Consider the following 230,686-nt stretch of genomic DNA (forward strand, 5'->3'; position numbering starts at 1 on the left):
TTTTGAGCCACAAGCTTTGGAAAGTTTTTTAAATTTTTTTGACACGCCTTATTTTTTTGAAGCCTTTCCAATTATGAAGCAAGCCGAAAAAAGCATGAAGGGCAATTCATATTACTCTTTTTGTGCTCGCATTAAGCGAGGACTAATGTATCAAGTGGCACGCCGTGAAGGCTACAATGTTTTAGCATTGGGGCAACATTTAGATGATTTGGTTGAATCACTAATGATGTCAATGTGTCATAATGGCAAAATTCAAACCATGAAAGCTCATTATATTAACGACGCAAAAGATTTACGTATTATTCGACCACTAGCGTATGTTCGAGAAAGACAATTGGCTGATTTTGCCAAAACAACACACTTGCCCATCATTAAAGACTCCTGCCTAGCTTGCTACCAAATGCCCACCGGGCGAGCACATTTTAAACAGTGGTTGTTGACCGAAGAAAGATGTACGCCTAATTTGTATAAAAACCTACTAAGTGCCATGAAACCCATGCTAGATGAAACCAAGGAAGGCTTGAATGATTAGGTTTATTCTTTGGGTTTTTTCAATTATGTCACTAAGATTAAACCATTTTATGGGTACATTGATTGGCCAATATCTGTATTTAACACAATCTGATTCCAGGGCTGTGGTAAGTAAAAATATTCAACTTTGTTTTCCAAAATTAAATTTAAAGCAACAACAAACACTGGTTAAAAAATCACTCATAGAGTCAGGCAAAGGTTTAAGCGAGTCTGGATTTATTTGGTTTAGGGGGTTTGATGATAATGCTAAGTATGTTACAAAAACAATAGGTATGGAACATCTTAAAAGCGACAAAGCCGTTATCTTATTAGTGCCTCATTTTGGCTGTTGGGAATTGGTGGCTAGAATGGTGTCATTATCTGAACCAGTCGTATTTATGTATAAGACGTTAAAAGACAAACAACAAAATGCATTATTACTTTCAAAACGAGAGCAGGGTGATTTACTAATGGCACCAGCCAATAAAAAAGGCGTTATTAAATTGCAAAGAGCAATTAATAACAAACAACTTATTGCCATATTACCCGACCAAGATCCTGGCGAAGTGGGCAGTGTTTTGGTGCCATTTTTCTCACAAAATGCACGCACAATGACCTTACTCGCTAGGCTTGCTAGAAAGAACAATGCTCAAGTAGTAATGGCATGGGCAAAACGCCTACCAAGCGCTAAAGGTTATGAGCTTAACTTTAAACCAATAAAAATACTGTCTAATACTAACACGCTTGAAGATGATGTATCGCTGATGAATAAAGCCATTGAAGATTTGGTTACAACTCAGCCAGAACAATATTTGTGGAATTACAAGCGTTTTAAATCACTCGTTAAGTATTAGTCAATAAAGGCTTCTGCACATAAACGAAATTTAAGACATTAGGGTTGTGTGATATAATTTGACCATGAAATTTATTGAAGATATTCAAAGTATTTTTGATCGCGACCCTGCTGCCAGAAACACCTTTGAAATCATAACTTGCTATTCTGGTGTACAAGCCATGTTGTTTTATCGTTTGAGCCATCGATTGTGGCGATTAAAATTTAAATGGCTGGCAAGATTTATATCATCACTAGCAAGATGGTTTACGGGTGTTGAAATTCACCCAGGTGCCATTATTGGTCGGCGTTTTTTTATTGATCATGGCATGGGTGTGGTTATTGGTGAAACTGCTGAAGTTGGTGATGATTGTACTTTGTATCATGGTGTTACACTGGGTGGCACAACTTGGCAAAAAGGCAAACGTCATCCTACTTTGGGTAATAATGTCGTGATTGGTGCTGGTGCAAAAATACTAGGCCCGATTACACTTGGCAATCATGTTAGAGTCGGTTCAAATTCTGTTGTGGTTAAGTCTATCAATGAATTTCAAACGGTTGTTGGGGTGCCTGGGCGTGTGTTAAAAGACCAGCAAACTAAATCAGACTATTTTGATTCTTATGCTGTGGGTGGCGATGTTGATGATCCTACTGTTAAAGCTATTAATTCTATCTTGACACATCTGCATGACGTAGATTCTCAATTGCACAAGGTGTCAAAAAAATTAAACATCAAAGACCAGCAAGATACCTCTGTGAATGGCTTGGAAATTGAAAGTAAATAACCATTTAATCATTAAGGTTTTTTACTTGACTAAATAACTTGGTTAAGTGTATAATTCATCCTGTTATTAACTAGAATTAGGACTGATATGCAACTAACAACTAAAGGTCGTTATGCAGTAACTGCAATGTTAGATTTGGCATCTAACGACACTGGAAAACCCATTACTTTAGATATTATTTCACAAAGGCAAAATATTTCTTTGTCTTATTTGGAGCAATTATTTGCTAAATTGCGTCGCGTTGAATTGGTTAAAAGTGTGCGTGGCCCAGGTGGTGGTTATTTGCTTGATGCTAAGGCTTGCGATATTAATTTAACTCAAATTATCGAAGCGGTAGATGAAAATATTGACTTGCGTCGTTGTAAAGGTATCAAAGGGTGTAACAACGGGCGTCAGTGTATTTCGCATCAATTATGGTGCGAAGTTAGCGAACAAATTAGAACGTTTTTGAACGGCAAAACCTTACAAATGGTGATTGACGATCATAGCTTAAACAAAGGAGTATAAATATGTCAACCCCTACTTACATGGATTATTCAGCAACAACGCCCGTTGACGAGCGTGTTGCCAAAAAAATGATGCAACATCTAACCATGGATGGCGATTTTGGCAATCCAGCATCAAATTCTCATTATTATGGCTGGCAAGCTGATGAAGCTGTTAAAAAAGCCAGACAACAAGTGGCTGATTTGGTGGGTGCTGATTCAAAAGAAATTGTTTGGACTTCGGGTGCAACTGAATCTGATAATCTAGCCATTAAAGGTATTGCGCATTTTTATCACAAAAAAGGCAAACACATTATTACTTTAAAAACTGAGCATAAGGCAGTATTAGACACTTGTCGGCAACTAGAGCGTGAAGATTTTGAAGTCACCTATTTAGACCCAATGCCCAATGGCTTATTGGACTTAAATGTTTTAAAAGAGGCAATACGTGAAGATACTATATTGGTATCAATCATGCATGTTAATAACGAAATTGGCGTGATTCAAGATATTGAAGCCATTGGTAATCTTTGTCGTGAAAATAAGATTTTCTTTCATGTTGATGCGGCACAGTCAGCAGGCAAAGTGGCGATTGATTTATCAAAGCTACCTGTTGATTTGATGAGTTTTTCAGCTCATAAAATTTATGGACCCAAAGGTATGGGTGTACTTTATGTGCGTCGTAAGCCACGCGTGCGCATTGAAGCACAAATGCACGGTGGTGGGCATGAGCGAGGTATGCGTTCAGGCACTTTAGCCACACATCAAATTGTTGGTATGGGTGAAGCTTTTGCGATTGCACAAGCTGAGATGAAAGAGGAAAACGAAAAAATTAGACGATTGCGTGACCGCTTGTTAGCAGGTTTTGTTGATATGGAAGAAGTTGTGGTCAATGGCGATATGGATAGTCGTATTCCAGGTAATCTAAATATCAGTTTTAACTACGTTGAAGGCGAGTCTTTAATGATGGCCATTAATGATATCGCCGTATCTTCGGGCTCAGCTTGCACAAGTTCAAGTCTTGAGCCATCGTATGTTTTACGTGCACTAGGCTTGAGTGATGAATTAGCACACTCATCAATTAGATTTACCATTGGGCGTTATACAACCGAAGCACAAGTTGATAAGGCTATTAGTTTGGTACGTACTAAAGTTGATAAATTACGTGATTTATCGCCACTTTGGGATATGTTCAAGGATGGTATTGATATCAGTAAGGTTGAATGGGCGGCACATTAATGAGCGTAATAAATACATGGGTTAGCGACTCACAACAAGACTAGAATAACAACAAGCATTTAAAAGGAGAAATAAAGATGGCATATGGCGAAAAAGTGATGGATCATTATGAAAATCCACGTAATGTAGGCGTATTAGATAAGGACGCTAAAAATGTTGGCACAGGTATGGTGGGTGCACCCGCATGTGGTGATGTGATGCGCTTGCAAATTCAGGTTGATGATAATGGCGTGATTGAAGATGCCAAGTTTAAAACTTATGGTTGTGGTTCTGCTATTGCATCAAGTTCATTGTTAACAGAATGGGTTAAAGGAAAAACACTAGATGAGGCGGCAGAAATTAAAAATTCTGATATTGTAGAAGAGTTGTCTTTGCCACCTGTTAAAATACATTGCTCAGTCTTGGCTGAAGACGCTATTAAAGCAGCCATTAATGACATTAAAAGCAAAGCCTAATTAATAATGGCAATTACTTTAACTGACCGTGCGGCAGGGCGTGTTGTTGATTTTTTAACCAATCGCGGTTTTGGCATAGGTATTCGCTTTAGCGTGCAAACTACGGGCTGTTCTGGTCTTGGTTACAACATAGAATTTGTTGATAATACTAATAACGATGACACTGTATTTGAAGACAACGGTGTTAAAGTTATTGTTGATGCAAAGAGTTTAATTTATTTAGATGGCACGCAAGTTGATTATGTTAAAGAAGGTTTAAATGAGGGTTTTGAGTTTAACAACCCAAATGCTAAAGCTGAATGTGGCTGTGGCGAATCTTTTACGGTTTAGTTTTTTAAAAAATGGAAAACTATTTTGAGTTGTTTTCATTAGCAACTGACTTTGATATAAATATCGCTAAGCTCAACACTGAATACCAACAACAAGTCGCAAAATTTCACCCTGATAAATTTGCCTCTGGTAGCGATAAAGAAAGGGCTTTGGCATTACAAAATACCTCGTTAATTAACACAGCATTTGACACCTTAAAATCCCCACTTAATCGTGCTAATTATTTATTAGAACTAAATGGCATTAACGCATTTGATGAAACAAATACTCAAATGGATGTTGATTTTTTAATGGCTCAAATTGAATTAAGAGAGGCTTTAGAGCCAATTCAAGCCAGCAAAGATGAGACGGCTTTAGATGGTTTTATTGAAAAGATAGATAAAAAAATTAAGCATAATGTAGATAATATTAGAGCTTTATTTGCCAATACAAAAGCATTAAATGAGATTAAAGACCTGGTTAGGGAATTAAAATTTTATGAGCAATTAAATACTCATGCAAAACAATTAATGGATTAATGGATGAGTGGTTGTAGCAATCAATATCAATAATGGCTTTATTACAAATATCAGAACCTGGTCAAGTATCCGTACCACATCAGCATAAATTAGCGATTGGTATTGATTTAGGTACGACTAACTCATTGGTTGCATCCGTGATGAGTGGTCAAAGCAAAGTTCTCATGGATGAAAATAATCAGGTAATTTTGCCTTCGGTTGTACACTGTGGTAAGAATAATAAATTAACGGTTGGTTGTGATGCTTGCCCTTATGCAAACACTGATCCGACCAATACCATTATTTCAGTCAAACGTTTTATGGGCATGAGTTATAAAGAAGTTGCTACATTTAAAAATTGCCCTTACCAATTGCTTGAAAATGGCAATAATGTGTTATTTCACACCGCTACGGGAGATTTGTCTGCGGTTGAAATTTCTGCCAGTATTTTAGCCTCACTCAAGCAACGCGCTGAAAAATCATTGGGTGGTGCGCTATCTGGCGCAGTAATTACAGTACCTGCTTATTTTAATGATGCACAGCGTCAAGCAACTAAAGATGCAGCAACCTTAGCTGGACTCAAAACTTTGCGTTTGCTTAATGAGCCAACAGCAGCAGCGGTTGCTTACGGCTTAGAATCGGGTGAAGGGGGTGTACATGCAATTTATGACCTAGGTGGTGGTACGTTTGATATTTCAATTTTAAGCTTTAGCAAAGACGTGTTCAAGGTATTAGCAACAGGCGGTGATTCTACCTTAGGCGGTGATGATTTTGATGCGCTGATTATTGATGATTGTATCAAGCAATTGGGTATTAGTGAACTTACACCTACCCAAATGCAAAGAATTAAGCAATTTTCACGCACCGCTAAAGAAACTTTGAGCAATCATGAGTTTGCAGAGTTTGATTGCATTGAAAAACCTTATCGCATCACCAAAGAAAAATTTGAAACGCTAGCCAAAGCACTCATTAAACGCACTTTACTTTTAACCAAACGAGCCCTTAGAGATGCACAAATTGATGTTGAAGGTATTAAAGATATTATTATGGTAGGTGGTTCTACACGCATGCCCTTGGTTCGTTCTATGGTGGGTGATTTATTTAAAAAACCAGTTTTATGCTCCATTAATCCAGATGAAGTGGTTGCTAAAGGTGCAGCAATACAAGCCAATATTTTGGCTGGCAATAAATCACAAGAGGATATATTGTTATTAGATGTATTGCCGTTGTCACTTGGGCTTGAAACGATGGGAGGATTGGTGGAAAAAGTCATTCAACGCAACACCACAATTCCTATTATTCGTGCACAAGAATTTACCACCTTTAAAGATGGGCAAACAGCCATGAGCATTCATGTATTGCAAGGTGAAAGAGAATTGGTTAAAGATTGCCGCTCATTGGCTAAATTTGATTTGCACGGCATCCCACCCATGGTGGCAGGTAGTGCTCGCATTCAAATAGAGTTTCAAGTGGATGCTGATGGCTTGTTATCTGTGAGTGCTGTTGAGAAAATATCAGGCGTTAAAACAAACATCATCATCAAGCCATCTTACGGATTAACAGATGCGCAAATGGAAAAGATGCTTAAAGATTCTGTTTTATTTGCCAAAACTGATATTCAAACCAGACAACTTCATGAGACACAAGTAGAGGCAGACAGAACTATTCAAGCCATAGATTCAGCACTTAAAAAAGACAAGCACATGCTTGATGATAAAATGCTTAATAATATCTTAACTGCAAGAACGATACTATTTAACATGACTCACTCTGATGATAAAAAAGCCATTAAAACCGCCATTGACAATCTTGAGAACACTTGTTCAAAATTTGTCGAGATGCGTATGAACAGTACCGTTATGAAAGCCATGAAAGGTCATAATGTTGATGAATTTTAACAAAAATATTTAGGAAGCCTATATGCCACAAATCATTGTACTACCCCATCATGAATTATGCCTAGAAGGCATTGTTATTGAAACTCAATCAGGTGTTAGTGTTTGCGATGCACTACTTGCCAATGACGTTGAAATTGAGCATGCTTGTGAAATGTCAAACGCTTGCACAACTTGCCATATTTATCTGCGCGAAGGATTTGATTCAGTAGAGGAGTCAGATGAAATAGAGGATGATTTATTAGACAAAGCTTGGGGCTTAGACCCAAATTCTCGCCTATCTTGCCAAACGATTATGGGTGACACTGATTTGGTAATTGAAATCCCAAAATACACCATCAATCAAGTCTCTGAAACTCACTAAATGCCATTTTACTAAGGATACTCCTGACTAAACCCAACACAAATCAGTACAATCTACCACTAGTTTTAAAAATACTTCCAATCAAAGGAGTATCCAATGCCACAAAATCTAGCAACAAGCACATTCAAAAATACCCTCCCCCGAGTCTTCTCTAAGCCCTAAACCCCTCAAAACCCAGTGCCTTTGCACTTGCTCTTTTTAGTCTTTCATTCTCCATTGGCACACTACGCAACGCCCTAGGCTCTATAAACTAATTCACTGCTTGTGACCAATTTCTAATTGGCATCGTCCATTTCTTACTGGCTGCTTCAATGGCCAAAAAGACAACTTTAAAAGCAGAATCATCGTGATTAAAAATCTTTCTATTCTTGATAGATTTACGAATCACTGAGTTTAAGGATTCAATGGCATTGGTGGTATAGACTGCCTTTCTAATGGCTTCAGGAATTGTATTGTTGGCAAGCCTTGTTTATCTTGATAATCATATCACTTGGTGATTGTCCACAGCGAACAAGGCTGTTGCCTTTTTTAAGATTTCATTGTCCCTTTGTGCGCGCCAAAGTTGTTTCTCAAGCAGTTGTATTGTTTGTTGTTCAGAAGTCAGCGCTTTGCCTGACTCTGGTGTTTGTCCACCAAGCTCTGCTAGGTATTGTTTTCTCCATCTGCTAACTGCTGAGGAGCAAGCTCCTGATATTATCATGATTTTTTTTATTGGTGTAATTCTCATGCACCATGAGTTTGGCATAATCTAGTGTTCCCCCTCAAGGGGGTATTGAACAGAATGTTCAACGGTAAAAGTCACTCGTTGTTTTCTTGATTTATATTGTGTCATTACTGACCTCCTTATGGTTTGTATTATAAGGCTATCTTTGTGTCCAAGTAGGTTAGAGCATTGCACACTCACCGAAACCCTACATTTCCCTAAATCATGCCTTCATTGTGAAGATCCGCCACTGAATCAAACATTCTAATGATTGAATAACTCGTCTTGCTGGCATGGACAAGTCCACATCAATATTCAAGCCTTCCCGATTGTAATCATCGACAACATTAAAAGTTCTAATGTGCCTGCCATCAGTGAGTGAGTCTGACATAAAATCCATTGACCAAGTTTGGTTAATAGTTGTTGGCACACTCAGTGCTTCGGGTTTATCTCTTTTGATTCTTCTTCTTGGCTTGATTCTTAGATTGAGCTCCAGTTCTTGGTAAATGCGATACACTCGTTTATGGTTAAATTTGTAGTCTTTAACATTACGTAGATATAAATAGCACAGTTTAAAACCCCAACGCTTGTGCGTTGCGGTTAAGCGCAGTAGACAATCGGCAATTAAAGCATTGTCATCACTGAGTTTTGGTTGATAATAATAAGTGCTTTTACTAATGCTACAAACTTCGTAAATAAGTTTGATACTTGTGTTCTTATTTTGTTCATTAAATCCTGGCAATTGCCAGGATTTTTTTGATTTTGACGTATTAATTCAATGGTTAGTTAAATACCGAATTAACGATACACTAGCCAAAGGGTATTCTGAGTAATCCTTTGGAAGGGTTACTCAGAACCTTAATAAATACCTTAAGCAAAGAATTTTCTTAAGCCTTTTAATGCATGGCATTTAACCGCTGAGTTAATAATAGTTTAGTGTTAGGGATTTAATTATGGGAGGGTATTGTGTTATTGTTAGTTAATAGACTTTAGTTGGGGTAATGACTGCATCAGGTGTTATATCCCAAGGCTGGCTATCAATCTTAGTAACTTGTTGACAATCAAAAGCCAGTCCATAGAGTTTGGGATTGTTGTAGTTTGTTTGGTGTTTTTTAAAGGCTAGTGTGCGGTCATAGAAGCCACTACCCATACCAATTCTATTTTTATTTTTATCAAAACCTACCAGTGGCATGAAGATAATATTCATTTGTTTGGCGTTTAAAATTTGGGTAGAGACAGGCTCTTTAATGCCAAATCTATTTTTTTTGAAATACTTATTAACTTTTTCAAATTTAAGACTTTTATTGGCCAATATTGGTAAATAGATACTAAAACCTTGTTTTTTTAAGAAGTTAGTGATATATTTAGTATCAATTTCACCGTCGTTTGGCAAGTAAATGGCAATTTTTTGCCCATGTTTGAAAGTGACTAGTTTTTGTGTTTGGGACAATAAGCGTTTGGCGAATCTTTCTCGGTCACTGTGATTAATAGCACGTCTTTTTTGTCTGAGTGTGGGTCTTAATGCCTGCATAATTAAGCATTATAACTTTTAAAAAAGATCCATTGTGCCGTGTTGAAAAAAACCTGAACCATAAGGCTCAAGGCGGAAGTTTGAAGATTACCGCAGGCTCCCCATTTCAAGATGGGCTTGCTCAATAGTAAGCTATCGCATTTCCTGATTGTTTTATTTACCGGCTCAGGGGATATATATCAATCACAAGCACAACAGACAAGTATTATTATCGTCCTTTTTTAGATGCTGTATTGAATTTTTTATAAAAAAATGCATTTTTAGAATGAGTAAGGTTTGTTTCAAGTTAGTGGTGTGAAGGTTCTAGCATGAAAGATTGGCGTAAAATCTATCCCATACTCATTGACCTTTATTATTTTGAACACGATTGATTTTTATTCATTAGGTTTATATCCAGATTTATTAAAAAATTTAAGCACCTTAGGCTATGATTCAATGACGCCTATTCAGCAGTTGAGCTTGCCAGCTATTCTATCTGGTAAAGATGTGATTGGCCAAGGCAAGACAGGCTCGGGTAAGACAGCGGCATTTGGCTTGGGTTTGTTGCAAAAATTGGATGTTAAATCGTTTAAAGCGCAATCCATTGTTTTGTGTCCAACTCGTGAGCTGGCTAATCAGGTGACAGTTGAAATTCAAAAACTCGCCAGAGCCGTTCATAATATTAAGATTTTAGCACTGTGTGGCGGTACACCTTTTGGACCACAAATCGGCTCATTAGCCCATGGTGTGCATATTGTGGTGGGTACGCCTGGGCGCATTGAAGAGCATTTGCGAAAAGGTACGCTTAAATTGAACCATATTAGTACATTGGTACTTGACGAGGCAGATCGTATGCTAGATATGGGTTTTCAAGAATCCATTGATAATATTATTGAAACAATACCTATTAATCGACAAACTTTATTATTTAGTGCAACTTATCCAGATACCATTGCCAGTATCGCGCAGCGCGTAATGAAGTCGCCCATTATGGTTAAAGCACCATCAACACACGAAGAATCGACCATTAAGCAGTATTTTTACAAAGCTAATACGGATGATGAGCGAATGACGGCTTTGAGGCTTTTATTGGCAAAATACAAGCCTGAATCTAGTTTGGTTTTTTGTAATACCAAGCGCGATGCACAAGAAGTTGCTGACGAATTAACTTATTATGGATTTTATGCATTGGCAATGAGTGGCGATCTTGACCAACTAGAACGCGATCAAGCGCTGATTAGATTTTCTAATAAAAGCGTATCTGTTCTTGTGGCAACTGATGTAGCAGCTCGTGGCTTGGATATTGACTCACTTGATATGGTGATTAATTTTAACATTGCTCATGATGAGCAAGTCCATACACACCGTATTGGTCGTACTGGTAGGGCAGGACGTACTGGCATTGCTTGTACTTTGTATAGTGATAGAGAAACTTACAAACTCAATGTGTTGGACTTGGGCATTGAGGATGAGATTATTCCTGACCCATTACCAAGCGAGCATTACTTAAATAGATCCATTAAAAAACCACCCATGACAACCTTAAAGATAGATGGCGGTAAAAAACAAAAATTACGCCCAGGTGACATTGTGGGCGGGTTAACTGGAAAAGGGGGTATTGCTTTTGAGCAGATTGGTAAGATTAATGTACTTAGCCATTGGTCTTATGTTGCGGTCAGTTCAGAATTAGTTAAAACTGCATTAAAAAAGATAAGTCATGATAAATTAAAAGGCAGGTCATTTAAAGTAAGAATTCTTTCATAAATATTTAGCATTTAAGGATTGTCAATAGATTCAACACCTAGTATTTCCCAATTATCTGTTTGATAGTTGACAAGGTATCCACTAAGGCGTTTTAATATTTGGGTTTTAATTTCACTGGGTAATTGGAACACTCGATTGCATTGAGGATAACCACTTATGTTTTGATAAATATTGTCTGCAATAACTGCTTCTCTGGTTAGTTTGATATTAGAGAGTGCACCTACCAACACCTCACTAATAAATTCAGGCTTAACCAAAGGGTAATAACCCATTGAGTCATATTTTTTTACCATACTCACCCAATCCTCTAGCGCTGTCTTTAAATCTTTAGTATTTTCATATTCCTGTACAAGCGCATCAAGCTTACCATTAGCGATGGACATTGTATTTATTTGTGGGTAGACTTTAATTTTTTCGACTGACATAGTTGTTTTCCAGTTAATGTTTAAAGTGACGCATGCCTGTAAATACCATTGCAATATCATGCCCGTTTACTGCTTTTATAACTTCGGCGTCACGCATTGAGCCGCCTGGTTGAATAATGGCTTTAATGCCAGCTCGTGCTGCTGCGTCAATACCATCTCGAAATGGGAAAAAAGCATCGGATGCCATTACGCAACCTTCAACAATGAGAGATTCGTCAGCTGCCTTAATGCCAGCGATTTTGGCAGAGTAGACTCTAGACATTTGACCCGCGCCAACACCAATGGTCATTTGGTTTTTAGTGTAAACAATGGCGTTTGATTTAACCGCTTTGGCGACTTTCCAAGCAAATAATAAATCTTTAATTTGGTCTTTGGTGGGTGCTAAATTACTGACGCATTTAATATCATCTTCTGTGATAACGCCCAAGTCCTTATCTTGTACTAACAAGCCACCAGTCACACGCTTATAATCTAGCGAAGGGTTTGCTGTGTTTAAATCGCCACACTCTAGCACGCGTATATTTTGTTTGGCTGATAACACTTCTTTAGCGTCATCATCAACATTAGGTGCAATAATAACTTCAACAAACTGACGCTCAATAATACGCTGTGCCGTTTTTTTGTCTAGGTTACGATTAAAGGCAATAATGCCACCAAATGCCGAAGTTGGATCGGTTTTAAAAGCGTCATCATAAGCATCAAAAATGTCAGCACGTACAGCAACACCACATGGATTGGCGTGCTTAACAATCACGCAACACGGCTCATCAAAACTGCGCGCACATTCAAGCGCAGCATCTGCATCTGCCATATTATTGTATGACATTTCCTTGCCTTGGCATTGCGTTGAGGATGCTATGCAGACCTCGGTGATATTGTTCTCAACATAGAATGCAGCATTTTGATGTGGATTTTCCCCATAGCGCATTGATTGAACCTTGTTAAATTGTAGATTGATGGTGTTAGAAAAACCATCTTTTTCTTTGCCTAAATAATTGGCAATAGCACCGTCATAAGCTGCTGTATGTTCAAATGTTTTAAGAGCTAGTTTGGTTCGAGTTTTAAGTGTAGTATTACCTGATTTACTAATTTCACTCATGACTTTTTGATAATCTGCACTATCTACCACAACTGTCACAGATGCATGATTTTTGGCACTTGATCTTAGCATTGCTGGACCGCCAATATCAATATTTTCAATCGCATCTTCCAACGTGCAGTCAGCCTTGGCAATCGTTGCTTGAAATGGATAAAGGTTAACCACAACCAAATCAATCGGCTTAATGTCGTTTTCTGCCATCACGCCTTCATCAAGCCCACGGCGCGCTAAAATGCCACCATGAATTTTAGGATTAAGGGTTTTAACGCGACCCGCCATCATCTCAGGAAACCCTGTATAGTCTGACACTTCAATGACTGGAATATGATGCCCATTCAACAGTTTAGCTGTGCCAGCTGTGGAAATAATCTCGATATTTTTATTTGTTAAAAATTGGGCAAAATCAATCAATCCAGTTTTATCAGAAACACTGATTAAGGCGCGTTGTATAGACATTTTATTCCTTTAAAATTTGATAGGCAATTAGGGAATAATTATAAGGTGTTAGAGTTTGTATCGTTGAATTTTTTTCTTTAATGTACCACGATTAATACTTAGAATTCTTGAAGCCTCGCTTTGATTATTATTGACAAAGTCAAGCACAAATTTAATCACAACAGATTCTACATCATTGATGACCATTTTATGCACGCCACTTGCTTGCTCGCCATCCAATTGTTTAAAGTAACGTTTAAGTTTTGCATTAATGCAGGCTGGTAAATCAGTTGAGCTCATAATTGTTGCAGGTAATTTTCAAGTAGGTTGAATTGTTGTTTTTGGTTATTAATTCGGTTAACGTTTTGCCAAAATTGCTGGGCATGTTTTCTATCAAGGTGTGTAGCATACCAAAAAATGTGCTTTCTAGCGAGCCATAAACCTAAAAAATCGCCATAAAATTGATAAATTTGTTGAACATGGCTAAGAATGGCTTGCTTTTTAAGTTCAAGTGGGATAGTTTGGGCGTGTTGTCCAGTTTTGAGAAAATGGTCAATTTCATGAATAATCCAAGGGTTTCCCTGCGTTGCTCTGCCAACCATAACCCCACTTGTACCTGTATATTATAGGACTTGACTGACTTTGTCCGCATTGGTAATATTGTCATTGGCAACCACGGGAATATTAACTTAATGCACCACATCCTTAATGGTGTGATATTCTTCCTCGCCTTTGTGGATCTAACCGTGTATGTTCAGCATTTGAATACCAGCTTTTTGTGCAATTTGAGCGATGGTTGGGGCGTTTTTATGGCTAACATCCCAGCCAGTTCGCATTTTTAAGGTCACTGGAATATCAACCGCCTTGACAACAGATTCTAAAATATCTTGAACCAGCTGTTCATCTTGCACTAGTGCAGAGCCTGCTGCCTTGTTACAGACTTTTTTGGCAGGGCAGCCTATATTGATATCAATAATGTGCGCACCAAATTTAACTGCTTTTTGGGCAGATTTTGCTAATTCTAAAGCACTAGAGCCAGCTATTTGAATGCTAATTGGTGCTGTTTCCCTTTTAAAGTCTAGGCGGTATTTGGATTTATTAGTACTCAGTAAATGGTTTTGCAATACTACCATTTCTGAGGTTGTTAATGCCGCACCTTGGGATTTGTACAACAGTCTAAATGGCTTGTTACTAGTGCCAGCCATGGGTGTGCCCCGAGTAATACTTGCGAGCTAAGCTTGTACGGGCCAATTTGGATTGACACAGACTAGCCCTTAATCATCTTTTTTGTTTTTTCTAGTAGGCGTTTTTGTTTGAGTTTGGACAAATAATCAATAAACAAAATACCCTTTAAATGATCTAGTTCATGCTGAATGCAAATGGCAAGTAGCCCTGTTGCTTGCAAGGTAAATACTTCGCCTTTTTCGTTGAGCGCTTCAACTTTAATATGATTAGAGCGTTGCACTCCTGCTTGAAAATCGAGTACGGATAAGCAGCCTTCGATGTGTTTTTCTTGCCCGTCTTTTTCTTTAATTTTTGGGTTAATAAAACACAAGGGGTGATGTTTTTGTGGCTGCTTGTGTGAGTCCTTTTGGCAATTTTTTAATAAAAATTGATAGTCATCTTGCGAGTCTGGCACATCAATCACCACCACTTGTAAATGTTGGTCAACTTGAGTGGCAGCTAAGCCGATACCATCTTTGGCGTACATGGTTTCAAACATGTCTTTAATTAAAGTTTGTATAGTTTTATCAACCACGTCCACGTGTTTGGCTTTGGTTCTTAGGCGTTTATCAGGGTAGTTTAAGATGGGTAGAATCATGATTTTTTAATGATGGTGTTAGTTGCTTGGCTTGCTTGTTGTGGATAGTCCTCATTGTAATGCAATCCTCTGCTTTCTGTTCTGGAAATTGCAGATTGAACAATTAATTGTGCGGTTTGAACAAGGTTTCTTAACTCAATTAAATCACTAGAAATTAAATAAAGTTTGTAATAATCGTTCACCTCTGTTTGAATTTGGTCTAGGCGGTGCTGTGCATATTTTAAGCGTTTGTTAGAGCGCACAATACCAACAAAATTCCACATAATACGGCGAATTTCATCCCATAAGTGTGATACCACTACTTTTTCTTTTGAAGGTGCCGCTCTGGAGGCATCCCACGGGCTAAATTTTTTATACGTTAATGTTATTGACTGTTGGTTGATATGGTTGGCACAAGATTTGGCGAATACCATGCATTCTAACAAAGAATTACTCGCCATACGATTAGCGCCATGCACACCTGTGTATGCCACCTCGCCAACAGCATATAGATTGCTCACATTGGTTTGACCATCAAGATTGGTTTGCACACCCCCACAAGTGTAATGAGCCGCAGGTACAACAGGAATGGCATCTATAGCGATATCAATACCAAGTGATTGGCACTTTTTATAAATGGTTGGGAAGTGTTGTTTGATCCAGTTTTTGTCTTTAAATGAAATGTCTAAATAAACACAATCAAGGCCATGGGTTTTTATTTGTGCATCAATTGCACGAGCAACAATATCACGTGGCGCAAGCTCTTCTCGACTATCAAATTCATGCATAAAGGCTTGACCATTCGGCAAAACTAACTTACCACCTTCGCCACGAAGTGCTTCGGTGATTAAAAAAGATTTTGCGTGTGGGTGGTAAAGGCAGGTAGGGTGGAATTGGGTAAATTCCATATTAGTAATCACGCATTTTGCTCGATACGCCATGGCAATGCCATCACCCGTTGATGTGTCTGGATTAGAGGTATAAAGATAAACCTTTGATGCACCACCTGTGGCAATAATGGTTTTATGGGAGATAAAACTTTCAACTTGGTGGGTGTTTTTATTAAGAATATAGGCGCCATAGCAATCGTGGGATTTGATTAGTAAATCAACAGCAATATAGTTTTCAAAAAGTGTTATGTTGCTTTTTTCTTTAACGCTTTTGAGTAAATTGATTTGGATTGATCGCCCTGTTTTATCAGCAACATGTACCACTCTTCTATGGCTATGACCACCTTCAGTCGTTAGATGATACGCTTCTTTATTTTTGGTAAACTTAACACCTGAACGCTCTAATGAGGCAATGACTTTGGGCGCATTTTCAACCATAAAACGGATGGCAGTTTTATCACCCAGACCTTTTGCAGTCGACAAGGTGTCTTGCGCGTGAGTGCTAAAGTTATCATTGATATCTAGTACAGCAGATATACCACCTTGTGCATAGTATGAGCTGCCTTCTAATAGTTTATCTTTGGCAATCAATGCAATGTTCAAATCATCTGATAACTGTAGTGCACTCATTAATCCTGCACTACCTGTGCCGATGATTAGAACGTCAAAATGATGTTGTTTTGGCATGGGTATTAACGATAAATGAACACTACTGGCATAATCTTTTTTAATTCGTTAGCGCCTTATGGGTTGATTTTTGGCTTTACCATGAGTATTAACTTAGGCAATAAAGTTAAATTAGCAAGTAGCGCACTGAGCATTGCAATGGCAGTAAATACGCCAAAGTAAATACTGGGTATAAAGTTAGACAGGGCTAAAATTAAAAAGCCCATTGTTACCGTAATTGACGTATAAAACATTGCCAAACCAATACTGGCATGAGAGCGATACATTGTTGCCATATAATCCTTATCTTTTTTAAATTCATCCTTAAAACGGTGAATGTAGTGAATGGCATTGTCAACGCCAATGCCGATGGCAATCGCTGAAATGGTGATGGTCATTAAATCCAGTGGAATATTCAACAGCCCCATAATGCCAAGAATAAAAAGTGACGGTAAGGTGTTTGGAATTAGCGCAAGAATGGACAAACTAATCGATTTGAAAATAAACAAAAACATAATAAAAATCATTACAAATACCACGGCAATGGTCTTGATTTGCGACTCAAATAAACTTTGTAGCATGTTGTTATACAAAACTAACATGCCACTTAAATGAAAACTGTCCGGCTTAAACCCAAGGTTAGTAGAAATATGGCGTTGAATTTTATCAATCAACTCGCCGCGTTTTAATTCTTTATTAGTTTCTCGAATACGGATAACCATCCTGAGTTGTCCACTGTCCTCAGATAAATAAGGGTACAACACTTGCGTTTTAGCACTTTCAGGTAGTTGAGAACGGACAATGTTTAAGAAAAATCCATTAAGTGCCTCACCACCATTGGCTTGGGTTAAAAGTTGCATTAGAATGTCAATTGACAAAACCTTGCCAGTTTCTTTCAAAGAATCAAGATATTGATGAATATCATGTATCTCATCGCGTAAATCTTCATCAAACCAATAGTCTTCTGCTAAATCATCAAAAATAATTTCCAGCGGAATGGTACCCCCTAGTTTTTTATCAATTAAGGTTAGACCTTGGTTGATTTCTGTGTCTTTTTTAAAGTAATCAATAAAACGATTTTCAACGCTAAGTTTACTAACCCCAAACCCAGCACCTATTACAAATATTATCAATACCACTAATAAATGATTGCCAAATTTTTCTACAAACTTAGCCAATGAGGTGGTGACACTTAGTTCAGTTTTGTGTTTTGCAATTTTTGCTTTTGGTAATAAACTCATGATCATTGGAAAAGCAAGAAATGATAATATTAAGGCAATGGTGACACCAATTGACATCATCCAGCCAAAATCAATCACGGGTCTGATACCACTAATAAGTAAAGAACCAAAAGCCACAAACGTGGTTAGAGTTGTAAAAAGACAAGGCTTAAACATTTGTGACAAAGTGTCTTTAATGAGTTGGTTTGAGTCAAACTCTGGATTGAGTTGGGCGATTTCTCTATATCTAACCACGAGATGTATAACCACAGAAAGTGTCATCACCAGCAATAATGAGAAAAAGTTAGATGAGATAACAGTCACTTTCCAACCTAAATAAGCCAAAACACCTGTCATGATAAGCGCGCTAACAATACTAATGCCAATTGGCATAATGACCCAGCGAATGCTTTTGAAAATAATCAACAAGATTAAACTCATTAGCCCAATAACTGCCAAGCTAAATATAATCAAATCGTTACTAATATAAGCCACAATATCAGTGGTAATCATAGGTAGACCGCCTAAAAATAGATGAGCCTTGTCTGAATATTGGCCAATAGTGGTTCGAATTTGGCCAATTGTTTGCGCTTGTAATTCACTCTGGGCAGTGGCATTTTTTAAAACTTGCTTTTCGATAATTTTAAGTTTTAATTGCTGGTCATCTGACAATGTATTATTAGCCCTTTGAATACGCATTTTGTCACGACTTTCACGTAATTCTTTGAACTTCTGATTGTCTTTTAGTGCCACTAAAACAGCAGTTGTCTTGCCATCTTTGCTGACTAAATTATTAGCATATAAAGGTGAATTTTTAAATTCATCATTGGCTAAAGTTAAGTTAGCATTGCCATTATCAATGCTAATGTTTTCACCAGCTAAATCCGCTAAAAATAAGGGTGGTGATCTAAAGAGTGGCACGTCTAGAATAGTCGTTACCGACTTGACTTGGTCAATTTTGGTTAAATCTTGTCTAAATTTTCTAAGGTGGTTGAGTTGTTCAGGTGCCAGTAAATTGCCTTCAACCTGGTAAGAAATAACCAAATAATCATCAGACCCATAATTTTTTTTAATACTTTGGTAGTAGCGTAGGTCTTCATCACCTTCTAGTACCAAAGAATCTGAAGAGGCATCCAGTTGAAAATCAGGAATTTGAGCAATAAAAAATACAGCGACCAGTGACAAAAGTACAAGCCCTAATAAGGCTTTTTTCAGAACAAAGTTAAAAAACACATTCATGGTTTAAAACTCAAAACTGGCTGATGACTCTAACCCTTGCATGGGGTCTAATTGTGTTTCAAATAAGGATTTTGTATCCCATTTATGCTCACTAATACGAGTAATCAATTTTGCACTCATGATATTACCAGTACCTTCAATCACAAAGATTCTACCGCCTACATTTAATAAGTGAAAGTAACGACCTGTAATTTTAGGCACCGAACTACCAACAATAACCATATCAAAAAAATCATCAGAATGCCAGCCTTTTGAAGCGTCTCCCACTTTTAAATTAACATTATCAATCCCCAATGCATTAATTTTTTCTTGGGCGCTATGACTAAGTGTCTCATCAATTTCAATACTGGTTACAGATTTGCATAATTTTGACAGAACAGCCGTTAAATAGCCACTACCCGTACCCACTTCTAATACAGTTTCATGTTTTTGAATGTTAAGCGCATCTAGTAAGCGCCCTTCAATCTTTGGAAAAAGCATTTTTGCTTTATTGGTCAGTGGAATTTCAATATCTGCAAAGGTAAGGTTTTTATATTTCTCCGGCACAAAATCTTCTCTTGGCGTATCTTTAAGTGCATTATTAGCAATATAATTTAACCCACCCCAAGGACGAATTTGTTGCTCAATGACGTTTTTTCTTGCTTGATTTGTATTCATAATCTCTTCCTATTTTTTCTTTTTCGGCGGTAATAAATCTGTAATTGTACCCTGTGCCATTTCAGTTGCAAAGGCGGTGGTTTCACTTAAGGTTGGGTGGGCATGGATGGTGAGTGCGATATCATCCATATCGCAACCCATTTCAATGGCAAGTGTTGCTTCAGCAATCAACTCACCTGCATTAGTACCACAAATACCCATGCCTAAGATTCTACCTGTTTTTGCATCAAACAAGCCTTTAGTCATGCCTTCAGACCTACCAATACTTAAACTACGGCCTGAAGCTGCCCAAGGGAATACGCCTTTTTCATAAGCAATACCTTCAGCTTTGAGTTCTTTTTCGGTTTTGCCTGTCCAAGCAACTTCTGGGTCGGTGTAGGCAACGGATGGGATGGTGAGCGCATCAAAGCCTGATTTGTGCCCACAAATGACTTCTGCTGCGACTTTGGCCTCGTGTACGGCTTTGTGGGCGAGCATGGGTTGTCCAACAATATCGCCGATGGCGTAGATGTTTTGAACATTGGTTTTCATTTGTTTGTCTGTGGGGATAAAGCCCCAATCGTTGACTTCAACACCTGCTTTTTCGCAATCGATTAATTTGCCATTAGGAGTGCGACCAATGGCAACTAGCACTTTATCAAAGGTGTCAAATTCTGGGGCGTTTTTGCCTTCAAAACCAACTTTAATACCTTCGTCTAGCGCGTCCATACTGGTTACTTTAGTGTTTAGAAAAATATTGGCGTATTGTTTTTTAATGCGCCTAAATAGTGGATTGACAATGTCTTTGTCAGCACTGGCAATGAGTTGGTCTGATAATTCAACAATTGATATTTCACTACCTAGTGCGTCATATACCGTTGCCATTTCTAGGCCGATAATACCACCACCAACAACAAGCAAGCGTTTGGGTATGTTAGTTAAATCTAGCGCATCTGTTGAGTCCATTACGCGAGCATCATCAAACGGAAAGGCAGGAATTTTGGTAACGCGTGAACCTACGGCGATAATACATTGTTCAAATTCAATGATATCGTCACTATGTTCGATTGCAAGTTGATTGGCTGAGATGAACTTACCATAGCCTGTTATAACATCAACCTTTCTTGCCTTTACCAAGGCTTTGATGCCGCCTGTTAATTTAGCGACAATATTGGTTTTATTTGTGCGCACGTCATCAATGTTAATGTCTGGCTCATTGAACGTAACACCTAAATGTGAGACTTCTTTTGCTTGCATGATGATTTGGGCAGTATGAAGGAGTGCTTTAGAAGGGATACAGCCAACATTTAGGCACACACCACCTAAAACATCATAACGTTCAATTAGCGTCACTTGTTTGCCTAAATCAGCCGCTCGAAATGCGGCCGTATAACCACCAGGACCAGAACCAATAACAATAACTTGAGTTTTTATAATCATACAATCCCCTTCATGTCTTGCAAAGTATTGTTTAACTCCGCCATAAACTGCCCGCCTTGTACGCCGTCAATCACGCGGTGGTCGTAGGATAGTGCCAGTGGTAATGTTAAAATGGGGATGAAATTTTCACCACCCCAAACGGGTTTGAAATATGAGCGTGATACGCCTAAGATAGCCACTTCTGGCGCATTAACAATGGGCGTAAATTGCGTGCCACCAATACCACCCAAGCTAGAAATGCTCAAACCTGCGCCTTGCATATCAGCAGGTCTTAGTTTGCCTTCTCGTGCATTTTTTGAAGTTTTAAAGATCTCTTTGGCCAAATCAGCCAAGGATTTTTGTTCAACATCACGAATAACTGGCACAACTAAGCCTTTTGGCGTATCCATTGCAATGCCTAGGTTGAAATACTTTTTAATAATCAAGTTTTCACCTGATTCATCAAGTGAGGCATTAAAACGTGGGTGGTTTTTTAACGTTTGAACCAGTGCTTTCATGATAAAAACTAGGGGAGTGAGCTTAACACCGTTGGCTTTTTGTTCTTGTCGGTACGCCTCCATTTGATTAATATTGACTTCATCAAATTGGGTAACGTGAGGGATGTTTAGCCAGCAGGCGGTTAAGTGTTTGCCTGATAATTTATTAATTCTGGATAGTGCCAGTGTTTCAGTGTCGCCAAATTTAGAAAAATCAATCACTGGTGTTTTAGGAATAGCACCGCCTAAATTGCCAGAGGTCATTAGCTGTTTAACATAGCCTTTAAGGTCAGCATCTAAAATTCTACCTTTTTGCCCTGTACCAGTGACAGATGATAAATCAACACCCAGCTCTCTAGCCAGTTTACGAATAGAAGGTGAGGCGTGTGAATTGCCTTTGGGTAACGTTGAGATTGCTTGATTAACGTTTGTTGTGATGGGTGTTGGTGTACTAGGGGTTGGCGCTGGTGCGGGTGCGTGGCTTTGTGTTTTAGTTTCGATAGGTGTTTCGGGTGCTTTCTCTACACCTGTACTTTCAATGTTAAGAATTAACGTACCTAAAGAGATTTTATCGCCTAGTGCAACATTAATATCAATGACCTTACCTGCAACTGGTGTTGGGATTTCCATCGAAGCTTTATCGCTTTCTAAAGTGACTATACTGTCCTCTATAGATAGCTCATCACCTGCGCTGACTAAAATTTCAATCACTTCAACTTCATCAAAATCACCAATATCAGGCACAACAACGGGCACGATTTGTGGCTCAGAATGTTCAGTTTTGGTGCTTTGGCTCGTGTTTTGAAGGTCATCTTCACTTTCAGCGCTCAAAATGACATCACCTTGTTTAATTTTGTCGCCAATATTGACGTTAATTTTTGTGACAATACCTGCGAAAGGGCTTGGAATTTCCATAGAGGTCTTGTCGCTTTCTAGAGTAATTATGCTGTCATCAGCGCTTATCTTGTCGCCAATATTCACTAAAATCTCAATTACTTCAACTTCATCAAAATCACCAATATCAGGCAATGTTATATTTTTTATGCTTGTCATATGTTTTACATGTTTAGAAAACAATTTAAAGCAGGTAATTATCGCAAAAATAGCTAATAAAAGGGGATAAATGTTAAAATGTTTTGATTTTTTATTCTATTTTCTTTATAGGTTATATTCATTATGTCGGCTGCACTACTCATTCAAGGTTTAAAAAAAACCTATGCCAATCAATTGGAAGCACTAAAAGGCATTGATCTTCGCGTTGAAAAGGGTGATTTTTTTGCACTACTGGGTAGTAATGGCGCAGGAAAAACAACAGTTATTGGTATTATTTGCGGGCTGCTTAATAAAACTTCAGGCAATATTGAGGTATTGGGCTTTAATCAAAACAGCCATGCCAATCAGGTGAAAAAATTGATTGGATTAATGCCACAGGAATTTAACTTTAATCCTTTTGAACCTATTGAGGAAATTTTGATTAATCAGGCGGGTTATTATGGCATTGCCAAGTCAAAAGCTAAAATTCAAGCTGAGATTTTACTCAAGGAGGTGGAGCTCTGGGATAAGCGTTTTGATATGGCCATATCATTATCAGGCGGTATGAAGCGTCGTTTGATGTTGGCAAGGGCGCTTATTCATCAACCTAAAATATTAATTCTTGATGAGCCTACTGCAGGTGTTGATGTTGAGATACGTCGCTCAATGTGGCGTTTTTTGAGCAGGTTGAATCATCAAGGTATGACCATTATTTTAACCACGCATTATCTTGAAGAGGCTGAGTCGCTTTGTCGTAATATCGCCATTCTAAATGAGGGCGAAGTCATTAAGCAAACTAGTATGAAGGCGTTGTTGTCACAGGTTGACCAACAGGTACTGATTTTGGAAAGCTCAACAAAACTACCTCAAACAATAGTAACTGATAATTTTAAATGCGAACGCTTAGATGATTATTCATTACAAGTTACATTAGGATCAAATGTTAACATTACTAATGTATTGCAAAATTTGAGCATGCAGGGTGTTAATGTGGACCATGTTCGTAGTACGCAAAATCGTTTAGAAACCTTATTTTTATGTCTAACCAACAAGGAGAGGTAATGTGGATTGCTTATAAAACCATTGTTGTTAAGGAGATTCTAAGATTCTCTCGCATTTGGGTGCAAACTATTTTTCCACCCATCATTACCACGTCATTATATTTGTTGATTTTCGGCGGTTTGATGGGTGAGCGCATTGGCGATATGCAAGGTGTGGATTATTTGCATTATATTATTCCTGGTGTGATTTTGATGACCGTTATTACCAATTCTTATGCCAATACAGTGGCATCGTTTTTTCTAGCAAAATTTAACCATAGCGTTAAGGAGTTGTTAGTTGCGCCTGTGCCTTATTGGATTATTTTACTAGGGTATGTTTCTGGTGGCGTGGCACGCGGTTTTGCAGTCGGATTGGGCGTTTTTATTGCTGTGTGGTTTTTTATTGATTTTGAAGTAGACAGTATGCTTATCGTGTTAATTACCTTTTTACTCACGTCAGTCCTATTTTCATTGGCAGGGTTTATTAATGCTATATTTGCCCAATCGTTTGATGACATCTCTATTGTTCCAACTTTCATTTTGATGCCCATGACTTATCTTGGTGGTATGTTTTATAGTGTGGAAATATTGCCACAATTTTGGCAGGATATGTCTAAATTCAACCCAATTTATTATATGGTTGATAGTTTTAGATTAGGGTTTTTGGGTATTAGCACTTCTGAGTTTTGGGTGTCAATTTTAGTTTTATTAAGCATGATTGCTGTATTAGCGATACTTGCTTTTTACCTACTTAAAAAAGGTGTAAATATCAAGACTTAGTTGTAATTTTAGAAAGAAAATTATTAAAGACATAATGCCAGTCTATGACTAGCGAAAAGCGGAATTATTTTAAAGATTTCTTCTTCTTTGCTTTTTTCACTTTCTTTTTAGAAAAGTGTTCTATTTTCTTATCGTTATCTTTTTTATTTTTTTCAATTTTTTTGACTAACTTTTTATGCTGTGCATCCAGCTCTTTTTTCAATTTTTCTATTTTATTAACAGCTTTTTGAGCTTTTTCAGTCGCAATTAAAGCTTCAATTTCTGCCTTTCTGGCAATTTGTATAGCGGCTTTCAGTTGTTTTTTTTTATCTGACATTAGATGTCCTCCTTATTTTTATATAAATTACTTACACTTCCAATAATTTTTGAGTCAGGTTCGAAAACTATTTTAGCATCTTTGTTAAGATAATCTAGATGATAAAGAAAGTGCCTAATACAATTGATTCTTGCACGTTTTTTATCATCTGACTTTACAACAATCCAAGGCGAATCAGCAGTATTGGTATAAAAGAACATGTCTTTTCTGGCTTTGGTATATTGTTCCCACTTGGTTAATGATTGTAAGTCTATTTCACTTAGTTTCCATCTTTTTAAAGGGTCATTTTTACGTAGATGAAAGCGCCTTAATTGTTCCTGACGACTGACAGAGAACCAATATTTAGAAAGTATAAAGTCGTCATTAACCAACATGCGTTCTAATAAAGGTGCTTGCCGCATAAATTCAAGATATTCTGAGTTTTTACAAAAGCCCATAACACGTTCTACGCCGGCTCTATTATACCAAGACCGGTCAAACAGCACCATTTCTCCATTAGTGGGAAAGTGCTTAATATAGCGCTGAAAATACCATTGTCCTAATTCTACTCTTGATGGTTTTTCTAGCGCAATAACACGTGCGGCACGTGGATTGAGATGTTCCATAAAGCGTTTAGTTGTACCACCTTTGCCAGCTGCATCGCGACCTTCAAACAATAAGATAATCCTTTTGTTATGATTTTTAATCCAATCTTGCGCTTTTAGTAGTTCAGTTTGTAATAAATACTTTTCACTTTCGTACTCCTCGACACCCATCTTTTTAGCGTAAGGATAATCGCCTGCTATTTTTGATAAGCTTAACAATGCATTGCCAGACATGACATGGCTTTTATGCATAACATACTTATTATCTTGTAATTTTTTTATCTTATTTTTAGCATCTTTCTTGCTAAACTTTTTTCTGATTGACATAACTATTGCGACGTTTAAATTAAATAATTGTAACAAAATCTATATATTCTAATATTATACATTCATAATGAATGCACTATTTTATTTGTTTTAATGGGCGGGTTCTGAGTTTTAAGCGCTAACTTATTTTATTTTCTTGGTTGTTGAGCAGCCTTTTAATATTACTTTGATGGGTGTAAAAAATCCACAGACAGATTAAGGTAATGACATAAGTAGAGGCTAAATTATCAGTAATTAGATAAAAATAAACTGGCGTGAGCGCGGTAGCAATTAGTGCCGAAAGTGATGAAATTTTTAGTACTTTTGCCATAAAAACCCAAGTAATTATAAAGCCAAACCCAGTAAGATAACTGAGAGCAAATAAAGCACCCAAAAAAGTCGCAACCCCTTTTCCGCCTTTAAAGCCAAAGAAAATGGGATATACATGACCTAAAAATGCCGCCAAAACAACCCAAGTAACATCAAGCATGTTAAAGTCTAGGTAGTAGGCGATTAATACTGGAATTGCACCTTTGAGCCCATCGCCAATGAGTGTGATTGCAGTTGCTTTTTTACCGCCAATGCGCAATACATTAGTTGCGCCTGGGTTGTTTGACCCTTGAGTTCTAGGGTCGGGCAGATTAAGCATCTTACAAACAATAATTGCTGTTGAAATTGAGCCGATTAGATAACTAAGGAGAATAAGAATGGTAAAGGGTAACTCAGGTAACATAATGCTTTTTTGGTTTAATTGAATGAGTAATTTTAGTTGCTCAAAATGTTACTGTGGATATTGTATTTATACAAGGATTAAAAATTGATACCGTTATTGGTATTTACGATTGGGAGCGAAAAATTCGTCAAGATATTGTACTAGATATTGAAATGTCAGCTGATATTAAAGCGGCTAGTGAAACTGATCATATTGACCAAGCGCTGGACTATAAGGCGGTGTCAAGGCGTTTGATTGATTTTGTGCAAAATAGTGAGTTCCGGTTAGTTGAGACCTTGGCAGAAAAAATTACTCAAATTGTATTGGAAGAGTTTGGAGTTACTTGGATAAAACTCACCTTGAATAAAGGCGAAGTATTGACAGGTGCACAAGGTGTAGGTGTTATTATTGAGCGCAGTAATGGCTAATATTCACATCAATATCGGCTCAAATCAAAACCGTAGGGAAAATTTATCTAAGGCCATTGACATTATTAAAGTGACATTTGAAAACACGGTTTTTTCTAGAGTTTATGAATCTAAAGCCTTTGGTTTTGAAGGTGATGATTTTTATAATATTGGTATTAACGCAACGACTAATTTAACAATTTCTGAAGTGGTCAGTGTTTTACATAAAATTGAAAATAATCTTGGTAGGGATAGGCGTTCGCCAAAATTTTCATCACGCTCAATTGACCTTGATTTAACCTTGTATGATACGGTTTTTGATAAAAGCCACAATCTACCAAGAGATGATATTTTGAAATATAACTTTGTGCTTATGCCATTGGCAGAATTAAGCCCAAATCTAACTCATCCACAGCAACACCAAACTTATACGCAGTTACGTGCAACTATGGATGAGTTAAAATCGTATAATATTGAAATCTTAAACAAGGAATAACCATGAAAAAGACACTATTCGCTCTGCTGATTATATTTTCTAGTTTTGTATTTTCGCAGAATTATGAAGCTGGTATAGATTACATAGTGCTTGATAAGCCAGTCAAAACTACCACTGGCGATAAAATTGAAGTGCGTGAGTTATTTTGGTACTATTGTCTACATTGCTATAATCTTGAGCCTCTGATAAATGGTTGGCTTAAAACCAAGCCTAGTAATGTTGAGTTTGTACGTCAACCAGCGATGTTTTCTAAGCGTCGGTTAAATGGGGCGATTTTTTACTTTGTATTAGAAGAATTAAACCTAGTTGAAAAATTGCATGAAGTGTTATTTAATGCAATCCACGCAAAGAATAAACGCTTTAACTCTAAAGAGAGTTTTGTTGATTGGGTAGCAAGTTTTGGTATTGATAAAAACAAGGTAGAAAAAGCATTCGATTCCTTTAGTGTGAAAATTAAAGTCAATAAATCTGAGTTAAGTACACTTAAATATAAGATTACTGGCGTGCCAGTTATGATTATTAATGGTAAGTATTTAACTGATGCCACCCATGCAGGTTCACATACTGATATGCTAAAAGTGGTGGATTTCTTAATCAAAAAAGAAAGCAAACTTGAATGATACAGTTTTAGTTTTATCAGGACTTGACCCTTGTGGTGGTGCAGGGTTAGTTGCTGATATTGAAAGCATCAATCAATTTGGCGTAACACCACTTGTTATTACTACTAATCTTACTGTACAAAACACAGCATCAGTTGAAAGTTTGGTTGAAGTGGATTGTGATTTGATTATTAAGCAATTTAAGCATTTACAAGCTGATGTTGATTTTGAAGTGGTGAAAATTGGCTTATTATCCTCAATTAAGCAAATTAAAACCATTGCTAAGTTAGTTAAAAATAAAACCATCATTCTTGACCCAATTGTGAAGTCCAGTAGTGATTATGATTTTTTAGATTTTGCTTTAATTGATGCTTTAAAACAACAATTGTTGCCACTGGCAAAAGTTATCACACCTAATTTGGCAGAATTACAAATCTTGGCAGATGAGCAAGATGAACAAAAAGCCATTAAAAAACTCTTTTGTAATTGGATTTTACTCACCAAAACTGATTCATTTGATAAGGTGATTGAGCATTGCTTGTATCACCACGGAACACTCACTCAAAGTTTTGTCTATCAAAAGCTACCAGGTAATTATCACGGCTCTGGTTGCACACTTTCAAGTGCAATAAGCGCATTAATTGCATCGGGTTTGGGTATTGAAATTGCTTGCAAGCGTGCATTGGACTATACCTATCAAACTTTATTAAATGCCAAAAGTATCGGTAAAATGCAATATCATCCCAACCGACAATCGCCATCATGAGTTTTATTAACAACTGGCTACGCCCTGATATTAAAGCAATTAATGCCTATCATGTACCTCCTTCTGATGATATGGTGAAGTTGGATGCGATGGAGTCGCCATTTCCCTTGCCAGATGCGTTAATTGGGCAGTATTTGGCGTATTTGGCAGGTGTACAACTAAACCGTTATCCTAGTGCCAGTGCCAACGAGTTGCAACAAACTTTGCGTGAGTTAATGGATATTCCTGATGAGTTTGGCGTGTTGCTGGGTAATGGCTCGGATGAGCTGATTCAACTATTGGCATTGGCATGTGATACGGGGGACACCATTCTAAGCATTGAGCCAAGTTTTGTCATGTACGGAATGATTGCAAAATTTACACGGCTTAATTATCAAAGTGTTGCATTAACGAATAATTTTGAGATTGACGCTGATGCCATGCAAAGAGCGGTAGAAACTCACAATCCTAAGTTAATTTTTATCGCCTATCCAAACAACCCAACAGGTAATGCGTTTGATAGAACAGTTATCGAGACAATTATTACTTCAACCAATGCTTTGGTGGTGCTTGATGAGGCGTATTATGCCTATGCCGATAACAGTTTCTTGCTAGATATCAATAAATATCCAAATCTAGTACTGCTTAGAACCGTGTCAAAAATCGGTTTTGCTGGCTTGCGCATAGGTTTGTTAATTGGTACACAGGACATGGTGACAGCACTAGACAAACTACGCCTGCCTTACAATATCAATATGCTCACGCAGGTGAGTGCGAATTTTCTTCTCAAAGAAAAAGATGAAATCAACAAGAACGCACAAATTATCCTCAAAGAACGCACTGAGTTGTCATCCACGCTCGGTGCAATTAGTGGCTTGCAAGTCTACCCATCACAAGCTAACTTTATTTTATTCAAAGCACCCAATGCCCATCTTTTGTTCGAGTTTTTAAAAGCGAATGGTGTGCTAATTAAAGATTTAAGCACTGCCCCAGCATTAACAGATTGCTTGCGCGTTACCATTGGCACGCAAACACAAAATCAAACCTTTATCAACCTTGTAAAACGCTTCTATGATTGAAAACAAAACCTTATCCGCATACTGCCATGACTATCTTAATGTAGACACGTTTAATGATTATTGCCCCAATGGTCTACAAATTGAAGGCAAGCCTAATATTGATAAAATCATCTCAGGCGTGAGTGCTAATCAAGATTTGATCGATAGAGCGATTGATGAAGGGGTGGATGCGCTGTTTGTCCACCATGGATTTTTTTGGAAAAATGAAAACTTAGCTATAACGGGCATCAAAAAAAACCGCATTAAAGCACTATTAGATCACGATATTAATTTATTCGCCTACCACCTGCCACTCGATGCCCATCTAAAAGTTGGCAACAATGCCCAACTCGCCCAACGCTTTGGCATTAAAAACCCTGCCCCAATTGGTGATACGCTAGTCTGGCAAGGGGAGGTTGACACCACGCTAGGCAGTTTTTCCAATACCATCAAACAAGCCCTGAACCGTACACCGTTAGTTTTTGGCGCGGATGATAAAATATTAAAACGCATCGCATGGTGTAGTGGCGGTGCACAAACTTATATTGACCATGCCATTAACATTAACGCTGATTGTTTTATAACGGGTGAAGTATCAGAACAAATCCCCGCTATCGCTAAAGAAAATAACATCGCCTTCATTTCTGCTGGACACCATGCCACCGAACGTTATGGTGTGCAAGTCTTATGCCAACATTTGAGCCAAAAATTTGGGCTTAAACATCAATTTATTGATATTGATAATATTGTATAAATGAACACCAATGAACAGGGTTTAAAAGAAATACTAGAGCATGAATATGGTTTTGTTGTTGCTATTTTTATAATAGTGATTTCACTTGTAGTAAAGATTGCACATAGTCTTCCTCATATTAATGAATTTCTCGAAAGAAGGAACAAGTCCAAAGCTAAGAAAATAGAACAAGCTCTAAAATCACCCAATCTATCAGATGACGTTAAGACGTATTTACAAGATAAATTAATGAGTGAGTATTTTTACCATACGACTGGTGTATTAGTTGATGCTAACAATATTAAAAAAATTATTGCCATACATCAAGATGTAAAAAATGACATTATTGAGGCTGATTTTAGGATCGCTAGAGACTATATTAAATCAAGAATTGATGTAAAGTTGCTAAATACATTTTGGTATTATACAACTACATCGCTTCTATTTCTCCTTATATTTTTATTTAGCACTATTTTTATGTATGGCTTGCTAAATATTGGCAGTGAGAATTTTCAATCAACTGGTTATTTTTAGTTGATGATAATTTTCATTGGTTTTGTAACATTTTTTGGTGATTTTAAAAAAAAGAAACTTGCTTATGCCAGTGTAAAAAAAAATTAAACAATACTTAGATGAGAGCGAAACAGATGAAACACAGTCCATTTCTGACAAAGAAAACACCGATTAAAACTTAAGTATAATACTATCCTTTTATAACCTTATATTTTTTATACGATGAGCAAAAAGTTTGATGTTTGTGTAGTTGGTGCAACAGGTGCGGTGGGCGAGACGATTCTTTCTATTTTAGAACAGCGTAACTTTCCAATTAATAATTTATATCCTTTAGCGAGTGCTAATTCTGCTGGTAAGAAAGTGTTTTGTCAGGGTAAAAGTTGGACGGTGCAAGATTTAAGCACCTTTGATTTTTCGAAAGTGCAAATAGGCATGTTTTCAGCAGGTGACAGTATTTCTGAGAAATATGCACCGATTGCGGCTGAGGCAGGGTGTGTGGTAATTGATAATACGGCACATTTTCGTCGTGATAAGGATATTCCTTTAGTCGTTCCAGAGATTAATCCACATGCGATTGCGGATTACACCAAGCGTAATATTATTACTAATCCAAACTGTTCCACCATTCAAATGCTGGTGGCACTGAAGCCAATTTATGATGCGGTGGGGATTAAGCGTATCAATGTGGCGACTTATCAGGCGGTGTCGGGTTCTGGTAAGGAGGCGATTAGTGAATTAATCGACCAAACCACTAAATTATTAAGTGGCAATACTGAGGTTAATGTTGAAGTCTATCCAAAGCAGATCGCATTTAATGTCATCCCACATATTGATGTTTTTCAAGATAATGGCTATACCAAGGAAGAGATGAAAATGGTGTGGGAGACGCAAAAGATTTTTGAAGATGAAGACATTTTGGTTAATCCAACAGCAGTACGCGTGCCTGTTATTTATGGGCATTCTGAAGCGATTAATATCGAAACTGTTAGAAAAATTACTGCAGTTGAAGCCACTAATATTTTGTTAAAAGCAAATGGCGTTACGGTTATGGATAAACGTGAAGATGGGGGTTATGCTACGCCATTTGTGGAAGCCACTAATCATGATGATACATTTGTAAGCCGTATTCGCGAGGATATTTCTTGTGAAAAAGGCTTAAACTTATGGGTGGTTTCTGATAATATTCGCAAAGGTGCAGCGCTTAATACGGTACAAATCGCTGAAATTCTAATTGAGGAGTATTTATAAATCGTGTCATCACAAAAACTACCCACTAAAAGCCTTGTTGTTGCGATTCTTTTGGCCATATTTTTAGGGCCAATCGGCCTGTTTTATGCGAGTGTTATCGGCGCTTTGATTATGCTAGTCATTACTGCAATTGTTGGTTTTATAACCTTTGGGTTTGGGCTGTTTATCCCTTATATTAGTGTGATTTTATGGGCGATTATTGCTGTCAATAGTTATAATAAAAAGATAATTGAACTTGCAGAATAAATATGATTAAAGTTTCTAGAAAAACCAATGAGACTGACATTAGTGTTGAGCTCAATTTATATGGCACTGGTCAAGCAAATATAGATACTGGCGTGCCGTTTTTAGACCACATGCTGGATCAGGTTGCACGGCACGGTTTAATGGATTTAACCATTAAATGTGACGGTGATACACAGATTGATGATCATCACAGTGTTGAGGATATTGGCATTACATTGGGTCAAGCCTTTGCTAAAGCGGTCGGTGATAAAAAAGGTTTTACCCGTTATGGCCATTCTTATGTGCCACTGGATGAGGCGTTATCGTGCGTTGTGCTGGACCTTTCTGGTCGCCCTAGTTTGGATTTAAATGTGAGTTTCACGCGCGCTATGATTGGCACTTTTGATGTTGATTTGATTTCAGAATTTTTCCAAGGTTTTGTTAATCATGCCTTAATTACACTGCATATTGATAATCTTAAAGGGGTTAATTCCCATCATCAGGCTGAAACCATCTTTAAAGCATTTGGCAGGGCGTTGCGTATGGCAATAACAAAGGATGAGCGTCAAGAAGGTGTGCCCTCAACCAAAGGCTCGCTTTAAGCATTCGTGCAAAGTATTGCAATTATTGATTATGGTATGGGCAATGTGCGTAGTGTGCAAAAGGCACTTGCATATGTCGCTCCTAACGATCAAGTATTTTTAACTGATGATGCTGATTTAATTACCAATGTTGATCGCATTGTTTTTCCAGGTCAGGGTGCAATAGGTGCTTGTATGGCGGCCTTAGTAGAGCATGAATTAATTGATGTAATTAAGCGTTGTGTTGATGAGAAGCCATTTTTAGGCATCTGCCTAGGTTTGCAACTTTTGTTTGATTTTAGTGCAGAAAATGGTGGCACTGATGGCTTGTCTGTTGTGTCAGGCAATATTGTTAAATTTACTAAGAATAATCTTAAAGTGCCACACATGGGCTGGAATACAGTCAAACAATTAATAGAACATCCGCTTTGGCATAATATTGATGACAATGCGCGTTTTTATAGTGTGCATAGTTACTATGTAGAAGCAAGCCATACAAATATGGTTGCTGGGGTGACTAATTATGGGGTTGATTTTACTTGTGCTATTGCTCAAGATAAACTATTTGCAGTGCAATTTCACCCTGAGAAATCACAACATGATGGCTTGCAATTACTGAGTAATTTTGTTAATTGGCAAGTTTAGTCATTTTTTGTTAAAGAGTCTACTTTACTCAACTTTATAGTTGTCTAACTCAATAATAAGCCGAGTTTTTTCATTATGGGCAATGTCAAGCCAACTTCTACCCTCAAGTGCGCCAGTTAGTGCATACAAAAAGCATAAATGTGGCTCACCTAACTTGACGTAGGTAGCAATTGCACCTATTTCTTGTAAATCTTGCTTACTATAAATGCCTATTTTATTTAATTGCTGTTCAGTTTTTTTTGCCCAAACCGCGTAACTTTGCTAATTCTCCCATAACAATTCATGACATTTTTGTGGTAACTATAACCAAAAATATTAAGATGATTAAGGTAATGATACAGCATATACAAGGGTTTTCGCTTGTTAAACCCTTCTTCGAGTGGGAGAATGGCTGCATAACTGTTATAAAAATCATCTGAGAATCCACCAAACATAAAGGTTAGGGTAAAATCTGCCTCGCAGTGGTCATAATAACTAGCAGGATCGATAAAATAAGGATTGTTTTTTCCGCTCAAAACATTGCCAGACCACAAGCCTCCATGTAGCAAGGTTGGGTGATATTAATGTCTAATAAATTGGGTAATAATTTTTCTACGCTTAGTAGTTGCTTGTAGTTTTGTGCATTTAAATGACCATTTTGTTTTGGCAAGTTCAATTTGAAACAACAAGCGAAATTCCCAAAAAAATACCGACCAATCGCTGATGTGTTTACCAATCCCATTATATTGCGGTGTTTGCCCAATATGATTGTCAAATTCAAAGCCAAAATAGTCATGGGTATTTTAATGAAGTCTAGCTAGCTCAACACCCATTTGTGACTGTATATTTGCATTGTATGCAGTTTCAATCCATTCTAAAATTAAGCAATGTTCACAATGGCCTAATACTTTGGGTGTATGGATCGTTCTACCCAACTTTGAAAGCGCACTACCTTCTTATAGTAGTTGTTGACTAGGCACACACACTGGATTGATATTTAATAAAAACGTGACTACCATTATCTAGTGTCACTTTATAAGCATCAAATAATCCTGTGCTAATGATTGTTTGTTGATGAGTATTTGACCTAGATGTTTTTCAATATGTGACTCAACAGGCATTAGTGTGACTGGTTTTGTAAACAGTGAATATAAGATTGATGATCCATCGGCGTGTTGTTTTTTTGCGCAGAAAAAATCATCTGTGTAATACAATCCATCATTTTGTGCTCTGTTTGATGTGGGTCTTTGGTTTGGGTTAATATTTTTTGATAAATCTTTTTAATGCCAAGTGGCTGGTTAATTGAGAGTTGCTCTCTTAACGATAAATGTAGATAAGGATTGACCTCACCTTGCTCTGGAAAATAGTCAGATTCAATATCACTAATCAATTGGTGATACTCAGGGTGTATTTCAATCACCTATGTTAGTTGAGTTTCTAATGGGTCAAGCATTTGCTTGTTTAAAAACTTTTGCCAAGCATTGGCAAGGAACTGCCGCTATTGTGTTCTATCTTGAGTGTAAAACACTTTAGGATTTATAAGTTTTTCTCTTCGTATTCACAAAGATCAAGTAAAATACATTCTGTGCATAATGGAGAGCGAGCCTTACAGGTATAACGACCATGTAAAATCATTAAGTGGTGTGCAGGTACTCGGTATTCATCAGGGATGAATTTGACCAATTTTTTCTCTACTTCTAATACAGTTTTACCACTGGCAATAGCAGTGCGGTTTGCTACACGATAAATATGCGTATCCACCGCAATGGTTGGATGGCCAAAGGCAGTATTAAGCACAACATTGGCAGTTTTGCGACCAACACCAGGTAGTGCTTCTAGTTCTTTACGAGTTTCTGGTACGCCTGAGCTGTATTTTTCAATCAGAATTTTACAAGCTTGGATAATATGTTTGGCTTTTGAGTTAAATAGGCCAATGGTTCTTATGGTGTCTCGAAGTGTGTCTTCACCCAATTCAAAAATAGCTTCAGGCGTATTGGCAATTGGAAACAATTTATCAGTAACCTTATTAACGCTTTTATCCGTTGCTTGTGCAGATAAGGTAACAGCTACCAGTAGTTCAAACGGTGTTGAATAATTTAACTCTGTGGTTGGACTAGGTATCTTTTTAAGCAACCTTCCAAACATTTCTGTACGTGTTTCAGCGTTCATTTTTTCTTTGCTTGTTTTTTCTCAATGCCGAATATTATACGCTAGATTTAAATATAAGGCAAAACAGCCTAAAAGAACGATTTGCTATAAGTCTCAAGTTGCTGCCATAGTTTTTCTTGATGTGGATGTTGTGCTCTCATTGTATTGATTTTTTGAAGGTAATCATCAATAGTTGTGTAACCATTTTCACCCGCTTGAACTCGTCCTTGAACGGTTCCAAACCAATCTTCTTTTTCGTCTTCAGTTAAAGTATCAGGATAATTTCTAGCCTTAAAATGCATGAATAATGTTGAGAGCCTACCATCTTTAAATTTTGGATGAAATTCTTTTAACTCATCAACAGATAAGGTTTGGATTTGATTACAAATACGTTTATCAGCATTGTCAATAAAGCCATCATAAAGTGACTGGTCTACCTCTTTTGTCGCAATACGTTTTTGATCATTTTTGTATAAATTTTGCACGACTTTACCAATCTTAATTTGGTTGTCTTTGATAAAATCAAGATGTTTTATGCATTGATTCATGTCAATATTTAGCTGTTTAATAATTTTTGGTTCAAGTTTATAAATATTGGGAACGAACATTGGACTTTTATTAAAAATCAGTTCCTTGATTTGTAGTCTTTCCACTTCTTTTGGTAGTTCAGATTGCTTGGTAAACATTAGGATTTTAAGTGCTTCAATATCAAGCTCTAGCAAAACACAAGGGTCTTGATCAAGGTTAAACACAAGGGCTCGGTCGTTATACTCAGGATGATAAGCCAACGCAACAGACAATCGAGTACAAGACAATTGTGCTGGATACATGTCAGTTGTATGCAACATTGGTTCAAATAGGCTAATTTTAGAGACGACTATTTTCTTTTCTCTTAAGCTAAAACTGTAGTCGAATAATTGAGGTTGTGTTTGCTTGATAATTTTAGCAATGGCAATAGTAGCACGTACATCAGCTAGTGCATCGTGTGCATTTGCATGCTCAATGCCATTAGCAAGCGATAATTGATCAAGCTTAAAGACTGGCTTACCTTCTTCATTATGAACCCATTTAAGGCTTGCGTCTTTTTTAAGCGCATAACACAGTCGCACAACATCTAATATATCCCAACGAGTATTGCCATTTTGCCAATGCCAAGCATAAGGGTCTATAAAATTACGATACAGCGTGTGACGCGTAAATTCATCATCAAAGCGAATTGAATTGTAACCCACAACACAGGTATTTAGCGTTGAGAATTGAGCATGAATTTTTTTAATAAATTCATGCTCAATCATGCCTTTTTGTTCACATAATTGTGGGCTAATACCAGTTATAAAACAAGCCTCGGGCGATGGTAAGCAATCATGAGTTGGCTTGCAATAAAACATTTGCTCATCTAGAATATTAAAATTCTCATCAGTCCTGATGCCAGCAAATTGTGAGATTCTATCTATTTTTGGCGAAATGCCAAAAGTTTCATAGTCGTACCAATAAAATGTATTCATATTTTCTTTATCAATTTTTTACCCTAAAGAATAGAGTGTATTGCTATTTTACATTGTGCAGTCTAAAAAGGGTTTGTGTTTCAAGGTAGACCTTTAAGGTAAATTTTATCTAAATCTTGTTGTTCAAAACAAATAATCAATTCCTGTGTTTTTAATAATGTATTAAATATTGTTTCATATATTTTTTAAAGTGGCATCCATTATATTTTTATTTTTAATATATTAGCAATATCAATAGCAACATTATTAACAGCTAGATGTAGCACATCTAATATATTAGATACAAATATAAAAACAGGTGGCGAGGCTAATAATGCTGTTACTGCTCAAGCCAAAGAATTAAAAAAATGCGCTAAACCTCTTGGCGTTGCAGTACTGGTCGAACCTGAGTCTTCTAAGAATCCTTATGCTGTTTTAACACAACATAATTTACCTAGCCCCATTCCAATGATAAAACTAATGATGGCAAAAAGTAATTGTTTTCAAGTGGTAGATAGAGGTGCAGCATCCAAGGCATTAGAAAGGGAAAGAGCACTTGCATCTGCTGGAGAATTGGTCAGTAATAAAAACACAGCATCGGGAAATATGATTAGTGCTGATTGGATAATCACTCCAAGCATTATTTTTTCAGACAACAATGCAGGTGGCTCAAATCTTGCACTTGGTGGTCTTTTAGCAGGATTTTTAGGACCCATAGGTGCATTGGCTGGCAATATAAATATTTCTGATAAGGAAGTTCAAACATTATTAACCGCTGTTAATGTCAGAACGGGCTTGCAAGATGCAGTTGCAGAAGGCAGAGCCAAAAAAACTGATGTAGGCTTTGGTGTAGGTGGCGGTAGTTATGGAAGTACTGATATGGGTAAAATTGTTGTCGCTGCTTTTTTAGATGCGCATAACAAACTAGTAGAACAAATGAGTAAGTAACAAATAAATTTTAAAAGGAAAAAAAATGAAAAACAAAACAAAAATATTAACAACAGGGTTATTGGCTTTAACGCTTGGCGCTTGTGGAAGTGGTTCATCTTCATCGAATGGTGGTTCTGATGTTAATACTGGTGTTTTCCTAGATTCAGCAGTTAAAGGATTGACTTACAAAACAAACACTTAAAATGGAATAACTGACGAGAAAGGAAGTTTTAAATACAAAGATGGTGAAACTGTGGAATTTTATCTTGGAGGTATGAAACTAGGTTCAGCCGTAGGCTTGGGCGCTTTATATCCTGAAGATATTGATTTAAGTTTTACCACTGGAGACCAGAAAGGCATATCAATAGCAAGGGTTTTACAAACTATAGATTTTAATAATAATTTAGATGATAGCATTATTGATGTTTCATACATAACAGAGGAAACAATAGAATATGCAAATCAAGGTGGAGCACTTGGTAATACTAATCCTGATATTGCTTTTCTATATGGTAATACACCGAATTTTTTGCAATTTTTTGCCGAAGATATTTTAGACCACCACAATATTTTAGCAAGGACATTTGTAAGTGAAACGGATGCAAGAAATCATTTTGCAGGAACGGTTGAAGGTGTTATTGGTGGAGACTTAATTGCTGGAGAGTGGAGGCAATGTGATACAGCGGTTGGTGGCTTAAGTAGTTATGTTTTGACTTTTAATACTAATTAAAATACTTTTGAATCTACACAAAAATCATTTTTTGATTCAAACAATCTTAATATTTGTGCAGAATGGTGGTTCTGCAATACCATCTGTTTTAACATATGCAAAAGGAACCTATTCTGTTAAAAACTATAATGTTATTGGAGATGATAAAGTAATAGAGATTCAGTTAAACTTTGCAGAATCATTCTTCAATGCAACCTCGAATACATATCACTTTGTAATTAAACTAGATGGTAATTTATTGATACCTAATGATTCTCAAATAAATGAGATTGCTGAAAACTATCGAATCTCGGGAGTACCTCTAACTTCAAATCTGTGGGTTATAAAGCGATAGTAGGTAAATTTCACTACTCTTAACGAAGAAGTTTTTTTTAAAAATTAAATTATTTTGGGTAAACGTTCGCAGCTTGCGGACCTTTTTCACCGTCTTCTAGGTCAAACTCTACCTCTTGACCTTCTTCTAATGATTTGTAGCCATCGCCTTGAATAGCGCGAAAATGAACAAATACATCGTCACCACTTTCTTGCTCAATAAAACCAAACCCTTTTTTTGCGTCAAACCATTTGACTTTTCCTGTTGTAGACATTGTGTCTCCTATAAGTTAAAAATTACCGAAAAAATAGACTACCTTTATAGAGTACGAAAACCGACAATGAATCAATCAACAACATAGATATAAATAGCAACTGTAGCCCAAAACTAATTTTTATAGGGCATATTCTTCACAGTAAGCCTGATTTTAGCATATTTTTTTGTTATTAAGGTCGACATTCGTTAAAAATAAGTGCTTGACAGGTTACACAGGTTTTTGTTCTAGTTTTTTATGAATATGATTAATAGCTTGTGATTTTGAGTCGAAAAAGTGTGATGCCAATTTTTTGGATGAAATTCGACTTGGCAGCAAACTCATAAATGGAGGCTTTAAGCCCGACAAAATATAAGCCACCATTGTTTTACTAGGCGATTGTTTTCTGAAATGAGTGCTCCTGTGCCTGCTAGGTCAATAAAATTAATGCCACTAGCGACAATCAAAATATGATTAATACGTTCGTTTTCTACGATGGCAGCAATGCGTTTTGAATGTGATTAACCGAGCCAAAATAAATAGACATATCAATACGAATAATGACCGTGTGTGAAACAAAATTAACTATTGAACCTAAGCGTGCTAAGTCAAATGCCAGTTGATAAACACCAGCAAGAAAAGTGAGTGTGAGTGCTAATGACAAAAATTCAGCACTGCCTGGTTCGGCGTGATGACTAATGGCGGAAAAAACCACGATGGAAATGGCTGTGGTTGGTCCTGAAACTAAATGTAATGATGAACCGAACAGTGCGGGCAATGATTGGGGTAACCATTGCAGTATATAGACCATATTCAGGGGGTAATCCAGCAATAGTGGCAAATGCTACACCTTGTGAGGTAGAACAATAACAGCGCTAGTTAATCCTGCAATTAAATCCGCTTTAAGAGAGGCTTTATTAACAAATTTAAGCCAGATTAAAAAGGAAAAAACGCGAGAACTTCATTATGTTTTATCTTAACGTGAAAATTTTGGTTTTCTGCCGTGTTTGTCATCTCTTTTGTTTTTGCCATGATAGTCTTTATTGCTACGTCGGTTGTTGCTTTTACCCTTGGAGAATTTTCCACGACCAAAATTACGTTTTCCTGCTTGCCCTCCAATAGTGGTCTTGTTATTTTTTTCAGTGAGTTTAACAATGTTTAGGCGCTTGCCACAAACCACGGTCTTTTTTAAAACCTCAAATACCTTATCTGGCATCTCATCTGGCAAGTCAATGGTCGAGCAATGATCAAAAATTTGAATTGAGCCAATATATTCACTGTCCATGTCAGCTTCATTGGCGATAGCACCTAAAATATTACCCGGCTTAACATTATTATTATTACCCACTTCAATCTTATAACGACACATTGGGATTTTCGGAAAGTCCTTCAAAGGTTCGGCTTTGATAGGGATTATTTTTTCTTCTTTCGGTGTTTGATTGCTACCAAAATTTGGTTCTTTTTCTGATAATAGCAATGGCTCATTGCCTTGCGCAATGAATGCCAAGGCAGCAGAGATTTTTGAGATTTCAACTTCTGGGTTTTCTTGCTGAAATTCGCTGACTAATTTTTCAAATATGTCTAAGTTTTGATTGTTGATGGTTTGTGCTATGTTTTGTTTGAATGTTTCAATGCGTTTGGCATTAATAATCTTTGCACTGGGTAGTTCAATGGGGGTGATTTTTTGGCGAGTAACACGTTCAATAGTACTGAGCATACGCCTTTCACGGTTTGATACGAATAAAATTGCGTCACCTTTTCGGCCTGCGCGTCCTGTTCTGCCAATGCGGTGTACATAAGATTCAGCGTCTTGAGGAATGTCGTAATTAACCACGTGTGAGATGCGATCTACATCTAAACCACGGGCAGCAACATCGGTGGCAATAAGAATGTCAATTTTGCCTTTTTTGTAGTTAGTGATGATACGTTCTCGTTGGCTTTGTTGAATATCGCCGTTAATGGCTTCTGCTGAAAAACCACGGGCAGATAATTTCTCTGCCAATTCTATCGTGAGTGTTTTGGTTCTAACGAAAATAATCATCGCATCAAAGGTAGTGACTTCAAGAATGCGAGTTAAGGCTTCTAATTTTTGTGATAAGCCACCAACCATGCAGTATTTTTGGGTAATGGTGGTCGCTGTTTCTGTCTTGGTTTTTATCTTAACAATTTTTGGCTGGTTTAAAAATTGTTCAGCCACTTTTTTGATAACGCTTGGCATGGTGGCAGAGAATAGGGCAATTTGTCGTTGTTCAGGAATGCGTTGCATGACCCATTTTATGTCATCGATAAAGCCCATTTTGAGCATTTCATCGGCTTCATCTAGAACGAATGACTTAAGTTTGTCTAGTTTTAAGGTGCCTTTTTTAATATGGTCCATCACCCGACCAGGTGTGCCAACAATAGCGTGTACACCACGCTTTAGAGGGCGTAGTTGAATATCATAAGATTGCCCGCCATAAATAGGCAACACATGAAAACCTTTCATGCCTCGTGCATAGATTTGTACTGCTTCTGATACTTGAATGGCAAGTTCACGGGTGGGCGTTAAGATTAATAATTGTGGTGCATTAATGTTTAAGTCAATTTTGTCAAGCAGTGGAAGAGCGAATGCTGCTGTTTTCCCCGTGCCTGTTTGTGCTTGACCGATAATGTCTTCGCCATTTAGTAAGTGGGTGATGCATTGCTCTTGAATGGGAGAAGGGGTTTCGTAGCCAATAGAATCCAATACTTTTAAAATGGTATTAGACAATCCTAAACATTCAAATTTAGATGGCGACTTATGGCCAGATTTATTTTCAGACATGTGATTTGTGGGATAAATGAAGACCAAAATTATACCTATTTAGGTGACGCTTTATCGAACTATATTAGTTTTTTATTATATTTATCAGTTAAAATATGATTCATTTCCAATATAAATGGGCAGTTTTATGGATACTGAACAAATATTATTAAGCCGTAGCCAGTCCAAATGCGAGTTGTGTGGCAATGAGCATGATTTGTCAGTATTTGCAGTGATGCCTTCAGATAATAGTGACAATCAATCTATTTTAATTTGCAACATTTGCCATAATTCTATTGATAATCCTAAGCAGGGAAATATTAACTATTGGCATTGCTTGAACGATTCTATGTGGTCGTCAATAGCAGCGGTGCAAGTAGTGGCTTGGCGTATATTGACTAAGTTAAGTAGTGAAGGCTGGCCACAGGACTTGCTTGATATGCTTTATTTGGATGACGAAACATTAACTTGGGCACAAGCAATGGATGAGCGCACTAGTGACGAACAAACATTAAAACACAAAGACAGTCATGGCACTCAGTTAGACTCTGGTGATACGGTCATCCTAATCAAAGATCTTACAGTTAAAGGCGCAAACTTTACTGCTAAACGCGGAACAGCAGTACGTAATATATCATTAGTAACTGATAATGCTGAGCATATTGAAGGCAAAATAGAAGGGCAGAGAATTGTTATTTTGACAAAATTTGTTTAAAAGGTATAAATATGGATATTTCACAAGACTTCTAAAGAAACGCTCCATGACCGCATTATCCCAACAATTACCTCGCCTGCTCATGCTTTGAGTAATGTTGTTCTTGTTGCAATAATCAATAAAAACTTTAGAAGAGTATTGAGTCCCTTGATCAGAGTGGAACATGTGTTTATTTGTATTGGGCTGGTGTCTAGACACAGCATTACTAAGCGCATCCTTTGCCAACTGAGCATTAGGCTGTTTTGACAATGCCCAACCAACAACTTGTCTTGAGCCTAAATCCAACACACTGGCTAAATAACTCCCACCTTGATAGGTTTTGATATAGGTAATATCACCAACCCAATGCGTATTAATTGATTGCTGCTCAAACACACGATTTAATAGGTTTTTTGCCTTTTTAAACATCAATCTAGTATTAGGGTAATAATGACGCTTTCTTGGGCGTATGGCAACTACATTGGCTTTTTTCATTAGCGTTGCAGTTTGGTAAATACCAATGTTATAACCTTGGTTATTCAAAACTACTCGCATTCTGCGTTTGCCATAGGTGTATCCAACTTCAATAGCAGTTTGTTTGATTAATTTAATCATAGCGTTGGTGTTGTTGTTTACTCGCTTATCTTTGACTTGATAGTAATAACTACTGCGAGGAAGTTTGAGTAATGCTCATAATTCTTTAGTATTGTATTGTTGGCAAGCCTTGTTTATCTTGATAATCATATCACTTGGTGATTGTCCACAGCGAACAAGGCTGTTGCCTTTTTTAAGATTTCATTGTCCCTTTGTGCGCGCCAAAGTTGTTTCTCAAGCAGTTGTATTGTTTGTTGTTCAGAAGTCAGCGCTTTGCCTGACTCTGGTGTTTGTCCACCAAGCTCTGCTAGGTATTGTTTTCTCCATCTGCTAACTGCTGAGGAGCAAGCTCCTGATATTATCATGATTTTTTTTATTGGTGTAATTCTCATGCACCATGAGTTTGGCATAATCTAGTGTTCCCCCCCTCAAGGGGGTATTGAACAGAATGTTCAACGGTGTATTGTGCATATGGTTAGAAACTCCCTTAAATATGTGGGTTACAAAGACAGAAAGCAGGTTGCCAGTAGTCTTAAACAAAAATTAAAATTTGACAAAAAAGACTGATTAAAAATTATTCAATTAACGTACGTCAGATTATTTAACTAATTAAATCTATACCTAGTGATTCTAGCAATCTAACTGCTTCATAACGGCAAAATTTTGCAGTTCTAATGATGTTATTATTTATATTGATATCATAATTAGTGGCTAAATTAAAATTTGCTTCTCGAAAATCAACATCATGTGCCTGACACGCTTCAATTGTAATTCCTGCTTGATTAAGCCCGTAAAACGAAGATGAGTTTATTAAGCATTTTTTAAACTGTAACTGAGACCCTAGGACTAACCCACGCCAGTAAGCTTTCGTCCAATCAATGCCCAACATCTTACATTCTTGAAACTCGACTTCTAAAAACTTGCTATTTATGGTGCTTAGAAGGCTAAGACTGCAGTTCACAAACTTGCAATTAGAAAACTTACAGTTTCTAACTATCGCCTCACTAAAATCACAAGAATTGAAAACACAGCAGTCAAACTCTTTTCCTGTTAGCTCTTTTCTAGACAAAGATATATTAGCAAATTCTTGGCTATAGAATTCTTCTTTACTGGTAATAACGTTTTCCAAAAAACCTCTATGATTAAATTTAATCAGGCATGTTTGATTTTATCAAGGAGGTTATTTTTAATACTGTTCTGCGTTATTTTCACTTTCAGATTCCTCGTCTTCTGTTTCAGCAATTTTTGCAATAGAGACTAATTTTTCACCTTTAGCGATATTAATCAAGGTAACGCCTTGGGTGTTGCGACCAATGATAGAAACATCAACCGCTCTAGCACGGACTAAAGTGCCTTTGTTGGAAATTAACATCATCTCATCTTCATCAGTGACCTGAATAGCGCCAACAACTTTGCCATTTCTATCTGAGGTTTTAATAGAAATAACACCTGAGCCACCTCGTGCTTGAGCACGGTATTCATTAAGATGTGTACGTTTGCCGAAGCCTTTTTCAGTTGCTGTTAGAATTGGACTGTCTTGATTAGCAACAATAAGAGACACCACTTTATCAGTATCTGCTAATTTAATACCACGTACGCCAATGGCTGTACGTCCTACGACACGTACAGCCGATTCTTTAAATCGAATGGATTTACCGTAGGCTGAAAATAGCATAATATCATGCTCACCTGAGGTGATTTCTACACCAACAAGTTGGTCGTTATCTCTTAATTCAATAGCAATAATACCACCTTTGCGTGGTTTTGAGAAGTTAGTGAGCGCTGTTTTTTTACACGTACCACTACTGGTTGTCATAAAGACAAAATGATTTTCATCAAACTCTGAAACTGGCAAAATAGCATTAATGACTTCTTCTTTTTCTAATGGTAATAAGTTAACAATTGGTTTGCCACGTGCTATGCGTGATGCCATTGGCAACTCATAAACCCTAAGCCAGTATACTTTTCCTAAGGATGAGAAACACAAAACTGTATCGTGAGAATTGGCGATAAATAACTGATCAACAAAATCTTCATCTTTTACTTTAGTAGCTGCTTTGCCTTTACCACCACGGCGCTGAGCTTGATAATCACTTAAAGATTGTGCTTTCACATAGCCACCATGAGACAAGGTGACCACGCGCTCTTCTTGGGCAATTAAATCCTCCAGCGTTAAGTCAATCTTGTGCTCTAAAATTTGCGTCATACGAGCATTAGCATAGTTACTTTGAATGTCTATTAACTCCTCACGGATAACTTGCATGAGTCTTTCAGGTGTTTGTAAAATATCCAATAGACGTTTAATACGCTCTAACAGTTCATTAAATTCATCAAAAATCTTGTCTTTTTCAAGCCCTGTTAAGCGATGAAGTTTTAAATCTAAGACGGCTTGTGCTTGTTTTTGTGATAATTGATAATCGCCATTCACTTGCAAACCTAACTCTGTTGGCAAATTTTCTGGCTTAAACATTGCCATGTCACGATCGCCAATCAACTCCTTAATCACTGAGCCTTGCCAAGTTTTAGCCATTAATGCCTCTTTTGCATCTGCTGGGTTTGAAGCAGATTTAATCAGTTCAATAATGTCATCAATATTATGTAATGCAACTGATAAGCCTTCTAATAAGTGCGCACGATTTCTGGCTTTGTTTAAATCAAAAATAGAGCGACGAGTCACCACATCACGTCTATGAGCAATGAATGCTTCTAGGATGCCTTTTAATGTCATTAACTTTGGCATGCCTTTGTCAATTGCCACCATGTTAATACCGAATACGGTTTGCATTTCAGTCAATTTATACAAATTATTAAGCATCACTTCTGGTACTTCGCCACGACGCAACTCAATCACCATGCGCATGCCGTCTTTATCAGACTCATCACGAAGCCCAGTGATACCATCAATGCGCTTATCTTTAACAAGTTCTGCAATTTTACCAATCAGTTTGGCTTTATTAACTTGATAAGGCAGCTCGGTCACAACAATACTTTGCTTGTCTTCACCTTCAGTATGGGATACTGAACGCAAGTAAATTTTGCCTTTGCCAGTCTCATAGGCTTGGCGAATACCACTTGCACCATTAATAATACCTGCTGTTGGAAAATCTGGACCTGGCATGATTTTTAACAATTCATCAATAGTGATGTCTTCATTATCAATGGTTTTCAAACAGACCTCAATCACTTCGCCCAAGTTGTGAGGCGGAATGTTAGTCGCCATGCCTACTGCAATGCCTGATGAGCCATTAGCCAAAAGGTTAGGTACACGAGTTGGTAGTACTGAAGGTTCTGATTCTGAGCCATCGTAATTTTCAATAAAGTCAACAGTGTCTTTTTCTAAATCTCGCAATAACTCATGTGAAAGTTTGGCCATACGAATTTCCGTATAACGCATAGCAGCAGCCGAATCACCATCAACTGAGCCAAAGTTGCCTTGACCATCGATTAAAATATTACGCATTGAGAATGGTTGCGCCATACGTACAATAGTGTCATACACAGCAGTATCACCATGTGGGTGATATTTACCAATCACATCACCAACAATACGGGCTGATTTTTTATAAGATTTATTGTAATCATTGCCCAAGACCTCCATGGCGTAAAGTACACGACGATGCACAGGTTTAAGTCCGTCTCGAACATCAGGTAATGCACGCCCAACAATAACACTCATTGCGTATTCCAAATAGGAATTGCGCATCTCGTCTTCAATGGTAACTATCGGGAAATTTGGCTCGAAATGGTTGGGATTTTCAGTATGCTCAGACATGATAAAAAGACTTGATTTAAATTGCCTTTTATTTTACCTAATTTGAGTACAGGTATTGATTTTGTTTCAAGCTAAAACCTTGTCTTTTGATAAACTCCATGAGAGGGTGAGGCTTTTTAGTTTAAAACTATGTATTTCTTGCTTGAACTGATGATGCTAGTACTTTAAGTAAATTTTCAGTATCTTGCCAACCAAGACAAGCGTCAGTAATACTAATGCCATATTTTAACGATTTTAACTCATCTACCGCTTGAGCGCCTTCATTGATATTGGACTCAATCATCACCCCAAAAATCTCATCTGAACCTGAACTCACTTGCTTGGCAATCTCATCACCTACTAGCAACTGGTTTTTAAACTTTTTCTCACTATTGGCATGGGAAAAATCAACCATAACCCTACCTAATAAACCATCTTTTATTAATTGCTTGGCGGCATTGTCAACATTTTCTTTGCTATAGTTAGGTCCATAGGTAGCGCCACGAAGGATAATGTGGCAATTTGGATTGCCAGTTGTGGTGTAACGATTTGTCAAGCCTTTTTTGCTAATTGACCAAAACATGTGTGAATTTGAAGCCGATACAATCGCATCAATGGCAATTTGGATGTTGCCATTTGTGCCATTTTTAAAACCCACTGGACAAGACAGACCAGATGCTAATTCTCGGTGCGTTTGGCTTTCGGTTGTTCGTGCACCAATTGCCCCCCATGAAATCAAATCAGAGATGTATTGCGGGGTGATTAAATCAAGATATTCTGTTGCACTTGGCATGCCCATTTTTGACAAATCTAGCAGCAAACTTCGAGCCAAATCAAAGCCTTTTTCCATATCAAAACTGTTGTCTAAATCAGGGTCATAAATCAGCCCTTTCCAGCCAATTGTGGTACGTGGTTTTTCAAAATAAACACGCATAACAATAAATAAATCTTGACTTAATTCTTGCTTTATCTTTAACAATCGTTGCGCATAATCTCTAGCAGCTTTTGGGTCATGAATGGAACAAGGCCCAACCACAACTAATAAACGCTTACCCTTGCCAGAAATGATATCGGCAATGGTTTTTCTTGAGTGGATAATAAAATCAGACTGTGACTTTTTGACTGGATATTTTTTAATAAAGCCTATTGGCGGGGTAATAGATTCTGCCTTGGTGATGCGAATGTTACTAATTTTATTTAAGATTTTTTTTAGCATTTTTGATTTTCAATAAGTGCATAAGCTGAATGGTTATGAATCGATTCAAAATTTTCCGATTCAAGACGATAATAACTAATTTTATCATCTGCATTTAAATCGACTGCAATACCACGTACTAAGTCCTCAACAAATGCAGGGTTATCATACGCTCTTTCAGTCACCACTTTCTCATCATCGCGCTTAAGAATGGCATAAAGTTCGCACGAAGCTTTACGTTCAGCCAAATCAATCAAATCTTCAATATGCAACGTTTTACCTTTGGCCGCTTTAGCCTTAATGGTAATGTGCGAGCGTTGATTATGCGCCCCATATTTAGAAATACTTTTTGAACAAGGACATAGACTGGTCACAGGCACCACGACTTTCATCATCACTTGCACCTCGCCTTTATTTAACGTGCCGTATAAAGTCACTTGATAATCCATGATTGACTCAACGCCTGAAGATGGGGCTTTTTTCTTCCTAAAGAAAGGAAAATTAAGCGTAATGTGTGCAGTATCCGATTCAAGTCTTTCTTTTACTTTATTAATAATTTTATCGAAATTATGTGCACTAAATTCACAAGGACCTTCGTTTAAAATCTCAATAAAGCGTGACATATGCGTACCTTTAACATGCTCTGGTAAAGATACTGTCATGGTAAAAATACCTATTGTAGGCATTTTATTGCCATCGCAATCAATATAAGTAATAGGATGGGTAATGTCTTTAATACCTACTTTATCAATGATAATTTGACGAGTATCGGCACTATTTTGTGTATCAGGTAAATGAGTTGCGCTCATAAGTCTCCTTGGGAATAAGTCACAGATGCTCTAGGCGTTTCCCAAATGGTCACTTCCTTGACCTTGACATCATTAGTATTAATTAGTTGCCCCACTTCATCAAAAAAATACTTAGCAATATTTTCTGCGGTAGGATTGAGTTTATCAAAAGGCGCTATCTCATTCAAATATTGATGATCTAGGCGCTTTACAACAACCTTGGTTTGTTTTTTAATTTCTCGAAAATCAATAGCAATACCATTACTGTTTAATTTTCTAGTAACAACCATCATTTCAATTTGCCAGTTATGACCATGCAGGCGTGAACAATCACCTGGATAATCCCTGAGTGAATGAGCTGATGCGAAATCGGTAACAATTTTTAGGACGAACATTTTCGGAAAAACTGGTAAAAACATTGATTATACCTACGACCTGCTAAAAATTACCCCCTGAATTGATGGGTAGATTATTGGCTTATCTAAAATATTTTGATTTAATCAATTGCTTCAATGGAAGAGACATTTTGATAGCCTTTAGGTAAAAGGTTACCACGACACGCTCTGGCACTTATGTAATTACTCAAATCTTGAAACTTGATGGTCAAATGACGCTTGCCTGCAATGACTTTCAAATGTTGAGTTTCTAGCAAAATACAGACACTCATCACAAACTCTTGTCTAGCCTTGACATCTTTAGTAGGGATTTGAATAAGTTTATTACCTTTACCTTTAGATAATATTGGCAATTCAGATATTGGAAATACCAATAATCGCCCACGATTTGTTGCCAGTGCAATAAATTGATTATCTAGATCATCCACATTAATAATCTTCATCACTTGTGCGCCTTTAGGCAGAGAAAGGGATGCTTTTCCTGCTTGTCTTGAAGATAACAAATCACCAATAGTAGCAATAAAACCATACCCTGCATCAGAAGCCAATAGGATATTTTGACTCGCCTTGCCCATCACCACATCAACAAATTGCGCCTCTGAAGGTGGACTTAGTTTACCTGTTAATGGCTCACCTTGCCCTCGCGCACTGGGTAGTGAATTAGCCAGTAGTGAATATGACCTACCTGTTGAGTCAATAAAAATTGCAGGTTTGTTGCTTTTGCCTTTCACACTGGTTAAATAACCATCGCCTGCTTTATAATTAAGCGTTGTTGGGTCAATATCATAACCTTTAGCACTTCGCACCCAGCCTTTATCGCTGAGCACGACAGTGACATTTTCAGCAGGTGCCAAATCATCCTCACTAAAGGCTTGAGCCGTATTTACATTGCTTTTAATGTTAGATCTACGCTCATCACCAAACTTTTTAATAATGGTTTTTAGTTCTTTTTTAATCAAGGTTTTAAGGCGCAAGTCACTTGAAAGTAGCAGTTCTAATTTTTCTTTCTCTAATGCCAAGTCTTGTTGCTCGGCTTGAATTTTAACTTCTTCTAATTTTACAAGATGGCGCAATTTTAGCTCTAAAATTGCCTCTGCTTGAATATCGCTCAATTTAAAATGATCGATTAATACTGGTTTAGGCTTATCATGCTCACGAATAATGGCAATCACTTCATCAATATTTAAAAAAGCAATGAGCAAGCCTTCTAAAATATGCAAACGCGCAAGAATTTTATCAAGGCGATAGGTTAAACGATTAGTCACAACTTGCATTCTGTAGCTTAACCATTCTTTAAGCATTGGAATGAGTGGCAGAACGCTTGGCTTGCCGTTTAAACCAATTACATTCATATTAACACGGTAGCTTTTTTCAAGTTCAGTTGTGGCAAATAAGTGTAGCATTAATGCATCTGCGTTGACTCGATTAGAGCGTGGAACAATAACAATACGCGTTGGGTTTTCATGATCCGACTCATCTCGAATATCATCCACCAAAGGTAGTTTTTTCGCGCGCATTTGTGCTGCAATTTGGGTGATTACCTTGGCACCAGAAGTTTGAAAAGGCAACGCTTCAATTACAATATTGCCTTTTTCTTTTTGATAAATAGCACGCATCTTAACCGACCCATGACCTGTTTCATAAATTTGCCTAAGATCTGTAGGTGAGGATACAATGTCAGCATCGGTAGGATAATCAGGTGCTCGAATAATTTGCATGATGTCGTCTAAATCCATAGATGGCTTGTCCAATAGTGCAATACAAGCACTCACCACTTCGGTCAAGTTATGCGGTGGCACATCCGTTGCCATGCCCACAGCAATACCTGAGGTACCATTTAGTAATAAGTTGGGTACTTGTGCAGGCAGATTTTTAGGTTCTTGAAGCGAGCCATCAAAATTATCTACCCAATTAACCGTGCCTTGATTAATTTCGCTGAGCAATAAATCTGCATAACGAGAAAGCTTACTTTCGGTATAACGCATCGCTGCAAATGATTTAGGGTCATCTGGTGCGCCCCAGTTCCCTTGCCCGTCAATAAACGGATAACGATAAGAGAATGGCTGCGCCATTAGTACCATCGCCTCATAGCAAGCACTGTCGCCATGCGGATGAAATTTACCAAGCACATCGCCCACCGTACGGGCTGATTTTTTAAACTTTGCTGTAGATTTCAGACCAAGCTCACTCATTGCATAAACAATACGCCTTTGAACTGGTTTTAAGCCATCGCCAACAAAAGGCAATGCGCGATCAAGAATAACATACATCGAATAATCAAGATAAGCACGCTCACTAAACTCGGCGACACTTTGTTGTTCAAGACTAATCTGATTCATTGATGATGTTAAGAATGGCTAAAATTAGACTGTATTTTAATTCAACTCTGTAGCCAAAAGGATAAAATTAAAAGTGGTTTTATGGCATCTAGGTAAGTTCTTATGTGGTGTGTTACTATTGAACATATCAAAGACAATTGACACTTTGCAATGCTCTAACCTACTTGGACACATTTCAAGCCGCTTTTTTCAATTCAGCCATCTTTTGAGCAGGTGTTAAATACCCAATCGCTGAATGAATCCTTTTGTAATTATACAAGTAGATATAACCCTCTACATTTTGCACGACTTCACTATGATTTGCAAAACTTTGATAATTTAATCTCTCAGTCTTCAGACTTCTAAAGAAACGCTCCATGACCGCATTATCCCAACAATTACCTCGCCTGCTCATGCTTTGAGTAATGTTGTTCTTGTTGCAATAATCAATAAAAACTTTAGAAGAGTATTGAGTCCCTTGATCAGAGTGGAACATGTGTTTATTTGTATTGGGCTGGTGTCTAGACACCAGCATTACTAAGCGCATCCTTTGCCAACTGAGCATTAGGCTGTTTTGACAATGCCCAACCAACAACTTGTCTTGAGCCTAAATCCAACACACTGGCTAAATAACTCCCACCTTGATAGGTTTTGATATAGGTAATATCACCAACCCAATGCGTATTAATTGATTGCTGCTCAAACACACGATTTAATAGGTTTTTTGCCTTTTTAAACATCAATCTAGTATTAGGGTAATAATGACGCTTTCTTGGGCGTATGGCAACTACATTGGCTTTTTTCATTAGCGTTGCAGTTTGGTAAATACCAATGTTATAACCTTGGTTATTCAAAACTACTCGCATTCTGCGTTTGCCATAGGTGTATCCAACTTCAATAGCAGTTTGTTTGATTAATTTAATCATAGCGTTGGTGTTGTTGTTTACTCGCTTATCTTTGACTTGATAGTAATAACTACTGCGAGGAAGTTTGAGTAATGCTCATAATTCTTTAGTATTGTATTGTTGGCAAGCCTTGTTTATCTTGATAATCATATCACTTGGTGATTGTCCACAGCGAACAAGGCTGTTGCCTTTTTTAAGATTTCATTGTCCCTTTGTGCGCGCCAAAGTTGTTTCTCAAGCAGTTGTATTGTTTGTTGTTCAGAAGTCAGCGCTTTGCCTGACTCTGGTGTTTGTCCACCAAGCTCTGCTAGGTATTGTTTTCTCCATCTGCTAACTGCTGAGGAGCAAGCTCCTGATATTATCATGATTTTTTTTATTGGTGTAATTCTCATGCACCATGAGTTTGGCATAATCTAGTGTTTCCCCCTCAAGGGGGTATTGAACAGAATGTTCAACGGTAAAAGTCACTCGTTGTTTTCTTGATTTATATTGTGTCATTACTGACCTCCTTATGGTTTGTATTATAAGGCTATCTTTGTGTCCAATAAAATTAGACTATTGCAGTATGGTATGTGCTATTTCAGGTTGTTGTGGGTAATTCGCTAACTTTAGAGACTCGTGAGGTGTTCTATACTCCAGCTCATTATACGGGTTTGTGGGATATGCGATTAAATCTTAGGAAATCTGAGAGTTTAATTACTAAACACCAACAAACTAATAAGCCAAAAATTGACGAGCTGATACTGCCTGATGACAATATCATTGATATTGGTAAAAGTGCAGATATTCAGCTTGGTTTTGATTTTTAGTGCTATTTGTTTCAGTTAAAATCACAAACCTTTCAAAGTCATATTTTTCAGTAGTGCGGAGTTTAGTATATGCAATATATTCGCTCTTTTCCCATTACCTGACAACCTGTAATAAATATTGTACCTCTTAAATGCATAGCGTCTTATTCCTTTGGGTTCGTTGTATATAGGGCAAAATAGTGGAAATTCTGAAATTATATTTATACTACTTGTTAAGAGCTCCACACTAAAACTTTCAGCTCTTTGTAGGTTGTCTTGTGCAATATATTCTTTGAATATATCTAGGTCTTTTCTCGCCTTGCGAGAAATATGAACTTCTACCATTGTGAAATAGGTTTAGCAAGTACCTCTTCAATATTATCGTGTCTTAATTCCATAAAACGACCAGCTTCAATATCGGCTATTCCCTCATTGATGCCCTCATTAATTTTGTGCCTTACTAAAGCTTCTAGAGCCTCATAAACAAGGTCTTCTGCTGATTGGTAACTACCAGTAGAAACCTGTTCTTGCACCATTTCAGCTACAGAGCCATGTAGTGTTATTGTCATAATTTTTACCTTACAAATTAATTATAATCACTATATCAAATCCACGGATAAGTCAATAACAAATATAAGGTATCTAAGAGATTTTCAATTTATCCAAATAATCAGTATACCACTGCATTAATTCTACCCTTTCAGGTAAATATTCAGCACGATTATAAGCTCCACGCACTTTATTTCGTTCTTGATGGGCAAGTTGTTTTTCAATCACATCGGATTTGAAATTATGCTCATTTTAAAATAGTTGATGCCATGGCTCTAAAGCCGTGCATCACCATTTTGCCAATATATTTGCCATTATTAATGTTTGCGAATGGCTTTGTTAAGACCCTCAGGACACATGGCTCTATTGCTGTCTTTGTCATTTGGGAATATGTAGTCGCTACGTCCTGTAGTGGGTTTGAGTTTTAATAGTAGTTCTTTTACTTGTGTTGATATTGGGATTAAGTGGTCTCTTTTCATTTTCATAAACTCAGCAGAAATAATCCACTGGTTTTTATCAAAATCAATCCATTCCCATTTTGAGTTTGTTAACTCGCCGGTTCTTATAAAAATATATGGGATGATTTGCAAGCCATACTTAACTTTTTTTGCCGTGATAATCTGAAATGGCTTTTAGAAGTTCAGCTATTTTTTCTTTATCAGTTAATGTTGGCATATGTTTGTTGATAGATGTTTTTAGCGTTCCCCTGTAATCTGCTGTCATGTCTCTTGTGCAGTATCCCTTGGCTACACCGTAACGAAATACCATAGAAGCACAGTTATGGCCCTATTGCTAGTTTCAATAAGCCCCTCCTCTTGGATGTTTTCCATGATGTTAAACAGCATTGGTGGTTCAATTTTTTTGGCTGGTAATTTGCCAATTTTAGGAAAGAGATAATTATTTAGTCTACCTAATACTTTGTTGTCTTTGTATATGCCAGTTTTCTGTTTTTTATCATGCCATTCAAGTACCACTTCTTTAAATGTTCTATCAGAAGTAAGTTTTACTTTCTCACTAAATTTATATGTGGATGGATTAATGCCTTTATCAATCAAATCTAGGTATTGCCGATGTTTTGCTTTTGCTTTTTTGATTTCAAATTCTGTTGCCATGATGTTTTATCTGCTGGTAATTTTTGATATTTTACTGGTATATCATTAAAAAATGTATACTAAATTGTATACCACTTTTTATGAAAATCAGTAAAACTTTATGAAACGATTTGAAACAAACTATTGTTGTAAGTTATTGAAAATAAGGTGTTATTTACAGTAAACTGAACAATTATGAAACAGGATAAAACATAGGTTCTGTGGCACCTATAACCACCATATAATATCAATGTTTTAACACGTATTTTTTTGTCTATCATATAAGACTAGCCTCATAATTGAGTCAGTTGTTCCTATTGTGTGATCACTTTTTGTTATAAAACAATCATTTGGGAGTGTCTTGATTGAAGGGTGGTTTTTACGTATAATTATTCAGTTTTTGTTCAAGGAATTTTATATGCCATCACGCAGAGATTTAGCAAATGCCATTCGTGCTCTAAGCATGGACGCAGTTCAAAAGGCAAATTCAGGTCATCCAGGTGCACCAATGGGTATGGCAGATATTGCACAAGTACTTTGGAATGATCATTTGAAGTACAACCCAACACACGCTAAATGGGCTGACCGCGACCGTTTTGTGTTATCAAACGGGCATGGCTCGATGCTGATTTATTCATTGCTACATTTATCAGGTTATGACCTTAGCATGGAGGATATTAAAAATTTTCGTCAATTGCATGCCAAAACCGCAGGTCATCCTGAATATGGTTATGCAGATGGTATTGAGACAACAACAGGTCCATTAGGACAAGGTCTTACCAATGCAGTTGGCATGGCAATTGCCGAGCGTACATTAGGGGCACAGTTTAACAAGCCAGGTCATGATATTGTTGACCACAATACCTATGTATTTATGGGTGATGGTTGTTTAATGGAAGGCTTGTCTCATGAATCTTGCGCTATGGCAGGCACGTTGGGGCTTGGCAAATTGGTTGCGTTTTGGGACGATAATGACATCTCTATTGATGGCCATATTTCTGATTGGATGGAAAAAGATGTAGCAGGTCGTTTTGAGTCTTATGGTTGGCATGTTGTTCGTGATGTTGATGGTCATGATGCTGACGCAATTAATGTAGCTATTAATGCAGCCAAAGCTGAAACCGCTAAACCTTCACTTATTTGTACACGCACAACCATTGGTTTTGGTTCGCCTAATTTATGTGGCACGCATAATTGTCATGGCGCGCCATTGGGTGATGATGAAATTGCAGCAACTCGCAAAGAATTGGGTTGGGATTCTGCACCATTTGAAATCCCTGCAGATATTTATGCAGGTTGGGACCATAAAGAAAAAGGTGCTACTGATGAATCAGCTTGGGATGTTAAATTTGCAGCTTATAAGGCTGGGTTTCCGGCAGATGCTGCTGAGTTTGAGCGTCGCATGTCGGGTGATTTGCCTGCTGATTTTGCAGTTGAAATGGATAAATTTATTGCTAAAACGCAAGAAGAGATGCCAAACATTGCTTCTCGTCAAGCCTCTCAACGTGCGATTGAGGCCATGGGCCCTTTACTACCAGAAATGTTTGGTGGCTCTGCTGATTTGACTGGCTCTAACCTAACTAATTGGTCAGGCACTGTAAAAGTCAATGCACAAAATGCAAATGGTAATTATCTTTCATGGGGCGTTCGTGAATTTGGTATGGCGCACATGATGAATGGCATGGTGCTTCATGGTGGTTTTAAGGTTTATGGCGCAACCTTCTTTATGTTTATGGAATTTATGCGTAATGCGTTACGCATGTCCGCACTAATGAAAATTGGCACAATTTATGTTTATACCCATGATTCTATCGGTCTGGGTGAAGATGGCCCTACGCATCAGCCAGTTGAGCAGTTGGCAACCATGCGTATGATTCCTAATTTCCAGTCTTGGAGAGGATGCGATGCAGTGGAATCAGCAGTGTCTTGGAAAATGGCGATGCTTAGAGGCAATGCACCAACAGGATTGGTTTTTTCACGCCAAACTTTAACAGCAATGGCGCGAACTTCTGAGCAAGTGGCTAATATTGAAAAAGGCGGTTATGTCCTTAAAGATTGTGAAGGTGCGGCTGATATTATTTTTATTACAACGGGTTCTGAAGTGGGCTTGGCAATTGAAGCAGCAGCAGCAATGGATGTCAAGGTACGCGTCGTTTCAATGCCTTGTACAAATGCTTATGATGATCAAGATCAGGCTTATAAAGACTCAGTTTTGACACCAGGTGTTAAGCGCCTTGCAATTGAGGCAGGTGTTGGTGATGGATGGTACAAATACGTAGGTCTAGATGGTGATGTGGTTTGTATGACAACCTTCGGTGAGTCTGCGCCAGCGGATCAATTATTTAAAGCATTTGGTTTTACAACAGATAACGTTATTGCAAAAGCGAAAGCCGTTATTGGTTAAATAATGAATTTAAACACGGTGAGAGTTACTGATAATTTTTTTAGTGTTTTTAATGAGATTTATGCCCAAATGGCATAATGTAATGAAGTAAAAAAGGGAGTGAGAAAATGGTAATAAAAATAGGTATTAATGGTTTTGGTCGTATTGGTCGTATGGTATTTCGTGCCATTGCAAAGGATTTTCCAGAACTAGAAGTAGTCGGCATTAACGACTTATTAGACAATGATTACTTAGCATATATGCTTAAGTATGATACAGCCCACGGTCGTTTTAACGGTGATATTGCAGTTGATGGTGATAATTTTGTCATCAATGGCAAAAAAATTCGCTTGTCAGCTGAACGCAATCCTGCTGATCTTGCGTGGGGTGATATTGATGTAGATGTGGCCATTGACTGTACTGGTTTTTTCTTAACTGAAGAATCTTGCCAGGCACACATTGATGCAGGTGCAAAAAAAGTGGTTCAATCAGCACCTTCTAAAGACGATACACCAATGTTTGTCTATGGTGTAAATCACATCAAATATGCAGGTCAAGCCATTATTTCAGCAGCGTCTTGCACCACCAATTGTCTTGCGCCAATCGCTAAAGTGATTAATGATAATTGGGGATTAAAGCGTGGTCTAATGACGACAGTTCATGCATCAACAGCAACACAAAAAACGGTTGATGGTCCTTCAATGAAAGATTGGAGAGGTGGTCGTGCGGTGTTTGAGAATATCATTCCTTCATCAACAGGTGCTGCTAAAGCAGTCGGCGTTGTATTGCCAGAGCTTAATGGCAAATTAACAGGTATGGCATTTCGTATTCCATCGGTTGATGTTTCAGTGGTTGATTTAACTTGCGAGTTGAACAAGAGTGCCACTTATGAGCAAATTTGTGATGCTATGAAAGAGGCATCAGAAGGCTCAATGAAAGGCACATTGGCCTACACTGAAGACTTAGTTGTATCAAGTGATTTCCGTGGTTTTAGCGCTTCTTCAATTTTTGATTCTGGTGCAGGCATTGCACTGGATGATACGTTTGTTAAAGTTGTGTCTTGGTATGATAACGAGTATGGTTATACTTGTAATATGCTTCGTTTAGTTGAGCATGTTGCTTAAACTATTAAAAATACGGCTCGTGATACGAGTCGTGCTTTTATGTCAAATTTATATATTAAAAGCTCACAACTTAGTGTTGGTGAGGTAATTGAAAAACTCAAGCAGGCCGTTATAGACAACCAATTTGGCATTTTGCATGTTTTTGACATTAAACAAACATTGGCAGAAGAATGCCACATATTCGAAGTTTGTAATCCAAAAATTGCAAAAGATATTCTTGGAAAGGGTATTAATTTAGCCATAATGTTGCCGTGTCGAATTTCGGTATATACTCAGGATAATGTTACTAAAGTTGGATTGGCATTACCCTCTAAGCAGATTTCTCAACTGTCAAATGCTAATGGGGGCTATTGTCATTAGTTGAGCCTGTTGAAAAAAGCCTGATTAAAATTGTTAATCAGGCTATTGCATAAATTAAGTAGGAGAATTATTATGTCAGTTATTAATTTATCAGATTTGGATTTAAGTTCAAAGCGAGTGTTAATTCGTCAAGACCTTAATGTCCCAATTTCTAATGGGGTTGTTACCAGTGATAAGCGTATTAAAGCTTCTCTGCCAACCATTGAAATGGCTTTAAAACAAGGTGCTAAAGTCATGCTAATGTCACACCGTGGGCGTCCAATTGAAGGCGAGCCAAGTGATGAATTTAGCCTACAACCTGTTGCTGATCGTTTGAGTGAATTGTTAAACATTACAGTACGTTTAGAAAAAGATTGGTTAGATGGTGTTCAAATGAACGATGGTGAAGTGGTACTTTGTGAAAACGTACGCTTTAATGCTGGTGAAATGGCTAATGACGATAACTTATCTAAGCGTATGGCTTTGATGTGTGATATTTTTGCGATGGACGCATTTGGTACTGCGCATCGCGCTCAGGCGTCTACTCATGGTGTTGCTAAATATGCACCCATTGCTTGTTCAGGTCCATTATTATCGGGTGAGCTTGATGCGCTTGGCAAGGCATTAGATAACCCTAAGCGTCCAATGGTTGCGATTGTTGGTGGCTCTAAAGTTTCAACAAAATTGACCGTACTTGAGTCTTTATCCAAAATAGTGGATCAGCTGGTTGTAGGTGGTGGTATTGCCAATACCTTTATTGCGGCTCAGGGTTTTAATGTGGGCAAATCTTTGTGTGAACATGATTTTATTCTAACGGCTAAAAAACTCATGGAAGATTGTGAAATTCTAGTGCCAACAGACGTAGTTTGTGGCAAGGAGTTTTCAGAAACTGCTGAGGCACAGGCCAAAGCATCTACCGATGTTGCTGATGATGATATGATTTTTGATATTGGACCTGAGTCTGCTAAGCAGTTAGCTGAAATTATGAAAAATGCAGGTACGATTGTGTGGAACGGCCCAGTTGGGGTGTTTGAATTTGATCAATTTGCTGGTGGTACCAAGACATTGGGTAAGGCAATTGCTGAATCTGATGCATTTTCAATTGCTGGTGGTGGTGATACATTGGCAGCTGTTGATAAATACGGTATTGAAGACAAAATAAGCTATATTTCAACAGGTGGCGGTGCATTTTTAGAGTTTTTAGAGGGCAAAACATTGCCAGCAGTAGAAATTTTAGAACAAAGGACTGCGGGTGTAGATTTTGCCTAGAAGAACTAAAATATTAATCACACTTGGTCCTGCAACAGATAAAGAGGGTGTATTAACCCGTATTCTTGGAGCAGGTGTTAATGTTGTGCGCATTAATTTCTCACACGGTTCAGAGGAAGAGCATTTAAACAGAGTGAAGGCAGTACGCGATTGGGCGCAAGCCAACCAGACTTATGTGGGTGTTTTGATGGATCTTCAAGGCCCTAAAATCCGCATTGCTGCTTTCAAAGATGGCATGAAAATCCAATTGAGTAATGGCGACGCCTTTGTACTTGATGCTGATTTGGATGAGAATTCAGGTAATAAGCATTCGGTGGGTATTGCGTATAAAAAATTACCACAAGAGGTGCAGATTGGTAATGTCTTATTATTGGATGATGGAAAAATAGTACTAGAGGTTACTAGCATTAAAGACAATAAAATTAATACCATTGTGACACAAGGCGGTATTTTGTCAGATAAAAAAGGCATTAACCTTCGTGGCGGTGGCTTGTCTGCTAATGCATTGACTGAAAAAGATAAAAAAGATATCCTAATTGCAGCAAAAGCTAAAGCAGATTATGTGGCCTTATCATTTCCAGTTAGTGGCGATGATGTTCGTGAAACTAAGCAATTATTAGAACAAGCGGGTTGTAATGCCGGTGTAATTTCAAAAATTGAACGTGCCGAGTCTTTGGTAGAGGATGTTATTTTAGATATCATCAAAGAGTCGGTAGGCATTATGGTAGCACGTGGCGATTTGGGTGTTGAAATTGGTGATGCACAATTACCTGCACAACAAAAACGCTTAATTAAGTTGGCCAGATCAAATAATCGAATTGTTATTACTGCAACACAAATGTTGGAATCAATGATTATCAGTCCAACCCCAACTCGTGCTGAGGTTTTTGATGTTGCTAACGCAGTATTAGATGGTACTGATGCAGTAATGCTTTCAGCTGAAACAGCGGTAGGTGATTTTCCTGAAAATGCTGTTAAAACTATGCATGATGTTTGTATTGAAGCTGAAAAAAACCCCATTGCTAAAATATCCCATCATCGTCTTGATGAAACCTTTACTTATATTGACGAAACCATTGCTATGAGTGCAATGTATGCTGCTAATCATATAGGTGCTAGGGTGATTGCAACCCTAACAGAGAGTGGTAAAACTGCCATATGGATGTCAAGAATTAGTTCAGGTATTCCTATTGTAGCGATGTCTGATAAAGTATCAACTTTGCAAAAAGCTACCCTCTATAGAGGGGTTCATCCTTGTTTTTTATCAACTAGAAAAGATTGGGCAGAGATAAACAAGGCTGTTATCAAGCGTTTACAAGTTGGCGATTTTGTTGATGATGGCGATACTGTTATACTAACCAAGGGTACGTATACAGATAAGTCTGGCGGTACAAATCTGATGAAAATTTTGACAGTGGGTGATTTAGAGTATTAAAATAAGAGTAAAAAAGCGTAACTATTAAATAGAAAAATGCTAAACTTTAACGACTTAAAAAGGAGAAAAATATGTTAATTTCATTAAGAGAACTATTAGACCACGCAGCAGAGAATGGCTATGGTATGCCAGCATTCAATGTTAACAATATGGAGCAAGTCCATGCTATTATGCGAGCTGCAGATAAAACCAACAGCCCTGTTATTATGCAAGGTTCTGCTGGTGCAAGGGACTATGCAGGCGAGCCATTTTTACGCCATTTAATTTTAGCAGCAACCGAAATGTATCCACACATTCCAGTGGTTATGCACCAAGACCATGGCTCTGAGCCATCTGTTTGTCTGCGCTCAATTCAATCAGGTTTTTCATCAGTGATGATGGATGGTTCATTAGAAGCAGACATGAAAACACCGGCTTCATTTGAATATAATGTTAATGTGACTGCTGAAGTTGTGAAAATGGCACACGCAGGTGGTGTTTCCGTTGAAGGTGAGTTAGGTTGTTTAGGTTCATTAGAAACTGGTATGATGGGCGAAGAAGATGGTCATGGTGCTGAAGGTAAGTTAGATTTAGATATGTTGCTAACCTCAGTTGAAGAAGCCGCTAATTTTGTTAAGGTAACTGATGTTGATGCATTAGCCATTGCTATTGGTACCTCGCACGGCGCTTATAAGTTTACTCAAGAGCCAACAGGCGATGTGTTGCGCATTGACAGAATTAAAGAAATCCATGCACGTATTCCAGATACGCATTTAGTGATGCACGGCTCTTCTTCAGTGCCACAAGACTGGTTAAAAATTATTAACGATTTTGGTGGTGACATGGGTCAAACTTATGGCGTCCCTGTGGAAGAGATTCAAGAAGGCATAAAACACGGTGTACGTAAAGTTAATATTGATACTGATTTACGCATGGCGTCAACAGGAGCGGTTCGCAGACACTTGGTTGAAAATACATCAAATTTTGATCCGCGTAAATTTTTAAAAGAAGCAACCAATGCAATGAGTGATATTTGTGCAGCACGTTTTGAAGCGTTTGGCTCAGCGGGCAATGCAGATAAAATCAAAGTTTCTTCATTAGACACTATGGGTCAAAGATACTTCTCTGGTGAATTGGACGCCCAAGTTAAGTAGACGCTTAGCAAGCAAGAATCAAAAAAAGCTCGTTTAAACGGGTCTTTTTTTGATTCTTGAGTCATGAACATGGGGCAAACTAAACACTATTCAGTGATTGTCATTGGTGGCGGTCATGCTGGCACAGAGGCGGCACTTGCGAGTGCTCGTATGGGTGTTAGTACGTTGCTTATTTCTCATAATATTGAAACGCTTGGGCAAATGAGCTGTAATCCTGCAATTGGCGGGATTGGTAAGGGGCATTTGGTTAAGGAAATTGATGCGATGGGCGGTGTTATGGCACACGCGATTGACAAATCTGGGATACAATTTCGCACGTTGAATGCTTCAAAAGGTCCTGCAGTGCGTGCGACTCGTGCGCAAGCTGATCGTATTTTGTATAAAGCACAGATTCATTATGCTTTAGAAAATCAAGATAACCTATCTTTATTTCAGCAGGCGGTTGATGATTTAATCATGGAGCATGATCAAATTAAAGGCGTGGTAACTCAGATGGGGCTTGCCTTTATGGCGGATAAGGTTATTTTAACATCAGGTACTTTTTTTGGCGGTGTTATCCATATTGGACAGTGTAATTTTCAAGGCGGTCGTGCAGGTGATGCGCCATCAAACGCCTTGTCAAGAAAATTGCGCTCTTACGATTTGGGCGTTAGTCGACTAAAAACGGGCACACCACCAAGACTGGACGGTAGAACATTGGACTATTCTCTCATGCAGGTACAACCAGGAGACACGCCACTACCGACATTTTCATTCATAGGTGTTAAAGAAGACCATCCAAGGCAAATCCCTTGCTATATCACGCATACTAACGAAAAAACCCATGATTTTATTCGCAACGGATTAAAAGACTCACCCATGTTTACTGGTAATATCGAAGGTGTTGGCCCCAGATATTGCCCGTCAATTGAAGATAAGGTGGTGCGCTTTAGTGAACGTGATTCACATCAAATTTTTGTTGAGCCTGAAGGACTAACCACCAATGAGGTTTACCCAAATGGGGTGTCTACATCGTTGTCTTATGAAATACAATTAGATTTTATTCATTCAATTAAGGGTTTTGAAAATGCTCAAATCATACGTCCAGGCTATGCGATTGAATATGATTTTTTTGACCCAAGAGGGCTGAAGCAAACACTAGAAGTTAAGAAAATTTCAGGGCTATACTTCGCCGGGCAAATTAATGGCACTACAGGCTATGAAGAAGCAGCAGCCCAAGGGTTGTTGGCAGGTGTTAATGCGGCATGTGCTATATTAGAAAAAGACGCTTGGTTACCAAAACGTGATGAGTCTTATATTGGCGTTATGGTGGATGATTTGATTACTAAAGGCACTAATGAGCCTTATCGAATGTTTACTTCACGCGCTGAATATCGACTTCTATTAAGAGAGGATAATGCAGATGAGCGCCTTACGCCCAAGGCTAAAGAGCTTGGGTTGATTAGTGAGGCGCGTTGGCAGTCTTTTCAAGTTAAATATGAGGCTATCGTACAAGAAAAAAATCGTCTTAAAAATACTTGGATACAAGCGAGGGACACTCAAGCTGGCGTAGTTTTAAATCAAAATTTAAACCATGAATATTCTTTACTTGAGCTGCTTAAACGGCCTAAGGTTGATTATCAAACATTAAGCCAAATCGAATCTGGCAAACCGTTTTTAACGGATGCTACTTTAATTAATGCGGTTGAAAATCAAATCAAATATGCCGGTTACATTAAGCGCCAATTAGAGGAAATTGAAAAATACCGCAAGAATGAAAATACAGCACTATCTGCAGAGATAGATTATGACTCAATTAAAGCACTCTCTGCTGAGGTCAGACAAAAACTTGAACTGCACAAGCCAGAGACCATTGGTCAAGCAAGCCGTATCCAAGGTGTCACCCCTGCTTCTATTTCCATTTTGTTGGTTTATTTAAAAACGTATCAGTCAAAATGAGTTCTGAAGCGTTGTTAATAGAAGGTGCCAGCTTGATGGGTATTAAGCTTGAAAGTGAACAAATCAGCAAATTGATGAACTATCTTGAGTTGATTATTAAATGGAATAAGACTTACAACCTAAGCGCCATCAGAACCATAGAGCAAGGCGTTTACAAGCACTTATTAGATAGCTTATCAGTCATTACGTATATTAAAGATAAGCCCTTATTAGATGTCGGTTCTGGTGCGGGTCTACCAGGTATCGTGATTAGTATTATGAGACCTGAGCTTTCAGTTACTGTGCTTGATACAGTTGGTAAAAAATGTTGTTTTATGCAATTTGTCAAAACCCAACTACAATTGAAAAATCTTAATGTGATTAATAATAGAGTAGAAACTTATCAAGTTGAGTTTCGCTTTGGACAGATTATTTCAAGAGCCTTTTCAGAGGTTGAAAAAATATTGAAATTGACACAACATTTATTATGCGATAATGGCGAATACTTGCTGATGAAAGCAGCGAGCTTTCAACAAGAGACATTGCCTTACGGTATAAACATTCAGCCGTTATGCGTTCCAGGAGTCTTGGGCAGGCGATATTTATTAATTCTTAGGAGAGAAAAATGAAAAAAATAGGGTATTTTCTAATAGGTTTGATTATTGTTTTAGCGCTTATTATGACGTTTGCATTTGACCCAATGGGTAAAAAATATGCACAACAATATGCACAAAATTTACTCAAAACACCGGTAACCATTAGCCAATTTAGCAGTAGTTTTTTAGATAAACGTCTAAATATTGATTTTATTGAAGTGCAGAATCCACCAAATTTCAACAATAAAGATGTCTTTTCTTTAGACCACTTTGTATTAAAAATAAGTGATGAAACCACCTCAGATTTGATTGTCATTGATGAGCTATCTTTTGATGGAATGCATTTTGTTTTGGAACAAAATAAAGCCAATGTGAATTTAGTTACACTAATTGATAACTTAGATAAAGCGAGTAGTGACACTACTTTATCTTCATATGAAAAGACCCAAAGTGCTGGCAATAAAAGAATTAAAATTAATCAATTTAATGTCATTAATACCACATTAAAAATTGACACAAAGTGGCTTAAAGAAACCATCAAAGTGCCCAATATTAATCTTCAAAAATTCGGTGGTGGTAATGGTATTGCACTTAGTCAAGTTGGTCAAGAATTGATGACAGTTGTGCTTAAAAATCTAAAAGGCGCTTTAGAGAAAAAAGGCATTGAACTGGGTAAGAAAGAAATTAAAGAGACCTTAATGCGTAAATTGGGGGTGGATAATATTAAAGAAAAATTTAACTTAGATAAAATTAAAGACTCATTGAATTTTGGTGGCACAGAAGAGCTAAAAAACAAAGCCAAAGATTTATTTAAGCAACTTGGTTTTTAATTAATTGTGCAAATAGTTGACTCGCATTGTCATCTTGATAGGGTAGATTTATCCGCTTTTGGTGGTAGTGTTGAGCGTATGCTTGTTCACGCTAAAGAATTATCGGTAACGCAATTTTTATGTGTGTGTATTGATTTAGAGCATTTTGATGAGGTGCTTTCTTTAGCGAAAAACCATTCGCAAATTTACGGCTCAGTTGGCGTGCATCCTTGTGAACTAGAGGGTAAAGATCCAAGTGTGAAAGAATTATTAGCATTGTCAGAACATGACAAAATTATTGCTATTGGTGAAACTGGCTTGGATTATTTCCATGTTGAAAAAGACACGGCTGACTGGCAAAGAGATCGTTTTAGGCGGCATATTAAAGCCTCAAACCAATCAGGCAAGCCGATGATTATTCATACACGTAACGCCAAAGAAGACACCATTGCAATTATGCAAGCTGAAAAAGCTGAACAGGGCGTTATGCATTGCTTTTCTGAGGACTGGGAAACTGCTAAGGCAGCATTGGATTTAGGTTTTTTTATTTCTTTTTCTGGCATTGTTACCTTTAAAAGTGCTAAAGATTTACGTGAAGTGGCAAAAAAAGTACCCAGCGATAGATTGCTAGTTGAGACTGATTCACCTTATTTAACGCCTGTACCTTATAGAGGCAAGCCTAATTCACCAGCTTATAGCTATTATGTTGCTGAAAAGTTAGCTGAAATTCGTAGCGTGAGTATTAATGATATTGCCAATACAACCACAAATAATTTTGAACAACTTTTCTTAGCGTGAGCGTGAGTTTTCAAACGGTTGATGAATTTTCAGAGGGTCAACGCCTGGATAATTATTTGCTTAAAACACTTAAAGGCGTTCCCAAATCACACATCTACCGGGTTATTCGCAAAGGTGAGGTGCGCGTTAATAAAGGCAGAAAAAAAGCGGACTATAAACTCATTTTGGATGATGTTGTGCGTATTCCGCCAATTAAAGTGTCTGTCACTAATTCTGTATATACCTCAGATAGCTTAAAAAAATTATTAATCGATGCTAAGTTGTATGAGGACAAGGGTTTGCTTATTATCAACAAGCCAAGTGGCTTGGCAGTACATAGTGGCTCTGGGGTTGATGTTGGTGTTATTGAAGCGCTTAGGCAAATGTATAAAGAGCCCATTGAATTGGTACACCGATTAGATCGCGCCACTTCTGGGGTGCTTTTAATTGCTAAAAAGCGTAACGTTTTAAAAAATTTGCACGAGCAACTCAGTCAGCACACTGTTGAAAAACGCTATACAGCCTTGGTTAAGGGAGTCTGGTCAAAAAAGCGTCATACTATTGATGCACCACTTTATCAAAACTCAAGATACGTTGTGGTGGATGCTAAGGGTAAATATGCAGTTAGTCATTTTCAGCCACTTAAAAATTTTTCTGCTGGGGATTTTTCTGCTTCATTGGTTGAGGTTAGTATTGAAACTGGACGCACTCACCAAATCCGCGTGCACGCAAAGTATGCTGGACATGCACTGGCTTGTGATGACAAATATGGGGACAAAGAATTTGACAGGCAAGTTAAATTCAAAGGCTTAAAAAGATTATTCCTACATGCACATCAGCTTATCTTCACCAATCCATTAACCAATGATATTCAGAAAGTGAATGTATCTTTGCCAGTCGAACTGGAAGAATTTTTAGCTAAACTATGAGCTCGCAGCCCAAGACTACTTCCTTCGGGGCATATTTGCGCCTGATGCGTTTAGATAAGCCAATTGGTATTTATTTATTATTATGGTCAACATTGTGGGCGTTGTTTTTGGCAGCAGAAGGCGTACCTGATCTAAAATTATTATTGATTTTTGTTTTGGGCGTTGTTTTAATGCGATCAGCAGGTTGTGTGATTAATGACTATGCAGACAGACACATTGATAAACTCATAGAACGCACCAAACACAGACCCATTACTTCAGGTGAGATTAATCATAAATCTGCGCTTAAATTGTTTGTGTTACTAATTATGCTGGCATTTGTATTGGTACTATTAACCAATTGGCTAACCGTTCAACTTGCGATGATTACAGCACTATTAACAATTTTGTATCCATTCACTAAGCGTTGGACTAACTTGCCACAGTTTGTATTAGGTTTGGCATTTTCTATGAGTGTGCCAATGGCTTTTTCAGCAACCCTTAATACCATGCCAATTACTATTTGGTATGTATTTGCAGCAACGATAATTTGGACGGTAATCTATGACACGATGTACGCCATGGCTGATCGAGAAGAAGATTTAAAAATTGGGGTCAAATCAACTGCTATTTTATTTGCTAAATTTGACCGATTAATCATCGGAATTCTGCAAATTGGATTGTTGTTAATTCTAATAAAAATGTCAGATGTTTTCAATCTAACTATCCTTTATGACATTTCATTAGTCTTGGTTGCATTGTTAATGATTTATCATCAATTTCTTATTAGAAATCGCAAGAAGAACGACTGTTTTCACGGATTTTTACATAATAATTATATAGGCATGGTCATTTTTGCAGGCATTGCACTATCTGTTGCTTTATAAGTATTTTGGCGTATTAAAATACTTTATTTTCTTAATGAATTAGATAATGCCAAGCAATGCCCAAGAACTCGTGAATGGCAATTTCTGATTTTTTAAAAGCGCCAATAGTTGGTTGAGTAAGCCATGCTTGATTCTTCCCATGAAAATCTGTGGGCGCAGCAATTGGGTTCATGCCCATATTTTTGAATAGTGTCATGGCCCTAGGCATATGTGATGCTGAAGTAACAAGCGCAAAAGACTTGTCATTAATAATTGATTTAGCAAGTACTGCCTCTTCTTGAGTGTCTTTTGGTTGCCCATTAATGATTATACTTTGATGACTAATGCCCGCAACTTTGGAAATTTTTGCATTGGTTATGAGGTTGCTTGACCCCTCATAACCAGTAAAAATCATCTTTAAATTGGGATTATTGATGGCCTTAAAGATGCGAACACCCTCTATGGTTCTTTTTAAGCTAGCATTGCTGATTTGGCTAGACAATGGCCGGTTAGTATTATCATAATGGTCAGCACCTAAAACATGGATATATTCAATGTTGTTATTGTTAAGGTTGTATTTTTGGTAAGTGTTTTCTAGTGGTATTATTAAATTATTAGCAACTGGTGGGTAGCTAAAAAATAGCAACAAGAAGACAGAAATACTTAGAAGCACCCTAGCCTTTGTATAACTAGACCGATATAAGAAATACAAGCCAACAAGTGCTAAGGCTAGTATTAACCCTAATGGCTCAACAAAAAAAGTAATGAACTTTTTTGCTAAGAAAAGAAGTGTCATTTGCTTGTTTAAATGCCTCGTAAAAGCTCGTTGATACCCACTTTAGAGCGTGTCTTGGCATCAACTTGCTTGACAATTACTGCACAATAAAGCGAATAAGTGCCATCTTTGCTTGGTAAATTGCCAGATACAACTACTGAACCAGCAGGAATACGTCCATACGTGATTTCTCCCGTTTCACGATTGAAAATTTTGGTGGATTGTCCAATATAAACCCCCATTGAAATAACCGCATCTTGTTCAACAATTACGCCTTCCACGACTTCTGACCTGGCACCAATAAAACAGTTGTCTTCAATAATCGTTGGACTGGCCTGTAATGGCTCTAATACACCGCCGATGCCAACACCACCTGATAGATGAACGTTTTTACCGATTTGTGCGCATGAGCCAACTGTTGCCCAAGTATCTACCATCGTGCCTGAGTCCACATAAGCGCCAATATTGACATAACTGGGCATTAGCACTGTGTCTTTAGCAATGAAAGAGCCGCGGCGTGCACTTGCTGGTGGCACCACACGAACACCTGCTGTATTAAATTCATCTGCTGACATATCAGCAAATTTAGAAGGCACTTTGTCAAAGTATTGAGTAAAACCACCTTGCATAACGACATTGTCTTCTAATCTAAAAGATAACAGGACTGCTTTTTTTAACCATTCGTTAACAACCCAATCGCCCACACCTTTTTGCTCGGCAACACGTGCTTGGCCTGAATCAAGCAAATGGATGGCCTCAGCAACGGCTTGTTTGATTTCTATGCTGGCTGATTGTGGGTTAATATTAGCTCTGTTTTCAAAGGCTTGTTCAATAATATCTTTCATGTTAAATCCTGTCCAAAAAATTAGGCATTATATCAGCAAGCGAGTTTTATTGATAAGTGGGTTTAAATTGTTGTATTTTTTGATGCAAATCAAGAAAAAAATTAGGATTGATGATATGATACGCAAGGTTAAAATATCCCCCCCCCCCCCCCCCCATTAAAGAGGCAAGTATGACAGACAAAAAAATCCAAGTAGAAAGCCTATATGAAGAGGGTGAACAATGGGTACAAAACCTAGGGGATGAAACCATTCATGCAAAACGTATGAAGGGAAAGTTCCGCAATTTTAAATGGTTGGCCATTATTGTTTGGTCGCCATTTTTTATTGGTCCATACCTTACTTGGAATGATAAGCAAGCTATTTTATTTGATATAGATAAAAGACAGTATCACTTATTTGACATTACTATTTTCCCACAAGATATTTGGATGCTCACCATGGTGTTGTTGTTTTTAGCGATTTTATTAGCAGCTATGACCACTGTTCTAGGTCGAGTGTTTTGTGGTTATTTTTGTTTTCAAACGGTTTGGACGGATATCTTTACCAAAATAGAGCAATGGATTGAAGGCACGCCAGCCCAGCGCCGAAAGCTAGATAAGGCGCCAATGAGTTTTAATAAGCTCAAGCTCAAACTGGCTAAACATTCTATTTGGATAGCAATCGCACTTTTCTCTGGTATTACTTGGATGCTGTATTTTGGAGTCACTTGGGCTGATTATTTTAAGGGTGATATTACCTCTACAACGATAGCCATCACCGCCGCTACTGCACTTGGTGCTTACGTATTTGCTGGGTTTATGAGAGAGCAAACTTGCTTGTGGATTTGTCCATATGCGCGCATTCAAGGGGCAATGGTTGATGACCAAAGTATTCTACCAACTTATGACCATTATCGTGGCGAGCAGCGTGGCAGGCTTAAAAGAAGTGAGTTTGTTGAAGGGTTTGGCGATTGTATTGATTGTCATCAATGCGTTGCTGTTTGCCCAACAGGTGTTGATATCCGCAAAGGTCAGGAGTATGGCTGCATTACTTGTGGACTGTGTATCGATGCTTGTGATTCGGTGATGGAGAAGGTTGGTAAGCCTAAAGGCTTAATTCGTTATACCTCCTTAGCTGAAATGAAATTTAACAAACCAGTTAAAGCACTTTATAAACGCCCAAGGGTTATTATTTATGCATCAATATTATTATCAGCATTATCAGTATTGACTTATGGTATTTTAAATCTTGCGCAAATGGATTTAAAAGTATTGCACGACAGGCAGCCACTATTTGTACAGCTTTCTGATGGCTCAATTCGCAATAAATACGAACTAAAAGTCATGAATAAGACAGATAAAGTCATGCCAATTAGTATTAGTTTTAGCAGTAAAATAGGAAACCTAAAATCTAAAAAAGCGTTCAAAGTAGTGATGATTCCAAGTGGTAATGTTAAATCTATTTATGTTTATTTAAGCGCCTTTGAAAGTGATGTAGGCGCTGATAACGATGTTATATTTGTGGTTAAAAGCGAACAAGCCACTTTAGAATATAAGACTTCATTTTTCACACCTAAGAGTATGTAATGAGTATTCACAAAAGCCCAATTATGATGGCCATGCTAGTGTTGTTTATCACTTTAGTGGGTGCGACTGTCTATCGAATTATTACCGCACTTGAAACCCATCCAGGGTTAGTGGTTGAAGATGCATATTCGAGTGGCAAACGCTACGCAGAAACATTGAACCATAAGAAGCAATTAGCACGGCTTGGCTGGACATTAAACCTTACTATTCCTAAGGTTGTGACTCATAATATTAAACAAACCTATATGGCTAATAGTGCACAGAACGGCAAGACCCTAGCAAATGCTTTGGTTACAGCATATTTTTATCGTCCTTTAGAAAAAGCACATGATTTTTCTATCAATATGGCATTTCACCAAGAAATAAATCAATATCAAGCACAAGTAACATTACCCTTAAAAGGGCGTTGGGATGTGGTGGTCGAAGTGGTTAAAGGGGAATTTTTACAAAGAACTTCTAGAAAGCTATTTGCTCAATAGTTATTAGTTTCTTATAAAAGCCATTACAGGGCCAATAATATAACAAGAAATACGATTTTATTGTTAGTCATTATTTGGTAATTACTGACCCTGTGCCAGCAAGACCAACAGCTGAGATTAAGATAGAATGTGTGTTTTTATTATTCTTAAGTAAATTCATTAGTTTTTATTATTCGCCTTGTTAAGGAAAGAATTATTTTATATTTTATATAAAAACTCTATATATAGAGTTTTTTAAAATTAATTTAGCATATTCTTTTAAAACTTTCTTAAGTTTTAAAAGAATATGCTAAATGTCGAATTCAAGTCAGATGAAGTTTCAGATTTTCATTTGAAAATCTCTCAAAATATAAAACGAATTAGAAAGCAAGCAGGCATTACGCAATTAAATCTTGCTGTTGGAATAGGTATCAATTCATCAGGTTCTTATTCAGATTATGAGAACAATAAGAATAGTAAAAAATTTAATTTAAACTATTTGTATAAAATTGCAAAAGTTCTGGAAGTTGATGTTTGTGAATTTTTTATTTAAGAGTTTATGTTAATGTTTGTGTTCATGATTATGATGATGCTCATAAGTGGCCATAAGTTCATCCATTTGGTCGGCAAATAAATCATTAAATTGAGCATCTTTTAAAATGGCTTCTGGTTGTCCCATGCAGCAAATATGGTGGTATAGGCATAAGACTTGGGTTGATTCTTTCATGACTCTATGCAAGTCGTGTGATACCATGAGCACGGCACAATTTTGTTGCTTATGAATATCTTGAATGAGTTTATATAAACTCATTTGGCCATTCACATCAAGGTTTTGGGCAGGCTCATCAAGGATTAAGACATTGGGTTTTGCAAGTAAGGCGCGGGCTAACAATACACGTTGCATTTCACCACCAGATAAATTTTTTAGTGATAAATGCAGCAATGTTTCAATGCCTGTGAGTGTGGCAGTATCTATTAAAAACTGGGCATTAATTTTTTGGTTGAGTTTTAGAAAATCAATGACTGAAATGGGGATAAACTCATTAGGGATAAATTTTTGTGGTGTATAGCCTAGCCTAATATGCTTAGATTTTTTAATCTTACCATTGTCAGGGGTAGTAAGCCCAAGTAGGATTTTAATTAACGAACTCTTTCCAGCACCATTTGGACCAATTAAGGTAATGAATTCGCCTGTTTTTAATTCAAAACTAACGTCATCAAGTACCTTCTTGCCATGATGGCTAAGGCTAATATGATTTACACTAATAAGGGCTTCTGACATGGGTTAACAATGATGAATGACTAGTTTGTATTTTATACGTACAATTTATATATCTTGGCTTATCTTAAATTGGTAAAATCTAGTCCATGCCACATAAACTAATTTTAATGGATGGCTCGGCTTTTTTGTTCCGAGCTTATTTTTCTACACTAAAGCAAAACTTAACCAATCAAGACGGCTTCCCAACAGGTGCTATGTTTGGTGTTATTAATGCCATTAAACGCCTTCAAAAGCAGTATCCAGAGGCTAAGATAATCACCATATTTGATGCCAAGGGTAAAAATTTCAGACATGATATTTACCCGCAATACAAAGCACATAGAAAGCCAGCTGATAGCGAATTGATGATGCAAATTGCGCCTTTGTATGAGATTATTAAAGCCATGGGGTTTCATTTTATGTGTGTGCCTGATGTTGAGGCGGATGATGTGATTGCCACCTTGAGTTGTTGTGCCAACCAAAACAATATTAAGACCATTATTGCTAGTGGCGATAAAGATTTAATGCAATTAGTGGGCGCTAATATTTCTCAATTAGACATGAAAGGCACTGTGTATGATCGCCAAGGTGTGATTGAAAAAATGGGCGTTGCACCGGAGAAAATTTTAGACCTTTTAGCCCTAACTGGCGATAGTACAGATAACATTCCTGGCGTGCCTAGCGTTGGCCCTAAAACAGCCATTAAATGGTTGCAAACTTATAGTGACATTGCAGGTGTTAAGGAAAATGCCGCACAAATTAAGGGTAAAGTGGGCGAAAAGTTACGTGATAATTTTGATTTGTTGGATTTGTCCCATCGATTAGTTAAGCTTAAATTTGATGTTGCCTTGCCTTGTAATATTTTGGATGACGAATCAGGGCAGGATATTGCCAAACTGGCCGATTTGTATCAGCAGTACGGCTTTTCGATGTGGTTAAAGCAGCTAGGCAATGTGTCTATGCTAGACCAAGAAGGCGCCCAAGCTATTGAAGTGGCTGAAAGTACTAGCAATACGGTTGATGTTCTTGAGGATTATTCACAAACATTAGTACTAGATTTGGATGGATTTAATACAATGGTTAGTCGGCTTAAAACCTCAAAGAGGTTTGTATTTGATTTAGAAACCACGTCGCTAGATTATATGAATGCCACCATTGTTGGCTGGGTATTTTTAGTTGATAAGGGTAGTTTTTATGTGCCTGTTGGTCATGATTATTTAGATGCACCAAAGCAGTTGGATTTTAAGGCTGTGCTTAATCAACTAAAGCCAATTTTAGAGGATGTGTCTATTGGAAAAGTCGGGCAAAATCTAAAATATGATGCACACATCTTAGCCAATTACCAAATTGATTTGCAAGGCATTAGTGATGACACCATGGTGAAATCTTATTGTTTAAATTCAGTTGCCACAAGACATAATATGGATGATTTGAGTGAATATTACTTGAACCATCAAACCATCCATTTTGCTGATGTTGTAGGCAAAGGTAAAAAACAAATTACTTTTAATCAAGTAGATTTAGAAACTGCCTTTCCTTGTGCTTGTGAAGACGTAATAGTGACGGATTTGTTAAATCGCGTGCTAGATGAGGAAATTGCCCAATATCCTAAATTGGTTAAGTTGTATCAAAACCTAGAATTACCATTGATTAAAGTCTTGTTGCACATGGAGCGTAATGGTGTTGAATTAGACGTGAACGCACTAAGCGCCCAGCAAATAGACATTATTCAACAAATGAAGGATATTCAGGCTCAGGCATTTGAGTTGGTAGGTGGCGTGTTTAATCTTGAGTCGCCTAAGCAAATTCAACAAATTTTATTTGAGCCCGAAGGTTTAGGGCTAACCCCTTTGAAAAAAACCCCCAAAGGTGCACCTTCTACGAATGAAGAGGCATTAAAGCTTTTAGACCATCCATTGGTTGATTTAATATTAGGCTATCGCACATTAACCAAGCTTAATTCCACGTATCTTGAAGCACTACCCAAGCAAATTGATTTAAACACACACAGGCTTCACACTTCTTATCATCAAGCAGTAACTGCCACAGGTCGGCTATCATCAAGCAATCCAAATTTGCAGAATATTCCTATTCGTTCCGAGCAAGGTGCGCGTATTCGTGGTGCGTTTATTGCCGGCAAAGATAACGTTATTATTGCCGCTGATTACTCGCAAATTGAACTGCGAATTATGGCGCAATTATCCCAAGATAAAAGTCTATTAGACGCTTTTAATCATGATAAAGACGTGCATAGTACAACAGCATCAACCATGTTTAATGTGCCAATTGATGAGGTGACAAAAGAACATCGTAGGCGCGCCAAGGCAATTAATTTTGGCTTAATTTATGGTATGAGTGCCTTTGGTTTGTCAAAACAAATTGATGTTTCTAGGACTGAGGCAAAACAATATATTGATGCTTATTTTGATAATTATCCTAGTGTGCTACATTACATGGACAACACCAAAGAAAGCGCAAAGGTACAAGGTTATGTTGAGACTGTCATGGGCAGACGTTTGTATTTGCCACAAATTAATGCCAAAAATAAAATGCACCAACAACACGCACTTAGAACCGCTATTAATGCACCTATGCAAGGCTCTTCAGCAGATATCATTAAAAAAGCCATGCTTGATGTTCACGCATGGATTGGGCAAAACAATCCAGATATTAAAATGATTATGCAAGTGCACGATGAGTTGGTATTTGAAGTGAGCGTATCAAAAGCTGATGAATTCGCCCATAAAATACAAGACTTAATGGCCAATGCCTATTTATTGGATATTCCTCTTAAAGTAGATGTGGGGATTGGTGGTTCTTGGCAACAAGCACATTAAATTATTATGAAAGAACAATTACAAAAAATATTAAAGCAAGCCCTAAACTCATTAGTGAATGAGGGTGTGCTTGAGGGTGTGCCTGAGAGTATTCGTATTGACCATTCCAAGGACAAAACTCAAGGCGATTTTGCCTCAAACATTGCCATGGTTTTGGCAAAGCGAGCAGGGCTGATTCCGAAAGTATTAGCACAAAAAATTATTGACAACTTGGGTGATAACACGCAGATTGATAAAGTACAAATTGCAGGCCCCGGGTTTATTAACTTTTTTATTTCCCAAGGTGAAAATACACAAATAATTGAGCGAATTATTAATCAAGCAGAACGCTATGGAAAAGCGGACGTAGGCAAAGGTCAGCGCATATTGTTGGAGTTTGTATCTGCCAATCCGACTGGCCCACTTCATGTGGGGCATGGTCGTGGAGCGGCGTATGGGGCGACAGTTGCTAATCTTTTGCGCGGTGTAGGGTTTGAAGTTGATAATGAATATTATGTGAATGATGCAGGTCGGCAGATGGATATTTTGGCGACTTCGGTTTACTTGCGTTATGTTGAAACTGAGCAATTCCCAGATAATGGTTACAAGGGCGATTATATCTTTGATATTGCTAAAAAAATTAGTGGTGTAAAAAAGTGTGATATTTTCGATGGTGTTTGCAAAGATGAGAAAAATGGTGGTGACAAAGAAAAGCATATTGATAATTTGATTGCTAATTGCAAGTCTCAATTGGGGCATGATTACAAAAAAATCTTTGATTTGGCGATTAATAATATTTTGAGTGGCATTAAAATTGATTTGGCTGGGTTTGGTGTTGAATATCAGCAGTGGTTTTCTGAACAGTCTTTAGTAGATAGTGGCTTGAGTAAAGAAACCGTGAAAAAACTACAGGACTCAGGATACATTTATGAAAAAGAAGGCGCACTTTGGTTTAAAACCACCGATTTTGGCGATGATTTAGACCGTGTAGTGGTTCGGGAAAATGGGATGCACACTTATTTTGCCTCCGATATTGCCTATCATCTTGAGAAGTTTGAACGTGGTTATGACAAAATTATTAACATTTGGGGCGCTGACCACCATGGTTATATTGTCAGGGTTAAAGCCTCGATTGAGGCGCTTAATCACAATTCTGATAAGTTAGAAATCTTGTTGGTGCAATTTGTTAACCTATATCGAGGTGGTGAAAGAGTTTCCATGTCAACTCGTAGCGGTTCGTTTATTACTTTGGAAGAATTGCGTAAAGAGGTGGGTAATGATGCGGCACGTTTTTTCTATATTTTGCGCAAATCAGAACAGCACATGGATTTTGACCTAGATTTAGCCAAATCAAAAAGCAATGAGAATCCAGTATTCTATATTCAATATGCTCATGCACGTATCTGCTCAGTCTTAAAACAAGGCAAGCTTTCTATGGTAGGTATTGATTTGTCGGTATTAAACAATGAGTCAGAAGTCTTGTTAATTAAAGAACTTAATCGCTATAAAGACATCTTGCAATCATCTGCACTTAATTATGAACCACACGTATTGGCTTATTACTTGCGTGAATTGGCTGGCCATTTTCACAGCTATTACAACAATAGCGAGTTTTTAGTGAATGACGAAAAATTGCGAAACTCAAGATTATTGCTTATTACAGCAGTGAAACAAATATTGGTAAATGGTTTAAATTTATTGGGCGTTAGCGCACCTGATTCAATGTGAATGACCAAACGCAAAGGCGACAAGCATTAGATGTTAGTCAATCTTTTATTGTTCAAGCACCTGCAGGCTCGGGGAAGACAGAGTTATTAACGCAGCGTTATTTGAAATCGTTATCAGTGAGTGCTTCGCCTGAGAGTGTGATTGCAATGACCTTTACTAAAAAGGCGGTGAGTGAGTTGACCACTCGGGTGATTGAGTCTTTAAAATTAGCCCAAGGCAATCGACCAAAAGAGTTACATAAGCAAATTACTTATGATTTGGCTCTTAAAGTATTAGAAAAATCCAAGACATTTGATTGGCAATTATTAAACATGCCTGAGCGGTTTAAAATCTCAACGATTGATGGTCTGTCAAGTTTGATTACCAGTCGTTATCCAAGTAAGAATCAACTAATACCCAAGCAAATCATAGCTCAAAATTGGGCAAGAAATGATATTTATCTTCAAGCTGCCAAGCAAACATTATTGGCAATTGATGAGTCTGAATATCAAAATAGCATTGAGTCAGTGCTGCTATATTTGGATAATAATGTTAATAAGTTTTATCGTTTGATTACGGACATGTTGGCTAAGCGTGATCAGTGGCTTTTGAAGTTGTACCAGCATGGTGTGCTTAATATTAAAACCTTACGGTTGAGTTCTGAAAGGGTGATTACGCAGCACTTACAATTGTTAAAAAATGAGGCTAAGCACCACCTTGATGGTGCTTTTTTTGACTTATTAAAATATAATACTCAATCTAAATTTTCGCAAATACAGGCGCTGCCAAATACAAGTATTGAGTGTTTAGATGTATGGGTAAATATAGCAGACCTATTGCTTGATGGTAAAAGCAAAAAAAACAATAAGTGGCGCAAAAGTGTTAATACAAACAATGGATTTCCAGCTGAAGTAAAGGCACAAAAAGACGAGTTTATTAAATTTTTAAACCATCTTCAAGGTAAAGATAATTTCAAAGATTTGTTATTTGAGACACTTAATTTACCTGATGTTGATTTTTCAATCAATCAAATTAACGCCCTTCAAGACATTGCACAAGTATTAAAGTTGGCCGTTGCTCAATTAAATGTTTTGTTTGATGTTAATCAAACGCATGATTTTATCCAAGTTGCCCTAGATGCAGACCATGCGTTAGATGAACATCAAGTGAGTGATGTTGCACTATTCTTGGACAACAAGGTTCAGCATATTTTGATTGATGAGTTTCAAGACACCTCAGCCACTCAGTTTGTTTTATTAGAAAAGTTGATTGTTAATTGGCAAGTAGGTGATGGTAAAACGCTGTTTTTAGTGGGCGACCCCATGCAGTCTATTTACTTATTTAGGCAATCTCAGGTGGGCTTATTTTTACAGGTTCGGACGCAAGGCATTGCCAGTATTAAGCCTGAATTTTTACAACTGAGTACTAATTTTCGCTCCTCTAGATCTGTGGTTGAAGGTAATAATAAAATATTTTCAAAGGTATTTCCTCAGCAGGAAGATGCCTCTAAGGGTGCAATTAAGTATGAACATTCACAGACCAATTCTATTGACAAAGATGGCAATGCCATTAACTTTTATCCATTTGCGCACAAGCGTTATGATTTTGAGGCACAAAAAGTGCTTGAAATTATCCAAAGCAACCCGGCAAAAGAGATTGCTATTTTGGTTAGAAACCGTTCACACCTAGGTAATATTGTGCCCGTTTTGAAGTGTGCTAATATTCAATTTGAGGCATTAAAAACATCCCCATTAAAGCAAGATTTATTTACTCGTGATTTGCTTAGTCTGACTCGAGCACTTAAACATCTGGGCGATAAACTTGCCTGGTTAGCTATTTTAAGAGCGCCTTGGTGTGGATTGTTGTTAGAAGACTTGCTTGTATTGTCACAACAGACTGAGTGTGTTATTTTTGATTTAATTCAAGATGAACAAGTTTTACAAGGTTTGAGCGAGAACGGACAATTGTGCGTGCGAAATTTTGCCCATGTTTTACGTGATATTGTTAATCAACAATCTAGATTTAGTTTCACAAAGGTGCTTGAATTTGCGATTAACCAGCTAGCACCGCAGAATTCCTTATCTGTTAAGCAGTCTATGATTAAAGCTCAGTTTTTGCAAATTATTCATGATTGTGAGTCTGCGCAACAACTTGATATTGAGACCATTAATCAAATGTTAGATGAGTTGTATGCACCTAGTGTAAATGCACGAATTAAGCTAATGACCATCCATGAAGCTAAAGGTTTGGAGTTTGAATTGGTTATTATTCCTGGGCTGGGTAGAGCGCCACAAAATAACAAACCACCCATCATTCACCTGCAAGAATTTAGCAATCAGTCGTTATTATTAGCACCAATAAGGGCTTATACGCAATTAGATGACAGCCGTACTTATACCTACTTAAGGCATATTGAATCACAACAAAATAAGTTTGAAACCATGCGTTTATTGTACGTGGCAATGACACGTGCTAAGTTTGAAATTCATTTATTAGGAACGCTAAATCAAAGCAATCAAGCCAGTAGCAATACTTTTTTAAAACTATTGGCACCTATATTTCAGCATCAATTTGACAAGCTCAAACTATCAACCACTGAGGATAATCAATCCGTTCAAGCACCAGAGTTGGTGCGTTATATTGAGCCTTTAGAATATGATAATTTGCCTGATGAAAGTAAGGAAAAAATGGACTTTCAGCTTAGTGTTGATTTGCAATACAAAAGCTTGCTTGGTACTTTGTTGCATCAATATTATGAAGACGGGTTGTTTTCACCAGATAAACAAAGTATAAGAGTAAGGCTAATGGAGTGTGGTGTTGGTAACACGGACATTGACAGTCATATCGATTTTATTGTCAACATGCTTAATTTAACGAAACAAGATAAACACTTTTCTTGGTTGTTTAAGCAAAGAATATCAACCCAAGTTGAGGCAGAATTTATAAGTCACAAGCACAGTGTTATTATTGATCGATTATTTATTGATGAAGATACTTTGTGGATTATTGATTTTAAAACTGCAACGAAATCGAATGATGAATCAATCGCACAATTTATACAAAGGCAAAAAACCAAATATACGCAACAATTATTGTCCTATAAAGTGGCTTTATCAGCGTGTTATTCAATGGAAATCAAGTGCGCTTTGTATTGCCCAGCAGTGCAAGAATTGATTGAAATTGACTCAATGAAATCTTTGCATAAATAAGGCAATCATCACCTTTTTAGTACCTTCTTAATTTTTTAGATGCTACTCTGTTGATAAGAAATTCATCTTATGTTTGTCAATTAAATCCAGCGCAAGTGCGCCACCACGAGCGACACAATTTAAAGGCTCTTGTGCAATACGCAAGTTAAGATTGGCTTGGTCTTTAATGAGTTTATCTAGCCCCTCTAGCAAAGCCCCGCCACCTGTGAGCATAACGCCATTTTTTGCAATATCAGCAGACAATTCTGGCGGAGTTTTTTCTAATGCGTCTCTGATTGAACTAATAATGGCTTTTAAGGGCTCTTTTAATGCCGATAAAACTTGAGCACTGGTCATTGTAAATTTGACTGGCAAAAATACATTTCTTGCACCAGCTTCAACAGCGCTTTCTTTAATTGCACGACGCTCGACTTGGGTAGCGCCACAAGGCACACAAATTAAAACATTAGGACTGGGTGAGAAAATCTTAGCGTCTAATACTTGATGAATAAAATGCTGCAACATTTTCTTGGTAATGGTGAAATCAGCAATCATCTTGGTTTCTGATAATCTTTCGTCATCACGAACCGCTACGACTGATGACTCATTTAGAACCAATTTATTATTTAGATAAATAAGTGTATTAACTGTGCCTAAGTCAATTGAAAGACTCTTTGGTTTAAATAGTTTGAACATAGGCATCCCAAGTTAAGTTGTATTTGTGTTCGGTTTTTAGTTGTTTAAAGTTTAAACTTAATATCTATTTAAGAAGACGGGACAACAAAAAATTAAATTGGTAATATTAAACTAAACCTTAAATTTAGGTATTGTACACCAACCTAGATACATACGAAAGAGGTGATGGTTTCTAGTGATTTTTCTCAAACAAAGTGTTAATCATTGCGACTGCGTCACAGCCAGCATCAAACGCTTGTTGTTGGTTATGAAAGTCAATGCCACCAATGCCAACAATCGGTATGCGTAATATTTGTTTGGCTTTTGTGATTAAACTCAGTGGGCAATGTGGCGCACTAGGTTTTGTGTTGGAGTTAAACAGCGCACCAAAGGCGACATAATTAGCACCTTGATTTTGAGCTTGAAGTGCTAGATCAACATCATCATAGCAAGACATGCCAATAATAGCGGCATCGCCTAATTGCTGCCTTGCTTGTTGTATTGAGCCATCATCTTTGCCTAAATGCACGCCATTAGCACGGATTTTTTCTGCTAGGTTGATGCCATCATTAATGATAAATAAAGTGTTATGTTCCAAGCATAAAAGACGTAATGCATATGCCTCTTTGAGTTTAATATTGTCGTCGTTAATTTTATGTCGATATTGGAGTATACTAATCCGATGTTCGATAATGACCCGTTTTATTAAAGTAGGATCAAGAGAGGTATCGGGTGTTATGGCATAAATATTTGATATTTTTTTATTAAACACCATGGCTAGTTTTCAGTTGAGGCATAATTTATTAAGTACAATTTCTATTATAGTGATTATTGGTGTTATATGGCTTCTGATAGCGTTATTGTTGCCTTTATTTTCCACGCCAGAAGATAAAAAACAAGCCTCATTAATACAAAATCAAATCACTTCTAAAGGAGAGACTTATCTTGAAAAAATTGATAATTTTTCCTTGCAAGAATTTGATGCTAAAGCGCAATTGTCACATTTTGTTAAAGCCAAAAGCTATTTTAGTTTTAAAAATTCTCCAGCATTGTTAATAGAGCCAAAAGTAGTATTTTATGATGAAAGAGGTTTTAAAGACTATGTGCTAAATTCTAAACGAGCCCACTATACTGATAGCGGTGAAATTAAATTTAAAGGTGAAGTTAGCATTCAATCTAGCAATGGACTTAGTCATAAAATAAATACAGAAGAATTATTAGTCGGCATTAAAACCAGTGACTTGATAAGCAAAAAACCAGTGACTTATTTGGGTGAAAATGTTAAGATTATTTCTCAAGGCATGCATATGTATGCTAAGGACGATACAATGAAGTTAATAGGTCGTACCAAAATTAACCAAGATAGTGGGCAACAAATATTAACCAAAGATTTGTATATCAGTCAATCCAAAGGTCAGAAACATTACTATTCAAATAGTAAAACCACTTATTTGGCTAAGAAAAACACAATCTATGCCAGTGGCGTTGATATGGACAGACAAAAACAAGTGATACAATTATTAGGCAAGGTAAAAATTGTGCAAGATTCTGGCTCTAAAATTACGACCAAAAATTTAACTATTGACCAGTCAAATGGTTTAGAAGTGTACCGAACTAAGGAAAAAATACATTATCAATCTAATATTGCTGATATTCATGCTTTTGGTATGAATTATGATGTGATTGAGCAAAAAATTAGATTGACGGGTGGCGTGGTAGGGCGCTATGAGTAAAGTTCTTTTAATGTGTTTATTGGTACTATCTGGACATACAATCGCTTTAGTGATTGACAGTTCTAAGCCCATCAAAGTTAGTGCCAGTATGGTTGTGATTGATGAGAAAAAAAAAATAAGTACTTATGTGGGCAAGGCTAGTATTACTCAAGGCTTTCTTATGTTAAGAGCTGAAATCATACAATTATTTAGCAATCAACAAGAGGTTATTAAAATTATTGCCAAAGGCACTCATAAACAACCTGCGCATTACCAACAAAATCAGCCAAACCAGTCTCGTTTTATAGAGGCGCAAGCACTTAATATAACTTATTTAACCAAACAAGAGCTTGTACATCTTAAAGGCAAAGCACACCTAGTGCAAGGATTTGATTCTTTCAGTGGTGGCACGCTTGATTATGACATTAAAAATGACAAGATAATCACCAGTATGTCAAAAGATGGCACGCAAAGAGCTCGATTTAAAATCAAACTTTAAATGTGGTTGTTATTCATTACTGCCACATAGATATTTTAAACCCATATATCTATGGGGATATATGGGAATATCCCCATAGAGTAATATGGGTAAAAATGACAGTGTGTATAATTTTTGGTTTTATATTTAAGATAGGATTGCAACATGTCAAAACTGGTCCCACCACATGGCAGTGACACACTAAAGCCATTAGCACTAGAAGGTAGCGCTTTAACAGCTGAGTTAGAAAGAGCAAAATCACTACCAAAAGTTAACTGCTCTTCAAGAGAAGTGGGCGACATCATTATGATGGGAATTGGCGGCTTCACGCCGTTAGAAGGCTTTATGGGTAAAGCAGATTGGCAAGGTGTTTGTGATAATATGACCATAGAAAGCGGTTTATTTTGGCCAATTCCTATTACCTTATCTACTGATAGTGAAGATGTTAACCAAGGTGATGAAGTTGCTTTGGTCAATGGTGAGACGGATGAAATTATCGCAATCATGGTTATTAGTGAAAAGTATTCAATTGATAAAGCTCATGAGTGCAATACCATTTATAAAACAACTGAGATGGCGCATCCAGGGGTTGTCATGGTAATGGCTCAAGGAAAATACAATCTTGCTGGATCTATTAAAGTATTGTCAGATGGCGGTTTTCCTGAAAAGTATAGTAGTTTATACATGACACCGATGGAGACTCGTGCTTATTTTGATGACAAAGGCTGGAAAACAGTTGCAGCATTCCAAACACGTAATCCAATGCACCGTTCACATGAATACTTGGCCAAAATTGCAGTGGAGATTTGTGATGGCGTTATGATTCACTCAGTATTAGGCGGCCTTAAGGCTGGCGATATTCCTGCTGATGTACGTTCAGAAGCAATTTCAGTGTTAATCGAAAACTATTTTGTAGATAATACCATCTTACAATCTGGCTATCCATTAGACATGCGTTATGCGGGCCCTCGCGAGGCATTATTACACGCATTATTTAGACAAAACTATGGTTGTTCACACCTGATTGTTGGTCGTGACCATGCGGGTGTTGATGATTATTACGGTCCATTTGATGCCCATAATATCTTTGATGAAATTGCTGATGACGCATTGGTGACAAAAGCGCTAAAGATTGACTGGACATTCTGGTGTCATAAATGTGGTGGTATGTCTTCAATGAAAACTTGCCCTCATAGCGCGGAAGATCGTGTGTTACTTTCAGGTACTAAAGTTCGTAAAATGCTTTCTGATGGTGAAGATTTACCAGAGACTTTTTCTCGTCCTGAAGTGGCCAAAATTTTACAAGCCTATTATGAGGGTATTAAGGATGAAGATAAAGTAGAAATTAAGCTGAGCGGACACTCAGAAAAATAATAAACCATGTCTATAATCAAGACATTTTTTTAAACCATTTTACTAAATAGTAAAATTGAATGTTGAGCATGTTAACTTTATATATCTAAAGAGATACATTGCTTTATTACCATAAAGCAATAGGTTTCATTTTGAAAGTTAGCTTTATGTAAGTATAATAGGTCGGATTTTAACAAAGTGTCATCGAAACGTTAAGACAAATAAGACCAAATAAAAGAGTGCTGATTAAAAAAAATTAGCGAAATTCAGAATGAGAGTGATTTAACTTAAGGAGAAAAACCAATGATTGATATCAATTCAACACCAATTGCTAGTTTATTAGCAGAAGGTATTTCGTACGCAGACATGCAAATGTATGTCGTCATTATGATTGCCCTAGTGGTTGTTATGACGGCGCTAGATTTGCTACATAAGAAAAGTGCAACTTACTTTTTCAATGCAGCAGCAAAAGCTGAAAAAGATTTAGCTGCAGGTGATGCACCATGTTCATTAGGTAAGGAAGAAGGTAGACTTAAAGTATTAAGCGCTGGTGATAAAGTAAATATATTAGCAAGTACAATTGCAATAGACGTTGCAACAGCTGGTGAATTTAGCAATGGACTTCGTAGATTGGTACATATCCTAACCATGTGGGGTTTCACCCTCTTTAATGGTGCAACTGCAATTATTATTTTTGGTGCACAAGAAACTCAGATATTGGCACAAGTATGGAATGTTGGTGCAATCATGTTATTTATTGGTACATTTTGGTACTGGTTTGGCTTCAAAGTAGATAGCCAAGCGGAAGGTTATTCATGGACAAGAGTTGTTATTAAAAAAGACATGTTTAGTTTGTCATTAATGGCGACTTCAGTAACTGCACTAGGTTGGAACATCTTTGGTGGCGGTACTGGCGCGTGGTTTATCTTAGTTCTTTTTGCTACTGCATCCCTGTTTGGCGGTGTATATTGGTCTAAATTTTCTCATATGTTCTTCAAGCCTGTTGCTGCGTACAATAAGCGCATCATTAAAGCTAATGGCACAAATGAGAACTTGCCTCACGAGACAAGAGACGACGTGTGGCAACAAAACAGACATTCAATGGAGCTTCTAAAAGATGCACCAATGAATATGGGCCTTGGTATTAAGCGTGAAGCGCCTAAGCACTACTAAATTAATTAAATAAGAAGAGAGGAAAATAATATGCCAACTTTTGTATATATGACTCGTTGTGATGGTTGTGGACATTGTGTAGATATCTGTCCATCTAACATTATGCACATTGATGAAAAATATCGTCGTGCTTATAATATTGAACCAAGCATGTGCTGGGAGTGTTATTCATGTGTTAAAGCATGCCCACATCAGGCAATTGATGTCCGTGGTTATGCAGACTTTGCGCCATTAGGGCACAGTGTTCGCGTTATTCGTGACGAAGAGAAGGGTACCATTGCATGGAGAGTTAAGTTCCGTGACGGTCGTGTTAAGAATTTTTTATCGCCAATTACGACGCAACCATGGGGAACCAAGATTCCTGATTTCAGAAATGAGCCTGAGCCTAGTGATGACATGCGTAACTCGCAGTTGTTAGCATTTGAGCCTAAATATATTCGTATGGATGATGGCGATATTCACACGTTAGAATCTAACGGCTTGAAATTTAAACAAGGAGTGTACTACTAATGGGTATTAAAACAATTGTAGAAGACAACATTGATATTTTAGTTGTTGGTGCTGGTTTAGGTGGTACGGGTGCCGCTTATGAGGCTAGATATTGGGGTCGTAATAAAAAGATCATCATTGCAGAAAAAGCAAATATTAATCGTTCAGGTGCTGTTGCTCAAGGTCTATACGCGATTAACTGCTATATGGGCACTCGTTTCGGTGAGAACAATCCTGAAGATCACGTGCGTTATGCGCGTATGGATTTAATGGGTATGGTTCGTGAAGACTTGCTGTTTGATATGGCTCGCCATGTTGACTCCGCAGTACATAAGTTTGAAGAATGGGGTCTTCCATTAATGAAGGACCCTAAGAGAAAAGACATTGGTGCTTACATGCGCGAAGGTCGTTGGCAGATTATGATTCACGGTGAGTCATATAAGCCTATCGTTGCTGAAGCTGCAACTAAGCAAGTTGACAAAGTTTACAACCGTATTATGGTTACCCATTTGCTAATGGATGACGCACAGGAAAATCGTGTTGCTGGTGCTGTCGGTTTTAACGTACGTACTGGCAACTATCACGTGTTTAAGTCTAAGGCTACTATTGTTGGTGCTGGTGGTGCGTCTAATATCTTTAAGCCTCGTTCAGTAGGTGAAGGTATGGGTCGTGTGTGGTATGCACCATGGTCTTCTGGTTCTGCATATGGCTTACTAATTGAAGCTGGTGCGAAGATGACACAAATGGAAAACCGTATCGTTCTTGCTAGATTTAAAGATGGTTATGGCCCTGTTGGCGCATATTTCTTACACCTTAAAACTTATACTCAAAATGGTTATGGTGATGAGTATGAATCTAAATGGTTCCCAGCATTATCGAAAATGGTCGGTAAAGAATACTTAGATACAGAAGGTCAACATTTGTCTCATAAACCAATTCCAACTTGCTTGCGTAATCATGCATTTATCAGTGAGGTAAATGCTGGTCGTGGTCCAATTCACATGGTAACAATGGAAGCATTCCAAGACCCTCATTTAGAAGAAGTGGGTTGGGAGAACTTCTTAGGCATGACAGTTGGTCAGGCAGTACTTTGGGCAGCAACAGATGTTGATCCTAAATATGAAAACCCTGAATTAACAACATCTGAGCCGTATGTAATGGGCTCACATGCTACTGGTTGTGGTGCATGGTGTTCAGGTCCTGAGGATATTTCTCCTGATGAATACTTCTGGGGTTATAATCGTATGACGACGGTGGATGGTTTGTTTGGTGCAGGTGATGCTGTTGGTGGTACGCCACATGCATTCTCATCAGGCTCATTTACTGAAGGTCGTTTAGCTGCTAAGGCTGCTTGTAAGTACATTGATGATGGCAAAGCAGAAGGGATTAAAGTATCTGACAAGCAAATTGCTGATCGTAAAGCGCAAATCTTTAAACCTTTAGAGAATTATACAATTGGTCGTAATGAAATTGTTGCTGGCACAGTATCACCAAGTTACATTTTACCAATGAGTGGATTGCAACGTTTGCAAAAGCTTATGGATGAGTATTGTGGCGGTGTTACAGTTTCTTATGTAACCAACGACAAGTTGCTAAATATAGGCTTGAAGAAGTTAGCTATTTTAGAAGAAGATTTAGAGCATATTGGTGCAGAAGATCTTCATCAATTGATGCGTGGGTGGGAGTTAAAACACCGTCACCGTACTTCTGAATGTGTGACTCAGCATACCTTGTTCCGTAAAGAAACTCGCTGGCCTGGTTACTATTATCGTGGTGATGCCATGAAATTAGATGATAAAAATTGGCATGTATTGACAGTTTCTCATCGTGATCGTGTTACTGGTGAATACACACTAGAGAAGGCGCCTTGTTACCATTTAGTTGACGAGGAAGATGAAAAATAGAGATTTAGTTTAAATTTTTATTTCGATAAAAAGACTAACATTTGTATGTTGGTCTTTTTTATCTATTGTATATTTTAAGAAAGAAGGTTTTATCACCCTCAAGTGGGGTACTAAAAAGAGTGGAGTATTAGATAAATGAACATTATTGATAAAACAGATGAAGAAATTTTAGCGATTGCAAGCCCAATGTGGGATGACTTGGTTAAATATTCTAATAATAGTAATTATGGTGCTTTTAGTCGTCATTTTTCAGAGGATTTTTTGCGTGGCGCTAATGAAATTGAAATGGGTAAGCAATTTGCTCGTAGTGAACTAACTAAGGGTCTTGAAAAGGGCGCAGAATATTTAGGTATGATTCGCCGTGGTCAGCATGTGACTGTATTGTATAAGCAAACCCACTCTAAAAAAGAGGGCGAATATTTAGGAAGACTTGTGCTTGGTTATGAAGATAATGTGGTAAAGATTTTTGGCACAACAATTTTTTAAAAGTTGTGGATAATATTATTCAAGAAGCTAAATATGTTGAGCTTATCTATAAAGTCATTGATAAGAAAACCGGCAATGTCTTTTCAGAAATTGAGTATCCAGTCGGCTATGTGCACGGTGTCAACGATACACTAGGCAAAGAGGTTATTGCCGAGTTAGAAGGCAGGGGGCAAGGCGATATCATTGAGATTAACATTGATGTAGAAAAAATCTATGGATCTCGTGACGAAACTTTAGTTTTTATTGATAAAATTGAAAATGTTCCACCAGAATATCAAAAAGTTGGCACCAAAGTTATTATGGAGAATTCCAAGGGAGACCCCAAGGAGTTTTTAGTAACTAAGGTGGATGATAAAACAGTCACCATTGATGGTAATAATCCTCTTTGTGGTCGTGAAGTTAAGTTTTCGCTCGAAATTCTTCTGGTGCGTGATGCAACGGATGAAGAAATTGAAGCAGGTGGCATGATAGATAAGCAGCCAGATATGGAACAATTATTAACAATGCATTAATTATGAGTATTGACTTTTCAGAATCAGAAATAAAGACCATTCAAAGTGCGGTTGACCATCGTTGGAGGAAAGAAAAAATTGAAGTTAATTTGGCTGATATTGAAATTACCAAAGAAGGTGAGGATGAGCTAACGCTTGCTCCAGCAGTCGTTTGGGAAGATAAAAACTCAACTTTTATTATTTTAAAAATGGGTGCATTTTCCTATAAAAGTTTCTTTTATTATTTGACTGATCAGCGTTTTGATACTGGTGTTCCTGAATATAACGATTTGTACGAATGTGCGGATAAGTTATTAAAAGCGCAAGCAGATTTTATGCTCAGTAAACACACCAAAGACCTAAATTTACATATTCAAAAATAACATCTATTTAAGATTTAAAGTTAAAAAAAGACATGTTACTCATGTCTTTTTTTGTTTTAATAGTGTGAAATGTTCTGTTAATAAGCATAATAATTTCTTTTCTTTGGTTGTTTATTGCTTCAGGCATAAAAAAAGAGGAGTAAGTCACCCTCCTTTTTTAATGGATCAATTGATTATTACAAAAGAGGAATAATCATAATCGCAACAATGTTAATAATTTTAATCAGTGGATTAATAGCAGGTCCTGCTGTGTCTTTGTATGGGTCGCCCACTGTGTCACCGGTGACAGCAGCTTTGTGAGCGTCTGAGCCTTTACCGCCAAAGTGACCGTCTTCGATATATTTTTTAGCGTTGTCCCATGCACCACCACCCGTGGTCATTGAAATTGCAACAAAGATACCCGTTGCAATAGAGCCGATTAATAATCCCCCTAGCGCCTCAGCGCCTAATAATAAGCCAACGATAACTGGAAATGCAATTGGCAGAATAGAAGGTAATATCATTTCTTTAATGGCAGATTTGGTTAGCATATCAACTGCTTTAGAATAATCAGGCTTTTGCGTGTAATCCATAATGCCTGGCATTTCTCTAAATTGGCGACGAACTTCATTGACAATACCACTTGCAGCACGACCAACAGCTTCCATTGCCATTGCACCAAACAAATAAGGCACTAAACCGCCTAAGAATAAACCAATGATTACTTTATGGTTAGATAAGTCAAATGCAATGTCTTTGAATTGTTCAATAGTACGTAGTTCATTAGTAAAGTCAGCAAACAATACCAATGCTGCTAAACCAGCAGAACCAATTGCATAGCCTTTGGTTACCGCTTTGGTGGTATTACCAACAGCGTCTAGAGGGTCGGTAATGTTGCGAATTTTTTCTGGAAGGTTAGCCATTTCTGCGATGCCACCTGCATTGTCCGTAATTGGACCATAGGCATCAAGTGCGACAATAACACCTGTCATTGATAGCATAGCCGTTGCTGCAATTGCAATGGCGTATAGGCCACCCAGTTCATGCGCACCCCAAATACTCGCGCATACTGCAAATACAGGAAGGGCAGTAGATTTCATACTCAAGCCAATACCAGCAATAACGTTAGTACCATCACCTGTGAGTGATGCTTCGGCAATATGTTGCACAGGGCTATATTCAGTTGACGTGTAGTACTCTGTTACCACAACCATAACAGCTGTTAGTGCTAAACCAATAAGTGATGCGTAGAATAAATTCATGCCCATATTCATATCATTGGTGATAAAGTAAAAAGCAATTGCAGCCAGTCCTGCTGAAACGATTAAGCCTTTATATAGAGCACCCATGATAGAGCCATCATCGGAGACTTTAACAAAAAAAGTACCTACAATAGAGGCAATAATTGAAGCTGCACCTAAAGCCAAGGGGTACAAAACGGCACTATCGCCCAAGCCTAGAACACCTGCAAGCATCATAGTTGCAATAATAGTAACTGCATAAGTTTCAAATAAGTCAGCAGCCATACCTGCACAATCACCAACGTTGTCACCAACATTGTCAGCGATTACTGCAGGATTGCGTGGATCGTCTTCTGGAATACCAGCTTCAACTTTACCAACAATGTCAGCACCAACATCAGCACCTTTAGTAAAGATGCCACCACCTAAACGCGCGAAAATTGAAATGAGTGAGCCACCAAATGCAAGACCAATAAGCGCATGCAATGCGTCTTTTTGTGCAACGCCATATTCAATCATGCCAGCATAATAACCAGAAACACCTAATAGTGCCAAACCAACAACCAACATACCTGTAACAGTACCACCTTTAAAAGCAACTTGAAAAGCGGCATTCATGCCGTTATTGGCTGCTTGCGCTGTGCGAGAATTAGATTTAACTGACACGTTCATACCAATGTAGCCTGTTGCACCTGACAATACTGCGCCCACTAAAAAGCCAAGACCAACGGTAACACCTAAAAAGTAAGTAATGATAATAAGCAGCACAATACCTACCATAGCAATGGTTGAATATTGACGATCTAGGTAAGCATTTGCACCTTGTGCAATTGCGTCTGAAATTTCCTTCATTTTGTCATTACCTGCAGGTTGTTTGTTAATCCAGGTAATTGTAAACAGGCCGTATAAAACAGCGATAATTGATGCCGAAATGGCAAGGATAAGAATTGTATCCATTACTTTATTTTCTCCTTTTTAGTTGTGTGCAAATTTTCTTCAGGATTGATTATAGTTAATAACTGCCTATATAGTAAGATGATAATCTAATAATTTAATAGAACTAACTTATGTTAATTATTGATAGAGTGTTATTGAGTGCTAGTTCTCGTTCCAATATTTGGTTTTAATACCATGACCTAAATTTGCCTCAATTAAGCGAGATCTGAGTTTAAGTAGTTTTTTAATCAGGGCAGGCTCAGCTTTCTCATAACTTGAAGCATCTGAGGTGCGCTTAACCACCACGCCTAAAAGTTCTGTAATAGCATTGCCAATTGAATTTTGGGAAATGGTGACAATGAGTTTATTGTCACCATTGCGATAGATAAGCTGTTTGAATGCTGGTTGCCAGCGAATGGAGGATGAATATTTGGCATCATTAACGCATTTGTCACGCACTTTTTTAGCAGCAAATAAAAATGATTATTAAACAATAGAATTTTCTCAATTTCTTTTGGGAAGTAGGCATTATTTGGTACGCCAGAATTTCTACTGGATACTTGAGCAAAAAACTGCGATAGAAGTCTAAAAAGCCTTTTAAAACTTGATCGTACTCTTTCCAAAAATCAATATTTTTGAGACTCTCAATACCGCCTTGAATTTCCCAACTAGGCAATCCTTTTGGATATCTAGTTAGTTTAAGACTTGAGGCTTCACCAGTGATGGGCTTAAGTATTTTTAAGTCTAAAGCGGATAAAAATTCAGTGTAATATCCTGCATATAGGCAGTAAATAAGGAGTGTTGACCACCATCTGTTAAGCTAGGATTGTTAGTGTCAGCCAGTTTTGCGTGTGTAAGCGCTTCTTTATCAAAGACGATAAAGTGATTATGCAGCATTCTAATACTGGGTACACCTGCATTAACCATTGGCCAAGTGGCATCCAGTGATGCTTCGCCAGCAAGAATGAGATGCTTGTCTGGACCTGGGTAATGTTCCAACATAAAACCAATGATAATTTGGTTCATGCGATTCCATACATTTTTTGCCTTATCAGGTAATTGCGTGCGTCGCACTGGACGACCCAAAGGGTTTAGAATACTTTTGGAGGTGTTATAAATAATAGAACAATCGAATTCATTTGAATGCCCCAGAGCTTTTCGATAAAGCAGTAAATCTTCATCGTTGGTTAATAAACCGTTATTTTGGGTTAAATCTTGAAGACTTTCAGGCGAGTTAAAAAACTCGTTAGGTTTCAATCCCCTGCGGCACATCCAAAGGGATGGGGCGAAAGGGAATGTTAATTTCTCTTGGACCAAATTTAGTCATAAGAGATTAAATCACTTAGCTTAGTTGTGCGTAAACACGATCTCTAACTTCATCAAGCGTGCCTACGCCAACAGCTGCACCATATTTAGGTGCAGCGCTATCTTTATTCATCCAAGATTGATAATAATCAACCAGTGGTTGGGTTTGCTCATGATAAACCTCTAGACGTGCACGTACTGTATCTTCAGCATCGTCTACACGTTGTACTAGTTCTTCACCAGTGATATCATCAATACCTTCAACTTTAGGCGGGTTGTAGACAATGTGATAAGTGCGACCTGATGCTAAGTGAGCACGACGACCTGACATGCGTGCGATAATATCTTCATCTGGCACTTGAATTTCAACCACAAAGTCAATCTTAACGCCATCCGTTTTTAAGGCTTCTGCTTGAGCGATTGTGCGTGGAAAGCCATCAAATAAAAAGCCATTTTCACAATCATTCGTTTGAATTCTTTCTTTAACTAAGCTGATAATAATATCATCAGAAACCAAACCACCCGCATCCATGACTTTTTTAGCTTCAACACCTAATGGCGTACCTGCTTTAACAGCACCGCGTAACATATCGCCAGTTGAGATTTTAGGAATTGAATACTTTTGACAAATGTTAGTTGCTTGAGTACCTTTGCCTGCGCCCGGAGGGCCTAATAAAATTATGTTCATTTTTTCTCCTTGTCTGTTTTTAGTTAATATTTTTTAGTTAAAAATAAGGAAGCCTTGCCCCTTGTAATAAGGCTTAAATCTCGAATGGGGGTAATTTTTTATCCGCCATTATTTTTTTCATCACCACATAATCAGGCAAGCCATTTTTATATGGTGGATAGTCTTCACCTTCGATAAGTGGTTGTAAATATTCACGGCAAGCGTCGGTAATGCCAAAACCATCGTCAGAAATGTAGTTCATAGGCATCATTTTTTCAATGTTAGCGACATCTTTTAACTCACCTGAACCAATCTCCCAAGTATAAGGGTTGTTTGAGGTGCGAATAATGGCAGGCATGACTGAATTTTTGCCTTCAAGTGCCATATTAACAGCCGCTTCACCTAGTGCATAAGCTTGTTCAACATCGGATTTTGAGGCTAAGTGACGAGCAGCACGTTGCAAGTAATCTGCAACTGCCCAGTGGTATTTATAACCCAAGGCATCTTTGATTAAATTAGCAACAACAGGTGCTGCGCCACCAAGTTGTGGATGACCAAAGTCATCACGAGTACCTTGCTCTGCTAGGAAACGATCATCTGGCCATTTTGTGCCTTCGGATACAACAATTGTGCAGTAACCAAATTCTTTGACATTTTTGTCAACTTTAGCTAAGAATTTCTTTTCATCAAAATCAACTTCTGGGAATAAAATCACCACAGGAATTGAATCATCAACCAAACCACCTGCTGCTGCAATCCAACCCGCATGACGACCCATCACTTCAAGAACGAAAATTTTAGTTGAGGTTGCTGCCATTGAGGCGACGTCAAAACTAGCCTCCATAGTAGAAACAGCAATATATTTAGCAACCGAGCCAAACCCTGGGCAATTATCTGTAATTGGTAAGTCGTTATCCACTGTTTTAGGCACATGAATGACTTGAATTGGGTAGCCCATTGATTCAGATAATTGAGAAACCTTTAGGCAAGTATCTGCTGAATCGCCACCGCCATTGTAAAAGAAATAACCAATATTATGCGCTTTAAAGACTTCGATTAATCTTTCGTATTCTGCCTTGTTGGCTTCTAAAGATTTCATCTTATAACGACAAGAGCCAAAGCCACCAGAAGGCGTATGTTTTAAGGCTTTAATATCAGCATTAGATTCTTTTGATGTGTCAATTAAATTTTCAGTTAACGCGCCAATGATGCCGTTTTGACCTGCATATACCGTACCGATTTTATCTGGATGTTTGCGTGCTGTTTCAATCACGCCACAAGCTGATGCATTAATCACAGCAGTCACGCCACCTGATTGTGCATAAAAAGCATTTTTCATAATTAGTTTCCTAAAATAACAAACTAATAATTATACTTTATAAACTAATTATGATTTTTCTAAAATGTGTTTAAGGTTTGTAAAGCCTTGGCTTAGTTCAAAGGAAATTTTTTTAGCCAACAACAAGTGTTCAAGTAATTAAACGGCGTCATCCATATATTCGTGTACCAGTTTATTGCCAATAGACGCATGTCTACCCAATTGTCAGTATTATTAATAATATTAAGCCGCTCTAATCGATGTAGATTATCAATCGCCGTTTTTTGGATTTCGCCAGATTGCTTGAGGAAAAGTGGTAATAATTTATCCACAAACATGTCTTGCATGCGTGAAAATTTAGACACAAAAGATTCTAACCTGTCAATGCCCTTAGGCGTTTTCTAACCACTTAGTATTTAAATTATCTTGCAAGAATAAGCGTCCAACTACGCCTTTTACTAACAAATCTTCCTTGTCAAGAAGAATCATAATTTGGTTAATTCTATCCCTGTTTTAAGCGCTTGTTGTTGAATGGCATTTGGTATTTGATTTGGCTCTAGGGTGATAATGTCAATTTTTTGAACGCCCAATTGTTTTTGTAAAAGCGTATTAAAACGCAATACTTTACGCGTTAAATGTGTGGTTTTTTCACTAAATTCTAACAATAAATCAATATCACCACCTTTAAGGTTGTCATCTATTCTTGAGTCAAATAATCTAACTGTTGCTTGATGATTAAAATGTTTTTTTAGTAGTTTGTTTAATGATATTTTTTTGTAAATCAGTGAACCCATATGCTAAATTTATTAATTAGTTGGACATATGCTTCGATAAATACTGTTGCTATTGTCGATATCTGTTGCTTGTGAATTATAACAAGTAATGCCGCCAGATACTGATTTATTAAAAGTACCAGGGTCTGCAACAATGTTGCTATTTTCAGCAAAATAAGAACTGTAAGTGCTTACGAATAAACCACCATCAATAACTGTATTGCTGCCTGTATACATATGAGAGCTGTTATTTAATTGAACATTCATAACAATTGTACCACCAACCTCAAAATCTAGATTAGAATTGCTCTCAACTTGGATTTGTCCAGTTTCACCTTGTGGCGGTTGAATCACGACGCTATTAACTATGCTGTTATTATCATCCCAAGTATCGACTTCAAATGACGAATTTCCATCAATATCAATCTTTTTTGAGGTGACCAAAATTGCATTAGCATCAATACCGCTTAAACTCATAGAAGAGCCTGCACAAACTTCAATTTTCACAAACCTCTAAATTACCATTAATACGATTATTTGAACAGTCTGCACTACGTTTTATTTGCTCAAATGAAGCGTTTAGATACACGCCAAGATTACTACTTGTGTTATTTTTGCCTTGTTAAAGATACCGAAGTATTGCCAAACACAATTAAACCAGAATCACCATCATTGCTTGATGCAAAATTCAACGTGTTTGTTAAATTCTTTTTGTACCAAGCCAACTGGATTAGTTGCGTTAAAGTTGTAACTTTCACTTTGCTGCACTGCTAAATCCACTTGCATCGCCAGTAACTGTATCTACGCCATCATCAGGATTGCCTCGAATGGTGAGGCTTTTATGCAGGTAGATATCGTCGGTACAAGTGCCAGAGATTTCAATAATAACCTTGCCGTGTAAGGGCGATCTTTTAATCGCTTGTTGTAAAGAGCCAGTACTACAGTTAACATAAATGATTGGGTTATCCGCTATAGTAAATGTTGGGCTTGAACCACCACTATTTTCTAGAGTGCTGATGCGACTGCCATAATCTATCGAGTGTACTGCCAATATTACCAAAACTTGTTGCAATGTCGTTATCACCCCCCTAAACTTTTAACACTCGCTTCTAAAGTAGTGAGACGACCATTGTTAGTGTTGATGTCGTCACTATTAGTACCGACACTGGTGTTATTGTTGCCAATGTTTGTACTGTTGGTGTTAATGTTACCAGTATTGGTAGTAATGGCTCCATCAGTAGCATCAAATACACCATCGCCATCACAGTCTCTTAGTAGTGCGCAAGAAACAGAATCTGCATTTGTACCAGTATCAGTATCAGTATTATCGCCCACGCCGTCGTTATCAGTATCGAGTTGTTCACTACTGTCTAATGGAAATGCATCCTTATTATCTAAGGTGCCATCACCGTCATCATCGGTATCAGCATTATTACCCACCATTATTATCAGTGTCAACTTGCTTATTTTTATCTAGTGGAAAAGCATCATTAGCATTGAGCGTACCATCATTGTCTAAATCAGGATTAGTTTGTGCAGGGGCATCGTAACTTCTATCGTTGCTAAATTAGCTGTATTTGTGGTCGTTTCATCCTTCAGAATTTGATTGACCTCTTTAACTGTCTTGGTAGTATTTGGAATAGACAAGGTTGCAATGCTCTAACCTACTTGGACACATTTCAAGCCGCTTTTTTCAATTCAGCCATCTTTTGAGCAGGTGTTAAATACCCAATCGCTGAATGAATCCTTTTGTAATTATACAAGTAGATATAACCCTCTACATTTTGCACGACTTCACTATGATTTGCAAAACTTTGATAATTTAATCTCTCAGTCTTCAGACTTCTAAAGAAACGCTCCATGACCGCATTATCCCAACAATTACCTCGCCTGCTCATGCTTTGAGTAATGTTGTTCTTGTTGCAATAATCAATAAAAACTTTAGAAGAGTATTGAGTCCCTTGATCAGAGTGGAACATGTGTTTATTTGTATTGGGCTGGTGTCTAGACACAGCATTACTAAGCGCATCCTTTGCCAACTGAGCATTAGGCTGTTTTGACAATGCCCAACCAACAACTTGTCTTGAGCCTAAATCCAACACACTGGCTAAATAACTCCCACCTTGATAGGTTTTGATATAGGTAATATCACCAACCCAATGCGTATTAATTGATTGCTGCTCAAACACACGATTTAATAGGTTTTTTGCCTTTTTAAACATCAATCTAGTATTAGGGTAATAATGACGCTTTCTTGGGCGTATGGCAACTACATTGGCTTTTTTCATTAGCGTTGCAGTTTGGTAAATACCAATGTTATAACCTTGGTTATTCAAAACTACTCGCATTCTGCGTTTGCCATAGGTGTATCCAACTTCAATAGCAGTTTGTTTGATTAATTTAATCATAGCGTTGGTGTTGTTGTTTACTCGCTTATCTTTGACTTGATAGTAATAACTACTGCGAGGAAGTTTGAGTAATGCTCATAATTCTTTAGTATTGTATTGTTGGCAAGCCTTGTTTATCTTGATAATCATATCACTTGGTGATTGTCCACAGCGAACAAGGCTGTTGCCTTTTTTAAGATTTCATTGTCCCTTTGTGCGCGCCAAAGTTGTTTCTCAAGCAGTTGTATTGTTTGTTGTTCAGAAGTCAGCGCTTTGCCTGACTCTGGTGTTTGTCCACCAAGCTCTGCTAGGTATTGTTTTCTCCATCTGCTAACTGCTGAGGAGCAAGCTCCTGATATTATCATGATTTTTTTTATTGGTGTAATTCTCATGCACCATGAGTTTGGCATAATCTAGTGTTCCCCCCTCAAGGGGGTATTGAACAGAATGTTCAACGGTAAAAGTCACTCGTTGTTTTCTTGATTTATATTGTGTCATTACTGACCTCCTTATGGTTTGTATTATAAGGCTATCTTTGTGTCCAATAAAATTAGACTATTGCAGTATGGTATGTGCTATTTCAGGTTGTTGTGGGTAATTCGCTAACTTTAGAGACTCGTGAGGTGTTCTATACTCCAGCTCATTATACGGGTTTGTGGGATATGCGATTAAATCTTAGGAAATCTGAGAGTTTAATTACTAAACAACAGAAACAACAGAACAAGCAACACTCATCGATTCGTTATATTGTTGAGCGAACCTTTGGTTTGCTCAAGCTTCATCATGGTTTAGGCAAGGTAAGATACCTTGGTTTAGAAAGAAATAAAACCAGGGCTCAGTTAATTGCCATGAGTCACAACTTGAAAGACTGGCATGAATATATTCAAACGAATGCAAAGCCTGAGGGGTTGTTGTGTTTAAAGGTTGGAATGGTGTAAAAAATAAGAAAAATAAATGCTAAAAGCATCTATTTAAAAGGTGGTTTGTTAGATTTTTATGCAAAGATGAGAAAATCTGGTAAATTTTTTAGAAAAAATAAAAAGAATGGAATTTTGGAGAGGGAATTATGAATTACGCAAAGGTCTCTCTTTATAAAACTCCTAAGTTTAATAATTTTAATATTATTGTTGGTTTTTCAAATAATTCGAAAGATGATATTAACAAGACGCACAAGTTACTTGTAGTCAAATATACTGATAAAAATTATGGGTTTTCACTTGGAGGTGGTAAAAGTTCAAAAAGAAATGAAAAGGGTATAACCGGCTTGGTATACAACAGAAAATAATACTACATTTAATATTTTGACCTTTGTAGATAATGAGAATTCCATCAAAACAAAATATAATGGTATTGGCTTGAATTATCAAATTGATAAAAAAGCAATATAACATTCGCCATTCAAAAAGAGTCAGGGGAAATCTCGCACAGAAAAAAGCCTGGGTTATGGTTATGATTTATTTAAAGAAGTTCGTTTTGTTGCAGAAGCAATTAAACTTGATAAAGATAACAATGAAAACGACCGCTACGGCCTTGGTTTAACGTTTGAATTTTGAGTTAAATTCTTTTTTTTAATAAAAAAGCATCATGGTAAAAGAATGCTAGAAATAGAATAGGTGATAGAAATGTTAACCAGTAATTCGTTCTATGCCCCACCAAATTCCAATTAAAGAAATAACAATTGAAGTTGGGATAATGACTATTTTTTTATAATTTAAATTCAGTGATTTTATGAAAAATAAAAGTAATACTACACCTGATACAATCACAATTTGTGCCAATTCAACACCGATATTAAAACTGATTAATGTGGTTAAAAAGTTGTCTGACGACATTTTAAAACTTTTTAACATACTGGAAAAACCTAGACCATGCACAAGTCCAAATAAGAATACAATGATACTTTTTCGCTTGATAGACTGGTTGGGTAATAAATTTTCAATTGCCACATAAGCAATTGAAAAGGCAATCAGTGGTTCAATAATTCGCCCTGATATTTCTACAATACCAAGCATTGCCAAACCCAATGTTAAAGTGTGTGCTAGCGTAAAAGCGCTGACTAATAATAACAATCGTCGCCACATCAATGAAGATAATGCCATGCCAATAATAAATAGAATATGATCCCAGCCTAATGGCATAACGTGGTCAAAGCCAATACTTACAAATTGTAGCATCCTTTGCATGGTTGTTATTGGTTCTGGATGGTTAATATCAATCACACCACTTGTCGCACCATTACGCAACCAATGCCACTGACTCCAATTATATTCACCCTCTTCATATATTTGATAACGCAATGCGCTATCCCCATAGGCTTTATTGTATTGCCACGACAGAGTCTTTGGCCACTTTCTCAGTTGGGTTGAGTAAGTTAATAGGGTTTTTCTAGGTCTTTTCTTATAGCCCACAATATCAATCTTTGCTGAAGTCAGTGTTAGCTGTTGAGGTCTTTCATTGATTGTTAATAAAATATAATTCAGAAACTCAGTTTCAAAAGCCTTGAATTGCTCTCTCAAATCATCTGCTGTTAATGAACGAAGTGTATCGTATTGTGCTGAGTTTGGTGCGTCTGTAGTATTTTTATATTGAGTGCCAATGCCAGTTATTAAAGCTTCAAGACTTAAATCAATCACAATGTTGACTTTTTTATCAGGATAGATTGAGATTTCCACCAAAGCAGGCTTGACCACATCTGCTATTGACACACCGATTAACAGCCAAAATAAGGCGATGACCTTAATCAAATACGGCATTTATTTTTTATTTTTCTTATCTAGACGCTGTTGTTTTTTGCGCTTAACCTCATCCCAATCAATATTCTCACAAGCCTCACAGTGGCGGTTGACAATGCCTATTTTAACCAACAGCGCATAGATTTTACAACCGGCACAAAAACCCACAATTGCCTCTAGCCACATAAATAACAAGCATATCCACACTAAGTTAAGCGCCAACCAGGAAGGCACATAATTTTCATCAACAGGAATATTAGTGCCTAATAAATTGTTAACCCAAAGTGCAACTGCGTCTGGATTAAAAAAGACAATACACACAGAAATGAAACTCGCCCCTATTATCCAAGCACAACGCTTAGGACCGATAGGCTTCCATTCAGGCTTTCTACCAATCACTAAAAAACTGACTAATAAAATCGTGGGAGAAAATCGTGCGCCAATAGTTGACATACCTAGTAGCATTTCAATCAAAGCATAAACCAGCAATTTGGTTTGAAAAGAATAGTCAAACACTCTTTTTGTTACCTCTACTTGATAAATAATATGATCGTCCTAATCGGTTTCAAAGGTGTCCACTGAGGTGGTATTGAGTACCGCATCAATCAAAGTGAAGATCATATAAATCGGGATAATCAACAAAATACCTACACGAACACGTACGCAGTATCATTAATATGTATAGGATTCTCGCCTAGGTCGCGAAACCAAAGATTTTTAATGGTATTTTTTAGTTTATCTAACACGCTAAGACTATAATAATATTTATTGAAAATTTAAATCAGTTTGCCATCATAGTTTTCAATACCAGGGTTGTTGTTTACGCCCTTAATGGTCGGATGATTAACTTTAGTCAAATTAAGATGCTTTTGTTTGCGTAAATAATCTGCTGCCACATCCCACATTAAACGACCATTGCCAACACTGCCTACCTGTGCCCAACCTGATACTTTATAAGATTTATTCGGATCAATAGGTGTGCCCTCATCATCTTTCATATTGCTAATACGCTGACCAAGACCTAAAGCTGGGTCAATCGTATAATCCATACCACCCATGCGCACCATATCGCCACCTGACTGTAAATATGGGTCTTGTACAAATAAGTTCTCAGCAATACCTTCTAAGATTTCTTTAAGTTGTGAGCCTTTTAACTCATTCACGTAAGTTTCACCATAAGTCATTGAAGTGTTGGTCATTAAATCTTCCATTGTTACGTCGTGCCCTGCTGGTACGCTGGTACCCCAACGAACACCTGCTGACATAGCAAAGTCTGCATCGTGCTCTTCACGTAGTGAATTAACCAGCACTTGATCCCAAGTACCCATAAAATTACCACGACGATATAGAGTTTGCTCGGTGGTGCATAATTTTTCCGTCAAAATTGCATCATAGGTTTTACCAACGCGATCAGGGTTGTTTGACATCTTAGCACTACGTGCTTCGACCACATCTTTGTCATATTTAGTAGTACGCATTTTATTAATAAACGACACCATGGCTGCATCAGGCTTAATAAAGTCAGTCAAAATAGGCAACATTTTGTATTCATAGCCTATAACCTTATGGTCTTTAATGTTCAAATCCATGACGCCAATATACTTACCCGAACAGCCTGCATTAGTAACAACAGTAACGCCACCTGCATTTTTAACCTCAACTGGCGTAGGCATACCATCATGCGTATGACCACCAAAAATTGCATCAATACCACTAATACGTGATGCCATTTTGATATCAACATCCATACCATTATGCGAAATTATAATAATGGCATCTGGTTTTTCATTTTTACGAATATCAGCAACCAACTCGCTCATTTCATCCTCACGTAAACCAAACGACCAATCTGGAAAGAAATATTTTTTCGGATTGGCATTTGATGTTCTTGGAAAAGCTTGACCAATCACTGCAATACGATGACCACCAACATTTTTAATCGCATAAGGCTTGAATGGCAGCCCCTCATCCTCATCAAACAGACCGTTACCGCCATACTTTTCAGTCATGGTGATGTACTCATCACCCATTAATGCATCTTCTATAATGCGTACATTTTGACCTAAAAAGTCACCTTTAAAAAAGCCAATGTTTTTTAGTGTTTCTTCTTCTTTATAAGTAAACTCCCAATGGCCAACCATAACATCTACCCCTAGAATATTACAAGCTTCAACCATATCAGCACCACGCGTCCAAAGTGACGTGCCTGAGCCTTGCCAGGTATCGCCACCATCTAAGGTGAGTGTATTTTGTATGCCACCTGCGCTTTCACGCAATGAATCTAGCACGGTTTTAATTTGACCAAAACCACCTGTCTTGCCGTATTTAGCTGCTAACTCTTCAAAGTTGTTGTAAGTAAAAGCATAAGCATCAGCTGAACCTGCCTTAACGCCAATTTGCTTAAGTAGTTTGTTGCCCACAACATGTGGCAATTGCCCAAAGGTAGGACCAAAACCTAGATTAATATTAGGCTCACGAAAATAATTAGGGAGTAAGTTACCATGAGTATCAGTGATATGCAAAATACGGGCATTGCCTGTTTTTGCCACCTCGTATCTATTGTCTTGAGAAGACAACTTATCTGCATCATTCCCACAACCACTAATCAAACCTGCTGCCGAACCAGCACCCAATACTTTAATAAAATCTCTACGTGTTAACGCCATAACCCCCCAGAAAACTATTTGTTAAAAAAATAACATAAAATTCTAACTGATTTTTTCACCTAAAAAGATACACTAAAAAATAACACCTTTGTTTAAAATCAAGAAAAAAACACCAGAGTTAGTGTGGAGTATAACGAAAAGTGTGCAATTTAAAAATAGTTTTATAAAAAATATTTACAGTGTCGCTATATAACTTGTAAAAAATCTTATAATACCGGTATGAATATTGCCCAGCTTTTAGCCAACATTGTACAAACTAAAATAGACATAGAGATAAAAGGTCTGTGTCTTAATACTCAAAGCGCACAACCTGGCGATTTGTTTATCGTCCTCCAAGGAGAATCGGCACACGGTGCTGATTATATCAGCCAAGCGATTGACAAAGGCTGCGTTGCTATATTAGTTGACTCAAAAGAGATAGAATGCGCCATCCAATCTATTTGCATTGACAACTTATCTCAATATTTACAAACACTGGCAAGCACTTTTTATAGCAATGCCACAAAAGTTAATATCACAGGTATTACAGGCACAAATGGCAAAACTTCTGTCGCCCACTTTGTCTCGCAATTACTAACCAAACTTGGGGTTAAAAATGGCTTGATTGGCACTTTGGGTATCACTCATAGTCAGCAGTCGTCCCTTAATACAACGCCGGATATTTTAACGCTTTACCGAACATTAGATAATTACTATCAGGACAATATCCACCACGCCGTACTTGAAGTTTCTTCGCATGCACTCGCTCAAGATAGAATTGCTGGACTGACTATTAAACAAGCAATATTTACCAATCTTACTCAAGATCATCTTGATTATCATCACACACTTGATGAATATCAAGCAAGCAAGCAAAAATTATTCGCTCTTGATTGTGTTGAATCCGTTATTCTTAATCAAGATGATAGTCATTACAAACATTTTCTAAATGCTGCTAAAGGCAAAAAACAAATCAGCTACTCTCTAAGTGATTTTGACTCAGTCAAAATCATTGAACAAGGCTTTTTAGTACAATTAGACCATTATGTTTTTGAAATCCCATTTTTAGGTGAATTTAATTTGCTGAACGTTTTAGCAGCATTAAGCAGTGTTGAAACGCTTGGATTTAAACGCGATGATATTATTCCGCTACTTCATCAACTATCGCCACCACCCGGTAGAATGCAGAAAATTGACCCTCATCTTACTTGGATAGACTACGCCCACACACCCGATGCCATTGAGAACGCCATCAGCACTTTGCAAAAACACTATCCAAACTTTAAAATTCGCATTGTCTTTGGCTGTGGTGGTAATCGAGATAAAGACAAACGCGCAAAAATGGGCAAGATTGCCTCAAAACTAGCAGATACCATTATTTTAACCAACGACAATCCTAGGTCTGAAAACCCAAAAGCTATTATTGAGGACATCTTAAGTGGTATTGACGATAGTTATGAATTAGACATTATTGAAGACAGACAGTTCGCCATTGAAACAGCTGTTATCACTTTGGGTGAAAACGAATGTCTACTCATTGCCGGGAAAGGTCATGAAACTACCCAGACATTCAAAGACAAAACCATTGAATTAAACGACAAAGACATTGTTCTCACTGCAATTATTGAAGGCAACAGATTAAAAAAGATAAAAAACAGACAATAAAGCCAAACAAATAACATTTGTCTTTTTTTATTTAACTGTTATTCTAATTATGGCAAAACCTTTGAAAATATCCAGCGTCTACGCAAACGCTATTACCAAGCCTATCAAGGCAAGCAAGCCTTATTGGATTTAATTTCAGAAACCGAGGTTGGAGAGCAAGTTTATAACTCAAACGCCATCGAAAACTCCACACTAACTCTAGGTGACACCGAAAAAGTTTTATTACAAATTGATTTAGATAAATATATTTCTGAGCGAGAATTATTTGAGGCAAAAAATCTTGCTAGAGTGGTGAACTATCTTAACAAAAAAGCCACACAATCAGAACTCACTTTGGAGGTTATTTTATTATTACATCAAATGTTGCTGGCTAACATTAATGATAGTTTTGCTGGTAAATGGCGAAATAAAGACGAATGGGTAAAAGTCGGTAACTATATTGCCATTGCTCCTGAGCAAATTATCGATAAATTACACAAAGTGTTGACGGATTATTTTGCGACAAATAACGAACATATCATTAAACGCATCGCTTTATTGCATTTACAATTTGAGCAAATTCATCCCTTTGTTGATGGTAATGGACGCATTGGCAGAGCGCTAAATAATTACTTACTGATACGTGATGGCTTTGTGCCGATTAACATTAAGTTTATTGATAGAGCGGATTATTACACTACCTTTAATGAATTTAACGAGACTGGCAAAACCAAAATTATGGAAAGCATTATCGGTAAAGCACTCACTAATAGTTACCACAAGCGCCTGACATATTTAGAGGGCAAAGAGATTGTCTCTCTAGTAGATTATGGCAAAATATCACACTCTAACCTTATCAACAAAGCCAAACGCCAAACCACTGAAGCCTTTTCAGAAAAAGGTAAATAGAAAACTGCTGACAAAAACAACCAATAAACCGCGCTTATCAGTTTGACAATATTATAGTAATATCCATAAAAAGCCCCATTTTTCACAGGGCTTTTAATAAAAAGCATTAATTTTACCGTCTACACCAACACCATAAAACACATCAGTCCCATCCGTTTTTGCTGATACGCTAGTATTGTTATTTATAGCAGTAATATCCCAAGAATGAGCACCTAACTTAACAAAGGGTGAAAAATCTGATTGTGGATTAAAATGATACAAGCCAGCCACACCAATACTACTGCCAGACATTGCTACTACTGTAGCAACATTATTTTCCGTTATATTTTCTTTAGCAAAATCAGCATATTGTAATTCAATAGCTATACTATCGCTTAAACGTTTTCCAATTAACGCCCTGTAATTATTTTTTTTTATACTTTAAAGCGTAGTTTGTTCCGCTAATATTAACACTACTTTTTGATGTTGTTTCATTAAACCCAATGCCAAAATATAAATCACTTTGTGCATATACTGACGAAGATAGTAAGCCTGCCAATACTAATATTTTTATCTTATTTTTCATCTTTTCTCCTATTATTGTATTAATAAAAAACTACTATAGTAAATATTACTATAGAGATTTTTGTTGGATATAAACATTAGCAAAGCATACTTAACTATTGGAAAAAATGTTAAAAAACAACGCATAAAAAAGGCATACCACAATTAGCACTGGCATTAGAAATGGGGTATGAATCTGTTAGTATCGTTTCTATGTCTGAAGTTGGTGCAAGAGATAAGCACTTTAATATTGAACATTTGTTAAAAATTTCTAAAATTTTGCAAATAGACGTTTGTTGTTTCTTTGAAGACGTTTTATAATGGAACAAACTAATCACAAACCCTCATGCTACAAACTACCACAAACACCATTGCCCAAGTATTAAAAACAGATTGTGCTACCGATGTTGAATTTAAAGGTGTTTGTACCGACACTCGTAAACGCATGGATGGTGCACTGTTTTTAGCCTTAGTTGGTGATAACTTTGATGCGCATGACTATATTGACCAAGCACAACAGATGGGCGCAGTGGCAATTATTGCTAGCAAATCTGTAGACAGTCAACTGCCAACATTGGTGGTGGATGACACACAAATTGCACTGAGTACAATTGCCAGTTGGCATCTTAGAAACATCAAACCTATTGTGGTTGCTATTACAGGTAGTAACGGTAAAACCACCACCAAAAACATGCTAGCAAATATCTTAAATTTGCAAGCGCCAACGCTAAAAACTCAAGGTAATTTAAATAACCATCTGGGCGTGCCAATGACCTTATTAACACTGGAAGAGCAACACCAATATGCAGTGATTGAAATGGGGGCTAACCATTTGGGAGAAATTGCACATCTTTGTTCCTTAGTTAATCCTGATATTGCCCTTGTGACCAATACGCTTGATGCACATATTGGTGAGTTTGGCGGGTTTGATAATTTAGTCAAAGCCAAAAGTGAGATTTACTCAAATAACTCGCAAAACATTGTTAATACTCAAAGCACTTTTATGGGTGATGTTAGTTTTGGTAAAGGTGGTGATATTTTTGCTAGCAAACTTGTTAATAACAAATTTGATTTAAATATTCATCAGCAAAAAATATCAGTCACACTTAACCTGATTGGTGCGCATAACATTGAAAATGCCTTGGCAGCTAGCGCCTGTGCTTATGCACTAGGGATTGATATTAATCTAATCAAGCAAGGTTTGGAAGCGACGAAGGCAGAACATGGCAGATTAGAAATTATCAACACCAAAAAATTTAGAATCATTGATGATACTTACAATGCCAATCCACATTCTACAACTGCCGCCCTTAAAGTGCTACAAAATTTTTCTGGAGAAAAAATTGTCGTACTCGGTGCTATGGGAGAATTAGGCAGTGATTCGGAAGCACTCCACCTTAAAATCGGACAGCTAGCCAAAAAATCTGTCGATACTCTTTATAGCTATGGCAAGACAGCGAAGCACTACTGTGGTATTCACTTTGACAGCAAACAGCAATTGGCCAACCACCTGTTAGCCAACCATGCCAACGCTACTGTACTAATAAAAGGCTCTAGAATGGCAAAGTTGGATGAGTTGGTTGATTTACTAAAAAAATAAACTCAATTGACCTTGACCTTTAATGCAAATATAGCGATAATAACGCTCTTGATGCGCTCGTGGCTCAATTTGGATAGAGTACTCGGCTACGAACCGAGCGGTTGCAGGTTCGACTCCCGCCGAGCGCACCATATATATTTTTCAACACTTGTCATAACAACCAACCTATGACCACAATTCCAAACATTCTAACCCTGTCAAGAATTTTTCTAATTCCAGTGTTTGTAAGTTTGTATTATTTTCAGCCCGCCTACTCTACAACACCTGTGTTTACTTGGATTAATTTCTTGCTTACAAGCACTTACGCACTCATTAGTGCAACGGATTATTTTGATGGCTACCTAGCAAGAAAGCTTAATATGACCTCACAACTTGGCGCTTTTTTAGACCCTGTTGCGGATAAACTCATGGTCTCCACTGCGCTCATCCTTTTAGTGGACTTCTACCCAACTGACACACATTGGTATATTAGCGTTTGTGCGCTTATTATTATTTCACGTGAAATTCTAGTCTCGGCACTTAGAGAATGGATGGGAACTATTGGACAAAGATCAAATGTCAGTGTTTCCTGGATGGGCAAAGTGAAAACTTTTGTACAAATATTTGCCATTTTATTTTTGTTGTACCAGCAACCTTTTTTTGGACTGCAAAGTTTTGAAATTGGTGTTGTTTTATTATTAGTGGCAACTTTTTTAACCTTATGGTCTGGGTTTATCTATCTAAAAGAAGGACGCAAAACTTTTAATAATTAATGCTAAATCTAACTTGACTATTATCTAAAAAACACTATAATTCATCACCTATGCGGGAATAGCTCAGCTGGTAGAGCATCACGTTGCCAACGTGAATGTCGCGAGTTCGAGTCTCGTTTCCCGCTCCAAATTTAAAGGCTTTTTTCCAAAAAAAGGATGAGTACAGGTCTTTTTATTATCGCCTTTGCAAGTGTTAACATGGCTGGGTAGCAAAGCGGTTATGCAGGGGCCTGCAAAGCCTTACAGACCGGTTCGACTCCGGTCCCAGCCTCCAACAAACACCTCATTTGATTTTTTTATTCTAAATCAAGTATTACACAGTCCAATCCTGCTTAACCCAAAAAAGCATGTACTACTTTAGCGCCTTAAGACGCAAGCGCAATGCATTGAGCTTGATAAATCCAGCAGCATCTTTTTGATTGTATGCGCCTTCATCGTCCTCAAAAGTGGCAATTTTTTCGCTGAATAAACTGTCCTTAGATTGTCGACCTACAACAGTGACATTGCCCTTGTAGAATTTAAGGCGAACAATGCCATTGACTGTTTCTTGAGTGTTGTCAATGGCAGCTTGTAGCATTTCACGCTCTGGCGCAAACCAAAAACCGTTATAAACCATTTCGGCGTATTTGGGCATTAGTTCATCCTTAAGATGTGCTGCTGCACGATCAAGGGTGAGTGATTCCATGGCGCGATGCGCCTTTAGTATGACAGTACCTGCAGGTGTTTCATAACAACCACGAGATTTCATACCCACAAAACGATTTTCCACAATATCATCACGACCAATACCATGTGCACCTGCACGTTTGTTTAAATCTTCCATCACTGAAGCGGGGCTCATTATTTCGCCATTGATGGCTACAATATCGCCTTTTTTGAAAGTAATTTCAACATATTCTGCCTTGTCAGGCGCATTTTCAGGTGAAACTGTCCAACGCCACATATCCTCTTCAGGCTCTGCCCAAGGGTCTTCTAAAATATCGCCTTCATAAGAAATATGAAGTAAATTTGCATCCATTGAGTAGGGGGGTTTTTTTGATTGCTTTTTGTAATCAATCTCAATACCGTGTTTTTGTGCATAATCCATTAAACTTTCACGCGAGGACAAATCCCATTCACGCCACGGCACAATCACTTGAATATGTGCATCCAGTGCATAAGCATTCAACTCAAAGCGAACTTGATCATTGCCCTTGCCTGTTGCACCGTGGCTGATTGCATCTGCACCTACCTGATGAGCGATTTCTACTAAGCGCTTAGAGATAAGCGGACGAGCAATGGAGGTACCTAATAAATATTCACCTTCATAAATAGCATTAGCACGAAACATTGGGAATACAAAATCACGTGCAAATTCTTCACGCAAATCTTCAATGTAAACCTCTTTGACACCTGCAGATTTTGCCTTAGCGCGTGCAGGTTCTACCCCCTCACCTTGACCAATATCAGCTGTGAAGGTAACCACTTCACACTGATAAGTATCTTGTAGCCATTTAACAATAATGCTTGTATCTAGTCCGCCCGAATAGGCGAGTACCACTTTATTTATGTTTGTTTTGTCCATGTTTTCTTTTAAAGCAAATACGACTTTACTCGTCTTTCTTTTTATATATGAATGTTTTGGTTAATAAAATTTCATTTTGTTGATTGAGCACTTCAACTTTCCACTCTCCTGTCCATGTGTGCCAAATATTTTTATTGACCACACACGCCAACGTTTTCCTTTAATGTTAAAACCAATCTCAGCTTTAACCTTGTCCTTATAACTCCAGCGATGTGTGATTTTATCGCCTGTTAAATTGCGAATATTAGTAAAAAAGTAAATTTTACCTAAAGTATCATCGGTCTCTGTAATTACCTCATGGGTACTCTATCCTTAATTGATCTGGCAAAAACAGCATTTTATATATGCTCATGCGGCCAGCTTGCCAAAGTAGCATTAGCCAAAAACCCTAATAGTAATAATATATATTTTTTCATCATTTCACCCGGTTAATTATATGTAAATCAATCTCATCTTCATCTAACTCATTATCTAAAAAAGTGCGCCCACGTACAGAAATACCTGCTAAATGTACAGTTTCTACATCGCCACTAATGAGTAGATACTAATCAAACAATGGCTTTTTCTCATGCAAAAGTCGATAGACATATGTACTTGGTAGCCGATTAAATTTATGACCCCAATCTGGGCTAATGGTTAAACAATCTGGCACCAGTTGTTGACGCATCTCATAATGTGGGCATTGGTAACTTTGCTCGTCTATATAACGACAAACCACATCAGTAAAATAAATATCGCCCGTGTCTTCATCTTCCAGTTTGTGCAAACAACAACGCCCACAATTATCGCATAAGGACTCCCACTGTGAGTGTGTCATATCTTCTAATGCTGTATCTTCCCAAAAATTTGAAACATTGGTTGTCATAAAAAATTTATAAATTAGCGATTAAATATAACAAAATACGTTTGCCTTGTTGGCTACCCTTTCGCGTTGTTATGCTTGCCCAATAATAAGCCTTATTGTAATCTGTCTGTACACCAACACCCTTCATATACATGATGGCCAAGGCGTTTTGTGATTGAGTAATGCTTTGGTTGGCAGACTGGCGCATGAGTATAAATGCCGCTCTATTATCTTTACGCACAACCTTGCCTTTGCCATAAAGCACACTTAAATTATATTGAGCAATAGGATTACCTTGTTCAACACTAACAAGTAATGCTTCCAAATTAGTACTTGAATTGGTATTGTAACTAAGCGACTTAGCAATCTCATTTTGATTGGGAATAAGACGGTTTATGTTGCCAAATAGTTGCTCGTTAAAATTAAAAATAGGATGTTGGGATGTTTTTGCCATAATTGGCTCGATAGTGATCACTGGCTTGATAACGCTTTGAATGGTGCTTTTTTCTTGCTCATTCTGCACTGCTTGTTGCAATTTAGATGGTAACTTTTTCAACAATTTAACCGCTGATGCATTATTTTGATTAGCCGCTAATTCTAAATAATAAGTCGCCTCTTTAACCATGTCCTGATTAAGAAAAATTTTTCCTAATTGATATTGAGCTTTAGCATATCCTGCCTTTGCCGCTTTAAGTAAATAAGTTTTGGCTAACATCTCATCCTTAGCCACAGCGCTACCCTTGTTATAAATCAAATACAATTGATACTGCGACACTTGATGACCCTGTTCAGCCGCTTTTTGATACCAATAAGCAGCTTGTTTACTGTCTTTTTTAACACCTTGAGTCAATTGATAACGTAGTGCTAATGAATACTGCGCCAGCTTATGCCCCGCTTGAGCGGCTTTTAATAGCCACTTTACTGCCACTTGATAATTTTTTTCAACACCTTCACCAAGTAAATATCTAAGTGCTAACGAGTATTGTGCACTTGTGAACCCTTGCTGGGCAGATTTTGTATATAGATCAAGAGCTTGATGGGTATCTTTTTCAACGCCATCGCCATTTAGATATAAAGTTGCTAAGTTGTATTGCGCTTGTGCGTGACCATTTTTCGCTGCTTTTTCATACCAAGCAACGGCACTGGATAAATTATGCTCAACTTTGGCACTTTTTCGATAAATTACACCCACTAAAAATTGTGATTGCGCATCATTTTGATTAGCCGCCATTAATGCCCAATATAGAGCCTTAACATCATCTTGTTTGACCAAATAACCAATTCGATACAAGGCTGACAATCTAGCTTGTGCATCAACAAAACCCTGATCTGCAGATTTTTTATAATAATCTAATGCCTTACTAGAACCCCCTTCACGCTCATAAAAATCAGCCAAGTAAAATTGTGCTTCAGGGTCAAATTGATTGGCCGCTGCTTCATACCACCGCTGTGCTAACGTTAAATCTCTATCAACACCAATACCTACTTCATATAACTTAGCAAGACTAAGTTGTGCTGCCCCATATCCCAATAATGCTGCTTTTTCATACCAATACAAGGCCTTAACATTATCAACGGATGTACCCTTACCAAGACGATACATCATCGCTAAATTATACTGCGCATTCACAAAATCTTGTGTGGCTGATTTTTCATACCAATATAATGCTTGTTCTAAATCTTTACCGACCCCTAAGCCATAATAATAACTATTAGCCGCGTTAAATTGCGCGCTTGCATAACCTTGTTCAGCCACCTGCAAGTACCAATAAAAAGCCAATTTATCGTCTACTATTACAGTAATACCATTATGATACATATTGGCTAAACTAAATTGCGATCTAGCATCGCCACGCTTGGCTGATTTTTTTAATTTAGTTAGTAACTGTTTAGCAGACAATGGTGCGTCTAATTGAGGTGCGTCTAATTGCTGTTGGACAGCTTGATTATCATCAATAGGTTGTAGAATTTGCAATGCCTGTATTGGCAAAGAGAATAAAAGAACAAGGTAGATAAATTTAATCATGGGTTTTTTGTTTTTGGCTAATTAAAATCATCCCTATTTTAATCTGAGTTCAGCTAATTTGTGTTAATAATCGATTAATGCCTATCGCCACACCCGCACATTGAGGCAAAGGCTTGTTAAGCTTAGATAAAAATGAGTCATCAATCTGTAGTATAGGCTTGCCAAGCTGCTTGCGTTTGGTGATTTCACATGTAAAAACTTGCTGGTATTCACCCTTAGTTTGCAACTCGTCATAGCCATTTGCCACTTCAATGCCATTTAAATACAATTCAAAACGATGTGCCACTTGGTTTTTAACTTTGGCAAGTGCAGATTGTGATTCGGGATAATCATAAATAAAGCACAGGGGTAGATTTTTTAACTTCGGCTCAACTAAATGCACAAATAGCAACATTTGCAACTCTTCAATCCATGCAAAATCAGTGCCCAAACCTAATTTCGAAGCGATTACTTTAAGCGCATCAAAATCAGTATTTAAAACATCAATATCTGCGTATTGACTAAAAACTTGAGCATAGGATAATTGATGCACTTTATCTTGAAGGCCTAATGCTTGCAACAAATTAACCATATCAGCCATTAACTGATGAATATCAAAACCTAAGCGATAATATTCAAGCAAAGTAAATTCATTAGAATTACGCTCACCGTATTCGTTATCACGGAACACTTGGCAAATTTGATAAATATCCCCACTACCTTGCGCCAACAGCTTTTTCATTTCTAACTCTGGGGAGGTGTGTAGATACTGAATGCTTTGCATGCCGATATCAGCGTTCATACTCAATGAAATACTGTCAATATAAACATCACTCGTTGGTGCGTTTATCAGTGTTGGTGTGTGAACTTCTAAGACTGCTTGTTGTTCAAAGAACTGTCTAATTTTTTGAATAACTCGCCGTCTTTTAATCAGCCCTGATTTACCTTGCATGCTTTAATCATTAAATAAAAATTTCATTTTCTAGCGAACCATACAAGAAAAAATTGACCACTACACACGCCCTGTATATTCATTAGTACGCGTATCTACTTTCACTTTATCACCAATACCAACAAAAAGAGGCACTTGCACCACAACCCCTGTGTTCATTGTCGCTGGCTTACCACCTGTGCCCGCAGTATCACCTTTTAAGCCTGGATCAGTATCGAGCACTTCAAGAATAACATGATTAGGCGGGGTCACTGAAATAGGATTATCATTCCAAAGCGTCACCGTACACATGTCCTGTTCAACCAAATAACCTTTAGCATCACTCATAGCAGTACCATCAATGGCATATTGCTCAAATGAGTCTAGGTCCATAAAATTCCATGCACTGCCATCATTATAAAGATATTGTAAATCCAATTCCATTACATCAGCACCCTCTAAAGACTCACCAGACTTAAAAGTTTTAATCAGTGTTTTGCCAGTAATTAAGTCTTTAAATTTAACTCGATTAAACGCTTGACCCTTACCAGGTTTAACAATTTCGTTATTCACAATCGAGCAAGGATTACCATCTAGCATAAGTTTTAAGCCGTTTTTGAATCGGTTGGTAGCGTAATTTGCCATTTTTTAAAAAGTTTGCGTGTAAAATTATTAGACGTTTTATTTTACTCATTTTTCATGCACATACACGAATACCAAGCTAAAACATTATTTAGCCATAGACACATTCAAATTCCCAAAGGCATTCTTATTGATAGAACTGCCAAAGCTAGCGGTGCTTGCAAGGCCTTGGGGGGTGATGTTTGGGTTGTTAAAGCTCAAGTTCATGCTGGGGGGCGTGGCAAGGGTGGTGGTGTTGTTTTGTGTCGTAGCGTTGAAGAGGTTGAGCATGCGTGTAGTCAACTATTAGGCTCGCAACTTGTCACGCCACAAACAGATGTTAAAGGGTTGCCAGTAGGTCAATTATTAATTGAAGCGGGGCAAAATATTGAGTGTGAATTGTATCTTGGTTTGTTAATTGACAGGCAAACGCAAAAAATAACTGTTTTGACCTCTACTGAGGGTGGCATAGATATTGAAAAAGTTGCCAGTGAAACGCCTGATAAAATCATTAAATTTGGTATTGATCCACTGGGCAGTTTATCTGTGCAAGATTGCACCTTAATAGCAGAAAAACTAGGACTTAATGTTGAACTCACTAAACAATTTAACAGCACTCTTTTGGGCTTGTATGAAATTTTTACTCAAAAAGATGTTAATTTGATTGAAATTAATCCACTTATTGTTACTCAAGAAAACCAATTATTGGCACTTGATGGCAAGATTGATTTTGATGATAATGCGCTGTATCGCCATGAAGATATTGCCAAATTACGCGATATTTCACAAGAGGACGAAAAAGAAAGACTTGCCAGTGAATATCAACTTAACTATATCTCGCTTGATGGCAGTATTGGTTGCATGGTGAATGGTGCAGGATTGGCAATGGCAACAATGGATTTAATTGAGCATTTTGGTGGCTCACCTGCTAATTTTTTAGATGTGGGTGGTGGAACCACTGCTGACAGGGTTGCTAAAGCCTTTGAACTGATTCAAACTGAGGTGAATGTTAAAGGCATTTTGGTGAATATTTTTGGCGGTATTGTACGCTGTGATTTAATCGCACAAGGTATATTACAAGCCATCAAAACAGTTGGCTTAACCCTACCAATTGTAGTGCGCTTGGAAGGCACTAACGCCCCAGAAGGGTTAAACTTACTTGGTAAGTCCGAATTTAATATCCATGTAGAATCTGATTTAACCAAAGCCGCTATAAAAATTGTGGAGTTGACTAAATGAGTGTTCTAATTGACAAAAATACACGAGTAATCACTCAAGGCTTTACAGGTAAACAAGGCACATTCCACTCGCAGCAATCCATTGCCTATGGCACACAATTTGTCGGTGGCGTAACGCCAAACAAAGGCGGGCAAAAGCACCTAGATTTGCCTGTTTTTAACACAGTAGCGCAGGCGATGAATGAAACGGGTGCTAATGCCAGCATGATTTACGTGCCACCCCAATTTGCTTATGCCTCAATACTTGAAGCTATTGAAGCACAAATACCCGTGATTGCTTGCATTACTGAAGGCATTCCCGTGCAAGATATGCTTAAAATTAAAGCCATTTTAAAAACATCAGATTCAATGTTGATTGGCCCTAACTGTCCAGGTGTCATTACACCTGATGAGTGCAAATTAGGCATTATGCCTGGCAACATTCACCAAACTGGTAGTGTTGGTGTCATATCTCGCTCAGGCACACTAACCTATGAAGCCGTACACCAAACCACCCAAGCAGGCTTAGGGCAGAGCACTTGCATTGGCATTGGCGGCGACCCCATTCAAGGCATGAGTTTTATTGATTGCCTAGCCCTATTTGAGGCCGACCCACAAACCCAGTCCATCATTATGGTGGGTGAAATTGGTGGCTCAGCTGAAGAGGAAGCAGCGGAATACATCCAATCTCATGTGTCCAAACCTGTGGTGTCTTATATTGCAGGGCTGAGTGCGCCAAAAGGCAAACGTATGGGGCATGCAGGTGCAGTGATTAGTGCTGGCACTGGCAAAGCAATCGATAAAATCAACGCCTTAAAAAAAGTCGGCGTAGCAATTGCGCCCACACCCGCAACCATGGGCAAAACCTTACTTGAAGTATTGGCATGAAAAACCCCATTGTTATCTTAGGTATTGGTGAGTTGGTGAGTGTTTTCTCTCGTGGTTTTTTAAAGAATAATTACCCTGTTTACCTCATCACCCGACAAACTAATATTGATGAGTTGGCAAATACCATCAGTCCAGAATTTATCTTAGTTTGCACAGCAGAAGCTGATTTACAAACCCCACTGTGATTTCAGCCTGGTTTGAAAAAAAGATACGCCCACCATTTGCCTTGGTTTGGTTAATTTTGTTAATGGTTGCTTGGCTAATCTCAAACGTCTCGCTGTGCATAACATGGTCTTTAATGTTGTCAGTTTTGACAGGGACAAACGTACCTGCACCAACATGCAGTGTAACAAATGAGTGATTAATGCCTTGTTTTTTAACTCTGTTAACAATTTATCATCAAAATGTAGCCCTGCGGTTGGCGCATCTTGGGATGCGTACACAGTTTGGTAGCGGCTTAAGTCTTGAGCATTATCTGCTCTTTCAATATAAGGGGGTAATAGGGTATGGCCAATATTACCAAGCAAATCAAGTAAAGAATTGGTTTTAAATATTAGCGTATAAAAGCTGTTGTTCTTTTGCTGAACTGTGACGTGAACGCCATTTTCTAAAATAATGTAGCTGCCGACTTTAGGTGCCCTGCTGACCCTAATCATTGCTAGTGCTTGATTTTCATCTAAAAGGCGTTCAATCATAATTTCAACTTTACCGCCTGTTGCTTTTGCACCAAACCAGCGCGCTGGAATAACTTTGGTATTATTCATTATCAGTAAATCACCTGATTGAAGAAAATCGCCTATTTGATTAAATTGTGCATCTATAATGCTTGATTGCTTGACTAAAAGTCGTGAATCTGTTCTATTTTTTGGTGGATTTTGGGCGATAAGTGAGGCGGGTAAATCAAAATCAAAATCTTTTAATTGCATGGTTTTTGCTAAGTAAGCAAGGCTCGTTTAGTAGCTCTAAAACTTGATAAGTAGCAGTAACAATAGCGCGTGGGGTAATGGTTGCACCAGTAAACGCGTCAAATGTACCGCCGTCTCGTTTCACTTTCCAATCTGTCTTACCTGGATTTGAGAGTGAAAGCCCAAGAAATTGCTTAATCCAATTTGATTTTTTAAGCTCAACTTTATCACCCAAGCCCGGGGTTTCTTTATGTGTTATAATGCGAACACCTAGAAGTTTTTTGTCAACACCCACGCCTGTTAATAGGCGAATATCACCGTTATAACCATTGGGGTAGGTGTGTTCAATCAAATAGGCAAATATTTTATGATTTTTTTTTGCTGGATAGATATTAACAACTTGTGTTACGTTGTGTAATTTAAGCGTTTTGGTGTATTTATCTGCCAATATATCATTACTATAATCACTAACCAGCTCACCCAAACGTTGGATTAATAATTGCTTTTCATTGTAAGCAATAACGTCTTTGGTGTTGGTTTGTGTCAGTGAGACAAAAAATACACTCACCACTGTGAATACAAACAATAAAACCCCTGATTTTAAAATAGCACGTAACATTATCTCCCAAATACCTTGGGTTGCGTAAAGCTATCAATAAGTGGTGCGGTCATGTTCATTAATAATACTGCAAAGGCAATACCATCAGGATAGCCACCAAAAGTGCGGATGATAACAATTAATACACCTATCAAAAAGCCATAAATTATTCTGCCTTTGGGTGTGGTGCTGGCAGACACTGGGTCGGTTGCAATAAAAAATGCACCTAACATCGTACCACCGAGCATAAGATGATTTTGAGTAGGCAAGTATAAATCAGTGTTGCTAACAAACAATAATATTGAACTAATCACAATACCTGCTAAAAAAGCCACCGGAATTTGCCAAAAAATAACCTTTCTGAGTAGTAAATACAAACCACCCAATAAAAACCCTGCATTAATCCACGCTTGAGAGGTTGAATGTAGATCTAATTGTTGAATTGAGCCTGCGAGTGACAAGCCGTTTTTTACCTCATCCAGTTTTGTTGCGCCACTAATGACATCAATATTACTTAAATCAAACACCACGTCTAAAGTTTGACTAAGGCTTAAAAAATCAACCTGCCAAGTGCTCATTTGTAGCGGATAAGAAATCAGTAAAAATACGTAGCCTAGCATGGCAGGATTAAATGGATTATTACCCAAACCACCGTACAACTGCTTGCCAAAAATAATCGCAAAACTCACCCCCACTACAATCACCCACCACGGTGCAATACTAGGAATAGAAATGGCGAGCAGGATTGCTGTGAGCACTGCTGAGCCATCACTAATTGAGCTGATAACATCACGACCTCTAAGTGCTAGAAATGCTGATTCAACTACCATAGCTGTGACCACACCCAGTGTTATTTGCAACAAAATACCCCAGCCAAAGAAATAATAAGCCGCCATCACACCTAATACTAAGGCATAAATTACTTGGCGCATCATCCATGAAGTTGAGCTAAATATTGATATCATCATTTCTTATCCTTTGCTTGTTGTACTCGCTGTATTGCCTCAGCAATTTTTTGTTTTTGAGACTGTTCTTTTGCCATTTTTTCTTTTAAGGCTTTTTTCTTATCTGCCATCATTCGAGCGCGCTCAAGCTTATTGCGCTCTAGACGATATTCTCTAAACTCAAATCTTTCTCTAGCAATGTTAATTCTAACCTGCTCACGAGTTTGTTGCTTGTTAAGCGCCTTAGCAAAAGAAAAATAGTTTGCCAGTGGTATATGACTCGGACATACATAATCACAACAAGCGCACTCAATACAATCAAGTAAATTATAATTTAAAGCTTTCTCAATATTCTCACTTTTAGCATGCCAATAAAGCTGCTGAGGAAGTAGTCCTACAGGGCAAACTTCTGAGCATTGGCCACAACGAATACACTCTTGAATAGCAGGCTTTTGTATATGATTGTTCACAAAAATAGCATTGGTAATCTTACAAATAGGGGTTTGGATATCAGCCACATCAACACCCATCATCATACCACCCATACGATAATCATGCACTTTTTGACTAGGACTAGCCATTGAAATAAGGCTTTCAAACGATGTACCCAAGCGCACCTCAAAATTATTAGGCTTAACACCACTGCCTGTAACCGTAACAATACGTGATACTAATGGCTTATGATTAACCACTGCATCAAATATTGCCTTAGTAGTGGCTACATTTTGGCAAGCAATACCCCTGTCCATAGCAAAACCTCCTGATGAAATTTCAATACCAAGCAAAGCCTTAATGAGTAGTTTTTCAGCACCAGAGGTGTATTTAGTTGGGATTTGATTAATGCTAATTTTGTCATTATGATTAAACATTAATAATGCTTGATAAGCCGCTTGTTTATCATCCTCAATGGCAACAATCGCACGCTTTGCACCACAAATATGTAGCAAAATTTCTACACCACGAATAATTTCTCTTGGATGAAGCTGCATCAAGGCATCATCACACATAACCCCTGGTTCGCACTCAGTACCATTAATAATTAAGGTATAGCATTGTTTAATTTTGCCAAGTTTGGCGTGCGTTGGAAACCCTGCACCACCCAAACCCACAATACCTGATTTTTGAATATAATCAATAATAGTCTGTGCCGAGCAATGCAAAAAATCAATACTGCAGCCTGAATTATCTATCCATTTGTCTTGGCCATCAGATTCAATCGTAATACACTGAGATTTAAGCCCTGATTTATGCGGTATCACTTGCTTATCAATACTTAAAACCACACCAGAAACTGAGGCATGAATAAACACACCAAAACTGTCTTCAGTACTAGCAATTACCTGCCCAGTAAGCACATAATCGCCAACACTCACGCAGGGCTTAGCCTGCTCACCAATACGCTGCTGCAAAGGTATGATTACTTTTTTTGGTAATGGTGCTTGGATAATCTCCACCTTATCCACTGGATAAGGATTTCTAATCACAATACCACCATTAAATGAATAATCAGCCATGTTTAACCTTGGATATATCGGGTACAAATGTGGTTAATGCAGGCTCAATTTCTTGCACATGAATACAATCAACAGGGCACACAGGAATGCACAAATCACACCCTGTGCATTCATCAATAATCACTTGGGTCATCACCTTAGAAGCACCCACAAATGCATCTACAGGACAGGCCTGAATGCACAAAGTACAGCCAATACAAATAGCCTCATCCACAAATACCACATGATTAGGCTTAAGTTCCCCGTGTCCGGCATTTAATGCCAAAGTCTCAACTCCTAAAAGCTCTGCCAAAGCATCAGCACCTTCTTGCCCGCCTGGTGGGCATTGATTAATTTGCGCCTCACCACTAGCAATTGCTAGTGCATAAGGGCGACACCCAGGATAATCGCATTGACCACATTGAGTTTGCGGCAAAATGGCATCTATCTGGTCAACCAAAGGATTGCCCTTTAACTTAAATTTAATCCCAGCATATCCTAGCACTAAACCCAATACTAGTGTCAAAGCAGAGAAAATTAAAACTGAATCAAACAACTCAGGCAAGTCCAATAAAGCCCATAAACGCCATCGACATCAATCCTGCTGTAATCAGCGCAACAGGCGCACCTTTAAAAGCTTCTGGCACATCTGCCACGTCAATCCGCTCACGCATAGCTGAAAACAACACCAACACAAATGAAAATCCAATAGCAGCACCAAAGCCATAAACGCCCGATGCTAAAAACCCATTGTCCTGATTAACATTTAACAATGCCACACCTAGCACAGCGCAGTTAGTCGTAATCAAGGGCAAAAATACACCTAAAGACTGATGTAGAACAGGGGAAGTTTTATTAACCACCAACTCGGTAAAGCCAACCACACCAGCAATGGTCACAATAAAAGCAATGGTTCTTAGATATTCCATTTCAAATGGAACTAAAATATAGGTGTTAATCAAATAACTAGAAATACTCGCCAAAGTCAGTACAAAAGTCGTGGCAAACCCCATACCAATTGCGGTGTCAATTTTTTTTGAAACGCCCATAAACGGGCACAACCCTAAGAACTTAACTAAGACAAAATTATTGACTAAAATTGTACTCACTAAGATTAAGATATATTCATTCATAATGATGATTTTAACCTAATTTTAATTGGTGTTTAATGCATAGCAAACCCCTGACATTAGCTCATCAACCTGGCAGTTAAATATCGTGCGCTCAAAGTCTTGAGGAGAGAGGTTTGTTTTAACCCTTCAAAGACCCTGTAAACCAGATTGTGTAAACCCTCATATTTTATAATCCCCGAAAAGGAGAAAAAACATGAGTAACACAATACCAAGAAACAAAAAAAAAGCAACTTAACAACACAGGCATCAACCAGAAAAAGCTCCGTGCTTTTGCTGATGAACTTGCCAAAGACATCCACACCCAAGATGATTTAGCAGATCTATCTGCTTCACTGGTTAAAATGACCATTGAAGCAGCATTAGGTGCTGAGATGGAACATCATCTTGGTTATCCAAAATATGGGCAAAATAGCAGCGAGCTTAATACAGACAGCAATGCTCGTAATGGCTATTACCCTAAAACCGTCAAAGGCAATCATGGTGAAGTTGAACTTGCTATCCCAAGAGACCGCAGAGGTAGCTTTGAACCTTTAATTATTGAAAAAGGTCAAACGCCGATTGGGTGCTTTTGATAGTCAGATATTAAGCCTATATGCCAAAGGCATAGGTACCCGTGATTGCAATAGTCTAATTTTATTGGACACAAAGATAGCCTTATAATACAAACCATAAGGAGGTCAGTAATGACACAATATAAATCAAGAAAACAACGAGTGACTTTTACCGTTGAACATTCTGTTCAATACCCCCTTGAGGGGGGGAACACTAGATTATGCCAAACTCATGGTGCATGAGAATTACACCAATAAAAAAAATCATGATAATATCAGGAGCTTGCTCCTCAGCAGTTAGCAGATGGAGAAAACAATACCTAGCAGAGCTTGGTGGACAAACACCAGAGTCAGGCAAAGCGCTGACTTCTGAACAACAAACAATACAACTGCTTGAGAAACAACTTTGGCGCGCACAAAGGGACAATGAAATCTTAAAAAAGGCAACAGCCTTGTTCGCTGTGGACAATCACCAAGTGATATGATTATCAAGATAAACAAGGCTTGCCAACAATACAATACTAAAGAATTATGAGCATTACTCAAACTTCCTCGCAGTAGTTATTACTATCAAGTCAAAGATAAGCGAGTAAACAACAACACCAATGCTATGATTAAATTAATCAAACAAACTGCTATTGAAGTTGGATACACCTATGGCAAACGCAGAATGCGGGTAGTTTTGAATAACCAAGGTTATAACATTGGTATTTACCAAACCGCAACGCTAATGAAAAAAGCCAATGTAGTTGCCATACGCCCAAGAAAGCGTCATTATTACCCTAATACTAGATTGATGTTTAAAAAGGCAAAAAACCTATTAAATCGTGTGTTTGAGCAGCAATCAATTAATACGCATTGGGTTGGTGATATTACCTATATCAAAACCTATCAAGGTGGGAGTTATTTAGCCAGTGTGTTGGATTTAGGCTCAAGACAAGTTGTTGGTTGGGCATTGTCAAAACAGCCTAATGCTCAGTTGGCAAAGGATGCGCTTAGTAATGCTGTGTCTAGACACCAGCCCAATACAAATAAACACATGTTCCACTCTGATCAAGGGACTCAATACTCTTCTAAAGTTTTTATTGATTATTGCAACAAGAACAACATTACTCAAAGCATGAGCAGGCGAGGTAATTGTTGGGATAATGCGGTCATGGAGCGTTTCTTTAGAAGTCTGAAGACTGAGAGATTAAATTATCAAAGTTTTGCAAATCATAGTGAAGTCGTGCAAAATGTAGAGGGTTATATCTACTTGTATAATTACAAAAGGATTCATTCAGCGATTGGGTATTTAACACCTGCTCAAAAGATGGCTGAATTGAAAAAAGCGGCTTGAAATGTGTCCAAGTAGGTTAGAGCATTGCAGTTTGAATACATTAGCCAAGCATTAAGAGACTGGGTACAAGCCTTAGGTATTGAGTTAATGTACATCCAACCAGGTAAGCCAACTCAAAATGCCTACATTGAGAGATTTAACCGTACAGTAAGACAAGAGTGTTTAGATCTGCATTTGTTTGATTCTGTTGAGCAAGCACAAGATGCAACCACACAGTGGTTATGGGTTTATAATAACGAACGACCGCACTTTGCCCTAGGTGGCGTGATAAGATGACTAGCCTCTACTTTAGAGTTGTATGGAAAATTGGGGTATTACAGCAATGCAAGAAGTTAAATTGATGATAGATGGTAAAACTCCATCAAGACCTGCTAGAGGTTTATTAGATGAAATTTGATATTGAAATAACCGATAAATTTTCAAAATCATTTAAGAAGCTTGCCAAAAAATACAAAAAACATTAGACAAAATTATAAATACCTGATTGAAATTTTAGAATCTGCCGGATTACTGAAGCAAGGAAGCAAAAATATGGATGCTAAATTAAAAGAGATAATAAAATTATGAAAAAATTTAATAAAAATGATTTTATAGAAGAGTTATTCAACTCTAAAATGAATGATAAAACATTTGATAAATGGATGGATAACCCAGAAAACTTTAATGACAAAGGGGAAAATAATACTAGAGAAAGAGGGCATGGGAAATATTGAGACAAAATAAGAAATTTATTTAATCAAGTTCATAATGGAGCAAGATTATTTCAGGCAGAAGAGGTAAGGAGAATAGATGATGAATTTTTGAGAGACATTACACATGATAGTTATTTTAGTAGACTGTCAAAGGCATCAATGAGTAATGAGATTTTTAAAAGTATAGAAGAAAGTAATAATAAAGATGCAGTTTTTGATTTATCGAAAGCAAATAATAATTTATTTATTCTTAATAATATCAGAAATGATATAAATAAAATTCACGAAAATAAGCAAACAAAAAACAAAATATATTTGCATGGGTTAAGTGGTTTGGTGAATTAGTAACAATCATTAGTAGTGAAAATCAAAATACACTACTTTTGAAAAATAACGATGTTGAATATCAAGTTAAACATACTGATTTTTTAATTGACGACATAATTATTGATAGTAAATACAAGACAAAATACAAAAATACACATGTTAACGATGATATTGCACGGCTTGCTAGATATGGCAGAAATAAAGCCATTCGTGAAGGTGTTAAACTTAGATGAAAAAATTGCAAAATGTTTAATTATCTATCCTAATAGAATAGGTGAAGAGCTTTTAGATAGAGATTTATGGCAACAAGCAGAGGAAATAAAGGCATTTAAAGCGTTTAAAAAAATTGCCATCAAACTCCCATCTTTTGATGCATAAACTCTCAGTAGCGCCAATGATGGATTGGACGGATAGGCATTGCCGATATTTTTATCGGCTGATGTCAAACAATGTTCAACTTTGGACTGAAATGGTAACAGCTAAAGCGATACTTTATGGGGATAAAAACCGTCTGTTGGGTTTTAATGCGTGTGAACATCCGTTGGTGTTGCAATTGGGTGGTAGTGAGCCAAAAGAGATGCTACAAGCAGCAAAAATAGCGCAAGATTGGGGTTATGATGAGGTTAATATTAATGTGGGCTGTCCTTCTGATAGAGTGCAATCAGGCAGTTTTGGGGCGTGTTTGATGCAAACGCCGCAGGTGGTGGCGCAATGTGTTGATGCAATGAGGCAAGTGGTAGATGTGCCAATTACGGTTAAGTCACGTATTGGTGTGGATGATATGGATAGCTACGGTGAATTGGTTAATTTTGTTGCAACAGTTGAAAGTTCGGGTTGTGATAATTTTGTGATTCATGCCAGAAAGGCTTGGCTAAAAGGTTTGAGTCCTAAGGAAAATCGTAGCGTGCCAAAGCTTAATTACGGCTGGGTGTATCAGATTAAGCGAGACTTCCCCCATCTTGTCATTGGTATAAATGGTGGCATTATGGACATGGAAAGTTCATTGCAGCATTTAGAATATGTGGATAGCGTTATGTTGGGCAGGGCAGTGTATCATCAGCCTTATTTGTTAAGTGAGGTGGATGGTTTGATTTACCAGCAAAAATCATCAATATTGAGTCGTGAACAAGTATTATTAGCATTCATTGAATATATGAAAGTTCAACATGCTAATTCTGTACCAATTAGATCCATGACACGGAATATTTTGGGTTTGTATCATGGGCAAAAAAATGCTAAAAAATTTAAACGTTTGTTAAGTGGTAAAACAGTTGGGTTTGAGCACCTGTATGAATGGTTAGAATATATGGATAAAAACAATGGCTAGTGATAATTTCTTTGCAAGTATTGATATAGGCACAAGCAAAATTGCGGTGTTAATTGCTGATGAGGAAGATGGCAAAATAGAGGTATTTGGTCATGGCATTGGTTTGTCAGACGGGGTGAAAAATGCGCTGATTGTTGATATTGATAAAGTGGCAAAAGCAATATCAAAGGTGGTAGAAACTGCTTATCTTAGTTGTAATACTAGAATCCATAATGTATCCACCAATATTTGCGATTTGCATCTAAGTACGATTAATCAAGATAGGCAAATACCGGTTAGCGGTAAAAAAATCACCAAAGAGCATGTTATTGCGGCAATTAATTCGGCATCAGCCACACCTACGCCTGCTAATAAGCAAACGCTAAGTGCGAGTATTAATAGCTTTACCATTGACCAAGATACAACAGCAGTTGACCAACCAATTGGACTTGAGGCAACTCTTTTAGGTGCTCAAGTACATGTGAGCATTGTTTCAAACCAAGCCATGAGTAGCATCCATCAAGCGGTTGAAAAAAGTGGACTAGGGCTTAGTGAAGTTGTTTTGGATTCTATAGCCAGTAGCAGGGCTTGCATTACTCAGGATGAGAAAGACAATGGTGTTTGCTTGCTTGATATGGGGGCGGGTGTGAGTAATATTTCTGTGTTTATGGGTGGCGGTATTACTTATAGTCATGTTTTTAAAATGGGTGGTAATCAAATTACCCAAAATATTGCCAATGCCTTTAGCGCCTCATTTAAAGAAGCGGAAAGACTCAAAATTGAATATGGTTATGCCCAATTAAAGATAACACCAGTGGATAAATTAATTCAGTTTAAACAGCTGGATTCTATTGAAAATCGCTATTTATCATTACACAATTTGGTTGAAGTTATAGAAAATTCTTATTTAGATATTTGCCGTATGGTTAAGCAAAATCTAAAAACTAAAAAGTTAGATAGATCGCTTAAATCAGGATTTGTGTTAACAGGTGGTGTGTCCTTAATAGAGGGTTGTGAAGGGTTGTTTGTTAATACTTTTAGAATAAGAACCAAGCTGGCTAAAGTTAATGTGAATAAAATCACAGGTAAAGATATGATTGTTTCTAACCCTATTTATACATGCGCATTAGGTTTATTGATGCATGCTGATAATAACGCTTATTTAGAAACGGTGCAAGCGCACCAACAAACTAACTTTGTGAGTAAAATAAAATCATTATTGGAACTATAAATATTATGATCAAACAAAGAACCATTAAAAAAGAAGTGAAAGCTAGAGGTGTTGGTATTCATAGTGGCAGTGTTGTAAATATGACTTTAATTCCTGCCAAAGAAGATCATGGCGTGGTGTTTAGGCGCATGGATGTGGGTGGTAAATTGGTGCGTGCGCACAGTGCGTTTGTTAACGAAGTAGTACTTTCTACGGGGCTTGAAAATCAAGGCGTTAAAGTGTCAACGGTTGAACATTTGATGAGCACATTTTCAGCCCTTGGGATTGATAATGTTTTAGTAGAACTTGATTCGTTTGAAGTGCCAATCATGGATGGCTCATCTGCTCCTTTTATTTTTCTAGTTCAATCTGCTGGCATTAAAGAGCAAGATGCCCATAAAAAGTTTTTTGTCATTAAAAATACTATACGGGTAGAAAATGGTGATTCATGGGCACAAGTGTCTAAATATGAGGGTTTTAAGGTGTCACTTGAGATTGATTTTGATCATAAAAAAGTTAAAGAAAGTGGGCAGAAGCTGAGTATTAATTTTTCCAAACAGTGTTACTTAAAAGAAATCTCACGTGCTAGAACTTTTGGTTATATGAAAGATGTAGAAATGATGCAAAGGCAAAATTTGGCACTAGGTGCCAGTATGGACAATGCAATTGCTTTGAGTGATGATGACGTTTTAAATGAAGATGGCATGCGTTATCAAAATGAATTTGTTAAGCATAAAATTTTGGATATTGTTGGTGACTTGTATTTATTAGGTGGCAATCTAATTGGGCACTATGAAGGGTACAAAACAGGACACCTGCTTAATAATCAATTATTATCAGCCATTTTAGCAAAACCAGATACATGGTCTATTGAGACATTCGAAAAAGAAGCCACACCTATTCAATTTTATTCTGAAGATTGGAAAAATTTCTTGTAATAGAAGGTATAATTAACGGGTTTTACGCTCACACTGAAAATAATGAAGTTAAATGGTGCTCAAATATTAATTAACAGTCTTAAAAGTGAAGGGGTTGAGCACATCTTTGGCTATCCTGGCGGTGCCATTTTACACATTTATGATGCATTAAATATGTGCAATGAGATTAAACATATTCTTGTTCGCCATGAGCAGGGCGCTGTACATGCAGCAGACGGCTATGCACGCACCAGTGGCAAGTGTGGCGTAGTGCTTGTTACCTCAGGACCGGGGCTTACTAATGCAGTAACAGGTATTGCTACAGCCTACATGGACTCTATTCCTATGGTGGTCGTTTCAGGTCAAGTTTCTTCTGTAGTTATCGGCAATGATGCTTTTCAAGAGGTTGATGCGGTTGGTATTACTCGTTCGTGTGTTAAGCATAATTTCTTAGTAACAGACATTAATGATTTGGCAAATGTTGTTAAAAAAGCATTTTATATCGCGACTACAGGTCGCCCTGGTCCTGTTCTTATTGATATTACCAAAGACACAACGATTGCTGAGATTGAGTTTGACGGCTATCCTAAATCAATTGATATGCGTTCGTATCAGCCTGAGATAAAGATTGAAGCAGATCAAATCACCAAGGCGGTTGCGTTAATTGTTCAAGCAAAAAAACCTATTATTTATTCAGGTGGTGGCAGTGTGATTGGCAATGCTGATAAAACACTGCGTATTTTTACTCGTCATACAGGTTTTCCAATTACCCAAACTTTAATGGGATTGGGTGCTTATCCTGCAAGTGATAAACAATCATTAGGCATGTTAGGCATGCACGGCACTTATGAGGCCAACATGGCAATGCACGATTCAGATTGTATTATTGCTGTAGGTGCGCGTTTTGATGACCGTATTACTGGTAACTTAGACAAATTTTGCCCTTATGCAAAAATTATTCACATTGATATTGACCCATCTTCTGTAGGCAAAACTGTGGGTGTTGATGTGTCGATTATCGGGCAAGTTAATGATGCTTTGGGCGCATTAACACGAGCACTGAAAAACAAGCAATTGGCTGATATTACTCAATGGTGGGCGCAAATTGAGATGTGGCGTGGTGTTGATTCATTGGCGTATCAAACCAAAGTAGGTGTGATTAAGCCACAAAGCGTAATTGAAGCTTTATATGAAGTAACCAAAGGCGAGGCGATTGTTACCAGTGATGTTGGACAACACCAAATGTGGGTAGCGCAATATTATCCATTTGATAAGCCACGCCGTTGGATTAACTCTGGCGGCCTAGGCACAATGGGCTTTGGACTACCTGCGGCGATGGGTGCAAAATTAGCAATACCTGAGATGGATGTCGCTTGCGTAACAGGCGAAGGTAGTATTCAAATGATGTTACAAGAACTTTCTACTATGTTGCAATACAACACTCCGGTAAAGATTATAAATTTAAATAATGGTTATTTGGGCATGGTGCGCCAATGGCAAGAGTTTTTTTATGACAAACGTTATTCAATGTCATACATGGATGCGTTGCCTGATTTTGTAAAACTAGCAGAAAGTTATGGGCACATAGGTATTAAGGTCGAAAAAGAGCTGGATTTAAAACCAGCATTGATTGAAGCATTCAAGCAAAAAGACAGAACGGTATTTTTAGATATTTTGACCGACCCTACAGAAAATGTATTTCCAATGATTCCATCAGGTGCAGGACACCACGAAATGCTGTTAGCAGGTCGTGATAAGATGGCGTCAACTAATGACAAAGGCTTGAATTTAGTATGAGACACATTATTTCAGTATTGTTAGAAAATGAAGCGGGCGCTCTTTCTAGAGTGGCAGGGTTGTTTTCTGCTCGCGGATTTAACATTGAGTCACTCACAGTTGCAGCAACTAATGATTCAACTCTATCACGCATGACCATTGTCAGCATTGGTGATGATAGTATTATTGAACAAACTGTTAAGCAACTTAACAAGTTGATTGATGTGGTCAAAGTAACAGATTTGACCGCAATTGAGCACATTGAGCGTGAATTATTACTGGTTAAAGTGGATGTTAATCAACAAACACAAGCTGATATTGACAAACAAATTGATATTTTTTCGTGCAAAATAGTTGATGTATCAGAAGATACTTATACAATTGAGTTGGCAGGAAAAAGTCAAAAAATTAATGACTTTTTGGCAAGTTTAGATGTGTCAAAAATTTTAGAGGTTTCTAGAACAGGCGTGACTGGCGTTTGCATGAAAAGAACAAGTTAATAAAGACGCATTAAGCATTAAAAAAATAGAGGAAAAAAATGAACAGATATTACGATAAAGATGCAGATTTAAACATTATTAAAAGTATGAAAGTTGCTATTGTTGGCTATGGCTCACAAGGTCATGCACATGCAAACAACTTAAAAGATTCTGGCGTTGAAGTGGTTGTTGCGCTTCGGGCTGGTTCTGCATCTGCTGAAAAAGCATCTGCCGCTGGATTAACTGTTAAATCAATTGAAGAAGCGACCGCTTGGGCAGATTTGGTTATGGTTTTGGCACCTGATGAATTTCAAGCTCAAATTTATACAGATAGTATTGAGCCAAATCTTAAACAAGGTGCAACCTTAGCATTTGCCCATGGTTTTAACATTCATTACAACAGAATTACACCACGTACTGATTTAGACGTTATTATGATTGCCCCAAAAGCACCAGGGCACACAGTGCGCTCAGAATTTGTTAAAGGTGGTGGTATTCCAGACCTTATTGCGATATCCCAAGATGCTTCAGGCAATGCTAAAGCCATTGCACTGTCTTATGCCTCAGCCATTGGCGGTGGTCGTACTGGTATTTTAGAAACTTCATTTAAAGATGAAACTGAAACGGACTTATTTGGTGAGCAAGTGGTGTTATGTGGTGGCACAACTGCTTTGGTTCAAGCAGGTTTTGAAACCTTGGTAGAAGCTGGCTATGAGCCAGAAATGGCATACTTTGAGTGTCTTCATGAATTAAAGTTAATTGTTGATTTAATGTATGAAGGTGGTATTGCTAATATGCGTTATTCAATTTCAAATACGGCTGAATATGGTGATGTGACTCGTGGTCCTCGTATTGTGACTGCTGCTACTAAAGTGGAAATGAAAAAGATTTTGAGTGAAATTCAAGACGGTACTTTTGCTAAAGAATTTATGGCTAATGTGGGCGAGCTTCCAGCACGTCGCGATGTCCAGCGTAAGCATCAAATTGAACAAGTAGGCGAGTCACTCCGTTCTATGATGCCTTGGATTAACAAAAATAAGATTGTTGATCAATCCAAAAACTAGTTATTCTTTAATCAATGCCTAATTTGATTGGGTATTTTAGCGAATAACATATAATGGAAAGAAAAGCAAAAAGGGGTATTTACTTACTGCCCAATATTCTCACAACATTTGGGCTATTCTCTGGTTTTTTTGCTATTATTCTTGCTACTAAAGGTCAGTATACTGATGCTGCTATTGCAATATTTGTTGCCATGTTATGGGATGGGCTTGATGGTCGCGTAGCTCGCTTAACCAACACTCAAAGTGAATTTGGCGCACAGTACGATTCTATGGCAGATATGATTTCATTTGGCGTGGCACCCGCGCTATTGATGTATTTTTGGCTGTTGTCTGATTTAGGAAAAATTGGCTGGCTGGCTGCTTTTGTCTATGTGGTAGCAGGTGCACTTCGTTTGGCGCGCTTTAATACTCAAATTGGTATTGAGGATAAGCGTTATTTTCAAGGATTGCCTTCCCCTGCTGCTGCTGCATTAATTGCAGGTTTGGTTTGGACCTTTGATGTGATTGGTGCAACTGATTATGATCAATATTTAATTTTAGCCAGTTGGATTATTCTGGTTGGCTCTGGTGTGTTAATGGTTAGCAACGTTCGTTATAACAGTTTTAAGGAGATTAATCTAAAAGGCAGATCCTCATTTAAATTATTGTTATTTACCACTTTAATTATTATTGTCGTCACTTTAGAGCCTAGTGCTATTTTATTTATTTTCTTTTTTGTTTACGCATTGTCAGGCCTATTAACAACAATGATTGAAGTAAGAAAAAGGCGTCATTTAAAAAAACGCACTAAAAAGGGTTGAATTTCTTCTATAATTCTTCTTAGTATGACTAATCAATTTAAATTTTATTCTCCTATAGAAAGCATTTCTTTGTTTTCATTACGATTATTGCCCTAGGGCAATAATTATTCTGTGCACGATTGAAAAATCTTGCTTCTCACAATTTGTAAACTTAAACAAACCAATAGGAGACTTAAATGTCTAATAAACTAATTATTTTTGATACGACCCTTCGTGATGGTGAACAATCACCTGGCGCGTCCATGACTAAGGATGAAAAAGTACGCATTGCCAAAGTGCTGGAAAAAATGAAAGTAGATATCATTGAGGCGGGCTTTGCCATTGCATCAGTGGGAGACTTTGAAGCCGTACAAGCTGTGGCTAATGCGGTGCAAGATTCGGTTATTTGCTCATTGTCCAGAGCGCTTGATAAGGATATTGATCGTGCAGGAGAGGCGTTAAAAGGTGCTAATGCATCGCGTATTCATACTTTTATTGCTACATCCGATATTCACATGAAGATGAAATTGCAAATGACCCATGATCAGGTGGTGGAGCAAGCAGTTCGCGCTGTTAAGCGAGCCAAGCGATACACGGATGATGTTGAGTTTTCGCCAGAAGATGCAGGTCGATCAGATGAGGATTTTTTGTGTCGTATTATCGAGGCGACGATTAACGCAGGTGCAACAACTATTAATATTCCTGATACGGTGGGTTACAATATTCCACATCAATTTGGCGTAACCATTAAATCTTTGATTGAGCGCGTGCCAAATTCTGACAAGGCTGTTTTCTCAGCGCATTGTCATAATGATTTGGGTTTGGCAGTGGCCAATTCGTTGTCTGCCGTACTAAATGGTGCAAGGCAAGTTGAATGTACTATTAACGGTTTGGGCGAGCGCGCAGGTAATACATCACTAGAAGAGCTGGTCATGGCAGTGCGAACTCGCCAAGATATTTTTGATTGTGATACCAATATTAACGCCACGCATATTTTGTCAGCCTCACGCTTGGTCTCAAGTGTGACAGGTTTTATTGTACAACCCAATAAAGCAATTGTTGGCGCAAATGCTTTTGCCCATGAGGCGGGTATTCATCAAGATGGCGTGCTTAAACACCGCGAGACTTACGAAATCATGCGTGCTGAGGATGTTGGCTGGAATACCAATCAATTGGTGTTGGGTAAACATTCAGGTCGCAATGCATTTAAAGTCAGATTGGCTGAATTGGGTGTTGAATTTAATAATGAAGAAAGTCTTAATGATGCTTTTAGGCGCTTTAAAGAATTGGCAGATAAAAAGCATGAGATTTTCGATGAAGATTTGCAAGCACTAGTATCTGAAACGCAAACAGAGACTCATGAGGTTATCAAACTAGTGTCTTTGAAAGTATGCACGGAAACGGGTGAAGAAAATACAGCAACTGTTGTGCTGTCAATTAATGATAAAGAACAAACAGCAACGGCCAATACTTCAGGCGCGGTAGATGCTACTTTTAGTGCAATTGATTCATTGGCAGATATTAAAATAAACCTGCAATTGTATTCTCTTTCAAACGTTACCCAAGGCACAGATGCACTTGGTGAGGTGAACGTGCGCTTAGAATATAATGGTCGTATCGTTAATGGGCAAGGGGTTGATACTGACATCATTACTGCCAGCGCAAAAGCCTATGTTCATGGTTTAAATAAAGTACTGGCTGCCACTAATAAGGCACACCCTCAAATATGAATGCGTCACTAAGGTCTCATTATTTAGAGGTGCTTGGCATACCTGAGTTTTTGCATATTCAAGCAAAAATTCAGGGTTTAAACACGCCAAAAATTGATACACAGTGCTTAGCAATTGAAACCAAAAACACTCATTCATTTTGTCAAATAGGCAAGACTCAAGACTTTTTATTCAAAATGCTAGGCGCTATTGGACTTGAAAAATCTGATATTAAATATGTTAGTATCAATACTGATGATTTAAATCAAACACTTCAGCAATATAATGCAAAAACAGTATTATTGATGAGTGCAGGCTTAAAGCCATCTTCATATAAACATTTTGCTACCCATCACCCGGGCGAGGTTCTGACAAATGAGCAATTCAAGCGTGAAACTTGGGAAGTGCTAAAAAGGCTTAAGCAGTGTTTCAAGTAGATTACAACCTATTAGGCTACAAACGTCCTAAATTAACCACTCCAAATGGAGAAACCAAACTACTCATGCATTCTTGCTGTACGGCCTTGTGCTGGGGAAATCATGGAAGCTTTAGCAGCATCAAATATCAACACCACTATTTTCTTTTACAACCCAAATATTCATCCAACAGAAGAGTATGAATTACGCAAAGAAGAAAATATTCGCTTTGCACAAAAGCTCAACATGCCATTTATTGATGCAGATTATGACCGTGATAATTGGTTTGATCGCACCAAAGGTCAAGAAAACGAACCAGAACGTGGCAAACGTTGCACTACCTATTTGATATGCGTTTTGAAGTAACTGCCCAATATGCCCAAGATCATGGCTTTAATTTAGTTTCCTTAACCCTTGGTATCTCCCGCTGGAAAGATATGAATCAAACTAACAACTGCGGTATGCGTGCAACACAATCATTTAAGGGTATTTCTTATTGGGATTTTAATTGGCGTAAGCAGGGCGGGTCAAGTAGAATGTTAGAATTGTCTAAACGTGAAGCATTTTATCAACAAGCGATGGAAAGTCTTAAAAGCGATTAATTTAATAAATATAACAGCAATGCTTTTTGCACGTGTAAACGGTTTTCAGCTTCAAACCAAACCAAACTTTGACTGCCATCAATCACATTGGTAGACACCTCTTCGCCACGGTGTGCGGGTAAGCAATGCATAAATACAGCACTAGGTTTGGCTTTTGACATTAAGGCTGTATTGACAGAAAAGTCTTTAAAAGCAATTTCACGCTTTGTTTGTTCAGCCTCTTGCCCCATACTTGCCCAGACATCAGTTACCACCAAATCAACCTCTTGGCAGGCTTTTTGTGCATCGGTGAATAAATGAATATGGTTGGCATATTTTTTAATAAAACTTTGATCTGGTTGGTAATTTTGAGGTGTGGCAATATTAAGTTTAAAGTTAAAGCTTTTTGCTGCTTGCATATAAGTGTGGCACATGTTGTTGCCATCGCCAATCCAAGCCACGGTTTTATTGGCAATTGAGTCATTGTGTTCTTGGTAAGTCATCATGTCGGACAGTAGTTGGCAAGGATGGGATTCATCAGACAAGGCGTTAATAATAGGTACAGAGGAGTTTTCAGCAAAAGTGTGAATATCTTTATGAGAAGAGATGCGCATCATGATGGCATCAACCATTGAACTAATCACAATTGCACTATCAATAATTGGTTCGCCACGACCCAATTGAATGTCTTTATCGGATAAAAATAGAGCACGGCCACCTAATTGGGTCATGCCTGCTTCAAAGGAAACGCGTGTGCGTGTGGAGGACTTGTCAAAAATCATAGCCAATGTTTTGTGCTCTAATGTTTTGTTGATCTTGCCAGATTTATATTGCTTTTTGAGTGCAATTGCTTGTTTAATGATTTGAGCTAAATCATGATTTGATAAGTCATCCAGATTAATAAAGTGTTTTATCATGGGTGTCTCCTACTTATAAAGCATTGACCAAATCGCTAACTTTGTTAATAAGAATATCAGCGTCAGATTTGTCAATAATCAAGGGTGGTAGTAAGCGTATTGATTGCCCAGTGATGTTAATTAAGAGCTGATTGTCTAGTGCTTTTTTTAAAAGCGCAGAACAGTCTTGGTTTAGTTCAATGGCGATCATTAGACCTTTTGAGCGAATTTCGAGTACCTTGTCTGAGTCTTTAAGTTTATTTTTAAAGCCTGATGTGATATATTCACCCATCATGACAACATTATCTAAAATATTGTCTTTTTCAATAACATCCAATACGGTTAGTGCTGTTTTGCAAACCAATGGGTTGCCACCAAAAGTGGAACCATGTGTGCCAGGTGTGAGTAATTTTGAGGCTTTGCCCTTTGCAAGACAAGCGCCGATTGGCACACCATTGCCAAGCCCTTTTGCTAGAGTGAGCAAATCTGGCGTTATGTTATTATAAAAATGTGCAAATAGCTTGCCGGTACGGCCTATGCCTGTTTGTACTTCGTCAAGAATTAACAACCAATTGTTATTATTACAAATTTCTTGAACTTGATTTAAGTAATAACTATCTGGAATAATAATGCCACTCTCACCTTGGATAGGTTCAAGCATAACTGCAACAATGTTATTGTTATTTACATGGGCTTTAATGGCATTAATGTCATTAAAGTCAATGTAAATAAACTCGCTAACTAATGGCGCAAAACCTGCTTGTACTTTAGGGTTTCCAGTGGCTGAGAGTGTTGCCATGGTGCGCCCATGAAAGCTTTGATTAAATGTAAGTATGGTTGGGTTGTTAATGTGTTGAGAGTGGCCATGCAAACGTGCAATTTTAATAGCCGCTTCATTGGCTTCAGCGCCAGAATTAGCAAAAAAAGCGGTGTCCATATTAGACAATTGACATAATTTTTCAGCCAAGTCTTCTTGGTGTTGGATATGGTACCAGTTGCTGGTATGTAGTAAATTTGCAGCCTGTGTTTGAATGGCTTTTGTAATATCTTGATGGCAATGCCCAAGGCCAACAACGCCAACACCACAAAGTGCATCTAAGTATTGTCTGCCTTTGTCATCTGTCAGGTAGCAGCCCCTACCTTTAACAAAGGTAACTTCAAGTGGCGTATAGTTTGACATTAAATAGGACATTGTGTTTATCTCAAAAAAGAAAAAAGCCCCGTTTCGGGGCTTTTATTGCCAATCAGAAAGTTATTATGACTGGTAGGTTAATGGCGGTGCCATTTCATCGTTAATTTCATCTAATTCTTTTTTATAGCCTTCATAAAAAGAACCTGCTGGTGGATTAATCCACTCTTCATAAGAAAAGCCATTGGCTTGTGTATGAGCTTTGAACGTATTTTGTAATGCAATTCTTTTTGCACTTAATTCATTAGAATGTTGATTTGTTGCGTTCATTTAATCTCCTAAATATTTAAGTAAGTAAAACCGCCATTATATACATAAAATAGGATTTAAGGGTATTTTATTTGCTTTAAACACGTACAAATACCTTACAATTTGGTTGGAGTTATGCTTTAATATAAGTGATTTTTCAATAACATTTAAGGAGTGTGTATGCAGTTAAATATTTCTGGTCATCATCTTGATATTACCGAAGCAATTAAACAACATTCACTTGTAAAATTATCCAAAATAAAGCATCATTTTGATCAAGTAATTAATATTAATATGATTTTAGAAGTTGAAAAAGATGTACAAAAAGCCGAGGCAACAATCCATGTTAGTGGTGCAGATTTATTTGCAAAAGCAGAAAGTAGCGATATGTACAACTCTATTGATCAAATGGTTAATAAGTTAGATGCTCAAATTAGGAAACATAAAGAAAAATTAAACGACCATAGAAAAAACTAATAATAATTTAAGCAATATTGAAATATTCATATCGCTTATATAGATAAGAATAACGTCCATGTCAGAAGTTGAAAACACTTCTTTTAAAGATTGCCTTCGAAGATTAATGACATCTTTGGAGGGCTTGAAGTATGAAGAAGCCACCTCCCAGCTTGCCGCTTTGCATTCGGCTGAAATTGCTCGTCTATTAGAAAGTGTACCACCTAAAGGCAGAACCCAGCTTTGGCTGAATATTGATTCTGAAACCCAGGGTGATATTCTTAAAGATTTAAATGAAAATGTCCAATCTCAATTGTTAAATGAAATGGATGTTGATGGTATTGTAAAAGCCACAGAAGGCTTAGACATGGATGATTTGGCTGATATTGTGCCTGTATTGCCTGAATCGGCATTGCACAATTTGTTATTAACACTAGACTATAAGCACAAAGATCATCTAAAACGAGTTCTGTCTTATCCTGAGGATTCTGCTGGCGGTTTGATGAATATTGATATCATCACTGTGCGTAGTGATGTGACAGTGCGCACAGTTATTCGCTACTTGCGCTTGTTAAAAGAAATGCCAATTGATACTGATCAGGTGTTTGTGGTTGATAGAGCTTATCAATATTTGGGCTCTATTTACATTTCTACTTTGTTAACCAATGAAGCTGAGCAAAATATTGACCCGCTTATTAACAAGGATTTAAAGCCCATTTTAGCCACCACTGCTGATAATGAGGTCGCTAGCCTTTTTGAAAAACGCAATTTAATATCTGCCCCTGTTGTTGATGAAAATAATCAACTAATTGGTCGCATTACTATTGATGATGTAGTTGATGTTATTCGTGATGAAGCCGAACATTCAGTGATGTCAATGGCAGGCTTGAATGAAGAGGAAGATGTATTTGCGCCTGTTATGCAAAGTACTAAGCGTCGTAGTATTTGGCTTGGTGTTAATTTGATTACGGTCTTTATCGCTGTCTTTTTTATTGGCCTTTTTGAAGCCACTTTGCAAGCAAAAATTGCACTGGCAATTTTGATGCCAGTTGTGGCTTCAATGGGCGGTATTGCTGGTATGCAAACGCTTATCTTGGTAACGCGTGGCATTGCAACGGGCAGAGTAACCACATCTAATCTTAAAGTATTAATGAACAAAGAAGTGGCAATTGGCTTTTTAAATGGCATTGTCTGGTCTTTGGTTATCAGTGTGGCAACTTATGTTTGGTTTGCAGATTTGATGCTAAGTTTAGTGATTGCATTGGCAGTTATTGTTAACCTAATTTTTGCTGCTTTTTCAGGCGCATTTTTACCCTTACTATTAATTAAATTTAAAATTGACCCTGCACTTGCTGGTGGCGTTATTTTGACAACAATTACTGATGTGATTGGCTTTTTGGCTTTTTTAGGTTTGGCATCGTTAGTTATTTAGATATGGGTTTATTTTTTTAAAGTTGTTTCCATTTTAGCCTTATTGTTTTCCTTTTATGCTTTTATAAAAACACGTAAATTAGACATTAAAGAATTGACTGATTCTATCAGTGATTCTGAATATCGAATCATTTACGATGAGTTTATTTTAGCTTGTGCAGAGCTGCAACAAGTCATGATTCAAATGAAAGAAAAGTGTTTAAAGTCTTACAAGGGGCTTGAAGCAGCGGCTGTAAAAAATAAATCTCAGGTATTTAAATTATAAGAGAATATTATGCTTTATGAAAGATATGCACAATATCAATCTTTGATGGAAATAATTAGCAAGAGTACATTGGTTAACTTGTATCAGAAAAAAGAAACTCCGTATTTAACGGTGAGCGAGATTGTGTATTTTAGAGCTGAAATAAATATGATTAATAAATATCTTTGCAGAACAACCTCTAGTTTTTATTAACAATTATTTTAAAAGTCTTGGATGGAAATATTGTTGTCTCTTAACCAAAGTTTAAATTTTTCTTGAATTTCATTTAGGGTTTTTTCATCGTCTGCTTCAAAACGTAATACCAAGCATGGTGTCGTGTTAGAAGGGCGGACCAAGCCCCAGCCGTTATCGTAATCTACGCGCACACCATCAATGGTGATGATTTTTGCATTAGGAAAGTCAATGTTTTTAGCTAATTTATCCATAGCGTCAAATTGCTGGCCTTGTTTTTCAAAGTGAATGTTAATTTCAGGTGTGTTAATGCTGTTTGGCAAGTCATCGAATATTTGCGCACAAGTTTTATCAGTTTTTGATAAGATTTCTAGTAGACGCGAGCCTGTATATAAAGCATCATCAAATCCATACCAACGCTCTTTAAAAAAGATATGTCCACTCATCTCGCCGCCAAGTGCCGCACCAGTTTCTTTTAATTTGGATTTAATGAAACTATGCCCTGTGCGTGATATAATTGCCTCGCCACCATGCTGAGCAATGTCTTTGGGCAATAGTGATGAGCATTTAACATCAAAGATAATTTTAGCACCTTGATTACGTTTGAGAATGTCTCTTGAATACAATATCATTTGTCTATCAGCCCAAATTACGTTACCTTTGTTGTCAATCAAACCTAATCGATCACCATCACCATCAAAGGCAAAACCCATATCTGCACCTGTGTTTTTAACTTCTTTGATAAGACCTTCAAGGTTATGAAGTTTGGAAGGGTCGGGGTGATGGTTGGGGAAGTTACCATCAATCAAGCAAAATAATTTTGTGACTTTAACGCCCAGTTGTTCAAATAGTTTTGGTGCAATATTGCCTGCAATACCATTGCCCGCATCAACAACAATATGAAGTGGCTTGTCTAATTTAACATCACGAGTGATGCGCTCAATATAATCTTGTTCAATGTCCACCTTGGTTGAAGTACCATGACCTGAAGAAAAATCACTCATTTGAATACGCCGGTAAAGTGCTTGAATGCGCTCACCTGAGAGCGTCTCGCCCGCAATCATGATTTTAAAGCCATTATATTCTGGTGGATTGTGCGAGCCTGTAATCATCACACCTGAGGTACTGGCTTTAGTATGTGTTGCAAAATATACCAAAGGGGTTGGTACCATGCCAATATCCACAACATGACAACCGCTTTCTTGAAGACCTGCTTTTAAAGCTTGCATCAAATCCACACCACTTAGACGACCATCACGACCAACAACAACACCACGCTCATCTTTGGCAATGGATTCACTACCAATTGCCAAACCGATGAGTTTGACATTTTCAGGGGATAAATCCTGCTTAACAATGCCACGAATGTCGTAAGCTTTAAAGATTGACTGAGGAATGCTCATAATTTGATAAAATAACGTAAAATAAAAAGACTTATTTTAAACACAAAGGTTAATTAAGTGAAAGAACAGTTTGAAGTTATTGAAATTGACAATGAAATGATGACACTTAAAGTTAATCAAACAGGTGGTTGCCATAGTTGTGAAGCGAGTAGTGGCTGTGGTACAGGTATATTGGCTAATTATTTTAATCATTATTCTGTTTTTAACAAGCCATATCAAAATGGCGTATCGGTGGGTGATTTTGTAACATTAGAAATTTCCTCAAGTGAATTATTTTTGCGTGCATTTATGCTTTATATTGCCCCGATATTAGCCTTATTTTTAGGCGGTGTTATTGGTGTGGCGCTTTTTCCTCAACAAGAGTTTTGGCATATTTTGTTCTCAGGTATTGGCTTTATTACAGCGTTATTGGGTTGTCGATGGTTTTTCAAGTAGAGATTTTTATATAATTTAAATGGTTATTTTCTTTTCTATAAAAAATGCTTATGTTTCGTTAATTTATGGATAATTAACCCATTTATTTAATATAAATTCTTAAATTATGCCAGGTCAAGACATCGATCCTTTAGAAACCCAAGAATGGTTAGAAGCTTTTAAATCTGTTGCTCGTGTTGAAGGTGATGATCGTGCCAAGTTCTTATTAAATCAACTAATGGATATGGCACATCATGAGGGTATGGATTTGCCAACGGGTGTTAATACCTCTTATCTCAACAGTATTGCTAAGGAAAAAGAGGTCACAACGGACATTAATGCGGATATTGAAGAAAGAATTTCGGCCATTATTCGTTGGAATGCAATGGTAATGGTGGTGAAAGCTAATCAATTGCCATATGATTTAGGTGGGCATATCGCTTCATTTGCATCAAGTGCAACTTTGTACGAAGTTGGTTTTAACCATTTTTATCGTGGTCCTGATGCTGACCAAGGTGCAGATTTAATCTTCTTCCAGGGGCATATTTCGCCAGGTATTTATTCTCGTGCTTTTTTAGAAGGTCGCTTGACTGAAGCACAAATGTTGAAGTTCCGTCAAGAGGTTGGAAAGGAAGGATTATCTTCTTATCCACACCCATGGTTAATGCCAGATTTTTGGCAGTTTCCAACAGTGTCAATGGGCCTAGGGCCAATTATGGCAATTTATCAAGCACGGTTTATGAAATATCTTCATCACCGTGAAATTAAACAAACTGACAAGCGCACTGTTTGGGCATATTTAGGCGATGGCGAAACTGATGAACCAGAATCGTTGGGTGCTATTTCAATGGCAGGACGTGAAAAGTTAGACAATCTTATTTTTGTTATTAATTGTAATCTTCAGCGTCTTGATGGACCTGTTCGTGGTAATGGCAAAATCATTCAAGAGTTGGAAGGCATGTTTCGTGGTGCAGGTTGGAATGTGATTAAGGTTATTTGGGGTGGTAAGTGGGATGCATTATTTACTAAGGATACTCAAGGGCTCTTAAAAAAACGCATGGAAGAAGTCGTGGATGGTGAATATCAGGCTTATAAAGCCAAAGATGGTGCCTATGTACGTAAGCATTTTTTTAGCAAGTATCCTGAATTATTAGCTATGGTTGAGCACATGAGTGATGATGAAATTTATCATCTTAATCGTGGTGGTCATGATCCTTATAAGGTATTCCAAGCTTATTATGCAGCCAAAGCATGTCATGATAAACCAACAGTTATTTTGGCTAAAACTGTTAAAGGTTATGGTATGGGTGAGGCAGGAGAGGGTCAAAATACCACGCACTCTCAGAAGAAACTAGGACTCAAACAAGTTGAAATTTTTGCCAAACGTTTTGATGTGCCAGTTACTGAAAAAGATGTTAAAGCCTTGAATTTTTACAAGCCAGCACTTGATAGTGAAGAAATGGTTTATATGCGAGCTAGACGTGAAAAACTGGGTGGTTCATTGCCAGTACGTGCATTTAACTTAGAACAAATAAAAATACCTGAGTTGAGTGTGTTTGAAGCACTACTAAAATCCAGTGGTGATCGTGAAATGTCAACCACAATGGTACTTAATCGAGTGATGACGTTACTGGTTCGAGATAAGCAATTAGGCCCTAAAATTGTACCCATTATCCCTGATGAAGCACGCACTTTTGGCATGGAAGGCCTGTTTAGACAATTGGGTATTTACTCCGCTTCTGGGCAACTTTATCAGCCTGAAGATTCAGACAAGGTCATGTGGTACAAGGAAGATAAAAAAGGCCAAGTGTTGCAAGAGGGTATCAATGAAGCTGGTGCAATTTCTGATTGGATTGCAGCTGCCACAGCTTATGCAACGCATAATACCACCATGATTCCGTTTTATATCTATTACTCAAAATTCGGCTTTCAGCGTGTAGGAGATTTGGTTTGGGCGGCAGGAGATATGCAAGCTAAAGGCTTTTTAATCGGCGGTACAGCAGGGCGTACCACACTTAACGGTGAAGGTTTGCAGCATCAAGATGGTGATTCTCAATTGGTGGCAAATACAATTCCAAATTGTGTTTCTTATGACCCAACTTATAGCTACGAATTGACAGTTATTATTCGTTCTGGGCTTTATAGAATGTATGAAAAGCATGAGAATATTTTCTATTATATCACCACAATGAACGAGTTATACACCCATCCAGAAATGCCAAAGAATTCTGAAGAAGGTATTATTAAAGGCATGTATAAACTAAGTGTTATTGGCAAGAGTGCGACACAAGTGCAGTTAATGGGCTCTGGAACTATTTTAAGAGAAGTAGAAAAAGCCGCACAAATGTTAGCTGATGATTGGAATGTGAAATCCAGTATTTGGTCGGTGACAAGTTTTAACGAATTAACACGTGAAGCACAAGCTATTGATAGAGTAAATCGCTTTAACACAACTGGCATTGCACAAGTATCCTATATTACAAAATGTTTAGAAAATACCAAAGGTCCAGTCATTGTAGCAACTGATTACATGCGCAATTTTGCCGAGCAGATACGTAAATATGTGCCTAATCGATATGAAGTATTAGGTACAGATGGTTTTGGACGTTCTGATTCAAGAGCCGCACTTAGAGAATTCTTTGAAGTTGATGCTAGATATGTAACGATAGCAGCATTAAAAGCACTTGCAGATGAAGGTGAGATTGACATCTCAATTGTCACAAAAGCGATTGAAAAATATAAGCTCAATACCAACAAACCCAACCCCATGACGGTATAAGTTTTAAATTAGGACAGGAGAAAAGCATGACTCAAGAGGGAGGCGTACTTAAGAGAATTAAAATCAGGTGCAATCATGAAATTTGAAGACCTAATAATGCTAATTAATAATGATTATGATTACACACCAACTGCATTTACCAATGGTGAATTAGAAAATACAATAGATGAAAATCAAAGGTAGTGCTAAGTTGTTCTGCTTTGTTGCCATTCATCAATTAACACCACTAGAAACGCTACATTGTTTTGGTCAACACTATCAAGAAGTGCTTAGTACTCCGAATGCTCATTCACATAGCAATATTCGAAACTTTATTACTTATGGCTGGAATGGATTGACTTTTGATTCTCCTGTGCTGAATCGCAAATAGACAATAGTCATTGTTTAATAGTTGGTAAGTGTTAATAATGCGGCGGCTGGTTATTGGTTGTTATATGATGACTCTCTTGAGTGTCATTGGATTGTCTAATTTTCATAGATAAATGTTTAAGCATTTCTTCCAATTCATCAATTTTTTGAGTTTGGCGAAATACCACATTGTTTAACGCCTCAATGGTATGTTCAAAGTGGGCTAGTTTCTCTTCTAATTCTATTATTTTTTTATCCACAGTACTTTTCCACCATATTCATAAACACCAAGGCCAATCAATACAAGAATGATACCGCTTAATTGCACATTAGTTAAGGTTTCATGATTAAGTGTTGAGCCAAGTAATAATGCAAATATAGACGTGATAAGTGGCACAATAACTACCATTTGAATACAGGCATGTCTGATAAGGTAATAATAGGACATAAAACCGATAACCGAGCCGAACAGTGCTAAATAAATAATAGAAAAGCCAGCTCTGGATGTTATTTCTGGGATATCGTCCCCAGTTAAGAGCCAACTGAGTATGAATAAAGGTGTGCTTATTATGAGTGCACCAGATGAAATACTTTGCGACGCATAATAAACCAAGCTCATGGTAATAAATATGCCAGCACCAGTGTGTAGATAATGGCGAATTGCTAAGCGAGTTAGGGTGAGTTTTTGTTTTTTGATGCGTAGTAATAACAAACAAATTATTAATCCAATCAGCATTCTTGAGGCGACGCTAAAATTAAAGCTTGATCCTAATGCTGACCAAACAATCGCAAGTGGTGTGGTTGACCAGATGGCAACTACTGATAAAAAGACTAAAATTATTTGCATGATAATAAGCTGACCATAAAAAAACCACCCATTGGGTGGTTTTATACAACCAATGGGTTTTTAAGTTACTTTTCTAATAACGCTTTACGAGATAATTTAATACGACCTCTGTCTAAACCTAAGACTTTAACGTCAATTTCATCACCTTCTTTAAGGTGATTTTCTACTTTCTCAACACGCTCATGGGTAATTTCAGAGATATGTAGCAAGCCATCTTGATTAGGCATAATGTTAATAAAAGCACCAAACTCAACAATTTTAACAACTTTTCCTGTGTAAACTTTGCCTACCTCAGGTGTAGCAGTCACATCTTTCACCATTTGCATGGCTGTGTCAAAAGCTTTTTGGTCATGGGCAAAAATGTTAACATTGCCAATGTCATCCACATCAACACTAGCACCAGAAGTTGAAATAATGCCTTTAATGGTTTCCCCGCCTTTGCCGATTAAATCACGAATCTTATCAGTTTGAATTTTAATAACGGCAGTTTTAGGTGCATTTTTGCTTGGCGTATTAGGCTCGCAAATAACTTGATTCATTTGTCCTAAAATATTCAACCTTGCTTCTTTGGCTTGCTTTAAAGCAAGCTCCATAATTTCACGAGTGATGCCTTGGATTTTAATGTCCATTTGTAATGCATTGACACCACGTGATGTGCCTGCTACTTTAAAGTCCATATCACCTAAGTGATCCTCGTCGCCTAAAATGTCAGTCAATACGGTAAATCTACCACCTTCTTTGACCAAACCCATAGCAATACCAGCAACTGGTGCTTTGATTGGCACACCTGCATCCATTAATGATAATGACGAACCACAAACACTGGCCATAGAGCTAGAACCATTAGATTCAGTAATTTCTGATACCACACGAACTGTGTATGGGAACTCCTCAATTGAGGGTAAACAAGCAGCAATACCACGGCGTGCTAAACGACCATGGCCAATTTCACGACGTTTGGTGGTGCCTACACGACCAGTTTCACCCACGCAGTATGGTGGAAAGTTGTAATGCAGTAAGAAGTAATCATTTTGACGTTCAGAAGATTCTAATTTTTCAATTAACTGAGCTTCACGTTTAGAGCCTAGTGTAGTTACTACCAAAGCTTGTGTTTCACCACGAGTAAATAAAGCAGAACCATGTGTATTTTCTAAAATGCCTGTTTCGATTTTTAATTCGCGAACGGTTTCGTTATCACGACCATCGATACGTGGGTCGTTATTTAAGATGCGCTCACGTACAGTTGATTTCTCAACCTTCTTAAAGTATTGACCAACTTCTTCAATAGAATTTCCATTTTCATTTTCATTTGCTAGTGCTTCAATTGCAGCTGCTTTGATTTCACCAACTTTGACATAACGGTCAAGTCTTTTTTTAATTTGGTAGGCTTCGTTAATCTGCTCACCAAATTGTGATTTGATGTCGCTCAATAAGACTTCGTTAGTAACAGGCGCTTCCCAGTCCCATTTTTGCACACCAACTTGTGCGACGAATTCAGCAATATTGGTAATAGCAACTTGGTATTGTTCATGTGCATACATAACTGCACCTAGCATAATCTCTTCAGAAAGCTCGTTGGCTTCTGATTCAACCATTAGTACCGCCTCATCAGTGCCTGCAACCACCATGTCCAAATCTGAATCAGCCAGTTCAGTATAAGTTGGGTTAAGGATGTATTCACCATTAGAATAGCCAACACGAGCACCACCAATTGGTCCGCTAAACGGTACACCTGAAATGCTTAATGCAGCAGATACACCTAACATTGAGATAATATCTGGATCAACCTCGGAGTTTGCAGAAATAACTGTAATAAGTACCTGCACTTCGTTCATAAAGCCATTTGGAAACAAGGGACGAATAGGGCGGTCAATCAGTCTAGAAGTTAGCGTTTCTTTCTCACTAGGTCTTGATTCACGCTTTAGGAAGCCGCCAGGAATTTTTCCAGTTGCGTAAGTCTTTTCAACATAATCAACAGACAGTGGAAAAAAATCTTGCCCAGGACGCATTTCTTTAGAACCAACAACGGTTACCAATACTTGAGTATCATCCATACTTGCCAATACTGCACCATGTGCTTGTCTAGCAATACGACCCGTTTCTAATATGATTGTGTGCTTGCCCATAGTAAAGCTTTTTGTTTCGATATTCATATCCATGAAAACCTCCAAAGAAAAGTTAAAAAAGAAGTTTATGATTTGAACCTAATAAGCTTTATTTGAAATATATTCTAAGTACTGAAATAAGCAATTTTTCCTTTTGCCTACTAGTGAACATATTTTAGATAAAACTAAAACTCAGATTAAACCATAAAACGAGGCCATTATACCTACGATAAAATGTGATACAATTTAATATTGGGCTATTTGCTAGTTTTTTTTTGATTGTTTTTGAATTGAATTGTTTTTTGTATAATCAGACTTTGAATTTTTTCTTAAAGATGGCGTGAATGAAAGAAAAAGACAATATTGATATTTGTGGGGTGTTGGTGCAAGTGCTTAAAAATCAAACAAAGCAGGTAGAAAATACACTGAATGCTATTGCTGGTGTTGAAGTTCATGGCTTGTCTGAAGACAATCGTTTTGTGGTGACAATTGAACAAGACACGAAAACACAAATTATCAGCATCATAGAAAGCTTCAACACTCCTTTCTGGCGTGGTTTCGACTGCGTTGGTTTATCAGCATTCAGAGCTACTTTAGGCATTAGTAATGACCTTTTCACGAAGGCAGTTTTTATTAACTGTAATGCTTAACCTACTTGGACACGATTTAATAGGTTTTTTGCCTTTTTAAACATCAATCTAGTATTAGGGTAATAATGACGCTTTCTTGGGCGTATGGCAACTACATTGGCTTTTTTCATTAGCGTTGCAGTTTGGTAAATACCAATGTTATAACCTTGGTTATTCAAAACTACTCGCATTCTGCGTTTGCCATAGGTGTATCCAACTTCAATAGCAGTTTGTTTGATTAATTTAATCATAGCGTTGGTGTTGTTGTTTACTCGCTTATCTTTGACTTGATAGTAATAACTACTGCGAGGAAGTTTGAGTAATGCTCATAATTCTTTAGTATTGTATTGTTGGCAAGCCTTGTTTATCTTGATAATCATATCACTTGGTGATTGTCCACAGCGAACAAGGCTGTTGCCTTTTTTAAGATTTCATTGTCCCTTTGTGCGCGCCAAAGTTGTTTCTCAAGCAGTTGTATTGTTTGTTGTTCAGAAGTCAGCGCTTTGCCTGACTCTGGTGTTTGTCCACCAAGCTCTGCTAGGTATTGTTTTCTCCATCTGCTAACTGCTGAGGAGCAAGCTCCTGATATTATCATGATTTTTTTTATTGGTGTAATTCTCATGCACCATGAGTTTGGCATAATCTAGTGTTCCCCCCTCAAGGGGGTATTGAACAGAATGTTCAACGGTAAAAGTCACTCGTTGTTTTCTTGATTTATATTGTGTCATTACTGACCTCCTTATGGTTTGTATTATAAGGCTATCTTTGTGTCCAAGTAGGTTAGAGCATTGCACACTCACCGAAACCCTACATTTCCCTAAATCATGCCTTCATTGTGAAGATCCGCCACTGAATCAAACGTTCTAATGATTGAATAACTCGTCTTGCTGGCATGGACAAGTCCACATCAATATTCAAGCCTTCCCGATTGTAATCATCGACAACATTAAAAGTTCTAATGTGCCTGCCATCAGTGAGTGAGTCTGACATAAAATCCATTGACCAAGTTTGGTTAAGTATGGACAGCTCTATTGGGCACACATCTGGGCAAGAGGTATGCCAAAATATAGCATTGTCCACTTATTTTTACTTATCCTCAGAGGGTGTTATTTTGTTGTTATTGTCATCAATTAATGCAAATTTATCTTTCAGAGATTTTGGACTGGAATACAAGGAAACACTAGGGGAAACTTGTTCTTGCAACTTTGTAAGCTTGTTAGTATTGGGCGAGGTAAGTAAAAAGTAAGCCAAGATAAGCATAACAATACTTAGCCCAAGGAGAAAATTGCGTGTATTTTTAATTTTCGCGCAGTCCCTATTATTGTGCTTTATTGAGTTTTTCATAGAGATACCTTTTGACAGTCTTTATGTCGGCACTTTAAAGATTCTATGCACAAGTTTAATAATACTAAGTAATAACAATAACGCTACTGTATTATGCAAAACCGCTATTATTATTAGCAATGAAAGGACGACATTAAGAATGCCAAGTGTGATTTGTATTGTTAATAAAATAGCAATTAATATTAAATTTGACCTTAAGTGGGTGTAATTTCTAAATAAATAAATAAGTAGCAGTATGAGCATGGTGGTTATTAGAGTGCCAATACGGTGAATCATTTGAATGGCAGAACGTGCTGGGTTTTCCAATGTGCCATATTCATAATCGACGCCCAATGGACCCCAATACAATGCACCAGCAAAATCCATATCGGGCCACCAATCGTTCAAGCATTTTGGAAAGTATTCACCACAAGATAATGCTGCATAGTTGGTGCTAGTCCACCCGCCCAAGGCAATCTGAAGACTCAGTGCACCCAGTACAATTAATAATATAAATTTATGTTTTTTTAGAGTGTGCTGGTAGATTGCCGGTGGTTTGCTTTGGTTAAGCAGCATCCAAATCAACAGTGCAGTCGTCACAAAGCCACCTATTAAATGCAAAGTGACAATGCCAGGATGCACTAGTAGAGTGACCGTCCACATGCCAAATGCGCCTTGCAGCATGACAAAAAAGGCACTAAACCCAGGTAGTTTTAATGACTGATGGCGTTGTGGCTTGCCTTTTAGTGCTAAAAAAAATAAAACAAGTATTGTCAACCCAAGCGTGGAAGCTGCATAACGATGTAGCATTTCTTTCCAGCCTTTTGCAGCCTCTAGTGGACGTGAAAACCCTTGAATGGTAGAGCCATCTTTAACATTAGGAACACTTAATTGACCATAACACCCTGGCCAGTCTGGGCAACCTAATCCAGCATCGCTTAGACGTGTGTAGGCACCTAGAATAACAACAATAAATGCTAAGATAATTGAAATTTGTAGTATTTTTCTAAACATTTACTACCGCCCCCTTGTGCAAAACACACAAGGGGGCAAAAATAGAAAACCGAGCGTTTTTAATTGGTTGTTATTCCATCTCACCAATCATAGATTTATAAGCATGCCAAGTAGCATGAGCCAATATTGGGACAGCAACCACCATGCCTATAAAATATGGCGTTAATAAACTGGCTAAAACAATAACACCAACAATTGGCACCCATATTAGCATTACAATTTTATTGGCTAATGCAGTCCTAATACTGGTATTAGCAGCTGTAAATGGGTCAACATCTTGGTCCAATACCATAGGAAAAGAAAACCAACTAATCATAAAAGATATCCAAGCAATAGCAACAGTAAAAACACCATAAACAATTAAGAATAACGGATTATTAAAGCTGGTAATATCAGCCAAGATAGCCTCCATAATTGTTTGATTTTGGTTAACAAAAGTGTCGGTGTTAAGCGCCGCATAAATAAGTGGTGTAAATACCATCCACATAATTGCCAACACAATCAAAATGACAGATAAAAATAATGAAGGACAAGAGCCATTGGCTTTGAAAGCGGATTTAATCACCATTAGTATAGATCCAAGAGAAAGACTTTCTCCAGCAGATAAACGCTTTGAGGCGTCATACATAGCCATGGCGGAAATAGGGCCAAATATAATAACTACAATGGCTAATAAAGGCGCTGAAAGGTCACTAAGTGTCGGTGAGTTTGATAAAAAATCCCAGTAAAAATAGGTAAATGAAGTAAATAGTGCGCCATAAAATAATGCCAATGCTGGGCACTTTATAAAATCTTCTACACCTTGTTTTAGCCACATAAAAGGCGCACCATAACTAACTTGTTTAATACGGGCTTTTTTATTTAGGCCTTTGGCCATCCGCTGTGTTTGTAGCATTTTTAATCTCCTCAATAGATGTAATGTCATCTACATTAAAACAGACCTTTTTATACCTGTCAAGAAAATAATTGAATAATTTGACTCAAATCAAGGAAATTTATTATTATTTGTGAATGAGAAAAATAATTGTGTATCATGGTGGCAGTTTTCAGTACAACAATGCATTGAAAACCTATGATATTTGTTTATTTTTTTTAGGGGAAAGATTTATGAGCAAATTGACGTCTCGCTTGGTGGGCGGTTTGATTGCAATAGTGTCAGAAAATGCATTTGCTGAGTATGGTTTTAACATGACACAAGGGGTTACCTCGGTAAGTCGTGATATTTATGGCTTGCACACGATGGTATTTTGGATTTGTGTTGCCATCGCCGTTATTGTATTCGGTGTTATGATTTATTCGCTGATTGTGCATCGTAAATCTCAAGGTGCAGTGGCTGCAAATTTTCATGAAAGTACAAAGGTCGAGCTACTTTGGACAGGCGTACCCATTATCATTTTAGTATTAATGGTAATTCCTGCTTCAACTGTACTGATTGATTTAGAAGATACTTCTAAAGCGCAAATGACCATTAAGATTACAGGGCATCAGTGGAAATGGCAGTACGATTATCCTAAAGAAGGCATTAGTTTTATTTCTAACCTTAAACAAGACTCTAAAGATGTCATTTATTCTGGCAATAGGCATAAGAATTATTTATTAGAAGTAGACAATAACTTGGTGTTACCAGTAGACACTTCTATTCGTTTTTTAATTACTTCAAATGATGTTATTCATAGTTGGTGGGTGCCTGATTTTGGTGTGAAACAGGATGCTAACCCAGGCTTTATTAATGATGCATGGGTGCAGATTGATGAGATTGGCACCTATCGTGGTCAGTGTGCTGAGCTTTGTGGTAAAGACCACGGCTTTATGCCAATTGTGGTTGATGTGGTTTCCAAAGCAGACTATGCTAAGTGGGTATTAAAGCAACAGGCAGCTAAAGCGGCAACATTTGCCAAGTCAAGTAAAACTTGGCGAGAAGAAGAATTAATAAGTCTAGGTCAAAAGGTTTATAATACGAATTGTTCTAGTTGTCATGGCATTACCGGCAAAGGTATTCCTGGTGTTTTTCCAGCACTTAAAGGCAGTTCTATTGCAACTGGCGATATCAAAAAACATATTAGTATTGTTTTGCATGGAAAAGCTGGAACAGCAATGGCTAGTTATAAAAACATACTAGGAGATGCTGATATTGCGGCGGTAATTACTTTTGAAAGGGCTGCTTTTGGCAACCAAATGGGCGATTTAATTCAGCCAGTACAAATTAAAGCGGCGCGATAATTAAAGAACATAGGAGAATATCATGACAACAGCAACAGCTCACACTGACGACCATCATGGCCCTGAAAAAGGCTTAATGAGGTGGATTAAAACGACCAACCATAAGGATATTGGCTCACTATATTTATGGTTTGCATTTACTATGGTGCTCATTGGTGGTGTAATGGCAATGGTTATTCGTATGGAGTTATTCCAACCAGGTATGCAACTGATTGAGCCACAATTTTTTAATCAGATGACAACTATGCACGGTTTGATTATGGTATTTGGTGCAATTATGCCAGCGTTTGTTGGTTTGGGTAATTGGCTTATTCCAATGATGATAGGTGCGCCTGATATGGCATTGCCACGGATGAATAATTGGTCTTTTTGGATTCTACCATTTGCTGGTGGTATTTTATTAAGTACGTTTTTTATGGAAGGTGGCGCACCTGCATTTGGCTGGACGTTTTATGCGCCATTATCAACAACGTTTGCACCAGACAGTACTGATTTCTTTATTTTTGCAGTGCATTTATTAGGCTTTTCATCCATCATGGGTGCGATTAATATTATTGCAACTGTGCTTAATATGCGTGCACCAGAGATGAAACTTATGGACATGCCATTGTTTGTATGGACATGGTTAATTACCTCATTTTTACTGATTGGTGCAATGCCAGTACTTGCGGGTGTAGTCACTATGATGTTGACAGATCGTAACTTTGGCACAGCATTTTTTGATGCAACAGGTGGCGGTGATCCAGTATTGTTTCAACATATCTTTTGGTTTTTTGGTCATCCTGAAGTTTATATTATGATTTTGCCAGCGTTTGGCGTGATTTCACACATCATCCCAACTTTTGCGCGCAAGCCTTTATTTGGTTATTCGTCGATGGTTTATGCCGCCGCGTCGATTGCATTTTTATCCTACATTGTGTGGGCACACCATATGTTTTTAACTGGCATGCCAGTTGCAGGCGAGTTGTATTTTATGTACGCCACCATGCTAATTGCTGTGCCAACAGGTGTTAAGGTGTTTAACTGGGTGGCAACCATGTGGAAAGGCTCTATGACCTTTGAAACGCCAATGTTATGGGCGATTTCATTTGTGTTCTTATTCACGATTGGCGGTTTTTCTGGCTTAATGCTGGGCATTGCACCAGCAGATATTCAGTATCATGACACTTATTTCGTGGTTGCACATTTTCACTATGTATTGGTAACTGGCGCGTTGTGGTCTATCATTGCGGCAACGTTTTACTGGCTGCCTAAATGGACAGGCAAAATGTACAACGAAACTTTAGCAAAGGTACATTTTTGGTGGGCGATTATTTCAGTGAATGTATTGTTTTTCCCTCAGCACTTTTTAGGGTTGGCAGGCATGCCTAGGCGTATTCCTGATTATTCATTACAGTTTGCTGATTTTAATATGATTTCTTCTATTGGTGGTTTTGCGTTTGGTGCATCATTTATTCTATTCACTTATATTGTGATTGATTGTATTCGTAACGGCAAGTCAGCAGATGCTCGCCCTTGGGAGGGTGCCAAAGGTTTAGAATGGACTTTAGAACCTAAAGCGCAGTACCATAGTTTTAATACGCCACCAACAAGAGCGTTAATTGAGCAAGAATCTCAGCACTCTTAATGGCAAATAAAAACAATCAGGGCGTGGCAATTACCGTGGCAATTACTAGTGCTATTGCAATAGGTGTGTTTGTAGCAACCATTGTATTGTATGGCTGAAATGGAGAGCAAGCAAAAGATAACAAAAAAGTTTTGGACAAAACTGATCCTAGCGCCAATATTGATGTTTTTCTTTGCCTATGCCATGGTGCCTATTTATGATGTGTTTTGTGAAATTACTGGGTTTAATGGCACAACTGGCAGAGTGGATAGTGAACAGACGTATGTTGTAGATGAGACGCGCAAGATTGAGGTCAGTTTTTTTGCCATGACAATGAGTGGCTTTCCAGTCCAGTTTGGGCCTAAAGTAAGCTCAATGGAGGTCATACCTGGTAAGTTTTATACCACTAGTTATATTGCCAAAAACAATACTGATGAAATTGTTATTGGGCAAGCAGTTCCTAGTGTTGCACCGACAGAGGCTGCGTTGTATTTTAAAAAATTAGAGTGTTTTTGTTTTAATAAACAAGTGTTTAAGCCGCATGAGCAAGTTGAGATGACATTGCGATTTGTAATTGAGCCAGAATTAGACAAACGCATTAAAGATGTAAGTCTGTCTTATAATTTTTTTAAACTTAAGAGCTAAAAAGAGGGGAGAAATATGAACGAACAGGAATATTATGTACCAAGTGGCACCTACTGGCCTATTATTGGCTCAGTTGGTGTTGCTACTTTATTTGTAGGTTTTGCTAATCAAATGCATGGCGCCAGTTGGGGCGGGTCAATCATGGCTTTGGGGTTTGCTATTTTGGTGTTTATGATGTTTGGCTGGTTTGGTCAAGTTGTTAAGGAAAGTACTAGCGGCATGTACAATAGCCAAGTTGATCGTTCATTTCGCTGGGGCATGAGCTGGTTTATTTTTTCTGAAGTGATGTTTTTTGCCGCTTTTTTTGGTGCGTTGTTTTATGCAAGGCAATTATCAGTTCCGTGGCTAGGCGGTGCAGATAATAATATCTTCACGCCAGAACTATGGGATGGTTTTAGTGCAACATGGCAGCAAATTGCCTTTAACACGCCAGGCGCAACGTTACAATCAGGCACAGCGGTTTCTATGCCAACACAACTGGTTGATGCTTGGGGCTTGCCAGCACTTAACACCGCATTATTATTACTATCAGGTGTTACTTTGACGTTTGCACACCACGCATTGCGCGCGGATCACCGTAATAAAATTATTGGCTGGTTGGTTGCCACTATTGTTTTAGGTGTTTTATTTTTAGGTTTTCAAATTACCGAATATGGACATGCATATCATGATGGTCTAAAACTAACCTCTGGTATTTATGGATCAACGTTTTATATGCTAACTGGTTTCCATGGTTTCCATGTAACAGTAGGTGTGATTATGCTAACGGTTATTCTTTATCGTGTACAAAAAGGGCACTTTAGTGCGGCCAATCATTTTGGCTTTGAAGGTGTTGCTTGGTATTGGCATTTTGTAGATGTGGTTTGGCTGGGTTTATTTATCTTTGTATATTGGCTGTAATTAGTTATAAAATCGAAAACAAGACTCCGTTTGGGGTCTTTTGTTTATCGCGTAGGAAGTATTAATGACACAAATTATTATCATCGTTATTATTGTCGCTATTTTAATAGCACTAGGTTCAGGTTTATTGGGCATGCTTAGAGCTGGATCAGCTGGCTCAGATAAAATGTTTAAATCATTAGTGATACGCGTGGTTTTGTCCTTATTCTTGTTTATCTTAGTTATGTTTGCTGCGTTTATGGGTTGGATAGAACCAAATGTGGTTATGATGGATGCGCCCCACTTAAGTGATTAAACGCACTATTTTTATACCTGCAGTTTTAATACTCTTAAGTATTTATGGACTAGCGTCGTTAGGATTTTGGCAACTTGAGCGTGCTGATGAAAAACGAGCAATTGAGCATGGGATTATCTTGGCGCAACAAAGCCCAGCCCAATCGGTAACAAGTGTAGATGAGTTATTAAATAAAGAGCATTATCAAGTTTTACTAAAAGGTCATTATGACACTAATAAACAGTTTATTTATGACAATCAAATTGTTAAAGGTAATGCTGGTTATTATGTGCTCACGCCATTCGTTTTAAGTGATAAAACTGCTATTTTAGTAAATCGAGGTTTTGTACCTTGGTATGGAAAGCGTGAGCAATTGACTGATATCAAGTTAGATAATTTGCCAAGAATTATTAAAGTAGAGTTGATTAAGCCTGTTGAACGTATTAGACTCAAGCAACAACCAATCAAGCTAAATTTTCCGATATTAATTCAATCTTTGAATTTGGATGAATTATCCACGGTGTCTGATTATCAAATTATTGCCATGTTGGCACGTCTTGATGTTAAATCCAGTGATGGTTTTTTCAGGCAATGGCAGCCTTTTTACGGCAGTGTTGATAAGCATTTAGGCTATGCATTGCAATGGTTTTTAATGGCCTTGGCGTTAGGTATTATTGCCTTAAAATTATTGATAAAAAATTGATTTATACTAAGCAACTATGATACGGTTGACTATATCATAAGCGTTAGTGTAGAATTCAGGTCTATTTCTTGTATTAAAGAACTGGACATTAACTAAAAATAAAGAGGACTATTGATGAATTTAACAGAAAAGTATGATTTGTGTGTTGTTAAATGGTTTACTATTATGGCATCTGTTTATTTAGTATTAGGCACACTGCTTGGGGTATATATTGCTTCTGAACTAGCCTTCCCGTTTCTTAATGATTTAGGTACAGATTTACCTTATTTCCAATTTGGTCGATTGAGACCTTTGCACACCAACACTGTTATTTTTGCTTTTGGGGGGTCGGTGCTGATGGCATCCGCTTTTTATATTGTACAGCGTACTAATCAAACCCGCCTTTGGTCCAATAAAATGGCTTGGTTTACGTTTTGGTCATGGAATACTGTGATTGTTTTAGCGGTCATTACGCTGCCTTTAGGTTTGACCCAATCCAAGGAGTATGCAGAATTAGAATGGCCGGTTGATATTTTAATCACCTTATCATGGGTTACTTATTTATATAACTTTGTTATGACTATTCATATTCGTGATCGCAATAAAGTGCCACATGTTTATGTGGCTAACTGGTTCTTTATGGGTATGATGATCATGGTTACTTACCTTCATGTGGTTAATAATTTATCCATTCCAGTGAGTGCGTTCAAATCCTATTCAATTTTCTCTGGCGTACAAGATGCAATGATTCAGTGGTGGTGGGGTCATAATGCCGTTGGCTTTTTCTTAACAGCAGGATTCTTAGGCATTATGTATTATTTTGTACCGAAACAAGCCCAGCGCCCCGTATATTCTTATCGCTTATCAGTTATTCATTTTTGGGCACTAATGTTTGGTTATGTTTGGTTAGGTGCGCACCATCTTCAATATACGGCATTACCAGATTGGGCAGGCTCATTAGGTGCAACAATTTCACTAGCCATGATTATTCCATCATGGGGTGGCGCACTTAATGGTATCTTGACGTTATCAGGTGCTTGGGATCGTTTGCGTGAAGACTACATCTTGCGTTTCTTGATCATGTCTTTAGCGTTTTATGCCATGAGTACATTTGAAGGTCCAGTGATGGCAGCAAAGACAGTTAATGCCTTATCACATTACACAGATTGGACGATTGGTCATGTACATTCTGGTGCATTAGGTTGGAATATTATGGTGGCAGCAGGTGCGATGTATCATATGATTGAGAAAATCTATAATGTGAAAATGTCACAAAAACTTTTAGGCATTCACTTCTGGGTGCATACGATTGGTACGGTGGTTTATATTGTGGCGATGTGGGTATCAGGCATCATGCAAGGCTTGATGTGGAGAGCATATGATGAATACGGCACATTGGCTTATACGTTTGCCGAATCAGTATCAGCCATGCATCCTTATTATGTCATGAGGGCTGCAGGTGGTGCATTGGTATTAGTAGGTGCAATTATCATGTTAATTAATATTGTGACGACCATTCGTAGATCATCAGGCGCCGGTCAAACGGCTAACGCATAAAGAGGGAGCGGACTATGGCAAAGAAAAACGTAAAAGAAAGTTTACAAGTTAAGCTAGAAAAGAATATTTTTGGCATGTATTTGTTTATGGCACTAACAGTGTCATTAGCAGGTATTGTAGAAATTGTTCCTTTGTTTACCAATCCTGAAGCAGTCAAGGACGAAGTGATTGCAGCTGACGGCAGTATAAAAAGTTTATTATGGCTTCGTTCTGAAGGTCAAGTACTGTCTGACTGGAAACCAGGTGATGGTACAAGGCCTTTAACTGCTTTAGAATTGGCAGGTCGTGATATTTATCAGCGCGAAGGTTGTTATTTATGTCATTCACAAATGATACGTCCATTTAGAGATGAGAAAGAGCGCTATGGCCATTTCTCTTTAGCGGTAGAATCAAAGTATGACCACCCATTTCAATGGGGCTCTAAAAGAACAGGCCCTGATTTAGCGCGCGTTGGCGGTAAATATTCCGATGAATGGCATATTTTGCATTTACGCCATCCACAAGCAGTTGTGTCAGAATCAGTCATGCCAAAATATCGTTTCTTAGAAAGTGCTTTGGTTGATGGCGAAACAATCGCTACACACATGAGCGGTTTGTCTAAAGTCGGCGTGCCTTATACGCAAGCAGATATTGCACAAGCACCAGCCTCTGTTAAAGGCAAGAATGAAATGGATGCAATGGTGGCTTATTTGCAATCCTTGGGCAATATGATTAAATTTGAAGACGGCGTTACTTACAGAGAGTAATGACCTTAATTGATAAAATTGGTGCCATTGTGGCGATTGTTATATTTGTGTTATTAGCGATTGCTTATTTTTACGCTTTTAGACCAAAAAATAAGCAAAAATTTGAAGACTTGCGCAACTTTGTAAATGACAAAGATTGAGTTAAGAGGAAAAAACAATGAGTGAACATAAAAATCCATTCCCAGGTGAGAACAATACAGGACATTTTTGGGATGAAGAAAACGACATTAGAGAATTAAGTAATCGCCCACCAAGATGGTACATGCTGTCTTTATATATTGGCACACTTGCTATTGTGATTTACACACTTTACTACCCAGCCATCCCCTGGTTTGGTGAGCACAACAAAGGCTTTGCCAATTGGACGCAAATTAGTGAAATGAATGAAAGCGTTGCTCAATTAGAGGCTTATCGTGAAAAAAGATTTGCCGATACTGAAAAAGCCATTGCTGAAAAATCATTAGAAGAAATTGTACTTGATAATGAGTTAAGAACTTACGCTATTAAGACAGCTAAAGTTTTATTTGGCGATAATTGTGCAGCTTGTCATGGTGCAGCTGGTCAAGGAAATGTAGGCTTTCCTGTTTTGGCTGATGATGATTGGCTGTATGGCGGTAAGTTAGCACAGATTAGCACAACCATTACTAACGGTCGCAAAGGCAATATGCCAGCACGTATGCTAGGTATTTCAGATGCTGACGCAAGCACATTAGCCACTTTTTTAATTGAAACAGGCAAGGGCAAAAATGGCAATCCTGATCTAGCTTCTAAGGTCTTATATATGAGTAAGGGCTGTATTGCTTGTCATGGTCCTGATATGAAAGGCAATCAGTTATTAGGTGGTGCTAATTTAACTGACGGCATTTATCGCTTTAAAGCAGACGATCAGCACGCATCAGTCGTGCGTACAATCTTACATGGTGTGGGTCAAGTAAATGATCCATTAACGCAAGACGCTGTTATGCCAGCATTTGGTCATTCAAGTGTTATTGATGCTATTCAAATTAAAAAACTTACTGTTTATGTGCACCAATTAGGTGGCGGTGTTGCTGTTAAATAAAACGCTTAACGCCTCTACTATAAGGCGTTTTTTAATTTAAAAAATTATTTAAAAGCTCATTTATTTTTAAAATATTTATTAGCTTTGTAGGTATAATTTCCCCTTTAATGCCGAAGTAGCACAGTTGGTAGTGGTAGTGCAACTGATTTGTAATCAGTAGGTCGCCAGTTCGAGTCCGGCCTTCGGCACCATACAAATCTAAACTAATAATAACCCCAGTTTCTACATCTCGTACTAAGATTATTGGCAGGTTTTTAGATGCCAAAACAGATTATCGACACATCTTTGAATTGGGTGGTGGTATTAATAATGGCTGGATTAGCAAAGGATTAAGCACCACTAAAGCGTTCACAAAACTAAAAAAACCTTGGTGGCAGTTTTGATAATAGCATCCAACAGTGTTGGTATAGGATTAAGATATCAACACTTGGCGCAATTTGTTGATGAAAAGCCAGATATGGTTTGGTTAGAAGTGCATGCTGAGAATTTTTCTCTCAAGGTAAGCATACTTATCAATTGGATAAAATAGCGCAATATTACCCATTAAGTTTGCACGGTGTTGGGCTGTCTTTAGGCTCGTCTGATAAGTTGAATCAAAATCATTTAAACCAGTTGAAGCATACTATTAATAGGTATAAGCCAAAACTATTTTCCGAGCATTTGAGTTGGGGGAGTGTCAATGGTCAATATTTTAATGATTTGTTGCCAATGTCTTATACAAGAGAAAGTTTAGCTCACTTTGTTGATAAAGTTAAGCAAACTCAGGATTATTTAGGTAGACAAATATTAATTGAAAATCCTTCTTCTTATTTGCAATTTGGTGAATCTAAAACGAATGAATGGGATTTTTATGCCCAATTACCCGGCCTAACAGGTTGTGGGTTATTGCTTGATATTAATAATGTTTATGTCAGTTGTCAAAATTTTGGTTATGATGTATTTGATTACTTAAATGCTATTAATGGTGAGTATGTGGCTGAGATTCATCTAGCAGGGTATACGATAAACGCTTATGAAAAAGGTGATGTTTATATTGACGATCACGGCTCTAAAGTGAGTGATCAGGTGTGGGACTTGTGCCAAAAAACCATTCAGAAGTTTGGTCAAAAACCTACCCTAATTGAGTAGGATAACAATATTCCAACTTTATCAGTTTTATTGCTGCTGAGTTGATTCAGATTTATCGAAATCACTATACGCTGAGTTTGATTGATGCACTTAAGGCAAGCTATAGTTGCGTGCTGCGTTTAGTAGGCGAAGATTTTTTCAAATTATTGGCAAAAAATTACATTAGTGTATATCCACTTAGTGCTGGTTTTTTGCAAAATTATGGTCAGTTTTTTGCTCAATTTTTAAAAGGTTTTAAGCCTTGTAAGCCTTATCCATATTTAATTGATATCGCCTATTTTGAAAGGTATCATGAACAGTGCTACCATGTGACAATGCACAATTTTTAATACATTCTATTTATCCCATTATAGATATTTGGCAATTAAATGAAAGCAGCGAAGATTTAAACCTTACAGAGCAAGCGCAGTATGTTTTAATAGCCAAGAGGAATTTAGAAGTTGTGGTTAGTAAAATAAGTCAGTCAGATTTTTTAACACTAGGGGGAGAAAATGGAAAAATTACTTAATTTATGTAATACAATCTTTGATTTATATAATACAGTTTTTAATAAAATTTATATATTTAGCAACGATTTTCTTAAATTATTTGTACGTCTTTATGTTGCAGATGCTTTTTTTCGTGCTGGCTGGATTAAACTTAATGCCTGGGATTCAACCTTGTATTTATTTGAATCAGAATACAGCGTAACCCCTTATTCCTTGGAAGTTAGCAGCTTATTTAGGCACAGCAGCAGAGCTTGTTTTGCCCATATTTTTAGTGCTCGGATTGGCAACACGTTTAACAGCACTTATGTTGTTTTTATTTAATATTATTGCAGTGGTATCTTATCCTGTTTTGTGGGAAGGTGGGTTTTATGATCATAAACTTTGGGGTATTATGTCGCTCTTAACAGTTGTTTATGGGCAGGGGAAGTTGTCATTGGATCGTTTAATTTGTAAGAAGTGTTGCTAATAACAAGGAGTTATTAATGAAAATGGAAATGATGGAGGCCGTTAGAACGGTTACGCCTATTTTAGAAATACTTTCTACGTTGTTTGTTTTTGTTATAGGTTTGGTTGTTTTGATGATTGCTGTTACTTTTGTTATTGACATCAATCAAAGCAAAAATGCAATTTTACGAAATTATCCAGTTGTTGGGTATTTTCGCTCTATTTTCTCAAGTTTGGGCGAGTTTTTTCGTCAGTATTTTTTTGCCATGGATAGAGAGGAAATGCCCTTTAACCGCGCAGAAAAAGATTGGGTGCATAAAGCAGAAAATAACAACAATGCCACGGTTGCATTTGGCTCAACTAAAAATATTAATCCTGTTGGTACGGTACTTTTTGCCAATTGCCCCTTTCCTACTTTGGATGAAGATGCTGTAGAGACACACCCTGTTACTATTGGAAGAGATTTTTGTAAACAACTTTATCAAGCAAAATCAGTTTTTAATATATCAGGTATGAGTTTTGGTGCCATTTCAAAGCCTGCGGAAATGGTGCAAGAATGGCAAATTGTTGGTACAACACAGGTGAAGGCGGTTTATCGCCTTATCATTTAGAAGGTGGTGCTGATATTGTTTTTCAAATTGGTACGGCTAAATATGGCGTGCGTGATGAAATGGGCAAATTAAGTGATGAAAAATTGCTTGAGATTGCCGCGCATGACCAAGTGAAAATGTTTGAAATTAAGATGAGTCAAGGTGCTAAACCAGGTAAAGGCGGTATTTTGCCCAATCGACATGTAGATATCGCTTCAATTAATGATTTGCTTAATATGATTAATCATGTGCGTGAGGTGACAGGGAAACCCACTGGATTTAAGTCTGTGATTGGTGCAACGGCGTGGATAGATGATTTCTTTAAAGAAATTAACAAGCGAGGCAAGGCTTGCGCACCTGATTTTATCACTCTTGATAGTGGTGATGGTGGCACAGGTGCAGCACCCATGTTGCTACTTGATAATGTTGGACTTCCTATTAAAGAAACGTTACCGTTTTTAGTAGATAAGCTTAATCAATATAATTTAAAACAGCGTGTGAAGGTCATTACCTCTGGTAAGTTAATTATACCAGCTGGTGTGGCATGGGCATTGTGCGCAGGTGCTGATTTTGTGGTTTCAGCACGTGGATTTATGTTTTCACTAGGCTGTATCCAAGCACTAAAGTGTAATAAAAACACTTGCCCTACTGGTATTACCACTCATAATAAACGTTTGCAAAAAGGGCTAAATCCAGAAAACAAAGCATTAAAGGTGGCTAATTATGTTCGTAATATAACTCATGCAGTGGAGATTATTGCTCATTCTTGTGGCGTGAAAGAGCCACGAGAGCTTAATAGATCTCATGTTCGTATCGTTCAAAACAATGGTAGCTCTGTTGCTATGGATGAAATCCACCCTTCCCAATCTGAATAGGAAAATAAAAAAATGAAAGCATCTGATTTATTTGTAAAAGCGCTTGAAAACGAAGGCGTTGAGTATATTTTTGGTATCCCAGGTGAGGAAAATTTGGATTTATTGGATTCATTAAGAAATTCATCAATTAAATTTATACTTACTCGTCATGAGCAAGCTGCTGCTTTCATGGCAGCGACTTATGGGCGATTAACTGGCAAAGCTGGCGTGTGTTTAGCAACGTTAGGTCCGGGTGCAACTAACTTAGTTACTGCTATTGCTTATGCTCAATTAGGTGCGATGCCAATGGTCATCATTACAGGACAGAAACCCATTAAAGCAGGCTTGCAAGGCAAGTTTCAAATTCTTGATATTGTGCGCATGATGGGGCCATTAACTAAAGATTCTGATCAAATTGTATATGGTCGACAAATCCCGGCATTGGTACGTGGCGCATTTCACATTGCTGAAGAAGAGCGTCCTGGTGCAGTACACTTGGAATTACCTGAAGATATTGCTGAAGAAGAAGTTAGAAACGATGAAGTATTTACGAAGCAAATTCATCACCGAACTTTTGCAAGTAATTGTACGATTAGCGTTGCAGTTGAAGCGATAAGAAATGCCAAACAACCCTTACTGCTAGTAGGTGCCGGCGCTAATAGGGGGCGTATTAGAAAGTCTTTAAGTTGCTTTGTGCAAGAAACGGGTATTTTGTTTTTTAATACACAGATGGGCAAGGGAGTGGTTGATGGCTGTCATAATCAGTTTATTGGAACTGCTGCTTTTTCTTCTAAGGATTATGTGCACGAGGTCATTAAAAAAGCTGATTTGATTGTTAATATTGGACATGACATTATCGAAAAACCGCCTTTTATCATGCAAGGTGATATGCAAGTCATGCATATTAACTTTGAAAGTGCACAATTTAAAGATATTTATTATCCTCAAATTGAATTAATTGGGGATATCGCTAATTCAATCTCTAGAATTAGAAAGTCAATGGAAGGGCATCAGTGTGAGTCCTTGTGGGCAGCATCCATTTGTGAGAAAACTCGTTATGCCATTCATCATTTAGACGAGGATGATTCATTTCCAATGTTGCCACAACGCGTTGTGGCTGATGTGCGCAAAGTGCTAGATGATGATGGCATTGTCTCACTTGATAATGGCATGTTTAAGCTTTGGTTTGCGCGTCATTACCACACTTATCAGCCTAATACATTGCTATTAGATAATGCGCTTGCAACGATGGGTGCAGGACTACCTGTAGCAATGACATGTGCATTGATGTATCCTGAACGCCAAGTGGTGGCCGTATGTGGCGATGGTGGTTTTATGATGAACTCTCAGGAGTTAGAAACTGCCATGCGTTTAAAACTCAACTTAATTGTATTGATTTTTACTGATGAAGGTTATGGCATGATTAAATGGAAGCAGGCAGTACAAGACTTGGTTGATTTTGGCTTAGATTTTAACAATCCTGATTTTGTTAAATATGCAGATAGCTATGGTGCTAAAGGGCATAAAATAACCTCAGCGAATGAATTAATTCCTGTAATGGAACAAGCCTTTAATGCAGGTGGTGTACATATAATTGATGTGCCAATTGATTATTCTCAAAATACTAAAACGTTATTAGAAGAACTTAAACAATTTAATTAACCAAATATGATGAAAGCAAGTATTTTAACTGTCAAACAAGCCTACACTGGGAAAACCTTAAAAGTATTAACCATGCACGATGCTGGTGATGTTGAATTGATGCTTAAAACAGCAAAAAATTTACACGAACGCGAGTGTTTGCCAGCCTATCAACGACTTAAAATTTTGCAAAAATTAGCAAATTTAGTGGTTGAAGAGCATGAAGATTTTGCACGGTTGATTGCTAATGAAGGCGGCAAGCCTTTAAAAGATGCACGCATAGAAGTAACTAGAGCGATTGATGGTATTCATATTGCCATTGCTGGTATTAGAAATATTAAAGGTGAACAAGTTCCAATGGACTTAATGCAAGCAGGCGTGCAACGCTTAGCTTTTACGATTATGGAGCCAATTGGTGTGGTTGTAGCAGTGAGTGCTTTTAATCACCCACTTAATTTAATTATTCATCAAGTAGTGCCTGCTATTGCAACAGGATGCCCAGTGATTGTTAAACCAGCAGCAATCACGCCTTTATGCGCATTACGCTTTGCCCAATTGGCAATTCAGGCGGGCTTACCTGAGGGCTATTTACAAGTGGCGTTGACTGATAGGGAAAACTCAGAAAAATTGGTCACCGATTCAAGAGTGGCATTTTTTAGTTTTATTGGTTCTGCACAAGTAGGCTGGATGCTTAAATCTAAGCTTGCACCAGGTGCGCGTTGTGCATTAGAGCATGGTGGTGTTGCTCCACTTATTTTTGATGAGTATAGTGACATGGATGGATTTATTGCGGGTGTGGTTAAAGCTGGTTTTTACCATGCTGGGCAGGTATGCGTTTCAGTACAACGTGTATTTGCACCTAAAGATAAGGCCAAGGAAGTTGCGCAAAAAATTGCAGATGTTGCCAGTCAATTGGTTGTGGGTGATGCTATTGATGAGGTGACTGATATAGGTCCATTAATTTTACCCAAAGAGGTGGATAGGGTAGAAGCATGGGTCAATCAAGCTATTGCTGAAGGTGCGACTTTAATCACAGGTGGCAAGCGCATTAATTCGGTGAGCTATGAACCGACTGTGTTATTAAATCCTAGTAATCATTCTAAAGTTTCTAATCAAGAAATATTTGGCCCTGTGGTTTGCGTATATAGCTATTTTGATATTAGTGAAGCGATTGAAACTGCTAACAGCTTAGAGGTGTCGTTCCAAGCATCAATCTTTAGTGATAATATTACCACTGCCATGAACAGTGCAAAAGTACTGGCTGCTTCAGCCGTTATGATTAATGATTACACCACCTTTAGGGTTGATTGGATGCCATTTGCAGGACGTAAACATTCAGGTTATGGCATTGGTGGTATTAACCATACTATGCATAATATGCTTGAGCATAAAATGATTGTTATTAAGCATTAATCCTCAAATTGATGCTTGTACAGTTGAGTATATTCACCTTGATGATCTAATAGTTCTTGATGAGTGCCTTGTTCAACGATACTACCATGGCGCAGTACAATAATGCAGTCGGCCTTTTGAATGGTGCTTAATCGATGTGCAATAATAATAGTAGTTCTGTCTTTTTGCATTTCATGAATCGCATTTTGTACCTGTTTTTCAGTAGCACTGTCTAATGCCGAAGTGGCTTCGTCTAAAATTAAGATAGGGCTGTCTTTAGCAATTGCCCTTGCAATAGCAAGTCGTTGGCGTTGTCCGCCTGAGAGTGATACGCCATTTTCGCCAATTTGCGTATCAAACCCATGCTCTAGTTGTTGAATAAATTCATCAGCATTGGCAGCAATTGCTGAGCGTTTGATTTGTTTGTCTGGTATGGTGCCTAGTTGTCCTAAGGCAATATTGCCTCTAATAGAGTCATTAAATAGTTGCACATTTTGATCAACAAAGGCAATATTTGAGCGTAATGAATCAATTTCAAATTGGTTAATATCTATACCATCAATAGTGATGGAGCCTTGTTTTGGCGAATAAAAGCGCATCAATAATTGAATAATAGTGGTTTTACCACTACCTGTTGCACCAACAAATGCAATTGTTTCACCTGGTTTGATGTCTAGATTGATACGTTTAAGTACGGTCGTATTATTGTTATAACCAAATGATACGTCGTTAAATTGAATAGCGCCTTTAGGTTTTTTTAGTTTTTTAGTACCAACATTAGATTCTTCCTTTTCATTAATAAGTCCAAATACACTTTCACCTGCTGCCATCGCATTTTGCAAAGGTTTGTTGATATTGACTAAACTTTTAGCAGGTTTAAGTAGCATACTCATTGCCGTAAAAAAAGACAAAAATTCACCCGCACTCATTTGTAGTGAAGTAGAGGAAAAATACACCACATTACTTAAAGACAAGCCAATTAAAATATTAACAAAAGCGGTGTTAAAGCTACTAGTCATATCAACTTTAAAACGCTGTTGACGAATGTTTTTAATCAAACTGTTAAACTTTTCACTTATTTGAGATTGGGCGTGATAAATCTTAACCAGAGTATTGCCAGAGATATTTTCATTAAGTAAATGCGTCATATCACCCATTGATTTCTGCACCTTGATACTTGAACGACGCATACGATTAGAGGATAGTTTAACGGCTAAATACACCAGTGGTAGGAGTGCTAACAGTGTTAAACTTAGCTGCCAGTTTTTATAAAATAAATAGCCAATTAGAATAACAACAGTCATTGACGATTTAATAAAATCCAGCCAAATGGTTGAAGCACTGGCTGCAATTTGCTCAACATCAAAAGTGAGTTTAGATAATGTTTTTCCCGTAGGGTGTTGATCAAAATATGACTTAGGTAATTTCAGTAATTTAGCAAACATGGTAACGCGTAAATCCATAATCACTTTATTAGACACCCAAGAACTAACCGCAGTAGAAGTAAGCGCAAACAATGAACTAAGAACAACAATGCCAAACAAAGCAAAGGCATAAATAAACGCAGTTTTTGATTCACGTTCAGTTGCAAACAATTCATCAACAATTCTACCTGTGATTTCTGGTACCGAACTTTCAAGCACTGTTGCCAACATCATCATGACTGAGGTAAAGACAAGTTTGCCGACGTGTGGCTTTAAATAAACAAACAAATGAGAGATGAATTGTTTGTATTTCATTTGTGAATAATTAATCTTAATAGCCCCATATTCTACACAGTTTTGGGTATCATGACCCTTTCAACTTTGCTACTTTTCTTGTGCCAACAAAATACATTTTTATTACTGGTGGTGTGGTTTCTTCTTTAGGAAAGGGTATTGCAAGTGCGTCATTAGCTTCAATTTTAGAATCACGTGGTTTGAACATTACCATGCTCAAACTTGACCCTTATATTAATGTTGACCCTGGCACCATGAGCCCATTTCAGCATGGTGAGGTTTTTGTAACCAATGATGGTGCTGAAACAGATCTTGACTTGGGCCATTATGAGCGTTTTATTCGCGCTCAATTGGGCAAGAAAAATAATTTTACCGCAGGTCGTGTGTATGAAAATGTCATTAAGCGCGAACGTCGTGGTGAGTATTTGGGCGATACGGTTCAGGTCATTCCACACATTACCAATGAAATTAAGCGCTTGACTCAGGCGGGCGCACAAGGGGCTGATGTTGCCTTGGTTGAAATTGGTGGTACGGCAGGTGATATTGAGTCACTACCATTTATGGAAGCAATTAGGCAAATGGGTTTTGAATTGGGTCATGATAATGTGCTGTTTATTCATTTAACTTTGTTGCCTTATATTAAAGTAGCAGGCGAGTTAAAAACCAAGCCAACCCAGCATTCTGTTAAAGAACTAAGAGGTATTGGTATTCAGCCCGATATTTTAATTTGTCGGTCTGAGTATCCGTTGCCAGACGCCGAGCGTGCCAAAATTGCATTATTTACCAATGTTCCTCAAGGCTCTGTGTTTACCTCACTGGATGTTGATACGATTTATAAAGTACCAAGAGCCTTGCATGAGCAAGGTTTGGATGATGTAGTGGTGAAAAAATTATCACTAAATTGCAAGCCAACCGATTTGAGCGATTGGGACAATGTGGTTGAGAAATTACAACATCCTAAATCTAGTGTTGATATTGCCATGGTGGGTAAATACATGGATTTGACGGAGTCTTATAAGTCTTTGTCTGAAGCTTTAATTCACGCCAGCATACACACACAAACCAAAGTTAACATTCATTATTTCGATTCTGAAGAAATTGAAAAAAGCGGTACCGATTGTTTGTCCGAAATGAGTGCAATTTTAGTACCAGGCGGTTTTGGTAATCGTGGCGTTGAAGGCAAAATTGCCACAGTCAAATTTGCTCGTGAAAACAACGTGCCTTATTTGGGTATTTGCCTTGGCATGCAGGTTGCTGTGATTGAATATGCACGCAATATGGCGAATATGACTGACGCTAATAGTACAGAATTTAATGAAAGCACATCCTATCCTGTTATTGATTTAATAACAAAGTGGCAAGATGTAGATGGGCACAAACAAACTCGAAATAAAGACTCAGATTTGGGCGGTACAATGCGTCTTGGGGGGCAAGAATGCGCCTTAGTTGAGGGTACTAATTCACGAAATATTTATACTAAGTCAGTTATTATTGAGCGCCACCGCCACCGTTACGAGGTTAATAATTCATTAATTAAACAACTGGAAACAGCAGGTTTGATAGTTTCTGGGCGTTCTATCGATGGTACTTTGGTTGAAATGGTCGAAATTAAAAACCATCCTTGGTTTGTGGCTTGTCAGTTTCATCCAGAATTCACTTCAAATCCACGTGATGGGCATCCGTTATTTGAAAGTTTTATTAAAGCTGCTAATAAAGCGCATGACCTTATTTTGTCTTAACCCGTTTATAAAAATATTAATCCGACTGCTGCTTTTATTTAGCGCGTTATTGTTAACTTCATGCTTATCAACGATTGACAAAGGGCTTATGTCAGCCAGCAACGCTATTAGTTTTGTTAACCCAGTGACAGGTAAGCGTGAAATAAACTTTGAATCTCAAGTGCAAGAGATTAAGCGTGCCAATGCACAAAGTAAAGAAATTCTTGCTGACTTAAAACAAAAAAAGATAAAAATTAATAGTTAAAGTCAATATTTTTCTCGCATTCAGCGTGTGTTTAATCGACTTAAAAAAGTTACGCACAAAGCAGATTTACCTTGGGAAGTACACCTAATTGACAATCATCAGTGGAACGCTTTCACCATTGGTGGTGGGAAAGTTTTTGTTTATACAGGGTTGTTTAAAGGCAAGTTGGCAGTGCGCTCTGATGATGAGTTGGCAGCTATTTTGGCTCATGAAATAGCGCATGTAAATGCTAGACATGCTAGTGAAAAACAAGGTAAATTAATGTTATCGAAATTACTTGATAAAAAACTTAGAAGTGCAGCCTATGAGGCAAGTTTCACCACTAATCAAGAAGACGAGGCGGATAAATATTCAGTTATTTATTCAGCATTAGCAGGTTACAAGCCAAGTGCAGGTGCTGAAATATGGGCGCGTATGCATAAGCAATTAGGTAGCGACTCAAAAGACAGATTACATGACCACCCACTTAACGCCGATAAAGCAAAAAGCCTAACACGTTACGCAAAGCTAGCTGAGCAATACTATCATAGTGGTAAGATAAATAAGAATTATAAAACGTTACTGACAAATAATGCTGTGTTTTTTCATCAAGGTGAATCAACGCTTAAAGCGGGTGAGGGTGGTGGATTTTTAGCCCTGTTTGAAACTTTGGGTAACGCTTATGTTGAGGCAGAAAAAGCCAAACAAGAGCAGCGTAAGCGTGGTCTTTAGCACAATACCAATATCAAGAAAACACCTTAACGCTTTTTAACAAATTTCATTAAACGACGCTTTTTGGCAATTTGTCTAGCATTCAATACATTTTTTCTATCTTTAAAAGGGTTGTTGCCACTTTTGTATTCAATTTTGATAGGGGTGTTGATCAATTTTAGGGCATTAATAAAAAAGTTCTTTAAATAACGCTCATAGGCATTGGGCACATTTTGTAGGTGATTGCCATGAAAAGTAAACGTAGGCGGAAATACATCGGTTTGATTGACGTATTTGATTTTTAGCCTTCTGCCTTTAACAGGTGGTGGCTGATGACCTTGATTGGCCTTTTCTAAAATTTTATTCAATACTGAGGTTGAATATTGTCTGCCAGCGTTTTGATAAGACTGGTTAATGGGTGCAAATAATTTACCCACACCAGAGCCGTGTAGGGCAGAAATGTAATGCACGCTAGCATAATTTGCAAAAGAAAGTTTAATGTCCAATTTGCGTTTAACTTCTTGCTTTTGATAATCACCCAAACCATCCCATTTGTTAATGACAATGAGTAATGCTCTACCTTTATCTGCAATCATGCCCAGTAGGGTAGCGTCTTGTTCAGTCACTCCAGTTTGTGCATCTAATACAAGAATGACAACATGAGCTTTTTCCAAGGCATCAATGGCTTTAATAATAGAAAATATCTCAACTTTCTCATGGGTTGAGCGTTTACGGCGAATGCCTGCTGTGTCAATGAGTGTATATTTTTGCCCTTCGCGCTCAAAAGGGATATAAATACTATCACGCGTGGTACCTGGCAAATCAATCACCAGCACACGCTCTTGCCCTAAAATACGGTTAATTAATGTTGATTTACCCACGTTAGGTCTGCCAAGTACAGCTACAGCAATGTCTTCCACTTCTTCCATTTCATCAACGGTGGCTTGAGGTAGTAAGGGCAAGGTAGCGTCAATTAAATCAGCAATACCTTGGCCATGTTCGGCTGAAATCAGCATGGGCTCACCCAGTCCAAGTTCAAAAAATTCAGCAGCTAAGATCGGGTTTAAGCCCTCAGCTTTATTACAAACTAAGATGATATTTTTTTTAAGCTTTCTAAGGCGTGCTGCGATTTCTAAATCAAGACCAATCACACCATCTCGGCTACTAACCATAAAATAAATAACGTCTGATTCTTCTAACGCGTTCAGCACTTGACCTTGAATGCCGCTGTCAACTAAATTGTCTTTATTAGTCAGTCCGCCTGTGTCAATAATTGTGGCAAAAGTTTGCGTATCATCATCCAAAAGCACTTCTGCATATTGACGATCGCGAGTTAACCCTTCAAAATCAGACACCAATGCTTGGCGTGAATGGCTTAGGCGGTTAAACAGCGTGGACTTACCAACATTAGGTCGTCCAACAAGACAAATAATAGGTAAGCCCATGGGTGGTTAATTAAGATCGCTTAATTTAATTTTAATCAAATTTTGCAATCCAGAATTTTTAGAAATTTGACTTAGGGCTAATTCATAATGTTTTTTAGCATTGTCAGTTTGCTTGTCAGCCAAATAAATATCCCCTTTAAGTTGATTGTACAAGCCATCAAATGCACTATTAGGCGCAGTATTTAGCGTCTTAAGCGCTTGTTTGTAATGGCCTATTTCTAAATGCAGGCTGGCTATTCTCATGTTGACAACTTTAGCAATAGAGACATTGCTTGTATCACTCAACGGAGTAAGGTATTCAAGTGCTTGCGTATAATTTTTATTAGCCACCGCATTTTTAGCTAGAATTAATGTTGCTTGGTCAAAATAGCCGCTACTTGCATGGTTGTTTTTTAGTTGTTCGTAGGCTTGTGTGTCGTTAGGATTGGCGCTAAGTGTTAAGTAAATACTTCTCGCTTCAATCAATTGTGTGTGTTGATAATTTTTATAAGCATCAAAACCCCAAATGCCGCTTAAACCTAAGGTAATACCAACAACAATTTGTAGTGTATTTTCTTTGATCCAACGTTTAACTTGCTCAACCTGTTCTTCTTCAGTCTTACCTACTTCAATAAAATTTTTCATGTGTTTTCCTTAAAATATTTAATCGCTTCTTCTAAATCCATGGTTTGTTGTACTCCTTGGCCTTTTAGAGGTTTGATACTCACTTGATTGTTGTTTAATTCTTGCTCACCCAAGATTAATGCAAAATGCGCTTTGGCTTTATCTGCTTTTTTAAACTGACTTTTAAAACTACCCAAAGTGATGTCATTATAAAGGATTGCATTAGGTAGTGCATCATGCAAAGTACTGGCTATTTGCATCGATTTAATCTGCGCTTTTTCACCTAATGCAACCAAATAAATAGACAAAGTAGTAGGCTCAACTATCATTAGGTTTTGCGCTTCTAATAGCAACACCAAGCGCTCTAAACCAATCGCTAAACCAACTGCTGGTGTCGGTGTGCCACCCATTTTTTCAACCAAACCATCATACCGTCCACCGGCGCAAATCGTACCTTGTGCACCTAAATCAGTTGTCGTCCATTCAAATACAGTGCGGTTGTAATAATCTAATCCGCGAACCAGGCGGGTATTAATTATATAAGCAATGTCTAAGGCACCTAAATAAGTCTTAAACTGCTCAAAGTGTTGTGCAGATTCTTCGTCTAAACAATCCATTAGCTTAGGTGCATCGCTAATTAAAGAGTGCATCGCTTTATTCTTACTATCTAAAATGCGCAAAGGATTGGTTTTTAATCGCCTTAAACTATCCTCATCAAGCTGGTCTTTATGCTGATTAAAATACACAACCAATACTTTTCTATAAGCAGCCCTAGCCTCACTAGAGCCTAAAGTGTTAATCTCTAATATAATATTTTTCAAACCTAAAACTTGCCACAAAGCATGCGTCATTATCATAAGTTCAGCATCCGCCTTGGTATCATTTGCACCAAATACTTCAAGCCCCACTTGATGAAATTGACGATAACGCCCCTTTTGCGGGCGTTCGTGCCGAAACATTACCCCTTGATAAAAAACTTTTTGAACCCCTTCTCTGGGCAAGTTATGCTCAATCATCATGCGCACACAACCCGCTGTGCCTTCAGGTCTTAAGCTTAATGACTCGCCGCTTGACTCTGTCCACGAATACATTTCCTTTTCAACAATATCCGTAGCCCCACCAATTGCACGACAAAAAGTATCCGTTTTCTCAACAATTGGCGTGCGAATATTTTGATAGCCATAACTAATAAACAAATTAAATATTGTCTTTTCTAACGACAGCCAAAACGCAGAATCTTTGGGTAATAAGTCGTTCATGCCACGAATGGCCTGGATTTTTTTACTCATTTGTTGGTAAGTGTTAGGAGTTTTTAGCATTTTACCAATTTATATCTTATGGATTAGAAAAATAAAAAACAAAATGTGGTATTTATTTTTATGATAGAATTCCTTCAATTTCCTCAAACATCTAGGAGCATCCATGCCCACTAACTACCGCTACCTATCCTTCGGTATCGCTGTTTTTGCTGCTGCTCTTATCATCTTCTCCCTTAACATCGACACTCAACCTAATAACAACACCTCATCTATATTTATCCAACCAACCCAAAAACCCTTTCAACAGCAACAACCTCATTAACACCGCCAATGACAGTGAATACAACCCCAATCTACCCCCAGGCTTTCCTAAACCTCTACCCCCACTAGACCAAGACCAACTCAAACAAACCGATGACTTAATTGCCCAAGGTGATGCCATCATTGCAGAAATAGACGCCCTAATCGTCACACTTGATCTACCCAAAATCAAACTAAGTAAAGCCGAACAAACCAAGCTAAACACCCAGCGCCAAAGCCAACAGACCCAATTAGCAGACATCAGAGCTCAACTAGAAACCCTAAAGCAAGACCTATAGGAAATTAACAATGCAAGCATTACTCACCCAATCCATCAGCCTAATCACTTCAACTCTATTAGTCTTCCTACTGGGTATATCTACCCAAGCAAGCGCAACCACAACTACAAACATTGATACCACCAACCCTAGTTGGCAGCACCGCAGGAGCTTTAAGCGTTAACCAAGGTGCAGCAAACTACACCATCCCCATCACTGTCCCACCCGGTGTTGCAGGCATGCAACCCGAACTTAGTATTAACTACAACTCAAACGCTGGCAACGGTATTCTAGGCATGGGCTTTAATGCAATGCTCTAACCTACTTGGACACAAAGATAGCCTTATAATACAAACCATAAGGAGGTCAGTAATGACACAATATAAATCAAGAAAACAACGAGTGACTTTTACCGTTGAACATTCTGTTCAATACCCCCTTGAGGGGGAAACACTAGATTATGCCAAACTCATGGTGCATGAGAATTACACCAATAAAAAAAATCATGATAATATCAGGAGCTTGCTCCTCAGCAGTTAGCAGATGGAGAAAACAATACCTAGCAGAGCTTGGTGGACAAACACCAGAGTCAGGCAAAGCGCTGACTTCTGAACAACAAACAATACAACTGCTTGAGAAACAACTTTGGCGCGCACAAAGGGACAATGAAATCTTAAAAAAGGCAACAGCCTTGTTCGCTGTGGACAATCACCAAGTGATATGATTATCAAGATAAACAAGGCTTGCCAACAATACAATACTAAAGAATTATGAGCATTACTCAAACTTCCTCGCAGTAGTTATTACTATCAAGTCAAAGATAAGCGAGTAAACAACAACACCAACGCTATGATTAAATTAATCAAACAAACTGCTATTGAAGTTGGATACACCTATGGCAAACGCAGAATGCGAGTAGTTTTGAATAACCAAGGTTATAACATTGGTATTTACCAAACTGCAACGCTAATGAAAAAAGCCAATGTAGTTGCCATACGCCCAAGAAAGCGTCATTATTACCCTAATACTAGATTGATGTTTAAAAAGGCAAAAAACCTATTAAATCGTGTGTTTGAGCAGCAATCAATTAATACGCATTGGGTTGGTGATATTACCTATATCAAAACCTATCAAGGTGGGAGTTATTTAGCCAGTGTGTTGGATTTAGGCTCAAGACAAGTTGTTGGTTGGGCATTGTCAAAACAGCCTAATGCTCAGTTGGCAAAGGATGCGCTTAGTAATGCTGTGTCTAGACACCAGCCCAATACAAATAAACACATGTTCCACTCTGATCAAGGGACTCAATACTCTTCTAAAGTTTTTATTGATTATTGCAACAAGAACAACATTACTCAAAGCATGAGCAGGCGAGGTAATTGTTGGGATAATGCGGTCATGGAGCGTTTCTTTAGAAGTCTGAAGACTGAGAGATTAAATTATCAAAGTTTTGCAAATCATAGTGAAGTCGTGCAAAATGTAGAGGGTTATATCTACTTGTATAATTACAAAAGGATTCATTCAGCGATTGGGTATTTAACACCTGCTCAAAAGATGGCTGAATTGAAAAAAGCGGCTTGAAATGTGTCCAAGTAGGTTAGGCCGTTACACTAAATCCAAGTTGATTGGTTAAAAGTGGTAATATTTGAGTGATAATTTATTCTTTATTTGGGTTTGTGCGTTAAAATAAATCGCTAAAATTTTAAACATTATATGACGAGGAAAACTATGTTCGATAAATCTCAAACGTTAGCTAAAGTAGATACTGAAATTCATCAGGCGATTGCACTAGAAGAGGCTCGCCAAGAGGCGCATATTGAGTTAATTGCCAGTGAAAACTACACCTCACCTGCAGTGATGGAGGCGCAAGGCTCGCAATTGACGAATAAGTATGCTGAGGGCTATCCTAAAAAGCGTTATTACGGTGGATGCGAGCATGTTGACACAGTTGAACAATTAGCGATTAACCGTGCTAAGGCATTATTTGGTGCGGATTATGCGAATGTTCAGCCACATTCTGGTTCTCAGGCGAATGCTGCAGTTTTTCAGGCATTGTTAGTGCCCGGAGATACAATTTTAGGCATGAGTTTGGCACATGGCGGGCATTTGACGCATGGTGCTGCGCCTTCGTTTTCGGGTAAAAACTTTAATGCCATTCAGTATGGCTTGAATGAAAAAACGGGTGAAATTGATTATGAGCAAGTTGAGGCTTTAGCAAAAGAGCATAAGCCTAAAATGATTATTGCTGGTTTTTCGGCGTATTCACGTGTGGTTGATTGGCAGCGTTTTAGAGAAATTGCAGATGCTGTTAGCGCTTATTTAATGGTTGATATGGCGCATGTTGCAGGTTTGATAGCAACGGGTGAGTATCCATCGCCAGTGGCAATTGCAGATGTAACCACAACAACCACGCATAAAACACTTCGCGGTCCTCGTGGCGGTTTAATTTTGGCTAAGGCTAATGAGGTAATTGAGAAGAAACTTAATTCTGCTATTTTCCCTGGTATTCAAGGTGGACCACTGATGCATATTATTGCTGCTAAGGCGGTGAGTTTTAAAGAGGCAATGAGTGATGAATATAAGGCTTATCAAAAGCAAGTAAAGATTAATGCACAAGTGATGGCCAATACATTTATTAAGCGTGGGTTTGATGTGGTGTCAGGTGGTACGGATGACCATTTATTTTTAGTAAGTTTTATTGACCAAGGATTAACAGGTAAAGCAGTAGATACTGCCTTAGGTAGTGCATATATTACAGTTAATATGAATGCCGTGCCAAATGACCCACAATCCCCTTTTGTAACCAGTGGTATTCGCGTGGGCACGCCAGCAGTGACAACGCGTGGTTTTAATGAAAATGATTGTGCCGATTTAGCTACGTGGATGTGTGATATTTGTGATGATTTAGAGAATGAGGCTGTGATTGACAAGGTTAGAGAAAAAGTCACTAGCCTTTGTGCTAAGCACCCAGTTTATAACTAGATTAAGCCTATATGCGTTGTCCATTTTGCCAATCTGATGATACTTAAAGTATTAGACACACGTTTGATTGATGATGGCTCTCAAGTACGTCGTCGTCGTGAGTGCACTTCTTGTGGTGAACGTTATTCAACGCGTGAAACGGTTGATCTTAACCTACCACGCTTGATTAAAAGTGATGACTCTAGGGAGGCTTTTGATGAAGATAAACTGCGCTCTGGTTTGTTGAAAGCCTTAGAAAAACGCCCCGTTTAAACCTCGCAAATTGAAACCTCTATTGCGAGCATTGAGCGTAAATTAATGAGCCAAGCTGATCGTGAAAAGTGCCTTGTACTAAGATTGGCGAGTGGGTGTAGGTTATCAATTAATGGCACAATAAATTTATCAATTGTTGCTTGACAAAGGTGCGTTAGAATAATGGCAAAAACAAAAGTTGAATTTGTCTGTCGTGAATGCGGTTCTTCGCATCATCAATGGGCAGGGCAGTGCTTAGATTGTAAATCTTGGAATACGCTAGAAGAGATTGTGTTGTTGCAAACTGCGCCATCAAAATCTACAATTTTGCAAGACCTTCCTGCCTCTAAAGTTCAAAATTTATCTGATATCAAATCAGAAAATAAGGTTAGACTTTCAACGGGGCTAAGTGAGCTTGACCGTACTTTGGGTGGTGGCTTGGTTGATGGCTCGGTGGTGTTGATTGGTGGTGACCCTGGTATTGGCAAATCAACTTTGATTTTGCAAGCGGTTGCTAAAATTAATCAAAAGCACACAACTTTGTATGTGAGTGGCGAGGAATCGGCTGACCAAATCAGCGACAGGGCGTTGCGCCTTGGTATTAAAGAGGACATTCTTTTGCTGAGTGAAACGCATTTGGAAAAAATCATCACACTTGCTAAAGCAGTACAACCCAAAGTTATTGTCATTGATTCTATTCAAACCATGGTAACAGATGGCTCTACTTCGGTACCAGGCTCGGTAACACAAGTGCGTGATTGTGCTGCACAACTGACTCAATTCGCCAAGCAAACCAATACCATTCTTTTAATGATTGGCCATGTTACTAAAGATGGTGTGTTAGCAGGTCCAAGAATTCTTGAGCATATGGTAGACACGGTGCTTTATTTTGAAGGGGATGCAGGTGGGCGTTACCGTATTATCCGTGCGGTAAAAAACCGTTTTGGTGCAGTGAATGAAATTAGTATTTTTGTGATGAGCGAGGCAGGCTTACAACAGGTTGAGAATCCATCAGCAATATTTTTATCAAACTCAGCCAAGCCTTCACCAGGCTCTATGGTGATGGTAACACGTGAGGCAACTCGACCACTGATGATTGAAATACAAGCATTGGTAGATACTGCCAGTGGCAATTCTAAGCGTGTATGTGTTGGTTTGGATCAAAATCGTTTGGCTTTGCAACTTGCAGTACTACATAAGCATGGTGGCATTGCAACTCACGATCAAGATGTATTTGTTAATGTGGTTGGTGGTATTAAGATGAATGAGACTGCCTCAGATTTGGTGGTCATGTTGGCAATTATGTCTAGCTTGCGGGATAAGGTTATTCCCAAAGATTGGGTTGCTTTTGGTGAGGTGGGTTTAACGGGCGAAGTGCGTCCAGTTTATAACGGCATTGAGCGTTTGTCAGAAGCGCAAAAACATGGCTTTAAAGTAGCGATTATACCCAAGGGGAATGCGCCTAAAAAAATACTTAAAGGGCTAAAAATTGTGCCGGTAGAATACTTGCATCAAGCTTTACAGTTTATGATTGAAAACACCTAAGATTTCAATCTAGGTAAGCTTTATGATTAGAGGTCTATGTCTTTTTGGGCTTTAATATTTGCCCTAAAAGCGTGTTTAATGTCTTTAACTTCACTTACTGTGTCAGCAAGTTTGACTAAATTTTAGCTAGCCGCTCTACCTGTGATAATCACATGTTGATTTTTTGGGCGATCGGCTAAAACGTCAAGAATTTTTTGCTCATCAAGATATTTATAATTAATCATGTAAGTAAGTTCATCTAAAACCACCAAGTCAATGGATTGATTGGTTAGATATTTTCCAGCTTCAGACCAAGTTTTAACAGCTATTTTAGTGTCAAATGCTTTGTCTTGAGTGTCCCAAGTAAAACCTGTTTTCATCAGTGCGGTTTGTACGTTGGGTTGTTTGGCTAGAAATATATCTTCGCCTGTGTCTTGCGTGCCTTTTAAAAACTTGGCAATGCCAATGTTCATTCCATAACCCAGTGCACGGCAAATCATGCCCAGTGCAGATGATGATTTGCCTTTGCCCAGACAGGGTGCGCGACCAGAGGTATCAGTAATGGTGCTAGAAATCATGATTGGTAATTCGACATTGTCGTCTTCAAAGACTTGTTCAACCGCAAAGATAGCAGCTTTGGCGTTGAGTGTATCAAAGATGGTTTCAATCAGAATAATATCCGCACCACCTTTAATCAAGCCACGAGTAGATTCTATATAAACATCAACCAACTCATCAAAGGTGACGTTTCTAAACCCAGGGTCGTTGACATCTGGCGAGAGTGAACAAGTGCGTGAAGTTGGACCAATAACACCAGCAACAAATCTTGGCTTTTCAGCACTTGAAAATTCATCTGCTACTTGGTATGCAATTTCGGCACTTTCAAGGTTAATTTCATAGGCCAATGCTTCCATTTTGTAATCAGACATGGAAGTACGCGTTGCATTAAAAGTATTGGTTTCAATAATATCAGCACCTACTTTTAAGTAGTCTTTGTGAATGTCTTTAATAATTTGAGGCTGAGTCAGTGAGAGTAAATCGTTGTTACCTTGAACCAAAACATACCAATCTTTAAAACGCTCGCCACGATAGTCTTGCTCGGTTAATTTATGCTTTTGAATCAAGCACCATCAAGTACTAAAATTCGCTGCTCTAAAAGGGATTGTAATATTTGTTTTGTATTCATGGTTGGCATTATACAAGTATATAATAAGTTCTAAATTGTAAGGGGTGTGGTGAAAAAGATATTATTACTTGGATTGCTAATTACAAGTTTAAATGCAACTGCATTTTTAGACTTTAACAGTTATGGCTCTGGTTATAAGAATAACGATTGGCCAGTTTGGACACCCATGTACTGGATGGAAAGGGTGGATAATAACAGCGCTCGTTATAATTACCCTTATCCCTATAACAATCAAGCATTTAATACCAATGCCTCACGCTTTAATATGAATCAAATGCCAACCCCTAATCAGGCATATCAAGCAGAAAATAATACCACGCCTTTGATGTATGAAACGCCCGCAGCCATGTCGTTTGCTAACCCTAATCATGCACCAATCATAAATAACCTTGGGTCGTCAAAGTCTTATGCTGACTATCGATATTCACGTAATCCTCGCTCTTTTTAAATATTAGCTTTGCTTAAAGACCAATTTGCATAAATATATCATTATGTTATAATATAAATTGAATTAAATAAATGGAGATATGATAATGAAAAAGATTTTTGCAATAGTGCTATTGGCATTCACTCTAAGTGCAAATGCATTTTGGAACAGCAACAACACCCCTTGGGGCAACAACCATAATGGTTATGGCTATCAAGAAGATAATGGCATGTTTGGCTACAACCCATACGATTTTTGGGATCCTCGTTGGTATCCAGAAGAAATGGGCAATATGTTTGACGAGTTTGACAACAATGGTTGGAGTAACAACAACAACTATTATAGTTATGGTCGTAATGGTTATGGTTTCGCACCCAATGGTTATACAAATACCCCATGGGGACCTGGCGTTGTACCTAACATGACTACACCAGTAGTACCAACAGCAAGATAGCATAAAAGCTATGATTAAAAAACCAGCATTAGTTGCTGGTTTTTTTCGCTAAAAGTAAGGCATTAGGTTTATAATAACGATTAATTAATAATTAAGGAGTGAAAAAGTATGAAAAAAATAATAACAGTTTCCTTGCTAATATTGGCACTTAATGCTACTGCAAATTGGGGTAATAATTGGAATAGCAACAGTCCAATGAATTTTGGCAACAACACGCCTTGGAATGGTGGTAACTTTAATAACGCGCCATGGGGTGGTAACAATTGGGGAAACTCTCCTTGGAACAATAATAATTCTTTTACGCCGTTTAGAACTAATAACAACTTCAGTCCTTTTAATAATAGCAATGGTCAGCCGTTTAGTTTTGACACTGGCACTACTAGACCTTGTGGGTTTAATACCAACCCTAATTCGTTTGGAGCAATGAATAATAGTCCTTGGAATTATGGCTACAATCAAGCAATCCCAGTAACGGCTGAAACAGAAAATGACGAGTCTTCAGTATCAACCGAAGACACTCAATAAATCTAAGTTGTGTAGTAAAACCGGCTTTATGCTGGTTTTTTATTGCCTGATTTGCTGCAAGCATTATGCTCATTAATGCTTGTCTGGGTTAAAATACTCATTAAACCTAGGAATAAAAAATGAATACAGATTGCTTGTTTTGTCAATTGCGTGAAGAAAGAATTATTGGTCAGTGTGATTTAACTATTACGTTTTTAGACTCTTATCCTGCCTCTCCTGGGCATGCGTTGATTATCCCTAAAAGACACGTTGCTACTTATTTTGATATTACCGAACAAGAGCAAAATGCGATTGCTAAAGCCATTCAAAAAGCCAAATTGATTCTTGATGAGGAGTTTTCTCCAGATGGTTACAACATTGGTGTGAATAATGGTGAAGCAGCAGGGCAGAGCATTATGCACTTGCATGTGCACTTGATTCCTAGATATAAAGACGATGTTGAAAATCCTAAGGGTGGCGTGCGTTGGGTGATTTCAAACAAGGCTGATTATTGGAGTAATCGAGATAAATAACACATTTGAGCATGCAATAAAAAACCCGTTTTAATGGGTTTTTTATTGGTGTTGTGTATGTTTATTTTTTAAAAAGGAATGTCATCATCAAACCCAGAATTATCAACAGGTGCGATAGGGTCTGAGATTGGTGCTACTGCAGCTTGTTGCTGTGGTACAGGTGCAGAAGGCGCTGATTGTTGAGGTTGGGGCGCGCCACCCATATCAGTATTATCGTGACGATCTAACATTTGTAACGTGCTATTAAAACCAGACACAACTACTTCAGTCATGTAACGGTCAGCACCAGTTTGGTCTTGCCATTTGCGTGTTCTTAGGTTGCCTTCAACGTAAACCTTGGAGCCTTTGTGTAGGTATTGACCAGCAATCTCAGCTAATTTGCCAAATAAACTAACACGGTGCCACTCGGTTTTATCAACCTTTTGTCCTGTATTTTTATCTGTCCAGCTTTCACTGGTTGCAACGGATAAAGTGGTTACTGCTCTACCATCAGAGGTGTATTTCAATTCTACATCTTGACCTAAATTGCCTACTAAAATTACTTTGTTGATTCCTGCCATTTTTTTTGCTCCGATTAATTTTCTGTTGCCCGTTTGATGGGTATTTTTTGCTTTGTTATTAGGATAATTATCCACCAAATAATTGCAATAAATGTGGTGAATAAGAATACACTATTTAGATTAGATATGTTGTAAATCCATCCGCCAACAATGCCACCAACGAACGCACCTAAAAACTGTGATGTAGCGTAAAAACCCATTGCCAAACCGCGTTTATCAGCACTTGCACTTGAAGCTATGAGTGAAGGTAGAATGGCTTCTAATGCGTTAAAAGCAATAAAGAATAAAGTTAAGAGAATAAAAAATGAAGTGTAAGTAAGTTGCATTTGGTAAAACAAAATTTGACTGATAATCAGCAGTGCAATGGCGCTTAAAAATACAGGTTTAATTTTTTGATATTTGGAAGCTAGAATAACCATTGGCAACATACCAACAAAGGACAAGATAATAATGGGTAAATACATTTGCCAACTGTCTTTAATATCAACAATATTGTTTTCTTTTAAAAAGATTGGCATGGCGATAAAAGCACAAGTTAGGATTAAATGTAGCGCAAAGACGCTAAAATCTAGCCGTAGTAAATCAACATTGATTACTTTTTTGATGTTTGCAATTGACAAAGCATACTGCTCTTTAGGTTTGGCGTTGGGCAGGGTACTAACAATAATCAGTGCAACAACAGAGAGCAAAGCAATCACCCAAAATAAACCAGATATGCCTAGATTAACACTGATGATAGGGCCTAGTAGTAAGGCCAGCATAAAGGCTACGCCTATTTGCACACCCACAAAAGCATTGGCTTTGGAGCGTTGATTTTCACTAACAAAATCTGCTAAAAACGCCATCAATACTGCTGAAATAGCACCTGCACCTTGCAGCGCCCTACCAATAACAATATCTATGATGTCTGTTGAGTTGGCGGCCACAACACTACCAATAAAAAAGATAACAAGACCAATGATTAGCATGGGTTTGCGACCATACTTGTCTGATAAATAGCCAAAGGGAATTTGTAATAACGCCTGAGTTAGTCCATAAATGCCAATAGCCAAGCCTATTAAGTAAGGTGTGGTACTGGTATATTCACTGGCATAAACTGAAAATATAGGAAAAATCATAAACAAGCCCAGCATACGCGTGGCCATGATTAAAGAAATCTTAAATGCGAAAGCTCTTTCTTGTTTGTTCATTGGAGCTGGTTAAGAATTTTAGTCTTCTAAAGAGTAATGTGGTGTGTACGAAGGGTAGCTACTCTTTAGTACGCGACGTGCATCTTTTGCCAGTATGTTTGCACTAATAGCGTCATAATTATAGGCTATTAAATGTAGTGCTGCAGGAACTGAAGGTGTGTTTGGATATTTTTCAATGATAAATTTAGTGCGGTTGATGGCAGCAATATTAGCCCCTCTTTTGGTGTAGTAAATAGCTACAAATAACTCATGTCTTGATAAAATATTTCTAAGTATAACTAAATGGGTTTTGGCCTCTTCAGCATACTCGGTTTTGGGGAATTTATCAATCAGTGCTAGATAGTAGTTAAAGGCATCACGCACTGAGTTAACATCGCGCTGGGCGCTATCAGTAAGGTAGTCATCTAAAAATGAGCGAGATTTGTCTTGTGAAATAACGCCACGTAAATAATAGGCATATGGGGTTGAAAAGTGTTCTGGATAAAGCTTAATATAGTTATTTAAGCGATCAATTGCTTGATTGTAATCCTTGCTCTTATACAATGCATAAGCGATTTCTAATTTAGACCGTAGTGCATATTTTGAGCCAGGGTAGGCTACTTGTAGCTGTTCAAAAAGCGCAATGGCTTTGTCCGTTGAGCCTGATGAAGCCTCTTCTTTAGCTTGAGCAAAGAATGTTTTTGGCGACCAGCCTTTAGTAATAGATTCTCTTTTGGCTTCTTCTTGCCAAGAACAACCATTAAGTAATAATGTTAAAAAAGGTAGGATGATGAATAATTTTTTCATAACTTAAGGTATTGTATGTGAGGGCATTATACTGGTGTGGTTGTATTATAATGGCAAAGATTTATCCTTAAATTTAACTATATTGAATGAATTCACCTGATAAAAGAGTCCTAATTAGCGAGCTGTGTAATACGCTAGAAAATTATATGTCTAAAGAGCAAATTAAGGGTGTTTATCAGGCTTACACTGTTGCAGCGATGGCGCATGATGGGCAATATCGACAATCGGGCGAGGCCTATGTATTTCACCCCATATCAGTTGCTATGATTTTGGCAGAGTTAAAATTAGACTATTATTGTATTGTGGCAGCAATATTGCACGATTGTATCGAGGATACTTCAGTCACTTACGAGCAAATTAAATGTGATTTTGGTGATGAAATTGCACACATTGTAGAGGGAGTGTCCAAACTAACTGGGCTGGAATTTCACTCAAACACAGACAAGCAAGCACAAAATTTTAGAAAGTTGTTTTTAGCCATGAGTGATGACATGCGTGTTATGGTAATCAAACTGGCGGATCGTTTGCACAATATGCAAACACTTGGCTCTATGCGTCGAGACAAGCAACTTAGAATTGCCAAAGAAACGGTAGAAATACATGCGCCCATAGCGCGTCGCTTGGGTCTTAATAGTATTAGGGTTGAGCTTGATAATTTGTGTTTTGCTATTATTTATCCGTTTCGTAATAAAGTTTTGCTCAGTCAAATTAAAAAACAATGTGGCAATCGTAAGAAAACCATCAGTCACATCCAAACTGAAATAAAAAATCGACTAAACCAAGAAGGCATACCTAATGCCGATATCAATGGTCGTAGAAAGCAACCTTGTAGTATTTATAGAAAGATGAAAATCAAGCATTTGAAGTTTTCTCAGGTGTTAGACATGTATGCACTTAGGGTTATTGTGGTTGATGTGGCACAATGCTATCAAGCTCTAGGCATTATTCATAATTTATATAAGCCATTACCAGGCAAGTTTAAAGATTATGTGGCACTACCCAAATCAAACGGCTATCAGTCGTTACATACAGTGCTATTTGGTCCTAACAAGATTTTTATTGAAGTGCAAATTCGCTCATCTGACATGCATTTTATTTCAGAATACGGCATTGCTGCACATTGGCACTATAAGAGTGATTCTAATCATAAGTCAGAATTGGCTAATAACTGGTTAGGCTCATTACTTGATATTCAAAAAAATTCGGGCACTTCTATTGAATTTTTAGAAGAAACCAAAGCAGATTTGTTCCCTTCCGAGGTGTTTGTTTTTACTCCTGAAGGGGATATTATTCAGCTACCTTATAAATCAACCGTGCTTGATTTTGCCTACATGGTACATACTAGTATTGGCAATCACACCCTTAAAGCCAAGGTTGACCAAGTTAACACGCCCATTTCTACTGAATTAAAATCAGGACAAACCATTGAAATTATCACTGATGATAAGGCCACACCCAGGTCTTCTTGGTTACAAATTGTTATTACTGTAAAGGCCAGATCCTCAATCAAGGCATATCTTAAAAACGAATCTGCTGCTGAACTAATCCAACTGGGGGAATATTTATTAATCAATGCGCTGGATTATCAAAATATAGACACCGACGGCATTAATGAGGCTCAGTGGTTGGCATGCCTTAAAGCGTTAAATTGCGACTCTAAAGAAGACATGTATATGAAAATTGGATTGTCTGAGATTTTAGTATCAGTTGCACTGAACAAGTTGCAAGGCGATAACGCCAAGCACACAACGCAAAAAATTAGTATTCACAAAACCCAAGGTAAAGCCATTAGTTTTGCACATTGTTGCCATCCCATCCCTGGCGATAAAGTGACTGGTGTTTTAACCACTTCTAAAGGTATGGTGATTCACAGGGTAATTTGTGCTAACTTGGTTCGTGCTAAGAGCAAAAATGCACAATGGCTTGATATTGATTGGCAAGCAGATAAAGACGAGGAATTTAAAGCCATGATTGATGTTGATGTTGCCAACCAAAGAGGTACACTTGCCTCTATTGCCAGTGTTATTTCAAAAATGAACATCAATATTGAGCGCTTAGAGATTCAAGAAAAAGACAATTCCATCAAATCACTCAATATGGTCATTAGTGTTGCAAATATCACTCAATTAAATGAGGTATTTGTACAGCTAAAGACGCTCGAATTTGTTCGAGATGTGAGTAGAGTGTGATTTAAAAAAAGCGACTAAATTTTTACCCATACCAAACCTTAGTTTGGTTAAAATTAAGATTTAATTTAAGGTATTTTTTATGAATTGGACAGACTCCCTAGATATTGCGATGGCCTTAGACGAGGCTCATCCAGAGGTTAATCCTAATATTATTAATTTTGTTGATCTTAGACAGATGGTGATTGCACTGGATAAGTTTGATGGTGATGCAAATAAATCAGGCGAAAAAATCCTTGAAGCCATCCAAATGAACTGGATAGAAGAAAAAGAATGAAGCAACTGCTTGTTTTTGTTTTATCACTTTATACCACCCTTGCTTGGGCAGTATTAGAAGTTACCATTCTCAAACAAGATGAAAATGCTTTCCCCATTGTTATTTCTGATTTTTCTGTTGTGGGTGATGCAAACCAAGGCAAAACTATTGCACATGTTATGCGTGATAACTTTAATCGCTCGGGTGAATTTAGCGCCTCTGGTGCAAATTATGTGATTAATAACAAGCCCAATTTTGACAAATGGAAAGCAAAAAAAATTGAAGCTATTGTGCTTGGCAAGCTAGAAAAAATCAGCAAAAAAGTCTTCAATGTTGAGATTGAATTACTGGATGTTTATTCTAAGAAAACACTCTATAAAGATAAATTTGCCGTGCACAATAGTGGCATTAGAAGAATTGCACACTATTTGTCTGATCAAATTTATCATGCTTTGTTAGGTGAAAGAGGCTCTTTTGATACGCGCCTAGCTTATATTACCGTTACTAATAAAGGCAAAGGTGGGCGTGAATATCGTTTAGAAATATCAGACTCTGATGCGCAAAATCCACAAACCATCTTAAAATCTAAAGAGCCTGTTTTATCACCCGTTTGGTCACCTGACCAAAATAAAATTGCTTACGTGTCTTTTAGAAATGCCCGTTCAGAGGTGTTCATCCAATACCCATTTGTACGCCGAAAAACACAAAAATTGCCTTATTTTGATGGCATTGCCTCATCGCCATCTTGGCATCCAAATGGTAAAAGCCTTTTGCTCACGCTATCCAAAAACGGCAACAAGGATATTTATTCTTATCAATTAGCCTCTAAAAAACTAACAAGGCTGACTACAGATGTAAGCATCGATACTGAGGCAAGTTACTCACCAGAGGGCGATAAAATTGTGTTTACCTCCAATCGTTCTGGACAGGTACAAGTTTATATTAAAGATTTAAAAACCAGTAAAATTAACAGAGCAACCTTTAAGGGCAGATATAATGCCAAAGCAGTTTTTTCTCCTGATGGTAAAAGCTTGGCTATGGTGCATAGGGTGGGTAAAGATTACCGTATTGCCTTATTAGATATTGCCACTAAGGATTTGACTATTATGACAAATAATCAATTAGACGAATCACCATTTTTTTCACCAAATGGCGGTATGATTATCTTTGCTACTAATAAAGATAGCTCTGGTGTACTTTCTGTGGTTTCAATATTGGGTCGTCAAACCTTTGAACTGGCTAGTAAAGCAGGCGAAGTTAGAGAGCCAAATTGGTCACATTATTTAAAATAGGAGGCGTTAAATGTTAAAACTAATATCCCTAACAACAATAGTGTTGTTGTTGTCATGTTCATCCGTAGATGATTTGTATAAAAAAGTATTACCCAAGCCAAGCGTGGTTACCATTGAAGATAGGACGGAAAATACACAAGAAAATGTTATTGAGGCAGATCAGTCTAGTTTTCAATCGCAAGGGTTTTCTAGAAGTGGTGTAGACACATCAAGCATTATTGAGCCAGTTGTCGTAGCAGATTTTAGAAACACGGACGTTAGTTTTGTTTTGTATTTTTACTATGATGGCACTGAGATTGATGAAGATTCAACCAAGCAAATCATCAAACATGCAAACTTTATGCGCAACAATCCAGCACTAAATTTACGCCTAGAAGGACATGCAGATGAGCGTGGCACGCGTGAATACAACCTAGCACTGGGTGAAAACCGCGCTTTAAGTGTTAAAGAAATCTTAGGCCTGTATGATCTTTCTTCAAGGGTTGAAGTTATTAGTTTTGGCGAGGAAAAACCCATACTACAGCACCACGATGAGGATGCATGGCAGAAAAACAGACGCGTTGAGTTTGTTTATCAATAAAGATTAATGCACCACCTTAGTTTGATTGCTTTTTTAAGTATTTTTGCTTGGCAGCCTGTCAGTGCAGGCATTAATACAGACAAGGTGGTGATGGGTCACAATCAAAAAACAAAGCGCTTGTTGGTGCGTAAAAACAAAGCCTTGTTGGGCAAAATTGAGCTTTTAGAGCAACAACAAAAAATAAGCACTGGAAAAATCAAAGAGCTGTTTAACTTAATCACTTATCAAAAATCCAGTGCCACCATTGTAAAAACCACGCTCAGAGTCAGAGAGCATGATCAAAAAGCCAAGCGCATTTATACGCAAGCGCGCAGCTTATTAGTGACGGATCAATACGACCAAGCCATTAAATTGTTTAAACAATATTTAGCTACTTATCCGAATAATAATCACACCTCAGATGTGCACTATTGGTTAGCCAAATCTTATTTAGCTAAAGATGATTTTTACAATGCTAGAAATACTTTTGTTACATTTCAACAACAAAACCCATTGCACTATAAGTTTTCAAACTCTTTGTTTGAGTTGGCTAAAGTATATATAGAACTTAACCAACAAGACAAGGCACGTGGCTTGTTAAGCACAATGCTGGTTAAATTCCCCTCGCATAAAGCAATTAATAGAGCTAAACAACTGCTGAACAAAATCATCACCCCTAAGCCAAAGATAAATAAATTAATCATCAATTAAAGTGAAGGTTCTATCCATTCCTGATGTTGCTTTAGAGGCGCTATCTTACGCCAATCCTGCGCGTTATCCATTTTTGCTAGAAAGTGTTAATCACAATGCTAACAATCATTTTTCGATATTATTTGCACACCCTGACAAACAAATTGTACTAAACCACTTAGAAGAGTTTGATTTTTTAGACAAACTCACTGCCAGTATTGACACGCCACTTATTTACAGCGACTTACCCTTTACTGGCGGTTGGTTTGTATATTTGTCTTATGAATTAATTGGGCAAATAGAGCCGACTTTAAGGCGCATAATGCACACCAGTGGTCAGCCTATTGCTATTGCTGTGCAAATCCCCACAGCCATTGTTATTGACCATGCCAATCATCAAACTTATTTACTAGACCAATTCGCCAACCAACACAGAATAAACCAAGTATTGGCAGATATTGAGCAATTAAAAACCATACCTGAACACAAATTAGCAGGCATTTTATCCTCTGAAGAGGAGGTTAAATTTTTATCAGGCGTGGCAAAGAGTCGTGAGTACATTAAAGCAGGGGATGTTTTTCAAGTCAATCTTTCAAGACAGTGGCAATACCACTTAACCAATGACATTGCTCCAGCCCAAATTTACCAAGCATTAAAAAAAACCAATCCTGCACCATTTTCTGCACTAGCGCAATTCCAAACGTTTAGTATTATTTCCTCCTCTCCCGAGCGCCTATTTAGCATAGATGGTAACGTCATACAAACCAGACCCATTGCAGGCACTCACCCACGTGGCACAGGCAGTGAAGACAAACACCTTAAACAACAACTCATTAATCACCCTAAAGAACGAGCAGAGCATATTATGCTGCTTGATTTAGAGCGTAATGATTTAGGCAGGGTGTGCGAATACGGCAGTATCAAAGTTGATGAAATTATGAGACTGGAAAGCTATCCCTTTGTGCACCATATTGTTTCAAACATCAAAGGTAAAATCAAGCCACATACCACCATTAAGCACCTAATCAGTGCATTATTTCCAGGCGGCACCATCACTGGCTGCCCTAAAATTCGTTGTATGCAAATTATTCAAGAACTTGAACAGATGCCGCGCCAAGCCTATACAGGATCGCTGGGTTATATTAGTAGTAACGGAAAAATGGATTTTAACATTCTTATTCGTACCATTAGTAAACAAGATAATCTATTAACTTTAAGGGCAGGGGCAGGCATTGTGTTTGACTCTATTGCCAAACAAGAATTGCAAGAAACCAAGCATAAAGCCAAGGGCATGCTTCAGATTTTTGTATAACATTTGAATTCAAACTGCAATGCTCTAACCTACTTGGACACATTTCAAGCCGCTTTTTTCAATTCAGCCATCTTTTGAGCAGGTGTTAAATACCCAATCGCTGAATGAATCCTTTTGTAATTATACAAGTAGATATAACCCTCTACATTTTGCACGACTTCACTATGATTTGCAAAACTTTGATAATTTAATCTCTCAGTCTTCAGACTTCTAAAGAAACGCTCCATGACCGCATTATCCCAACAATTACCTCGCCTGCTCATGCTTTGAGTAATGTTGTTCTTGTTGCAATAATCAATAAAAACTTTAGAAGAGTATTGAGTCCCTTGATCAGAGTGGAACATGTGTTTATTTGTATTGGGCTGGTGTCTAGACACAGCATTACTAAGCGCATCCTTTGCCAACTGAGCATTAGGCTGTTTTGACAATGCCCAACCAACAACTTGTCTTGAGCCTAAATCCAACACACTGGCTAAATAACTCCCACCTTGATAGGTTTTGATATAGGTAATATCACCAACCCAATGCGTATTAATTGATTGCTGCTCAAACACACGATTTAATAGGTTTTTTGCCTTTTTAAACATCAATCTAGTATTAGGGTAATAATGACGCTTTCTTGGGCGTATGGCAACTACATTGGCTTTTTTCATTAGCGTTGCAGTTTGGTAAATACCAATGTTATAACCTTGGTTATTCAAAACTACTCGCATTCTGCGTTTGCCATAGGTGTATCCAACTTCAATAGCAGTTTGTTTGATTAATTTAATCATAGCGTTGGTGTTGTTGTTTACTCGCTTATCTTTGACTTGATAGTAATAACTACTGCGAGGAAGTTTGAGTAATGCTCATAATTCTTTAGTATTGTATTGTTGGCAAGCCTTGTTTATCTTGATAATCATATCACTTGGTGATTGTCCACAGCGAACAAGGCTGTTGCCTTTTTTAAGATTTCATTGTCCCTTTGTGCGCGCCAAAGTTGTTTCTCAAGCAGTTGTATTGTTTGTTGTTCAGAAGTCAGCGCTTTGCCTGACTCTGGTGTTTGTCCACCAAGCTCTGCTAGGTATTGTTTTCTCCATCTGCTAACTGCTGAGGAGCAAGCTCCTGATATTATCATGATTTTTTTTATTGGTGTAATTCTCATGCACCATGAGTTTGGCATAATCTAGTGTTCCCCCCTCAAGGGGGTATTGAACAGAATGTTCAACGGTAAAAGTCACTCGTTGTTTTCTTGATTTATATTGTGTCATTACTGACCTCCTTATGGTTTGTATTATAAGGCTATCTTTGTGTCCAATAAAATTAGACTATTGCAATCACGGGTACCTATGCCTTTGGCATATAGGCTTAATATCTGACTATCAAAAGCACCCAATCGGCGTTTGACCTTTTTCAATAATTAAAGGTTCAAAGCTACCTCTGCGGTCTCTTGGGATAGCAAGTTCAACTTCACCATGATTGCCTTTGACGGTTTTAGGGTAATAGCCATTACGAGCATTGCTGTCTGTATTAAGCTCGCTGCTATTTTGCCCATATTTTGGATAACCAAGATGATGTTCCATCTCAGCACCTAATGCTGCTTCAATGGTCATTTTAACCAGTGAAGCAGCCAGATCTGCTAAATCATCTTGGGTGTGGATGTCTTTGGCAAGTTCATCAGCAAAAGCACGGAGCTTTTTCTGGTTGATGCCTGTGTTGTTAAGTTGCTTTTTTTTGTTTCTTGGTATTGTGTTACTTTTGAATACAATCTCTATGTCATCATCAAAGAAAATGACAGCAATGATTCGCAGCCAAGCTAAAACAGTATCATCAGTCATATTTGATTAACATCTCCCTGATAATATCTTTATTATTGCCAATTTTAACGCCTTATATTGCTATTGTTTTTTTTTGCAACTTATTTGTATGCTTTTCTTTTACAAGAAAGAGCATTAATAATGGCACCATTTAGCCAAACTAATTAAGGAGGCAAAGGCTTCCCTTAGTTAGTCTTATTAAGACATCTATCCTCTAGGGTGATGCTTGCTGTGTTGTGATTTAAGTTGGGTGTTTTGAATGTGGGTGTAGATTTGTGTGCTAGAAATGTCACTATGTCCGAGCATTAATTGCACACTACGTAAGTCTGCCCCTTTTTGTACAAGGTGTGTGGCAAAAGCATGGCGCAGTGTATGTGGCGATAAGGGTTTGTTAATACCTGCTTTGATGGCGTAGCCTTTGATGATGTAGAAGAAATTTTGTCGGCTCATATTGCTGCCACGATTGCTTAGAAAATAACCATCAGTTTGACCATTTTTTAATAAAAATGGTCTTGCGTTTTTTTCGTAATTTGCCAAGCAATCCATTGCCATTTCACCCATGGGTAAAAGGCGCTCTTTGTTGCCCTTGCCACGAATTCGAATATATTCATCAGCTAGATTAATATGGTGATAACTCAGATTAATCAACTCCGAGACACGCAGTCCACAAGCATATAAAAGTTCTAACATGGCCTGGTCACGTAATCCAAAAATAGTCTTGTGATCAGGTGCATTAAGCAGTCTTTCAACCTCATTAACATTTAAAAAAACAGGTAGTTTTTGTGCTCGTTTAGGGTGGTGTAATTTATCAGTCGGATTTTTTTTAATGACTTTTTGTTTCATTAAGTATTGGTAAAAAATACGTAAACAGGTGAGTATTCTGGCTTGTGTGGCAGCACTCATAGATGCTGATTGACGCTCATTAAAGTACTGATTGATATGTGTATTACTAATATCAGCGAGTGGTTTGTTGACCCATTTTGAAAATAAATTAAGGTCAGAACGATAAGCCGATAGCGTATTTTTTCTAGCACCTGATGAAAGCCAGTAGTTGTCTAAAAATTGGTCAATGAGTATTGAATTATCCATTAATAAATTATGACAGATAATGGCTTATAAAAAATGCCGGTAAAAACCGACATTTTTTATCAAAAGAAATTCGTTTATTTTTTAAGCTGAAGTTTTTCTTTAATTCTAGCTTTCTTACCAGTAAGGCCACGAAGATAATAAAGTTTGGCTTGACGAACTTTACCGCGACGCTTTACTTCAATTGAATCAATCATTTTTGAGTGGGTTTGAAACACTCTTTCAACACCTTCGCCATGAGAAATCTTTCTGACTGTGAATGCTGAACCGATGCCTCGGTTTTTCTTAGCAATAACAACACCTTCAAACGCTTGTAATCTTTCACGCTCACCTTCACGTACTTTTACTTGTACAACAATAGTATCGCCTGATGAGAATGAAGGCAAGTCTGTTCTTAGCTGTTCGCTCTCAATTTGATCAATTAAATTCATTTGAGTGTTCCCTTGAATAAACTTTCATAAAAAAAGAAACAATTGTACCGTTATTTTGAACAATGAACAAGACAAGAATGTCATATAATTTTATCTAGTTTTTGAATGGTGCAATTTTACGAGAAATATGGCATAATCTTTTAGATTTATATTTGAGTATTTGTTTGTCATGGGAAAGGTAACTGGCTTTAAAGAATTTGATAGAAAAACTGAGGCTTATCGCCCTGTGGATTTGCGTATTAAAGATTATGGCGAGATTTTTACAACGTATCATGACAAGGCTCATCTTCAAGAGCAAGGTGCAAGATGTATGGATTGTGGCGTACCTTTTTGCCAGTCAGAAAATGGCTGTCCGGTTGATAATCTAATTCCAGAGTTTAACGATTTAATTTATCATAATAAATGGCAAGAAGCACTAGCACGTTTATTAAAAACCAACAATTTTCCAGAATTTACAGGTCGGGTTTGTCCAGCACCTTGTGAAGGCTCTTGCGTATTGGGTATTAATAATCCTGCAGTTGCGATTAAGAATATTGAGCAAGCTATTATTGACAAAGGTTTTGACAAAGGCTGGGTGAAGCCCTATACAGTTGAGTATAGAACGGGTAAAAAAATTGCTATTATTGGTTCTGGGCCTGCAGGTTTAGCAGCGGCAGACGAGTTAAATAAAATTGGTCATAGTGTTACTATATTTGAGCGCGATGATCGCATTGGTGGCTTATTAATGTATGGCATTCCGAGTATGAAACTTGGTAAAGATGTGGTTGATCGTCGTGTTAAATTAATGCAAGATTCAGGGGTTGAATTTATAACCAATGTTGATGTCGGCAAAGACATTGCTACCACACAATTACAACAAGATTTTGATGCACTTGTGTTCACCACAGGTGCAAGTAAAGCACGTGATTTATTGGTGGATAATCGCCAAGTACAAGGTGTGCATTTGGCGATGGAATACCTAGCTAAAAACACCAAAAGTTTGTTAGATACTGGACGTGCAGACGAATCAGATTTATCCGCCAAAGGCAAAGATGTGATTGTGATTGGTGGTGGCGATACAGGCACAGATTGTATTGGCACAGCACTACGTCAAGGTGCAAAATCGATTGTGAATTTTGAATTAATGGGCAAACCGCCAGTTGAGCGTGCGTCAAACAATCCTTGGCCACTATGGCCACTGACTTATCGCGTGGATTATGGACACGCTGAAGTGACAAAAATATTTGGCAAAGATCCAAGGCGATATCATTTAATGACTCAATCATTTATCAAAGATGATCAAGGCGCTGTCATTGGTTTAAAAACGGTTAATGTTGATTTTAAAGACGGGCAGTTAACCCAAATTGATGGCAGTGAGAAAACCTGGCATACACAATTAGTTTTATTATCAATGGGCTTTGTATCTCCTGAACATTATCTAAGTGATGATGCCAACATTGAGCTTGATGAACGCGGCAATTATAGGGCCAAATACGGCCAATATGCAACGTCACAAAAAGGCATTTTTACTGCTGGAGATTGTCGTCGTGGACAATCGTTAGTTGTATGGGCTATTAATGAAGGTCGTGGTGTTGCTGCTAAAGTTAATGAGTATTTAGCATGAAATACTTACTAAATATTACTTTTAATAGTTGCGATTGGCATTACTAATGCCAATATTGCCCCTGCATTAATAGGCATTGGCTTTATTATTATTGCTTTGATTCTCAAAAAATAAAACCAATCTATCCCCTAAGGGATAGTAGTTAGTACCACTAATAAACGCTGGTATTTTCTTTCATTTAAGTATAATTTATTTCGTTCACATCTTCTTTTGGAAAAAGCTAAGGGGATTTACTTAAACATACTGGAGAGATAAAATGGCAGAGTTATATAACACACCCAACCTTGATGAGTTGGAAAATGGTCCATGGCCTTCGTTCGTTACAGGTCTTAAAAGATTAGCAAGTGATAGTCATGCTGGTGCTGAAATGGCACGTGACGTATTAGGCACGCTAGAAACTTCATATGTCACTAAAAAAGGCTACTGGAAAGGTGGTACAGTTGGTGTTATTGGTTATGGCGGGGGTATTATTCCACGTTTTAACGAATTAAAAAACGAAGACGGTACTTATAAGTTCCCTGCAGCGGGAGAGTTTCACACTTTACGCATTCAACCACCAGCAGGTATGCACTACACATCAACTTTATTAAGAGACATGTGTGATATGTTTGTAGATAACGGCGGTTCTGGTTTGATTGCATTTCATGGTCAATCAGGCGATATCATGCTACAAGGTGCGACTGAAGAGACAACACAGACTATTTTTAATACATTTAATGATTATGGTTTTGACTTGGGTGGTGCTGGTCCTGCAGTGCGTACAGGCATGTCTTGTGTCGGTGCTTCACGTTGTGAGATGTCAAATGTTAATGAGCAAGCGGTTTTGCGTACCTTGGTTAATGCATTTTTAGATGACATGCATCGTCCAGCATTACCATACAAAATGAAATTCAAAGTATCAGGTTGTGCAAACGATTGTATGAATACAGTTCAACGTGCTGACTTTGCAGTTATTGGTACTTGGAGAGACGATATTAAAGTTAATCAAGACCTCTGGAAAGCGATGGTTGCAGACAAAGGTCGTAGTTATGTTATTGATAACATAACTTCTCGCTGTCCTACTAGTGCGATGACACTTAATGAAGATGATTCAATCACAATTGATAACAAGAACTGCGTTAGATGTATGCATTGTTTAAATGTTACCAGTCCTTTAACTCATAAATATATTGCTAAAGGTGATGTAGAGCCTATCTTAGCAACAGGTGATGACAAAGGCGTGATGATTATCATGGGTGGTAAGCGTACGCTTAAGATTGGTGATTTGTTTGGTTCAGTGGTTGTGCCATTTATGAAAATGGATACTGCAGATGATTTTGAAGCGATTGAAGATTTAGCAGGTGAAGTGATTGATTTCTTTGCTGAAAACGCACTAGAGCATGAAAGAACCGGTGAAATGATTGAACGTATTGGTGTGGTTAATTTCCTTGAAGGTATTGGTCTTAATGTAGACCCTAACATGGTTAATTCTACACGTACTTCATCTTATGTTCGTATGGATACATGGGACGAAGAGGCGGTTAAGTGGTTTGAAAATAAAGCAGAGGCAAGCGCATAAGCAACCTCGTTTAAATAACAATTTTTAAGGTGAGCATAAATCTTACCTAACTTTATATACTAGGAGAAATAAAATGGCTGAAGCACCAAGAATGCCTATCGAATCAGGTTGCCCTGATCCTATTCAATACATGCACCCGACGATGCGTCGTAACTACGGACAGTGGGCTTATCACGACCGTCCTCGTCCAGGTGTATTACACCACACTTCAAAAAATAATGAAGAAGTTTGGACAGTTCGCTGTGGCACTGCGCGTCAAATGGATGTTTATACCATTAGAAAATTAGCTGATATTGCTGATGAATTTGCAGATGGCTTTGTTCGTTTTACCATACGCTCTAATGTTGAGTACATGGTAGCTGATGGCACAAAAGTTGAACCGTTAATTGTGGCGTTAACTGAAGCAGGTTTTCCTGTAGGTGGCACAGGTCCATCGGTAACTATGATTTCACACACCCAAGGTTGGTTGCATTGTGATATTCCAGGTACAGACGCCTCGGGTATTGTGAAGTCACTCATGGATGAATTGCATGAGGAATTTACTAGAGAAGAGATGCCTAATCGTGTGCACATGACCACTTCTTGTTGTCAAATTAACTGTGGTGGTCAAGGTGATATCGCACTTAATATTCAACACACTAAACCACCTAAAATCAATCATGATTTAGTGGCTAATGTGTGTGAGCGTCCAACTGTTGTTGCGCGTTGTCCAGTTGCCGCGATTCGTCCTGCGATGGTTAATGGCAAGCCAACATTGGAAGTTGATGAGAAGAAATGTATCTGTTGTGGTGCGTGTTTTCCACCATGTCCGCCGATGCAAATCAATGATCCTGAGCATTCTAAAATTGCTTTATGGATTGGTGGTAAGAGCTCAAATGCGAGATCTAAGCCTTCGTTTCATAAATTAGTTGCTTCTAATTTACCCAACAACCCACCAAGATGGCCAGAAGTTGGTGCTGTGGTTAAGAATATCTTATCTGTTTATAAAGACGATGCTCGTGATTGGGAAAGAATGGGCGAATGGGTTGATCGTATTGGTTGGCCAGCGTTTTTTGAAAAAACAGGCTTACCGTTTACTAAATTCCATATCAATGATTGGAAAGGTACGCGTCATGAGTTGAATTCTTCTGCACATATTCGTTTCTAAATATCGATTATTATGAAGATTTCTATTCAAATTAACGAAGGGCCGTATCAGCATCAAGCATCTGATACGGCGTATCAATTTGCTAAAGCAGCGATTGAAAAAGGCCATGAAATTTTTCGTGTATTTTTCTATCATGATGGTGTGAATAATGCATCACGCTTTACATTGCCACCACAAGATGATCGCAATGTTATTAATCAGTGGGCAGAGTTAGGCATTAAGAACGCCGATGGCGAGCCTGAACTTGTTGTGTGTATAGCAGCAGCACTTCGTCGCGGTATGCTAGATGAATCTGAGGCGAGTAAGAATGGTATTGATGGTAATAACCTTCACCCAGCGTTTCGCATTTCTGGCTTAGGTCAGTTGATTGAAGCGGGCATTCAGTCCGATCGTTTAGTGGTATTTGGAGATTAAAATGGCAACTAAGAAATTTATGTATTTAAATCGCCGTTCTTCATTTGGTACGGTGTATGCAATTGAATCGTTAGAAGTGGTGTTAATTGCTGCAGCATTTGAACAAGATGTCTCTTTAGCTTTTATTGATGATGGCGTATACCAAATTGTTGAAGGGCAAAATGCCGACGGCATTGGCATGAGGAATTTTTCTAAAACTTTCCATGCATTGGGTGATTATGACATTAATAAGCTTTATGTATCAGCAGAATCTTTAGAAGAAAGAGGATTAAGTGCAGATGATTTAATGCCTTTAGTGTATGAAGATGAAGACGATGATTGGGCAGAAAAACCAAGCGTTAAAGTGGTTTCTAATGTTGAGCTTTCAAAAATTATGTCTGAACAAGACGTATGTCTAAGTTTCTAAGGGGGATTGAATATGTTACACACTGTTAATAAATCATCTTTCGAACGAAATTCACTCAAATCTTGCCTTAATACAATTGATGACACAAGTGTTATTTTATTAATTGAAGATGGTGTTATTTCTGCTGCGAAAAATACTAACTCACCAATGATTGCTGACCTTGCCGCTCAAGGTAGAGTTTATGCGCTTCAAGGTGACGTTGAAGCAAGAGGAATCTCTTCAAAACTTGCCGATAATATCAAATTAGTTGATTATGCAGGCTTTGTTGATTTGGTTGTTGAACATGGAACTGCGGTTTCTTGGGTTTAACTTAAATTTTTATATAGGAGTAAAAAATGGCTGATATTTTAGGCGCAGAAGTAGATGAGGAAGGTTTCTTGGTAGATTTGGGCGATTGGACCAAAGAAATTGCTGAGCAAATGGCAAAGGATGACGATGTTGATTTAAGCGACGAGCATTGGGATGTAATTAATTTCTTACGTGATTATTTTGAAGAGTACCAAATTGCACCTGCAGTGCGCGTATTAACCAAAGCAATCGCTAAAAGAATGGGTAAAGACAAAGGTAACTCTAAATATTTGTACTCTTTGTTTCCATATGGTCCTGGTAAGCAAGGTTGTCGTTTCGCTGGATTGCCAAAACCAACTGGCTGTATTTAAGTCAATACAAGCAATAAAAACACCTGCTTTAGTGGGTGTTTTTTTAATATTTTAACCATTTAATTTGAGAGAAATATGTCTGTAATAAGCATTTTTTTTACCGCTTTATTTTATATTTCATTAATTGTATTTCTTGTAGGAATGGCGAGAAAAATTTATCAATTTTGGATAACTCCAGCTCCCCTTAAAATTCCTACTGCGCCAACCCCATTAACACAAACAGGTGTGGTTATGCGCATGATGCGTGAGGTGGTTTTATTTGAAAGTCTGTTCAAATCAAATAAATGGATCTGGTTATTTGGCTGGTTGTTTCATTTCGGCCTATTATTGGTTTTAATTCGCCATATACGTTATTTTTGGCCAGATGACTTACCCGATATCTTTTTATTAACCCAGCCATTTAAGTATGCTGCTTTTGCCATGGTGATTGGTCTTGTTGGGCTTATGTTACGCCGTATTTTTGTTGAACGTATTCGTTATATTTCAGCACCGAGTGATTATTTAATGTTAATTATGTTACTCATTATTGGCGTGAGTGGCGCTGTGATGACATTTACCAGCAATCATACAGACATTATTATGGTCAAGGAATTTGCCTCAGGATTAGTCAGTTTTAATTGGGCAAACCTACCAACAGAGGTGCATTTTTTAGTACATATTTTCTTGGTATTTGTGCTGATGGCAATTTTCCCAATTTCTAAATTATTACACGTTCCAGGTATTTTCTTTAGTCCAACACTAAATCAGGTGGACGATGCTCGCTTAAAGCGCCATATTTCACCTTGGGCACTCAAGCAAGAACAAGAACATGCAACACGACTAGAACAAACTTTAGGTAAGGATGAATAATATGGCAAAAGGATTTGACATTCCAGTATTACCCACTTATCTTGAAATTCCTGAGTTAAAAGAAGGTATTATGGATGGCGAGGGTCCGTTCAAATCCGTACAAGAATTTCAAAATCCATTAGGCTTTCCTGGTGAAAAAGTAGACAATTGGCAGCAAGTTGCTATTGATAAAATGGGCGAACTTAAGTCTAAATATCGCTCTGTACAAGTGTTTTTAGATTCGTGTGTTAAATGTGGCGCTTGTACTGATAAGTGTCATTACTTTTTGGGCTCTTCAGATCCGAAAAATATGCCAGTTGCACGCCAAGATTTATTTAGAAGTGTGTATCGTCGCCATTTTACCTTTGCAGGTAAATACTTCCCTAAATTGGTAGGCGCTAAAGAATTAGACGATGATATGTTGGATGATTGGTATAACTATTTTCATCAGTGTTCACAATGTCGTCGCTGCTCAGTATTTTGTCCATACGGCATTGACACAGCTGAAATTTCAATGGCAGCTCGCGAAGTGATGGATGCGGTTGGCATAGGTCAAAAATATTGTAATCAAATTTTAGGCAAAGCTTTAACCATTGGTAATAACTTAGGCTTGCCTGAGCCTGCTTTGCGTGATACATTGCTTGATCTTGAAGAAGAAATTGAAGAAGAAACAGGCGGAGTTGCTGTTAAATACCCCTTAGACCAAAAAGGGGCAGAAATTTTATTAATTACCCCATCGGCAGACTTTTTTGCTGAACCTCATATTGATGGTTTAATCGGTTATGGTAAGGTATTTCATCAAGACGGTGTTAGTTGGACGCTAAGTTCATATGCCTCTGAAGGTGCAAACTTTGGTATGTTTATTGGCTCTTATGATGTGATGCGTAAGGCTGCTTTGCGTATTCGCAAGGCTGCACTTGATTTAGAAGTGTCACGGGTTATGGTGGGTGAGTGTGGACATGCCTGGCGTGTTGCTTATAGTTTTTGGAATACTCTAACGGGCGTAGGGGCGGGGGCTACTGATGAATTTGCTCAAAAATTACAAGACCAATTAGATCATCGTTATCCGCAACCACAACATATTATTGAATACACTCATGACTTAATTCAAAGAGGTAAATTATCTTTTGATAAATCTGCTAATGATGATCGCACGGTTACTTTTCATGATTCATGCAATGTTGCCCGTGCAACCAATATGGGTGGCATTCCAGGTGGTCAATTTATTTTGCCACGTGACGTTATTAAAGCTGTGTGTAATAATTATGTTGATATGGAGCGTAGCACAATTAAGGAGGCTACTTTTTGTTGCGGTGGCGGTGGTGGCTTATTAACAGACGATTTAATGGAAATTCGTGTGAAAGGTGCAATGCCAAGAATGCAAGCACTGAAAGCGGTTGCGAAAGATAACGGCGTTAATACACTGGCTGCTATTTGTGCCATTTGCAAGTCGCAATTTTCTAAAGTACTACCTAAATTTGATTTTGACCCATACATGATTGTGAGTGTTCACCAGTTAGTGAGTGAAGCAATTATTATGGATAAGCCACAAATAGCAGTCAAAAAGGACCAGCCACAAACTAATACTGATGATGTCACACTGGCAGAAACAGCAGAAACTTAAACGAATATAAGGAGATTTGATATGCAAAAGAACCCATATGGCGTACCAACTAAGGGCGACAATCACACATTCAGATTATACACCGATGATGGTGATGAGCTAAAAACAGTGCCATGGAGTCAAAAGATTTTTAAAGAAGACACCTCTCACAAGTGTCCTACTTATGTTACTCAAACACCACCTTGTCAAGGTTCATGCCCTTCAGGGCATAATATTCGTGGTTGGTTAGATATTGTCCGCGGTATGGAGAAGCCTTCTGGCGACTTATCTTGGCAAGAGTACGCATTTCAACGTTCTACAGATTCAAATCCATTTCCATCAGTGATGGGTCGTGTTTGTCCAGCCCCTTGTGAAGATGGTTGTAATCGTAATGAAGTTGAAGATACGGTCGGTATTAATGCGGTTGAGCAGTTTATTGGCGATAATGCAAAAGTTGAAGGTTATACATTTAAAGTTGATGCTAAAGATACAGGCAAAAAAGTTGCCATTATTGGTGGCGGTTGTGGTGGTTTGGCAGCAGCACTTAAATTACGTCGTCAAGGTCACAGCGTAACTGTATTTGAAAAATACGACCAATTAGGTGGCATGATGATGTACGGTATTCCTGATTATCGTGTACCACGCGATGTGTTGTCTTATGAGATTGATCGTATTATCAGTACAGGCGTTGAAACTAGAATGAACACCAAAGTTGGTGTTGACGTTACTATTGACGAATTAGAAAAAGAATTTGATGCTATTTTATTTGCAATGGGTGCTATGAGTGGCCGCACGTTGCCTGTTCCAGGTGGCGAAGCAACAAATTGTGTTTCTGGTGTTGCTTTCCTTGAAGCGTACAACCAAGGTCGTTTGAAGCATATTACAGGTAAGGTAATTTGTATTGGTGGTGGTGATACTTCAATTGACGTTGTATCCGTTGCGCGTCGTTTGGGTAATATTAGTAATGTTGCTGAAAAAGACCGTCCTGAACATATTATCTTTAGTGATACGGCGCATGATGTGGTTAATACTTCTAAGCGCTTAGGTGCAGATGTATTATTAACAACACGTTCTACTGTTGAAAACATGCCAGCAGCACAAGAAGAAATTGATGATGCAACTCGTGAAGGTGTTGAAATTCAAGGTCAGTTGCAACCTATTGAAGTAATTATAGGAAAGGATGGTCGTGCAACTGCACTACGTATGATTCGTTTAGAAGAAGATGGAAACACGCCAATTGAAGGCTCTGAGTTTGATATTGAGTGCGAGTTGATTGTTTCTGCCATTGGTCAAGGTGTTGATTCTGAAGGCATGGACACTTCCTTTTTTAATGAACATGGATTTATTAACGCAGATAAGAACTATCAAGTGCCTAACAAACCAGGCTTCTTTGTTTGTGGTGATGTGGTTCGTCCACACTTATTAACAACTGCTATTGGTCAAGCATCAATTGCTGCTGAAAGTATTGGTGATTATCTTCTGGGCTCTGATCAGCACACTCGTCCTAAGGTTGATGTTAGTTATTTTGATTTAATGGATAAGTTAAAAGAATGGGATCTTTCTCCTGAATCTTATGAGCAAGGTTCTGATGTTGCAGCTGCAACAGATACTGCTGATTTTGCGGTGCATAATTATGAAGATAGGGCTTTTGCCTCTATCATCCCACATACGGAATTATTCTTAGGTCATTTTGATCATGAACAACGCAATCAACGCAATCACAAATTAGTGGATGTTGATAACGTACTGGGTAATTTTGATGAGCGCTTAGTTGGCTACACTGAAGAGGAGGTTCAAAAAGAAGCAGCCCGTTGCATGTCCTGTGGCTTGTGTTTTGAGTGTGATAACTGCATTATGTATTGTCCTCAAGATGCGGTTTTTAAAGTGAAAAAAGACAAAGCAACGCTAGGTAGATATGTTGATACTGATTACAATAAGTGTATTGGCTGTCATATTTGTGCTGATGTTTGCCCGACTGGTTATATTCAAATGGGTCTTGGTGAGTAATTCGATTTAATCTAAGCGGAATAAAAATTATGAATCGTTTGTTGGTTGTTTTTTTAAGTTTGTTGGTAGGTAGCGTTTTTGCGCATACTAACGAACATGCTAATCTCGGTGAGCAGGCCAGTTCTATTAAGGCATCTGGCAAAGTATTTCATGAGAGTGTTTCGATTATTCGAAAAATGCATCCTGAATTTTTACGCCATAAGCGTGATAAAACTTTGCGCCAAGGTGTGCGAACGGATGAATATTCCTTAAAAGGTTGTGTGTCGTGCCATGCCAATAAAAATAAGACAAACAACCAGTACCATTCAGTTGATAAGAAAGGTCAATTTTGTTCAGATTGTCATGAACAAGTCGGTGTTAGTCTTGATTGCTTTAGTTGTCACCGCACGATACCAAAGGAAGGTTTATTATGAGTAAAACATTAAATCGTCGCGATTTTATCAAAACCACGAGTGCAACAACGATTGGTGTTGCTACCGTTGCTAGTGGCATTACCTTAACAACGTTCGCCGACACTAATAAAACACCCGTGACTAATGAAAAACGCTGGGGCATGTTAATTGACACTAATAAGTTAAGCGAAGTTGATATTGATGGCATGGTTAGCGCTTGTCAAAAAGAGCAGGGCTGGGGTTCAGAGGTGCACTCAACAGGCAGTCAAAAACCAGGCTGGATTAAAAAACTAAAAGTTAAAGACAAAGCTACTGGTAGGATTAGCAATCTTGCACTGATGTGCCAACATTGTGAAGAGCCGCCTTGCGTTGATGTCTGTCCAACAAATGCCTCTATGAAACGTGAAGATGGGATTGTATTGGTAGATAAGCATTTATGTATTGGTTGTCGTTATTGCATGATGGCTTGCCCGTATGATGCTCGCTCGTTTGTACATGAGACACTAAGCAATCAAAAAGAACACATGCCTCGCGGTAAAGGTACTGTTGAGTCTTGTACGATGTGTGTACACAAGGTTGACAAAGGTGGGATACCTGCTTGTGTTGCAAGTGCCAACAGCGATGCTGTTATTTTTGGTGATTTGTATGACGCGTCAAGCAAAATTAATCAAACCTTGAAAACGGTTCAATCTGCACAAATCAGGGCGGATCTTAATTTAAATACTGGCGTGCGTTATAGTGGTCTTTAAATAATAAATTTAATTTGGGAATTTTATGAGTAATATTCGTTTTGAGCAAATTGAAGGAAAAAGCCTAGGGTTTTATGCGCTAATTGCAGGGCTGGGAATTTTAATTTTGGCTGCACTAGGTAGTGTGTATTATATGGAACACTATGGGCATTTTGTGACTGGTATGAACAATCGTATTGTATGGGGTATGCCACATGTGTTTGCCTTGTTTTTGATAGTAGCAGCGAGTGGTGCGCTAAACGTGGCTTCCATCTCTTCTGTGTTTAATAAAAAACTATATAAACCTTTATCTCGCTTATCTGGTTTGGTTGCGTTGTCATTATTAGCCGGTGGTTTGATGGTGTTAGTGCTTGATTTAGGTCGCCCAGATCGTTTGATTGTTGCCATGACTGAATATAATTTTAAATCAATTTTTGCTTGGAATATTATTTTATATAATGGTTTTTTTGTGGTGGTTGCTGTTTATTTGTGGATGATGTTTGAACGTCGCATGAATAGATTTAGCCGTAAAGCTGGCTTAGTCGCTTTTGCTTGGCGCTTAATTTTAACCACGGGCACAGGTTCTATTTTTGGGTTTTTAGTTGCTAAACAGGCTTATGATGCCGTTATTATGGCACCTATGTTTATCATTATGTCTTTTGCGTTTGGTTTGGCATTTTTTATCCTTATTTTAATGGCAAGTTACCAGTGGACTAACAGACCTTTAGGGAATGTTGTGATTAATCGTTTAAGCAACCTTTTAGGTGTGTTTATCGCAGTAGTAATGTATTTTGTAGCTGTATATCATTTGGGTAATTTGTATTTAGCAGAAAATACGGGTGTTGAAAACTTCATTCTTTTTGATGGTGGTATTTATACAAAATTATTTTGGTATGGGCAAATTATTTTAGGTGGTTTTATTCCAATGGCATTGATTTATCATCCTGCCACTAAAGGCAACCGTTCAATGTTAGGCTTGGCTTCTGTGTTGATTATTATTGGTGGACTTATTCAACTGTATGTTATTATTATTGGTGGTCAGGCTTATCCAATGGAATTATTCCCAGGTAAAGAAATTTTAGAAGGTTATGGCGGTGTTGCTCAGTATTCAGCTTCATTACCAGAGATTTCTCTTGGTATTGGTGGTGTTGCTTTGGCAATCATTGCAGTGACATTCTTAGTTAAATTCTTAGCATTCTTGCCAGAGAGTCTGGCAGATGATGTGGCTAATCCACACCATAAAGGCTAATTTGAATTTATAATGGGGCAGATAATGCCTTCATCATTTTACTTATCTGCTGCTCATAAATCCTCAGGCAAAACTGTTGTTAGTTTGGGATTGTGTGCTGCATTTAAACAACAATCTTTAAAGGTTCAAGCCTTTAAAAAAGGGCCTGATTATATTGACCCTATTTGGCTTACTCAAGCCAGTGGCAACCCTTGCTATAATCTAGATTTTTACAACATGACTGATGATGAAATCATTCAATTGTATAACAATCAAAGTGTCAATAGTGACCTTGCTATTATTGAAGGCAATAAAGGTTTGTTTGATGGCATGAGTGTTACTGGTGGTGATGCCAACGCTGATCTTGCTAAATTGTTAAATATTCCTGTGGTATTAGTGATTGACAGTACAGGTATTACTCGTGGCGTTGCACCCCTACTTAGTGGCTATCAGGCGTTTGATAAAAATATAGATATTGCTGGGGTTATCCTTAATAAAGTAGCTAGTGAGCGTCATCAGTCAAAATTGATTCAAGCCATTGAATATTACACTGATATTCCTGTGTTAGGCTGTGTGCGTCGCTCTAAAGCACTGGTGATTGATGAGCGTCATTTGGGTTTAATGCCTGCCAATGAAACGCCACAATCGCAAACTTTTATCAAAAAAGTTGCCAGTATTATTGCTGATCAAGTTGACCTTAATGCATTAAAGAATCTGAATTATATTAAGCTCAATAAGCAAATTATTAACACTAATATAATTAAGGAAGAAATCACAGTTGCTATTGCTAAAGATAGCGCATTTGGTTTTTATTACCAAGATGATTTGGATAAATTTGAGTCGTTAGGTGTTGGTATAAAATATTTTGACACGCTTAAAGATAATAATTTGCCAGTATGTGATGGGTTATTTATCGGTGGCGGTTTTCCAGAAATGCAACTTAAAGCGTTAAATACTAATCAACACTTACTAGAAGATATTAAAACCAAAATAGAGCAAAGCCTGCCAACGTACGTGGAATGTGGTGGCTTGATGTATTTAACCAACAGTATTACCTATAATAAACAAACCTATCCAATGGTAGGTGTGATTGATGCAGATACGCACATGACATCCAAACCTGTTGGCAGGGGTTATGTTGAGTTGGCACCAACCGATGAGCATTGCTGGTCTGGCGTGTCTAAGCGTATTTATGCGCACGAGTTTCACTATTCAAAGCTTAAAAATCTTAATACCAATACACGCTATGCTTTTAAGGTTTTGCGCGGCGTGGGTGTGGATAATAAATTCGATGGCATTATTAAGCACAACCTTTTAGCTTCGTATACACACTTACGCAATGTGGCAGGTAATACGTGGGTTGTGCAATTTGTTAACTTTATAAGTAAGATTAAAAAGCAAAAACCATGATTACAATTACAAAAAAAGCAGCGGATGAAATTATTTTATCAACCCATAATCCAGAAACACAAGGGCTGTTTATTCGCTTTGCTGTTGATAAAACTGATGAGGGTTTCCAATATTTAATGGGTTTTGATGATCGCAATGACAGCGATATTCATCTTGAGTCTAATAGCATTGAGTACATTCTTGCTTATGAGCAAAAAGCACTACTTGAAGGCATGGTGGTGGATTTTGACCAAATAGACAAAGACAGCGATTATCACTTTGTGTTTATGAATCCAAACGATCCAAACTACGAGCCACCAAAAGAGGAGTATGCACCTAATAAATCAAATAAAAAATAGATTGCCAAAGCTTTATTTGTAATAATCTAGGATACCTTGATAAATTGCATTGGCAATCTTATCTTGTTCTTTTGAATTGTTAAGTCGTTTCTCCTCTTCAGGATTAGAAATAAATGCAGTTTCAACTAATACAGAAGGAATTAAAGGTGTTTTTAAGACAACAAAGTTTGCCTTTTGCGGTGTCTTTTTATGTAGATGACCAATTCTACTCATGTACTTGAGAATTTTAAACCCTAGTTTTTGGCTTTGAATGTCTCGGTCTTTTCTAGAAAAACCCCATAAAATTTTATTTAAGTATTGATCTTCTTTAATTAACGCCTCCTTAATAATGCCAAATTGGTCAACTGTGTTTTGTGATTTTTCTAAATCTCTAGCAAATTTGGTTGAACCGCCACGCTCTGACAAGGTATAAACTGAAGCGCCTCTAGCGCCTGTACGTTTGACTGAATCAGCGTGAATTGAAATAAATAGCGAAGCGTGACTGGCTTGGGCAATACGAATGCGCTTAGTCAAACCAACATAATAATCCCCTCGCCTAGTAAGGATGGCTTTCATGCCTCGGGTTCGGTTGATTTCTTTTGCCAATTTTTTAGCAATTTTCAAGGTAATGTGTTTTTCTTTTGAATGCCGATAACCCACTGCACCTGAGTCTTCGCCACCATGACCTGCATCAATTAGAATGATTTTTGTTATATTTTTAACCTTACTTGGTTGTTTGATTGCCTGTTTATTAGACTTTGTACGTGGTTTAATCGTTGCGGGTTTTTTATCCATTAAATCCACAACCAAACGATGGTGTCGATATCGATTATTTGGCTTTAAGGTATAACTTTTAATGTGATAATTTTTAGCAGTTTTGAACGTAAATATCAATGTGTTTTTGTCACGTTTAATGCGTGTTTTTCTAATGCGTTGATCTTGATAAAAGAGCTTTTTATAAGTTCGATTAAGTAATTTTGCATTCTTAATTTTTAAAACAACTTGATTTTTCTGTCCATTAATCGAAAATCTAACGTTTGGCTCAATATCAATAACAATTCTGGTTCGCTCAGGCGATGTCCAAAAACGAAAGTCAAATAACGTGGTTTTATTGTCTGCATAAACATTGCCTAATAATAAAGAGAATAAGACGAATAAATGCATCTTTCCAATAAACAAAGAAGGTTTTGTTTGCTTATTAAATTGAGAGAGCCTGTATTTGAGATTTTTTATTAATTGATACATGTGAGTAGCTGACTTCCAACTTGTGTATGTGTGGTAATGTCTAGTTCACGCTTATCAAAATCATCAGTAATTTTAATGATCATATCTGCTGGCGCAATCATGCCTTTGCCTAACTCTGCCCATTCAATCAGTTGAATGTGACCGGGTACTAAATATTCGCGAATACCAATATATTCCAGCTCTTGTGCATCGCTTAATCGATAACAGTCAAAGTGGTGGATGTTGACTTTATCATTAACATAACTTTCTACCAGAGAGTAGGTAGGGCTTTTAACTCGCTCAAACCCATAAAACTGAATAAATCCTCTAGCTAGAGTGGTTTTTCCAACCCCTAAATCACCTTCTAAATAAATAACTATGCAATTATCAACCAACTGAGCGCACTGAGCTAATTGATGTGCAAAATCATAAGTCTCAGACTCGCCGTGAAGGGTTAATTTCAAAATAATTGCCACATGTAAAGACCAAACACCCCAATAAGGACAAACCCTCCAAAACGATTAATAATGTGTTTTTTGTTAAATTTATAAGAGACAACAAGTAATAATATAGTCAATAATAACATGACTGGGTAGTCTCTATTAATAACTTCTACTGGCACATCTGACGGATGAATTAACCCTGGTATGGCCAATACTACAATGGTATTAAATAAATTAGAACCGATGACATTGCCTACCACCATTGCATATTGTTTTTTCAAAACACTTGTGATTGATACTGCTAGTTCTGGCAAGCTGGTACCTAGTGCCACCACGCTAAGCCCAATAATTAAATCTGAAACACCAAATATTTTAGCCACTTCCACCCCGCCCCAAACCACAAGCTTCGCGCTAGAGACCAAAACCACCAAACCCACAATCAACATTACCCAAGTTTTTTTAACCTGAGTTTTACTCACATTGTGTTCAAATTCATCAAATTCATGATGTGTTTTATTTTTTGCTTGCCTAAAGGTGTAAGCAAAAAATAAAACCAATAAAGACAATAAAATCATGCCATCTGTAAAACCAAGACGGTAATCCCATAATAATAGCCCCGCACAAAGTGTGGCAATCATTAAAAATAGCCATTCTTTTTTTAAAATATCCCCGTGTACTTCAATTGGGCTAATAATTGCACTAATGCCTAATACTAGGGCAATATTGAAAATATTAGAACCAATGGCATTGCCAATACTAAGCCCTGTATTGCCCTCTATAGCAGCAAGTGCTGACACTAACATTTCAGGTACACTGGTGCCAAATCCGAAGATAATTAATCCAATAATGAGTGGCGATATCTTAAAGATATTGGCAATTTTTGCCCCATTTTCAGTGAATTCATCTGCACTCCAAATTAAAAGTACAAATCCTGATAATAAGGCAATAATTGGTAGTAGAATATCCGGCATAATTAATAAAGAGATCTTTGTATAAAACTTTCACTTATTATAAAAGACATATAAACCCAAATGAACAAAACAGAATTCTTAATTGGTCGTAGTGGCTTAGATTTACTTGATGATTTTTACCCTGATGATTTGCCTAATGAATGGCGTTTTGATTATTACTCAACCTTATTCAAAGCTTTGGCTTTAAAAATTGATACTGAAGAAGATCTTGAGCAAATATTTACAGAGTTAGAAGATTCCGATGAAGTGTTTGAATTAGTTATATCTATTGAACAGGCGCAGTTATTAGATGCGGCTCAATTGGCATCAAAGCTTAAACCAATTTATCAATATCGGTCTCAATTTAACTTATTTTTTGAACTTGATGAACAACCAAGTGATAAAGTAATGTCGATATTAAGTGATTACCAAGTATGTCTCCAGTCTAATAAAAAACTAAAACTTGATTTAAATACTAAGTTAATCGCAAATAAACATTTGTATTTTAATCAATTACCTATTCTTTACACTTCTAACGTTTGGGATGAAAAGCAAATTCGGGATTTTTTACAAGACATATCGCTTATTAACACCAAAACTGTACTTATTTGCAAACATGCAGAAAGTGAAACGTTGAATAAAATACGAATTATTGCCGAAATACTAGGGTTTTAGTTGGTGAATGTATTACTAACTAGACCACTTTTACAAGTAAAAGAACTACAATCTATGGTGCTTAAAAGTGGCAATAAGCCACTTTTGTTTCCAACGTTAAAGCTTAATCCTATTGATGCCAAAGCAGAAAAAAGTCATTATGATGTGGTTATTTTTATTAGTACCAATGCTGTTGAACACGGCTTAAAAATTCTTAAAACAATGAGTTATCATCAGATTTTTGCAGTGGGTAGTACTACCGCCAGAAAATTAAGCGAGAATGACACAAGGATTGACGACTTTCCTAGAGAAAATGCTTCCAGTGAAACGCTTTTAGCGCTTGATAGTGTGAAGTACTTGCATCATAAAACGATTTTAATTTTTAGAGGTAGAGGCGGTAGAGAAACCTTAAAGCAAGGCCTAATTAAGCAAGATAATCAAGTTGAATACGTTGAAGTGTATGAGCGTGTGAGTCATGATATTAACGCTCTACATCGTCAATCACTTGATGAACTGTTATCAAGCAATGAAGGTATTATTAACATTACCAGCATAGACAGCATGAAATCACTAGTAGAAATATCCAGCCAAATTCTTGATATTAGTAAGCTTAAAAAATATTTATTAGTGGTTTTAAGTGACAGAATAAAAACTTATGTTAATTCAATCGGGTTTGATAAAGTATTGGTCACGCCGAATACTAATGATAATGGTATTATTTCAGTATTAACAAATCTTAATACACTTGACAAACCAGTAAAACCTAGTTAATTTATCAGCTATCTTTGATGGCTTTTGGAGGATGATGTGATTAAATTAAGCGTTTCACAAGCAGCACGTAAACTTGGGGTGAGTCGCACTCAAATTCAAGCACAAATCAATTCGGGCAAGCTGCAAACCCATGAGGGCTACGTAACAACGGATAGTATTAGGTTGGCCTATCCTAAAATAAGCTTGCATTCAGAGCAAGATAAACACATACAAAAAATGCAACAAATCAAAGCTGATGCTATGTTTAAAGCTGGTGCGGTCGATACTGCCAAACAAGAAAATGAACAAATGTTAATCAGCATCATCACCTCGCTCAAATCTAAGCTTTATAAAGAAGGGCTAAGGAATGAGCATTATGTGATGGTATTTGAAGAACTAGGTAGTCGCTTAGATATGCTTGAGAAGTGCTGCCATGCTCAAGACAAAGAACCCTTACATAAACTTCAGTATTGGGTTAAAAACCAATCTAATTTAAATTAGAAAAATGTTATGCTGTGTAACTATATTATACTTTTTGCAAGTTTAAGAGAGGGATTTGCACGATTCATTGAGTAAAAGTGAAAACTATCTACACCTTGGCTTTTGAGTGTTTGACATAAATTAGCAACCACATCAAAACCAAAACCACTAAGTGATTCTAGGTCATTTTCATATAGTTTGAGGCGCTCTAAAATCCACTTTGGAATTTGCGCACCACACATATTAGAAAAGTTAAGCAGTTGAGTGTAGTTAGTAATTGGCATAATGCCTGGTGTAATTGGGATATCTATGCCTAATTTTTGCACATCGTCTTTAAACCTGAAATAGGCATCAGCATTATAGAAGTATTGTGTAATTGCGCCATTAGCGCCCGCTTTAATCTTGTTAACAAAGTGTGATAAATCACTTGCAATATTTTTGGCTTGTGGGTGCATTTCAGGATAAGCTGCTACCTCAATATGGAAGTGGTCATTATATTCAGATCGGATAAATTCAACCAATTCATTGGCATAATGAAAATCGCCAATATCACGCACACCTGAAGGAATATCACCCCTTAGTGCAATAATACGATTGATATTTGCAGATTTGTATTTATCCAATAATTCAACAATGTTAGACTTTTCTGAGCCAATACAAGATAGATGTGGCGCAGCTGGAATATTGTCATTTTTTTGAATGTCTAACACCGCTTCTAGGGTTACATCTTGTGTTGTACCGCCTGCACCAAAAGTGGTTGAAAAATATTCAGGCGATACCACACTTAAACTTTGCCTAACTTGGATTAGTTTTTCTTTACCTTGGTTTGTTCTAGGTGGGAAAAACTCAAAACTGATTTTCATTAATGTAATACATCCATAATAAAAGCGCCCTTATTATAACTGATTCAGTTAAGATTGAAGCGTTTCCAATTTCTATAGAGGCTAGATTTTGGATTTATGATTTTTTAACTATCCTCTAACAATCGGGTAAAATAGACGAATTTATTTAGTTGGAAATTTATAGCGATTTATGTCAAAAAGTGATTATATTGAGTTAGAAGGCGTTGTTAAAGAAAAATTACCGAATACGACTTTTATGGTTGAATTAGAAAATGGTCATCGTATTTTAGCGCATATTTCCGGTAAAATTCGCAAGCATTATATTCGCATTCTTCCAGGTGATAGAGTGACCGTTGAGATGACACCTTATGATTTAACTAAAGGAAGGATTACTTTTAGACACAAATAAAAATATTGCCGATGTGGTGGAATTGGTAGACGCGCCGGATTCAAAATCCGGTTCCTTCGGGAGTGACGGTTCGATCCCGTCCATCGGTACCAAATTAATAAAAAAAAATCATAATATGGAACAAACAGATTTTATAGCTCAAGCACTTAATTTAACCTTGTTTGGTATGGGGTTCGTATTCTTGTTTTTAACCTTGTTGGTTGGCGTTACTAAACTAATGTCTATAATTATTCAAAAACTTCAAAGTAAAGTTTATAATCAGCAGGATTTTAACAATAGTTCTGAACTTAAAGATGAGGAGACCAAATTTGTTATTGAACAAGCAATCAAAATGCATAGGGGAACATAAAGATTATGCTAGATTTTTTAAAAAAATTAACTAAAAAACCTGATAGTACGCAAGGCAAAAAGGTAGAAATTACTGAACTTGTTTTTAGAGACGCACATCAATCTTTATTTGCAACACGTATGCGTATTGATGATATGCTACCAATTGCAGACAAATTAGACAAAATTGGCTATTGGTCAATAGAATCATGGGGTGGGGCGACTTTTGATTCGTGCATTCGTTATTTAGGGGAAGATCCTTGGGATAGAATCCGTGAGATTAAAAAAGTAATGCCTAACACACCTCAGCAAATGCTGCTTAGAGGTCAAAATTTGTTAGGCTATCGTCATTATAGTGATGACGTAGTACGTAAATTTGTAGATCAAAGTGCTGAAAATGGCGTGAGTGTGTTTCGGATTTTTGATGCGATGAATGATATTCGCAATCTTAAAACTGCAACAGACCAAACCATTAAATTAGGCATGCATGCTCAAGGTACTATCTCTTATACAGTCAGCCCAGTACACAATACTCAAACTTGGCTAGATATGGCTAGAGAAATTGAAGACATGGGTGCACATTCTCTTTGTATTAAAGATATGGCAGGTTTGTTGCAGCCGTATGTAGCCTATGATTTGGTTAAAGCATTAAAGGCAGTTGTTGATATTCCCATTCAATTACATGCTCACGCAACAACTGGATTATCCACTGCTACCATTATTAAAGCTGTTGAAGCTGGTATTGATCGTGTTGATACTGCCATTGGCTCTATGAGTATGACCTATGGTCATAGTGCGACCAATTCTGTGGTTTCTATTTTAGAAAATAGTCCAAGAAAAACAGGACTAGATTTGAAAAAACTAGAAGAAATTGATGCCTACTTTAGGCCAGTACGTTGTAAGTATGCGCAGTTTGAAGGCTTACTTAGAGGAGTGGATTCAAGAATTTTATTATCCCAAGTGCCAGGCGGCATGCTGACCAACATGGAAAGCCAGTTACGCGAGCAAGGTGCACTTGATAAGATGGATGAAGTATTGGCTGAAATTCCACGTGTACGTAAGGATTTAGGCTATATCCCACTAGTAACACCAACGTCTCAAATTGTAGGTACGCAATCTGTACTTAATGTGCTCACTGGCGAGCGCTATAAGACGATTACTAAAGAGTCTGCTGGTGTGCTTAAAGGTGAATATGGTGCAACTCCTGCACCTGTTGACCAAGCCTTGCAAGTTAAAGTTTTAGATGGTGGCAAGCCGATTACTTGCAGACCTGCTGATAATATTGCACCAGAGATGCATATTCTTGAGCAAGAGTTTGATAAAATCGTTGTTGAGAAAGGGATTACTTTGGCTAAAGACAAGGTTGATGATTTGTTAACTTACGCATTATTTCCACAAGTAGGTATCTTATTTTTACAAAATCGAGACAATCCTGATTTCTTTGAGCCAGTGCCACAGGCAGGTGATAATTGCCAGAAACCTGACAAAGAGGAAGGGACTTATACCATTTCATTTAAAGGTAATTCCTATACTGTTGATGTTTCAGCAGGGGGTAATATTACCTCAATGAAGGCTTCTTCTGATCAAGAAAAAGCATCAATGCCAGCAGCAGAAAAAGAAATACTTGGTACAGCGCCAACAACAGAAGGTGAAGCTATTGGTGCGCCATTATCAGGAACTATTCGGAAAGTAATGGTTGAGGTGAATCAAAAAATTAATCAAGGCGATATTTTGGTTATTCTTGAGGCTATGAAAATGGAAACTGAAATTAAGGCCGCTAGAAGCGGTGTTGTGACCGACATTGAGATTAAGGAAGGCGATACAGTTGATGTAGGCCAAACCTTATTAACACTCGCATAATTTGTAAATTTTGACATGGAACAATTAAATACACTTTGGCTAAACACAGGCCTTTATCAAATGTCTTGGGGGCAAGGCTTAATGTTATTGGTTGGAATGCTACTTTTGTATTTAGCAATTATTAAAAATTTTGAGCCATTGTTATTATTACCCATTGGCTTTGGTTCGATTTTGGCCAATATCCCAGGTGCGGGTATTGCCGAAGGTAACGGTATTTTGCATATATTCTATGTGGTGGGTATTGAGTCCGGTGCATTTCCATTGATTATTTTTATGGGCGTGGGTGCATTGACTGACTTTGGTCCATTATTGGCTAACCCTAAGACATTATTACTCGGCGCAGCAGCGCAAATTGGTATTTTTGCAACTTTATTAGGCGCTATTGGTTTAACCGCAATAGGGATTTTTGATTTTAGCTTGACTGACGCTGCTGCTATTGGCATTATTGGTGCTGCTGATGGTCCAACCAGTATTTATGTTGCCTCAAAACTTGCGCCTGACTTGTTGGGTGCAATTGCGGTCGCCTCTTATTCTTACATGGCGTTAGTGCCACTTATTCAACCACCAATTATGCGCGCCCTGACGACTGAAAAAGAACGTCAAATTGAAATGGTACAATTGCGCAAAGTCTCAAAAGCTGAAAAGATTATTTTTCCCATTATGTTGTTAATGCTAGTGGCCTTATTATTGCCTGATGCAGCACCACTACTGGGCATGTTTGCCTTTGGTAATTTAATGAAAGAGTCTGGCGTAGTTGACCGTTTGAGCGATACAACGCAAAATTCTTTGATTAATATTGTGACTATTTTTCTAGGTTTAGCAGTGGGCTCAAAACTGATGGCGGATAAATTCTTACAATTAGAGACTTTAGGTATTTTGCTTTTAGGCATGTTGGCTTTTGCTATTGGCACGGCTTGCGGGTTATTAATGGCAAAACTTATGAATGTATTTAGTAAAAATAAAATCAACCCTCTGATTGGTTCTGCCGGTGTTTCTGCCGTACCTATGGCGGCCCGTGTTTCTAATAAAGTGGGTTTAGAAGCTAATCCACATAACTTTTTATTAATGCATGCAATGGGTCCTAATGTTGCCGGTGTAATTGGCTCAGTGATTGTAGCAGGTATCATGATTCAGTTTTTAAGCTAGTTCATTTTCATGAAAAGAACTTTTTTGAGTGCTAAATTGCACAGAGTAACAACAACTGCAGTTGAGTTGGACTATGAGGGTTCTTGCGAAATTGATGGTGTATTGTTAGATGCAGCAGGTATTGGTGCATTTGAACAAATTCAAATATACAATATTAATAATGGCAATCGTTTTACGACTTACACAATTCGTGGTAAGGATAATTCTGGTGTTATTTCGGTGAATGGTGCTGCTGCCTATAAAGTAAGTGTAGGCGATGTGTTAATTATTGCTGCATACGGCGTGTACACTGAAAAAGAACTTGAGAGTTATGCGCCTAGGTTGTGTTATGTTAATGATCAAAATATTTTAACTAAAATAAGCGCCAATATAAGTTCATGAAACAGACCATTCAAAATATCATCCAAGGATTGGTTCTTAAAAAACTAGATGAGGATGATATGATGCGCTGATTTCGTCAGGACTGATTGATTCCGTTATTATTGTTGAGTTAATACTTGAAATAGAACAAAAATTAGGCTTATTAGTCGCTTTGGATGAAGTGACTGAACAAAATTTTGACAGTATCAACAAATTACACCAATATTTATTACACAATTCGTGGTCATGGCTGAGTTTTTCTTTATCTGTCAATCAAGTGTTTATGAATCAAGCATTATTGAGTTTTGATTTATCTATATTTGAACTAGTTAATGCACTTAAGTTTGGGTGTTAGTTTGGTTTTAATAGATAACAAAACCAGTCTTGACTGCGGTGTTATTTAAAACTAGATTTTTAGAGTATCGTTGTGATATCTGGGTCTCAACGCCTTCTTTTGCGTTTGGCTTTGACAAAACGTTTAATCGTGAAAATTTTCCTTATTTAACTTTGATGATTTTGTGTGGTGAAGTGTTACCGATTAAATTGGCTGACTTATTACTTTCTCATTTTCCTAATTTACAATTGTTTAATACTTACGGGCCAACAGAGGCAACTGTTATAGTCAGCAGTATTCAAATTAATCAAGACATATTAAATACTTACAAGCAACTTCCTATTGGCAAACCAGATTGTGTAAACCCTCATATTTTATAATCCCCGAAAAGGAGAAAAAACATGAGTAACACAATACCAAGAAACAAAAAAAAGCAACTTAACAACACAGGCATCAACCAGAAAAAGCTCCGTGCTTTTGCTGATGAACTTGCCAAAGACATCCACACCCAAGATGATTTAGCAGATCTCGCTGCTTCACTGGTTAAAATGACCATTGAAGCAGCATTAGGTGCTGAGATGGAACATCATCTTGGTTATCCAAAATATGGGCAAAATAGCAGCGAGCTTAATACAGACAGCAATGCTCGTAATGGCTATTACCCTAAAACCGTCAAAGGCAATCATGGTGAAGTTGAACTTGCTATCCCAAGAGACCGCAGAGGTAGCTTTGAACCTTTAATTATTGAAAAAGGTCAAACGCCGATTGGGTGCTTTTGATAGTCAGATATTAAGCCTATATGCCAAAGGCATAGGTACCCGTGACATCGTCTCAACCTTTAAAGAAATGTATGATGTAGACATCTCAGCAACATTGGTATCCAATGTCACTCAGCAGGCGGTTATCACCCAAGCGATTGAATGGCGTAATCGTCCACTTGATGAAATTTACCTATTGTCTATTTAGATGGTATTGTCATTAAAGTTAGGCAAGATAAGCAAATCATCAAAAAGACCATGTATATCGCCTTAGGTGTGAACCTTGAAGGCAGAAAAGAATACTTGGGTCTGTGGTTATCAAAAAATGAATCTTCCAAGTTTTGGCTAGGCGTTCTTAATGATATTAGTAATCGTGGCGTTAAAAACATTCTCATTGCCTCAGTCGATGGACTAACGGGCTTTCCTGAGGCAATTAATGCCGTGTTCCCCCAGACTGGTGTTCAACGGTGTATTGTGCATATGGTTAGAAACTCCCTTAAATATGTGGGTTACAAAGACAGAAAGCAGGTTGCCAGTAGTCTTAAACAAATTTACCAGTCCATCAGTGAAGATGAGGCTTTACTCGCATTAGATGAGTTTGAACACCAGTGGGGTAAACAGTTCCCAAGCATTGCCAAATCATGGCGACGTCATTGGGATAATGTAGCAACAATATTTGCTTATCCTGAAGCCATTAGAAAGGCAGTCTATACCACCAATGCCATTGAATCCTTAAACTCAGTGATTCGTAAATCTATCAAGAATAGAAAGATTTTTAATCACGATGATTCTGCTTTTAAAGTTGTCTTTTTGGCCATTGAAGCAGCCAGTAAGAAATGGACGATGCCAATTAGAAATTGGTCACAAGCAGTGAATTAGTTTATAATCCTGCATGAGGATAGATTAAAGGATTATGTCTGATTTTTAACGAGGGCTTTACACAATCTGGTTTACAGGGTCTATTTTACGTAAAGCCTTGGCTTATTAATGCAATACTGAGCTGGTTTTATTTTCAATAATAGCAGTGTTTGTCACACCTTTCAATACAAGCCCCCAATTTGTGCTAGGTAATATTTTAGCAATGAGTTCATATAAATTGTGCACCAATTCTTGATTGAGGTTAAGATTGATATTTTTACCATCAGCACTTGAAAAAACAATCAAAGTCATATTGCTATCATTTGTGTTAATACTTATTTTTGTTGTTAGCATGGGTATTTGCCCAACTGGAGATTCTTTTCCCTTATTAAAAGGCGTAATGTAATCACTTTTTTCAATAATTTGTTGGTGTTGTATTTCTTGTTTGATTTTTTTAACTTCTGGTATTTCTGGCGTTCTTTGCATATCGTTGAGTGTTGGCTCAGATTGTTGCATTGCTGGAACAAGAATTGTCCAAAAATCATTAACCAGCCGACGAGTGAGAAATAAGCAAATTTCCTCATCTGTGATGCTACCAACACGCAAAATAATACGATCTTCTTCGGGCGAATAACTCATTTGTAATTGGTGTATTTGCATGGTTTTACGTCTAGGTTAGAGGGATTAATACACCATGATTTAAGACAAGCGCTTTGTCCATTTTTGCAGCGATTTTTTCATCATGAGTAACAACAATTAGTGAACAATTTTGGGCACGATTAAGTGTTAGCATTAGATTGAGCACTTCATGAGCATTTTCAGCATCCAAATTTCCAGTGGGCTCATCTGCCAAAATACAACTAGGATTTGTAATTAAAGCCCTGGCGATAGCAACGCGTTGGCGCTCGCCACCAGAAAGCTCACTTGGTAAGTGGTTAAGGCGGTGCTCAAGCCCAATTTTTGAGAGTATTTTTTCAGCATTGGTTTGGGCAAATTGTTGATTTTTCCCTTGTATTCGCTCAGGCATTGCAACGTTATCAAGTGCGCTAAAATCATTCAATAGATGATGAAATTGATACACAAAACCTAGATATTTACCACGCAATAATGTGGTGTCGTTTTCATTTAATAAGCCTAAATTGTTGCCATTGATGAGCACTTCGCCTTGAGTGGGTTTGTCGATACCACCTAGCAGATTAAGTAAAGTAGATTTACCACAGCCTGATTGTCCTAAGATCGCAATTGATTCACCTTGCTTAACGCTTAAGTTAAGGTTGTTAAGTATCGGCGTTTCTTGCTTGCCATCAAAGTAGCTGTAACTAAGACTATTACACTCAATAATTTTATTCATGATTTAATACCTTGGCAATATCTATTTTTCCTGCGCGTTTGGCAGGAAAAATAGAGGCGATTATGACTAAAATAAAACTACCCAAGGCAACTTTTGCGATGTCTGTCATGTGTATTTCAGAAGGAAATCGAGTAATATAAAACACATCTTTTGGAAAGAACTGAAAGCCCAAAAGGGACTCAATGCCACTAACAACCATTTCAATATTAAGCGAGAGCAAGACACCTAAAATACTACCAATAGTAATACCAACCAAACCAATTGTCAGTCCTTGGTAAAAATATATTTTTACAATGCGATTGGGCGTCATGCCAAGAGTTCTTAAAATAGCGATGTCAGCTTTTTTATCAGTCACTACCATAACCATCATAGAAACAATATTAAAAGCAGCCACTGCAATAATGAGTGATAATATGATACCAATCATTTGCTTTTCAAGATTAAGTGCTTTAATAAAGTTGGCCTTTTGTTCCGTCCAATCAACGCCATAATATTGATCACTTTGCAAGCTGGCAACAACCTCACGAGTGATTTTCTTAGCATTAAACAAATCATCAACCTTAAGTCGAATGCCAGAAACTTGACCTTTCATAGAGTACAACTTTTGAGCTTGCTCTAAGCTAATAAATGCTAAATTATTGTCATACTCACCAATTCCAGCATCAAAAATACCACTAATGGTAAAGCGTTTAAACCTGGGTTGAATGCCTATAATATCAGAAGATAATTTAGGGGTAAGTAGTGTAATTTTATCATTAACAATCACACCTAATTGCGCTGCCAGCCCTGCACCAATTAAAATGTCTGATTTAAGTAAGTTGGCACTACCAGACTTAATTTTATTTAACAAAATAGAAGTTTTTTTCTCCAAATCAGGTTTAATACCTCGCACACTAATGCCTTTGGCGCCATTTTTTGCACTGAGTAAAGCATATTTTTCAATATAGGGCGAAGTGCTAACAATGTTAGGATGTTGGTTGATTTGGGTTTGTAAATCCTGCCAATTATCAACCAAGCCATTATATTGAGTAATATATGAATGAGAAATAGCATTTAACACCCTATCTCTAAGTTCTTTGTGAAACCCATTCATAACAGATAGTACGGTAATCAAGGTAACGATAGATAAAATCAAACCGACCATAGAAACCCCAGAAATAAAGGAAACAAAGCCCTTTTTTTGACTGGATCGCAAATATTGATTAGAAATTGTAAATTCGATACTCATTAGGGTGATATTTTGTCATAAATTAACCAGCTTAAGGGTGTAAAATCTAGCCAATAGAAAAAATTTGATTGAATAAAAGCAATGCTATAATCACTCAAAAACTCATAATAAAAACATAGTTTGACCCTGTAAACCAGATTGTGTAAACCCTCATATTTTATAATCCCCGAAAAGGAGAAAAAACATGAGTAACACAATACCAAGAAACAAAAAAAAGCAACTTAACAACACAGGCATCAACCAGAAAAAGCTCCGTGCTTTTGCTGATGAACTTGCCAAAGACATCCACACCCAAGATGATTTAGCAGATCTAGCTGCTTCACTGGTTAAAATGACCATTGAAGCAGCATTAGGTGCTGAGATGGAACATCATCTTGGTTATCCAAAATATGGGCAAAATAGCAGCGAGCTTAATACAGACAGCAATGCTCGTAATGGCTATTACCCTAAAACCGTCAAAGGCAATCATGGTGAAGTTGAACTTGCTATCCCAAGAGACCGCAGAGGTAGCTTTGAACCTTTAATTATTGAAAAAGGTCAAACGCCGATTGGGTGCTTTTGATAGTCAGATATTAAGCCTATATGCCAAAGGCATAGGTACCCGTGACATCGTCTCAACCTTTAAAGAAATGTATGATGTAGACATCTCAGCAACATTGGTATCCAATGTCACTCAGCAGGCGGTTATCACCCAAGCGATTGAATGGCGTAATCGTCCACTTGATGAAATTTACCTATTGTCTATTTAGATGGTATTGTCATTAAAGTTAGGCAAAGAGTTCATATAAATTGTGCACCAATTCTTGATTGAGGTTAAGATTGATATTTTTTACCATCAGCACTTGAAAAAACAATCTTCCATAACTAAAATTAAGTGCAAATTATAATAAGATTTAAACATTAAATAGGCTTAAATATCTGAGTTCTGATAAAATCGTCTAACTTTTTAATTTTATTAAACAAGGAGTTTGTAAAAATGAGCCAAGTTTATAACTTTAGTGCTGGTCCTGCTATGTTGCCAACACAAGTACTAAAACAAATGCAAGATGAGTTATTAGAATATGGCAATGCACATGCATCGGTGATGGAAATTTCGCATCGTGGTGGTGATTTTATGGCAATGGCGAAAAAATCAGAACAAGATTTAAGAGACTTGATGGGCATTCCCAGTCACTATAAAGTTTTGTTTTTGCAAGGGGGTGCGTCGGCTCAATTTTCAATGGTGCCGATTAATTTACTTCAGGGAAAAACTAAGGCTAATTATGCACATACGGGTCATTGGTCTAAAAAGGCAATTGCTGAAGGTAAGCGTTATTGCGAAGTAAACATTTGCACCGACAGCTCAGACAATAAATATACCAATATTGATGCCTTTGAAAATTGGAACATTGACCCTGATGGTGCTTATTTACATTACACGCCTAATGAAACTATCGCAGGCTTAGAATTTGACTATGTGCCAGAGGTGGGTATGCCACTTGTGGCTGACATGTCATCAAGTATTTTGTCGCGTGAGGTTGATGTGTCAAAGTATGGTGTTATTTATGCGGGTGCGCAAAAAAATATTGGTATTGCAGGGTTGACAATTGTGATTGTTAGAGAGGATTTGATGGGCAATGTGGTGGCTAATCAACCCGTGTTGTTTGACTATACAACGCAAGCGAATAATGATTCAATGTATAACACGCCATCAACTTATCCTTGGTACGTGGCATCTCGTGTGTTTGAATGGCTTAAACAACAAGGCGGATTGAGCGCTATAGCTAAGATTAATCAAACCAAGGCAAAAACACTTTATGATGCGATTGATGGTTCTGATTTTTACTCAAACCCAGTGGCAATAAAATATCGCTCTCGGATGAACGTGACATTTTTGCTAGCTGATGAAAGCCTCAATGGCTTGTTTTTGGAAAAAGCAGCCGCTAATAATTTAATCACCTTAAAAGGCTATCGTAGTGTGGGCGGTATGCGTGCTAGCATTTATAATGCTATGCCACAAGAGGGCATTAATGAATTGGTGAATTTTATGAAAGCATTTGAAAAGGAAAACACCTAATGATTAAGATTCTCACGCTTAATAATATCTCACCAATTGGCTTGGAAAAATTACCAAGAAAAGATTATGAAATTGCCTCAGAAATGAGTAATCCTGATGCAATTTTAGTGCGTAGTGCAAAAATGCATGATATGGAAATTAATGATAACCTTAAAGTTGTTGGCCGTGCTGGCGCAGGCGTTAATAACATTCCACTGGATAAAATGAGCGATAAGGGTGTGGTGGTTTTTAATGCACCAGGTGCGAATGCTAATGCGGTGAAAGAATTAGTTATTAGCTCAATGTTACTTGCAAGTCGTAATATTTGCCAAGCTTGGCATTATGTTAATAATTTACCACTTGATAATTTAAAAACTGCCATTGAAGAAGGTAAGAAACATTATGCTGGCTCTGAATTACCAGGTAAAACGCTAGGGATTGTTGGTTTGGGTGCAATTGGGGTGCAAATTGCTAATGCGGCACATGCTTTAGGTATGAATGTTATTGGTTTTGATCCTAGCATAACCATTAAAAGCGCTTGGAAGTTATCTGCAGGTGTAGAGCAAGCATTGAGTATTGATGAGCTGTTTTCACGCAGTGATTTTGTTTCATTCCACGTGCCATTACTCGAAGGCACTAAAAACTTATTAAATAAAGAACGTATTGCTTTATTGCCAAAAGATGCAACTGTTCTTAATTTTGCCCGCGACGGTATTGTTGATGAAGAAGCTTTAATGGTTGCCCTTGAGAGTGGTGAAGTTAAGTATTACGTGACTGATTTTCCAATTGATGACAAAAAAAATCATGACAGAGTGATTGCTTTGCCACATTTGGGCGCATCAACAGTAGAGGCTGAAGACAACTGTGCGATTATGATCACAAACCAAGTAAGAGATTATTTAGAAAATGGCAATATTACCAACTCGGTAAATTTTCCAGAAGCATCAATGCCAAGAGCAGGCAAGGAGCGACTGGCCATTACCCATAAAAATATTCCTAATATGGTGGGTCAAATCTCAACAACCATTGCAGATTCTGGTGCTAATATTATTGATATGCTTAACAAATCAAGAGATAATGTTGCTTATACTTTGGTTGATTTGGACCGTGAAATTTCACCTTCGGTTATTAATAATTTAAAGCAAGTCAAAGGTATATTGACTGTTAGAGGCCTTTAAGAGATAAAGCATGAGCAAAAAAACACTGCTAGAATTGCGTGATGAGATTGACGCATTAGATAAAAAAATTCAGCTATTAATTGGCAATCGTGCACAGCTAGCTGCTGAGGTTGCACAGGTAAAAAAAATCTCGGATGATGATAGTATTTTTTATCGACCTGAGCGTGAAGCACAAGTGCTACGTTCAATTATTAAAAGAAATGATAGTTTATTAAAAGACAAAGACATGGCGTATATTTTTCGACAAATTATGTCAGCCTGTCTTGCACTTGAGCAGCCTTTAAATATTGCTTATTTAGGTCCTGAAGGTACCTTTACACAAGAAGCAGCACTTAAACATTTTGGACACAGCGTATTTACACTTGATTGTGCAAGTATTGATGAGATTTTTCATCAAGTTGAAAAGGGCAATGCGCATTATGGCGTTGTGCCTATTGAGAATTCATCTAATGGCGTGATTGGTGCTACGGTTGATATGCTTTATTCTCAAAATTTAAAAATTTGTGGCGAGGTGGAAATTTCAATTCAGCATCAGCTAATGAGTGCAAATCAGTCACAAGAAATTAAAGTTATTTATGCCCACTCTCAAGCATTGGATCAATGCCAACGTTGGCTAAGTAATCACTATCCAAGCACCGAGTTAAAATCAGTGGCATCAAACGCATTGGCTGCCCGTATTGCTAAAGATGAAGTGGGCGTTGCTGCTATTGCCTCAGAAGTGGCATTAAGTTTATACGGCTTAGAAAGAATTGCTAAAAATATTGAAGATAAGGCTGGCAATGTCACTCGTTTTTTAATTCTTGGTAAAGAGGATGTTCCTACTTCTGGTGAAGATAAAACCTCGCTTTTAGTTGTGACTAAGCACGAATCTGGTGCGCTGTTTGATTTGTTAGAGCCATTTAAACAGCAAAATATTAATATGATACAACTGGCAAAACACCCCATGCCTGGTGTTAAGTGGGAGTATCTATTTTTAATTGATATTGAGGGGCATAAAGATGATAAAAAAGTAAATTTGGCATTAGCAGAAGTGTCCAGTAGAGTGCTTAAAGTTAATGTGCTTGGCTCGTATCCTGTTGCTGTTTTATAAGGTGATTTTTCGTATTAATTGTTATGAAAATATTAATTTTTAAGAGGCTGGTTTTTTCTTTTACACATTTACAAAACCCTTTCTTATTTGGAGGGTTTTTACTATGAGTGTTTGCTTGGCAATAAAGTCTTTAAGGCCTTATCAAGGTGGCAAGCCTATTGCTGAATTACGTCGTGAACTGGGGCTAGTGCATATCGTTAAGCTCGCTAGCAACGAAAACCCTTTGGGTATTGGGCCTAGAGTGCAAAAAGCTATACAACAAGCTATTACCGAGGTTAGTAGATACCCTGATGGCAATGGCTTTGAACTAAAACAAGCAATTAGTGAGCATTTAAATGTTGCTACTAATTGCATTACATTAGGCAATGGCTCAAATGATATTTTAGAATTAGTGGCTAAGGTTTGTGTTTGTGATGTTGATGATGAAGTGGTGTTTTCAGAATATGTGTTTGTGGTTTACCCTTTGGTGACTCAAGCACTTGGTGCAAAGTCAGTGGTGACAAAATCTAAGAATTTTGGGCATGATTTAGATGCAATGCTTGCAGCAATTAGCGATAAAACCAAACTTATTTTCATTGCTAATCCAAACAATCCAACAGGCACGCTTTTAAGTGATGAAGCCATTTATCAATTTTTAAAACAAGTACCACAATCAGTCATTATGGTCTTGGATCAGGCTTATTTTGAATATTTAGATATTGAAGATAGGGCGATTGGATGGCTAAAAGAATTTGATAATTTAGTCATTACCCGTACTTTTTCTAAAGTGTATGCTTTGGCAGGATTAAGAGTAGGTTATAGCGTATCAAGCGCTAAGATAGCTGATTATTTAAATCGTATTCGCCAGCCCTTTAATGTCAATCACATTGCGCAAATAGCTGCTATATCAGCATTGGCTGATGATTCTTTTTTAACAAGATCCGTATTTGCTAATAAAAATGGATTAATTCAGTTGTCAAAAGGGTTTGATGAATTACAACTTTCTTATATCAAGTCTTTTGCAAATTTTATTGCACTAAAGGTTGATAATGCAACCGACATTTATCAAAAGTTACTAACAAAAGGCTTTATTGTACGACCAGTGGAGATGGAGAATTATTTAAGAGTGTCTGTTGGCACGTTAAAAGAAAACAATGATTTTTTAGAGGCGTTAAAATCAGTCTTATGATAGATAAAATTTGCATTATTGGTGTTGGATTAATTGGTGGTTCTTTTGCGACTGGATTAAAACGAACTAATCAAGTTAAAACTATTATTGGTTTTTCTAGGCAAGAGTCGCACCTTAAAAAAGCACAAGAAATGGGCGTTATTGATGCGTATAGTTTGGATATTGCCCAGGCTTTAAAACAAGTGCAAATGGTTATTATTGCAACGCCAGTGAATAGCTTTCAAGCTATTTTAGAACTGATTAAGCCTCATATTGATGAATCGGTTATTATTTCTGATGTTGGTAGTACCAAGGGCAGTGTGATAAAAATTGCCAAATTGGTATTTGGTCAAATGCCAGCAAGATTTATCCCAGCTCATCCAATTGCTGGTAAGGAAAAAAGTGGTATTGAAGCAGTTGATGCTCAATTATTTAACCACAAGCGTGTTATTTTAACGCCAGAAGAAAATGCAGACACTCAAGCAGTAGATATATTAAGTAGCCTGTGGCGCTCACTCGG

At 37.7% G+C, this 230,686-nt stretch carries 236 protein-coding genes, 5 tRNA genes, 1 other RNA gene and 28 pseudogenes (2 of these 270 only partly in view); 162 read left to right on the forward strand and 108 right to left on the reverse strand.

Annotation, left to right across the window (positions count from 1 at the left end; genetic code table 11):
• From CVFO_RS01655 to fdx, 10 genes are all read left to right on the forward strand, one after another.
• Positions 1 to 532: the 3' portion of a tRNA 2-thiocytidine biosynthesis TtcA family protein gene (locus tag CVFO_RS01655; protein WP_225879341.1), read on the forward strand. The gene continues 203 nt to the left of window position 1, outside the view; 532 of the gene's 735 nt are visible here — the last part of the coding sequence; the start codon falls outside the window, past its left edge; it ends in the stop codon at positions 530 to 532.
• Positions 525 to 1,364 carry a lysophospholipid acyltransferase family protein gene (locus CVFO_RS01660; protein WP_201339855.1) on the forward strand — a complete coding sequence of 280 codons (840 nt, stop codon included), beginning with the start codon at positions 525 to 527 and terminating at the stop codon, positions 1,362 to 1,364. The genes CVFO_RS01655 and CVFO_RS01660 overlap by 8 nt, the downstream gene beginning before the upstream one ends.
• Positions 1,365 to 1,428: 64 nt before the next feature.
• Positions 1,429 to 2,127, forward strand: coding sequence for a serine O-acetyltransferase (cysE, locus tag CVFO_RS01665; RefSeq protein WP_201339856.1), 699 nt, complete (start codon positions 1,429 to 1,431; stop codon positions 2,125 to 2,127).
• An 87-nt stretch (positions 2,128 to 2,214) separates the two neighbouring features.
• Positions 2,215 to 2,634 (forward strand): Rrf2 family transcriptional regulator, encoded by a 420-nt coding sequence (locus CVFO_RS01670; protein ID WP_201339857.1) that lies wholly within the window; start codon positions 2,215 to 2,217, stop codon positions 2,632 to 2,634.
• Positions 2,635 to 2,636: 2 nt separating this feature from the next.
• The gene (locus CVFO_RS01675; RefSeq protein ID WP_201339858.1) at positions 2,637 to 3,851 is read left to right on the forward strand and encodes an IscS subfamily cysteine desulfurase; all 1,215 of its coding nucleotides are present in this window, start codon (positions 2,637 to 2,639) and stop codon (positions 3,849 to 3,851) included.
• Between the two features lie 77 nt (positions 3,852 to 3,928).
• Positions 3,929 to 4,306 carry a Fe-S cluster assembly scaffold IscU gene (gene iscU, locus CVFO_RS01680; protein WP_201339859.1) on the forward strand — a complete coding sequence of 126 codons (378 nt, stop codon included), beginning with the start codon at positions 3,929 to 3,931 and terminating at the stop codon, positions 4,304 to 4,306.
• Positions 4,307 to 4,312: 6 nt separating this feature from the next.
• Positions 4,313 to 4,636: an iron-sulfur cluster assembly protein IscA gene (iscA, locus tag CVFO_RS01685; protein WP_201339860.1), complete on the forward strand. Its 324-nt coding sequence runs from the start codon at positions 4,313 to 4,315 to the stop codon at positions 4,634 to 4,636.
• 11 nt (positions 4,637 to 4,647) lie between these two features.
• Positions 4,648 to 5,154 carry a Fe-S protein assembly co-chaperone HscB gene (gene hscB, locus CVFO_RS01690; RefSeq protein WP_201339861.1) on the forward strand — a complete coding sequence of 169 codons (507 nt, stop codon included), beginning with the start codon at positions 4,648 to 4,650 and terminating at the stop codon, positions 5,152 to 5,154.
• 32 nt (positions 5,155 to 5,186) lie between these two features.
• Complete coding sequence (hscA, locus tag CVFO_RS01695; protein WP_201339862.1) at positions 5,187 to 7,031, forward strand: Fe-S protein assembly chaperone HscA; 1,845 nt, start codon at positions 5,187 to 5,189, stop codon at positions 7,029 to 7,031.
• A 22-nt stretch (positions 7,032 to 7,053) separates the two neighbouring features.
• The gene (fdx, locus tag CVFO_RS01700) at positions 7,054 to 7,392 is read left to right on the forward strand and encodes an ISC system 2Fe-2S type ferredoxin (RefSeq protein WP_201339863.1); all 339 of its coding nucleotides are present in this window, start codon (positions 7,054 to 7,056) and stop codon (positions 7,390 to 7,392) included.
• Between the two features lie 250 nt (positions 7,393 to 7,642).
• Here the strand turns inward: fdx and CVFO_RS01705 are convergent.
• From CVFO_RS01705 to ssrS, 6 genes and pseudogenes are all read right to left on the reverse strand, one after another.
• A pseudogene (locus CVFO_RS01705) lies at positions 7,643 to 7,837 on the reverse strand (transposase); the annotation flags it as partial.
• Positions 7,838 to 7,906: 69 nt separating this feature from the next.
• Positions 7,907 to 8,126: pseudogene (locus tag CVFO_RS01710) on the reverse strand (IS3-like element ISSde8 family transposase); the annotation flags it as partial.
• 14 nt (positions 8,127 to 8,140) lie between these two features.
• Entirely contained in the window at positions 8,141 to 8,296 is a 156-nt protein-coding gene (locus CVFO_RS01715; protein WP_201339864.1) for a hypothetical protein, read from the reverse strand.
• A 43-nt stretch (positions 8,297 to 8,339) separates the two neighbouring features.
• Positions 8,340 to 8,804, reverse strand: a pseudogene (locus CVFO_RS01720) (transposase family protein); the annotation flags it as partial.
• Between the two features lie 270 nt (positions 8,805 to 9,074).
• Complete coding sequence (locus tag CVFO_RS01725) at positions 9,075 to 9,626, reverse strand: 5-formyltetrahydrofolate cyclo-ligase (protein WP_201339866.1); 552 nt, start codon at positions 9,624 to 9,626, stop codon at positions 9,075 to 9,077.
• Positions 9,627 to 9,648: 22 nt separating this feature from the next.
• Positions 9,649 to 9,830: non-coding RNA, 6S RNA (gene ssrS / locus CVFO_RS01730), on the reverse strand.
• Between the two features lie 153 nt (positions 9,831 to 9,983).
• On the opposite strand from ssrS, the gene dbpA reads away from it, so the two are divergent.
• Complete coding sequence (dbpA, locus tag CVFO_RS01735; protein ID WP_201339867.1) at positions 9,984 to 11,369, forward strand: ATP-dependent RNA helicase DbpA; 1,386 nt, start codon at positions 9,984 to 9,986, stop codon at positions 11,367 to 11,369.
• Positions 11,370 to 11,380: 11 nt separating this feature from the next.
• Here the strand turns inward: dbpA and CVFO_RS01740 are convergent, their stop codons facing one another.
• The 10 genes and pseudogenes from CVFO_RS01740 to CVFO_RS01785 all read right to left on the reverse strand — a co-directional run bounded on the left by CVFO_RS01740 (position 11,381) and on the right by CVFO_RS01785 (position 22,749).
• Entirely contained in the window at positions 11,381 to 11,794 is a 414-nt protein-coding gene (locus tag CVFO_RS01740; RefSeq protein WP_201339868.1) for a hypothetical protein, read from the reverse strand.
• 13 nt (positions 11,795 to 11,807) lie between these two features.
• Positions 11,808 to 13,349, reverse strand: a complete 1,542-nt coding sequence (gene purH, locus CVFO_RS01745) for a bifunctional phosphoribosylaminoimidazolecarboxamide formyltransferase/IMP cyclohydrolase (RefSeq protein WP_201339869.1) — start codon at positions 13,347 to 13,349, stop codon at positions 11,808 to 11,810.
• A 48-nt stretch (positions 13,350 to 13,397) separates the two neighbouring features.
• Positions 13,398 to 13,628, reverse strand: a complete 231-nt coding sequence (locus tag CVFO_RS01750) for a helix-turn-helix domain-containing protein (protein ID WP_201339870.1) — start codon at positions 13,626 to 13,628, stop codon at positions 13,398 to 13,400.
• Positions 13,625 to 14,533, reverse strand: a pseudogene (dusB, locus tag CVFO_RS01755) (tRNA dihydrouridine synthase DusB). The gene CVFO_RS01750 and the pseudogene dusB overlap by 4 nt, the downstream one beginning before the upstream one ends.
• A gap of 62 nt (positions 14,534 to 14,595) precedes the next feature.
• Entirely contained in the window at positions 14,596 to 15,153 is a 558-nt protein-coding gene (gene def, locus CVFO_RS01760) for a peptide deformylase (RefSeq protein ID WP_201340374.1), read from the reverse strand.
• Positions 15,147 to 16,706, reverse strand: a complete 1,560-nt coding sequence (gene nadB, locus CVFO_RS01765) for an L-aspartate oxidase (protein ID WP_201339871.1) — start codon at positions 16,704 to 16,706, stop codon at positions 15,147 to 15,149. Before nadB ends, def begins: the two co-directional genes overlap by 7 nt.
• Before the next feature lie 56 nt (positions 16,707 to 16,762).
• On the reverse strand, positions 16,763 to 19,144 hold the full coding sequence (locus CVFO_RS01770; protein ID WP_201339872.1) for an efflux RND transporter permease subunit: 2,382 nt from the start codon (positions 19,142 to 19,144) through the stop codon (positions 16,763 to 16,765).
• 3 nt (positions 19,145 to 19,147) lie between these two features.
• Positions 19,148 to 19,801: a protein-L-isoaspartate O-methyltransferase family protein gene (locus CVFO_RS01775; RefSeq protein ID WP_201339873.1), complete on the reverse strand. Its 654-nt coding sequence runs from the start codon at positions 19,799 to 19,801 to the stop codon at positions 19,148 to 19,150.
• 9 nt (positions 19,802 to 19,810) lie between these two features.
• Entirely contained in the window at positions 19,811 to 21,217 is a 1,407-nt protein-coding gene (gene lpdA / locus CVFO_RS01780; protein WP_201340375.1) for a dihydrolipoyl dehydrogenase, read from the reverse strand.
• Positions 21,217 to 22,749: a dihydrolipoyllysine-residue acetyltransferase gene (locus tag CVFO_RS01785; RefSeq protein WP_201339874.1), complete on the reverse strand. Its 1,533-nt coding sequence runs from the start codon at positions 22,747 to 22,749 to the stop codon at positions 21,217 to 21,219. The genes lpdA and CVFO_RS01785 overlap by 1 nt, the downstream gene beginning before the upstream one ends.
• Positions 22,750 to 22,872: 123 nt before the next feature.
• Between CVFO_RS01785 and CVFO_RS01790 the strand changes: the two genes are divergently transcribed.
• Positions 22,873 to 23,790: an ABC transporter ATP-binding protein gene (locus tag CVFO_RS01790; RefSeq protein ID WP_201339875.1), complete on the forward strand. Its 918-nt coding sequence runs from the start codon at positions 22,873 to 22,875 to the stop codon at positions 23,788 to 23,790.
• The gene (locus CVFO_RS01795; protein ID WP_201340376.1) at positions 23,790 to 24,548 is read left to right on the forward strand and encodes an ABC transporter permease; all 759 of its coding nucleotides are present in this window, start codon (positions 23,790 to 23,792) and stop codon (positions 24,546 to 24,548) included. The genes CVFO_RS01790 and CVFO_RS01795 overlap by 1 nt, the downstream gene beginning before the upstream one ends.
• Before the next feature lie 64 nt (positions 24,549 to 24,612).
• On the opposite strand, the gene CVFO_RS01800 is transcribed toward CVFO_RS01795, so the two are convergent.
• From CVFO_RS01800 to plsY, 3 genes are all read right to left on the reverse strand, one after another.
• Positions 24,613 to 24,864, reverse strand: coding sequence for a hypothetical protein (locus CVFO_RS01800; protein WP_201339876.1), 252 nt, complete (start codon positions 24,862 to 24,864; stop codon positions 24,613 to 24,615).
• Positions 24,864 to 25,700 carry a polyphosphate kinase 2 gene (gene ppk2 / locus CVFO_RS01805; protein ID WP_225879342.1) on the reverse strand — a complete coding sequence of 279 codons (837 nt, stop codon included), beginning with the start codon at positions 25,698 to 25,700 and terminating at the stop codon, positions 24,864 to 24,866. Before ppk2 ends, CVFO_RS01800 begins: the two co-directional genes overlap by 1 nt.
• A gap of 193 nt (positions 25,701 to 25,893) precedes the next feature.
• Positions 25,894 to 26,487 (reverse strand): glycerol-3-phosphate 1-O-acyltransferase PlsY, encoded by a 594-nt coding sequence (plsY, locus tag CVFO_RS01810; protein WP_201339878.1) that lies wholly within the window; start codon positions 26,485 to 26,487, stop codon positions 25,894 to 25,896.
• A 53-nt stretch (positions 26,488 to 26,540) separates the two neighbouring features.
• On the opposite strand from plsY, the gene folB reads away from it, so the two are divergent.
• From folB to hisH, 11 genes are all read left to right on the forward strand, one after another.
• Positions 26,541 to 26,894 (forward strand): dihydroneopterin aldolase, encoded by a 354-nt coding sequence (folB, locus tag CVFO_RS01815; protein ID WP_201339879.1) that lies wholly within the window; start codon positions 26,541 to 26,543, stop codon positions 26,892 to 26,894.
• On the forward strand, positions 26,875 to 27,369 hold the full coding sequence (gene folK / locus CVFO_RS01820) for a 2-amino-4-hydroxy-6-hydroxymethyldihydropteridine diphosphokinase (protein ID WP_225879297.1): 495 nt from the start codon (positions 26,875 to 26,877) through the stop codon (positions 27,367 to 27,369). The genes folB and folK overlap by 20 nt, the downstream gene beginning before the upstream one ends.
• Positions 27,370 to 27,371: 2 nt before the next feature.
• Positions 27,372 to 27,989: a thiol:disulfide interchange protein DsbA/DsbL gene (locus CVFO_RS01825; RefSeq protein WP_201339883.1), complete on the forward strand. Its 618-nt coding sequence runs from the start codon at positions 27,372 to 27,374 to the stop codon at positions 27,987 to 27,989.
• Complete coding sequence (thiD, locus tag CVFO_RS01830; RefSeq protein ID WP_201339885.1) at positions 27,982 to 28,734, forward strand: bifunctional hydroxymethylpyrimidine kinase/phosphomethylpyrimidine kinase; 753 nt, start codon at positions 27,982 to 27,984, stop codon at positions 28,732 to 28,734. The genes CVFO_RS01825 and thiD overlap by 8 nt, the downstream gene beginning before the upstream one ends.
• Positions 28,731 to 29,792, forward strand: coding sequence for a histidinol-phosphate transaminase (gene hisC, locus CVFO_RS01835; protein ID WP_201339887.1), 1,062 nt, complete (start codon positions 28,731 to 28,733; stop codon positions 29,790 to 29,792). Before thiD ends, hisC (CVFO_RS01835) begins: the two co-directional genes overlap by 4 nt.
• A complete protein-coding gene (locus tag CVFO_RS01840) occupies positions 29,785 to 30,525 on the forward strand; it encodes a Nif3-like dinuclear metal center hexameric protein (RefSeq protein WP_201339889.1) in 741 nt (246 codons plus the stop codon). Before hisC (CVFO_RS01835) ends, CVFO_RS01840 begins: the two co-directional genes overlap by 8 nt.
• Positions 30,526 to 31,038, forward strand: a complete 513-nt coding sequence (locus CVFO_RS01845) for a hypothetical protein (RefSeq protein ID WP_201339891.1) — start codon at positions 30,526 to 30,528, stop codon at positions 31,036 to 31,038.
• A 201-nt stretch (positions 31,039 to 31,239) separates the two neighbouring features.
• On the forward strand, positions 31,240 to 32,265 hold the full coding sequence (locus CVFO_RS01850; protein WP_201339893.1) for an aspartate-semialdehyde dehydrogenase: 1,026 nt from the start codon (positions 31,240 to 31,242) through the stop codon (positions 32,263 to 32,265).
• Between the two features lie 3 nt (positions 32,266 to 32,268).
• Positions 32,269 to 32,511 (forward strand): hypothetical protein, encoded by a 243-nt coding sequence (locus CVFO_RS01855; protein WP_201339895.1) that lies wholly within the window; start codon positions 32,269 to 32,271, stop codon positions 32,509 to 32,511.
• Between the two features lie 2 nt (positions 32,512 to 32,513).
• Positions 32,514 to 33,092 (forward strand): imidazoleglycerol-phosphate dehydratase HisB, encoded by a 579-nt coding sequence (gene hisB / locus CVFO_RS01860; RefSeq protein WP_201339896.1) that lies wholly within the window; start codon positions 32,514 to 32,516, stop codon positions 33,090 to 33,092.
• Positions 33,093 to 33,098: 6 nt separating this feature from the next.
• Positions 33,099 to 33,716 (forward strand): imidazole glycerol phosphate synthase subunit HisH, encoded by a 618-nt coding sequence (gene hisH, locus CVFO_RS01865; RefSeq protein WP_201339898.1) that lies wholly within the window; start codon positions 33,099 to 33,101, stop codon positions 33,714 to 33,716.
• Positions 33,717 to 33,740: 24 nt separating this feature from the next.
• Here hisH and CVFO_RS09385 read toward each other — a convergent pair.
• From CVFO_RS09385 to sbcB, 5 genes and pseudogenes are all read right to left on the reverse strand, one after another.
• A pseudogene (locus CVFO_RS09385) lies at positions 33,741 to 33,944 on the reverse strand (TfoX/Sxy family DNA transformation protein); the annotation flags it as partial.
• Positions 33,935 to 34,459, reverse strand: a pseudogene (locus CVFO_RS01875) (fructosamine kinase family protein). The pseudogenes CVFO_RS09385 and CVFO_RS01875, both read right to left, overlap by 10 nt.
• 356 nt (positions 34,460 to 34,815) lie before the next feature.
• Positions 34,816 to 35,115 (reverse strand): DUF1841 family protein, encoded by a 300-nt coding sequence (locus CVFO_RS01885; RefSeq protein ID WP_225879299.1) that lies wholly within the window; start codon positions 35,113 to 35,115, stop codon positions 34,816 to 34,818.
• Positions 35,116 to 35,231: 116 nt separating this feature from the next.
• Positions 35,232 to 35,864 (reverse strand): endonuclease III, encoded by a 633-nt coding sequence (gene nth / locus CVFO_RS01890; protein ID WP_201339902.1) that lies wholly within the window; start codon positions 35,862 to 35,864, stop codon positions 35,232 to 35,234.
• Positions 35,865 to 35,932: 68 nt separating this feature from the next.
• A complete protein-coding gene (gene sbcB / locus CVFO_RS01895; RefSeq protein WP_201339904.1) occupies positions 35,933 to 37,348 on the reverse strand; it encodes an exodeoxyribonuclease I in 1,416 nt (471 codons plus the stop codon).
• Positions 37,349 to 37,795: 447 nt separating this feature from the next.
• On the opposite strand from sbcB, the gene CVFO_RS01900 reads away from it, so the two are divergent.
• Genes CVFO_RS01900 through CVFO_RS01910 form a run of 3 tightly spaced genes read left to right on the forward strand, consistent with a single transcriptional unit; the run spans position 37,796 to position 38,987 of the window.
• Positions 37,796 to 38,275, forward strand: a complete 480-nt coding sequence (locus CVFO_RS01900) for a CsgG/HfaB family protein (RefSeq protein ID WP_201339905.1) — start codon at positions 37,796 to 37,798, stop codon at positions 38,273 to 38,275.
• 25 nt (positions 38,276 to 38,300) lie between these two features.
• Entirely contained in the window at positions 38,301 to 38,459 is a 159-nt protein-coding gene (locus CVFO_RS01905) for a hypothetical protein (RefSeq protein WP_201339906.1), read from the forward strand.
• 51 nt (positions 38,460 to 38,510) lie between these two features.
• On the forward strand, positions 38,511 to 38,987 hold the full coding sequence (locus CVFO_RS01910; protein ID WP_201339907.1) for a hypothetical protein: 477 nt from the start codon (positions 38,511 to 38,513) through the stop codon (positions 38,985 to 38,987).
• 383 nt (positions 38,988 to 39,370) lie between these two features.
• On the opposite strand, the gene CVFO_RS01920 is transcribed toward CVFO_RS01910, so the two are convergent.
• The 3 genes and pseudogenes from CVFO_RS01920 to CVFO_RS01930 form a co-directional block, all read right to left on the reverse strand.
• Positions 39,371 to 39,574, reverse strand: a complete 204-nt coding sequence (locus tag CVFO_RS01920; protein WP_174605866.1) for a cold shock domain-containing protein — start codon at positions 39,572 to 39,574, stop codon at positions 39,371 to 39,373.
• Positions 39,575 to 40,109: 535 nt separating this feature from the next.
• A pseudogene (locus CVFO_RS01925) lies at positions 40,110 to 40,490 on the reverse strand (SulP family inorganic anion transporter); the annotation flags it as partial.
• A gap of 39 nt (positions 40,491 to 40,529) precedes the next feature.
• Positions 40,530 to 42,356, reverse strand: a complete 1,827-nt coding sequence (locus CVFO_RS01930) for a DEAD/DEAH box helicase (RefSeq protein WP_201339909.1) — start codon at positions 42,354 to 42,356, stop codon at positions 40,530 to 40,532.
• 127 nt (positions 42,357 to 42,483) lie between these two features.
• Between CVFO_RS01930 and CVFO_RS01935 the strand changes: the two genes are divergently transcribed.
• On the forward strand, positions 42,484 to 43,050 hold the full coding sequence (locus tag CVFO_RS01935; RefSeq protein WP_201339910.1) for a PhnA domain-containing protein: 567 nt from the start codon (positions 42,484 to 42,486) through the stop codon (positions 43,048 to 43,050).
• Here the strand turns inward: CVFO_RS01935 and CVFO_RS01940 are convergent.
• The 3 genes and pseudogenes from CVFO_RS01940 to CVFO_RS01950 form a co-directional block, all read right to left on the reverse strand.
• Positions 42,973 to 43,704, reverse strand: a pseudogene (locus CVFO_RS01940) (IS3 family transposase); the annotation flags it as partial. The gene CVFO_RS01935 and the pseudogene CVFO_RS01940 sit on opposite strands and share 78 nt — an antisense overlap.
• Before the next feature lie 65 nt (positions 43,705 to 43,769).
• Positions 43,770 to 44,015: a transposase gene (locus tag CVFO_RS01945; RefSeq protein WP_201338905.1), complete on the reverse strand. Its 246-nt coding sequence runs from the start codon at positions 44,013 to 44,015 to the stop codon at positions 43,770 to 43,772.
• Entirely contained in the window at positions 43,954 to 44,094 is a 141-nt protein-coding gene (locus CVFO_RS01950; RefSeq protein ID WP_201339912.1) for a hypothetical protein, read from the reverse strand. The genes CVFO_RS01945 and CVFO_RS01950 overlap by 62 nt, the downstream gene beginning before the upstream one ends.
• On the opposite strand from CVFO_RS01950, the pseudogene CVFO_RS01955 reads away from it, so the two are divergent.
• Positions 44,065 to 44,163 (forward strand): annotated as a pseudogene (locus tag CVFO_RS01955) (transposase); the annotation flags it as partial. The gene CVFO_RS01950 and the pseudogene CVFO_RS01955 overlap by 30 nt on opposite strands.
• Before the next feature lie 61 nt (positions 44,164 to 44,224).
• Here CVFO_RS01955 and CVFO_RS01960 read toward each other — a convergent pair.
• The 7 genes and pseudogenes from CVFO_RS01960 to CVFO_RS01990 form a co-directional block, all read right to left on the reverse strand.
• On the reverse strand, positions 44,225 to 44,752 hold the full coding sequence (locus tag CVFO_RS01960; RefSeq protein ID WP_201339914.1) for a pentapeptide repeat-containing protein: 528 nt from the start codon (positions 44,750 to 44,752) through the stop codon (positions 44,225 to 44,227).
• Positions 44,753 to 44,809: 57 nt separating this feature from the next.
• Positions 44,810 to 47,395, reverse strand: a complete 2,586-nt coding sequence (gyrA, locus tag CVFO_RS01965; RefSeq protein ID WP_201339916.1) for a DNA gyrase subunit A — start codon at positions 47,393 to 47,395, stop codon at positions 44,810 to 44,812.
• Between the two features lie 127 nt (positions 47,396 to 47,522).
• On the reverse strand, positions 47,523 to 48,590 hold the full coding sequence (locus CVFO_RS01970) for a 3-deoxy-7-phosphoheptulonate synthase (protein ID WP_201339917.1): 1,068 nt from the start codon (positions 48,588 to 48,590) through the stop codon (positions 47,523 to 47,525).
• On the reverse strand, positions 48,584 to 49,378 hold the full coding sequence (gene folE2, locus CVFO_RS01975; protein ID WP_201339919.1) for a GTP cyclohydrolase FolE2: 795 nt from the start codon (positions 49,376 to 49,378) through the stop codon (positions 48,584 to 48,586). Before folE2 ends, CVFO_RS01970 begins: the two co-directional genes overlap by 7 nt.
• Positions 49,375 to 49,752 carry a 6-carboxytetrahydropterin synthase QueD gene (gene queD / locus CVFO_RS01980; protein ID WP_201340379.1) on the reverse strand — a complete coding sequence of 126 codons (378 nt, stop codon included), beginning with the start codon at positions 49,750 to 49,752 and terminating at the stop codon, positions 49,375 to 49,377. The genes folE2 and queD overlap by 4 nt, the downstream gene beginning before the upstream one ends.
• A 101-nt stretch (positions 49,753 to 49,853) precedes the next feature.
• A complete protein-coding gene (gene parC, locus CVFO_RS01985; protein ID WP_201339921.1) occupies positions 49,854 to 52,091 on the reverse strand; it encodes a DNA topoisomerase IV subunit A in 2,238 nt (745 codons plus the stop codon).
• 175 nt (positions 52,092 to 52,266) lie between these two features.
• A pseudogene (locus CVFO_RS01990) lies at positions 52,267 to 53,374 on the reverse strand (IS3 family transposase).
• 173 nt (positions 53,375 to 53,547) lie between these two features.
• Here CVFO_RS01990 and CVFO_RS01995 point away from each other — a divergent pair.
• The gene (locus CVFO_RS01995; RefSeq protein ID WP_201339922.1) at positions 53,548 to 53,784 is read left to right on the forward strand and encodes a hypothetical protein; all 237 of its coding nucleotides are present in this window, start codon (positions 53,548 to 53,550) and stop codon (positions 53,782 to 53,784) included.
• A gap of 21 nt (positions 53,785 to 53,805) precedes the next feature.
• On the opposite strand, the gene CVFO_RS09390 is transcribed toward CVFO_RS01995, so the two are convergent.
• The 5 genes from CVFO_RS09390 to CVFO_RS02015 form a co-directional block, all read right to left on the reverse strand.
• On the reverse strand, positions 53,806 to 54,108 hold the full coding sequence (locus CVFO_RS09390) for a type II toxin-antitoxin system RelE/ParE family toxin (RefSeq protein ID WP_201339924.1): 303 nt from the start codon (positions 54,106 to 54,108) through the stop codon (positions 53,806 to 53,808).
• Positions 54,102 to 54,332: a ribbon-helix-helix domain-containing protein gene (locus CVFO_RS02005; RefSeq protein WP_201339926.1), complete on the reverse strand. Its 231-nt coding sequence runs from the start codon at positions 54,330 to 54,332 to the stop codon at positions 54,102 to 54,104. The genes CVFO_RS09390 and CVFO_RS02005 overlap by 7 nt, the downstream gene beginning before the upstream one ends.
• Positions 54,333 to 54,629: 297 nt before the next feature.
• Entirely contained in the window at positions 54,630 to 54,902 is a 273-nt protein-coding gene (locus CVFO_RS02010; protein WP_201339928.1) for a tyrosine-type recombinase/integrase, read from the reverse strand.
• Between the two features lie 7 nt (positions 54,903 to 54,909).
• Complete coding sequence (locus CVFO_RS09090; protein ID WP_281064409.1) at positions 54,910 to 55,035, reverse strand: hypothetical protein; 126 nt, start codon at positions 55,033 to 55,035, stop codon at positions 54,910 to 54,912.
• Between the two features lie 23 nt (positions 55,036 to 55,058).
• Positions 55,059 to 55,424 carry a phage integrase central domain-containing protein gene (locus CVFO_RS02015; RefSeq protein WP_201339929.1) on the reverse strand — a complete coding sequence of 122 codons (366 nt, stop codon included), beginning with the start codon at positions 55,422 to 55,424 and terminating at the stop codon, positions 55,059 to 55,061.
• A 397-nt stretch (positions 55,425 to 55,821) separates the two neighbouring features.
• Here CVFO_RS02015 and tkt point away from each other — a divergent pair, with 397 nt between their 5' ends.
• The 12 genes from tkt to ubiA all read left to right on the forward strand — a co-directional run bounded on the left by tkt (position 55,822) and on the right by ubiA (position 68,980).
• On the forward strand, positions 55,822 to 57,807 hold the full coding sequence (tkt, locus tag CVFO_RS02020; protein WP_201339931.1) for a transketolase: 1,986 nt from the start codon (positions 55,822 to 55,824) through the stop codon (positions 57,805 to 57,807).
• A 107-nt stretch (positions 57,808 to 57,914) separates the two neighbouring features.
• Complete coding sequence (gene gap, locus CVFO_RS02025; protein ID WP_201339933.1) at positions 57,915 to 58,910, forward strand: type I glyceraldehyde-3-phosphate dehydrogenase; 996 nt, start codon at positions 57,915 to 57,917, stop codon at positions 58,908 to 58,910.
• Positions 58,911 to 58,949: 39 nt separating this feature from the next.
• Complete coding sequence (locus CVFO_RS02030) at positions 58,950 to 59,270, forward strand: DUF302 domain-containing protein (protein ID WP_201339935.1); 321 nt, start codon at positions 58,950 to 58,952, stop codon at positions 59,268 to 59,270.
• Between the two features lie 72 nt (positions 59,271 to 59,342).
• The gene (locus CVFO_RS02035) at positions 59,343 to 60,518 is read left to right on the forward strand and encodes a phosphoglycerate kinase (protein WP_201339937.1); all 1,176 of its coding nucleotides are present in this window, start codon (positions 59,343 to 59,345) and stop codon (positions 60,516 to 60,518) included.
• Complete coding sequence (pyk, locus tag CVFO_RS02040; RefSeq protein WP_201339939.1) at positions 60,511 to 61,953, forward strand: pyruvate kinase; 1,443 nt, start codon at positions 60,511 to 60,513, stop codon at positions 61,951 to 61,953. Before CVFO_RS02035 ends, pyk begins: the two co-directional genes overlap by 8 nt.
• Positions 61,954 to 62,024: 71 nt before the next feature.
• Complete coding sequence (gene fba / locus CVFO_RS02045) at positions 62,025 to 63,086, forward strand: class II fructose-bisphosphate aldolase (protein ID WP_201339941.1); 1,062 nt, start codon at positions 62,025 to 62,027, stop codon at positions 63,084 to 63,086.
• A 69-nt stretch (positions 63,087 to 63,155) separates the two neighbouring features.
• Positions 63,156 to 65,024, forward strand: a complete 1,869-nt coding sequence (gene mnmG, locus CVFO_RS02050) for a tRNA uridine-5-carboxymethylaminomethyl(34) synthesis enzyme MnmG (protein WP_201340380.1) — start codon at positions 63,156 to 63,158, stop codon at positions 65,022 to 65,024.
• Complete coding sequence (rsmG, locus tag CVFO_RS02055) at positions 65,021 to 65,632, forward strand: 16S rRNA (guanine(527)-N(7))-methyltransferase RsmG (RefSeq protein ID WP_201339943.1); 612 nt, start codon at positions 65,021 to 65,023, stop codon at positions 65,630 to 65,632. Before mnmG ends, rsmG begins: the two co-directional genes overlap by 4 nt.
• Entirely contained in the window at positions 65,629 to 66,429 is an 801-nt protein-coding gene (locus CVFO_RS02060) for an AsmA family protein (RefSeq protein ID WP_201339945.1), read from the forward strand. The genes rsmG and CVFO_RS02060 overlap by 4 nt, the downstream gene beginning before the upstream one ends.
• Positions 66,430 to 66,435: 6 nt before the next feature.
• Positions 66,436 to 67,206 (forward strand): TatD family hydrolase, encoded by a 771-nt coding sequence (locus CVFO_RS02065; protein ID WP_201339947.1) that lies wholly within the window; start codon positions 66,436 to 66,438, stop codon positions 67,204 to 67,206.
• Positions 67,203 to 68,114: an RluA family pseudouridine synthase gene (locus tag CVFO_RS02070; protein ID WP_201339949.1), complete on the forward strand. Its 912-nt coding sequence runs from the start codon at positions 67,203 to 67,205 to the stop codon at positions 68,112 to 68,114. Before CVFO_RS02065 ends, CVFO_RS02070 begins: the two co-directional genes overlap by 4 nt.
• A complete protein-coding gene (gene ubiA / locus CVFO_RS02075; protein WP_201339951.1) occupies positions 68,111 to 68,980 on the forward strand; it encodes a 4-hydroxybenzoate octaprenyltransferase in 870 nt (289 codons plus the stop codon). The genes CVFO_RS02070 and ubiA overlap by 4 nt, the downstream gene beginning before the upstream one ends.
• 31 nt (positions 68,981 to 69,011) lie before the next feature.
• On the opposite strand, the gene CVFO_RS02080 is transcribed toward ubiA, so the two are convergent.
• Complete coding sequence (locus CVFO_RS02080; RefSeq protein WP_201339953.1) at positions 69,012 to 69,755, reverse strand: ElyC/SanA/YdcF family protein; 744 nt, start codon at positions 69,753 to 69,755, stop codon at positions 69,012 to 69,014.
• A gap of 8 nt (positions 69,756 to 69,763) precedes the next feature.
• A complete protein-coding gene (gene dapD, locus CVFO_RS02085) occupies positions 69,764 to 70,579 on the reverse strand; it encodes a 2,3,4,5-tetrahydropyridine-2,6-dicarboxylate N-succinyltransferase (protein ID WP_201339954.1) in 816 nt (271 codons plus the stop codon).
• A gap of 170 nt (positions 70,580 to 70,749) precedes the next feature.
• On the opposite strand from dapD, the gene ccoG reads away from it, so the two are divergent.
• The 3 genes from ccoG (at position 70,750) to CVFO_RS02100 (ending at position 73,155) form a co-directional block, all read left to right on the forward strand.
• Positions 70,750 to 72,144, forward strand: coding sequence for a cytochrome c oxidase accessory protein CcoG (ccoG, locus tag CVFO_RS02090; RefSeq protein WP_201339956.1), 1,395 nt, complete (start codon positions 70,750 to 70,752; stop codon positions 72,142 to 72,144).
• Positions 72,144 to 72,623: a FixH family protein gene (locus tag CVFO_RS02095; protein ID WP_201339958.1), complete on the forward strand. Its 480-nt coding sequence runs from the start codon at positions 72,144 to 72,146 to the stop codon at positions 72,621 to 72,623. Before ccoG ends, CVFO_RS02095 begins: the two co-directional genes overlap by 1 nt.
• A 286-nt stretch (positions 72,624 to 72,909) precedes the next feature.
• Entirely contained in the window at positions 72,910 to 73,155 is a 246-nt protein-coding gene (locus tag CVFO_RS02100; protein ID WP_201339960.1) for a helix-turn-helix domain-containing protein, read from the forward strand.
• Positions 73,156 to 73,164: 9 nt separating this feature from the next.
• On the opposite strand, the gene CVFO_RS02105 is transcribed toward CVFO_RS02100, so the two are convergent.
• Complete coding sequence (locus CVFO_RS02105; protein WP_201339962.1) at positions 73,165 to 73,884, reverse strand: ATP-binding cassette domain-containing protein; 720 nt, start codon at positions 73,882 to 73,884, stop codon at positions 73,165 to 73,167.
• 86 nt (positions 73,885 to 73,970) lie between these two features.
• Between CVFO_RS02105 and polA the strand changes: the two genes are divergently transcribed.
• Genes polA through CVFO_RS02120 form a run of 3 tightly spaced genes read left to right on the forward strand, consistent with a single transcriptional unit; the run spans position 73,971 to position 81,595 of the window.
• Positions 73,971 to 76,700, forward strand: coding sequence for a DNA polymerase I (gene polA / locus CVFO_RS02110; RefSeq protein ID WP_201339964.1), 2,730 nt, complete (start codon positions 73,971 to 73,973; stop codon positions 76,698 to 76,700).
• A 6-nt stretch (positions 76,701 to 76,706) separates the two neighbouring features.
• Positions 76,707 to 78,407: an arginine--tRNA ligase gene (gene argS, locus CVFO_RS02115; RefSeq protein ID WP_201339966.1), complete on the forward strand. Its 1,701-nt coding sequence runs from the start codon at positions 76,707 to 76,709 to the stop codon at positions 78,405 to 78,407.
• Entirely contained in the window at positions 78,404 to 81,595 is a 3,192-nt protein-coding gene (locus tag CVFO_RS02120; RefSeq protein ID WP_201339968.1) for a UvrD-helicase domain-containing protein, read from the forward strand. The genes argS and CVFO_RS02120 overlap by 4 nt, the downstream gene beginning before the upstream one ends.
• Positions 81,596 to 81,637: 42 nt before the next feature.
• On the opposite strand, the gene CVFO_RS02125 is transcribed toward CVFO_RS02120, so the two are convergent.
• The gene (locus tag CVFO_RS02125) at positions 81,638 to 82,270 is read right to left on the reverse strand and encodes a rod shape-determining protein (protein ID WP_201339969.1); all 633 of its coding nucleotides are present in this window, start codon (positions 82,268 to 82,270) and stop codon (positions 81,638 to 81,640) included.
• A gap of 172 nt (positions 82,271 to 82,442) precedes the next feature.
• Entirely contained in the window at positions 82,443 to 83,024 is a 582-nt protein-coding gene (gene thiE / locus CVFO_RS02130; RefSeq protein ID WP_201339971.1) for a thiamine phosphate synthase, read from the reverse strand.
• Between thiE and lptC the strand changes: the two genes are divergently transcribed.
• From lptC to CVFO_RS02175, 9 genes are all read left to right on the forward strand, one after another.
• Entirely contained in the window at positions 83,023 to 83,982 is a 960-nt protein-coding gene (gene lptC, locus CVFO_RS02135) for an LPS export ABC transporter periplasmic protein LptC (protein ID WP_201339973.1), read from the forward strand. The genes thiE and lptC overlap by 2 nt on opposite strands.
• Complete coding sequence (gene lptA / locus CVFO_RS02140) at positions 83,975 to 84,460, forward strand: lipopolysaccharide transport periplasmic protein LptA (RefSeq protein WP_201339975.1); 486 nt, start codon at positions 83,975 to 83,977, stop codon at positions 84,458 to 84,460. Before lptC ends, lptA begins: the two co-directional genes overlap by 8 nt.
• Before the next feature lie 144 nt (positions 84,461 to 84,604).
• A complete protein-coding gene (gene sat, locus CVFO_RS02145; RefSeq protein WP_201339976.1) occupies positions 84,605 to 85,813 on the forward strand; it encodes a sulfate adenylyltransferase in 1,209 nt (402 codons plus the stop codon).
• A gap of 345 nt (positions 85,814 to 86,158) precedes the next feature.
• Positions 86,159 to 86,965, forward strand: a complete 807-nt coding sequence (locus CVFO_RS02150) for an adenylylsulfate reductase (RefSeq protein WP_201340381.1) — start codon at positions 86,159 to 86,161, stop codon at positions 86,963 to 86,965.
• Positions 86,966 to 86,995: 30 nt separating this feature from the next.
• Complete coding sequence (aprB, locus tag CVFO_RS02155) at positions 86,996 to 87,475, forward strand: adenylyl-sulfate reductase subunit beta (protein ID WP_201339978.1); 480 nt, start codon at positions 86,996 to 86,998, stop codon at positions 87,473 to 87,475.
• Entirely contained in the window at positions 87,475 to 89,358 is a 1,884-nt protein-coding gene (aprA, locus tag CVFO_RS02160; protein WP_201339980.1) for an adenylyl-sulfate reductase subunit alpha, read from the forward strand. The genes aprB and aprA overlap by 1 nt, the downstream gene beginning before the upstream one ends.
• Positions 89,359 to 89,493: 135 nt before the next feature.
• On the forward strand, positions 89,494 to 89,844 hold the full coding sequence (locus tag CVFO_RS02165; protein WP_201339982.1) for a hypothetical protein: 351 nt from the start codon (positions 89,494 to 89,496) through the stop codon (positions 89,842 to 89,844).
• 5 nt (positions 89,845 to 89,849) lie between these two features.
• Positions 89,850 to 90,356, forward strand: a complete 507-nt coding sequence (locus CVFO_RS02170) for an FKBP-type peptidyl-prolyl cis-trans isomerase (protein ID WP_201339984.1) — start codon at positions 89,850 to 89,852, stop codon at positions 90,354 to 90,356.
• A gap of 2 nt (positions 90,357 to 90,358) precedes the next feature.
• On the forward strand, positions 90,359 to 90,718 hold the full coding sequence (locus CVFO_RS02175) for a hypothetical protein (protein ID WP_201339986.1): 360 nt from the start codon (positions 90,359 to 90,361) through the stop codon (positions 90,716 to 90,718).
• 176 nt (positions 90,719 to 90,894) lie between these two features.
• On the opposite strand, the gene CVFO_RS02180 is transcribed toward CVFO_RS02175, so the two are convergent.
• The 11 genes and pseudogenes from CVFO_RS02180 to CVFO_RS02225 form a co-directional block, all read right to left on the reverse strand.
• Positions 90,895 to 92,895: a sodium-translocating pyrophosphatase gene (locus CVFO_RS02180; protein ID WP_201339988.1), complete on the reverse strand. Its 2,001-nt coding sequence runs from the start codon at positions 92,893 to 92,895 to the stop codon at positions 90,895 to 90,897.
• A gap of 141 nt (positions 92,896 to 93,036) precedes the next feature.
• Positions 93,037 to 94,201: pseudogene (locus tag CVFO_RS02185) on the reverse strand (hypothetical protein).
• Positions 94,202 to 94,216: 15 nt separating this feature from the next.
• A complete protein-coding gene (gene adk / locus CVFO_RS02190) occupies positions 94,217 to 94,867 on the reverse strand; it encodes an adenylate kinase (RefSeq protein WP_201339990.1) in 651 nt (216 codons plus the stop codon).
• 73 nt (positions 94,868 to 94,940) lie between these two features.
• Positions 94,941 to 96,185, reverse strand: a complete 1,245-nt coding sequence (locus CVFO_RS02195) for a 6-phosphofructokinase (RefSeq protein ID WP_201339992.1) — start codon at positions 96,183 to 96,185, stop codon at positions 94,941 to 94,943.
• A gap of 92 nt (positions 96,186 to 96,277) precedes the next feature.
• Positions 96,278 to 96,529, reverse strand: coding sequence for a hypothetical protein (locus CVFO_RS02200; RefSeq protein ID WP_201339994.1), 252 nt, complete (start codon positions 96,527 to 96,529; stop codon positions 96,278 to 96,280).
• Positions 96,530 to 96,649: 120 nt separating this feature from the next.
• A complete protein-coding gene (locus CVFO_RS02205; protein ID WP_201339996.1) occupies positions 96,650 to 96,958 on the reverse strand; it encodes a nucleotidyltransferase domain-containing protein in 309 nt (102 codons plus the stop codon).
• A gap of 12 nt (positions 96,959 to 96,970) precedes the next feature.
• The gene (locus tag CVFO_RS02210) at positions 96,971 to 97,444 is read right to left on the reverse strand and encodes a hypothetical protein (protein ID WP_201339998.1); all 474 of its coding nucleotides are present in this window, start codon (positions 97,442 to 97,444) and stop codon (positions 96,971 to 96,973) included.
• A 101-nt stretch (positions 97,445 to 97,545) separates the two neighbouring features.
• A complete protein-coding gene (locus CVFO_RS08740; protein WP_225879300.1) occupies positions 97,546 to 97,695 on the reverse strand; it encodes a hypothetical protein in 150 nt (49 codons plus the stop codon).
• Positions 97,692 to 98,021, reverse strand: a complete 330-nt coding sequence (locus CVFO_RS02215; protein ID WP_201340000.1) for a hypothetical protein — start codon at positions 98,019 to 98,021, stop codon at positions 97,692 to 97,694. The genes CVFO_RS08740 and CVFO_RS02215 overlap by 4 nt, the downstream gene beginning before the upstream one ends.
• The gene (locus tag CVFO_RS08745; protein WP_225879301.1) at positions 98,018 to 98,395 is read right to left on the reverse strand and encodes a hypothetical protein; all 378 of its coding nucleotides are present in this window, start codon (positions 98,393 to 98,395) and stop codon (positions 98,018 to 98,020) included. Before CVFO_RS08745 ends, CVFO_RS02215 begins: the two co-directional genes overlap by 4 nt.
• 221 nt (positions 98,396 to 98,616) lie before the next feature.
• Positions 98,617 to 99,723: pseudogene (locus CVFO_RS02225) on the reverse strand (IS3 family transposase).
• A gap of 173 nt (positions 99,724 to 99,896) precedes the next feature.
• On the opposite strand from CVFO_RS02225, the gene CVFO_RS02230 reads away from it, so the two are divergent.
• Entirely contained in the window at positions 99,897 to 100,262 is a 366-nt protein-coding gene (locus CVFO_RS02230) for a transposase (RefSeq protein WP_201339660.1), read from the forward strand.
• Between the two features lie 687 nt (positions 100,263 to 100,949).
• Here the strand turns inward: CVFO_RS02230 and CVFO_RS02235 are convergent.
• From CVFO_RS02235 to CVFO_RS02245, 3 genes are all read right to left on the reverse strand, one after another.
• On the reverse strand, positions 100,950 to 102,077 hold the full coding sequence (locus CVFO_RS02235; protein WP_201340002.1) for a HupE/UreJ family protein: 1,128 nt from the start codon (positions 102,075 to 102,077) through the stop codon (positions 100,950 to 100,952).
• The gene (locus CVFO_RS02240; protein ID WP_342591025.1) at positions 102,078 to 102,572 is read right to left on the reverse strand and encodes a DUF4395 domain-containing protein; all 495 of its coding nucleotides are present in this window, start codon (positions 102,570 to 102,572) and stop codon (positions 102,078 to 102,080) included.
• Positions 102,573 to 102,832: 260 nt separating this feature from the next.
• Positions 102,833 to 104,722, reverse strand: a complete 1,890-nt coding sequence (locus CVFO_RS02245; RefSeq protein WP_201340004.1) for a 5'-nucleotidase C-terminal domain-containing protein — start codon at positions 104,720 to 104,722, stop codon at positions 102,833 to 102,835.
• Positions 104,723 to 104,941: 219 nt separating this feature from the next.
• Between CVFO_RS02245 and CVFO_RS02250 the strand changes: the two genes are divergently transcribed.
• A complete protein-coding gene (locus CVFO_RS02250; RefSeq protein WP_201340006.1) occupies positions 104,942 to 106,366 on the forward strand; it encodes a UDP-N-acetylmuramoyl-L-alanyl-D-glutamate--2,6-diaminopimelate ligase in 1,425 nt (474 codons plus the stop codon).
• 123 nt (positions 106,367 to 106,489) lie between these two features.
• Positions 106,490 to 107,254 carry a Fic family protein gene (locus CVFO_RS02255; protein ID WP_225879302.1) on the forward strand — a complete coding sequence of 255 codons (765 nt, stop codon included), beginning with the start codon at positions 106,490 to 106,492 and terminating at the stop codon, positions 107,252 to 107,254.
• A 93-nt stretch (positions 107,255 to 107,347) separates the two neighbouring features.
• Here CVFO_RS02255 and CVFO_RS02260 read toward each other — a convergent pair whose 3' ends face one another.
• Entirely contained in the window at positions 107,348 to 107,671 is a 324-nt protein-coding gene (locus tag CVFO_RS02260) for an outer membrane beta-barrel protein (RefSeq protein ID WP_201340383.1), read from the reverse strand.
• Positions 107,658 to 107,819, reverse strand: a complete 162-nt coding sequence (locus tag CVFO_RS02265) for a hypothetical protein (RefSeq protein ID WP_201340007.1) — start codon at positions 107,817 to 107,819, stop codon at positions 107,658 to 107,660. Before CVFO_RS02265 ends, CVFO_RS02260 begins: the two co-directional genes overlap by 14 nt.
• A gap of 161 nt (positions 107,820 to 107,980) precedes the next feature.
• Between CVFO_RS02265 and CVFO_RS08750 the strand changes: the two genes are divergently transcribed.
• The 6 genes from CVFO_RS08750 (at position 107,981) to CVFO_RS02295 (ending at position 110,423) form a co-directional block, all read left to right on the forward strand.
• The gene (locus CVFO_RS08750; RefSeq protein WP_225879303.1) at positions 107,981 to 108,118 is read left to right on the forward strand and encodes a hypothetical protein; all 138 of its coding nucleotides are present in this window, start codon (positions 107,981 to 107,983) and stop codon (positions 108,116 to 108,118) included.
• A gap of 25 nt (positions 108,119 to 108,143) precedes the next feature.
• Positions 108,144 to 109,397 (forward strand): UDP-N-acetylmuramoyl-tripeptide--D-alanyl-D-alanine ligase, encoded by a 1,254-nt coding sequence (locus CVFO_RS02275; RefSeq protein ID WP_201340009.1) that lies wholly within the window; start codon positions 108,144 to 108,146, stop codon positions 109,395 to 109,397.
• 53 nt (positions 109,398 to 109,450) lie between these two features.
• Positions 109,451 to 109,528: transfer RNA gene (locus CVFO_RS02280), tRNA-Arg, on the forward strand.
• A gap of 36 nt (positions 109,529 to 109,564) precedes the next feature.
• On the forward strand, positions 109,565 to 110,149 hold the full coding sequence (pgsA, locus tag CVFO_RS02285) for a CDP-diacylglycerol--glycerol-3-phosphate 3-phosphatidyltransferase (protein ID WP_201340010.1): 585 nt from the start codon (positions 109,565 to 109,567) through the stop codon (positions 110,147 to 110,149).
• Positions 110,150 to 110,201: 52 nt separating this feature from the next.
• Positions 110,202 to 110,277 (forward strand) — tRNA-Gly (locus tag CVFO_RS02290).
• A gap of 72 nt (positions 110,278 to 110,349) precedes the next feature.
• A tRNA-Cys gene (locus tag CVFO_RS02295) sits at positions 110,350 to 110,423 on the forward strand.
• Positions 110,424 to 110,501: 78 nt separating this feature from the next.
• On the opposite strand, the gene CVFO_RS02300 is transcribed toward CVFO_RS02295, so the two are convergent.
• The 6 genes from CVFO_RS02300 to efp all read right to left on the reverse strand — a co-directional run bounded on the left by CVFO_RS02300 (position 110,502) and on the right by efp (position 116,138).
• Positions 110,502 to 111,713, reverse strand: a complete 1,212-nt coding sequence (locus CVFO_RS02300; RefSeq protein ID WP_201340011.1) for an argininosuccinate synthase — start codon at positions 111,711 to 111,713, stop codon at positions 110,502 to 110,504.
• Between the two features lie 60 nt (positions 111,714 to 111,773).
• The gene (locus CVFO_RS09395) at positions 111,774 to 112,004 is read right to left on the reverse strand and encodes a DUF2914 domain-containing protein (protein ID WP_425352122.1); all 231 of its coding nucleotides are present in this window, start codon (positions 112,002 to 112,004) and stop codon (positions 111,774 to 111,776) included.
• 253 nt (positions 112,005 to 112,257) lie between these two features.
• Entirely contained in the window at positions 112,258 to 112,578 is a 321-nt protein-coding gene (locus CVFO_RS02310; protein ID WP_342591026.1) for a YkgJ family cysteine cluster protein, read from the reverse strand.
• A gap of 7 nt (positions 112,579 to 112,585) precedes the next feature.
• Positions 112,586 to 114,583 carry a tetratricopeptide repeat protein gene (locus tag CVFO_RS02315; RefSeq protein WP_201340012.1) on the reverse strand — a complete coding sequence of 666 codons (1,998 nt, stop codon included), beginning with the start codon at positions 114,581 to 114,583 and terminating at the stop codon, positions 112,586 to 112,588.
• A 49-nt stretch (positions 114,584 to 114,632) separates the two neighbouring features.
• Complete coding sequence (gene epmA, locus CVFO_RS02320; protein ID WP_201340013.1) at positions 114,633 to 115,514, reverse strand: EF-P lysine aminoacylase EpmA; 882 nt, start codon at positions 115,512 to 115,514, stop codon at positions 114,633 to 114,635.
• Positions 115,515 to 115,574: 60 nt separating this feature from the next.
• Complete coding sequence (gene efp, locus CVFO_RS02325) at positions 115,575 to 116,138, reverse strand: elongation factor P (RefSeq protein WP_201340014.1); 564 nt, start codon at positions 116,136 to 116,138, stop codon at positions 115,575 to 115,577.
• A 54-nt stretch (positions 116,139 to 116,192) separates the two neighbouring features.
• Between efp and sucC the strand changes: the two genes are divergently transcribed.
• From sucC to CVFO_RS02340, 3 genes are read left to right on the forward strand one after another with little or no spacing between them, the layout of a single operon-like run.
• On the forward strand, positions 116,193 to 117,353 hold the full coding sequence (gene sucC, locus CVFO_RS02330; RefSeq protein WP_201340015.1) for an ADP-forming succinate--CoA ligase subunit beta: 1,161 nt from the start codon (positions 116,193 to 116,195) through the stop codon (positions 117,351 to 117,353).
• A complete protein-coding gene (sucD, locus tag CVFO_RS02335) occupies positions 117,350 to 118,219 on the forward strand; it encodes a succinate--CoA ligase subunit alpha (protein ID WP_201340016.1) in 870 nt (289 codons plus the stop codon). Before sucC ends, sucD begins: the two co-directional genes overlap by 4 nt.
• Positions 118,216 to 118,404 (forward strand): hypothetical protein, encoded by a 189-nt coding sequence (locus CVFO_RS02340; RefSeq protein WP_201340460.1) that lies wholly within the window; start codon positions 118,216 to 118,218, stop codon positions 118,402 to 118,404. The genes sucD and CVFO_RS02340 overlap by 4 nt, the downstream gene beginning before the upstream one ends.
• Here CVFO_RS02340 and CVFO_RS09400 read toward each other — a convergent pair.
• The 6 genes and pseudogenes from CVFO_RS09400 to rsxA all read right to left on the reverse strand — a co-directional run bounded on the left by CVFO_RS09400 (position 118,358) and on the right by rsxA (position 123,292).
• Positions 118,358 to 119,145, reverse strand: a pseudogene (locus CVFO_RS09400) (S-adenosylmethionine:tRNA ribosyltransferase-isomerase). The gene CVFO_RS02340 and the pseudogene CVFO_RS09400 overlap by 47 nt on opposite strands.
• Entirely contained in the window at positions 119,126 to 119,743 is a 618-nt protein-coding gene (gene rsxG / locus CVFO_RS02350; RefSeq protein WP_201340017.1) for an electron transport complex subunit RsxG, read from the reverse strand. The pseudogene CVFO_RS09400 and the gene rsxG overlap by 20 nt, the downstream one beginning before the upstream one ends.
• Positions 119,743 to 120,687, reverse strand: a complete 945-nt coding sequence (locus tag CVFO_RS02355) for an RnfABCDGE type electron transport complex subunit D (RefSeq protein WP_201340384.1) — start codon at positions 120,685 to 120,687, stop codon at positions 119,743 to 119,745. Before CVFO_RS02355 ends, rsxG begins: the two co-directional genes overlap by 1 nt.
• Complete coding sequence (rsxC, locus tag CVFO_RS02360; protein ID WP_201340018.1) at positions 120,687 to 122,180, reverse strand: electron transport complex subunit RsxC; 1,494 nt, start codon at positions 122,178 to 122,180, stop codon at positions 120,687 to 120,689. The genes CVFO_RS02355 and rsxC overlap by 1 nt, the downstream gene beginning before the upstream one ends.
• The gene (gene rsxB / locus CVFO_RS02365) at positions 122,173 to 122,715 is read right to left on the reverse strand and encodes an electron transport complex subunit RsxB (RefSeq protein ID WP_201340019.1); all 543 of its coding nucleotides are present in this window, start codon (positions 122,713 to 122,715) and stop codon (positions 122,173 to 122,175) included. Before rsxB ends, rsxC begins: the two co-directional genes overlap by 8 nt.
• A gap of 1 nt (position 122,716) precedes the next feature.
• On the reverse strand, positions 122,717 to 123,292 hold the full coding sequence (gene rsxA, locus CVFO_RS02370; protein WP_201340020.1) for an electron transport complex subunit RsxA: 576 nt from the start codon (positions 123,290 to 123,292) through the stop codon (positions 122,717 to 122,719).
• A 245-nt stretch (positions 123,293 to 123,537) separates the two neighbouring features.
• Here rsxA and CVFO_RS09405 point away from each other — a divergent pair.
• From CVFO_RS09405 to CVFO_RS02455, 17 genes and pseudogenes are all read left to right on the forward strand, one after another.
• A pseudogene (locus tag CVFO_RS09405) lies at positions 123,538 to 123,910 on the forward strand (transposase); the annotation flags it as partial.
• Between the two features lie 165 nt (positions 123,911 to 124,075).
• Positions 124,076 to 125,182: pseudogene (locus CVFO_RS02380) on the forward strand (IS3 family transposase).
• A gap of 33 nt (positions 125,183 to 125,215) precedes the next feature.
• Positions 125,216 to 125,458: pseudogene (locus tag CVFO_RS02385) on the forward strand (integrase core domain-containing protein); the annotation flags it as partial.
• A gap of 287 nt (positions 125,459 to 125,745) precedes the next feature.
• Positions 125,746 to 125,895, forward strand: a complete 150-nt coding sequence (locus CVFO_RS02390) for a hypothetical protein (protein WP_201340021.1) — start codon at positions 125,746 to 125,748, stop codon at positions 125,893 to 125,895.
• Between the two features lie 138 nt (positions 125,896 to 126,033).
• A complete protein-coding gene (locus CVFO_RS02395; protein WP_201340022.1) occupies positions 126,034 to 126,219 on the forward strand; it encodes a hypothetical protein in 186 nt (61 codons plus the stop codon).
• 38 nt (positions 126,220 to 126,257) lie between these two features.
• Positions 126,258 to 126,434, forward strand: a complete 177-nt coding sequence (locus CVFO_RS02400) for a hypothetical protein (RefSeq protein ID WP_201340023.1) — start codon at positions 126,258 to 126,260, stop codon at positions 126,432 to 126,434.
• Positions 126,418 to 126,579, forward strand: a complete 162-nt coding sequence (locus CVFO_RS02405) for a hypothetical protein (RefSeq protein ID WP_201340024.1) — start codon at positions 126,418 to 126,420, stop codon at positions 126,577 to 126,579. Before CVFO_RS02400 ends, CVFO_RS02405 begins: the two co-directional genes overlap by 17 nt.
• Entirely contained in the window at positions 126,572 to 127,528 is a 957-nt protein-coding gene (gene dusA / locus CVFO_RS02410) for a tRNA dihydrouridine(20/20a) synthase DusA (RefSeq protein ID WP_201340025.1), read from the forward strand. The genes CVFO_RS02405 and dusA overlap by 8 nt, the downstream gene beginning before the upstream one ends.
• Positions 127,521 to 128,738 (forward strand): cell division protein FtsA, encoded by a 1,218-nt coding sequence (ftsA, locus tag CVFO_RS02415; RefSeq protein WP_201340026.1) that lies wholly within the window; start codon positions 127,521 to 127,523, stop codon positions 128,736 to 128,738. The genes dusA and ftsA overlap by 8 nt, the downstream gene beginning before the upstream one ends.
• Before the next feature lie 5 nt (positions 128,739 to 128,743).
• Positions 128,744 to 129,655 carry a UDP-3-O-acyl-N-acetylglucosamine deacetylase gene (gene lpxC, locus CVFO_RS02420; protein WP_201340027.1) on the forward strand — a complete coding sequence of 304 codons (912 nt, stop codon included), beginning with the start codon at positions 128,744 to 128,746 and terminating at the stop codon, positions 129,653 to 129,655.
• A gap of 42 nt (positions 129,656 to 129,697) precedes the next feature.
• Positions 129,698 to 131,431: a biosynthetic-type acetolactate synthase large subunit gene (gene ilvB / locus CVFO_RS02425; RefSeq protein WP_201340028.1), complete on the forward strand. Its 1,734-nt coding sequence runs from the start codon at positions 129,698 to 129,700 to the stop codon at positions 131,429 to 131,431.
• A complete protein-coding gene (gene ilvN / locus CVFO_RS02430; protein ID WP_201340029.1) occupies positions 131,428 to 131,910 on the forward strand; it encodes an acetolactate synthase small subunit in 483 nt (160 codons plus the stop codon). The genes ilvB and ilvN overlap by 4 nt, the downstream gene beginning before the upstream one ends.
• A gap of 38 nt (positions 131,911 to 131,948) precedes the next feature.
• The gene (gene ilvC / locus CVFO_RS02435; protein ID WP_201340030.1) at positions 131,949 to 132,953 is read left to right on the forward strand and encodes a ketol-acid reductoisomerase; all 1,005 of its coding nucleotides are present in this window, start codon (positions 131,949 to 131,951) and stop codon (positions 132,951 to 132,953) included.
• 53 nt (positions 132,954 to 133,006) lie between these two features.
• Positions 133,007 to 133,753, forward strand: coding sequence for a CDP-diacylglycerol--serine O-phosphatidyltransferase (gene pssA, locus CVFO_RS02440; protein WP_201340031.1), 747 nt, complete (start codon positions 133,007 to 133,009; stop codon positions 133,751 to 133,753).
• Positions 133,754 to 133,929: 176 nt separating this feature from the next.
• The gene (locus tag CVFO_RS02445) at positions 133,930 to 135,462 is read left to right on the forward strand and encodes a 2-isopropylmalate synthase (protein ID WP_201340032.1); all 1,533 of its coding nucleotides are present in this window, start codon (positions 133,930 to 133,932) and stop codon (positions 135,460 to 135,462) included.
• Positions 135,459 to 135,878 carry a uracil-DNA glycosylase family protein gene (locus tag CVFO_RS02450; protein WP_201340033.1) on the forward strand — a complete coding sequence of 140 codons (420 nt, stop codon included), beginning with the start codon at positions 135,459 to 135,461 and terminating at the stop codon, positions 135,876 to 135,878. The genes CVFO_RS02445 and CVFO_RS02450 overlap by 4 nt, the downstream gene beginning before the upstream one ends.
• Before the next feature lie 65 nt (positions 135,879 to 135,943).
• Positions 135,944 to 136,432: pseudogene (locus tag CVFO_RS02455) on the forward strand (epoxyqueuosine reductase QueH); the annotation flags it as partial.
• 23 nt (positions 136,433 to 136,455) lie between these two features.
• Here CVFO_RS02455 and argF read toward each other — a convergent pair.
• The 3 genes from argF to CVFO_RS02470 form a co-directional block, all read right to left on the reverse strand.
• Positions 136,456 to 137,355: an ornithine carbamoyltransferase gene (gene argF / locus CVFO_RS02460; protein WP_201340034.1), complete on the reverse strand. Its 900-nt coding sequence runs from the start codon at positions 137,353 to 137,355 to the stop codon at positions 136,456 to 136,458.
• A 13-nt stretch (positions 137,356 to 137,368) separates the two neighbouring features.
• The gene (locus CVFO_RS02465; RefSeq protein WP_201340035.1) at positions 137,369 to 138,526 is read right to left on the reverse strand and encodes an aspartate aminotransferase family protein; all 1,158 of its coding nucleotides are present in this window, start codon (positions 138,524 to 138,526) and stop codon (positions 137,369 to 137,371) included.
• Positions 138,527 to 138,589: 63 nt separating this feature from the next.
• A complete protein-coding gene (locus CVFO_RS02470) occupies positions 138,590 to 138,793 on the reverse strand; it encodes a hypothetical protein (RefSeq protein WP_201340036.1) in 204 nt (67 codons plus the stop codon).
• A 159-nt stretch (positions 138,794 to 138,952) separates the two neighbouring features.
• Here CVFO_RS02470 and hpf point away from each other — a divergent pair, with 159 nt between their 5' ends.
• The 3 genes from hpf (at position 138,953) to CVFO_RS02485 (ending at position 140,924) form a co-directional block, all read left to right on the forward strand.
• Positions 138,953 to 139,249, forward strand: coding sequence for a ribosome hibernation-promoting factor, HPF/YfiA family (gene hpf / locus CVFO_RS02475; protein WP_201340037.1), 297 nt, complete (start codon positions 138,953 to 138,955; stop codon positions 139,247 to 139,249).
• Positions 139,250 to 139,307: 58 nt separating this feature from the next.
• Complete coding sequence (mgtE, locus tag CVFO_RS02480; RefSeq protein ID WP_201340038.1) at positions 139,308 to 140,660, forward strand: magnesium transporter; 1,353 nt, start codon at positions 139,308 to 139,310, stop codon at positions 140,658 to 140,660.
• Between the two features lie 93 nt (positions 140,661 to 140,753).
• Complete coding sequence (locus CVFO_RS02485; protein ID WP_201340039.1) at positions 140,754 to 140,924, forward strand: hypothetical protein; 171 nt, start codon at positions 140,754 to 140,756, stop codon at positions 140,922 to 140,924.
• 200 nt (positions 140,925 to 141,124) lie between these two features.
• Here CVFO_RS02485 and CVFO_RS02490 read toward each other — a convergent pair whose 3' ends face one another.
• Positions 141,125 to 142,498 (reverse strand): phosphomannomutase/phosphoglucomutase, encoded by a 1,374-nt coding sequence (locus tag CVFO_RS02490; RefSeq protein WP_201340040.1) that lies wholly within the window; start codon positions 142,496 to 142,498, stop codon positions 141,125 to 141,127.
• A gap of 57 nt (positions 142,499 to 142,555) precedes the next feature.
• Here CVFO_RS02490 and CVFO_RS02495 point away from each other — a divergent pair, with 57 nt between their 5' ends.
• The 4 genes from CVFO_RS02495 (at position 142,556) to CVFO_RS02505 (ending at position 146,061) form a co-directional block, all read left to right on the forward strand.
• Positions 142,556 to 142,933, forward strand: coding sequence for a SoxR reducing system RseC family protein (locus CVFO_RS02495; protein ID WP_201340041.1), 378 nt, complete (start codon positions 142,556 to 142,558; stop codon positions 142,931 to 142,933).
• A gap of 106 nt (positions 142,934 to 143,039) precedes the next feature.
• Positions 143,040 to 145,691: a pyruvate dehydrogenase (acetyl-transferring), homodimeric type gene (gene aceE / locus CVFO_RS02500; RefSeq protein WP_201340042.1), complete on the forward strand. Its 2,652-nt coding sequence runs from the start codon at positions 143,040 to 143,042 to the stop codon at positions 145,689 to 145,691.
• A 75-nt stretch (positions 145,692 to 145,766) separates the two neighbouring features.
• On the forward strand, positions 145,767 to 145,874 hold the full coding sequence (locus tag CVFO_RS09095) for a HopJ type III effector protein (protein ID WP_281064410.1): 108 nt from the start codon (positions 145,767 to 145,769) through the stop codon (positions 145,872 to 145,874).
• On the forward strand, positions 145,858 to 146,061 hold the full coding sequence (locus CVFO_RS02505) for a HopJ type III effector protein (RefSeq protein ID WP_281064411.1): 204 nt from the start codon (positions 145,858 to 145,860) through the stop codon (positions 146,059 to 146,061). The genes CVFO_RS09095 and CVFO_RS02505 overlap by 17 nt, the downstream gene beginning before the upstream one ends.
• Before the next feature lie 31 nt (positions 146,062 to 146,092).
• Here CVFO_RS02505 and CVFO_RS02510 read toward each other — a convergent pair whose 3' ends face one another.
• The 3 genes from CVFO_RS02510 to pnp all read right to left on the reverse strand — a co-directional run bounded on the left by CVFO_RS02510 (position 146,093) and on the right by pnp (position 149,045).
• Positions 146,093 to 146,299, reverse strand: a complete 207-nt coding sequence (locus tag CVFO_RS02510) for a SlyX family protein (RefSeq protein WP_201340043.1) — start codon at positions 146,297 to 146,299, stop codon at positions 146,093 to 146,095.
• The gene (locus CVFO_RS02515) at positions 146,284 to 146,886 is read right to left on the reverse strand and encodes an EamA family transporter (protein ID WP_201340044.1); all 603 of its coding nucleotides are present in this window, start codon (positions 146,884 to 146,886) and stop codon (positions 146,284 to 146,286) included. Before CVFO_RS02515 ends, CVFO_RS02510 begins: the two co-directional genes overlap by 16 nt.
• A gap of 65 nt (positions 146,887 to 146,951) precedes the next feature.
• The gene (gene pnp, locus CVFO_RS02520; protein ID WP_201340045.1) at positions 146,952 to 149,045 is read right to left on the reverse strand and encodes a polyribonucleotide nucleotidyltransferase; all 2,094 of its coding nucleotides are present in this window, start codon (positions 149,043 to 149,045) and stop codon (positions 146,952 to 146,954) included.
• A gap of 290 nt (positions 149,046 to 149,335) precedes the next feature.
• Here pnp and CVFO_RS02525 point away from each other — a divergent pair, with 290 nt between their 5' ends.
• Entirely contained in the window at positions 149,336 to 149,641 is a 306-nt protein-coding gene (locus tag CVFO_RS02525) for a chaperone NapD (RefSeq protein WP_201340046.1), read from the forward strand.
• On the opposite strand, the gene CVFO_RS02530 is transcribed toward CVFO_RS02525, so the two are convergent.
• From CVFO_RS02530 to CVFO_RS02555, 7 genes and pseudogenes are all read right to left on the reverse strand, one after another.
• Positions 149,638 to 149,871: an IS3 family transposase gene (locus CVFO_RS02530; RefSeq protein ID WP_201340047.1), complete on the reverse strand. Its 234-nt coding sequence runs from the start codon at positions 149,869 to 149,871 to the stop codon at positions 149,638 to 149,640. The two genes, CVFO_RS02525 and CVFO_RS02530, sit on opposite strands and share 4 nt — an antisense overlap.
• A 125-nt stretch (positions 149,872 to 149,996) precedes the next feature.
• Entirely contained in the window at positions 149,997 to 150,242 is a 246-nt protein-coding gene (locus tag CVFO_RS02535) for a transposase (protein ID WP_201338905.1), read from the reverse strand.
• On the reverse strand, positions 150,181 to 150,348 hold the full coding sequence (locus CVFO_RS02540; protein WP_201339518.1) for a hypothetical protein: 168 nt from the start codon (positions 150,346 to 150,348) through the stop codon (positions 150,181 to 150,183). The genes CVFO_RS02535 and CVFO_RS02540 overlap by 62 nt, the downstream gene beginning before the upstream one ends.
• 115 nt (positions 150,349 to 150,463) lie before the next feature.
• Positions 150,464 to 150,634, reverse strand: a pseudogene (locus CVFO_RS02545) (DDE-type integrase/transposase/recombinase); the annotation flags it as partial.
• 72 nt (positions 150,635 to 150,706) lie between these two features.
• A complete protein-coding gene (locus CVFO_RS08760) occupies positions 150,707 to 150,964 on the reverse strand; it encodes a hypothetical protein (RefSeq protein ID WP_225879305.1) in 258 nt (85 codons plus the stop codon).
• A gap of 21 nt (positions 150,965 to 150,985) precedes the next feature.
• A complete protein-coding gene (locus CVFO_RS02550) occupies positions 150,986 to 151,957 on the reverse strand; it encodes a COX15/CtaA family protein (RefSeq protein ID WP_201340048.1) in 972 nt (323 codons plus the stop codon).
• 70 nt (positions 151,958 to 152,027) lie between these two features.
• Complete coding sequence (locus CVFO_RS02555; RefSeq protein ID WP_201340049.1) at positions 152,028 to 152,852, reverse strand: DUF2189 domain-containing protein; 825 nt, start codon at positions 152,850 to 152,852, stop codon at positions 152,028 to 152,030.
• 212 nt (positions 152,853 to 153,064) lie between these two features.
• On the opposite strand from CVFO_RS02555, the gene coxB reads away from it, so the two are divergent.
• The 17 genes and pseudogenes from coxB to CVFO_RS02650 all read left to right on the forward strand — a co-directional run bounded on the left by coxB (position 153,065) and on the right by CVFO_RS02650 (position 168,205).
• Positions 153,065 to 154,177 (forward strand): cytochrome c oxidase subunit II, encoded by a 1,113-nt coding sequence (gene coxB, locus CVFO_RS02560; RefSeq protein ID WP_201340050.1) that lies wholly within the window; start codon positions 153,065 to 153,067, stop codon positions 154,175 to 154,177.
• 22 nt (positions 154,178 to 154,199) lie between these two features.
• Positions 154,200 to 155,804, forward strand: a complete 1,605-nt coding sequence (gene ctaD / locus CVFO_RS02565) for a cytochrome c oxidase subunit I (RefSeq protein WP_201340051.1) — start codon at positions 154,200 to 154,202, stop codon at positions 155,802 to 155,804.
• A gap of 99 nt (positions 155,805 to 155,903) precedes the next feature.
• Positions 155,904 to 156,428 (forward strand): cytochrome c oxidase assembly protein, encoded by a 525-nt coding sequence (locus CVFO_RS02570; RefSeq protein ID WP_201340386.1) that lies wholly within the window; start codon positions 155,904 to 155,906, stop codon positions 156,426 to 156,428.
• Between the two features lie 15 nt (positions 156,429 to 156,443).
• On the forward strand, positions 156,444 to 157,328 hold the full coding sequence (locus tag CVFO_RS02575; protein ID WP_201340052.1) for a cytochrome c oxidase subunit 3: 885 nt from the start codon (positions 156,444 to 156,446) through the stop codon (positions 157,326 to 157,328).
• 64 nt (positions 157,329 to 157,392) lie between these two features.
• On the forward strand, positions 157,393 to 157,623 hold the full coding sequence (locus tag CVFO_RS02580; protein ID WP_201340053.1) for a DUF2909 family protein: 231 nt from the start codon (positions 157,393 to 157,395) through the stop codon (positions 157,621 to 157,623).
• A complete protein-coding gene (locus tag CVFO_RS02585) occupies positions 157,616 to 158,305 on the forward strand; it encodes an SURF1 family protein (RefSeq protein ID WP_201340054.1) in 690 nt (229 codons plus the stop codon). Before CVFO_RS02580 ends, CVFO_RS02585 begins: the two co-directional genes overlap by 8 nt.
• A 114-nt stretch (positions 158,306 to 158,419) precedes the next feature.
• The gene (gene ccoN, locus CVFO_RS02590; RefSeq protein WP_201340055.1) at positions 158,420 to 159,841 is read left to right on the forward strand and encodes a cytochrome-c oxidase, cbb3-type subunit I; all 1,422 of its coding nucleotides are present in this window, start codon (positions 158,420 to 158,422) and stop codon (positions 159,839 to 159,841) included.
• A gap of 14 nt (positions 159,842 to 159,855) precedes the next feature.
• Positions 159,856 to 160,587 carry a cytochrome-c oxidase, cbb3-type subunit II gene (gene ccoO / locus CVFO_RS02595; RefSeq protein WP_201340056.1) on the forward strand — a complete coding sequence of 244 codons (732 nt, stop codon included), beginning with the start codon at positions 159,856 to 159,858 and terminating at the stop codon, positions 160,585 to 160,587.
• Positions 160,587 to 160,727, forward strand: a complete 141-nt coding sequence (locus tag CVFO_RS02600) for a CcoQ/FixQ family Cbb3-type cytochrome c oxidase assembly chaperone (protein ID WP_201340057.1) — start codon at positions 160,587 to 160,589, stop codon at positions 160,725 to 160,727. The genes ccoO and CVFO_RS02600 overlap by 1 nt, the downstream gene beginning before the upstream one ends.
• 17 nt (positions 160,728 to 160,744) lie before the next feature.
• Positions 160,745 to 161,647: a cytochrome-c oxidase, cbb3-type subunit III gene (gene ccoP, locus CVFO_RS02605; protein ID WP_201340058.1), complete on the forward strand. Its 903-nt coding sequence runs from the start codon at positions 160,745 to 160,747 to the stop codon at positions 161,645 to 161,647.
• Between the two features lie 109 nt (positions 161,648 to 161,756).
• Positions 161,757 to 161,838 (forward strand) — tRNA-Thr (locus CVFO_RS02610).
• A 266-nt stretch (positions 161,839 to 162,104) separates the two neighbouring features.
• Positions 162,105 to 162,775: pseudogene (locus CVFO_RS02620) on the forward strand (MbnB/TglH/ChrH family RiPP precursor modification enzyme).
• A gap of 41 nt (positions 162,776 to 162,816) precedes the next feature.
• A complete protein-coding gene (locus CVFO_RS09410; protein ID WP_201340061.1) occupies positions 162,817 to 163,104 on the forward strand; it encodes an HvfC/BufC N-terminal domain-containing protein in 288 nt (95 codons plus the stop codon).
• Positions 163,105 to 163,266: 162 nt separating this feature from the next.
• A pseudogene (locus tag CVFO_RS02635) lies at positions 163,267 to 163,729 on the forward strand (DoxX family protein).
• Between the two features lie 28 nt (positions 163,730 to 163,757).
• Positions 163,758 to 165,172 (forward strand): annotated as a pseudogene (locus CVFO_RS02640) (FMN-binding glutamate synthase family protein).
• 12 nt (positions 165,173 to 165,184) lie between these two features.
• The gene (locus tag CVFO_RS02645; RefSeq protein WP_201340062.1) at positions 165,185 to 166,813 is read left to right on the forward strand and encodes an acetolactate synthase large subunit; all 1,629 of its coding nucleotides are present in this window, start codon (positions 165,185 to 165,187) and stop codon (positions 166,811 to 166,813) included.
• Positions 166,814 to 166,819: 6 nt separating this feature from the next.
• Positions 166,820 to 168,205, forward strand: coding sequence for an aldehyde dehydrogenase family protein (locus CVFO_RS02650; RefSeq protein WP_225879306.1), 1,386 nt, complete (start codon positions 166,820 to 166,822; stop codon positions 168,203 to 168,205).
• Here the strand turns inward: CVFO_RS02650 and msbA are convergent.
• Positions 168,202 to 169,923 carry a lipid A export permease/ATP-binding protein MsbA gene (gene msbA / locus CVFO_RS02655; protein WP_201340064.1) on the reverse strand — a complete coding sequence of 574 codons (1,722 nt, stop codon included), beginning with the start codon at positions 169,921 to 169,923 and terminating at the stop codon, positions 168,202 to 168,204. The two genes, CVFO_RS02650 and msbA, sit on opposite strands and share 4 nt — an antisense overlap.
• Positions 169,924 to 170,003: 80 nt before the next feature.
• Between msbA and pyrG the strand changes: the two genes are divergently transcribed.
• The 3 genes from pyrG to CVFO_RS02670 are packed head-to-tail and all read left to right on the forward strand — an operon-like array spanning position 170,004 to position 172,596.
• On the forward strand, positions 170,004 to 171,641 hold the full coding sequence (gene pyrG / locus CVFO_RS02660) for a CTP synthase (RefSeq protein WP_201340065.1): 1,638 nt from the start codon (positions 170,004 to 170,006) through the stop codon (positions 171,639 to 171,641).
• A gap of 49 nt (positions 171,642 to 171,690) precedes the next feature.
• Positions 171,691 to 171,885: a hypothetical protein gene (locus CVFO_RS02665; protein ID WP_201340066.1), complete on the forward strand. Its 195-nt coding sequence runs from the start codon at positions 171,691 to 171,693 to the stop codon at positions 171,883 to 171,885.
• 18 nt (positions 171,886 to 171,903) lie between these two features.
• Positions 171,904 to 172,596 carry a M48 family metallopeptidase gene (locus tag CVFO_RS02670; protein ID WP_281064415.1) on the forward strand — a complete coding sequence of 231 codons (693 nt, stop codon included), beginning with the start codon at positions 171,904 to 171,906 and terminating at the stop codon, positions 172,594 to 172,596.
• 26 nt (positions 172,597 to 172,622) lie between these two features.
• Here CVFO_RS02670 and der read toward each other — a convergent pair whose 3' ends face one another.
• The 3 genes from der to hisS are packed head-to-tail and all read right to left on the reverse strand — an operon-like array spanning position 172,623 to position 175,912.
• Positions 172,623 to 174,020 (reverse strand): ribosome biogenesis GTPase Der, encoded by a 1,398-nt coding sequence (gene der / locus CVFO_RS02675; RefSeq protein WP_201340068.1) that lies wholly within the window; start codon positions 174,018 to 174,020, stop codon positions 172,623 to 172,625.
• 6 nt (positions 174,021 to 174,026) lie between these two features.
• A complete protein-coding gene (locus CVFO_RS02680; RefSeq protein ID WP_201340069.1) occupies positions 174,027 to 174,644 on the reverse strand; it encodes a YfgM family protein in 618 nt (205 codons plus the stop codon).
• Positions 174,641 to 175,912, reverse strand: coding sequence for a histidine--tRNA ligase (gene hisS, locus CVFO_RS02685; protein ID WP_201340070.1), 1,272 nt, complete (start codon positions 175,910 to 175,912; stop codon positions 174,641 to 174,643). The genes CVFO_RS02680 and hisS overlap by 4 nt, the downstream gene beginning before the upstream one ends.
• Before the next feature lie 176 nt (positions 175,913 to 176,088).
• On the opposite strand from hisS, the gene CVFO_RS02690 reads away from it, so the two are divergent.
• From CVFO_RS02690 to radA, 6 genes and pseudogenes are all read left to right on the forward strand, one after another.
• Positions 176,089 to 176,481 carry a hypothetical protein gene (locus CVFO_RS02690; protein WP_201340071.1) on the forward strand — a complete coding sequence of 131 codons (393 nt, stop codon included), beginning with the start codon at positions 176,089 to 176,091 and terminating at the stop codon, positions 176,479 to 176,481.
• Between the two features lie 113 nt (positions 176,482 to 176,594).
• Complete coding sequence (locus tag CVFO_RS02695) at positions 176,595 to 176,780, forward strand: SpvB/TcaC N-terminal domain-containing protein (protein WP_201340072.1); 186 nt, start codon at positions 176,595 to 176,597, stop codon at positions 176,778 to 176,780.
• Between the two features lie 151 nt (positions 176,781 to 176,931).
• A pseudogene (locus CVFO_RS02700) lies at positions 176,932 to 178,038 on the forward strand (IS3 family transposase).
• Positions 178,039 to 178,185: 147 nt separating this feature from the next.
• Positions 178,186 to 179,439 carry a serine hydroxymethyltransferase gene (glyA, locus tag CVFO_RS02705; RefSeq protein ID WP_201340073.1) on the forward strand — a complete coding sequence of 418 codons (1,254 nt, stop codon included), beginning with the start codon at positions 178,186 to 178,188 and terminating at the stop codon, positions 179,437 to 179,439.
• An 11-nt stretch (positions 179,440 to 179,450) separates the two neighbouring features.
• Positions 179,451 to 179,757: pseudogene (gene nrdR, locus CVFO_RS02710) on the forward strand (transcriptional regulator NrdR); the annotation flags it as partial.
• 96 nt (positions 179,758 to 179,853) lie between these two features.
• On the forward strand, positions 179,854 to 181,215 hold the full coding sequence (radA, locus tag CVFO_RS02715) for a DNA repair protein RadA (protein WP_201340074.1): 1,362 nt from the start codon (positions 179,854 to 179,856) through the stop codon (positions 181,213 to 181,215).
• A gap of 26 nt (positions 181,216 to 181,241) precedes the next feature.
• On the opposite strand, the pseudogene cobO reads toward radA, so the two are convergent.
• A pseudogene (cobO, locus tag CVFO_RS02720) lies at positions 181,242 to 182,318 on the reverse strand (cob(I)yrinic acid a,c-diamide adenosyltransferase).
• Positions 182,319 to 182,453: 135 nt separating this feature from the next.
• Between cobO and CVFO_RS02725 the strand changes: the two are divergent.
• The 4 genes from CVFO_RS02725 (at position 182,454) to CVFO_RS02740 (ending at position 184,298) form a co-directional block, all read left to right on the forward strand.
• Positions 182,454 to 182,828: a hypothetical protein gene (locus CVFO_RS02725; RefSeq protein WP_225879307.1), complete on the forward strand. Its 375-nt coding sequence runs from the start codon at positions 182,454 to 182,456 to the stop codon at positions 182,826 to 182,828.
• Between the two features lie 85 nt (positions 182,829 to 182,913).
• Complete coding sequence (locus CVFO_RS02730; protein WP_201340076.1) at positions 182,914 to 183,261, forward strand: hypothetical protein; 348 nt, start codon at positions 182,914 to 182,916, stop codon at positions 183,259 to 183,261.
• 108 nt (positions 183,262 to 183,369) lie between these two features.
• Positions 183,370 to 183,786 (forward strand): hypothetical protein, encoded by a 417-nt coding sequence (locus tag CVFO_RS02735; protein WP_201340077.1) that lies wholly within the window; start codon positions 183,370 to 183,372, stop codon positions 183,784 to 183,786.
• A 119-nt stretch (positions 183,787 to 183,905) separates the two neighbouring features.
• On the forward strand, positions 183,906 to 184,298 hold the full coding sequence (locus CVFO_RS02740) for an HIT family protein (protein ID WP_201340078.1): 393 nt from the start codon (positions 183,906 to 183,908) through the stop codon (positions 184,296 to 184,298).
• A 68-nt stretch (positions 184,299 to 184,366) separates the two neighbouring features.
• On the opposite strand, the gene ssb is transcribed toward CVFO_RS02740, so the two are convergent.
• Genes ssb through CVFO_RS02755 form a run of 3 tightly spaced genes read right to left on the reverse strand, consistent with a single transcriptional unit; the run spans position 184,367 to position 186,834 of the window.
• Entirely contained in the window at positions 184,367 to 184,858 is a 492-nt protein-coding gene (ssb, locus tag CVFO_RS02745) for a single-stranded DNA-binding protein (protein ID WP_201340079.1), read from the reverse strand.
• 14 nt (positions 184,859 to 184,872) lie between these two features.
• Positions 184,873 to 186,048 (reverse strand): MFS transporter, encoded by a 1,176-nt coding sequence (locus CVFO_RS02750; protein ID WP_201340080.1) that lies wholly within the window; start codon positions 186,046 to 186,048, stop codon positions 184,873 to 184,875.
• Positions 186,049 to 186,066: 18 nt separating this feature from the next.
• Positions 186,067 to 186,834 carry an outer membrane protein assembly factor BamD gene (locus tag CVFO_RS02755; RefSeq protein ID WP_201340081.1) on the reverse strand — a complete coding sequence of 256 codons (768 nt, stop codon included), beginning with the start codon at positions 186,832 to 186,834 and terminating at the stop codon, positions 186,067 to 186,069.
• A 146-nt stretch (positions 186,835 to 186,980) separates the two neighbouring features.
• Here CVFO_RS02755 and CVFO_RS02760 point away from each other — a divergent pair, with 146 nt between their 5' ends.
• The 6 genes from CVFO_RS02760 (at position 186,981) to CVFO_RS02785 (ending at position 193,129) form a co-directional block, all read left to right on the forward strand.
• Positions 186,981 to 189,023, forward strand: coding sequence for a RelA/SpoT family protein (locus CVFO_RS02760; RefSeq protein WP_342591027.1), 2,043 nt, complete (start codon positions 186,981 to 186,983; stop codon positions 189,021 to 189,023).
• 79 nt (positions 189,024 to 189,102) lie between these two features.
• Positions 189,103 to 189,297 carry a Fe-S cluster assembly protein IscX gene (gene iscX, locus CVFO_RS02765; RefSeq protein WP_201340083.1) on the forward strand — a complete coding sequence of 65 codons (195 nt, stop codon included), beginning with the start codon at positions 189,103 to 189,105 and terminating at the stop codon, positions 189,295 to 189,297.
• A complete protein-coding gene (tolB, locus tag CVFO_RS02770; RefSeq protein ID WP_201340084.1) occupies positions 189,294 to 190,568 on the forward strand; it encodes a Tol-Pal system beta propeller repeat protein TolB in 1,275 nt (424 codons plus the stop codon). Before iscX ends, tolB begins: the two co-directional genes overlap by 4 nt.
• Positions 190,569 to 190,578: 10 nt before the next feature.
• Positions 190,579 to 191,148 (forward strand): OmpA family protein, encoded by a 570-nt coding sequence (locus CVFO_RS02775; protein ID WP_201340085.1) that lies wholly within the window; start codon positions 190,579 to 190,581, stop codon positions 191,146 to 191,148.
• 6 nt (positions 191,149 to 191,154) lie between these two features.
• Positions 191,155 to 191,838 (forward strand): tetratricopeptide repeat protein, encoded by a 684-nt coding sequence (locus tag CVFO_RS02780; protein WP_201340086.1) that lies wholly within the window; start codon positions 191,155 to 191,157, stop codon positions 191,836 to 191,838.
• 1 nt (position 191,839) lies between these two features.
• Positions 191,840 to 193,129 carry an aminodeoxychorismate synthase component I gene (locus CVFO_RS02785; protein WP_201340087.1) on the forward strand — a complete coding sequence of 430 codons (1,290 nt, stop codon included), beginning with the start codon at positions 191,840 to 191,842 and terminating at the stop codon, positions 193,127 to 193,129.
• Positions 193,130 to 193,173: 44 nt separating this feature from the next.
• Here CVFO_RS02785 and CVFO_RS02790 read toward each other — a convergent pair.
• The 4 genes and pseudogenes from CVFO_RS02790 to rplS form a co-directional block, all read right to left on the reverse strand.
• Positions 193,174 to 194,280: pseudogene (locus CVFO_RS02790) on the reverse strand (IS3 family transposase).
• Between the two features lie 164 nt (positions 194,281 to 194,444).
• Positions 194,445 to 194,817 (reverse strand): annotated as a pseudogene (locus CVFO_RS02795) (transposase); the annotation flags it as partial.
• A gap of 315 nt (positions 194,818 to 195,132) precedes the next feature.
• Positions 195,133 to 196,014 carry a site-specific tyrosine recombinase XerD gene (gene xerD, locus CVFO_RS02800; RefSeq protein ID WP_201340089.1) on the reverse strand — a complete coding sequence of 294 codons (882 nt, stop codon included), beginning with the start codon at positions 196,012 to 196,014 and terminating at the stop codon, positions 195,133 to 195,135.
• A gap of 74 nt (positions 196,015 to 196,088) precedes the next feature.
• Positions 196,089 to 196,442, reverse strand: a complete 354-nt coding sequence (gene rplS / locus CVFO_RS02805) for a 50S ribosomal protein L19 (RefSeq protein ID WP_201340090.1) — start codon at positions 196,440 to 196,442, stop codon at positions 196,089 to 196,091.
• A gap of 169 nt (positions 196,443 to 196,611) precedes the next feature.
• Here rplS and CVFO_RS02810 point away from each other — a divergent pair, with 169 nt between their 5' ends.
• From CVFO_RS02810 to CVFO_RS02880, 15 genes are all read left to right on the forward strand, one after another.
• Positions 196,612 to 198,045 (forward strand): glutamate synthase subunit beta, encoded by a 1,434-nt coding sequence (locus tag CVFO_RS02810; protein WP_201340091.1) that lies wholly within the window; start codon positions 196,612 to 196,614, stop codon positions 198,043 to 198,045.
• 256 nt (positions 198,046 to 198,301) lie between these two features.
• Positions 198,302 to 199,603 (forward strand): dissimilatory-type sulfite reductase subunit alpha, encoded by a 1,302-nt coding sequence (dsrA, locus tag CVFO_RS02815; protein ID WP_201340092.1) that lies wholly within the window; start codon positions 198,302 to 198,304, stop codon positions 199,601 to 199,603.
• Between the two features lie 73 nt (positions 199,604 to 199,676).
• Positions 199,677 to 200,750, forward strand: coding sequence for a dissimilatory-type sulfite reductase subunit beta (dsrB, locus tag CVFO_RS02820; RefSeq protein WP_201340093.1), 1,074 nt, complete (start codon positions 199,677 to 199,679; stop codon positions 200,748 to 200,750).
• Between the two features lie 12 nt (positions 200,751 to 200,762).
• Positions 200,763 to 201,164 carry a sulfurtransferase complex subunit TusD gene (gene tusD, locus CVFO_RS02825; RefSeq protein WP_201340094.1) on the forward strand — a complete coding sequence of 134 codons (402 nt, stop codon included), beginning with the start codon at positions 200,763 to 200,765 and terminating at the stop codon, positions 201,162 to 201,164.
• A 1-nt stretch (position 201,165) separates the two neighbouring features.
• On the forward strand, positions 201,166 to 201,570 hold the full coding sequence (gene tusC, locus CVFO_RS02830; protein ID WP_201340095.1) for a sulfurtransferase complex subunit TusC: 405 nt from the start codon (positions 201,166 to 201,168) through the stop codon (positions 201,568 to 201,570).
• Between the two features lie 12 nt (positions 201,571 to 201,582).
• Entirely contained in the window at positions 201,583 to 201,879 is a 297-nt protein-coding gene (gene tusB, locus CVFO_RS02835; RefSeq protein WP_201340096.1) for a sulfurtransferase complex subunit TusB, read from the forward strand.
• Between the two features lie 26 nt (positions 201,880 to 201,905).
• The gene (locus tag CVFO_RS02840; protein WP_201340097.1) at positions 201,906 to 202,229 is read left to right on the forward strand and encodes a TusE/DsrC/DsvC family sulfur relay protein; all 324 of its coding nucleotides are present in this window, start codon (positions 201,906 to 201,908) and stop codon (positions 202,227 to 202,229) included.
• Between the two features lie 75 nt (positions 202,230 to 202,304).
• Positions 202,305 to 203,078, forward strand: coding sequence for a respiratory nitrate reductase subunit gamma (locus CVFO_RS02845; protein ID WP_201340098.1), 774 nt, complete (start codon positions 202,305 to 202,307; stop codon positions 203,076 to 203,078).
• Position 203,079: 1 nt separating this feature from the next.
• On the forward strand, positions 203,080 to 204,681 hold the full coding sequence (dsrK, locus tag CVFO_RS02850) for a sulfate reduction electron transfer complex DsrMKJOP subunit DsrK (protein WP_201340387.1): 1,602 nt from the start codon (positions 203,080 to 203,082) through the stop codon (positions 204,679 to 204,681).
• Positions 204,682 to 204,702: 21 nt separating this feature from the next.
• Positions 204,703 to 206,667, forward strand: coding sequence for an NAD(P)-binding protein (locus CVFO_RS02855; protein WP_201340099.1), 1,965 nt, complete (start codon positions 204,703 to 204,705; stop codon positions 206,665 to 206,667).
• A gap of 29 nt (positions 206,668 to 206,696) precedes the next feature.
• Positions 206,697 to 207,080: a sulfur reduction protein DsrJ gene (locus CVFO_RS02860; protein WP_201340100.1), complete on the forward strand. Its 384-nt coding sequence runs from the start codon at positions 206,697 to 206,699 to the stop codon at positions 207,078 to 207,080.
• Positions 207,077 to 207,808, forward strand: coding sequence for a sulfate reduction electron transfer complex DsrMKJOP subunit DsrO (gene dsrO, locus CVFO_RS02865; protein ID WP_201340101.1), 732 nt, complete (start codon positions 207,077 to 207,079; stop codon positions 207,806 to 207,808). The genes CVFO_RS02860 and dsrO overlap by 4 nt, the downstream gene beginning before the upstream one ends.
• A 25-nt stretch (positions 207,809 to 207,833) precedes the next feature.
• Positions 207,834 to 209,036, forward strand: coding sequence for an NrfD/PsrC family molybdoenzyme membrane anchor subunit (nrfD, locus tag CVFO_RS02870; protein WP_201340102.1), 1,203 nt, complete (start codon positions 207,834 to 207,836; stop codon positions 209,034 to 209,036).
• A gap of 24 nt (positions 209,037 to 209,060) precedes the next feature.
• On the forward strand, positions 209,061 to 210,425 hold the full coding sequence (locus CVFO_RS02875) for a cobyrinic acid a,c-diamide synthase CobB (RefSeq protein ID WP_201340388.1): 1,365 nt from the start codon (positions 209,061 to 209,063) through the stop codon (positions 210,423 to 210,425).
• Entirely contained in the window at positions 210,422 to 210,763 is a 342-nt protein-coding gene (locus tag CVFO_RS02880; protein ID WP_201340103.1) for a HesB/IscA family protein, read from the forward strand. The genes CVFO_RS02875 and CVFO_RS02880 overlap by 4 nt, the downstream gene beginning before the upstream one ends.
• A 12-nt stretch (positions 210,764 to 210,775) precedes the next feature.
• On the opposite strand, the gene CVFO_RS02885 is transcribed toward CVFO_RS02880, so the two are convergent.
• The 3 genes from CVFO_RS02885 to CVFO_RS02895 all read right to left on the reverse strand — a co-directional run bounded on the left by CVFO_RS02885 (position 210,776) and on the right by CVFO_RS02895 (position 213,380).
• A complete protein-coding gene (locus CVFO_RS02885) occupies positions 210,776 to 211,906 on the reverse strand; it encodes an N-acetylmuramoyl-L-alanine amidase family protein (RefSeq protein WP_201340104.1) in 1,131 nt (376 codons plus the stop codon).
• Positions 211,907 to 211,974: 68 nt separating this feature from the next.
• A complete protein-coding gene (gene tsaE / locus CVFO_RS02890) occupies positions 211,975 to 212,442 on the reverse strand; it encodes a tRNA (adenosine(37)-N6)-threonylcarbamoyltransferase complex ATPase subunit type 1 TsaE (protein WP_201340105.1) in 468 nt (155 codons plus the stop codon).
• Positions 212,427 to 213,380, reverse strand: coding sequence for a calcium/sodium antiporter (locus CVFO_RS02895; RefSeq protein WP_201340106.1), 954 nt, complete (start codon positions 213,378 to 213,380; stop codon positions 212,427 to 212,429). Before CVFO_RS02895 ends, tsaE begins: the two co-directional genes overlap by 16 nt.
• Before the next feature lie 60 nt (positions 213,381 to 213,440).
• Between CVFO_RS02895 and CVFO_RS02900 the strand changes: the two genes are divergently transcribed.
• From CVFO_RS02900 to CVFO_RS02910, 3 genes are read left to right on the forward strand one after another with little or no spacing between them, the layout of a single operon-like run.
• A complete protein-coding gene (locus CVFO_RS02900) occupies positions 213,441 to 214,034 on the forward strand; it encodes a hypothetical protein (protein WP_201340107.1) in 594 nt (197 codons plus the stop codon).
• 3 nt (positions 214,035 to 214,037) lie between these two features.
• On the forward strand, positions 214,038 to 214,784 hold the full coding sequence (locus CVFO_RS02905) for a uroporphyrinogen-III synthase (protein WP_201340108.1): 747 nt from the start codon (positions 214,038 to 214,040) through the stop codon (positions 214,782 to 214,784).
• A gap of 36 nt (positions 214,785 to 214,820) precedes the next feature.
• A complete protein-coding gene (locus CVFO_RS02910) occupies positions 214,821 to 215,264 on the forward strand; it encodes a hypothetical protein (protein WP_201340109.1) in 444 nt (147 codons plus the stop codon).
• A gap of 20 nt (positions 215,265 to 215,284) precedes the next feature.
• Here CVFO_RS02910 and metF read toward each other — a convergent pair whose 3' ends face one another.
• Positions 215,285 to 216,106 carry a methylenetetrahydrofolate reductase [NAD(P)H] gene (gene metF, locus CVFO_RS02915; RefSeq protein ID WP_201340110.1) on the reverse strand — a complete coding sequence of 274 codons (822 nt, stop codon included), beginning with the start codon at positions 216,104 to 216,106 and terminating at the stop codon, positions 215,285 to 215,287.
• A gap of 169 nt (positions 216,107 to 216,275) precedes the next feature.
• Between metF and infA the strand changes: the two genes are divergently transcribed.
• From infA to CVFO_RS09100, 8 genes and pseudogenes are all read left to right on the forward strand, one after another.
• Positions 216,276 to 216,494, forward strand: a complete 219-nt coding sequence (infA, locus tag CVFO_RS02920; RefSeq protein WP_201340111.1) for a translation initiation factor IF-1 — start codon at positions 216,276 to 216,278, stop codon at positions 216,492 to 216,494.
• A 7-nt stretch (positions 216,495 to 216,501) separates the two neighbouring features.
• A tRNA-Leu gene (locus CVFO_RS02925) sits at positions 216,502 to 216,586 on the forward strand.
• 23 nt (positions 216,587 to 216,609) lie between these two features.
• Complete coding sequence (locus CVFO_RS02930; RefSeq protein ID WP_201340112.1) at positions 216,610 to 216,843, forward strand: OadG family protein; 234 nt, start codon at positions 216,610 to 216,612, stop codon at positions 216,841 to 216,843.
• A 5-nt stretch (positions 216,844 to 216,848) separates the two neighbouring features.
• Complete coding sequence (gene oadA / locus CVFO_RS02935; protein WP_201340113.1) at positions 216,849 to 218,681, forward strand: sodium-extruding oxaloacetate decarboxylase subunit alpha; 1,833 nt, start codon at positions 216,849 to 216,851, stop codon at positions 218,679 to 218,681.
• A gap of 15 nt (positions 218,682 to 218,696) precedes the next feature.
• On the forward strand, positions 218,697 to 219,827 hold the full coding sequence (locus tag CVFO_RS02940; RefSeq protein WP_201340114.1) for a sodium ion-translocating decarboxylase subunit beta: 1,131 nt from the start codon (positions 218,697 to 218,699) through the stop codon (positions 219,825 to 219,827).
• A 9-nt stretch (positions 219,828 to 219,836) separates the two neighbouring features.
• Positions 219,837 to 220,208 carry an aspartate 1-decarboxylase gene (gene panD, locus CVFO_RS02945; RefSeq protein WP_201340115.1) on the forward strand — a complete coding sequence of 124 codons (372 nt, stop codon included), beginning with the start codon at positions 219,837 to 219,839 and terminating at the stop codon, positions 220,206 to 220,208.
• A 372-nt stretch (positions 220,209 to 220,580) separates the two neighbouring features.
• Entirely contained in the window at positions 220,581 to 220,901 is a 321-nt protein-coding gene (locus CVFO_RS02950; RefSeq protein ID WP_201340116.1) for an AMP-binding protein, read from the forward strand.
• Positions 220,902 to 220,973: 72 nt separating this feature from the next.
• Positions 220,974 to 222,158 (forward strand): annotated as a pseudogene (locus CVFO_RS09100) (IS256 family transposase).
• Between the two features lie 105 nt (positions 222,159 to 222,263).
• Here CVFO_RS09100 and CVFO_RS02960 read toward each other — a convergent pair.
• From CVFO_RS02960 to CVFO_RS02970, 3 genes are read right to left on the reverse strand one after another with little or no spacing between them, the layout of a single operon-like run.
• Positions 222,264 to 222,797, reverse strand: a complete 534-nt coding sequence (locus CVFO_RS02960) for a hypothetical protein (RefSeq protein ID WP_201340117.1) — start codon at positions 222,795 to 222,797, stop codon at positions 222,264 to 222,266.
• Between the two features lie 10 nt (positions 222,798 to 222,807).
• On the reverse strand, positions 222,808 to 223,488 hold the full coding sequence (gene lolD / locus CVFO_RS02965) for a lipoprotein-releasing ABC transporter ATP-binding protein LolD (RefSeq protein WP_201340118.1): 681 nt from the start codon (positions 223,486 to 223,488) through the stop codon (positions 222,808 to 222,810).
• Positions 223,481 to 224,716, reverse strand: a complete 1,236-nt coding sequence (locus CVFO_RS02970) for a lipoprotein-releasing ABC transporter permease subunit (protein WP_201340119.1) — start codon at positions 224,714 to 224,716, stop codon at positions 223,481 to 223,483. The genes lolD and CVFO_RS02970 overlap by 8 nt, the downstream gene beginning before the upstream one ends.
• Before the next feature lie 235 nt (positions 224,717 to 224,951).
• Here CVFO_RS02970 and CVFO_RS09415 point away from each other — a divergent pair.
• The 6 genes and pseudogenes from CVFO_RS09415 to CVFO_RS03005 all read left to right on the forward strand — a co-directional run.
• Positions 224,952 to 225,491, forward strand: a pseudogene (locus tag CVFO_RS09415) (transposase); the annotation flags it as partial.
• Positions 225,492 to 225,692: 201 nt separating this feature from the next.
• Positions 225,693 to 226,772 (forward strand): 3-phosphoserine/phosphohydroxythreonine transaminase, encoded by a 1,080-nt coding sequence (serC, locus tag CVFO_RS02985; RefSeq protein ID WP_201340121.1) that lies wholly within the window; start codon positions 225,693 to 225,695, stop codon positions 226,770 to 226,772.
• Positions 226,772 to 227,929, forward strand: coding sequence for a phosphoglycerate dehydrogenase (locus CVFO_RS02990; protein WP_201340122.1), 1,158 nt, complete (start codon positions 226,772 to 226,774; stop codon positions 227,927 to 227,929). Before serC ends, CVFO_RS02990 begins: the two co-directional genes overlap by 1 nt.
• Positions 227,930 to 227,939: 10 nt before the next feature.
• On the forward strand, positions 227,940 to 229,019 hold the full coding sequence (gene pheA / locus CVFO_RS02995) for a prephenate dehydratase (RefSeq protein ID WP_201340123.1): 1,080 nt from the start codon (positions 227,940 to 227,942) through the stop codon (positions 229,017 to 229,019).
• A 103-nt stretch (positions 229,020 to 229,122) separates the two neighbouring features.
• On the forward strand, positions 229,123 to 230,187 hold the full coding sequence (gene hisC / locus CVFO_RS03000) for a histidinol-phosphate transaminase (protein ID WP_201340124.1): 1,065 nt from the start codon (positions 229,123 to 229,125) through the stop codon (positions 230,185 to 230,187).
• Positions 230,184 to 230,686, forward strand: the 5' portion of a protein-coding gene (locus CVFO_RS03005; protein ID WP_201340125.1) for a prephenate dehydrogenase. Its footprint extends 352 nt past the window's final position; 503 of the gene's 855 nt are visible here — the first part of the coding sequence; its start codon is at positions 230,184 to 230,186; the stop codon falls past the right edge of the window. The genes hisC (CVFO_RS03000) and CVFO_RS03005 overlap by 4 nt, the downstream gene beginning before the upstream one ends.

Origin of the sequence: Isorropodon fossajaponicum endosymbiont JTNG4 (assembly GCF_016592615.1) — a bacterium.
Lineage (GTDB): Bacteria > Pseudomonadota > Gammaproteobacteria > PS1 > Pseudothioglobaceae > Ruthia.

Coding starts and splice junctions, on each gene's coding strand:
- CVFO_RS01660 (WP_201339855.1), top strand. CDS start 525: ATGATTAGGTTTATTCTTTGGGTTTTTTCAATTATGTCACTAAGATTA.
- cysE (WP_201339856.1), top strand. CDS start 1,429: ATGAAATTTATTGAAGATATTCAAAGTATTTTTGATCGCGACCCTGCT.
- CVFO_RS01670 (WP_201339857.1), top strand. CDS start 2,215: ATGCAACTAACAACTAAAGGTCGTTATGCAGTAACTGCAATGTTAGAT.
- CVFO_RS01675 (WP_201339858.1), top strand. CDS start 2,637: ATGTCAACCCCTACTTACATGGATTATTCAGCAACAACGCCCGTTGAC.
- iscU (WP_201339859.1), top strand. CDS start 3,929: ATGGCATATGGCGAAAAAGTGATGGATCATTATGAAAATCCACGTAAT.
- iscA (WP_201339860.1), top strand. CDS start 4,313: ATGGCAATTACTTTAACTGACCGTGCGGCAGGGCGTGTTGTTGATTTT.
- hscB (WP_201339861.1), top strand. CDS start 4,648: ATGGAAAACTATTTTGAGTTGTTTTCATTAGCAACTGACTTTGATATA.
- hscA (WP_201339862.1), top strand. CDS start 5,187: ATGGCTTTATTACAAATATCAGAACCTGGTCAAGTATCCGTACCACAT.
- fdx (WP_201339863.1), top strand. CDS start 7,054: ATGCCACAAATCATTGTACTACCCCATCATGAATTATGCCTAGAAGGC.
- CVFO_RS01725 (WP_201339866.1), bottom strand. CDS start 9,626: ATGCAGGCATTAAGACCCACACTCAGACAAAAAAGACGTGCTATTAAT.
- CVFO_RS01740 (WP_201339868.1), bottom strand. CDS start 11,794: ATGTCAGTCGAAAAAATTAAAGTCTACCCACAAATAAATACAATGTCC.
- purH (WP_201339869.1), bottom strand. CDS start 13,349: ATGTCTATACAACGCGCCTTAATCAGTGTTTCTGATAAAACTGGATTG.
- CVFO_RS01750 (WP_201339870.1), bottom strand. CDS start 13,628: ATGAGCTCAACTGATTTACCAGCCTGCATTAATGCAAAACTTAAACGT.
- nadB (WP_201339871.1), bottom strand. CDS start 16,706: ATGCCAAAACAACATCATTTTGACGTTCTAATCATCGGCACAGGTAGT.
- CVFO_RS01770 (WP_201339872.1), bottom strand. CDS start 19,144: ATGAATGTGTTTTTTAACTTTGTTCTGAAAAAAGCCTTATTAGGGCTT.
- CVFO_RS01775 (WP_201339873.1), bottom strand. CDS start 19,801: ATGAATACAAATCAAGCAAGAAAAAACGTCATTGAGCAACAAATTCGT.
- CVFO_RS01785 (WP_201339874.1), bottom strand. CDS start 22,749: ATGACAAGCATAAAAAATATAACATTGCCTGATATTGGTGATTTTGAT.
- CVFO_RS01790 (WP_201339875.1), top strand. CDS start 22,873: ATGTCGGCTGCACTACTCATTCAAGGTTTAAAAAAAACCTATGCCAAT.
- CVFO_RS01795 (WP_201340376.1), top strand. CDS start 23,790: ATGTGGATTGCTTATAAAACCATTGTTGTTAAGGAGATTCTAAGATTC.
- CVFO_RS01800 (WP_201339876.1), bottom strand. CDS start 24,864: ATGTCAGATAAAAAAAAACAACTGAAAGCCGCTATACAAATTGCCAGA.
- ppk2 (WP_225879342.1), bottom strand. CDS start 25,700: ATGCATAAAAGCCATGTCATGTCTGGCAATGCATTGTTAAGCTTATCA.
- plsY (WP_201339878.1), bottom strand. CDS start 26,487: ATGTTACCTGAGTTACCCTTTACCATTCTTATTCTCCTTAGTTATCTA.
- CVFO_RS01825 (WP_201339883.1), top strand. CDS start 27,372: ATGAAAAAGACACTATTCGCTCTGCTGATTATATTTTCTAGTTTTGTA.
- hisC (WP_201339887.1), top strand. CDS start 28,731: ATGAGTTTTATTAACAACTGGCTACGCCCTGATATTAAAGCAATTAAT.
- CVFO_RS01840 (WP_201339889.1), top strand. CDS start 29,785: ATGATTGAAAACAAAACCTTATCCGCATACTGCCATGACTATCTTAAT.
- CVFO_RS01845 (WP_201339891.1), top strand. CDS start 30,526: ATGAACACCAATGAACAGGGTTTAAAAGAAATACTAGAGCATGAATAT.
- CVFO_RS01850 (WP_201339893.1), top strand. CDS start 31,240: ATGAGCAAAAAGTTTGATGTTTGTGTAGTTGGTGCAACAGGTGCGGTG.
- hisB (WP_201339896.1), top strand. CDS start 32,514: ATGATTAAAGTTTCTAGAAAAACCAATGAGACTGACATTAGTGTTGAG.
- nth (WP_201339902.1), bottom strand. CDS start 35,864: ATGAACGCTGAAACACGTACAGAAATGTTTGGAAGGTTGCTTAAAAAG.
- sbcB (WP_201339904.1), bottom strand. CDS start 37,348: ATGAATACATTTTATTGGTACGACTATGAAACTTTTGGCATTTCGCCA.
- CVFO_RS01900 (WP_201339905.1), top strand. CDS start 37,796: ATGATAAAACTAATGATGGCAAAAAGTAATTGTTTTCAAGTGGTAGAT.
- CVFO_RS01905 (WP_201339906.1), top strand. CDS start 38,301: ATGAAAAACAAAACAAAAATATTAACAACAGGGTTATTGGCTTTAACG.
- CVFO_RS01920 (WP_174605866.1), bottom strand. CDS start 39,574: ATGTCTACAACAGGAAAAGTCAAATGGTTTGACGCAAAAAAAGGGTTT.
- CVFO_RS01930 (WP_201339909.1), bottom strand. CDS start 42,356: ATGTCTGAAAATAAATCTGGCCATAAGTCGCCATCTAAATTTGAATGT.
- CVFO_RS01935 (WP_201339910.1), top strand. CDS start 42,484: ATGGATACTGAACAAATATTATTAAGCCGTAGCCAGTCCAAATGCGAG.
- CVFO_RS01945 (WP_201338905.1), bottom strand. CDS start 44,015: ATGAGAATTACACCAATAAAAAAAATCATGATAATATCAGGAGCTTGC.
- CVFO_RS01950 (WP_201339912.1), bottom strand. CDS start 44,094: ATGCACAATACACCGTTGAACATTCTGTTCAATACCCCCTTGAGGGGG.
- gyrA (WP_201339916.1), bottom strand. CDS start 47,395: ATGTCTGAGCATACTGAAAATCCCAACCATTTCGAGCCAAATTTCCCG.
- CVFO_RS01970 (WP_201339917.1), bottom strand. CDS start 48,590: ATGCTAAAAAAAATCTTAAATAAAATTAGTAACATTCGCATCACCAAG.
- folE2 (WP_201339919.1), bottom strand. CDS start 49,378: ATGAGCGCAACTCATTTACCTGATACACAAAATAGTGCCGATACTCGT.
- queD (WP_201340379.1), bottom strand. CDS start 49,752: ATGTTCGTCCTAAAAATTGTTACCGATTTCGCATCAGCTCATTCACTC.
- parC (WP_201339921.1), bottom strand. CDS start 52,091: ATGAATCAGATTAGTCTTGAACAACAAAGTGTCGCCGAGTTTAGTGAG.
- CVFO_RS09390 (WP_201339924.1), bottom strand. CDS start 54,108: ATGGTAGAAGTTCATATTTCTCGCAAGGCGAGAAAAGACCTAGATATA.
- CVFO_RS02005 (WP_201339926.1), bottom strand. CDS start 54,332: ATGACAATAACACTACATGGCTCTGTAGCTGAAATGGTGCAAGAACAG.
- CVFO_RS09090 (WP_281064409.1), bottom strand. CDS start 55,035: ATGACAGCAGATTACAGGGGAACGCTAAAAACATCTATCAACAAACAT.
- CVFO_RS02015 (WP_201339929.1), bottom strand. CDS start 55,424: ATGGCAACAGAATTTGAAATCAAAAAAGCAAAAGCAAAACATCGGCAA.
- tkt (WP_201339931.1), top strand. CDS start 55,822: ATGCCATCACGCAGAGATTTAGCAAATGCCATTCGTGCTCTAAGCATG.
- gap (WP_201339933.1), top strand. CDS start 57,915: ATGGTAATAAAAATAGGTATTAATGGTTTTGGTCGTATTGGTCGTATG.
- CVFO_RS02030 (WP_201339935.1), top strand. CDS start 58,950: ATGTCAAATTTATATATTAAAAGCTCACAACTTAGTGTTGGTGAGGTA.
- CVFO_RS02035 (WP_201339937.1), top strand. CDS start 59,343: ATGTCAGTTATTAATTTATCAGATTTGGATTTAAGTTCAAAGCGAGTG.
- fba (WP_201339941.1), top strand. CDS start 62,025: ATGTTAATTTCATTAAGAGAACTATTAGACCACGCAGCAGAGAATGGC.
- mnmG (WP_201340380.1), top strand. CDS start 63,156: ATGGGGCAAACTAAACACTATTCAGTGATTGTCATTGGTGGCGGTCAT.
- rsmG (WP_201339943.1), top strand. CDS start 65,021: ATGAGTTCTGAAGCGTTGTTAATAGAAGGTGCCAGCTTGATGGGTATT.
- CVFO_RS02060 (WP_201339945.1), top strand. CDS start 65,629: ATGAAAAAAATAGGGTATTTTCTAATAGGTTTGATTATTGTTTTAGCG.
- ubiA (WP_201339951.1), top strand. CDS start 68,111: ATGAGCTCGCAGCCCAAGACTACTTCCTTCGGGGCATATTTGCGCCTG.
- CVFO_RS02080 (WP_201339953.1), bottom strand. CDS start 69,755: ATGACACTTCTTTTCTTAGCAAAAAAGTTCATTACTTTTTTTGTTGAG.
- dapD (WP_201339954.1), bottom strand. CDS start 70,579: ATGAAAGATATTATTGAACAAGCCTTTGAAAACAGAGCTAATATTAAC.
- ccoG (WP_201339956.1), top strand. CDS start 70,750: ATGACAGACAAAAAAATCCAAGTAGAAAGCCTATATGAAGAGGGTGAA.
- CVFO_RS02095 (WP_201339958.1), top strand. CDS start 72,144: ATGAGTATTCACAAAAGCCCAATTATGATGGCCATGCTAGTGTTGTTT.
- CVFO_RS02100 (WP_201339960.1), top strand. CDS start 72,910: ATGCTAAATGTCGAATTCAAGTCAGATGAAGTTTCAGATTTTCATTTG.
- CVFO_RS02105 (WP_201339962.1), bottom strand. CDS start 73,884: ATGTCAGAAGCCCTTATTAGTGTAAATCATATTAGCCTTAGCCATCAT.
- polA (WP_201339964.1), top strand. CDS start 73,971: ATGCCACATAAACTAATTTTAATGGATGGCTCGGCTTTTTTGTTCCGA.
- argS (WP_201339966.1), top strand. CDS start 76,707: ATGAAAGAACAATTACAAAAAATATTAAAGCAAGCCCTAAACTCATTA.
- CVFO_RS02125 (WP_201339969.1), bottom strand. CDS start 82,270: ATGTTCAAACTATTTAAACCAAAGAGTCTTTCAATTGACTTAGGCACA.
- lptC (WP_201339973.1), top strand. CDS start 83,023: ATGGCTAGTTTTCAGTTGAGGCATAATTTATTAAGTACAATTTCTATT.
- thiE (WP_201339971.1), bottom strand. CDS start 83,024: ATGGTGTTTAATAAAAAAATATCAAATATTTATGCCATAACACCCGAT.
- lptA (WP_201339975.1), top strand. CDS start 83,975: ATGAGTAAAGTTCTTTTAATGTGTTTATTGGTACTATCTGGACATACA.
- sat (WP_201339976.1), top strand. CDS start 84,605: ATGTCAAAACTGGTCCCACCACATGGCAGTGACACACTAAAGCCATTA.
- CVFO_RS02150 (WP_201340381.1), top strand. CDS start 86,159: ATGCAAATGTATGTCGTCATTATGATTGCCCTAGTGGTTGTTATGACG.
- aprB (WP_201339978.1), top strand. CDS start 86,996: ATGCCAACTTTTGTATATATGACTCGTTGTGATGGTTGTGGACATTGT.
- aprA (WP_201339980.1), top strand. CDS start 87,475: ATGGGTATTAAAACAATTGTAGAAGACAACATTGATATTTTAGTTGTT.
- CVFO_RS02165 (WP_201339982.1), top strand. CDS start 89,494: ATGAACATTATTGATAAAACAGATGAAGAAATTTTAGCGATTGCAAGC.
- CVFO_RS02175 (WP_201339986.1), top strand. CDS start 90,359: ATGAGTATTGACTTTTCAGAATCAGAAATAAAGACCATTCAAAGTGCG.
- CVFO_RS02180 (WP_201339988.1), bottom strand. CDS start 92,895: ATGGATACAATTCTTATCCTTGCCATTTCGGCATCAATTATCGCTGTT.
- adk (WP_201339990.1), bottom strand. CDS start 94,867: ATGAACATAATTTTATTAGGCCCTCCGGGCGCAGGCAAAGGTACTCAA.
- CVFO_RS02195 (WP_201339992.1), bottom strand. CDS start 96,185: ATGAAAAATGCTTTTTATGCACAATCAGGTGGCGTGACTGCTGTGATT.
- CVFO_RS02205 (WP_201339996.1), bottom strand. CDS start 96,958: ATGGGTTCACTGATTTACAAAAAAATATCATTAAACAAACTACTAAAA.
- CVFO_RS02235 (WP_201340002.1), bottom strand. CDS start 102,077: ATGCCGTATTTGATTAAGGTCATCGCCTTATTTTGGCTGTTAATCGGT.
- CVFO_RS02245 (WP_201340004.1), bottom strand. CDS start 104,722: ATGGCGTTAACACGTAGAGATTTTATTAAAGTATTGGGTGCTGGTTCG.
- CVFO_RS02250 (WP_201340006.1), top strand. CDS start 104,942: ATGAATATTGCCCAGCTTTTAGCCAACATTGTACAAACTAAAATAGAC.
- CVFO_RS02265 (WP_201340007.1), bottom strand. CDS start 107,819: ATGAAAAATAAGATAAAAATATTAGTATTGGCAGGCTTACTATCTTCG.
- CVFO_RS08750 (WP_225879303.1), top strand. CDS start 107,981: ATGGGGTATGAATCTGTTAGTATCGTTTCTATGTCTGAAGTTGGTGCA.
- CVFO_RS02275 (WP_201340009.1), top strand. CDS start 108,144: ATGCTACAAACTACCACAAACACCATTGCCCAAGTATTAAAAACAGAT.
- pgsA (WP_201340010.1), top strand. CDS start 109,565: ATGACCACAATTCCAAACATTCTAACCCTGTCAAGAATTTTTCTAATT.
- CVFO_RS02300 (WP_201340011.1), bottom strand. CDS start 111,713: ATGGACAAAACAAACATAAATAAAGTGGTACTCGCCTATTCGGGCGGA.
- CVFO_RS02310 (WP_342591026.1), bottom strand. CDS start 112,578: ATGACAACCAATGTTTCAAATTTTTGGGAAGATACAGCATTAGAAGAT.
- CVFO_RS02315 (WP_201340012.1), bottom strand. CDS start 114,583: ATGATTAAATTTATCTACCTTGTTCTTTTATTCTCTTTGCCAATACAG.
- epmA (WP_201340013.1), bottom strand. CDS start 115,514: ATGCAAGGTAAATCAGGGCTGATTAAAAGACGGCGAGTTATTCAAAAA.
- efp (WP_201340014.1), bottom strand. CDS start 116,138: ATGGCAAATTACGCTACCAACCGATTCAAAAACGGCTTAAAACTTATG.
- sucC (WP_201340015.1), top strand. CDS start 116,193: ATGCACATACACGAATACCAAGCTAAAACATTATTTAGCCATAGACAC.
- sucD (WP_201340016.1), top strand. CDS start 117,350: ATGAGTGTTCTAATTGACAAAAATACACGAGTAATCACTCAAGGCTTT.
- CVFO_RS02340 (WP_201340460.1), top strand. CDS start 118,216: ATGAAAAACCCCATTGTTATCTTAGGTATTGGTGAGTTGGTGAGTGTT.
- rsxG (WP_201340017.1), bottom strand. CDS start 119,743: ATGTTACGTGCTATTTTAAAATCAGGGGTTTTATTGTTTGTATTCACA.
- CVFO_RS02355 (WP_201340384.1), bottom strand. CDS start 120,687: ATGATATCAATATTTAGCTCAACTTCATGGATGATGCGCCAAGTAATT.
- rsxC (WP_201340018.1), bottom strand. CDS start 122,180: ATGGCTGATTATTCATTTAATGGTGGTATTGTGATTAGAAATCCTTAT.
- rsxA (WP_201340020.1), bottom strand. CDS start 123,292: ATGAATGAATATATCTTAATCTTAGTGAGTACAATTTTAGTCAATAAT.
- CVFO_RS02390 (WP_201340021.1), top strand. CDS start 125,746: ATGAAAAAATTTAATAAAAATGATTTTATAGAAGAGTTATTCAACTCT.
- CVFO_RS02395 (WP_201340022.1), top strand. CDS start 126,034: ATGAGTAATGAGATTTTTAAAAGTATAGAAGAAAGTAATAATAAAGAT.
- dusA (WP_201340025.1), top strand. CDS start 126,572: ATGCATAAACTCTCAGTAGCGCCAATGATGGATTGGACGGATAGGCAT.
- ftsA (WP_201340026.1), top strand. CDS start 127,521: ATGGCTAGTGATAATTTCTTTGCAAGTATTGATATAGGCACAAGCAAA.
- lpxC (WP_201340027.1), top strand. CDS start 128,744: ATGATCAAACAAAGAACCATTAAAAAAGAAGTGAAAGCTAGAGGTGTT.
- ilvB (WP_201340028.1), top strand. CDS start 129,698: ATGAAGTTAAATGGTGCTCAAATATTAATTAACAGTCTTAAAAGTGAA.
- ilvN (WP_201340029.1), top strand. CDS start 131,428: ATGAGACACATTATTTCAGTATTGTTAGAAAATGAAGCGGGCGCTCTT.
- ilvC (WP_201340030.1), top strand. CDS start 131,949: ATGAACAGATATTACGATAAAGATGCAGATTTAAACATTATTAAAAGT.
- pssA (WP_201340031.1), top strand. CDS start 133,007: ATGGAAAGAAAAGCAAAAAGGGGTATTTACTTACTGCCCAATATTCTC.
- CVFO_RS02445 (WP_201340032.1), top strand. CDS start 133,930: ATGTCTAATAAACTAATTATTTTTGATACGACCCTTCGTGATGGTGAA.
- CVFO_RS02450 (WP_201340033.1), top strand. CDS start 135,459: ATGAATGCGTCACTAAGGTCTCATTATTTAGAGGTGCTTGGCATACCT.
- argF (WP_201340034.1), bottom strand. CDS start 137,355: ATGATAAAACACTTTATTAATCTGGATGACTTATCAAATCATGATTTA.
- CVFO_RS02465 (WP_201340035.1), bottom strand. CDS start 138,526: ATGTCCTATTTAATGTCAAACTATACGCCACTTGAAGTTACCTTTGTT.
- CVFO_RS02470 (WP_201340036.1), bottom strand. CDS start 138,793: ATGAACGCAACAAATCAACATTCTAATGAATTAAGTGCAAAAAGAATT.
- hpf (WP_201340037.1), top strand. CDS start 138,953: ATGCAGTTAAATATTTCTGGTCATCATCTTGATATTACCGAAGCAATT.
- mgtE (WP_201340038.1), top strand. CDS start 139,308: ATGTCAGAAGTTGAAAACACTTCTTTTAAAGATTGCCTTCGAAGATTA.
- CVFO_RS02490 (WP_201340040.1), bottom strand. CDS start 142,498: ATGAGCATTCCTCAGTCAATCTTTAAAGCTTACGACATTCGTGGCATT.
- aceE (WP_201340042.1), top strand. CDS start 143,040: ATGCCAGGTCAAGACATCGATCCTTTAGAAACCCAAGAATGGTTAGAA.
- CVFO_RS09095 (WP_281064410.1), top strand. CDS start 145,767: ATGAAATTTGAAGACCTAATAATGCTAATTAATAATGATTATGATTAC.
- CVFO_RS02505 (WP_281064411.1), top strand. CDS start 145,858: ATGAAAATCAAAGGTAGTGCTAAGTTGTTCTGCTTTGTTGCCATTCAT.
- CVFO_RS02515 (WP_201340044.1), bottom strand. CDS start 146,886: ATGCAAATAATTTTAGTCTTTTTATCAGTAGTTGCCATCTGGTCAACC.
- pnp (WP_201340045.1), bottom strand. CDS start 149,045: ATGGATATGAATATCGAAACAAAAAGCTTTACTATGGGCAAGCACACA.
- CVFO_RS02525 (WP_201340046.1), top strand. CDS start 149,336: ATGAAAGAAAAAGACAATATTGATATTTGTGGGGTGTTGGTGCAAGTG.
- CVFO_RS02530 (WP_201340047.1), bottom strand. CDS start 149,871: ATGATTAAATTAATCAAACAAACTGCTATTGAAGTTGGATACACCTAT.
- CVFO_RS02535 (WP_201338905.1), bottom strand. CDS start 150,242: ATGAGAATTACACCAATAAAAAAAATCATGATAATATCAGGAGCTTGC.
- CVFO_RS02540 (WP_201339518.1), bottom strand. CDS start 150,348: ATGACACAATATAAATCAAGAAAACAACGAGTGACTTTTACCGTTGAA.
- CVFO_RS08760 (WP_225879305.1), bottom strand. CDS start 150,964: ATGAAAAACTCAATAAAGCACAATAATAGGGACTGCGCGAAAATTAAA.
- CVFO_RS02550 (WP_201340048.1), bottom strand. CDS start 151,957: ATGTTTAGAAAAATACTACAAATTTCAATTATCTTAGCATTTATTGTT.
- CVFO_RS02555 (WP_201340049.1), bottom strand. CDS start 152,852: ATGCTACAAACACAGCGGATGGCCAAAGGCCTAAATAAAAAAGCCCGT.
- coxB (WP_201340050.1), top strand. CDS start 153,065: ATGAGCAAATTGACGTCTCGCTTGGTGGGCGGTTTGATTGCAATAGTG.
- ctaD (WP_201340051.1), top strand. CDS start 154,200: ATGACAACAGCAACAGCTCACACTGACGACCATCATGGCCCTGAAAAA.
- CVFO_RS02570 (WP_201340386.1), top strand. CDS start 155,904: ATGGAGAGCAAGCAAAAGATAACAAAAAAGTTTTGGACAAAACTGATC.
- CVFO_RS02575 (WP_201340052.1), top strand. CDS start 156,444: ATGAACGAACAGGAATATTATGTACCAAGTGGCACCTACTGGCCTATT.
- CVFO_RS02580 (WP_201340053.1), top strand. CDS start 157,393: ATGACACAAATTATTATCATCGTTATTATTGTCGCTATTTTAATAGCA.
- ccoN (WP_201340055.1), top strand. CDS start 158,420: ATGAATTTAACAGAAAAGTATGATTTGTGTGTTGTTAAATGGTTTACT.
- ccoO (WP_201340056.1), top strand. CDS start 159,856: ATGGCAAAGAAAAACGTAAAAGAAAGTTTACAAGTTAAGCTAGAAAAG.
- CVFO_RS02600 (WP_201340057.1), top strand. CDS start 160,587: ATGACCTTAATTGATAAAATTGGTGCCATTGTGGCGATTGTTATATTT.
- ccoP (WP_201340058.1), top strand. CDS start 160,745: ATGAGTGAACATAAAAATCCATTCCCAGGTGAGAACAATACAGGACAT.
- CVFO_RS02645 (WP_201340062.1), top strand. CDS start 165,185: ATGAAAGCATCTGATTTATTTGTAAAAGCGCTTGAAAACGAAGGCGTT.
- CVFO_RS02650 (WP_225879306.1), top strand. CDS start 166,820: ATGATGAAAGCAAGTATTTTAACTGTCAAACAAGCCTACACTGGGAAA.
- msbA (WP_201340064.1), bottom strand. CDS start 169,923: ATGAAATACAAACAATTCATCTCTCATTTGTTTGTTTATTTAAAGCCA.
- der (WP_201340068.1), bottom strand. CDS start 174,020: ATGGGCTTACCTATTATTTGTCTTGTTGGACGACCTAATGTTGGTAAG.
- CVFO_RS02680 (WP_201340069.1), bottom strand. CDS start 174,644: ATGAAAAATTTTATTGAAGTAGGTAAGACTGAAGAAGAACAGGTTGAG.
- hisS (WP_201340070.1), bottom strand. CDS start 175,912: ATGAGTAAAAAAATCCAGGCCATTCGTGGCATGAACGACTTATTACCC.
- glyA (WP_201340073.1), top strand. CDS start 178,186: ATGTTCGATAAATCTCAAACGTTAGCTAAAGTAGATACTGAAATTCAT.
- radA (WP_201340074.1), top strand. CDS start 179,854: ATGGCAAAAACAAAAGTTGAATTTGTCTGTCGTGAATGCGGTTCTTCG.
- CVFO_RS02730 (WP_201340076.1), top strand. CDS start 182,914: ATGAAAAAGATTTTTGCAATAGTGCTATTGGCATTCACTCTAAGTGCA.
- CVFO_RS02735 (WP_201340077.1), top strand. CDS start 183,370: ATGAAAAAAATAATAACAGTTTCCTTGCTAATATTGGCACTTAATGCT.
- CVFO_RS02740 (WP_201340078.1), top strand. CDS start 183,906: ATGAATACAGATTGCTTGTTTTGTCAATTGCGTGAAGAAAGAATTATT.
- ssb (WP_201340079.1), bottom strand. CDS start 184,858: ATGGCAGGAATCAACAAAGTAATTTTAGTAGGCAATTTAGGTCAAGAT.
- CVFO_RS02750 (WP_201340080.1), bottom strand. CDS start 186,048: ATGAACAAACAAGAAAGAGCTTTCGCATTTAAGATTTCTTTAATCATG.
- CVFO_RS02755 (WP_201340081.1), bottom strand. CDS start 186,834: ATGAAAAAATTATTCATCATCCTACCTTTTTTAACATTATTACTTAAT.
- CVFO_RS02760 (WP_342591027.1), top strand. CDS start 186,981: ATGTCTAAAGAGCAAATTAAGGGTGTTTATCAGGCTTACACTGTTGCA.
- iscX (WP_201340083.1), top strand. CDS start 189,103: ATGAATTGGACAGACTCCCTAGATATTGCGATGGCCTTAGACGAGGCT.
- tolB (WP_201340084.1), top strand. CDS start 189,294: ATGAAGCAACTGCTTGTTTTTGTTTTATCACTTTATACCACCCTTGCT.
- CVFO_RS02775 (WP_201340085.1), top strand. CDS start 190,579: ATGTTAAAACTAATATCCCTAACAACAATAGTGTTGTTGTTGTCATGT.
- CVFO_RS02780 (WP_201340086.1), top strand. CDS start 191,155: ATGCACCACCTTAGTTTGATTGCTTTTTTAAGTATTTTTGCTTGGCAG.
- xerD (WP_201340089.1), bottom strand. CDS start 196,014: ATGGATAATTCAATACTCATTGACCAATTTTTAGACAACTACTGGCTT.
- rplS (WP_201340090.1), bottom strand. CDS start 196,442: ATGAATTTAATTGATCAAATTGAGAGCGAACAGCTAAGAACAGACTTG.
- CVFO_RS02810 (WP_201340091.1), top strand. CDS start 196,612: ATGGGAAAGGTAACTGGCTTTAAAGAATTTGATAGAAAAACTGAGGCT.
- dsrA (WP_201340092.1), top strand. CDS start 198,302: ATGGCAGAGTTATATAACACACCCAACCTTGATGAGTTGGAAAATGGT.
- dsrB (WP_201340093.1), top strand. CDS start 199,677: ATGGCTGAAGCACCAAGAATGCCTATCGAATCAGGTTGCCCTGATCCT.
- tusD (WP_201340094.1), top strand. CDS start 200,763: ATGAAGATTTCTATTCAAATTAACGAAGGGCCGTATCAGCATCAAGCA.
- tusC (WP_201340095.1), top strand. CDS start 201,166: ATGGCAACTAAGAAATTTATGTATTTAAATCGCCGTTCTTCATTTGGT.
- tusB (WP_201340096.1), top strand. CDS start 201,583: ATGTTACACACTGTTAATAAATCATCTTTCGAACGAAATTCACTCAAA.
- CVFO_RS02840 (WP_201340097.1), top strand. CDS start 201,906: ATGGCTGATATTTTAGGCGCAGAAGTAGATGAGGAAGGTTTCTTGGTA.
- CVFO_RS02845 (WP_201340098.1), top strand. CDS start 202,305: ATGTCTGTAATAAGCATTTTTTTTACCGCTTTATTTTATATTTCATTA.
- dsrK (WP_201340387.1), top strand. CDS start 203,080: ATGGCAAAAGGATTTGACATTCCAGTATTACCCACTTATCTTGAAATT.
- CVFO_RS02855 (WP_201340099.1), top strand. CDS start 204,703: ATGCAAAAGAACCCATATGGCGTACCAACTAAGGGCGACAATCACACA.
- CVFO_RS02860 (WP_201340100.1), top strand. CDS start 206,697: ATGAATCGTTTGTTGGTTGTTTTTTTAAGTTTGTTGGTAGGTAGCGTT.
- dsrO (WP_201340101.1), top strand. CDS start 207,077: ATGAGTAAAACATTAAATCGTCGCGATTTTATCAAAACCACGAGTGCA.
- nrfD (WP_201340102.1), top strand. CDS start 207,834: ATGAGTAATATTCGTTTTGAGCAAATTGAAGGAAAAAGCCTAGGGTTT.
- CVFO_RS02875 (WP_201340388.1), top strand. CDS start 209,061: ATGCCTTCATCATTTTACTTATCTGCTGCTCATAAATCCTCAGGCAAA.
- CVFO_RS02880 (WP_201340103.1), top strand. CDS start 210,422: ATGATTACAATTACAAAAAAAGCAGCGGATGAAATTATTTTATCAACC.
- CVFO_RS02885 (WP_201340104.1), bottom strand. CDS start 211,906: ATGCATTTATTCGTCTTATTCTCTTTATTATTAGGCAATGTTTATGCA.
- CVFO_RS02895 (WP_201340106.1), bottom strand. CDS start 213,380: ATGCCGGATATTCTACTACCAATTATTGCCTTATTATCAGGATTTGTA.
- CVFO_RS02900 (WP_201340107.1), top strand. CDS start 213,441: ATGAACAAAACAGAATTCTTAATTGGTCGTAGTGGCTTAGATTTACTT.
- metF (WP_201340110.1), bottom strand. CDS start 216,106: ATGAAAATCAGTTTTGAGTTTTTCCCACCTAGAACAAACCAAGGTAAA.
- infA (WP_201340111.1), top strand. CDS start 216,276: ATGTCAAAAAGTGATTATATTGAGTTAGAAGGCGTTGTTAAAGAAAAA.
- CVFO_RS02930 (WP_201340112.1), top strand. CDS start 216,610: ATGGAACAAACAGATTTTATAGCTCAAGCACTTAATTTAACCTTGTTT.
- oadA (WP_201340113.1), top strand. CDS start 216,849: ATGCTAGATTTTTTAAAAAAATTAACTAAAAAACCTGATAGTACGCAA.
- CVFO_RS02940 (WP_201340114.1), top strand. CDS start 218,697: ATGGAACAATTAAATACACTTTGGCTAAACACAGGCCTTTATCAAATG.
- panD (WP_201340115.1), top strand. CDS start 219,837: ATGAAAAGAACTTTTTTGAGTGCTAAATTGCACAGAGTAACAACAACT.
- CVFO_RS02960 (WP_201340117.1), bottom strand. CDS start 222,797: ATGCAAATACACCAATTACAAATGAGTTATTCGCCCGAAGAAGATCGT.
- lolD (WP_201340118.1), bottom strand. CDS start 223,488: ATGAATAAAATTATTGAGTGTAATAGTCTTAGTTACAGCTACTTTGAT.
- CVFO_RS02970 (WP_201340119.1), bottom strand. CDS start 224,716: ATGAGTATCGAATTTACAATTTCTAATCAATATTTGCGATCCAGTCAA.
- serC (WP_201340121.1), top strand. CDS start 225,693: ATGAGCCAAGTTTATAACTTTAGTGCTGGTCCTGCTATGTTGCCAACA.
- CVFO_RS02990 (WP_201340122.1), top strand. CDS start 226,772: ATGATTAAGATTCTCACGCTTAATAATATCTCACCAATTGGCTTGGAA.
- pheA (WP_201340123.1), top strand. CDS start 227,940: ATGAGCAAAAAAACACTGCTAGAATTGCGTGATGAGATTGACGCATTA.
- hisC (WP_201340124.1), top strand. CDS start 229,123: ATGAGTGTTTGCTTGGCAATAAAGTCTTTAAGGCCTTATCAAGGTGGC.